Genomic DNA, 225,915 nt, shown 5'->3' with positions numbered 1-225,915 from the left:
GTCCGGCGACAAGGCCGATGCGGCGATGCCCTTCGGCCGCCAGCCAGTGCACGAGTTCGGCCATCGCCGCGCGGTCGTCACAGGCAAGGCCGGGTTCGCCGGGCCGGGAGCAGGGCACGCCCGCCGCTGCGCACATTTGGGCAAGGGCGGGATCGGACGAGAGCGGCGGCAGCAGGATCGCGCCGCTCGGGCGGTGAGCGGCCAGGAACCGCTGCAATCGCTGTGCGGGATCGGCGGCGAGCAGATGGACGGCCAGGGCCGGGCCACCGTCCTGAAGTTGTGTGAGAAGTTCGGTTTCCATCACGCTGGCAAGGGCGGGGTCCGAGCCGTCGTGCAGTAGGACGATGAGCGCGGGGCGAAGCCCTGCGCTGGCCGGTTGGCGATGCGCGAAGCCCAGTTCCGCCATCGCCGCCTCGATAAGGCCGCGCGTATGTTCGCTGATGGTTGCAGAGCTGTTCACCAGGCGGCTGACGGTCTTGCGCGAAACCCCTGCGAGCCGGGCGACATCGTCCATGGTGGGGCGCGAAGGAGGTGGCATCCGGCCATCATGGGAGGGCTGCGCAGACCCCCCAAGCACAATCCGCCCCGATCCGGATCGGTCGCCCGGCAATGCCCCTGCGACGACCTGATACAACCCCGTTATTGCGGAAAACGGGCGAAATCCCTAAGTGGGCCGTGCTTCCGCACTGGCGGATCCGCCCACCCCACCGGAGAATGATGAAGCCCGTCCCGTCGCAACGCCACTATGGAATGGATTGGCTGCGCGTCGGCGCGTTTGTTCTGCTGATCTTCTATCACGTCGGCTTTTCGTTCACGCCGTGGGGCTATCAGACCCCCACGCGCGGTGTCGTGGCGTGGGCCGAGATCCCGCTGCTCGGCCTGAGCGCATGGCGTCTGGCGCTGCTTTTCGCGATCTCCGGCTATGCCAGCGCGGCGCTACTCAAGAAGGACGGCAACAACCGCGTTTTCCTGAAAAGCAGGGTGCTGCGCCTTGGCATTCCGCTGCTGTTCGGGTTGACCGTGGTGGTGCCGCCGCAGCCCTACATGGGGCTGATCAACAGCGGCTACGCGCATGGCTACGGCTATTTCCTGCTGCACGACGCCTTCAGCTTCCGGAAGGTGGGCTATGAAAGCCTTCCTGCGACGATGCACATGTGGTTCGTGATCTACCTGCTGGTCTACACGCTCCTGCTCTGCTTCGCCCTGATGGCCTTGCCCGATGCATGGCGTGCCAAGCTGCAAAAGGCCGCGGAGCGCGTGCTGTCCGGTCCGGCCCTGCTTCCGGTGGGCATCGGCCTGATCTTCCTTGTCCGCCTGATCCCTTATGGCTGGACCGACATCCACAACCTGCTGCAGGATCGGGCCGCGCATCTGCATTACGGCGGGATGTTCCTGTTCGGCTTCCTGCTTCGCGGATCGGTGCCGATCCAGCAGGCGATAGCGCGGCAGTGGAAAGTGGCGCTGGTGCTGGGGATCGCGGGCTATGCGTGGGTGATCCGGGATTCGCTGCTCTATCCGGGAAATATTCCGACCCCGGCTGCCTGGGAGCAGCCGCTTTCCTTCGCCAAGTCGATGCAATGCTGGGGCACCGTGATCGCGCTGTTCGGCATTGCCGACCGGTTCTGGAACTTCGACAGCCGCTGGCGCGTGACGCTGGTGGAAGCGGTCTTCCCGATCTACATCGCGCACCAGACGGTGATGGTCTTCGTGAGCTACGGCCTGCGCGACATGGGACTGACCGCGCTTCCGGAATTCCTGACTCTCTGCCTCACCGTGGCGGGCGGTTCCTGGCTGTTCTATCTCCTCGGGCGCGAAATCGGCCCGCTGCGCCCCCTGATCGGGCTCAAGCGGCACCGCACCCGCAAGCCTGTAGGTGAAAAGGAACCGGCGCTGGCCTCGATCGGCTGAGTTTCGGTTCTAGCGTGCTTCGGCAAGTTGCCGGTCTCGCCCCCGCAGGACATCCCCGACCTCGCAGGAGGAGAGCCCGCGAGGTCGGAGTCTACAAGTCAATCGCGCGCCAGCAGCAGCGCTGCCGCCATCGGGCCGCCGCCCGAGGTGGCGACCGCGAGCTTGGGGTCGCCGCCGATCTGCCGTTCGCCGGCTGCGCCGCGAAGCTGGGTCACGGCCTCGTGCGCGAAACCGAAACCGTGCAGCCGGCCCGCGCCGAGCTGCCCGCCGAACGTGTTGAGCGGCAATTCGCCATCGCGCGCGATGCGCTTTCCACCTTCGATGAAGCGGCCGCCTTCGCCCTTGGGGCAGAACCCGAGCCCTTCCAGCCAGGTGATCGGCAGGAACGCGAACCCGTCGTAGAACTGCACGGTATCGACATCGGCCGCCGTGTAGTCGGTGCGGGTCCAGAGATCGGCGCCGGTTTCGTAGGCGGCGAATTCCTCGACCTGATCCCACGAGTAGCGATCCACCGAACCGGACATGGCGGCGATGCGGATCGGCGTTGCCGTGACTTCGTCCAGCGCGTCACCCGCCGAGACGATGACGACGGTGGAAGCGTCCGAGAAGCGGTCGCAATCGTAGAGGCACAGCGGCGTGGTGATCATCCGCGCCGACATGTACTTGTCGAGCGTCAGTTCTTCCTTGGTGATCGCCCGGGCGCGCGGGTTGGCCATGGCGTTCTTCGAACCGTTGATGGCGATCTGGGCGAGCTGTTCGCGCGTCATGCCGTAGCGGTGCATGTGCCGGGCCGCGTACTGCGCCGTCCAGCAGGCTGCCGATGTGGCCCAGAACGGGCTGGTCCACTGCGAGGACCCGGTGACGGTATCCTGCTTCGCGCCGGACATGTACTGAGCCGGATCGGCCATGCCGCCCGCTTCGTAGACCGTGCGGAAGCAGATGACGTGGCGGCAGACCCCCTGCTTCACAGCCATGGCCGCCATGCCGATGGCGGAGAGCTGCGCGGGCTGTTCCATCGCGCCCATGTGCCACTTCGACTTGATGCCGAGCACTTCGATGAGGTCTTCGCTGCCGACCGGGGAGAAGGCGGTATAGCCGTTCATCTTGCCGGGGTAAGTGAAGACGCCGTCGATCTGGTCGAGCCGGAGCCCGGCATTGTCGAGCGCTTCGCGCACCGCATCGACCGTGAGAAGCAGCGGATGGCGCGGCAGGCGCACGCCGACTTCGGACTGGCCGACGCCGGTGATATAGGCTTCCTTGCCGGCCATCAGGCGACTTTCTCGAAGAGGGGATAGAATATGCCGTCCTGTTCCTCGAATGTGACGCGAACCTTGTCCTCGAAGTCCACGGTTTCCACGGGGCTACGGACGATGTTGGTGGTGAGAAACACGCCGGGCGCGCCGTCCAGCTTCACGCGGGCGATCACGTAAGGCACTTCCAGCCCCTTGGCCCAGGGCTGGTGGTTCACCGTGAAGCTGTCGATCGTGCCGGTTCCGGGAACGGCGTGGGGGGCAACGTTCTCCGATTGGCAATGGCGGCACAGAATGCGCGGCGGATGCGTGAATTCTCCGCAATCGCCGCAACGGGTGATGTTGAGCTGTCCTTGGCCACCGCCGGTCCAGAAGGCGGTGTTTTCCTGGTCCAGCTTGGGCTTGGGCCTGGGTGGATTCATGTCGGGTCTCTCCCCTGTTTTGCCGGGACAGTTCGGTGTGGCGGGGCTTTGCGTCAAGGCGAGCGGGGGATTGATCGCGGGGGCGCGCGCGATCCTTTCCCCGCATTCACCGCTCAGCGCAGGCCGGGCATGATCTCCTCGGCGATCCACTGGGTGTAATCGCGATAGGCCTCGATTCCGGGCAGATTCGGGATCGGGATCGAGCTCCAGGTAACGCCCCATTCGGCCAGTTGGCCAAGCCGGTCCAGAAGCTGCTGCCCGGTCTGGCCGGGCCGGGCGGAAGGGTCGTGCTGTACTTTGTGCCCCTCACCGACGCGCGCTGTGGAAATGCCGTAGAACACGTCGGCAAGCTGGCCGTTGTAGTCCGGCTGCGAGCGGATGAAGTCGATCCTGTCGGGGATCGTCTCGGGCTTCGTCAGGAACGGCCACCAGCCTTGCGCATAGCGCGCGGTGCGCTTCAGCACGGCATCGGCATCGCCGCCGAACCACACCGGGATATGCGGTTTCTGCACCGGCTTCGGTTCGAAAGCGACATCGCGGAAGGAGACGTACTTGCCCTCGAATTCCGGGTTTTCCTGGGTCCAGAGCGCGAGGATCGCCTGGATGTATTCCTCCGCCATGGCGCCGCGTTCGTGGAAGGGGATGCCGAGCAGGGCGAACTCCTCCTCCAGCCAGCCGACTGCGAACGTGATCGTCACGCGGCCGGAAGAAAGCCAGTCCATCGTCGCCAGCGCCTTGGCGGTGACGATCGGGTGCTGCGCGGGCAGGATGGCGATGCAGGAATTGACCCGCACCCGCTCCGTGGCCCCGGCAAAGTGGCTCATCGCGGTATAGGCGTTGAAGTAGAATGGGCCGGAAAGATCGACGTGGGCTTTCGGGATCACGTGATGCTCGGGCACCGCGATCATCTCGAACCCCAGCTTTTCCGCCCATTTGGCGAGCGCGGTCTGGTCCGCGCCGGTGACGGCCAGTTCCCATGGCTGCATCGTTGCCTTGAGTTCGAGCATGTGCGGCATCGCGAATGCGAGTTTCAAGAATTCACCCTTCAGTCGATCACTTTGCGGGCTATCAGATCGTCCATTTCGCTTTCCGACAAGCCCAGAAGCTCGCGGTAGACATAGCCATTGTGCTCCCCGAGCAGGGGAGCGCCGCGTTCGACCTGCGGGCCTTCGGGGCTGATCCGCCATGACGGGCCGATGATCGGACGGGTGCCGTTGCGGTGATCGCTGACCATGCGGAAGGCGTCGCGGCCCCAGAGGAAACCGTCCGAGCAGAGGTCCATCGAACTCATCGCCTTGAACGCCGGAACGCCTGCGTTTCTGAGCTTTTCGGCAAGGTCTGCGGCGTGGTGCGGGCGGGTGAGCGCGGAGAGTTCGGCATCGAGTTCGGCGCGGTTGGTCAGCCGGTTCGCCAGCGTCGTAAAGCGCGGATCGGTGGCGAGGGCAGGGGCGCCCAGAGTGTTGCAGAGTGTGCGCCATTCGGCCTCGTTCGCCACTGCGATACTTGTCCAGTCGCTCTCGCCGCAGGAGTAGAAACCGTGCGGGGCCATCTCCGGGTGGTGGTTGCCGTCGGCCTTGGGCACGTCTCCGGTGACGCTGGCGGCGAAGAGGCTGTCTCCGACGAGGCTGGTCATCGCCTCCACCGCCGACAGGTCGATGAACTGGCCTTCGCCGGTGCTCTCGCGGTGGTGGAGCGCGGCCACGCAGGCGAGTGCGGCCAGCGCGCCGGCGGTGGAATCGCCGTAGCGGATGTTCATGCCCTTGGGCGTCTCGCCCTCATGCCCCACCAGCGCGGTGAGGCCGGAGAGCGCGGCGAAGCAGGGGGCGTAGCCGGTCTGATAGCCCAGCGGGCCGTCGCTGCCCCACATCTTGATCGCGCACTGGATGAGGTCCGGCTTGATCGCCTTGAGGCTTTCGTAATCGAGCCCGGACCGTTCCATCGCGCCGGGGCGGATGTTGTCGATCAGAATGTCGGTCTCGGCGATCATGCGCTTCACGAGGTCCAGCCCCTCGGTGGTCTTCATGTTGACCTGAACCGAGAGGATCTCCTGATTGATCGACAGGAAATAGGGCGCGGCGTCGATGTCCACGCCGCCATAGGCGCGCATCTCGTCGAGGTTGGAGCGGGATTCGATCTTGATCACTTCCGCGCCGAGGTGGGCGAGCAGCTTGCCCGCGTAGGGGCCGGCCCAGACTTTGGTGAGTTCGACAACGCGGATGCCGGCAAGGGGGCCTTTCCGGTCAGGAAGCGGCATCGAGGATCTCCTCCTGATCGGCGCCGAGACAGGGTGCTGCCGCCTTCACCGAAACCGGCGTGGCGCTCATGCGGTAGGCGGCGGTGGGGTAGGAGACGTCTCCGAACGCCGGATGCACCGCCTGCTGGAAGAAGCCGCGATGGACGAACTGTTCGTGGCGGGGCAGGTCATTCGCGGTCTGGACCGGCACCATGGCGACGCCCGCCTTCTGTGCGGCCTCGGTAATCGGATGCTTGTCCTGCCGGGCGATCCAGCCTGTGAAGTGTTCGCGGAATTTCGCGACATTGGGCGCGGTGCAGTCGAACTCCAGCCAGTCCTCCCGCAGTTCCTGCGTCCAGTCCGGATCGCCCATCAGCGCGCAGAGGCCCTTCCAGTGCGCGCGGCTGGTCATCAGCAGGAAAACATGCCCGTCGCGGCAGGCAAAGGACGTGCCGGGGCCGCCCATGTCGTAGGCGGTGCGCGCGTCGCTGGGCTCCGCCTCGCCCGCCAGCATGCGGTCCAGCACGCAGTCGATGCGGTTCAACTGCACTTCCACTTCGGAAATATCGACGAACTGGCCCTGACCTTTGCGGCGCAGGCGCAGCAGCGAGGCCATGGTGGCCAGCGCGGCGTCGATCCCGGCTTCGTAGTCGGAGAGGAACCGGCCTGCGCCTTTCAGCGGCGGCTTGTCGGCAGGCGTTTCGCTGGGGCTGTGGTAGGCCCAGCCGCCCGCCGCGATGACGTTGATCGGGCGGGCGGATTGCCAGCCTTCCGGCGCATCCTGCCCGAACGGCGTGACCAGCGTGTGGACCAGCGCGGGATGCGCGGGGGCGACCGCTTCGGGCGTCAGGCCCATCGCCCGGCACCAGCCCGCGTCGTGATCGTCGATCAGCGCATGGGCGCGGGTCAGCAGGCGGTCCAGCACCTTGTGATCCGCGGCATCGGCAAGGTTCAGCACGACCGATTTCTTGTTGGTGTTGAGGTAGGCGAACAGCGTCGATTCCCCCGCCGCGAACGGCCCCATCGCGCGCGTCGGAGCGCCGCCGGGGCGTTCCACCTTGATCACTTCGGCGCCGAGATCGGCCAGCAGCTTGCCGGTATATTCCCCGCTCACCCGCTCGGCGACCTCGATCACGGTAAGCCCTTCAAGGGCGCCTCTACTCGTCATAACGATTGCCCGTCGTCGATCGTGAATGTGGCGCCCGTCACTTGCGCGGAGGCGTCGGAAAGCAGGTAGAGCAGGGTGGGCGTCAGCGCCTCGGCATCGAGCAGGCGGCGGCGGTGGAGGGCGGCGATATCGGCTTGTCCGCGCTCGCTGGCGAACCAGTCGGTGTTGATCTCGGTGGCGATCCAGCCGGGTTGCAGGGTGTTGACGTTGATCCCCTGCCGTACCCATTCGCGCGCCAGTTGCCGGCCCAGGTGGGCAAGACCCGCCTTGGTGGCCGCATATAGGGCATCGCCGGTGCCGTTCTGCAGCGCGGTGATCGACCCGATCAGCACCACGCGCCCGCGTTGATGCTCGCGACTGCCGCCCGCGATCAACCGCCGTCCGGCCTCGCGCGCGACCAGCATCGCGCCGAGCAGATTGGTATCGAGCACGCGGCGCAGCCCGTCTTCCGGCACATCGGTGGAACGGCCGCCGGTGCCGACACCGGCATTGCAGATCACGCCATCGATCGTGCCGAACCGGGCCTCTGCCGCATCGAAGGCGGAGCGCACCGAAGCCTCGTCCGTCACGTCCAGTTCGACGGCCAGTGCCTCGCCCAGTTCCGCCGCCAGCTTGGCGCAGCGGTCCACCCGCCGCGCGCCCAGCACGACGCGTCCGCCCGCAGAGGAAATGGCGCGCGCGAAACCGGCGCCGATCCCGGAGGAGGCGCCGGCGACGAAAACAGTGCGACCCGATAGTGAAAACGTCATCAGCGTTGAAGGGCCCTAAAGTCAGGTTGATAGGGCGGCAGCGCCATGTACTTGTCGATGGTCTGTTCGAAGTGGCGCACGCGCACTTCCTGATAGTCGCCCAGGGTGATGCCGGGCTTGGCGCTGGCTTCCAGACCTTCCTGCTGGGCGTAGAGGTTGTCGGTATCCTGATCGAGGATATGGCCGAAACCGGGGTCCATGCCCTGCGCTTCTGCAAAGGACTGGTGATCCTGAAGGATCTCCACCTCGGCAGTCTCTACCTCGCCGCCGTCCTTGGGCTTGGGCCGCATGAACATCACTTCGTAGATCGTGCGGCGATGGTCGCGCGCGTCGGGGCGGAAACGGTAGATCATCGGCAGCGAGATGCCGGGGAACAGGAACAGGTTCGGGAAGAACGTGTAGCTGTAGGTATCGAGCAGCTCGGTATCCGAAACGTGGCTGAGATCGGTGTTCGTTGCCGTTTCGAACATGTCGCGGAACATGTCCGCCATCACTTGCCGCGCGCGCTCGCCCGCCTTCAGTTCGGGCTTGCTGCCGCCCAGCGAGGAACTGTCGCCCAGCGTGAAGTTGGCGATGATGTCCGCCTCGCTGTACTTGTCGCGCAGTTTGGGGCTGACCACGCCGAGCGTGGAGATGAAGCGGTCCACGTGATCGCCGTAGACATCGTACTGAGAGTTTACGTCGCCATTGGCGGGCGCGACTTGCGGGTGCGTGTCGCCGACGTGATAGGCCTCCATGAAGGCCTCCATCGTCAGCTTCCAGTTGGCCGGATAGCTCTTCTGGACGTGGAGGTAGATGTAGCGATCCTCCAGCTTCCACGCCTTGAGATGAGCGAGGGCCTCGGCGCCGAGGTACTCCTCAAGGCTGGGCGCGGCGGGGTCCATGTTGATCCAGACGAAGCCGCCCAGCCGCTCCACCCGTGCTTCGGGCAGGCACATCTTCCGCGTGGCGACATGGGCGAAGTCCCACTTTTCAGGGATTTCCTTCAGCGATCCGTCGAGGTTCCAGGTCCAGCCATGGAACGGGCACTTCAGCTTCGCCGCGAAGCCCGCCGTGCCGGAGGGCTTGAGCTTGGTGCCGCGATGGAGGCAGGCGTTGAAGTAGGCGCGGATCTCGTCATCGTCACACCGGGTGACGATGAAGGAGTACGATCCGATATCGTAGACGTAATAGTCGCCCACTTCGGGAATGTGATCCTCACGGCAGGCCATCTGCCATGTGCGCGTCCACATCCGCTCGAACTCGCCCTTTGCGAAGGCGGGGTCGGTGTAGCGTTCCTTGGAAACGTCCTCGCTGCCGAGGTAGTGGTAGCTTTCGCTGGCCGCCCAGGCAGGCGCAGCGTTGCGGTCGGCGGCGATGATGTCCTGCGTGGATTCGGCGGGGCAGCGGGCCTCGCCGGGCTGCAGCGTTCCGGTGGCGACGTTCATTCCGAGGCTCCTTATTCCGCCGCTTCGAGCGTCGGCGTGCTCGCATGTGTTGCGAGGGCAGGGCTGATTTTCTGGACCGCGCCGTCCTTCATCACGAAGGCGACCTTTTCCGGCCCGGCTAGGATGGAAATGTCCGCAAGCGGATCACCGTCGACCAGGATCAGGTCGGCCAGATTGCCCGGCGCCAGAGTGCCGAGTTCGCCGCCGTATCCCATGGCGAGGCCGCCGTTGCGGGTGGCGCAGACCAGCGCCTCGGCCGGGGTGTAGCCGTAGAAATCGACGAAGGATTTGAGGTCGCGCCCCTGCGTACCTTGCGGGCTCCAGCCGAAGCCATAGTCGCCGCCGATCAGGTGGCGGATGCCACGCTTGCGCAGTTCGGTGTGCGTCTTCACCGAGTTTTCCAGCAGATCCGGAATGTTCATGTAGCCGCCCAGTTCGGGGGAGAGGCCATGCGCCGAAGCCTCGCCCGCCATGATCTGCGCGAAAAGGCCGACGGTGGGCACCACGAAGATGCGGTCCCGCGCCTCCTCCATCATGTCCAGCAGCTCCTCGTCCACGTATTCGCAGTGGAACAGGCCGTCCACGCCCGCCCGGACGCAGTGCTTGGAGCCTTCGATGGAGCGGGTGTGGGCGTTTATCTTGCGGCCATAGGCATGGGCCGTCTCGGCGGCGACGCGCACTTCCTCGAACGTCATCGGCGTCGTGTTGCCGGGGGTGCCGGGGTAGAACGGATCGCCCGAGACATCGAGCTTCACATTGTCGATCCCCTCGCGGCAGTGGAGGCGCACGGTCTTGCGCATCTCTTCCACGCCGTCGACGATGGCGGAGGGGCCGATCCGCGGATTGTGGAGCTTGCTCTCATCCCCCATCGCGCCGGTGACGGAGATTTCGAGGCCGCCCGCACGGATGCGCGGGCCGGGCAGACGGCCGGCGTTGACCTCGTCCCGCACGGCGACGGCCAGTTTCAGCTTCGCTTCGGACGCACCGTAGGCAGAGGTAAAGCCCGCCTCGATCAGCGCCTTGGCCCCGCGCGCGGCGGTGAAGACCTGCGTTTCGGGACAGGGGGTGATCAGATCCTCGGTCGCGCAGACATTCTCGAACGAGAGGTGCGCGTGGCCTTCGACCATGCCGGGCATCAGGAACATGCCGCTGGCGTCGATCGTGATGTCGTCCGGCTGCGCGACGGTTGCGGTGCCGACTGAGGTGATACGGTTGCCCTCGACCACAAGGTCGCCCTTGATCGTGCTTTTGCCCGTCCCGTCGAATATCGTGGCGTTCTGGATCAGTGTCCGTCCCACGGTTTTTCTCCTTCTGGCCACGGGTGTTCTCGTGGCTCTTGGGGAGGCAGGTTAGGAGGGAGGTGCGGCGCGGCAAATGACGGGCCGGGCAGAGGGCTTGTCCTGTACCGGAAGGCCCGGCGGCTACGTGGTGGCGGTTTTCCTGCTGGGGCAAGTCGCAAGGCACGGGGAGCGCTTTGCGCGGCCTCCCGGCTGCGGCATCACCTATGAAAACCAAACGAAGAGGACCGGGCCGGACTTATGGGCAACCTTCATGTCACCATGACCGACATCGACGGCGTGAAGCACGAATTTTCCGATGTGGATGAGGGCGTGAGCCTGATGGAACTCGGCCGTGGGCGCGGGGTTGCCGGGATCATGGGCGATTGCGGGGGAGGCTGCGCCTGCGCGACCTGCCACGTCTACATTTCGCAGGACTGGTGGGACGAAGTGGGTGAGCCGGACGAGGTGGAGTTCGCCATGCTCGACATGGTGGCGGACGTCATGAAGGACACCAGCCGCCTGGGCTGCCAGATCAGGATGAGCGATGATCTGGACGGCTTGGAAGTCACCGTGGCGCATGCGTCGGGGTACTGATCCTTCCCCTCGGGGCAAGCCTTGGTTCGAGGGCGGGCATGGTTGGCCGTCGCCGCGCGGTCCATAGAACATGACAAGAGGCGGCACGAACCGCTGCATCAATTCACGGGACAGGGTACATGGCAACGTCAACGCAAATTGGGGCAAGCGAAGACCGGATCAGCGCGCGGCGGGAACTCACCGCCGAAGAGCAGGCGCTGCTGGGCAGCGGTTCGCTGGCCGATACCGCGATCCAGGCGCAGCCGAACCCGTTCTACCGCGTCATGCGCCACGGCGATCCGATCCACTATGACGAGCGGCTCGGTTCCTGGCTGGTGACGCGGCACGAGGATATTGCGCAGATCCAGTCCGACCCGGTGACCTTCTCGGTGAAGCACGGCTATTCCGAACAGCAGGCGCGCGGGATGCGGGAGGAGTTTCAGGCTTACCTCGAAGAGCATGGCGGGGGCTATTTCCCGGACGCGATCATGTCCGATCCGCCCTATCACACACGCATCCGCAAGCTGATGGAGCAGGCCTTCACCGCGCACCGCGTGAAGGAACTGGAGCCGCGCATCACCGAAGTGGTGCGCGGGGTGATCGCCGATGTGGTGGCGCGCGGCGATGGCCGGTGCGACGGTGTGAAGGACATCGCGATCCCGCTGACCATCCGGGTGATCGTGGAGCAGCTCGGGCTCGATCAGGGCATGGAGGAGCAGATTTCGCGCTGGTCGGTCGCGGTCACCGCGCAGATCGGCGCGATGCAGAGCCGCGAGACGATGCTGGCCAATGCCGCGCAGATCGCGGAGCTTCAGCAATACCTGATCGCCAAGATGAGGCAGCGCGAGGGGAACCCGTCGGAAGACATGCTTTCCGATCTGGTTCATGCGCAAGTTACCAATGAGGATGGCGGCAAGGAGAAGCTGACTTTCGCAGAGGCTGTCTCGCTGGTGCGCGCCACGCTGATCGCGGGCAACGACACCACTGCGACCGCCATCGGCAACCTGTTCTACGTCCTCACCACGCGCCCCGGCATGGCCGAACTGCTGGAGAGCGTGGCGGACGACGATCGCCAGCTGGGTCGCTTCGTGGAGGAGCATTTGCGCGCCGAACCGCCGGTGCGCGCGCTCAGCCGCATGACCACGCGAGAAGTCACCGTGAACGGCACGACGATCCCCGCCCATGCGCATATGCTGCTGGTCTACGGATCGGGCAACGATGACGAAACGGTGTTCCCGGAGCCGCGCAAGTTCGACCTGACCCGCCCCAATCTCGGCCGCCACGTGGCCTTCGGCGGCGGCCCGCACCGCTGCATCGGGCTGGCGCTGGCGCGCATGGAAGTGAAGGTGGCCGCGCGGGAGATCGTCCGGCAGATGAAGAACCTGAAGCTGGCCATTCCCGAAAGCGCGATCCGCTACACGCCCACCGTCGCCACGCGCACCATCGAGTCGCTGCCGATAACTTTCGAGGCGCGCTGATGGAACTTGCGGGCAAAGTGGCCGTCGTCACCGGCGGCGCCAGCGGCATCGGCCGCGCCACCGTGGAACTGTTCGCGGCGGAGGGGGCAAAGGTCGTCATCGCCGATATCGCCGACGAGGCAGGCGCGGCGCTGGCGGAAAGGCTGGGCGTTTCGGCGGTCTACCAGCGCACCGACGTATCCGATCCGGCGGCGGTGGAGGCGATGATCGAGGCCGCCGTCTCCCGCTTCGGCGGGATCGACGTGCTGTTCAACAATGCGGGCATGTCCTGCGGCGCGTTTCCCAGCTTTCTGGACGATACGCTGGAGGATTTCGACCGGGTGATGCGCGTCAACGTGCTTGGGCCCATGCTGGGCACGCGCAATGCGGCGCGGATCATGGCGAAGGCAGGCCCAAATGGTCAAAAACGGGGCGGCGTGATCCTCAACAATGCCTCCATCGCCGGCACGCTCGCAGGCCATGCGATGATGACCTATCGCGCGTCGAAGGCGGCGCTGATCCAGTTTTCCAAGTCCTCCGCCATCGATCTGGCGCGGCACGGCATCCGGGTGAACTGCATCGTGCCGGGCCATGTGCGCACCGAATTGTCCTCGTTCGGAGAGAAGGGGGCCGAGAACGGCCTTGCCGCGCGGATCGAGGAGGGGGTGAATGCGGTCTACCTCTCCAACCAGCTCATCAAGCGGCGCGGAGAGCCGGAGGACGTGGCGCAAGTGGCGCTGTTCCTCGCCAGCGACCGTTCGCGCCACATGACCGGCGCGGTGATCCCGGTGGAAGGCGGCGTGACCGTGGGCGATCCGGTCAACCATCTGGAGCAGATATTCGACGCTCGCGCCGCGGCATTCGCGGCGATGGAGCGGCTCGACGGCTGAAGACCCCGAAGACGGGGCGAAGCATTGGAAGCGGTGGTGTGCCGCTTCCCGGGGAGGAGAGGGACCATGAGGAACTGGCTGAAGGCCGCGCTGGCGGCTGGAACGGTGCTGTCTGGAATGGAGGGCGCCTATGCACAATCGCAGCAGGCATCGCCGGGCGGCGTTACGATCCACGAAGGCGATATCGTCGTCACCGCGCGGCGGCGTGACGAGAGCCTGTCCACCGTGCCGGCGGCGATCACCGCCCTCAATGCCACCGATCTGGTCGAGCGCGGGGTGAAGACCGATTCCGACCTGCAACGCATCGCGCCGGGCCTGACGATCCGCCAGACGCAGGGCAACAACTCGCTGACCTATTCGATCCGTGGGCAATCGGCGGATACGTTCTCGGGTTCGCCCTCGGCGGTGATCGCCTACCTCAACGAAGTGCCGCTGACGATCAACAGCGCCTCCTCGTTCTACGATCTCGAGAACGTGCAGGTCCTGAAAGGCCCGCAGGGCACGCTGTTCGGGCGCAATGCCACCGGCGGCGCGGTGCTCTACAATTCGGCCAGGCCCAGCGACAAGCTGGAGGCGGCGCTGACCGGCCGGGTCGGCAATTACGGCATGTGGGAAGGCGAGGGGATGCTGAACGTGCCCCTGCTGGCGGACAAGATCCTGCTGCGCGGCGCCTTCGACGTGATCCGCAAGGACGGCTACATCCGCAACCTGCTCAACGACGAGCGTCTGGGCGACATCCGCCGCGACAGTGGCCGTGTGACGCTGACGGTGGAGCCCACCGACACGATCAGCAACACCACCATGCTGCAATATACCAACACGCGCGGCACCAATACCGGTGCGTCCTACACTTACAGCGTCTATTCCTGCGGCCAGACCAACAACGGCTTCGCGCTGACCTGCGGGGCAGGGCTGCTGTTCGGGCCGACGCTCGATTCCGTCGCCGGACCGGGCGCGTGGGAGGCTTATCTCGCCGCGCATCCGGATGCCTATGCGCCGGGCCTGATCGACTACGTGAACGAACAGCGCCGCATCGGGCCCTACAAGACGCGCCATCCCGGCGGGGCCAGCCACCATGGCAAGGACTGGTTCCTCACCAACACCACCGAAGTCGACCTGAGCGACAGCGCCAAGCTGCGCAACATCTTCGGCTGGTCGGATTCGAAAACCCGCTCCGAACAGCCGCAGCTCGGCGCGCCTTTCGTGACGATCCTGACCGCCAATGCCGCTGCGGGCGAATTCGGAAACCAGCTGAAGGTCCGCTCCGTCTCCGAGGAATTGCAACTGGTCGGCGATGCGATGGATGGCAAGCTGGACTACATCTTCGGCTATTACTTCCAGAAACAGCGCAGCGACACGCTCTGGCCGCAGACCTATTTCGATGTCTCGCCGATCATTCCGCCCAGCTACGTCACCAACAACTTCCGCATCCGCAACCGGACCAATGCGGTCTACGGCCAGGTGTCCTATGCCGTGTTGCCGGACCTGAAGCTGACCGGCGGCCTGCGCTACACCTGGGAGCGGGTCTCGATCGCCCAGTTGCCCGGCGCGACCTATACTTACGGCGCGCCGGACCAGAAGAAGACCTTCTCCGATCCGTCATGGGAAGTGGGGCTGGAGTACAAGGTTTCGCCGGAGTGGTTCGCCTATCTCAAGACGCGCGGCAGCTTCCGTTCGGGCGGCTTCAACGGTGCGGCCCCGCCGGTCAACGCGACGGCTACCGATGGCGGCAACCTGTTCAATTCCGAACATACGCAGGATATCGAAGGCGGCCTGAAGTTCGCCGGTGACGTGATGGGCCGCCCCGCGAACTTCGCCAGCGCCGTGTTCATCCAGTGGGTGCAGGATGTGCAGCGCGTGGAGTTCCCCGATCCGGACGGCCCCGGCGGGCTCGCCTCGATTGCGGTGACCGCCAATGTGCCTTCGGAACGCATCTGGGGCTTCGAGGTGCAGGGCAATCTCCGCCCGGCCCCATGGCTCGAACTGGGCGGTTCGGCGGCCTATACCAAGGCGACGTTCACGAACGGAAACATCGAACTGTTCGGCACGCCCTATTCCTATGGTCCGGTAGGCGATACGCCCGAATTCTCCGGAACGGCCTATGCGCAAGTCTTCCTGCCGGTGGGTGAGGAGGCGGGCGAAGTCTCGCTGCGCGGCGACCTTTACGGGCAGACGGCGCAATACTTCTCCAATGCGGCCAATTCGATCGCGCCGGGTACGAAGCTGCGGGGCTATGTGCTGGTGAACGGGCGGCTCGACTGGAACGGGATCATGGGATCGGACTTCTCGGCCGCGCTCTTCGTCAAGAACGTGACCGACCAGGCCTATTTCGTCGGCGGCATGACGCTGGCCGCAGCGCTGGGCCACAATGCCGCCGCCGTGGGCGAGCCGCGCACTTACGGGCTGGAGATCCGCTACCGGTTCTGAACGAAGGCGATGATTTCTCCTGCCAGCCTGGCGGGAATTTCGAGGTTGAGCAGGTGGCCGGCACCTTCATGGTCGATCCGGGACACCTGTTCGCTCGCGGCATCGATCAGGGCGGCCATGAGCCGGAAGTCCTCGGTGTCGTGGCTGCCGGTCAGCAGCAGGGTCGGCGTGGCGAGATCGGTCAGCCGCTCGGCCTCGGGCAGTTCCGGGCGCTGGTCGTCCTGTATCCATTGGCGGCCGTGAAAGGCTTCTATCCCGGCGCGGAGCCGCTGCGATCCGGCGCTTTCGCGCGTGGTTTCGAACAGGGGGTGATTCCACCAGAGCTCCCGGGCGGACGCGATATCGCCGCCCCGTGCGGCGCGGCCGATCGCTTTCCAGCGCTCGACCCAGTCTGCGCTCCAGGACCAGCCCAGCATGAGCGGGCTGACCAAGACCAGCCGCCGCACGCACTCCGGGTGGTTCAGGGCGAAGTTCAGCACGGTGCCCCCGCCAAGCGAGAGGCCGCACAAGTCCGCCCGCGCAATGCCGAGGGTGTCGAGCAGGGCGAGCAGGTCGTCCGAATGGGAGAACGGCACGCCGGGAGCGCCGGTGGAATCGCCGAAGCCGCGCTGGTCGTAGGCGATCAACGGAAGGTCGGCGGGCAGGGCGGCCACGATCGGCTCCCAGTCGTGCCGGGAGCCGCCGAAACCGTGGACCAGTACGAGCGGCGTCCCGGTTCCCTCGCGGCGGTATCCCGAAAGCGTGGCTCCGCCGGTTTCGATGCTGAAGTCTTGCGTCATGCGCAGGAGGCTAGCGCCCCCGCACGCATGACGCACTGATCAAATCAGGCAGAGCCCATGTAGCGGCCGCCATTGGTGCTGATCGTCTGCCCGGTCATGTAGCTGGCTTCCTCGGAGGCGAGGAAAGCTGCTGCCGCCGCGATGTCCTCGACCTTGCCGAGGCGCTTGACCGGGAGGGACTTGCCATAGGCCTCCGCGTCGATCGGGGCTTGGCGCAGCATCGGCGTGTCGATCGAGCCGGGCGGGATCATGTTGGCGGTGATGCCGGTGCCGCCCAGTTCCATCGCCAGCGCCTTGGTCATGCCGAGCAGGCCGCCCTTCGACGAGACGTAGTGGCTTTGCGCAAAGGAGCCGGACTGGGTGGAAGAGGAAGTGATGTTGATGATCCGCCCCCACTGCGCCGCCAGCATGTCCGGCACGATTTCCTTGGTAACCAGCCACGGTCCCTTGAGGTTGATGCGGATCACCTTGTCGAACTCGTCCTCGCCGATATCCAGGAAAGGCGTGAAGGGTGCGATGCCGGCATTGTTGACGAGGATGGTGATCGGGCCGAACGTGCCGCGTGTTTCGTCGGCGGCGGCCTTGATCGCGGCCTTGTCCGAACAGTCGGCGGTGATCGCCAGGGCCTTGCCGCCGGCTTCCTCGATCAGCCGCACCGTTTCGGCCGCGCCTTCGGGATTGAGGTCCCATACGGCGATGGCGGCCTTGTCCTCGGCAAGGCGCAGCGCGATGCCGCGCCCGATGCCCGAGCCGCCGCCCGTGACGACGGCGACCTTGCCTTCAAGCGAACGTGTCATGAAATTCTCTCCCGCGGATGCACTCGATTTGCGCTGAACGGGTGAACAGCGAGCGCCCCGGGAGTCAAGAACCCTTGTTACATGCGTTCGGCGAAACCGCCGTAGCGGCCTTTGTGGAACAGCATGGGATCGTTCTCGCGCACTGCTTCCATGCGCAGCACTTCGCCCAGCACGAACCAGTGATCGCCCGCTTCGGTTACCGAATAGAGCCGGCATTCGATTGCGGCGATCGAGTCCGCGATGATCGGCAGGTTATGGTCCGATACCGTATATTCCACGCCGACGAACTTCTGGTCGCCCTTGGCCGTGACGGCCCGGCAGACGTCTGTCTGGTCGCTGGCCATGACGTTGACGCAGAAATGCCCGGCTTTCTCGATCAGCGGCCAGGACGAGGACTTCCTGTCGGGGAAGAAGCCGACCAGCGGCGGATCGAGCGAAACGGAGGTGAACGAGCCGACGACCATGCCCGCGGGCTTGCCATCGTCGAGCGCGGTGATCACGCAGACGCCGGTCGGGTAGCTGCCCAGGACCTTGCGGAACTCGGCCGGGTCGATGGTGGTCGTGGTCACTGGGTCTGTCATCCTGTTACTGCGATGTTGCGACGCATCATGGCTTGAGAACTCCCTCCATCCGTCGGGCGGTTTCGTCAAGCCATTGGCGGAAGAGCGTCACCCGCGGAAGCTTGCGGATATCCTGGTGAGTCACGAACCAGAATGCGCGGGTTATCCGGCATTCGGGCAGGACCTGAACCAGTCTCGGATCGGAATCGGCCATGAAGCAGGGCAGGACGCCCAGCCCGCCGCCGCTGGCGACGAGACTGTGCTGCGCGGTGATGCTGGGCGAGCGGATCGCCGCCTTCAGGCCCGGCTGGATCTCGTCGAGATAGCGCAGTTCGGGCGAATAGAGCAGGTCGGGAATGTAGCCGACCATGGCATGGCCCTCCAGCAGGTCGGCCGGGCGCGCGGGGCTGCCGTGGGCATCGAGATAGTCCCGCGTCCCGTAGAGGGCGAGCGTGTAGTCCGACAGCTTGTGCGCCACCAGCGGCCCGGTGCGGGGGCGGGAGAGCATGACAGCGACATCCGCCTCGCGGCGGGTCGGGCTGAGGAACCCGCTGCTGGCGACGAGATCGATGGCGAGGCGCGGGTGTTCAGCCTGGAATCCGGGCAGGTGCCGGGCAAGGAACCAGCAGCCGAATCCCTCGGACGTGCTGATGCGCAGGGTGCCGTAAAGGCCGTCGCTGCCCTGGGCGGGTTCGGTGATCCGGCCGGCCGCGCTGGCCATGGCCTCGACCGAGGAGAGCAGGGTTTCGCCTGCCTCGGTCAGTTCCTGGCCGCTGCGGGTCTGTTCGAACAGCGTGGTGCCGAGCGCGGCTTCAAGGCGGCGCAGGCGGCGCCCTACGGTGGTGGGGTCCACCCCGAGCAGCCGTGCCGCTCCCGCCAGTTGCCCCGCCCGGGCGATGGCGAGGAAGGCCTGGTAGTCGCTCCAGTCAATGGAATGCATCGTCAAGGTATCGTCACTGCGGAGAATTGTCCGTCCGGCTGCAAATGTGCAGTTATCGATGGCGTATTTTCAGCTTGCCTGCAAATCGGACCGGGACCACCTACCCCTCAAAGAGCGCTTGCGGGCGTTCGGGGAAAGAAATTGCGAAAGGATGAGGAATGCGGCTGATTGACCACTTCGTTGTCGGCGGAAGCGGCGGTTCGGCCGCCCGTCTGGGTGACGTCTTCAATCCCAGCACCGGGCAGGTCCAGGCCCAGGTCCCGCTTGGCGACAAGGCGCTGCTCGACCGTGCCGTGGCCACCGCCCATGCCGTGCAGCCCAAGTGGGCCGCCACCAATCCCCAGCGCCGCGCGCGCGTGCTGTTCAAGTTCAAGGAACTGATCGAACAGAACATGCAGTCGCTTGCCGAAATGCTCGCTTCCGAGCATGGCAAGGTGGTGGACGATGCCAAGGGTGACATCCAGCGCGGCCTTGAAGTGGTGGAGTTCTGCTGCGGAATCCCGCACATGCTCAAGGGCGAATACACGCAGGGCGCCGGTCCGGGCATCGATGTCTATTCGATGCGCCAGCCGCTCGGCGTTGGCGCGGGCATCACGCCGTTCAACTTCCCGGCGATGATCCCGCTGTGGATGTTCGCCCCGGCCGTGGCGGTGGGCAACACCTTCATCCTCAAGCCGTCCGAGCGCGATCCTTCGGTGCCGAACCGCCTCGCCGAACTCTTCATCGAAGCCGGTGCGCCGGAAGGCGTGCTGCAGGTCGTCCATGGCGACAAGGAAATGGTCGACGCGATCCTCGATCACCCCGGTATCGCCGCGGTCAGCTTCGTCGGGTCGTCGGATATCGCGCAGTACGTCTATTCGCGCGGCGTTGCCGCCGGCAAGCGCGTGCAGGCGATGGGCGGCGCGAAGAACCACGCCATCGTCATGCCGGATGCGGACATGGATCAGGCCGTCAACGACATCATGGGCGCGGCCTATGGCTCGGCGGGCGAGCGCTGCATGGCGCTGCCGGTCGCTGTCCCGGTGGGTGATGAAACCGCCGAAATCCTGCGCGAAAAGCTGGTCGCCGCGATCGACAAGCTCAAGGTCGGCGTGTCCAACGATCCCGAGGCCCAGTACGGCCCGGTCGTGACTGCGGTTCACAAGCAGAAGATCGAGAACTGGATCCAGACCGGCGTCGACGAAGGCGCGGAACTGGTCGTCGATGGACGCGGTTTCTCGCTTCAGGGTTATGAGGAAGGCTTCTTCGTAGGCCCGTCGCTGTTCGATCATGTGACGACCGAGATGAGCGCCTACAAGGAGGAGATCTTCGGGCCGGTGCTTCAGATCGTCCGTGCCAAGAACTTCGAGGAAGCCCTGGAGCTTCCCACGAAGCACCAGTACGGAAACGGCGTCGCCATCTTCACCCGCAACGGTCATGCCGCGCGCGAGTTCGTGCAGCGCGTGCAGGTCGGCATGGTCGGCGTGAACGTTCCGATCCCGGTGCCGGTCAGCTATCACAGCTTCGGCGGCTGGAAGCGTTCCGCCTTCGGCGACCACAACCAGTACGGCATGGAAGGCGTGCGCTTCTGGACCAAGGTGAAGACCGTGACCCAGCGCTGGCCCGATGGCGGCGCGGGTGACAGCGCCTTCATCATCCCGACCATGGCCTGAGGCCGACTGGCGGAACATGGGGGCTTGCGCGGGCGTTGCCCAGGCAATGCCCGCGGAACGAAAAGGACGTTTGATGATGCAGATCAGGAACGCACTCGCCCCCATGGCCGCAGCGGCGCTGCTCTTCGGACTTGCGGCCTGTTCGAAGGAGCCGGCCGAGCCCGCCGCGCAGGAAACCGGAACCGCCGTGCCGCAGCCCACGCCGAGCAGCGCTGCCGCCACCGGGCCAGCGGTGATGCCCACCGCCATTCCCGGTGCCCTGCAGGGTCGCTGGGGGCTCGTCGACGCCGATTGCACCAGCACCCGGGGCGACGCCAAGGGCTTGCTGACGATCAGCGGCGATACGCTGACCTTCTACGAATCGGTGGCGAAGCTGGCGACGATCAGGTCCGGTTCGCCTTCCTCGTTCAATGGTGAATTCGCCTTCACCGGGGAAGGGCAGAGCTGGAACCTTGACGTTGCGCTGACATCGCCCGACGGCGGCAAGACATTGATCCGCAAGGATACCGGACCGGACGCGATGCCCGGTCCGCTCACTTACACAAAGTGCCCCTGAGGGCACCTAACCGCACCTGACAGGGACAGAGATGACCGAACAGTTTGGGCTGACCGAGGACCAGCTTGCGATCCAGGAGACTGCGCGCAAGTTCACCGCCGACCGCATCACGCCTTACGCGGCCGAGTGGGACGAGAAGCACCATTACCCGGTCGATGTCTGGAAGGCCGCCGGCGAACTCGGCTTCGGGGCGATCTACGTTTCGGAGGAAAGCGGCGGCATCGGCCTCGGCCGTCTCGACGCGGCGCTCATCATGGAGGCCATGTCCTACGGCTGCCCGGCGACCAGCGCCTATATCTCGATCCACAACATGGTCGCCTGGATGATCGATACTTTCGGTGACCAGCAGCTCAAGGACCGCTATCTTCCCGATCTGGTGACGATGGAGAAGATCGGCTCCTATTGCCTCACCGAACCCGGCTCCGGCTCGGATGCGGCGGCGCTCAAGACTTCGGCGCGGCTGGACGGCGACCATTATGTGCTCAACGGCACCAAGCAGTTCATCTCGGGCGGCGGCTACAATGATGTTTATGTCGTCATGGCCCGCACCGGCGATCACAAGTCGCGCGGGATTTCCTGTTTCGTGGTGGACAAGGACACGCCGGGTGTCTCCTTCGGCGCGCCTGAGAAGAAGCTCGGCTGGAACGCATCGCCCACCGCGCAGGTGATCTTCGAGGATGCCCGCATTCCGGTCGCCAACCGCGTCGGCGCCGAGGGCGACGGCTTCAAGTTCGCCATGGCCGGGCTCGACGGCGGCCGCCTCAACATCGGCGCCTGTTCGCTGGGCGGCGCGCAGCGCTGCCTCGACGAGGCGGTCCAGTACGTGAAGGACCGCAAGCAGTTCGACGTGGCCCTGGCCGAGTTCCAGAACACCCAGTTCCGCCTCGCCGAAATGGCGGCCGAACTGGAGGCAGCCCGTGCGCTGCTGTACCTCGCCGCAGGCAAGGTCACCGCCGGATCGCCCGACAAGACCCGCTTCGCCGCCATGGCCAAGATGATGGCCAGCGACACCGGCTCCTCGGTGGTCGATCGTGCGCTGCAACTGTTCGGCGGATACGGCTATCTTCGCGACTATCCCATCGAGCGGTTCTGGCGCGACCTGCGTGTCCATCGTATCCTCGAAGGAACCAATGAGGTCATGCGGATGATCATCGGCCGCGACCTCCTCAAGTAAGGGGCCCGAGGACATGACGACCGACCTGTTGAGCACCGAAGCCCTTGCCCGGGAACTGCTGACCCGCCGCGAGGGCGTGGCGGGCGTGATCTCGCTCAACCGACCCAAGGCGATCCATGCGCTGACTCTGGGCATGTGCGAATCGATGCGCGAATCGCTTGGTGAATGGGCCGGCGATCCGGGCGTGAAGGCCGTGATGATCGAGCATAGCGAGGGGCGCGGTTTCTGCTCGGGCGGGGACATCAACCTGCTGCGCCGTTCCGCGCTGGAGGATCACGGCGCGGCGGGGCGCAGGTTCTTCCACGAGGAGTACCGGCTCAACCACCAGCTCTTCACTTACGAAAAGCCGGTGGTTGCCTTCATGGACGGCGTGACCATGGGCGGCGGCGTCGGCATCTCGCAGCCGGCGCAGTTCCGCGTGGCGACCGAACATACCCGCTTCGCGATGCCCGAAACCGGCATCGGCCTGTTTCCCGACGTCGGCGGCGGCTGGTACCTTTCGCGTCTCGACGGCCGCCTCGGGCAGTTCCTGGCGCTGACCGGCGCCCGGCTGGACGGTGCGGAGTGTCTCTGGGCGGGCCTTGCCACGCATTATCTTTCCAGCGAAGCCCTGCCGGAAGCCAAGCGCCGCATCGCGGCCGGGCATGAAATCGGCGGCGTGCTCGGCGCCCTGTCGGTCAAGGCGCCGGAACCCAAGATCGCCGCGCACGAGGGCCAGATCCGCAGGCACTTCGCCTTCGACACGCTGGAGCAGGTGCTGGCCTCCCTGGAATCCGACCAGAGCGAGTGGGCCGCGCGCGAGCTTGCCACCTTGCGGACCAAGAGCCCGCAGGCCTGCAAGGTCTCGCTGCGCCAGCTCGCCACTTCGCTGACGCTGGATACCTTCGCCCGGAACATGGCGATGGAATACCGCATCGGCAGCCGGGTGATCGTGCTGCCCGATTTCGCGGAAGGCGTGCGCGCGGTGATCGTGGACAAGGATCATGCGCCGAAGTGGAATCCTGCGGCGCCCGAAGATGTAACCGAACCGATGCTGGACGCGATCTTCGCGCCGCTGCCCCAAGAGGAGGAATGGAAGCCCCTATGAGCTATGAAACGATCCTGGTTGAAACGCGCGGCGCCGTCACTCTCATCACGCTCAACCGCCCGCAGGCGCTCAATGCGCTCAACTCGGTGGTGCTGGAAGAGCTGATCCGGGCCTTCGCGGCGTTCGAGGCGGACAAGACCCAGGGCTGCGCGGTGATTACCGGCGCGGGCGAGAAGGCCTTCGCCGCAGGTGCCGATATCAAGGAAATGGCCGACAAGCCGGGCGCCGAGTTCTATTCGGAGGACTTCTTTGCCGGTTGGACCAGCCATCTGGTCAAGGCCACGCGCAAGCCCTGGATCGCGGCAGTAAACGGCTTCGCGCTTGGCGGCGGGTGCGAGGTGGCGATGATGGCGGACTTCATCATCGCTTCGGAAAACGCGAAGTTCGGCCAGCCCGAGGTGAAGCTGGGCGTGGCGCCGGGCATGGGCGGTTCGCAGCGCCTGACCCGCGCAGTCGGCAAGTCCAAGGCCATGGACATGTGCCTCACCGGCCGCCTGATGGACGCCGCTGAAGCCGAGCGTTCAGGCCTCGTCAGCCGCGTGGTGCCGCTGGAGCAGCTTCTCGACGAAGCGCTCAAGGCCGCCGCCGCGATCGCGGCCATGCCGCCGCTTGCTGCGATGATGAACAAGGAACTGGTCAACATGGCCTTCGAGACGACGCTGGACACCGGCCTCGTCATGGAGCGCCGCATGTTCCAGGTTCTCACCGCCACCGAGGACAAGGCCGAAGGCATGGCCGCCTTCGTCGAGAAGCGTCCCGGAGTCTGGAAGGGCCGCTGACGCCGTTCCTGCTCGTCCAAGGTTTGCACAAGGGCGCAACCCGATCCCGTTCCGGCCCATATCGTTCCGGCCGGCGGCGGGATTACAGGTTGCGACCCAGGGAGAGAATGTCATGAAAATCGCCTTCATCGGACTCGGCAATATGGGCGGCGGCATGGCTGCCAATCTCGTGAAGGCGGGCCATGAGGTGCGGGCCTTCGACTTGTCCGCCGAAGCCGTAGCCAAGGCGGCGGAACAGGGTTGCGAGACGTTCGCCGCGGTCTCCCAGGCCGTCGAAGGTGTGGATGCGGTGGTGACGATGCTGCCCAACGGGGCGATCGTGCGCTCGGTCTATACGGCCGAAGTCTTTGGCCATGCTCCGCGCGGGGCGCTGTTCCTCGATTGCTCGACCATCGACCTCGAAACCGCGCGCGAGGTGGTGGGGCTGGCGCAGGCCGCCGGCTACGCGATGGCCGATGCCCCCGTATCGGGCGGCATCGCGGCGGCCAATGGCGGCACGCTGACCTTCATGGTCGGCGGCAGCTCAGACGTGTTCGAGCGCGCGAAGACGGTGCTCCAGCCCATGGCCAAGGCGGTGATCCATGCCGGGGATACCGGTGCGGGGCAGGTCGCCAAGATGTGCAACAACATGCTGCTGGCGATCCACATGATCGGTACCTGCGAGGCGCTGGCGCTGGCGGAAAAGGCCGGGCTCGATCCGCAGACGTTCTACGAGATCAGTTCCAAGGCCACGGGCTACTGCTGGTCGCTGAACGACTATACGCCGATGCCCGGCGTCGGCGCGGCGAGCCCGGCGGACAACGGCTATGCCGGGGGCTTTGCCTCCGCGCTGATGCTGAAGGACCTGCGGCTGGCGATGGCGGGCGCGGAAACTTCCGGCGCCGCGGTGCCGATGGGCGAACACGCGACGAAGATCTACGAGGCCTTCGTGGAGGCGGGGAACGGCGGTAAGGACTTCGGAGCGATCTTCACGACGCTGTGAAATCCTCCCTGCTGTCCTCGTCCTTCTTCCTCTCCAGCACGAAACGGGGCACGCGCAGGCCCTTGGTCCGCCCGGTCAGATGATACTGCCGGCAAAGCGCGCAGCGATAGGGCCGCAAGGTAACGGCCGCTTTCGCTGCCGCTTGCAGCGCTTCCGCCTCGGCGGCGTAGCGCCGCTTGCGCTGGCAGACGCCGAAGCGCGTTCGCATGGGTTCAGCCCAGCAGCCGCGCGCCCAGCAGCATGAGCAGCTTCACGTCGATGGCATAGCCCTGCGTGCGCCACGCCGCGATCGCCTGTTCGATCCCGGCAAGGGGCACGCGGTGAACGACGATATCCTCGCTGTCCACGCCGCCGCCTTCGCCCACTTTCACAAGGTCATGCGCGCGGAACAGGGTGAAGCTTTCGCTGACCATCCCCGGCGAGGAATAGAATTCTCCCAGGTTTTCCATGCGGCCTGCGTGAAAGCCGGTTTCCTCTTCGAGTTCGCGGGCGGCGGCGACGCTGGCGTCCTCGTCGGCGCTGTCGTCATGGTCGCCGACGAGGCCGGCGGGCAGTTCGATGCAGCGCTTGCCGAGCGGCACGCGGTACTGGTCGACGAGGATGACATGATCCTCGGCGTCCACCGCAAGGATCACGGCAGCGCGGATGCCGCGCGCGCGGCTGACATATTCCCAGCGGCCGCGCTTGCGGGTGGTGATGAACCGGCCCTGCCAGATCACTTCGTCCGGCGCGTCGGCATCGGGCGGCAGGGGAAGGGCGGAGATATCGGTCATATTTCGATCAGCCTGTCGGGAAGTTCGTTCACGTCGTCATCGGCGCGAGGGAAGTGCTGGGAAAGGATCGCGCCGACTTTGCCGACCGCCACGATCATGCCGTCGCAAATGCGGCCTTCGCCGACATGGGCGAGCATGGCCGACATCGCCTTGCCCCAGACTTCGGGGTCGACCTTTTCGGCGATGGCGCGATCTGCGACGATCTCGGCGCGGTGCTCGCGCATGGAGAGGTAGATGAGCACGCCGGTACGGCCGGTGGTGCGCTGCTCGGCGCCGATGCGGAAGGCGCGAACGGCATGGGCATGGACGCGCATGGTCTTGATCTGCGGCGGAACCAGCCAGAACTTGAGCGGCTGCCAGAACTGGAGCAGCAGCATCGCCCCGAACTTGATCGCGGCCACGCCAGCCGCAAGGCCCAGCAGCATGCGCGGGGTCCACTCGTGGCCCCAATCGGCCAGCAGGCGCTCGTAAAGGCCCATGTAGAAGCCCGGCGCGATCACCAGCGCGCCCAGCGCGAGGAAGGCGACGATCGCCGACCATGCGAGCGCGACGTCGGTATAGCCGTCCGAACGGTCCGCCAGAACGGTGACGATCTCGCCGGCGCTGTGCATTTCGGCCTCGCCCACGGCCGCGCTGATGCGGTCATGGTCCTCGGCGGAAAGATAGACGGGTGTCGGCATAGTCTCAGTCCCCCTTACCAGCTTCCGCTCGCGCCGCCGCCGCCGAAGCTGCCGCCGCCGCCCGAGAATCCGCCTCCGCCTCCGAAGCCGCCACCGCCGCCCCAGCCGCCACCGCCGCCCCAGCGGTCGTCGTCATCGTCGTTGCCGAAGCCGCCGGGCATCCAGATGATCGGGCCGCCGAAGCCGCCCCGCCGCCTGCCGCCGCCGCGCGCTTCATTGACCATGGGCATGACCACGAAGAAGACGATGATGAGGATGAACACGATAACGCCGAACGGGAAGCCGCCGCCGCTGTCCTTGCGCGCGGCATCGGCATCCGCCGCTACCTTGCGCGCCTGGTCGGGCGGCAGGGTGAGCTGCTTGACGAGAGCGTCGGTCCCTGCCTCGATACCGCCGGGATAGTCGTCGGCCTTGAAGCGGGGGAGGATGTCGTTGTTGACGATGAGGAACGAGAGGCCGTCGGTGATGATCGGCTCAAGGCCGTAGCCGACCTCGATCCGCACCTTGCGCTCATTGGGCGCCACGATCAGCAGGGCGCCGGTGTTCTTGTCCTTCTCGCCGATGCCCCAGGCACGGCCGAGTTGATAGCCGTAGTCGGAAATCTCGTAGCCCTGAAGGCTGGGCAGGGTGACGACCACGAGCTGGCGGCCGGAGTTCTTCTCCAGCGCGTCGAGCTTCTGCGTGAGCCGGGCTGCGACTTCGGGCTGCAGGAGATGGGCATCGTCGACGACGCGGCCGGTCAGTTTCGGAAACGTGGGCTCGGCGGCTGCATGCTGGGCAAGCAGCGCGCCGAACGCCAGGAGGATGGCCGCAAAAACGGCCCTGAAACGTGTCACGTTATCAGATCTTGCCTTCGAGGCTCGGCGCGACGTCCGCCCCCGGGGTGGCCGCCTGATAGGGAACCAGCGGGTCCGCGCCGCGCAGCTTGGCGCCGATCATGGTCGGGAACGTGCGGACTTCGGTGTTATAGTCCTGAACCGAGGCGTTATAGTCGCGCACGGCGATGCGGATGCGGTTTTCCTGGCCCTCGATCTGGGTCTGGAGCATCTGGTAGTTCACGATCGACTTGAGGTCGGGATACTGTTCGACGCTGACCAGCAGGCGCGACAGGCTCTGGCCGAACTGCGATTGGGCGGCCTGGAACTGCTGCATCTTGGCAGGATCGTTCAGGTCTTCCGCATTGACCTGTACGCTGGTCGCCTTGGCGCGCGCCTCGACCACGCCGGTCAGGATTTCCTTCTCCTGCGTTGCGGCGCCCTTGGCCACGGCGGCGAGGTTGGGAACGAGGTTGGCGCGTTCCTGGAAAGCGGCCTGGACGTCGGCCCACTTGGCCTTGGCGGCTTCCTGCTTGGTCGGGACCGAGTTGAAGCCGCAAGCCGCCAGCGAAAGCGCTGCCGCAAGGGCCAGCACGGCGCGGCTCTTGCGGGCCAGGTTGGAAAGGGTCATGCGTGATCCTCCTGATCGGCGCGGCCAAGGAGCCACGCCTGTTGTCCGCATAGATAGCAGGCGGAGGTCCCGGTTCAAGGACAGTCGCATTGCGCGGCCGCGATGAACATCGCGGCGCAACCTATTGTTACAGGACCGATTGTTACAAAAGGTCCGATGTGGCAGGTTCCCGCAGCCGCCCGTGGACGGAACAGGATCGAGGGGAAAACGACCCATGCTTCAGGAATTCAAGACTTTCATCGCGCGTGGCAACGTGCTCGACCTCGCCGTCGGTGTGATCATCGGCGCGGCTTTCGGCAAGATCGTCGCCTCGCTGACCGACGACGTCATCATGCCGTTTATCGGCCTCATCACCGGAGGCATCGATTTCAGCAACAAATTCGTCGTGCTGGGCACCGTTCCGGCCGGCTATACCGGCCCCATGACTTACGCAGGGCTCAAGGCGGCAGGTGTCGCCATGTTCGGCTATGGTGCGTTCCTCACGGCGATCATCAACTTCCTGATTCTCGCTTTCGTCATCTTCCTGATCGTGCGCCAGGCCAACCGCCTGCTGCCCAAGAAGGAAGAGCCCGCGGCGCCCACCGGCCCCACCGAAGTCGAACTCCTGGCGGAAATCCGGGACGCGCTGAAGAAGGACTGAGGCTGAAAAATCCTCTGTGAATTGCAGAAGGGCGGGGTCATTCCCGCCCTTTTCTTTTCCGGCCGGCGCCCTATATGAGGTTCCGCCGGTTTCGACCGGATATGATGATAAACTGCGCCGTATAATAGGCACAGCGGACCCGGGGGCGGTACCCGGCGGCTCCACCATCACCCGTTCCTTCGGAGTTTTCCGGCGGGACAGCCCTGTTGTCGCAGGGGTGATGACGGGGCCGAACTAGGATCGACGTGTGTTGAAAAGCGGTGTTTTCATTCGGGCTGAGTAACCCGTTCAAGGCTCAAAACTCACAAGTGCCAACGACAACGAAGCACTCGCTCTCGCCGCGTAATTCTAGGGGCTAACGCCCTGACGTTACAAAGCTAAAGCGCGGTTGGACCCACCGGGCAACAGAAGGGATTCCAGGGGTTCGGGGTGTACCTTGCAACAGAAACACCCCACCTTCCCGGCCTGAAACATGCAGGCGGGCAACCTTGGAGAAGGGGAAGCGGAATGGCTTATTCCGGCAGTTGCCATTGCGGCGCCGTGTCCTTCACCGTCGATGCCGATCTTCCTTCCGAAGCGATGAGCTGCAATTGCTCGCATTGCCGCCGCAAGGGTTTTCTCCTGACATTCGTGCCCGAGGATGCGCTTGGAATTTCCAGCGGCGAGGACGCGTTGCGGGAATATCGCTTCTACAAGCACAAGATCGTGCACCGTTTTTGCACCACCTGCGGGTGCCAGCCTTTCGCCGGTGCGCAAGGGCCGGATGGCACGCCGATGGCTGCCATCAACTTGCGCTGCGTGCCCGAGGCGGACCTTGGCAAGCTGGCGATCAGGCCGGTGGACGGCGCGAGTTTCTGAGATTTCCCGTCAGGCTGCGTCCGGCCTTGCCTGTCCAGCGATCTGGCCCGGAGCCTGAGCGGTTATCAGGGCAGGGGCACCGCTGTCCTCCGGTTCGGATGTGGTTTCGAGCTTGGCCAGTTCGACCTTTGCGGCGTTTTCGGCTTTCTCGTACTTGATGCAGTCGAGAATTTTGGCGCCTGCCATGAAGACGGCGCCCGTGCACGCCAGGAACAGCAGCTTCCCGCCCCAGCCGGGAAAGCGCGTGATGTACACGCTGCCGCGTTCCACGGCGCCAAGCGCAAGGGCGTAGATGATCATGAACGCTTCCCAGCGTGTCTTGATCACGAACAGTCGGCTGAGTTTCTGAAATATTCCCGGTTTTCGAAACATTCCCATCCTCACGTCCTGCCCGGCTTGCGAAAAGGCCCGCCTGAACCAGGGGCAACCCACTGGCGCCGCCGGGCGCCATTACGTTATCCGGTTCAGCAACACCCGTGCCAACCGCGTGTTCCCGCGCGGCTTTCGAGCAGGGTGAATGTCCTATGTAAGTTATTCCGACGCAAGCTGTAAGCTGATCCGACGTGGTGCCACTTTGGACCGTAAATGGCGCATGTTGCCATTCCCGCCGGGATGCGGCATAGGATAGGCATCCTCCCCAGGACAGTCTTGAAAAGAATTGTCACGGTCGCCGCTCGCCCGATGGGCCTGCGCGCGCAAGGAATGCGAGGAATGATGACTGACAGCGTTGAACGTTCGGGCCTCCGGGTCGACGCCGCACTGGCGCGCTTCGTCGAGGATGAGGTTCTGGCCCCCATCGGGCAGGATGCAGGTTCGTTCTGGCTCGGATTTGCCGATCTGCTGGCCAATTTCGCGCCGCGTAACCGGGCCCTGCTCGAAACGCGCGATGCCTTGCAGGCCCGCATCGATGAATGGCATGGCGCGCGCGCCGGCCAGCCGATCGAACAGGAAGCCTATCAGCAGTTCCTGCGCGAGATCGGCTATCTCGTGCCCGAACCGGGCGATTTCACCATCGGTACGCGCGGCGTCGATGCGGAAATCGCGACGATGGCGGGGCCGCAACTGGTCGTTCCCGTGCTCAATGCCCGCTTCCTGCTCAATGCCGCCAATGCGCGCTGGGGCAGCCTTTACGATGCCTTCTATGGTACGGACGCGCTCGATGCCGCTCCGGCGCAGGGCAGGGGCTATGATCCGGCTCGCGGTGCCGCAGTGATCGCGGCAGGGCGTGCATTCCTCGATCAGGCTCTGCCGCTGGCATCGGGAAGCTGGGTGGATGCCACCGGTTTCGAAGCAATTCTGGCCGATCCGGCGCAGTATGTTGGCCAAACGGCGCAGGGGCGGCTCTATCGTTCGAACGGCCTTGCCATCGAGATCGTCGTCGATCCTGAAACCGAAGTCGGCCGGTCCGACAGGCTGGGCATTTCCGACATCGTTCTCGAAGCGGCGCTCACGACTATCGTCGATCTGGAGGATTCGGTCGCGGCGGTCGATGCCGAGGACAAGCTCGCGGCCTATGCCAACTGGCTGGGCGTCATTCGCGGCGATCTTGTCGAGACTTTCGAGAAAGCCGGGAAGGTCCAGACCCGCGAGCTCGCCGGCAACAGGCAAGTAACCACGCCTTCCGGCGAAGCGTTCGAGCTGTCGGGGCGGAGCCTGCTGTTCGTCCGCAACGTCGGCCACCTCATGACCAATCCGGCTATCCTCCTGCCTGACGGCTCCGAAATTCCCGAGGGGATCATGGACGCGGTGCTGACCAGCGCCATCTCCGCGCAGGACGTGAAGGGGCTGACCCGCTTCGGGAACAGCCGCGAAGGCTCGATCTATATCGTCAAGCCGAAGATGCACGGGCCGCAGGAATGCGCCTTCACCAATGACCTGTTCGACGCGGTCGAAGACCTGCTGGGCCTGCCGCGCCACACGATCAAGGTCGGCGTCATGGACGAGGAACGGCGCACTTCGGCGAACCTGGCGGCCTGCATCCATGCCGTGAAGGACCGTATCGTCTTCATCAATACCGGATTCCTCGATCGCACCGGGGACGAGATCCACACATCGATGCGGGCCGGGCCGATGATCCGCAAGAGCGCGATCAAGGGATCGGCCTGGATACAGGCCTATGAGAAGCGCAATGTCGCCATCGGGCTGCGCCACGGGCTTTCCGGCATTGCGCAGATAGGCAAGGGCATGTGGGCCGCGCCAGACATGATGCGGGACATGCTGGAGCAGAAAGTGGGCCACCCCAGGACCGGCGCCAATACGGCCTGGGTCCCGTCACCCACCGCGGCCACGCTCCACGCAATGCATTATCACGCGGTGGACGTGTTCGGCCTGCGCAAGGAAATGGAAGGCGCAGAAATTCCCTCCCTTGATCTGCTGTTGCAGGTGCCGCTGGCAGATGGCGCGAATTGGTCGGAGGAAGAAGTTCGCGAGGAACTGGACAACAATGCGCAGGGGCTGCTGGGCTATGTCGTACGCTGGATCGATCAGGGTGTCGGCTGTTCCAAGGTTCCCGACATCGATGACGTGGGGCTGATGGAAGACCGCGCCACGCTGCGGATATCCAGCCAGCACATCGCGAACTGGCTGCTGCACGGCGTCTGTTCCGAAGCGCAGGTGCTCGATTCGCTGCACCGGATGGCGGAAAAGGTCGATGCGCAGAATGCCGCCGATCCGCTGTATGAACCGATGGCGGGCAATTGGGATGCTTCGCTGGCATTCCGCGCCGCCTGCGACCTCGTGTTCAAGGGCGTGGCCCAGCCCAACGGCTATACCGAGCCACTGCTCCACGCATGGCGCCGGAAGAAGAAAGTACTGGTTTCGGATAAGTTTTTCGCTGCAGCCTGAACCGATCTTAACTTTAAATTGAGCTATTCCCTCCTAGCGTCTAACGGGAAAACCGGGTCGCTAGGGGGGCTGGCGTGAAGGAAGAAAAGATCAGGCGCGCGCGTACGCGCGCCATGGTTCAAGTGCGTGTTTGCAGTGAACGTGGGGAAGGCGAGGCATTCGTGCTTGATGCCAGTTCGCACGGTATGCGTCTGACCATGTCGAAACCGCCTGAGCGGGGGGAGCGTGTGCGGATGGTCGTCGGAGGGCAATCCATCTCCGGCGAAGTGCGCTGGCGGCTGGGCAACCGGTGCGGCGTGGCCCTGCGTGAACCGATCAGCGTGATAGCGTTGATCGAGGGCGGAGATATTCCCATCACGCTTTCCGCGGCTGCCGCCGCGCGTGACAAGCGGCAGGGCCTGGCCGGCATCCTGGCTTCAGACGGGCCGCTGCTGGGCCGGGTTCTTCAGTTCGCCCTGATCGCGGCGGTGCTGGGCTGCGGAGCCCTGATGGTTTCCCATTTCGTCACGGCGAGCATCGGCTCGCTGGAAGCGGCGCGGGAAACCGTGGCGGGCGCGGGCGATCTTTGACGCTGGGCGTCAGGCGCGGGTCAGTTCCCGCGCCACGCTCACGAATTCATCCACCGAAAGCGTTTCGGCGCGGCGCTGCGGGTCTATCCCGAGGCGGTCCAGCGCGTCGAGCGCCCCCGGCACGCCCTTGAGGCTCTGGCGCAGCATCTTGCGGCGTTGCCCGAAGGCGGCTTCCGTCACGCGCTCAAGAATCCGCATGGAAACGCCTTCCGGCGCATCGCCGGGTTCGACATGCACGATCGCGGACATGACCTTGGGCGGGGGCGTGAAGGCACTGCGATGGACCTTCATCGCCAGCTTCGCCTTGGCGCGCCACTGGGCCAGCACCGCGAGGCGTCCGTAAGCCGAGGTGTCCGGCTCGGCCACGATGCGGCGGGCGACTTCCTCCTGGAACATCAGCGTCAGCGAAGACCATTGCGGAGGCCAGCTTTCGCCGGAAAGCCAGCCGATGAACAGCGCCGTTCCGACGTTGTAAGGCAGGTTGGCGACCACGGCATAAGGCCCGTCGAAAAGGTCGGCCGGGGCGATCTTCATCGCATCGCCTTCGATCACCTTGAGTTTGCCGGGAAACGCGGTTTCCAGTTCTGCGAGCGCGGGCAGGCAGCGGCGGTCCATTTCGATGGCGGTCACGGTTGCGCCGGCACGCAGCAGCGCCCGCGTCAGCCCGCCGGGGCCGGGGCCGACTTCCAGCACCTGCTTGCCTTCCAGCCCGCCGGGGATCGCGGCAATGCGATCCAGCAACTGTTCGTCGAACAGGAAATTCTGCCCCAGCGCCTTCGACGCCGAAAGCCCGTGCTTCGCGATGACTTCGCGCAAGGGAGGTAGGGTGGTCATTTGCTTGCTCTCCGGCCGGCGCATTCGCCGGCCATGCGCAGCGCCGCGATGGTGGCGCCGGGGCTGGCCACGCCCTTGCCGGCGATGCCGAAGGCGGTTCCGTGATCGGGCGAGGTCCGCACGATCGGCAGGCCCAGGGTGACATTGACGCCCGCATCGAAATCGAGCGTCTTGATCGGGATAAGTGCCTGATCGTGATACATGCAGAGCGCCACGTCGAACTTCTCGCGCTCATGCGCGGCGAACAGGGCGTCGGCGGGGTGAGGGCCGGTTACGGCAAGCCCCGATTCGCGCAGCGCAGCGATAGCGGGGGCGATCGTCTCTATCTCCTCGCGGCCCATGCGGCCGTCTTCCCCGGCGTGGGGGTTGAGCCCGGTAATGGCGATGCGTGCGGGAGAAAGCCCGAAATCGCGGCCAAGGGCATGGGCGACGATCCGCGCCTTGCTCTCGATCAGATCGCGGGTCAGCAGGGTGGGCACCTCGCAAAGTGCGACGTGGACCGTCAGCGGGACGGTGCGCAAGTTGGGCCCTGCGAGCATCATCACCGCGCTTTCATGCGGAATTCCGCAGGCGTCGGCGAGGAATTCGGTCTGGCCCGGCTGGGTAAAGCCGATCTCGGCGAGCCGCGACTTCGCGATGGGGCCGGTGACGACGGCGCCTGCCTCGCCCGAGATGGCAAGCTGCGTGGCACGGGTGAGGGAGTGCAGCGCCAGCGCGGCGCCTTCACGATCGGGCGCGCCGAACGATGCGCCGGCATCCTCGCTTCCCAGCACCGGGAGTGCTTCGCCGAAGAGGTCTGCGGCCTCGGCCGGCGCGGCGATGCGCGCTACGGGAAGGTCGATCCCCCGGCTGCGCGCGGCGGCGACAAGCACGCCCGCGCCGCCGGTCACGAAGAAGGGCGAAAGTCCGGCCTCATGCCGCCGGGACCAGGCCTCGGCGAACAGTTCCGGGCCAACGCCCGCCGGGTCTCCGAGCGAAACCGCGAGGGGCGGCGCGCCGTTGGAACTGGCCGCCATGCTTGCCGCCCCTGCTATCGTCAGTTGTATTCGATCACCGCATCGCGGCGAAGATCGCGCAGGTACATCTGCGCGCGCTTGTTGATGCGGTCGTCTTCGAGCTGCGACATGACCTGGTCGAAGTTCGGACCCGAATCGACCTGCTGCGGATCGTCGCGGCCGCAGAGCATCAGGATGCGCACACCCTCGGTCAGCGAGCCGAACGGGGGCAGGGTCTCGCCGGGCGAGAGGTTGAGGATCGAGGCCTGGATCGGGCCCGGCAGGTCGCGCGCCTTGACCTGATCGTTGGCGACGACCTGTGCGCCGATCGTGGCGGCAACCTTGTCGACGTCACCGCAGCCCTTGGCGGTCTGGATGGTCTTGGCGAAGCTTTCGGCCCTGGCATTCGCCTGTGCTTCGCTAATGCCCTTCGGGAATTCCATCGAGATCTGCTTGAGCGCGAGCAGCGCGTCGCGCGGATCGGCGGTGAGCACCTGACGCTTGTCGATCAGGTAGAGGATCGAATAGCCGCCGGGAATCTCGATCGGACCGGCGAGCTGGCCGGCCTGCATGTCCCGCGCCGCGGTGCCCAGTTCGTTGGGCAGCTGTGCAAGGCGAATCCAGCCCAGATCGCCGCCGACCGCAGCCGTCGAAGCCTGCGAGTACTGACGCGCATAGGCCACGAAGCTGCCACCCTGACGGAGCTGCTGCATGATCTGGTTGGCGTTGTCGAAGACCTGCTGCTGCGAATCCGGCGTGGCTGCGAGATAGATTTCGCCAAGCCGGTATTCCTCGGTGCCCTTGGCGGCCTTGAGGCGATCGATCACTTCGTTCACTTCGTCGTCGGAGACGTTGACGAAGGGCTGGACGTTGCGCTGGAGCAGGCGCTGCCACGACATTTCGCCGCGGATCTGGCGCTTGAGCGAGTCCGGCGAAGAACCGACACGCTTGAGATAGGCGTCCATCGCCTGTGTGTTCTGGTTGAAGTTCTGCGAGGCGACGCGGGCGTAGGACTGTTCGACTTCGGCGTCATCGACGGCGACGTCGGCGGCCTTGGCCTCCTGGATCTGGAGCGTTTCGTCGATCAGGTTGCGCAGCACCTGGAGGCGCAGGCGCTTCTGTTCTTCTTCGCTGATCTTGCCCTGGTTGGCGGCGAGGATCAGGGCGAGGCGCTGGTCGACGTCGGTGCCGGTGATGACGGCGCCGTTGACCACGGCAGTGGCGCGGCGGACGTTGGGATTGTCGTTGCCGAAGATCTTCACGTCGTCAGGGATGACGATTTCGCCCTGGGGGGCGGACTGGGCGAAAGCAGCGCTGGACGAAAGTGTCGCTACCCCGGTGCCGCAGGCGACCAGGGCGCCGCAGGCAAGAGCCGCGCGCTTGATGAACTTGTTGCCTTGGATTGCTTTCACCTTGACCTGTATCCCGTATTCGACCCGTACGGCCGACGCCGCTCGATGGAAAAATTCGCCGAGGGGCATCTCTTCGGCCCTATGTCGGCACGCGGCTTAACCGAAACTGAGCACGTCCGATAGTCGCTTTGCAGCACGGTGCCAACGCCCGCGACGTTCCGCGTCCACCATGGCCGGATTTACCACGCGCCGATGTTCTTGAGCGCGAAGCCGAGCTGGAACGAGTTGCCCTTGCGGGCGTCTCCGAAGGTCACGTAGTCGCGCCGCCAGGTGAACGAGACCTGGAGGCAATCGTCCTCGTAAGCCATGCCCACGCGGGTGCGCAGGGGCTGGAAACCGTCGGAGCCGTAAGTCGGGTCTTCGTTGCGGTCGGTCAGGTTGACCACCGCGGAGCCGAACATCGACCAGTAGTTGGCGAAGGCGACGCGGCCGGCGGCGCGCACTTCCTCGCGGTCCTTCAAGTCCTCGATGTCCATCGAGATGTCGCGGTTGAGCTTGGTATAGCCGAGTTCGAGGTAGGTCTGGTTGTTGCCCAGCGCGATGTCGAACTCGTTGCGACGGACCGCCAGCGTGTCCTTGTCGACGCGGAAGCGGTGGATGATGTTGAAGAAGTTGCGATAGCGCAGTTCGGTGCGGCCGACGATATCCGAGGTCTTGCTGGTGAGGCCGGTGCCGTCAGGCAGGATCGAGGGCTTGTTGCTCAGGCGGACCGACTGTCCGATGGTGGACTTGATCCGCCAGCGTGGACGTTCGAACATCCAGTCGAACCCGTAAGTGACGCGCGCGCCGTCCTCGAACCGGTCATAGCCGGGGAAGCGGTTGAGCGCGAAGAGGTTGGAATCCTCAAGCTCGATCGCGCGCGAATCCTCGTTCGGGATCGCCAGGTTCTTGACCGGCGGCGTGGCGACGAACTGGATGCGCGGGGTCAGCACCTGGCTGCCGCCGAACACCTGCCCGACCAGCGGCCACTTCACGTCCACCGCGGCGAGTGCGATCGCGCGGCCCTGCCACCCCGCATTGCCCCGATAGAGCGCGGTGGTGGTCAGGTCGTTTTCGTCCGAGTGATAGACATCGCCGCGCACGAGGCCGGTGAAGGTCACTTCTTGGCCCAGTCCGGTGATCTTGCGCAGCGACCACTGGGTGCTGGCGAAGGCGCGCTGGGTATCCTGACCGTCGACGCGGGTGACGGCCATGGTGTTGACCTGCGTCTCGATCTTGCCGCCGAGCAGGGGGTCGTCGAAGCGGTGGCGATAGTCCAGCACCGGTAGGGCGACCGGGATCATGCCCTGGTCGCGGCTCGATTGCAGGGTCTGCGTCGCGTAGCCGGCGAAGGAGAAGTAGCTGTCCTGGTCGATCCGCTCCAGTTCGACCGACGAACGCAGGCGATCGTCGCGCGAGATGTCGTAGCGGCGCACGAAAGTACGGTCGGTCGCGCGGCGGATCGAGGCGGTGATGCTCCAGTTCTCGTCGAGCTGGAACTTGCCGTTGGCGAAGATGTATCCGCGGAAGGCGCGTTCGCGGTTCGGGTCGGGATTGCTGCTGTTGATCGGTATGCGGTTGCTAGAGGTCGCATAGCCGGTGATCTGGTAGGCGCCGAGGTCCGTCAGGGCGCGGTACTGGAACGAGGCCATCGGCGCGGCCTTGGTATAGGCGTGAAGCGAGCCGGTGAGGTCGCGGTTTTCCGCGATCTTCCAGTAATAGGACTGTGCAACCTCGATGCCGTTCGACGGGCTCGACCGCAGGTCAGGCACGAGGAAGCCGGAAACCGCGCCGCCATTGGTGCTGACCGAGAGACCGAACAGCGGAAGCTGCACGGCGCCGAACAGTTCGAGGCGGGCATCGCTGAACCGCACGCGATTCTGCGTCTCGCTGTAGACCACCGTCTTGGCGACGACGCGCCAGGTCGGGGTCTTGGGGCAGCCTTCGTCGTTTTCCACCGCGCAGCCGGTATAGGCGGCGTGCTGGAGCACGACGTCGCCATTGGCGATGCGCTCGCCCTTGTTGGCGGCGAGGCGGCCGCCCTGACGCATGACGAGAAGCAGGTTCTCCATCATGCCGGTCTTCAGTTCGTCCGTCAGCTCGACACTCTCGGTGTAGAGCTGGTTGCCGTCCTGATCGACCATGCGGACATTGCCGCTGCCCAGGATCTGGCCGGTCTTGCGGTTCCATGTCACCTTGTCGGCCCGGACGGACTGCTTGTCCTTGCGCAGCACGACATTGCCGGTGGCGGTGACGAATTCGTCGTTCTGGGCATATTCGACGGTGTCGGCCTCGAAGGCGATCGGCACGGTATCGTCGGTAGAGGCGGGCGGGGCGGCGGGCGCACCCTCGATCGGCCCGGTATCGACAGGACGCGAAAGGTCCTGTGCCCAGGCACCGGCAGGCAGGCCGATGCAGGCGATTCCAAGGGCGAGCGCGCGCAGCGAAATAGGTCGCAAGCGGCGATCGGGGGCTTGCAGCGGAGACGGCGCGGCAGGGAGCATCACTTGCCTATCGCACCGCCTGTGCCTAACTGCAATCCGCTGTTGCGGTGAAGCGCACAAGTTCGGCGCTCGCCCACGTGATTCAGGAGATCCCATGAATATCCAGTTCCTTGACGCCGCTGCCCCCGCCCCGGCGCGTCTCGTCGCCCGCTTCGTGAATCAGGATTCGATTCCGGCTGATATCGAGCAGGTTCTTGTCGAAGGCGCGAAGGCTTCGCGGTTCGCGGGCAAGGCTGGCCAGGTATTCGAGGGCTTCGTGGAGCGGGACGGCAAGGTGGTGCGCGTGGCGCTCGCCGGGATCGGCGCGGCGGACGGCAAGGACCGCAAGGGCGCGATCGAGCGCGCGGGCGCAGGCATCGTTGCCCGTTACCTGACCTCGGGCGAGACGGCGGTAACGCTGGACCTTACCGGCGCCGGCCTTTCGGCGGACGAAGCGGCGGGCGTGCTGCTGGGCGCGGTCTTGCGCAGCTGGCGCCTCGACACCTATCGCACCAAGCTGGCCGACGACGCCAAGCCGAGCCTTGTGGACATTGCCGTGGTCGGCGCGCCGGAAGGCACCGAGGCGGTCTGGGCGGTGGAGCAGGCCATCGTCGAGGGCGTGTCCTTCACCCGCGAACTCGTGACCGAGCCGGCGAACGCGATCTATCCCGAAACCTTCGTCGCGCGCTGTGAGGCGAAGATGGCGGGCAGCGGCCTCAAGGTTCGCGTGCTGGACGAGAAGGAAATGGCCGATCTCGGCATGGGCTCGCTGCTCGGCGTGGCGCAGGGCTCGGTGCGCCCGGCGCGCCTGCTCGTGCTGGAATGGCTCGGCGGCGCTGACGGCGAAGCGCCCGTGGCCTTCGTCGGCAAGGGCGTGACCTTCGACACCGGCGGCATCTCGATCAAGCCTGCCGCCGGCATGGAAGACATGAAGTGGGACATGGGCGGCGCCGGCGCCGTTGCAGGCACCATGCTCGCCCTCGCGCTGCGCAAGGCGAAGGCCAACGTGATCGGCGTGTGCGGACTTGTGGAGAATATGCCCGACGGCAATGCCCAGCGTCCCGGTGACGTCGTCACCTCGATGTCGGGGCAGACCATCGAAGTCATCAACACCGACGCGGAAGGTCGCCTGGTGCTCTGCGACGCGCTGACCTGGGTGCAGCGTGAATACAAGCCCGCCAAGATCGTCGATCTCGCCACGCTGACCGGCGCGATCATTCTCAGCCTCGCCCATGAATATGCCGGGCTGTTCTCGAACAACGACGACCTTGCCGGCCAGCTCGCCGCCGCCGGCGACGCTTCGGGCGACCGCCTGTGGCGGATGCCGATGGGCCCGGCCTACGACAAGATGATCGACAGCCCGATCGCCGACATCAAGAACGTCGGCCCGCGCTTCGGCGGTTCGATCACGGCGGCGCAGTTCCTGCTGCGCTTCATCGAGAACGACACCCCCTGGGCGCACCTCGACATTGCCGGCACCGTGTGGACCGACAAGCCCGGCGCAACCTGGGACAAGGGCGCCTCGGGCTTCGGCGTGCGCCTGCTCGACCGCTTCGTGCGCGACAACCTGGAAGCGTAATCGGGAGGCGGGGAGCGCGACATGCGCGTGGATTTCTACCAGCTCAGTCGCGACCCTGCCGAAAGCGCGCTGGCGCTGATCGCCGGAAAGGTCGCGGGGAATGGCGAGCGCCTGCTCGTCGTCTCCGCCGACCTCGGCCAGCGGCAGCGCATCTGTCAGGCTCTCTGGTCCGTGGGGCCGGAGAGCTTCCTTGCCAACGGCTTCGCGGGCGAAGGCAGCGAGGATCGCCAGCCGATCCTCCTGTCCGACGTGGCGGAGCCTGCCAATGGCGCGAAGTACATGGCGATCGCGGACGGCCAGTGGCGCGAGGGCGAGGTTCCGTTCGAGCGCACGTTCTTCCTGTTCGACCAGTCCACGCTCCAGCATGCGCGGGAAACCTGGCGGGCCTTGCGGGAACGCGAAGGCGTGGAACACTACTACTGGAAGCAGGACGGCGGGAGATGGGTTCAGGCCGGATGATTCTCCGCCGCTATCCCTGACCTTCACGACGCCTAATTCTTGCGGAGCGGCGCGTTCCCGGCTAGGGGCGCGCGCAACAATTCAAAACCCTTACTTCGCAAGGAACGTATCATGGCGGTTACCCGCACCTTCTCGATCATCAAGCCCGACGCGACCCGCCGCAACCTGACCGGCGGCGTGACCAAGCTGCTTGAGGAAGCCGGCCTGCGCGTCGTCGCCTCGAAGCGCATCCAGCTCTCGCAGGAGCAGGCTGAAGGCTTCTACGCGGTCCACAAGGAGCGTCCCTTCTTCAACGACCTCGTTTCCTTCATGATCTCCGGTCCGGTGGTCGTGCAGGTTCTCGAAGGCGAAGACGCCGTGAAGACCAACCGCGACGTGATGGGCGCCACCAACCCGGCCGAGGCCGCCGAAGGTACCATCCGCAAGACCTTCGCCGAATCGATCGAAGCCAATTCGGTCCACGGTTCGGACTCGGACGAGAACGCGGCGATCGAGATCGCCTACTTCTTCAAGCCGGAAGAAATCGTCGGCTGAAGCACCCGCTTCGCGACATGATGAAAAGGCCGTCCGAAAGGGCGGCCTTTTTGTTTTTGTGCTGGCACAATTGCTTGGTATCCAGGCGGGCGTGAAGATCGGCGGGGCGAAGCGGCTCTAGGCGGCTTTTCGATTTGGCCACTGCCGGTTCTGCGTTAGGCTGTCTCTCGGAGAGGAGAGCGAGAATGCAAGGCATGGGTACGGCGGACGAGGTCTGCCCGTTCGAGTTCAATTTCGACGAGAAAACCTTCAAGGTCGGCGATACGGTCAGCTACCGCGTCGGCGGGAGCCTGGAAGGGTTTCCGTTCGTTGGCACGCTGGTCGAAGTGCATGATGACCATGTCGTGATCGCCGGGGATCCCCGCGAGCCTGACAAGCGTTATCGCGGCACGCGCGAAAGCCGCCCGCAAGTGGACTATTCCGAAATCTGACGATCAGTGCCGGTCCTTGATCCCGCTCAAGGTGGAGTTGGGCGGAACAGGGCAGGTTCGGTCAGGTTGGGGAAGCGGTACCATGCTGCCGAGGCGTATCGCCCCAGCTTTCCGTGTGTTTTCGAGCGAAGAGGATAGCCGATGTCCCACAAAGCCCACGAACTCGCCGCCGAATTTCCGGACGATCTGGAAGTTCTTCACCACCTGAAGGCAACGCGCGGACATTTTGCGGTTCTTGCCGACCGCTACGACGAAGTGAACGGCGCGATCCACCGGATCGAGGCCGAACTGGATGCCGCGTCCGACACCCGGCTTGAGGAACTGAAGAAGGAGCGGCTCTGCCTGCTGGACCAGCTTGGCCGCATGATCCGCGATGCAGGCTCCGTCGGCGTCTGACGCGGCCGTGCCGGGGCCGGAGCCCGGCGCACCGTTCAATCCTTGCGCCGCAGGGCGCCAAGGTCGATCCCGTGCTTGTTGACCTTGTAATAGAAGGTCTTGCGCGGCAGATCGAGCGAGCGGATGGCCGCGCCGATCTCGCCTCCGGCGGCCTGCACGGCGGCAACGATCTCATCCCGTTCGAAGGCATCGACACGCTCGGTCAGCCCCTTGTGCCGGGCGGCTGATGGCGTGGGCGATGGCTCGCCGAGGCCCAGCACGAACTGTTCCGCGAAATTGGCGAGTTCCCGCAGGTTGCCCGGCCAGTCGTGCCGTTCGAGCATCGTGCGCACCGGCGCGGTGACGGGAGGAAGCTCCCGGCCCATGCGGCTTGCGGCATCTCCGGCGAAACGGGCGAAAAGGGAGCCGATATCCTCGCGCCGTTCGCGCAGCGGGGGGATGCGCAGGCGCATGGCCGCAAGGCGGTAGAACAGCGGGGGCAGCAGCGACGGCGGCGGGCCTTCGGCGGCATCCTGGCTGGTGGAGATCACGCGCACGTCGATCGGCGTCGCCTCGCCGCGATGGCGCAGCACGCGCTGTTCGATGAAGGGCAGCAGGCGCTCCTGCAAATGCGCAGGGGCGCGGTCCACGTCGTCGAGATAGAGCGTGCCGCGATGGGCCGCGGCGAGCCCCGGTTCGGCCAGCCCGTTTGCCGCGAACAGCGGTTCGGCCAGCGCCTCGGGCATGGCGGCGCAGGCGATGGGCAGGAAGCGCTGGCGCGCCCGCTTCCCCGCGCGGTGAACGAGGCGGGCGAACAGGTCCTTTCCGGTGCCGGTCTCGCCTTCGATGAACAGGTCTATGTCGGCGTTGGCGAGGACGGGGATCATTTCGCGCAGGCGGCGGATGGCGGGGCTTTCGCCCAGGAACACCGGGGCGTCGGTATCCTGCGCCATGGCGCGCAGGCGCCGATTTTCGAGCGTAAGCCCGCGCGCGGTGGCAGCGCGCGTGACGGCGGCGATCAGGGTATCGGGTGCGAATGGCTTGGTGAGGAAGTCCCATGCCCCCGCTTTCAGCATCTGCACGGCCATTTCGATGTCGCCGTGGCCGGTGACGAGCACGACCGGCAATTCCGGGTCGCGCTCGTGAAGCTGGCGGAACAGGTCTATCCCCGAGACATGCGGCATCCGGACATCGCTGACGACCACGCCGGGCCAGTCGGCGGTGAGGGCGGCGAGGGCGGGGGGCGCAGCGGCGAAGAGTTCGACCTCGAACCCGGCAAGCCTGAGCAGTTGCGCGGTCGAGCGCGCAAGGTCTTCGTCATCCTCCACAAGGGCGACACGCCGAGGGGCGAGGGGGGCAATGGTCATCAGGCCAGTCTCAATCGAAGCTCGAAGGCGGCCCCGGTTTCGCCGGGTACGAGGCGCAGCGTGCCGCCGAATTCTTGTGCGATATCCTGCGCGATCACGAGGCCAAGGCCGAGCCCTTCGGCGCGGCTGGTGGCGAACGGGGTGAACAGGCGGTCGGCGATCTCGGGCGCGATGCCGGGGCCGTTGTCGGCCACGGTGAGGCGCAGGATCCCGCCATCCACGGCGAGCGTGAGCGTGATGCGCGGGTCCGGGCGGCCAGCCAGCGCCTCGGTGGCATTCTGGAGCAGGTTCACGAGGATCTGCTCCAGCCGCACCTTGTCGCCCCGCACCTTGAGGTCCGCGGGAATCTCAGGGGTTTCGAAGGACAGCGCGGCGAGGCGTTCCTTGAGCAGCAGATGCGCGCCGTCCAGCACTTCGGCCAGGGGCACGGCGCCTTCGCCGCCGCTGCTCTTACGCGCGAACCCGCGCAACTGCGCGGTGATGACGCCGATGCGCTCGGCCAGACGGTCTATCGCGGTGAGGTTCTCGCGAACGTCGGCGGCGGCGCCGAGGTCCAGCAACTGTCCCGCCGAACTGGCGTAATTGCGGATGGCGGCAACGGGCTGGGCGGTTTCGTGCGCGACGCTGGCGGTAACCTGACCCAGCGTGGCGAGGCGATTGGCGAGGCGCAGTTCCTCGCGCAGGAGGGCGGCGCGCTGTTCGAGCGCGGCACGTTCTTCCATTTCCCGGCGCAGTTCCGCTGTACGTTCGGTGACGGCGGCTTCGAGCAGCGCGGTGCGTTCGCGGCGGCGGCGGCTTTGCTGGGCCAGCCACCAGAGCGCACAGACCGCGACCAGCGCGAGCGTTGCCGCGACGGCCTGAGCGCTGCGCATGGGCGTGGTAACGGCGACGCGGATCGGCAGGGCGAGGTTGACCCGCCACTGGTCGCGGTTGGGCGGGCTGGTGGCGAGAAGGAGCCGCGCCCTCCGTCCCGGAATGCGCAGGAATCCGTCACCATCCGTGCCGTAAGGGGCCGTGGTCAGACCCGGAATGCCGATATCGCCCGCGATCGCCTTCTGCCGGGCGGGATCGATCGGACGGGTCATGGCGAACCGCCAGTCGGCCCGGCTGGCGACCAGGATCACGCCATCGCGGTTGGTCACGAAAGTCTCGCCGCCCGCGGTGCGCCATTGGGCCTCGATCCGGTCGAAATCGAGCTTGATGACGATCACGCAGTCCCCGGCCGCCTTGCGCGCGAGGTAGAGCCCGGCGCGATGGCTGACAGTGCCGAGCGCGAACTGGGCGCCGTCGCCGTGCCTGCGGGCATCGCGGTAATAGCGGCGGAAGCGATAGTCGCGGCCGACGAAACTGTCCGAGCGGCGCCAGTTGCTGGCGGAAATCGCGAAGCCGTCGTCACCGACGAGGTATATGGCCGAGGCCCCGATCTGGGTTGCGAAGGCTTCGAGCTTGGCATTCAGCCGGCGGTCCGCGCCGGCCTCGCCACTGGCGGCGGCGATCACGTCGCGGTCGTCTGCGAGGGTCTGGGGAAGCAGGCGGAAGCGGGCGATCTCGCTTTCCAGCAACGACTGGCGCAGGCGCGCGTCGGCTTCTACCGATGCTGAGAAAGCGGTGGTGGCCCGCTGTCTCACGATCTCACCCGCGATGCCGCCGGCGATCAAAGCGGCAGCGATTGCGGCGAGCGTCCAGTAGAGGGTGTGGCGGCGATTCACTCCGGCAATCTAGGCCCGGCCGCAGCGATGTGCAACTTTCGGCACATCGCTGCACTGCAATGTGCCGATTTCTGCTCGAAAGGCAGGGCGCTTCCGTTCGCACATCCCCGCAAATCAGGCATTTAGGGCGAGTGCAAAAATGTCTTTGGCCGCAGCGTGGAATCGAACAGTCTCTGCCCAGCCCGCGATAAGCATAAGTCTTGCGCGGGCAGAGAGAGGAAGAAAGGCCTGACCATGCACACCACCTTGCCCGATACGCACGAATCGTCCGCGCCAAAGCGCTGGTACGGTCATCTCTACGTGCAGGTGCTTATCGCCATCGCGGCGGGTGTGACGCTCGGCCACTTCTTTCCGGCCACCGGCGAAGCGCTGAAGCCCCTGGGCGATGCCTTCATCAAGCTGGTCAAGATGGTGATCGCCCCGGTCATCTTCCTGACCATCGTCACCGGCATCGCCTCGATGCGCGATCTCCGCTCGGTCGGGCGCGTCGCGGGCAAGGCGTTCGGCTATTTCTTCTTCTTCTCGACCCTGGCGCTGATCGTCGGGCTGGTCGTCGCGAACGTCGTTCGCCCCGGCCACGGCCTGAACATCGATCCCGCCTCGCTCGATGCCTCGAAGGTCGCACTTTACTCCGAGAAGGCACACGAAACGTCGATCACCGGGTTCCTGATGGAAATGATCCCGGACACTTTCCTCTCCTCCATGACCGAGGGTAATATCCTTCAGGTCCTGGTGATCGCCATTCTCTTCGGCATCGCGCTCGCCATGCTGGGCGACCGGGGCGCGCGTCCGCTCTCGCTGCTCGAAGACGTGTCGCTGGTGTTCTTCAAGCTGGTCTCGATCGTCATGAAGGCTGCGCCCGTCGGTGCCTTCGGCGCGATGGCCTTCACCATCGGCAAGTACGGCGTCGGCAGCCTCGCCAACCTCGTGGGGCTGGTGGCGACGTTCTATCTCACCTCGGCGCTCTTCGTGGTCGTGGTGCTGGGCCTTGTCGCGCGGTTTGCCGGCTTCTCGATCTTCTCGCTGATCGCCTACCTCAAGGCCGAACTGCTGCTGGTGCTGGGCACCTCCTCCTCGGAAAGCGCGCTGCCTTCGCTGATGGAGAAGATGGAGCGCGCCGGTTGCCCCAAGAGCATCGTCGGCCTCGTCGTGCCGACCGGCTACAGCTTCAACCTCGACGGCACCAATATCTACATGACGCTGGCGGCGCTGTTCATCGCGCAGGCTTGCAACGTGGAACTGACGCTGGGCCAGCAGGTGCTGCTGCTGGGCGTTGCCATGCTCTCGTCCAAGGGTGCGGCGGGCGTCACCGGCGCGGGCTTCATCACGCTGGCCGCCACGCTCTCGATCGTGCCTTCGGTGCCGGTCGCGGGGATGGCGCTGATCCTCGGCGTGGACCGCTTCATGTCGGAATGCCGCAGCCTGACCAACTTCATCGGCAATGCCGTGGCAACGGTTGTGGTCTCGCGCTGGGAAGGCAAGCTGGACACCGAGCGCTTCAAGGCGGTGCTCGCCAATCGTGAGCCCGCCGCCGCGGTGAGCCCCGTGCTCGTCTGACCTGACTGCACCCGGGGCGAAAGCCCCGCACAGGAATCACGGACATGAAGACGAAGTTATCGCGGCTGCTGGCCGCCACCCTTTGCTGCGCCCCTTTCACGGCTCATGCCGAAGAGGCCCGGACCGCGAATTCGGCCACTTCCCCTGTCTATCCGGTATCCTCCAACGGCGACGGCGCCGTCACCAACGGCTACAGCATCTCGCGCTGGGCCGAGGACTGGCGGGGCATGGCCGACAAGTCGAAGCGGGACGATCCGCTCGACCGGCTGAAGTTCCTGCCGCTCGGTGCAGACGGCGATATCTACCTCACGCTCTCGGGTGAACTGCGGTTGCGGGTGAACCAGACCACCAATCCCAACTTGCGCGAGGCCGAGGCGCAGCGGCAGGATATCAGCCGCGTTGTGGCGGGCGCCGACCTTCATGTCGGCCCGCACTTGCGCTTCTACGGAGAGCTGGCGCATGCCGGGATCGGCGGCCGGAATATCGGAACGCCGGCCACCAGCATGCGCAACGGACTTGTCGCCCAGCAATATTTCGCCGAGGCGAGCGGCCAGATCGCAGGGCTCGACGTGGGCGTGCGCTATGGGCGGCAGGAATTCGTCGATGGGCCCAACCTGCTGACGTCGCAGCGCGACAACAACACGGTCCACTACACCCTGAACGGCGTGCGCGCCTGGGTGAGGGGCAAGACGCTGCGCGCCGACGTCTTCGACCTGCGGCCCACCGCCTATGGCGAGGACGGCATCGGCGACGATCGCAGCGATCCCGAACGCCGCTTCTCCGGGGTGACGCTGGGCTATGCCGTGCCCAAGGCTTTTCTGGGTGATTCGAAGATCTTCGTCGATCCCTTCCTCTGGCGGCGTCAGAACGGCGTCGGCACATGGGGAGGGCGGATCGGCCCGGCAACGCGCTGGTATGGCGGGGTCCACGTCTACGGCGATGCCGGGCCGGTTCAGGTCGACTGGACCGTCAACCATCAGTGGGGCGAGTTCATCGACCAGAAGATCGATGCCTGGCAGGTGTTGCTGGCCCAGTCCTACCGGCTGGGATCGGCCAAGGCAGCGCCCCGCATCGGGTTCAGCGCGGACTATGCGAGCGGCGGCGGCGGCTATGGCGACGGGAAGCTGCGGGACGCCTATTCGCCCTTCGGCAACAACATCTACTTCAGCTATCAGCTCTACCTGACGCCCAGCAACATTCGCGCGATTGCCCCCACTTTCAGCTTCTCGCCGCTGAAGAATGTGAAAGTGAATGCCGAATACCGTTTTGCATGGCGTGACAGTGTCACGGATGCCGTCTATCGGGCGAACGGCCAACCCTTTGCCGGCACCCAGAACGGGCGGGCGCGCAAGATCGCCGAACTGGCCCGCCTTCAGGCGGTCTGGACGATCTCGCCCCGCGTTTCGTTCACCGGGCGCTACGAGCATCTCGAAGCCGGGCCCGCGCTGACCGATGCGGGTTACCGCAGCTCCGATTTTCTCGCGGGCTGGCTGAGTTTACGATTCTAGGAAAGGTCGCAGATGTCCCCCACCCGTCACGCCGCAGCCCGCGCGCTGCTCTCCGATCCTCTCACCAACAAGGGGACCGCATTCACCGCCGAGGAGCGTGACGAGTTCGGCCTGCACGGTCTGCTGCCGCCGCATGTCGGCACGCTCGACAGCCAGATCGAACGTCGCCGCAAGGCACTGGAAGAAAAGGAAAGTGACTTCCAGCGCTACGCCTTCCTGCGCGAGCTTCAGGATTCGAACGAAGTGCTGTTCCACGCGCTGGTCCAGAGCGACCTGCCGCGCATGCTGCCGCTGGTCTACACGCCCACCGTGGGTGAGGGTTGCGAGCGCTTCAGCGAGATCTGGCGCCGTCCGCGCGGCCTCTTCCTGAGCTATCCCAACCGCGACCGCATCTCCGATATTCTCGCCGATCCTGCCTATGACCGGGTGAAGGTGATCGTCGTCAGTGACGGCGAACGCATCCTCGGCCTGGGCGACCAGGGCGCGGGCGGCATGGGCATCCCGATCGGCAAGCTGGCGCTCTACACCGCCTGCGCGGGCATCCATCCTTCCGAAGTCCTGCCGATCCTGCTCGACCTGGGCACCGACAACCACGCCCGCCGCGAAGATCCGCTCTATGTCGGCTGGCGCGCGCCGCGCGTGCGGGGCCAGGACTACGACGATTTCGTGGAGGCCTTCGTGAGCGCCGTGGACGATCGCTTCCCCGGCGTCCTCCTCCAGTGGGAGGATTTCGCGGGCAAGAACGCCTACGATCTGCTGGGCCGCTACCGCGACCGTCTGCTGAGCTTCAACGACGATATCCAGGGCACCGCCGCCACGGCTGTCGGCACCCTGCTGGCGGCGATCCGCAAGACCGGCGTGCCGCTTACCGAGCAGCGCGTGGTCCTGTTCGGCGCGGGCGCGGCAGGCAGCGGCGTGGCCGAGATGCTGGTGCAGGCAATGATCGCCGACGGGCTGGACGAGAAGGAAGCGCGTTCGAAGATCTGGGCGGTCGATCGCGACGGCCTCATCCTTTCCGACATTCCGCGTCTGCCGCCGCAGCAGGTCAAGCTGGCGCGCGATCCGGCCGAGATCGCCAGCTGGAACGCGGGCGGGCAGAACATGATCTCGCTTCAGGAAGTCGTGGCGAACGTCCACCCCACGGTGCTGATCGGCACGTCGGGCCAGAAGGCTTCGTTCAGCGAACGCACCATCCGGACCATGGCCGAGCATGTCGAGCGTCCGGTGGTCTTCCCGCTGTCTAACCCGCTGTCGCGCGCCGAGGCGCATCCGGCGGATATCCTCGAATGGACCGGCGGCAAGGCGATCGTCGGCACCGGCAGCCCGTTCGGCACGCCTGGCGTCACGCAGGTCAACAACGTCTATGTCTTCCCGGGCGTGGGCCTCGGCGCGCTGGCCAGCGGGGCCACGGCAATCAGTGACGGCATGTTCATGGTCGCGGCGCGCCGTCTGGGCGAGCTGAGCCAGGGCGAGAACGGCCTGCTTCCCGCCGTTACCGAGCTGCGGGACGTGGCGCTGGAGATCGCCGTGGTCGTGGCCGCGCAGGCACAGGCCGAGGGTCTCGCCACGGCGGCACCCGAGGAACTGACCCGCGAAAGCATCGCGCAAAGCATGTGGCAGGCTGTCTACAACTGAACCTGACACCATACTGAAAGGCACTGAACATGGCCCTGGCGACCGATACCCTGAAGGCAGGCCTTCTCGGCTACGGCTATGCCGGGGCCACGTTTCATGCACCGCTGATCCGGGCGGTGCCGGGCCTCGATCCGACCCATTTCGCGAGCCGCCAGCCCGATGCGATCCGCGCGCATTTTCCCGATGCGGCGATCCATGACGATCCGGCGGCGGTGCTCGGCGATCCTTCGGTCGATCTCGTTGTTGTCGCCACGCCGAACGCCACGCATTTCCCGCTGGCGCAGGCGGCGCTTCGGGCCGGCAAGAGCGTGGTCGTCGACAAGCCCTTCACGCTGGACCTTGCCGAAGCCCGGGCGCTGATCGCGCTGGCGGAGGAAACCGGCGGGCAGCTCACGGTCTTTCACAATCGCCGCTGGGACAGCGATTTTCGCACTGTACGCAAGGCCGTAGATGCAGGGCTGGTCGGCATGCCGGCGCATCTTGAAATCCACTTCGACCGCTTCCGCCCGCAAGTCCGGGACCGCTGGCGGGAATCCGGCGGTCCGGGAGGCGGCGTGTGGTTCGACCTCGGGCCTCACCTTGCCGATCAGGCCCTGCTGCTGATGGGGTTGCCGCTGCAGGTGACCGCCTCTCTCGCCCTCCAGCGCGAGGGTGCGCGCAGTGACGACTGGGCCCATGTCGTGCTTGGCTTCGAGGGAGACCGGCGCGCCATTCTCCATGCCTCGATGCTGGTGGCGGGCGGGGTTCCGCGCTTCATCGTCCACGGCACTGCGGGCAGCGCGGTGAAGCAGGGGATGGACGTGCAGGAAGGCCAGCTCCTTGCCGGCATGGCGCCCGGAGCGCCCGGCTGGGGCATCGATCCCGATCCGCTGGTGATCTACAATGCCGAAGGACAGGCCAGCCGGGTTCCGGCCGAGCCGGGCGACCAGCGCGAATTCTACCGCCTCGTCGCCGAGGCCATGCGGGGCAGGGCGCCCAACCCGGTCCCGCCGATCCAGTCCCTGGCGGTCATGGCGGTGATCGAGGCGGCGCAGCAATCCGCTGCCGAAGGGCGCACCGTTGATCTGCCGCTGACCGAGGCGGAACGACAGGCCTGGGCCGCCAGCTTCCGGGACTGACGCGCGCCGGGGCTCCAGCCGAATTATCGACAGGCGACCAGACGGACGGACCGGCGTTTGGCGGACCGTTCGCTTCGCGGATGCTGGCGGCAGGGTCGCCGCGTCAGGGGGAGTGTCGATGATCGGGAACGTTCGAAGGCGGGTTGCATTGGGAATGATCGGCAGCGGCTCCATTGTCGGCACGCTGGGGCCGTTTTCGCACTCGGCCGGGGCTGCATCGCCCGCCGCCGTCACGCCGGGGGCCCCGCCACGGGAAAAGGCCGGCCCCGCCGCGATGAAGCAGTCCGCGGCGATGCGGCGCGCCTATGCCGACGGTCCATATGGCCAGATCCATTATCTCGATGCCGGAACCGGGCGGCCGCTGGTCATGCTCCATCAGGCGGTGATGACGGCCAACCAGTTCGATTATGTCTTCGCGCCGCTGATTGCGCGCGGGCTGCGGCCGATCGCCATCGACATGCCGGGGTTCGGTCTTTCGGATCGCACGCCGTTCGAACCGGCAGTGAGCGATTATGCGCCAGTCGTTCCGGCGGTGCTCGATGCCCTGGGCATAAGCCGCGCTGCCGTGGTGGGCCATCATACCGGGGCGCTTGTGACCAACGAGGTGGCGATTCGCTATCCCGAGCGGGTGAGCGCGAACATCCTTTGCGGCCCGCTTTTCATCAGCGACGAACAACGCGCCGCGCTGATCGCCGATATTGGCGGGCGGGAGCGGGCCTTTCGTGCCCTGCCTCACGCCGCGCACATGAACCTCCTTGCCGAAGCGCGGGAGCGCTATGCCAATGGTTCGATCAGCGCGGAGCGGATCAGCGACTATGTCGTCCAGGCCATGCTGGCGGTGCAGCGCGGCGCTTACTGGTACGGCCACAATGCGGGGCTGAACTACCGGCAGGAAGAGGCGCTGATGAAGATCACCCAGCCGACCCTGCTGCTCACCAATACCGGGGACATGCTCTATGCGTCCGCGCTGCAGGCGAGGAAGATGCGGCCGGATTTCGCATTCACCGAACTGGAGGGCGGCGGGATCGACATCGTGGACCAGCAGCCCGGGCCATGGTCCGCGGCGATCGCCGATTTCCTCGCCGCCGCCGCTATCGACTGACCGGCGCGGGCGGGCCTAACCCTCTACCTGCTCGGCCAGTTCCAGCCAGCGCTCTTCAGCCGCTTCCTTTTCCCTGTTCGCCTTTTCGATGGCGGCGGTGAGGGCCGCGAACTTCGCCGGGTCGCGGGTGTAGAGCGCGGGGTCGGCCATGGCGTTCTCGTCGCGGGCGATGGCCGCTTCCAGTTCCTCGATCCGCTTGGGCAGCAGTTCGTAGTCGCGCTGGTCCTTGTAGGAGAGCTTACCTTTCTTCGGCGGCATCGGCGGCGGCGGGGCGGCATTCTCGCCCTTCGCCTTGGCTTTCCCCGCGCTCGTGCGTTCGCGGCGCTTGGCCTCCCAGTCGGCATAGCCGCCCGCGATCACGTCGATATGCCCCGAACCGTCGAGGCCGAGAGTGACGTTGACGGTGCGGTCGAGGAAGTCACGGTCATGGCTGACGATCAGCACGGTGCCGTCGTAATCGGCGATCACTTCCTGGAGAAGGTCCAGCGTTTCGAGGTCGAGGTCGTTGGTCGGTTCGTCGAGCACCAGCAGGTTGGAGGTGCGGGCGAATTCGCGGGCGAACAGCAGGCGCGAGCGTTCGCCGCCCGACAGCGTGCCGACTTTCGCCTCGACCAGACCCGGATCGAACAGGAAGTCCTTGAGGTAGCCCTGGATGTGCTTGCGCACGCCGACCACGTCGATCCAGTCACCCCCTTCGGCCAGCACGTCGCGGATGCGCATTTCGGGGCTCATCCGGCTGCGCTGCTGGTCGATCACGGTGGCATCGAGCGTGGCTGCGCGCGTCACCTTGCCTTCGTCGGGCTGAAGTTCGCCCATCAGGATCTTGAGCAGCGTGGTCTTGCCCGAACCGTTCGCGCCGACCACGCCGATGCGGTCGCCGCGCTGGATGCGCAAGTTGAAGTCCTTGATGACCGTGCGCTGGCTATCGCCTTCGCCGAACCGCTTGGTGACGTGTTCGGCGACGATGACCGACTTGGTCTTGCTGTCGTCCGCCACCACGGCGAGCTTGGCCGCGCCTTGCGGGCCCATCATCGAGGCCCGCTGGGCGCGCATTTCCCAAAGCTTGGCAAGGCGGCCCTGGTTGCGCTTGCGCCGCGCGGTGACGCCGCGCTCCAGCCAGTGGGCCTCGATCTTGAGCTTGGCGTCGAGCTTCTGGGCGGCGCGCGCTTCCTCGGCGTAGACTTCGTCTTCCCAGGCCTCGTAGCCGCCGAAGCCGATCTCGCGGCGGCGCAGGCCGCCCCGGTCCAGCCAGAGCGTGGCGTTGGTCAGGCGGGTCAGGAAAGTACGGTCGTGGCTGATGACCACGAACGCGCCGTTGTAGCGCTGGAGCCAGGATTCCAGCCAGTCGATCGCGGCAAGGTCGAGGTGGTTGGTCGGCTCGTCCAGCAGCAGCAGGTCGGGTTCGGAGGCGAGGGCGCGGCACAGCGCGGCGCGGCGGCGCTCACCGCCCGATGCGCTCTTCGCTTCGCGTGAAAGGTCGATGCCGAGCTGGTCGGCAATGGCTTCCACTTCGTGCTGCTGGGGCGCATCGTCGCCGTGGATGGCGAAATCGAGCAGGGTGTCGAAGCCGGTGAAGAACGGGTCCTGCTCCAGCGTCACCACGCGCGTGCCCGGCTGGACGGAGCGCGTGCCCTTGTCCGCATCCACCGTGCCGGCGATCAGCTTGAGCAGCGTGGTCTTGCCCGCGCCGTTGCGGCCGATCAGGGCCAGCCGGTCGCGCGGGGCGATGTTGATGTCGAGATCCTGGAAGAGCCAGCCGGAGCCCTGGATGAGGCCGAGGTTTTCCCAGCTGAGAATTGGTGCAAGTGCCATGGCTGCGCGCCCTACAGGGCAGAGCGGGGGGCTGGCAAGCTGGCGCGCAGGAAAGCGTGGATGTGGGATTTGGGCAACAGGCGCTTGCTCCTGCCGCCTTCCGGCCACATTCAGGACTTGTTCAAGGCGATGGGGTTAGGCAGCAAGTCGATATGAACAAGTCCCTTTCCCTTCTCTTGGTCCCGGTCACGCTGGCACTCGGCGCGTTCGGCATGGTTGCGCCTTCGCTGACCGCGCATGCCGCCGATCCCGGCGGCGAGCAGGGCGAGGTGCGCCGCGAACGCAAGGCCGGCAACGTCCGCCCCTTGCGCGAAATCGAACGTGAAGTGCTGCCGCGCATGTCCGGAATGCAGTACCTCGGCCCGGAATACGATCCCGCCGCCATGGCTTACCGCCTGAAGTTCATCCAGAACGGCAAGGTCTATTTCGTCGATGTCGATGCTCGCACCGGGCGGGTGATCGGGCAATCGCGATAGAGGTGCAGCGCTGAAATGTGGATGAACCGATCTTGTTCATCTTTACGTTCAGGTTGAAGCGCCTACAGATGAATTTGCAAGCGACGCCGGGGAACCTTGGAGTTTTCCGTCGCTTGACGCTTCCGGGCATCCGCCCCATTTCAAGCTCGCTCATCTTAGGGAGAGACCGAATTGCGCATCCTGATCGTCGAGGATGAACCCACGCTCGGCAACCAGCTCAAGACCACGCTCGAACAGACCGGCTATGCCGTGGATCTGTCCGTCGATGGCGAGGATGGCCATTTCCTGGGGTCGACCGAAGACTATGACGCCGTGATCCTCGATCTCGGCCTGCCCGAGATCGACGGACTGACAGTGCTCGGCATGTGGCGCCGGGAAGGGCGGAACTTCCCCGTCCTCGTGCTGACCGCGCGCGATTCCTGGTCGGACAAGGTGGCGGGCCTCGATGCGGGGGCCGACGATTACCTCGCCAAGCCCTTCCAGACCGAGGAACTGATCGCCCGCCTGCGCGCGCTGATCCGCCGTGCTTCCGGCAATACCTCCAGCGAACTGACGGCCGGCGACGTGCGGCTGGATACGCGCTCGGGCCGCGTCACGCTGGCCGGTGAACCGGTGAAGCTCACCGCGCAGGAATACAAGCTGCTGTCCTACCTCATGCACCACAAGGGCAAGGTGGTCAGCCGTACCGAACTGATCGAACATATCTACGATCAGGATTTCGACCGCGATTCGAACACCATCGAAGTCTTCGTGACCCGCATCCGCAAGAAGCTGGGCGCCGATGTCATCACCACGATCCGCGGCCTCGGCTACAGCCTCGACGATCCTGCGGAACCCGGCCGCGGCTGAATCGTCCGCCACGGCGACCGAGCATATGCAAGACGGGCAGAATCAGACAGGAGAAGCCCAGGCCGGGCCGCACGTGAAGGCGGCCAACACGGGCTCTCTCGCGCGGCGCATGATGCTGATCGCGGCTGGATGGATCTTCATCCTGCTGCTGGTCGGCGGGCTCGCGCTCGACCGCACGCTGACCGGTCTCATCACCCGCAACTTCGACGAACAGCTCGGCTACATGCTCACCGGCATGATCGGCTCGGCGGAAATCGGGCCGGACGGGGAGGTCTTCTTCATCCGCCCGCTCGGGGACCAGCGTTTCCTGGAGCCGGGGTCGGGTCTTTACTGGCAGATTCGCGCCAAGGGGCATGAGGATTTCCCCTCGCGCTCGCTGTGGGACCGCAGCCTCAACGTGCCCGAGGACCATTTCGACGCCCAGCCGCACGTCTATGACAGCACCCAGTTCGCAGGCGAACCGCTGCGCGTGATGGAACGCTCGATCATCCTGCCCGGCAGCGATACGAAGTGGATGTTCACGGTGGCGGCGAGCCGCGTGGACCTTAATGACCAGATCAAGATGGTGCGCGGCATTCTCGTCTACAGCTTCGTGGCACTCGGCTTCGGGTTGCTGCTGATGGCGGGGATGCAGACATGGTACGGCCTGTTCCCGCTGCGCCACGTCCGCCGCGCCATCCAGAAACTGCGCACCACCGGCGCCAGCCGCGTCACCCAGCCGCTGCCACAGGAAGTGGAGCCGCTGGTGGAGGAACTCAACGCGCTGCTCGCCCATACCGAGCGGCAGGCAGAGGAAGCGCGCATGCATGCGGGCAATCTCGCCCATGCGCTCAAGACCCCGCTGACGGTGGTGATGAACGCGGCGACGGCCAAGGCGCCGGACCTGTCGGACACGGTGATTCGCGAGGCCGCGGTGATGCGCCGGCAGGTCGATCATCACCTCGCGCGGGCAAGGGCCGTGGGCCGCCGCGCCGTGGGGCAGTCCCGCGCCGAAGTCTGGCCCAGCCTTGAGGCGGTGCTGCGCGCGGTGGAGCGGCTCTACGACCAGGCCCGCCTCGATCTCGACGGCAATCACGAGGCCGTGGTGGCCCTGGAGAAGCAGGATCTCGAGGAAATTCTGGGCAATCTCATAGAGAACGCCGCGAAATACGGCGGCGGCAGCGTCTTCGTGACCGTCGATCCCGATCGCGCCGCCCCGCTTTGCGAGGTCTGGATCGAGGATGACGGAATGGGCATTCCCGAAGCGGAACGCATCCGCATCTTCGATCGCGGCGCCCGCCTCGACACCGGAAAGCCCGGCACCGGCCTTGGCCTTGCCATCGTGCGCGATGTCGTGGAAATCTATGGCGGCACGGTCGAACTGGACGAGAGCGAGGATCTGGGCGGCTTGCTGGTCAAGCTCAAGCTGCCTCGCGTTCTCGCCTAGTTTTCAAGACCGATCGGCTTCCGGCGGGATTTTTGGGGGAACCGGCGCAGAGGCGGTTGCGGCTCCCGTCATTCGTCCCCATTGGCGCGGTTTACCAGATCAAGGACACCCTCATGACCGATTCCATCAATCTTTCGCTGTCGTCGGACGAGATCGAAATCATCGTCGATGCCCTGGAAGTCGATCTCGAAGGCTATGTGGAAGCCGCCAAGGAAGCGCGCGGCAACAACAACCGGGAAGACGTGACGACCTTCACCGAAGCCGCCACGCGCATCCAGACGCTGATGTCGAAGCTTCAGGATCTGGTCGAGGAATAAGCTTCAGGCAGCCTCGTCCCGGGATCGGCCCGGGGCGGCTGCTTCAGGCGCTGCGGGACGCGGCGCGGCCCTTTCCCGGCCGGAGCCGGGAAAGCGGCAACTTTGCGGCTTCGATTTTACGAAATGCCGGTTCCGGCCTCGAATCAGGCTTCGTTCTTGGCGCGTTCGTGGTGGCGGATCACTTCGTCGATGATGAAGCGGATGAATTTCTCGCCGAAATCGGGGTCGAGATTGGCCTCTTCCGCCAGGTTGCGCAGGCGCGCGATCTGGCGCTCCTCGCGGCCGGGGTCGGAGGCGGGCAGGTCGTTCTGCGCCTTGTAGGCGCCAACGGCCTGCGTGATCCGAAATCGTTCGGCCAGCATGTGGATCAGGGCGGCATCGATATTGTCGATACTCGACCGGAAGCTGGCGAGAACGGGGTCGGCTGCGGGAGTGTCCTGAGTCATCGGCAGGTCCGCTAGCACGGCTTGGCGGCCTCTTCCAGTCGGCCCGTTCCACCATTCCATGGCATTCGCTCTTGCGTTACGGACGCCGAACGCGCAATGCGCGGGTCGATGAGTGCCGATGTCATTCCCCTGCGCGCACGCGGGTCGCAGCCCACCCTCGCTCCCATGCTGGCGCTTACCGCCCCCGGCATGAACAGCGTCAACGCCGTCATTCTTGACCGGATGCAGAGCGAAATTCCGCTCATCCCGGCGCTAGCCGGGCATCTGATCTCGGGTGGTGGCAAGCGAATGCGCCCGATGCTGATGGTCGCCGCCGCGGAACTGTGCGGCTACCAGGGCGCGCGCCATCACAAGCTGGCCGCCGCCGTGGAATTCCTCCACACCGCCACGCTGCTGCATGACGACGTCGTTGACGGTTCCGACATGCGCCGGGGCAAGGCCGCCGCCAATATCGTGTTCGGCAACCCGGCGACGGTGCTGGTGGGTGACTTCCTGTTCACCCGCGCTTTCGAGCTGATGGTCGAGGACGGCAGCCTCAAGGTCCTCAAGATCTTCTCCAAGGCCAGCTCGATCATCGCCGAGGGTGAGGTCGACCAGTTGACCGCCCAGCGCCGGATCGAGACGAGCGAGGAACACTACCTCCAGATCATCGGCTCCAAGACCGCAGCCCTGTTCGCGGCCGCCACGCGCATTCCGGCTATCGTGGCCGAAAAGAGCGAGGCGGAGGAGCAGGCACTCGATTCCTACGGCCGCAATCTCGGGATCGCCTTCCAGCTGGTCGACGATGCGATCGACTACGATTCGGAAAGCACCGAATCCGGCAAGGACAAGGGTGACGATTTCCGCGAAGGCAAGATGACGCTTCCGGTCATCCTGGCCTATGCGCGCGGCAGTGCCGAGGAGCGCAAGTTCTGGGAGGATGCCATCGCCGGCTTCCGCACCGAGGACGAAGACCTGGCTTACGCCGTCGAACTCATCAACCGCCATGCCTGCGTCGAAGCCACGCGCGAGCGGGCACGCCTCTATGCGCAGCGCGCGATCGATGCACTGTCGATCTTCCCTGCCGGCGCGGCTCGCGATGCGATGTGCGAAGCGGTCGAGTTCGCAGTGGCGCGTCGCTACTAGGTCGCTATCGCCAGAGCTATCGGGAAAGCGCCGGGCAGGTTCTGTCCGGCGTTTTCGTTTGCGCCGACAAGGTTTCCGATCCGATAACGATAGTGCAGCATCGATATCCGGCCGCCTTATGGTCATGTACGTCATGAAAATCCCCGGGCTGCGAGGATTTTCGCTCCGCTCTATTTGGTTGATACTACGAAAATCTACCTATAGCCTGATGCATTACGAATTCCTGCTCCAGGGGGTCGTGAATGGTTCGGCTGTGTCGATCATTATCGCGCGTGATGGAGGTGCAGGTCATTGTGATCGGCAGCCTGTTGATCGTGCCTGCGGCCGGAGGGCAGGTAAGGGAATTCGCCTTCGATGTCGGGAGCTTGCCGAAGGGCGCACCGGATCAGGAGCGACTTCCGAACGATCAGGAACCGGGAGAGCCGATTTCTGCGCATCCGCTGCCGGCCGATCCGGGGCGGGTCGATCCGGGCGTTCCGCCCGCCGGTAGTCCGGGGGCGGGCTGGACCCTGATCGTCAGTCCTTACGCATGGGGCGCCTCGCTGGGCGGCGATCTTGGCCTCGCCGGGCTCCAGCATAATCTGCATCTTCCGTTCAGGGATATCTTCAAGCACGTCGATCTGGCGGCCATGGGCACGATCGAGGCGGTGAACGACCGGTGGGGAGGCTATCTCGACGCGCAGCGCGTGAAGACCTCGCAAGCCGAGGCGGTGCGATCGCTGCCGGTCGATCTCGACATTCGCACCAGACGACTGGCGGGCGGCTTCTACTACAAGGCGTGGCAGATACCGCTTCCCGGCAAGAGCGCCTTCGGTGCCGGGCGCGATATCTCGATAGAGCCGACTGCGGGCCTGCGCTGGACCCACTTGCGGGCGAGGGCGGGCATCGCGCCGCTGGCCGTGCAGACAACCGGAAGCGCGGGATGGGTCGATCCTTTCGCGGGACTGCGTGTGAACGCGGACCTGTCCCGTCACTGGAACCTGTTCACGCAGGCCGATCTGGGCGGCTTCGGCGCCGGTTCCGATCTCAGCGTCAATGCGGTTGCCATGCTGGGCTATCGCACCCGGCTCATGGGCCGGCGAACGATCCTGCGCGGCGGCTATCGCTTCCTCTACGAGAAATACGACCAGTCCGACTTCACCAATCGCGGCCGGTTCATTTGGGACATGCAGCAGCGCGGGCCCCTGCTGGGCATGTCCGTGCTGTTCTGATCCGGGCCGTTTCCAGCAAGTGGAGAAGACCATGCGGGTAATGACCAGAATCGGCGGTGCGCTGGCTACGCTGGCGCTGACGGCCGCGCTCGGCGCAGGTGTTCCGGCAGAAGCCTGCACGCGGGCCGTCTATCTGGGGCCCGCAGGGAATATCATCACCGCGCGCTCGATGGACTGGAAGAGCGATATCGTCAGCAATCTCTGGATATTGCCGCGCGGAATCGCGCGCAGCGGCGAAGCGGGGCCGAATTCCATCAAGTGGACCTCGAAGTACGGCAGCGTGATCGTCAGCGGCTATGACGTGTCCAGCACCGACGGGGTGAACGAGAAGGGGCTCAACGCCAACATGCTCTGGCTGGTCGAATCGGAATATCCGCACTTCGACGGCAAAGGAAAGCCGGGGCTGACGATCGCGGCATGGGCGCAATATGCCCTCGACAATTTCGCGACGGTTGCGGAGGCGGTGGCCGCGCTGGAAAAGGAGCCGTTCATCGTCGTGACGGACAATGTGCCGGGAGAGAACCGGCTTACCACCGTTCACCTTTCCCTGTCCGATGCCGGCGGGGACAGCGCCATCTTTGAATATATCGGCGGCAAGCTGGTGATCCACCACGGCCGCGAATACCAGGTGATGACCAACTCGCCGACGTTCGACGAGCAACTGGCGCTCAACAGCTACTGGAAGGGGATCGGCGGCACGACCATGCTGCCGGGCACCAACCGGGCTGCCGACCGCTTCGCGCGGGCTTCCTTCTACATCAACGCGATCCCGAAGGAGCCTGACCCGAACAAGGCACTGGCCGCCGTATTCAGCGTGATCCGCAATGCCTCGGTTCCCTATGGGATCAACACGCCGGATCAGCCGAACATCTCTTCCACCCGCTGGCGCACGGTGTTCGATCACAAGCGCGGGCTCTATTTCTTCGAATCCGCGCTGACGCCGAACACCTTCTGGATCGACGTGCGCAAGATCGATTTTTCCAGGGAGACCGGCAAAGTGAAGATGTTGGATTTGGGACCGAACCAGGATCACACGTTTTCCGGCGAGGCGAACGGCCAATTCGTGGACCATGCGCCGTTTCGGTTCCTGGGGCTGGATGGCTGAGGGAGCGGGCACTGGGCTTTTCCGGCAACACTTTCACCTGCAATGAAATCGCAACAAGGCTGCAATTGCGGTGACGTGGGAAGCGCCCTATTCAAGCCGCGCCATGTCCTCCGAATCCGAGCTGGCGCCCGCAGGCTATCAGCCCGGGTCGCCGCGCCAACGCTTCGTCTCCTCGGTCCTCTCAGCGGGGCTGATTCTGGCTGCGTTGCTGCTGGCGATCTACCAGACCGGGCTGGTCCCCGCGCTGGAGAAGAAGAGCGCGGCGCTCACCACGTTCGATGTCATCGATCACGATCGCGACAAGGGCGGCGACCAGCCGGAAAAGCCCAAGCAGCGTGAGGAAAAGAAGGTCGAGCAGAAGCAGCACGCCGCCGTGGTGCAGGAAACCGTGCCGACGCCGCCGGTCGAAAAGCCGGTCGAGAAAAAGCCCGCCTTCACGTTTCTCAAGCTTTCCACCCAGGATTTCGCCGCTGCCGATATCGGGAAGATGAAGGGGCCTTCGTCGGCCTCCGGCGCGCCGGCGGCGGGCGGGGCCGGCGGGACGTATGGCCCCGGCGAAGGGCCGGGCGGCGCGGTGCTCTACAATGCGGACTGGTTCCGTCCACCCACCGATGCGCAGCTTGGCGGTTATCTTCCGGCAACCCGGCCGGACAGCGGCTGGGGCATGATCGCCTGCCAGACCATGGAGCACTACAAGGTCGACAATTGCCAGATCCTGGGCGAATCGCCGCGCGGTTCGGGCTTTGGGCGGGCGGTGCTCAATGCGGCCTGGCAGTTCCAGGTCCTGCCGCCGCGGATCAATGGCAAGTCGCAGCTCGGCACCTGGGTGCGTATCCGGATCGACTACGGAACGAAGCGCGAAAGCTGAGGCAGGATCAGCCTGCTGCCGATGCTTCGGCTGCCGGGCACGAGATCAGGTCCAGCACGTCCGGCAGCGACATGGGCCTGGCGATGTGGAAGCCCTGCGCCAGCGCGAAGCCGGCGACGCGCGCGCTGAGCAGCTGGTCTTCAGTCTCGATACCCTCGATCACGCATTCCAGCGAGAGCGAACGCGCGAGATTGCGGATCGCCGCGATCAGGCGGCGACCGACCGCTTCGTCCAGACGGGGCGCGAAGCTGCGGTCGATCTTGACCATGTCGAGCGGCAACTGGTGCAGCGACGAGAGGCTGGAGTAGCCCGTGCCGAAATCGTCGAGCGCGATCCGCGCACCGGTGGAGCGCAGACGTTGCAGTGCGCCGCGCGCGGTCTCGATCTCGGCGATGAGCGTGGTTTCGGTGATTTCGAAGAGCAGGCGCCGCGGATCGCAGCCGCTGTCGTCGATGCGTTCGAGCAGGGCTGCAATGGTGTCCGCATCGGCAAGATCGTGCCCGGAAAGATTGAAGGACACCGTAAGTGGATGCGGCAGTTGCGTGAGCGCGCTCAGCACATGGCCGAACAGCGTGGCGGTCACGTCGCGGGCGCGCCCGATCCGTTCGGCCGAGGCGATCATCATTTCTGGGGCGACGGCGCCAAGGCTTGGCGAAGTCCAGCGCGCGAGACATTCGAAGCCGACCGCCACTTCGCTTTCCGTGGCGACGATGGGCTGGAAGGCGACTGACAGTTCGGCGGAAAGATCGGCCGTCTGGAGTGCGGCGTCGAGCGCCTGCTCGGAACGGATCAGCACTTCGAGTTCGCTGGAGAAGCGCACGCAGGAACCGCGCTTGTGGTTTTTCGCGTGGTAGAGGGCAAAATCCGCGCGGTCGTAAAGCGAATGGGCGTCGCGGGCGCTTTCAGGATAGACGGCGATCCCGGCCGAGCCGCCTACCGCCACGGTGACTTCGCCGATGCGTGCCGGCATGCGGATCGCGGAGCAGAATCTCTGGGCGATCTCTTCCGCTTCCTCGGCGCCGCCCAGCACGATGAACCCGAACTCGTCCCCGCCGAGCCGGGCGACCACGACGTTGGAGGGGCTCTGCGCGATCATGCGGCTGCCGATCACTTGCAGGAGGCGGTCCCCCTGCGCGTGGCCATAAGTGTCGTTCACCGGCTTGAAACGGTCGAGATCGATCAGGCCGACGCAGAACACCTGATCGTCCTGCTCCTTTTTGAGCATCGCTTCGAGCGTGGCGAAGAAATAGCGGCGGTTGGGCAGGCCGGTCAGCGCGTCGGTCTGCGCGAGGCGGGCGTTCTCGTCGCCCAGGACCTGCGCCTGCCGTCGTTCGATGCGCAGTTCGCGCTGGGCGACTTCCAGTTCCACGAAGGAATCGTAGGTATCGCGAAGGATCTTAAGGATCACCGCTGCGACGAGGGCGATGTTGATCGCCACCGCCGTCAGCACGTCGGAGCCGACGGCGACGCAATAGGCCAGGAAAGTACCCAGCGCCGTCACGCAGATCAGCATGGCTGCGGTGGGCAGGAAGGTCAGGCAGAACACGCAGCCAAGCACCGTGATCGCCACGAAAATGGCGACATGGCCATGCTCGTAGGCGTCGCCATAGCGATCGAGGCATAGCGCCCAGATCGAAAAGGCGATCGTGAAGATCACCGAGAGCCACGTCGTGCGGTCCATCCGCTCCTGCGCGAGAGTGGTGTCGAGGTCGGCGCTGCCGATCGGGCGCAGCCAGACGAACATCCGCACGAGGCAGGCGGCAATGAGTATCGCAGGCACTGTCAGCGTGAGCACGCCGGGCGCCACGAAGCGGTGTGTATAGGCCAGGATGCCCGCATTGACCGACAACAGCCCGTATAGCGGCGGGATGCGTTCGCGCAGGCGCAAGTATTGCGCCACCGGCAATGGATATTGCCCGGCACGATGCATTTTGCTCTGTATCGTATTGGCGTCAGGCAAAAGGTCGTCTCCTGGCGAGTTGCTTACGTATAAATCCTTGATGAAGCGTAGACGAAACCCCGATCTCATCCGATTTGGGCTTCACCCATTTCCGAGGCGGGCGGGTGGAATCCGCTCTAACCCCGGTCGGCCCCTTTTCCCGCCATGGCGGGGGCTCTAAGGAAGCGGCGTGAGCGAACTTCCCATAAACTACGTATTACCCGAAATTCTGTCCGCGTTGCGTGACGGCCCTCACGCCGTGCTGATCGCGCCGCCGGGGGCAGGCAAGACCACCGCGCTGGCGCCCGCGCTGCTGTCGGAGCCCTGGTGCACGGGCACGGTGATCCTGCTGTCACCCCGGCGTGTCGCGGCGCGGGCCGCGGCCGAGCGCATGGCCGAGCAGCTTGGCGAAAAGGCCGGTGAGACGATCGGCTACGTCACTCGGTTAGACGTCAAGCGGTCCGCGCGGACCCGGGTTCTGGTGATGACCGAGGCGATCTTCGTGGCGACAATCGTATCCGATCCCGAACTGTCCGGCGTTTCCGCCGTTCTGTTCGACGAGGCCCATGAACGGCATCTCGATAGCGACCTTGGCCTGGCGCTCGCCCTCGAATCCAGCGCGGTGCTGCGGGAGGATCTGCGCATTGTCGTCATGTCGGCAACGATCGACGGCGCGCGTTTCTCGCGCTTGCTGGGGGCCGAGGTTCCCGTAATCGCAAGCGAGGGCAAGGCCTGGCCGCTTGCGCTGCGCTGGCTCGGCGCGTCTCCTGCCTTGCGGATCGAGGATGCCATGGCCTCCGCCGTGCTGACAGCCTGGCGCGAGCAGGAGGGGGACATCCTCGCCTTCCTGCCCGGTGTGCGCGAGATCGAGCGGGTGTCGGAGCGTTTGGCGGAGAAGCTTCCGCAGGCGCTGGTGCTGCCGCTGCACGGGCAGTGCGAACCGGCAGCGCAGCGCGCGGCCATTCGCCGCGATTCGCAGGGGCGCCGCCGCATCGTGCTCTCCACCGCGATCGCCGAGACTTCGCTGACGCTCGACGGGGTTTCGGTGGTGGTCGATAGCGGCCTGTCGCGCAGGGCCGAGTTCGACAAGGCGGCGGGCGTCACCCGGCTGGTGACGCACCGCGCAAGCCGTGCCTCGGCGGCGCAGCGCGCGGGGCGCGCCGCACGGCAGGGCCCGGGCACCGCCTATCGCCTCTGGGAGGAAGCCGCGCATCCCGGGCGTCCTGAATTCGATCCGCCGGAGATGCTGACCAGCGATCTTGCGCCGTTGACGCTCTCGCTGGCGCAGTGGGGAGCGGGCGATCCCATGGCGATGGCCTGGCTCGATCCCCCACCCGCCCCGGCGCTGGAGGCGGCGCATCGGCAGCTTGAGGCACTGGGCGCGCTGGATGCGGGAGGGCGGATCACCGATTTCGGTCGCAAGGTCGCCAGCCTGCCGATGGACCCGGCGCAGGCCGCCATGATCCTCCATGCGAGCGAACGGGGCGAAGCGGAAACGGCGGCCAGGCTGGCCCTGCTTCTCCAGGAGCGAGGGCTGGGCGGGCGTAGCGAGGATCTTTCGCAGCGGCTTTCCCGCTGGAATGCGGACCGTGCGCCGCGTGCGGAGGCTTCGCGCAAGCTGGCGGCCGGCTGGGCCCGGAGGGCACGCTCCCTCGTACCCGCGGCCGGGCCGGGCGGCGATAGCCCGGTCGGCGTGCTGCTGGCGCTGGGGCGGCCGGACATGGTGGCGCGCAGGCGCGATGCCGGCGGCGAGAACTGGCTTTCCGCCGGCGGCCGGGGCTATGTGCTCGATCCCGCCTCACCGCTGGCGAGCAGGGAATGGCTCGTGATCGGCGATGCGCAGGGGCAGGCGCGGGGCGCCCGCATTCTCTCGGGCGCTTCGCTGGAAACCCCGGAAGTGGAGCAGGGGCTGTCCTCCCGCATCGAGCGGCGGTCGGTCCTGCGCTGGAACGAGGCCGAAGGCCGGGTCGAGGCCCGGCTGGAGCGCCGTTTGGGGGCGATCACACTGGCGACCGGGCCGGACCCGTCGCCCGATCCGAAGGCGATCTCGGCATTCCTGCTGGAGCGTGTTCGCGAACGGGGGCTGGAACTCGTGCCCTTCGGCAAGGGCAGCCTCTCGATGCTGAAGCGCGCGCGCCATGCCGGGATCGCGGCATTGTCCGACGAAGCTTTGCTGGCCGATCTCGATGACTGGCTCGGCCCGCTGCTGGGGCGCCGAATCGATGCGGTAGACAAGGGCGCTCTGGCCGAGGCCTTGCGAAATCGCCTGACGTGGGACGATCAGCAGGCGCTCGAAAAACTTGCTCCGCCCGAGTTTCGCAGCCCGGCCGGAAGCACGCATGCGATCGATTACGAGGATGAGGGCGGCCCCAGCGTGGAGGTACGTGTGCAGGCCCTGTTCGGGCTCGATCGCCATCCGACCTTCGGCCAGCCGCCGCAGCCATTGCTGCTCAAGCTGACGTCGCCCGCTGGCTGGCCGATCCAGACGACGCGCGATTTGCCGGGCTTCTGGCGCGGCTCTTGGCGCGATGTCCAGCGCGACATGAAGGGGCGCTATCCGCGCCATCGCTGGCCGGACCAGCCCTGGACGGAAGACCCCAGCCTGAAGACGCGCAACGCTTTCGAGGCATCGCGCAAGTGAGCCCTTCGCGGCTCATGCGGGCGATACACAGCTATCGACGCGATTCGCGCTTGATTTCCGCCGCGATTCGGAGGCAAAGCGCTTGCCCATGAGTGCACGCATCTATCAGCGCCCGAAGAACGCCATGCAGTCCGGCAAGGCACTGCTGGACCAGTGGGTCCTCGAATTCGCCCCCTCCGAGGCGAAGAAGCCCGATCCGCTGATGGGGTGGGCCGGTTCTGGCGACACGCAGCAGCAGGTCACGCTGAAGTTTCCCGACGTGGAAGAAGCGAAGGCCTATGCCGCTCGCTACGGCATCGAAGCCGAAGTGCATTCCACGCCGCCGCGCCGCCTCAAGATTCAGGCATACGCCGACAATTTCCGTTGACCCGCTGCGCTGAGGCGCAGGTATCAAGCAATCGGCCCGCGTTTTTCCGAAAGGGGAACGCGGGCCGATTGCGTTATGGCGCTCAGGCTTCGCGGCGGCTGTTCGAAAGGTTCCGCAATCCGGGCTGGACAAACCCGGCGCGCCTCGCCATATGCCCGCCCGGGAGTCGGGTGGACGTTTGCGTTCGCCAACCTGGTCAGGTCCGGAAGGAAGCAGCCACAACGGATAGCGGCGGGTCGCCCGGCTCCTTCAGCCCACATGATGACAATGTCCCGAAAGGGTCAATTGATCGCCGGACCCGCCGGAAAGTCGCGGTTTCGGCTCTGGGCTGTGGAGCAATTTGCTTTTCCCCTGACATTCCGGCCTCGGCCCCCTAGTTTGGCAGGCGATGGACGATTCACGCGACATGTTCGGCGATACCCCCCCCTGGGACGACAAGGAGGAGGAAGAGGCCGCACCGACCAAGGCCCAGCTTGAAGAAGCCGGGCAGGCGTCGATGTTCGGCGATTCCGACCCGGCCCTGACTGAACCTGTAGCGCCCGAATCTGTCGTTGCTGCCGAACCCGTTGTTGCTGAACCTGCAGCCGCGCCCACGCTCGAGGCGAAGCCTACGCCCGCCAAGGCCGCGCCTGCGGCGGTCGGCGTGCCGGCCCAGCCCTATCGCGTGCTTGCCCGCAAGTATCGCCCGCAGACTTTCGCCGAGCTGATCGGGCAGGAGGCGATGGTGCAGACGCTGGCCAATGCCATCAGGCGCGACCGACTGGCCCACGCCTTCCTGATGACCGGCGTGCGCGGGGTCGGCAAGACCTCGACCGCGCGTCTGATCGCCAAGGCCCTGAACTGTATCGGGCCTGACGGGCAGGGCGGCCCGACGATCGATCCCTGCGGACAGTGCGAGCCCTGCCAGGCCATCGCCGAAGGCCGCCATATCGACGTGATCGAGATGGACGCCGCCTCGCACACTGGTGTCGACGATGTGCGCGAGATCATCGAGGCCGTGCGCTATGCTGCCGTCTCGGCCCGCTACAAGATCTACATCATCGACGAAGTTCACATGCTGTCTCGCAATGCTTTCAATGCCTTGCTGAAGACGCTTGAGGAACCGCCCGCGCATGTGAAGTTCCTTTTCGCGACCACCGAGGTCGACAAGCTGCCGGTCACGGTGCTGTCCCGCTGCCAGCGATTCGACTTGCGGCGCATTCCGGCACCGATGCTGGCCGCTCATTTCGCGAAAGTCTGCGGCCTTGAGGGCGTCGATGCCGAGAGCGAGGCGCTGGCCATGGTCGCCGCCGCCGCAGAAGGCTCGGTGCGCGACGGTCTGTCGATCCTCGACCAGGCCATCGCCCATGCCGACCTCGACGGGGAGGGGCAGGTTCGCGCCGAGAAGGTGCGCGACATGCTGGGGCTTTCCGACAAGAGCGTGCAACGGGCACTCATCACCGCCATTCTCGATGGCCAGGGCGGCGAACTGCTGAATCTGATCGCGCACCAGTTCGCGCTCGGCGTAGAGCCGATCGCGATGATGCGCGGGTTGATGACGTTGGTTCACCGCATCGCCGTGGCCCAGGTCGGCGGCGGCGCCCATGATGCGCATTCCGCCGAGGAGCGCGAGGCGATCGAGGGTTGGGCCAAGGCCCTGAAGGCCGGGCAGGTCCATCGCATCTGGCAGCTTCTCATCAAGGGGCATGAGGAAGTGAAGTCTGCGCCCGATCCGCTGGTGGCGGCGCAGATGGCGCTGCTTCGGATCATGCATGCCTCGGACATGCCCGACCCCGGCACGCTCGTGAAGAAGCTTGAAGACCTGGCTGCCCGCGTGCCTGCAGGCGTGCCCGGCGGTGTTGACGGGGCACCGGCCGGTCCTGCGGCGGTCGCCGCCGTGACGCCCGAGATGGTGGCCCGGCGCTGGGAAGAGCTGGTCGACGATGTCGAGCACATGGGCGAACTGTCCACCGCCAATACCATGCGCATGCAGGTGCGGGTGGTCGAGCTGGCATCCGGCATGCTGCGCTATTCGCAGCCGCCCGGTTTCAGCGAGGATATCACCGGGCTCCTGCGTGCCTGCCTTGCCAAGGCGACCGGGGATCGCTGGGAAGTCCACCGCGTTTCGGAGCAGGGCACGCCGACCCTGGTCGAGCAGGCCGAAGCAAGGAAGAATGCGGAAAGCGATGCCGTGAACCAGCACCCGCTCGTGCTGGCGACCAAGGCGGCGTTTCCGCAGGCCGCAATTATCGAGGATGATCGCCCGCTCGCCGTTGGCGGCGGAGCGCGTAACTGGAGACGTTGAGATGAAGTCGATGGAAGAGATGCTCAAGGCGGCGCAGCAGGCTGCCGAGACCATCCAAAAGCAGATGAACGAGGCCCAGGGCAAGCTGGACGCGATGGAAGTCGAAGGACTTTCCGGCGGCGGTCTCGTCAAGATCCGCTGCTCGGCCAAGGGCCGCGTGATCGGCGTGTCGATCGACGACAGCCTGATCCAGCCCAGCGAAAAGCAGATTCTCGAAGACCTGATCGCGGCGGCCTACAACGATGCCCGCGTGAAGGCGGATTCGGTGGCCGGCGAGGAACTGGCCAAGGCGCAGCAGGGCATGGGCCTGCCGCCGGGCTTCAAGATGCCGTTCTGAAGTTTCGCAGGATTTCCGCGCTCCGGTTCGATAACGCCGGGGCGTGGGAAATGCGATTTCAGTCAGGGATGACGAAATTCCCGGCGGAATGCGCTATATGGGATCAACGCTTCGGTATTTTCCGGTGCGTCCGACCTAGGGGAACGGAGAAGGGGTGCGGTTAGCGCTTCCACAGTCTTTCAGAGCCAATCCATTGCGTGCGGCCCGAGAGACCCCATATCGTCCCGCGAAGGCCGGGAGGCTCTTGCAGCGCTCCCGCGTGTGTTGAAATGGATATGACCTTGAACCTGCTTCCGCTGCTTCCCTTGCGCGACATCGTCGTGTTTCCCGGCATGGTCGTGCCGCTTTTCGTCGGACGCGAGAAATCCGTGGCCGCGCTCGAAGCGGCGATGGCGGGTGAAAAGGACATCTTCCTCCTCGCCCAGCTCGATCCCGGCTGCGACGATCCCGATCGTGACGACCTTTACGATACCGGCGTTATCGCCAGTGTCCTCCAGCTCCTGAAGCTGCCGGACGGCACCGTGCGCGTGCTGGTCGAGGGGCAGGAACGTGCCAGGCTCGAGACCCTGCGTGCCGAACAGTCCGCCGAAGGCGAGATGCTGGTCGCCCAGGTCGAGCGTGTCGAGCCCGTGGAGGCCGACGGCACGGAAGTTGCCGCGATGATGCGCACGGTGGTCGAACAGTTCGGCGAATATGCGAAGCTCAACAAGAAGCTCTCGCAGGACGCCGGAGACCAGCTCGGCGATATCGAGGATGCGGCGAAGCTGGCCGATACCGTGGCCGCGCAGCTTTCCGCCAAGGTGGGCGACAAGCAGGCCGTGCTCTCGGAGCCGGACCCGCTCAAGCGTCTCGAAATGGTCTATTCCTTCATGGAAGGCGAACTCGGCGTTCTTCAGGTTGAGCGCAAGATCCGTGGCCGCGTGAAGCGCCAGATGGAGAAGACCCAGCGCGAGTATTACCTGAACGAGCAGCTCAAGGCGATCCAGTCGGAACTCGGCGGCGGCGACGGCGAGGAAGCGAACGAGCTTCAGGAGCTTCAGGAGCGTATCGAAAGCACGCGCCTGTCGAAGGAAGCCCGCGAAAAGGCCACGGCCGAGCTGAAGAAGCTCAAGTCGATGCAGCCGATGAGCGCCGAGGCGACCGTCATCCGCAATTACCTCGATGTCCTGCTCGGTCTGCCCTGGGGCAAGAAGAGCAAGCTCAAGCGTGATATTTCGGCCGCGCAGGAAATCCTGGACGCGGATCACTACGCCCTCGACAAGGTCAAGGACCGGATCATCGAGTATCTGGCGGTTCAGGCCCGTACCAACAAGCTGAAGGGGCCGATCCTGTGCCTCGTCGGCCCGCCGGGCGTTGGCAAGACCTCGCTTGGCAAGTCGATCGCCAAGGCGACCGGGCGCGAGTTCATCCGCCAGTCGCTTGGCGGCGTGCGCGACGAGGCCGAGATTCGCGGTCACCGCCGCACTTATATCGGTTCGCTGCCGGGCAAGATCGTCACCAACCTCAAGAAGGCGGGCAAGTCCAACCCGCTGTTCCTGCTCGACGAGATCGACAAGCTGGGTCAGGACTTCCGCGGCGATCCGGCCTCGGCGCTGCTCGAAGTGCTCGATCCGGAACAGAACGCGAAGTTCCAGGATCACTACCTCGAACTCGACATCGACCTGTCGGACGTGATGTTCGTCTGCACGGCGAACAGCCTGAACCTGCCGCAGCCGCTGCTTGACCGCATGGAAATCATCCGCCTCGAAGGCTACACCGAGGACGAGAAGGTCGAGATCGCGGAGCGGCACCTCGTGCGCAAGCAGGTCGAGGCACATGGCCTCAAGAAGGGTGAGTTCACGCTCACGCAAGAGGGCCTGCGCGACCTGATCCGCTACTACACCCGTGAGGCCGGCGTGCGTACGCTGGAGCGCGAGATCGCCAAGCTGGCGCGCAAGTCGCTGCGCCAGATCCTCGAAGGCAAGGCTACCGAGGTCACGATCACGCCGGAGAACCTCTCCGACTTCGCGGGCGTTCGCAAGTTCCGCCACGGCGTGGGCGAGGAAGAGCATCAGGTCGGTGCCGTCACCGGCCTTGCCTGGACCGAAGTGGGCGGCGAACTGCTGACCATCGAAAGCGTGACCGTGCCCGGCAAGGGCCAGATCAAGGCGACCGGCAAGCTCGGCGACGTGATGAGCGAGTCGATCCAGGCGGCTTTCAGTTTCGTGAAGGCGCGCTCGCCCGCTTATGGCATCAAGCCTTCGACGATCCAGAAGAAGGACATCCACATCCACCTGCCCGAAGGCGCGGTGCCCAAGGATGGTCCTTCGGCGGGCATCGGCATGGTCACCTCGATCGTCTCGACGCTGAGCGGCGTGCCGGTGCGCAAGGATGTCGCCATGACCGGCGAGGTCACTCTGCGCGGCCGCGTGCTGCCGATCGGCGGTCTCAAGGAGAAGCTGCTTGCCGCACTGCGCGGCGGCATCACCACGGTGCTGATCCCGGAAGAGAACCGCAAGGACCTCGCGGAAATTCCCGAGAATGTGAAGCAGGGCATTGATATCATTCCCGTTTCGCATGTCGACGAAGTGCTGGCCAAGGCCCTGACCGAGCCGCTCGAAGCCATCGAGTGGACGGAGGCAGACGAACTGGCTGCAGCACCGCCGCAGGCTCCGGTCCCTTCGGCGACCGCTCACTGAATCTGTCGCGAGACGCCCTTTCCATTTCGGGAGAGGGTGTCTCGCGGCAATTTTCGGTCGAGCTGGACCTTCTGAAAGAAAGTCTTTTGCGCAGGGCGCTTGTCATGAGCGCACACACCCTGTAACGGCCCGCGTTCCTGCGGCGCACCTTGCCTGCAGGATTTTGCTAGAAGGATCTTGAAATGGGTTACCGGGTTGCCGTCGTCGGCGCGACCGGAAATGTCGGCCGCGAAATGCTCAACATCCTCGCCGAGCGCGAATTCCCCTGCGACGAGATCGCAGCGGTGGCTTCGTCGCGTTCGACCGGGACCGAGATTGAATTCGGCGAAACCGGCAAAATGCTCAAAGTAAAGAACATCGAGCATTTCGATTTCACCGGCTGGGACATCGCGCTCTTCGCTGCAGGCTCCGGCCCGACCGCGATCCACGCGCCGCGTGCCGCCGCGCAAGGCTGTGTCGTGATCGACAACTCGTCGCTCTACCGGATGGACCCGGACATTCCGCTGGTCGTGCCGGAAGTGAACCCCGAGGCGATCGACGGCTACAAGGCCCGCAACATCATCGCCAATCCCAACTGCTCCACCGCGCAGATGGTCGTGGCGCTGAAGCCCCTGCATGACAAGGCGAAGATCAAGCGCGTCGTCGTCTCGACCTACCAGTCGGTTTCCGGCGCGGGCAAGGCGGGCATGGACGAACTGTTCGAACAGAGCCGCGCGATCTTCGTGGGCGACCAGGTCGAGCCGCGCAAGTTCACCAAGCAGATCGCCTTCAACGTGATCCCGCATATCGACGTCTTCCTCGACGATGGTTCCACCAAGGAAGAGTGGAAGATGGTCGTGGAAACCAAGAAGATCCTCGATCCCAAGATCAAGGTGCAGGCCACCTGCGTGCGCGTGCCGGTCTTCGTGGGCCACTCGGAATCGCTCAACATCGAGTTCGAGGAAGAGATTTCGGCCACCGAAGCGCAGGACATCCTGCGTGAAGCGCCGGGCGTGATGCTGGTCGACAAGCGCGAGGACGGCGGATACGTCACCCCGGTTGAAGCCGTGGGCGACGGCGCGACCTACATCAGCCGCGTGCGCGAAGACTCGACCGTCGAAAACGGCCTGGCGCTGTGGTGCGTCTCTGACAACCTGCGCAAGGGCGCCGCGCTCAACGCGGTGCAGATTGCCGAGCTGCTCGGCCGCCGTCACCTCAAGAAGGGCTGACGCGGCGGGCTTCACGGCCCTCGCCGACATGAAAAAGGGCCTGCGGAGCATTCGCTGCGCAGGCCCTTTTCGTGCGGATCGGGGCCTATCGTCCCTCGGCCGCGGCAAACGCCTTCATCTGCGCATATGCCGCCTCGCGCGCGTCATCAGTCAGGGACAGGAGATAGGCCGAAGCCTCCTTGTACGTCAGGAACGGCTGGTCATCGGCCACGATGGGAACGGTTCGGCTGTTGTAGATTCGTTTCAGCAGGCGTCGTTGCGGCCGGCTCAGCGCCGGGTTTTCGGCGCTCGTGTTTTCTTCTGTCGTTTCCATGGGGCGCTTTATCACGGCTTCGTTCGCGGCAGCAATGGCGCGCGCGGGGCGTTCCGGGTTACTCATTGCGCATGACCCAAACCATGACCGGCGGCTGCCAGTGCGGCCGCATTCGCTATGAGGCCAAGGTCGAGAACGACGAGGCCTATTTGTGCCATTGCCGCTATTGCCAGAAGGCGACGGGCGGCTTCGCGGCGGCTTTCGTCCAGGTGCCGAAAGCCGGGGTGACCTGGGAGCATGAGCCGGACTGGTACCAAAGTTCCGCCATCGCGCAACGGCCGTTCTGCTCGCGCTGCGGCACCCCGCTCGGGTTCGACTTCATCGAGAGCAGCGGCAACATGGACCTGACGCTCGGCAGCTTCGACGAACCGGGTTTCTTCCGTCCCGCTGCACATTCCGGCTGCGAAAGCTTGCATCCGGCGTGGCTCGATACCAAGGACCTGCCGAGGCATTACAGCGCGGAGACGGAAAGCGTCGCGTCGCGCTGGAAGGCGGCAGGACTGGAGGTTCCCTAAGTGAGCGATCTGCGCAAGGAAGTCATCGAAGGTTACGCGGGCACCGATCTGGCCGTGCACGTCATGGGCGATACCGGCGCGCGCCCGCTGCTGCTGCTTCACGGCCTGTTCTCCAGCGCCGACGTGAACTGGATCAAGTACGGCAACGCGAAGATCCTTGCCGACGCCGGGTTCGAAGTCTTCATGCCGGACCTGCGCGCTCACGGCGAGAGCGGTGCGCCGCACGATACCGCTGCCTATCCCGCCGACGTGCTGGTCGAGGATCTCAAACTGGTGATCGCCGCGCTTGGCCTGGCCGACTACGATCTTGGCGGTTTCTCACTGGGCGCGCGGACTTCGGTGCGCGGCGTGCTGGCAGGCCTTGCGCCGCGCAAGCTGATCCTTGGCGGCATGGGTCTTACCGGGCTCTCCGGCTGGGCGCGGCGCAGCGCCCACTTCGTGGATGCCATCGATCGTTTCGGCACTATCGAACGCGGCGACAAGGCCTTCATCGCGCAGGCCTTCATGAAGTCGATGAAGATCGACCGGGTGGCGGCGCGGCTGCTGCTGGGATCGGTGGACGATACCGGTGCGGATGCCATCGCCCGGATCGTGATGCCCACGCTCTGCGTTTGCGGGGCGGAAGATCACGACAACGGCTCCGCGCCGGAACTGGCGGAAGCTTTGCCGCAGGGACATTACGTCGAGACGCCGGGCAATCACATGTCTTCGGTGACGTTCAAGGATATGGGCAGGGCCATGGCCGAGTTTCTGCTCGATTAAGTAGAAGAAGATTCCGGGGCAGGCGGCACCCGGCTTCGACATTCCTGGGGGTGCAGGGGGCTATGCTCCCCTGCTTTTGCCCTTCTCTTCCGTCCTCAACAGTTGATCTCACACAGCGGGCGACTAGTCTCCCGCGCCATCAGAGAGACAAATGAGGACAACCCCATGAAATTCGCATCCACCGCGCTTGCCGCGCTCGCGGCCGGACTTTCGTTCGGCGTGGCCGCGCCGGCCTTTGCCGAGGACGCGCCCTCCTATCCGGAGACCGCACAGGGCGCCGCGCAGTTCGTGGCCGCCGCCGAGAAGGACCTGTTCGATTTCTCGGTCGACAATGCGCGCATCAACTGGGTGAACTACACCTATCTCACCGACGATACCGACGCTCTGGCAGCGCAGTCCAACGGGCTGTTGACCGAGAAGCAGGTGGCCTATGCGGTGGAAGCGGCGAAGTTCTCGAAGCTGCCGGGTCTCGATGCCGATGTCTCGCGCAAGCTTGGTATTCTTCGGCAGGGTATCGTCCTGCCGGCGCCGACCACGCCGGGTGCCGCCGCCGAACTGAGCGCGATATCCACGCGTCTCGCCTCCACTTACGGCAAGGGCCGCGGCACGCTGGACGGCAAGGAGATCAACGGCTCGGACATCGAGGCGGAGATGGGCAATCTGACCCACACGCCTGCCGAGTTCGCCGAGATGTGGACGACCTGGCACGACAATGTCGGCAAGCCGATGAAGGGTGACTACGTGAAGATGGTCGGCATCGCCAACCAGGGCGCCAAGGAGCTCGGCTATGCCGACGTCGGCGCCATGTGGCGTTCGGGCTACGACATGACGCCGGAGCAGTTCTCGGCAGAAACGCAGCGCCTGTGGGAGGAAGTGAAGCCGCTCTACCTCGCGCTGCACACGTATGTCCGCCACAAGCTGAACGAGAAGTACGGCGATGCCGTGCAGCCCAAGACCGGGCCGATCCGCGCCGACCTGCTCGGCAACATGTGGGCGCAGGAGTGGGGCACGATCTACCCGCTGGTCGCGCCCAAGGGTGCCGGCGATCTCGGCTACGACATCGGCGATCTGCTGAAGGCGCAGGGCCGCACCCCGATCGACATGGTCAAGGCGGGCGAGGGCTTCTACTCGTCGCTCGGCTTCGCACCGCTGCCCGAGACGTTCTGGAAGCGCTCGATGATCGTGAAGCCCGCCGACCGCGAGGTGATCTGCCACGCCTCGGCCTGGGACGTCGACAACAAGGACGACGTGCGCATCAAGATGTGCACCAAGGTGGATTCCGGTGACTTCGTGACGATCCACCACGAACTGGGCCACAACTACTACCAGCGCGCCTATAACAAGCAGCCGTTCCTCTATCTCAACGGCGCCAACGACGGCTTCCACGAGGCGATCGGCGACTTCATCGCGCTCTCGATCACGCCGCAGTACCTCGTGCAGATCGACCTGCTGGACAAGACCAAGGTGCCCAGCGCCGACAAGGACATCGGCCTCCTGCTGCGCCAGGCGATGGACAAGGTGGCGTTTCTGCCCTTTGGCCTGCTGATCGACCGCTATCGCTGGGGTATCTTCGACGGTTCGATCCAGCCTGCCGACTACAACAAGGCCTGGACGAAGATGCGTCTCGACTATCAGGGCATCACCCCGCCTGCCGCGCGCGGTGACGACGGCTTCGACGCGGGTGCCAAGTTCCACGTTCCGGGCAACACGCCCTACACGCGCTACTTCCTCGCCCGCATCCTCCAGTTCCAGTTCTATCAGGCGGCGTGCAAGCAGGCCGGCTGGAAGGGCCCGCTGCACCGTTGCAGCTTCTATGGTGACAAGAAGGTCGGCGAAAACCTGAACAAGATGCTGGAGATGGGCATGTCCAAGCCCTGGCCGGAGGCGCTCAAGGCCTTCACCGGCACTCCGCAGATGAGCGCCAAGCCGATGCTCGACTATTTCGCGCCGCTCAAGAAGTGGCTCGACGAGCAGAACAAGGGCGAGAAGCAGGGCTGGTAACGAGAACGGCCCCGGCGACGCATGGTCGCCGGGGCCGTTTCGAAGCAGATAGGGGGAGCCGGTTCGCCCGGCTCCCCTTTTTCATGAGCGTCAGAAGTTGACGGTCACACCGGTGAAGAAAGTCCGGCCGTAAACGTCGTAAGTCGTCGGATAGGTGTTCGATTGTTCCTGGTTGTCACCCAGGATCGGCGGCTTCTTGTTGAACATGTTGTTCATGCCGATGTTCCAGGTGAAGCGGTCCGCCACATCGATCTGCGCGGTGAGATCGAAGTAGTCATACGCCTTGATCTTCTCGACGGTGTATTTCGTCGAGTTGTCGTCATCCTTGACCGGCGAAAGGTGGCGCCACGCAAGCGACACGGTCGCGCCGTCGGTCGACCATGTTGCGCGGCTGTTGAGGCGCCACTTGGCATAGACGTTGTTGCAGAGCAGGCCGAACTTGCCGGCGCATTCGACCGACGCGCTGGACAGGTTGGCGGTGGGATTGAACGTCCAGTGCAGCAACCGGGTGCCGCTCACGCGCAGAGTCAGCTTGCTGCTGTCCTGGGCCCCGAAGGCAAGCGGGATGGCGTACTGGGCATCGAAGTCGATGCCGTCGGTCTTCACGCCGCCCGAATTGGTCAGATTGTCGATCGCGCCGGTGATCATGTAGGTATTGGAGTCACGCGGCAGCAGGGCGCAGGCACTGGTATCGATCGGCGTCCAGCCGTTCTCCTTGGTACCGTAGCACGACTTGATGATGTTCGACGTGCCAACGGCAGTGATGAAGTTGTCGATCTTGATGTGGTAATAATCGACGGTGAAGGAGAGGCCCGGAGCGAACCGGGGCTGGATCATCGTACCGACCGTCCAGGTATTCGCCGTTTCTTCGCGCAGCGCGGTATTGCCGCCGTTGTAGCTCTCGATCTGCGAATCCGCAGTGTAGTTGCCGATCTTCGATGCAGGGATGCCCGAGGCAAGGCAGCTTGCGTTGAGATTGGCGTTGGTGATCGCCTCGCTCGTGCCGGTCGCCGAATCCTTGGCGCAGGGGTCGGTTGCCGATTCGTAGTTCTGGGCATTGCCGCTGAACAGGTCGTTGACCGTCGGCGCGCGGACTGCGCGGGAGAACTGGCCGCGGAAGCTGATGTCCTTGACCGGCGACCAGACGAGGCCCGCCGAGAAAGTGCTGACCTGGGACACCGCATTCGAATAGTCCGAGAAGCGGTAGGCGCCGTTGAAGTCCAGGCGGTGGATGAACGGCTTGTCGGCAATCAGCGGGACGTCGATTTCGGCGAACAGCTCCTTGACGTTATAGCCGCCGGCGATCGGCTCGGACGAGTTGAAGCCGATCACATCGCCCGAGGCGAGTGCTTCGTCGGGTTCGAAGCTGCCGTGCTCGCTGCGATACTCGGCACCGAACGCAAGACCGGCCGGGCCTGCACCAAGATCGAACAGGTTGCTGTTGGTGATCGCGCCGCTGGCGACCTTCTCGGTGATGGTGGAGCGGTTGACCGTATCGATCGAGATGAAGTCCGCCGCTTCCTGGCTGATGTTGCCGGCACCGAAGATGTTCAGCGGAACGCAGCCGTTGCTGGTATCCGAGCAAACGAGGTTGCCGCTGGAATCGTAGGTGGTCTGCAGGGCCTGCTGGACCCGGCTTGCCGAGACGTTGCCGGACTGGCGCTCGACCTGCCTGGTGCGCGAGTAGCTGAAGTAGGCGTCGTAGTTCCAGTTGCCCGAAATCTGGCCGCGTGCGCCGATGAGGCCGCGATAGGCCTTGCTGTCCATGTTGGAGATGCGGTCGCCGACTTCGGTCAGGCGGCGGTTGATGGCGGTGGAGGTATAGCCGTCGCCGTCGGTGTCGTAGCTGGCGAGCAGGGCCTGCGAGCTGGATGACAGGAAGGACGAATCGGTGTCGATCGAGAAGGTGCCGGTCAGCGGCGTCGGCGCGAGCTGGTTCTTCACGCGGTTGTGGATGTACTGGCCCTCACCGTAGAGAGTCAGGTGATCGCTGACGTCGAAGTGCCACTGCGCCGAGAGCAATTCGCGCTTCTGGGGAACCTGAAGGTAGTTCTCCGATGCGTAGTTGTAGGCGTCGGCCGGGCTTTCGTAGAGCGAATAGCTGCCGTCCTGCGCGAACTTGTAGCCGGTTCCGTCCAGCGTGACCTTGCCGTCCGGTGTCGTTCCCGAACCGCCGGCGACCAGCCCGCTGGTGCCGTCGGTCTGCGCGACCGAGGTGTAGCTGCGGCCCGACTGGAGGATCGACTTGCGACGCATGTAGTCGCCGTAGATCGTGATGTTGCCGCGCCCGTCGGCGAAATTCTTGCCGACCAGAAGGCCGCCATTGTACTGCGCACCGTCGCCTTCGCCGGTCAGGCGGTAGTTGGCATTGGCCTGGACCCCGTCGAAGTCCTGCTTGGTCACGAAGTTGACGACACCGGTCACTGCGTCCGACCCGTAGACTGCCGACTTGCCGCCCGTCACCACGTCCACACGCTCGATCAGCGCGGTCGGGATCGTGTTGAGGTCGACGATCTGGTTGGTGTCATACGAGACATAGCGGTGGCCGTTCACCAGGACCAGGGTGCGCGCGGCGCCCAGGCCGCGCAGGTCGGCCGTGGCGACGCCCCCGCCGGGATTGTTGGAGGCAGCGGTCGAGCCCGGCAGGATCTGCGGCAGGTCCTTGAGGATATTCTCGACGTTGACCTGCCCGGTCAGCGCGATTTCCTTTGCCGACACGGCCATGATCGGCGCGGCCTGCTCAAGGTTCGGATTGGACAGGCGCGAGCCGGTCACGACGATGGCGCCGCCTTCCGGTTCGGCATCGGCCGCGTTGGCGGAGGCATTTGCCGGGGTGCTGTCCTGGGCATGTGCCATGGCAGGCAGGCCCATCAGCAGGGTGGACGCCAGCAGAAGGCGCTTCATCTCGGATGTCATTCGGTACTCCCTTTGCGGGTTTCGGCGCGTCATTCGGCGCAGGCCGAAACCAGATGAGGGGGTTTGCTCCCGAGATTAACGATCTGTCATCAGTAAATAGTATTCGATCTTTATTGAAGTTCCCACAGTTGTAGATGGGCAACTATTATTTCATCGGATGATTTATAAAAGTAATTTAAAGGTAATTTTTTGAAATATTCATGTAACATGAAATTACTTCATCTTGTCTTGCGGATATGCCGATTTGTTGTGCAAAAATCCATCACAAACTTATAAGATTGCTATCTGGCTGCCGGCGCTGACATTTCCGTGCCGGGTTGCGGGGAATGGAAGGGTTCTGGGCGCCATCGCGCATCGGGCGCGCGCCGTGTGTTTTTGCCGGAATCGAAAAAGGGCGTCGCTCTGGTGGAGCGACGCCCTTTCCCGTCATGCCGTTAGCGCCGCCGCGCGGCGGGTTCTTACCGGAAAGGCGGTTCGTTGAACGCGCGCAGCTTGCGGGAATGCAGCTTCTCGCCCTCGGCGCGGAGCAGGTCGCAGGCGTGGAGGCCGATCTTGAGGTGGCTGGCGATGGCTTCTTCGTAGAAGCGGTTGGCCTGGCCCGGCAGCTTGAGTTCGCCGTGGATCGGCTTGTCCGAGACGCACAGCAGGGTGCCGTAGGGCACGCGGAACCGGTAGCCCTGGGCGCTGATCGTGGCGCTTTCCATGTCGATGCCGATGGCGCGGCTGAGGCTGAAACGATGCGCGGATTCGGTATAGCGCAGTTCCCAGTTCCGGTCGTCGGTGGTGACGACGGTGCCGGTGCGCATCCGCTTCTTCAGGTTGGCGCCGCCTTCGCCGCTGACCGCTTCGGCCGCCGAGGCAAGCGCCTGCTGCACTTCGGCGATGGCAGGCAGCGGGATCTCGGGCGGCAGGACCGGATCGAGCACATGATCATCGCGCAGATAGGCATGGGCGAGCACATAGTCGCCGATGCGCTGGCCTTCGCGAAGCCCGCCGCAGTGGCCGATCATCAGCCACACTTCGGGGCGGATGACCGCGAGGTGATCGGTGATCGTCTTGGCGTTCGAGGGGCCGACGCCGATGTTGACGAGCGTGATGCCCGACTTGTCGGGCCGGATCAGGTGGTAGGCGGGCATCTGGTGACGCCGCCATGCCGTGTCGGACAGGCGTTCGCGGGCATTCTCTACCGGGCTGTCGAGATAGAGGCCGCCGGCGCCCGAAAGCGCCGTGTAGTCGTCCGTGCCGATCTGCTTGCCGGCCCAGTCCACGAACTCGTCCACGTAGCGGTGGTAGTTGGTGAAGAGGATGTAGCGCTGGCAGTGCTCAGGGCTGGTCCCGGTGTAGTGTGCCAGGCGAGCGAGGCTGAAGTCGGTGCGCAAACCGTCGAACAGGGCCAGAGGCAGCGGTTCGCCGGATTCCTGGCGGAACACGCCATCGGCGATCTCGTCCCCGATCATCGCGAGTTCGGTCGTCGGGAAGTGCGCGGCCAGTTCCTGCGGCGTGACGCTGCCCATGCCAACGCCGTCAAGGACGTAGGGGAAGGGGATTTCCTGCGTCGACGGGCCGACAACGATCTCCACCTCGTAATCTTCGTGAAGCAGCGCGAGCTGTTCCTCGAGATAGTCCGCGAAGAGGCGCGGCTTGGTGATCGTGGTCGTGTAGACGCCGGCTTCGTTCAGGCGGCCGAACGAACGGCTGTAGAACGTGCCGCGCTCCGTGCCTGCGTAAGTGATGCGCAGTTCGGGGTAGGACCATGCGCGCATTTCGCGGCGTTCGGGCGGCGGAGGCGTGCCGTTCTCTACAAAGGCGGAAATGTCGGCCCGGAGAGTGCTGACGGCGGTTTCATAAACGCGGACGAGTTCCGCGAGAGTGCTCTTGATCGTTTCCATCGCCCGTAATTACTGAATTTATGTTGCAGGGCAATAGCAGCTTAAATTTCGAACGGGGCGCGGGGAAAAAGAGAAAGGCCCCCGCTCCGCATGGAGCGAGGGCCTTGATTCCCTTAGGCAGTTGCCGGGAAAGAAGAAGCTCAGGCTTCTTCTTCGCCTTCGACAGCTTCCTCGACCGCGATTTCGCCGGGTTCGGCGTTCGGGTCGTAGGCTTCGGTGAAGCCGGAGACGTCCTGTTCGAACATCGCGGCCATCACGTCCACGCCCTGCGACTGCAGGTCGGCTTCGTCGGGCGAACGAGCGACGTTCACCTTGACGTTGACCGAGACTTCGGGGTGCAGGCTGACGCGAACGTCGAACACGCCGATGGTCTTGATCGGGCGCTCGAGCACGATCATCTGCTTGGCAACGCCAGCGCCCTGCTCGTTGAGGGCATCGACGATGTCACGGACGGAAACCGAACCGTAGAGCTGGCCGGAGTTCGACGAAGCGCGGATCAGGACGACCTGCTTGCCTTCGACTTCGCTCGACTGGGCTTCTGCACCGGCGCGACGCTCGGCGTTTTCAGCCTCGATCTTCGCGCGGTTGGCCTCGAAGACCTTCTTGTTGCGTTCGTTGGCGCGCAGGGCCTTCTTGTTGGGAAGAAGGTAGTTGCGGGCGTAACCGTCCTTGACGGAAACGACATCGCCGATGGCGCCGAGCTTTTCGACGCGTTCGAGGAGGATGATGTCCATGGGCCTAGCCTCCCTTACTTGACGATGTAGGGCAGGAGGCCGATGTGCCGGGCGCGCTTGATCGCCTGGCTCAGCTCACGCTGCTTCTTTGCGGAAACCGCGGTGATGCGGCTCGGAACGATCTTGCCACGCTCGGACATGAAGCCCTGAAGCAGACGTACGTCCTTGTAGTCGATGGCCGGAGCGTTCTTGCCCGAGAACGGGCAGGACTTGCGGCGGCGGAAGAATGCACGTGCCATGGAAATCAGTTCCCTTCACGTTCACGACGGCGAGTACGCTCGCGGTCGCTCTTGCGCATCATGACCGACGGACCAGCTTCGTGTTCGTCGACGCGGATGGTCAGGTAACGGATCACGTCTTCGTTGATCTGCGTCTGACGCTCGAGCTCGGCGATGGTGTCGCCGGGAGCTTCGATGTTGAGCATCACGAAGTGCGCCTTGCGGTTGCGCTTGATCTTGTACGCGAGATTCTTGAGGCCCCAGGTTTCGGTCTTGGTGACCTTGCCCTGGTTTGCTTCGACGATCTCGGTGGCGGTGGCGGCAAGTGCATCGACTTGCGCCTGGCTGAGGTCCTGGCGTGCCAGGAACACGTGCTCATACTGAGCCACGGCAGCTTCCTTTTCTCTGTCTAACCGATCGCTGGCTTGTCCGCGGGATTGCGGGGCCCCTCCGGCTTTCTTTCCTTCCGTCCTGCATCACGGCATGAAACGGAAGGCGCGCCCTTAGCCTATCCGGGACGGAACGCAAGCAAAACCGTGTCCGCCGCGCGGATCAGCTCACGGCGAGGACCAGGTTGCGGACTTGCGGGTAGACCTGCGTTTCCCAGCGCGAGCCCGCGAACAGGCCGTAGTGACCCACTCCTGTCTGCAAGTGGTGGCGTTTAAGGTGAGGGCGAAGGCTGGAGCAGAGGAAATGGGCGGCGGCCGTCTGGCCCACGGCGCAAATGTCGTCGCGCTCGCCTTCGACGGTGAGGAGCGCGGTTTTGCGGATGGCGCCGCAATCGACCTTGCGGCCGCGATGTTCCAGTTCTCCCCGGGCGAGCAGGGCGCGCTGGAAGACCTTGTCGATGGTTTCCAGATAGAAGTCGGCGGTAAGATCGAGCACGGCGAGGTACTCGTCGTAGAAAGTCTCGATCTTTTCGGCGTCCGTCGGGCGTTCGTCGGCAAGCGCCTGGTAGAGCTTGCGGAACTGGCTGAAATGGCGGCCCATGTTCATCGACATGAAGGCGGAGAGCTGGACGAAACCGGGGTAGACCTTCCGTCCGGCGCCGGGATGGCGCAGCGGCACGGTGTGGATCATGTTGTCCTCGAACCACATGAACGGGTGCTCCGTCGCCAGTTCATTGACCGATGTCGGGCTTTCGCGGGTGTCGATCGGGCCGCCCATCAGGGTCATCGAACGGGGCTGCGCGGGGTCGTCGTCCTGCGCCATCAGCGCTACCGCCGCCAGAACCGGGACGCAGGGCTGGCATACTGCGAGCACGTGCGCACCGCGGCGGCCTTGCGAACCTTGGTCGGCGGGATCGGCCAGTTCCTGAAGGAAGTGGATCACATAGTCCACGAAATCGTCGAAGCCGAAATCGCCCTCGCTCAGCGGGACGTCGCGCGCGTTCTTCCAGTCGGTGATGTAGACGTCGTGATCGCTCAGTAAGGTATGCACGGTGTCGCGCAGGAGCGTGGCGTAGTGGCCTGAAAGCGGGGCCACCACCAGCATCCTGGGTTGCGGCGTTGCAACATCGTCCTTCGCGAAGTGCAGCAGGTTGCAGAACGGCAGGTCCAGCGCCACTTCCTCGCGTACCGTGACGTCGCGGTTGCCGGAGAGAACGCTGTCGATACCGTAGGCGGGGCGCTGGTGCGTTATGGTTGCCTTGTCGAACACTTCGGCCAGCGCAAAGAACCGCCTGAACCAAGGCATATCCTGCGCTCCGCCAAGATAGCGGTCGCGGAATCCGGTGGCGGCCTGCGCGGCCATTCGGGCCGGTGCCAGCATGTCGGAGCAGGTCTGGTACGCCTGGTAAAGCATTCGTACTGGTCCCCTGTGACAAATGCGTTTCGAGGGATCGAGAGGCTGATAAGCAGGTGGGCGATTCGGCGGCGGAGATGCAATCCGCACTGGATTCATGCTGCGCTGCATCATAAGCTGATGCAAGCAAAAGCACGCTGCAAGGACATGACTCATGAGCGACTCGGCACCGGCGCAGCTGACGATTTCCAGCAAGACATATTCCGCATGGTCGCTGAGGGGCTGGCTGCTGTGCCGGCTTGCAGGTCTGGATATCGAAGAGAAGCAGGTGCTCAACGATGCGGCGAACCGTGCCGAACTGTTACTGCTGTCGCCCTCGGTGCTGGTGCCCCGGCTAAGCCATGATGGCGCGAGCGTGTGGGATACCCTGGCAATCGCCGAATATCTCAACGAGAAGTTCCCCGACGCGGGCCTCCTTCCCGAAGACGCCATTGCGCGGGCACATTGTCGGTCGATTTCCGGCGAGATCCATTCCGGCTTCACCAACCTGCGGTCGGCATTGCCCATGAATCTCAAGGTCCGGCACGAGAGTTTCCCGATCTTCTCCGGTGCCCGGCCCGATATCGAACGGATCGAGACGATCTGGCAAGATTGCCTCGATACCTATCGGGGGCCTTTCCTGTTCGGAAAGAAGCCGACGATCGCCGATGCCATGTATGCGCCGGTGACACGGCGCTTCATCACTTATGCAGTGCCGATGTCGGGCCAGCTCCGCGCCTATTGCGAGACGATCGAGAAGTGGTCGCCGATGGCGGAGTGGATCGCTGCGGCACATGCCGAACCCGAGGATATCGAGGAACTCGACGTCGAGTTCTGACGAAAGACGGCGGACCTTCCGGCCCGCCGTCTGTTTGCGACCCTGTCGGGCTATCGGATCGTCAGCGCAGCAGGCTCATGACGTTCTGCTGGGCCTGGTTGGCCTGGGCGATCATCGCGGTGGATGCCTGGCTGAGGATCTGCGCCTTGGCCATTTGCGTGGTTTCCAGCGAGTAGTCTGCATCCTCGATCCGCGAGCGGGCGTCCGACAGGTTGGTGACATTGTTGGTCAGGTTGTTGATCGCGGATTCGAGGCGGTTCTGCCCGGCGCCGAGCGAGGCGCGGGTCTGGTTCACGTCTTCCAGGGCGTCGTCGATGAAGTCGAGCGTGTCCGAGGCTGCGGTGCTGGTCGATACGTCGAGCGCCGAGGCGTCGAGATTGCTGCCGTCGATCATGGTGGAGGTCAGCGTAACCGTCTCGCCCGAATTGGCGCCGGTCTGGATGTCGAAGGTGACGTCGCTGCCGGTAGTGGCGAAGAGGGTGTTGCCGTTGAAGGTGGTCTGCGTGAGGATATCGTCGATCTGATCGGTCAGCGCGGTGACTTCCTGCTGCATCGCGTTGCGGTCGCTGTCCTGATAGGTGCCCGAGGCGGACTGGATGGCCAGTTCGCGAACCCGCTGGAGCATGTTCGACACTTCCGAAAGCGCGCCGTCGGCGGTCTGGGCAAGCGAGATGCCGTCATTGGCGTTGCGGATGCCCTGGCTCATACCGCGGACTTGCGCCGTCATCGAGGTCGAGATGGCGAGACCGGCGGCGTCGTCCTTGGCGGAGTTGATGCGCTTGCCGGTGGAGAGGCGCTCCATGGCGGTGCCAAGGGTCTTGTTGGCGGCGATGGAGGCGTTCGAAGCGCGCAGGGCGCTGATGTTGGTATTGATGACGGACATGGTGTTTCCCCAGATTTTCAAGAGATTGTCAGGAGTTTGGAAGTGATCTTCCGGACAAGGCTGAGAACGGTTGGGGGGAGGGGAGCATTAAGGGGCCGGATGTGAAAAGGCCGGGGCATGTGTGGCCATGCTCATGATAAGCCCTTTCATGGGCACGACTTTGTCCGCTTTCGCTTGATCGCGGATAGTTTCGCCCGCATGGCTGCGGGCATCATTCAAACAGGGGATTTCCTTCCAGATGGCTTCCGGCCTCGTAGCTCTTCTAGATGACGTCGCGGTAATCGCCCGCGCCGCCGCAGCTTCGCTCGACGATGTGGGGCTGGGCGTCGCCAAGGCCGGCAGCAAGGCGGCAGGCGTTGTGATTGACGACGCAGCGGTTACGCCGGGCTATGTCACGGACTTCACGCCCGAGCGCGAACTGCCGATCATCTGGAAGATCACCAAGGGCAGCTTGCGGAACAAGCTGTTCATCCTGCTGCCGATCGCGCTGCTGCTGAGCGCATTCCTGCCCTGGCTCATCACCCCGATCCTGATGCTGGGCGGTGCGTATCTCGCGTTCGAAGGCGCCGAGAAAGTTATCGAGAAGTTCGGCGGCGCGCATCACGGTGAGACGTTGGAAGAGCCGGTTGCCGACGCGGCGAGCTTCGAGCAGGCGCGCGTGTCCGGTGCGATCCGCACGGACCTGATCCTCTCGGCGGAGATCATGGCCATCGCCCTTGCGGAAGTGGCGGACAGTTCGCTGCTGGCGCGGGCCGTGGCGCTGGCGCTGGTCGGCATTCTCATCACGGCGGGTGTCTACGGCGCTGTCGCGCTGATCGTGAAAATGGACGACATCGGCCTGCACCTCGCCAGGAAGCAGGGCAAAGGCACGCAGGCTTTCGGACGCATGCTCGTTACCGGCATGCCCAAGGTGCTGACGGTCCTTGCGTCTGTGGGTACGCTGGCGATGCTGTGGGTCGGCGGCGGGATCATCCTGCACGGGCTGGAAGAACTGGGCGTTCCCGGTCCCGCCCATCTTGCCCATGGTGTCGAGCATTGGCTGGCCGTGCTGGGCGGGCCGCTCGGCGGCGTGCTGGGCTGGCTCGGTTATGCCCTGGCTTCGGCCGTGGTCGGGCTGGTGCTGGGCGCGGTGATCGCGATCGTGGTGCATCTGATCGCAAAGGCGCGCGGCACGGCGCACTGATTGGGTCATACATCGCCCCGGACAGAGCCGGGGCGGTGTTTCACAGTCTTGCGAGCAGGTCTTTCGCGAAGACTGTCAGAGTATCGTCGCGCGCGCCCATCACGACCACACGGTCGCCCGGCTTGGCGATCTCGACGATGCGGCTGGCGCAGTTCTCGCGAGAGGGCACGTATTCGGCCCCTGGTCCATTTGCTCCGCCATCGGCCTCGATCAGGCGCACGATGCGCTCGCTGCCCTCGGAGCGGTCCACGGTGCCGCCGAAATAGACCGGATCGCACAGGATCGTCATATCGTTTGGCCCCAGCCTGGTGGCCAGCACATGCGCCAGTTCATGGCCCATCTGCTTGAGCGGGCCGTAGCCGTGCGGCTGGAAGAAGGCGATAACGCGGCCCGGATGCGCCTTGAGCGTTGCCAGCGTGGCCGAGACCTTGTCCGGGTTATGGCCGAAATCGTCGATCACCGTCACGCCCGATGGCGAAGTGCCGACGATATCGAACCGGCGGGCAAGCCCTGCGAAACTGCCCAGCGCCTCTACCCCCTCGGCCACCGAAACACCGGCGGCATTGGCCGCGGCGATGGCGGCGAGCGCGTTGTAGAGGTTGTGGCGACCCGGCACCTTCAATGCCAGCGCGTGCGAAGTCCCGTCGCGGCGATCCAGCACCACGGCAGTCAGTGACGTCGGCCCTTCGACTACATCGACGGCGCCGATCTGCGCGTCCGGCGATGAAATGCCGAACGTCACCAGCGCCTTGGCGTGGGGGGCGAGGGCAGCGGTTTCCGCATCGTCGAGATTGATCGCGGATACATCCGCACGGCCAAGGAAGTCGCCGAAAAGCTGGCGCAGTTCCTCAAGGCTCTTGTGGTCGAGGCTGACGTTGCCCAGCACCGCCACTTTCGGGCGATAGAGCGCGATGGAGCCGTCGCTCTCGTCCACTTCCGAAACGAAGACTTCGCCCTGACCAACCCGGGCACTGGCGAAAGGTGCATCGGGCGAGGCGAAGTTCTTCATCACCGCGCCGTTCATGATCGTGGGATCGCAGCCCGCATGGGTCATGATCCAGCCTGTCATGCCGGTGACGGTCGACTTGCCCGAGGTGCCGCCGATGGCGATCCCGAAGGGTGCGGCATTGAACAGGGTGGCGAGAAGCTGCGCGCGGCTCATGCGCGGGCAGCCGAACTCTTGCGCGCGCACCACTTCCGGCACCGTGTCTTCCACTGCCGCCGAGGCGACCAGCGTTTGTTCCGCGCCGGTAATGCCGCTGCCGTCCTGCGGGTGCAGTTCGAAGCCAAGGCTTTCCAGCCATGCGAACTTTTCAGGCGTGCGGCCCTGATCTCGGCTGCGGTCCGATCCCGCGACCTGCGCGCCGTGTCCCCGAAGGATCAGCGCGAGCGGCAACATGCCAGATCCGCCGATGCCGCAGAAGAACCAGGGATGAGAGGTGAGATCGTGATCGGAAGTCATGACGCTTCGGTATGCGGCCTTGTTCGTCCTGACAACCTCGATAGGAAGGAGCCATGACCCGTATCGCAGTTTGTGCACCGTCCACCCCGATCACCCGCGAGGATGCGGAAGCCGTCGTCGCTCTCGCGGCTGAGGAGTTCCCCGATGCGGAGCTTGTGATCCACGATCAGTGCTTCGAAGTGGATGGCCATTTCGCCGGCAGCGACGCGCGGCGGATCGAGGCTCTGGTGGAATGCGCCAACGATCCCTCGGTGGACGCGGTGTGGTTCGCGCGCGGCGGCTATGGCGCCTGCCGCGTGGCCGAAGCCGCTCTCGCCCGGTTCTCGCACGAGGCGCAGGACAAGACGTTCCTCGGTTATTCCGATGCAGGCTATCTGCTGGGCGGGCTCTATCGCGCGCGGATCGGTAAGCCGGTCCATGGGCCGATGCTGGCCGATATCCGGCGCGCGGGCGGTGCGGATGCGGTTCGGCGCGCGCTGGCCTTTCTTTCGGGCGATGCCTCGGGCTTGGAGCCGAGCGGGGATGGCCACCCGCGAGTCGCCTTCAACCTCATGACTCTCGCGATGCTGTGCGGCACGCGGCTGATGCCGGGGCTGGCCAAGCATGTCGTGCTGGTGGAGGAGGTCTCGGAGTATCTCTATGCGGTGGACCGGCTGTTCTTCCACCTGACCGCGCATCTCGGCGGTATCGCCGGCCTGCGGCTCGGCCGGGTCAGCGACGTGCCCGAAAATGATCGGCCTTTCGGCATCGAGGCTGAGGAAATCGCCCGCCATTGGTGCGAGCATCATTCGATCCCCTTCCTCGGCAGCGCGGACATCGGGCATGACGCGGCCAACAGGATCGTGCCGTTCGGACTTGCGGGGAACGCGGAAGGGCAATAACCCGCCGCGCCACATTCGATTCGTAAAAACGGCACACGGCCTCAGCGCCTGCCAGACAAAGGAAGCCGCCAGATGCGTGCATTCGTTTTCCCCGGACAGGGCAGCCAGAAGGTCGGCATGGGCGCCGAACTCGCCGAAGCCAGCGCCGTCGCGCGCGAAGTTTTCCAGGAAGTGGACGAGGCGCTCGGCCAGAACCTCTTCCGCGTGATGACGCAGGGCCCCGAAGAGGAACTGACCCTTACCGAGAACGCCCAGCCGGCGATCATGGCCAATGCCATCGCCGTCCTGCGCGTGCTGGAAAAGGAGGGCGGCATCACGCTCGCCGACAAGGCGGACTTCGTCGCCGGGCACTCGCTGGGCGAATATACCGCGCTCTGCGCCGCCGGTGCTTTCAGCCTTGCCGACACCGCGCGTCTGCTGAAGCTGCGCGGTCAGTCGATGCAGGCTGCCGTTCCGGTGGGCCTTGGCGCCATGGCCGCGCTGCTCGGCGCCGATATCGAGAAGGCCACGGAACTCGCCGCTGCCGCTGCCGAGGGCCAGGTCTGCACGGTGGCCAATGACAACGATCCCACGCAAGTCGTGATTTCGGGGCACCGCGAAGCCATCGAGCGCGCCGTTGCGCTGGTGAAGGACTTCGGGATCAAGCGCGGCGTGCTGCTGCCGGTCTCGGCGCCGTTCCACTGCCCGCTGATGCAGCCCGCTGCCGACGCCATGGCGGAGGCACTGGCCAAGACCCCTCCGGTCAGCCTGCACGTGCCGTTGTTCGCCAATGTCACCGCCTCGGTCGTCACCGATCCCGCAGAAATCCAGCGCCTGCTGGTCGAGCAGGTCACCGGCCGTGTCCGCTGGCGCGAAAGCGCGATCGCCATGCGGGAGGCGGGCGTCGAGACGTTCGTCGAACTCGGCGGCAAGGTGCTCGGCCCGATGATCAAGCGTTCGGCCGGCGAGGTGGAGGTGATCTCCGCCGTGACCATGGCCGAGATCGAGGAACTGGCGAAAGGCCTCTGATTGGCGCGCCGGGCTTGACCCCGGCGCCTTGAAGGTTTGAAGAATGGCCCCGTTCAGCGGGCCGTCGCCTGCCGATCAGGCAGGCGATTCACGGAGATTTGAAAGATGTTCAACCTCAACGGAATGACCGCCCTCGTCACCGGCGCCTCGGGCGGCATCGGTTCCGCCGTCGCCCGCGCGCTGGCCGCGCAGGGTGCGCGCCTTGCCATCTCGGGCTCGAACGCCGACAAGCTGCGCGCCTTCCGCGACGAGCTGGACGAGCACACCCCGCAGCACCTGCAGGATGTCGATCACGTCGCCATCGCCTGCAACCTCGGCGATGCCGAGCAGGTCGAGAAGCTGGTTCCCGCCGCGCTCGAATCGCTGGGCAAGATCGATATCCTGATCAACAACGCCGGCATCACCCGTGACAACCTCGCCATGCGCATGAAGGACGAGGAGTGGGATCAGGTCATCCGCATCAACCTCGAATCGACCTTCCGCCTGATGCGCGCCGTGACCAAGCCGATGATGAAGGCGCGCTTCGGCCGTATCATCAACGTTACCTCGGTCGTCGGCACCACCGGCAATCCCGGCCAGATGAACTACTGCGCGGCCAAGGGCGGAATCACCGCCATGTCGAAGAGCCTCGCGCAGGAACTCGCCAGCCGTAACGTCACCGTGAACTGCATCGCGCCGGGCTTCATCCGCACCGCGATGACCGAAGTGCTGCCCGATGCCCAGAAGGACGCGCTCAACGGCCGGATCCCGATGGGCCGCATGGGCGAGGGCGAGGATATCGCCTCGGCCGCCGTATTCCTGGCCTCGAAGGAAGCAGGCTACGTCACCGGCCAGACGATCCACGTCAACGGCGGCATGGTAATGGTCTGACATGACCCCCGGGATTGCGCGGACCGTGCGGGTGGAACCCTGCGATCCGCGCAATCCCGAAGCCGTCGCGGCGATGGAGCGCCTTTCGGAGGCGCTCGCAGCGATCACGGGGGACGGCGGCACGTCGTCGTTCGATCCGGCGGACGTCCTCGTTTCCCGCGCGCTGTTTGTGGTCGCGCGGAACGGGGAGGGCGCCGTGATCGGATGCGGCGCCTATCGGCCACTTGAAGAGGAAGTGGCGGAGATCAAGCGCATGTATGCCGATCAAGGCTGCGGTGCGGCGGTTCTGGCCGCCCTGGAGGCGGGCGCATCGGCTGACGGCTACCGCGAGGTTCGCCTCTCCACACGCAAGGTCAATACCCGCGCGACAGCGTTCTATCGTCGGCATGGCTACGCGCCGGTTGCGGCTTATGGGCGTTATGTGGGCCGGGAAGAATCGGTTTGCATGGGGAGGGTGCTGGATGAAGCAATTCGAGCGCCCAATGCGGGGAAAGCGTTCGAATCGATCCGCGAACGCCTGAAATCCCCTAATTTATCCCCAGAAACACCGGAGAGCGGGCAATAGTCGCTTGCCGCAAGCCTTCCGTTCGCTAGAGATATTCGTCCTGAAATTCGGGATGTTTTGCATCCCTTGCCCGATCAAGGGGGACTAAAGGCTGTCATGAAGGCCACCATCGAACGTTCCACGCTCCTGCGCTGTCTTTCGCACGTGCAGTCCGTCGTCGAGCGGCGCAATACCATTCCCATTCTCTCGAACGTGCTGATCGAGGCCTCGGGCACCGGGTCCTTGCGCATCATGGCGACCGACCTCGACTTGCAGGTCGTCGAGACGCTCGGCGTCGTCTCGGTCGAGCAGGCTGGCGCAATCACGGTTTCCGCCCACCTCCTGTTCGACATCGCCCGCAAGCTGCCTGACGGCAGCCAGGTGAGCCTCGATGCCGCGGACAACCGCATGGTGGTGAAGGCCGGACGCAGCCGCTTCCAGCTGCCGACGCTCCCGCGTGACGATTTCCCCATGATTGCCGAGGGCGAACTGCCGACCAGCTTCGAGATTCCGGCGGCAACGCTGGGCCAGCTGATCGACCGCACGCGCTTCGCCATCTCGACCGAGGAAACCCGGTACTATCTCAACGGCATCTTCCTCCACGTCTCCGACGAGGAACTGAAGGCAGCCGCCACCGATGGCCACCGACTGGCACGCTTCACTCTTGCTCGTCCCGACGGCGCGGAGGGCATGCCCGACGTGATCGTGCCCCGCAAATGCGTCGGCGAGCTGCGCAAGCTGCTCGAAGAAGCGCTCGACACCAATGTGCTGGTCGATCTCTCGGCGAGCAAGATCCGCTTCACGCTGGGCGGTGAGCATGGCGTGGTGCTGACCAGCAAGCTGATCGACGGAACCTTCCCGGACTACACGCGCGTCATCCCCACCGGGAACGACAAGCTGCTGAAGATCGATCCCAAGAGCTTCTTCGAAGGCGTGGACCGCGTTGCGACGATCGCCACGGAAAAGACCCGCGCGGTGAAGATGGCGCTGGAACAGGACCGTGTGACGCTTTCGGTCACGTCGCCCGATAACGGCACGGCTGCCGAAGAGGTTCCGGCGGACTATTCGGCCGAAGGCTTCGAGATCGGCTTCAATGCCAATTATCTCAAGGACATCCTCGGCCAGATCGACGGCGATACGGTGGAACTGCATCTGGCAGACGCTGGTGCGCCGACGCTGATCCGCCAGGATGAGAAAAGCCCGGCGCTATACGTGCTGATGCCGATGCGCGTCTGACCTGCGCGTTCAGGGACCAGAAAAATGAAAAGGCCGGGGCATTCCCCGGCCTTTTTGTTACCTTGGATCGATCAGGTTCCGGCGGAGGGATGCGCTTCCGCGATCATCTGGTCCACGGCCACGAACTTCTCGCGCGGGGCGCCTTGCCGGGCGTTGGCGGCTTCGGCTTCCTCGATCTTCTGCCACTCGGTGAACTTGACGTAGTCGATGCCGCGCTGTGCGGCGAGGGCGTCGAACCCCGGCCTCCCAGCCTTTCCGCTGCCTTCGCCGATATCGGCGTCGATCTTCTCGACAATCGCAAAGCCGTCCGGCCGGTTGGTGCCGATGGTTCCGGTCGGTCCGCGCCTTGCCCAGCCCACGCAATAGAGGCCGGGCGCGATTCTTCCCTCGGCATTGGCGAAGCGCCCCCCCTGTTCGTCATAGGGAACATCCGGAATCCGGGAGGTCTGGTAGCCAATGCAGGCGACCACGATGCCAGCGGGAATGCGATAGGTCTCCCCGGTGCCGACGGCCTTGCCATCGACGAGCCGGGTGCGTTCCACCTCGATGCCCTCGACCTGGTCGGTGCCGAGGATGGCGCGCGGGGCAGCGAAAAAGTCGAACTCGATCCGCACGTCGCGGCCGGGACATGCCGGGCCTTCGTTGTCGTTGGCAGTGCCGCCGCCGATCGCGAAGCCGCGCAAGTGCCCCATGGTCTTTCGCATGCCCGGATCGAGTGCTGCATCCTCCGTCAGAGGCGGAAGGTCGGCAGGATCGACGCTCGGGCAGGCGCGAGAGAGCTTGGCCAGTTCCCCCAACTCCTTCGGCGTCATCGTCACCTGGTGCGGCCCGCGTCGCCCGAGAATGACGATCCGCCTTACGCGGGATGCCTCCAGCGCTTCTAGCGCATGGCTCACGATGTCGCTGCCTTCGAATTCGGCGCCGGACTTGGCGAGAATGCGGGCGACATCGAGTGCGACGTTGCCGTTTCCGACGATCACGGCGGTTTCATGGGCGAAATCGGGGCCGATGCCGGCGAAATCGGGATGGCCGTTGTACCAGCCGACAAAGGCGGCGCTGCCGAAGACATTGGCCAGGTTCTCGCCGGGAAGGCCCAGCTTTCGGTCGTTGGGCGCGCCGGTGGCAAGAACGACGGCGTCGTAAAGATCCTGAAGTTCCGCGATGGTGATATCCCGGCCGACCATCACATTGCCGACGAAGCGCACGTTCGGATTGAGCGCGGTCGTCTCGTATCGGTGCGAGACGCTCTTGATCGACTGGTGATCGGGCGCGACTCCGGTGCGGATCAGTCCGAAGGGCACTGGTAACAAATCGAATATATCGACTTTGACACCGTCTCCCCACTGCTTGAGCGCCGCTTCGGCCGTGTAGTAGCCGGCCGGTCCGGAACCAACGATTGCCAGGTGCCGCATCGTGTTGTCTCCCAAGGGCTTATCTCTCAGGCGGGCGGTGTCTCACTTAAGCGCCCGCCATTCATGGAAGCAAACATGACTGGGCGGCGGCGGCAAGTGAAATCCGGTGGATCGGGCGACTTGTGCCATACCCGACCGCAAACGGATTTGGTTGCCGGGACTTAACACTTTGGAAATGGGCTCGGGGCAATAGCCGATCTGATGGCGCGCAAGGGACTTCAGGAGCAGCAGCAGGCATCGCGTGGCGGCGCGGCGCACAGGGCTGCGCTTTCCGCCCAGTCGGAAGCCGCGCGCACCGGCATACCCAACTTCGCGTTTCTGCGCCCTCGTGGCCCGAGCAGCGATCCGCTTCACTTCTTCATCGCCCGGCGCTGGGAACTCATGGCACCGGCCATGGTCTGCGTGCTGGTGGCGATGGGCGTGGCCTCGCGCAGCGCGCCCGGTTCGTTTCCGCTTTGCCTGTCCTTCGGCGCGATGCTGCTGTGCCTCGCCGCGCCGCTACTGGCCACGCTTGAGGGCCAGTTCCATCACCGCAGCTGGAAGCGTTATCCGCTCATGCTGCTGGCCGTGGCCTTGCCGATGTGCCTGTTCGGTGTGGCTGCGGCGCAGTGGACTTACGAGACGCCGGCGCTCGACTGGCGGCTCACGATCAAGGGCTACGGCATCCTGGTGTTGCTGGCGACGGTCCTGCTGGACCGCCGCCTGACCTCGATCGTGGCGGCGACGGTGGGGGTATGGGCAGGGGCGTCGATTCATTCCGCATCGCCGCAGACCATGGGCCTCCTGGCGGCGGGGATCGGCATCGGGCTGAGCGCGGCCATGCGCCAGTCGCGCATCGCCGCGCGGGAATCGGCGCGTCGTGCGGAGCAGGAGCGCGAGCAGCACCGCGCCGAGGAGCTTCTGCGCGAATACGAGGAGACCGGGCAGGGCTGGTTCTGGGAGACCGACCGGCGAGCCTTCATCACTTATGTCTCGCCTCGCATCGCCGAATTGGTCGGCGTGCCGCAGGAGGAGCTTTACGGACGGCCCTTCCTCGGGCTGTTCCGGCTGCGCGCGCAGGATCACGAGAGCGAGCGCACGCTGGCGTTCCACCTTTCGACCCGCTCCTCCTTCCAGGACATCGGCGTGCGCGCCGCGACCGATGAGAAGGATGAGCGCTGGTGGTCCATCAGCGGCCGTCCGGTGCTGGATCAGTTTCACAATTTCCTGGGATTCCGGGGCTCGGGGATCGATCTGACCGAGACCCGCAAGTCGCAGCAGCACGCCACCCAGCTTGCGCGCTTCGATTCGCTGACAAAGCTCGCCAACCGCTTCCAGATGTCGGAATGGCTGGAGAAGGTCATCAATTCGCCGCGGATCGAAAATCGTGCCTGCGCGGTGTTCCTGCTCGATCTCGATCGCTTCAAGCAGGTCAACGATACCATGGGCCATCCGGCCGGCGATGCGCTGCTCAAGCAAGTGGCCGAACGCCTGCGCGCAACTGTCGCGAACATGGGGCGGGTCGGCCGCCTTGGCGGCGACGAGTTCCAGGTGATCCTGCCGGGCTATCACCAGCACGAAGGTCTCGGCCATCTCGCCCGCCGGATCATCGAGAACCTGTCGCAGCCTTACTCGATCGACGGCGCGCGCGTGGTGATCGGCGCATCGCTGGGCATCGCGATGTGTCCTGACGACGGCACGACGACGGAAGCACTGATCCGCAATGCCGACCTTGCTCTCTATGCGGCGAAAGGCGGCGGACGTGGCCGTCATCATTTTTACGACGACGATCTCCATTCCGATGCACGCGAGCGGCAGCAGTTGGAGCAGGACCTGCGCGATGCCATCGCCGGAGACGCGCTTGAACTGCACTATCAGCCGCAAATTCATACCACGACCGAGAAAATCACCGGTTTCGAGGCGCTTCTTCGCTGGAAGCACCCCCGGCATGGCTATCTTTCGCCCGCGAAGTTCGTGCCGGTGGCGGAAGAGACCGGTCTTGTCTCCCAGATCGGCGAATGGGCACTGCGCACCGCCTGCCGCGACCTGGCAGCTTGGCCGCATGACGTGCGCGTTGCGGTGAACGTCTCGCCACTGCAATTCGCCAATCCCGACCTTCCCGGGATCGTTGCCGGTGCCGTGGCGGAAGCCGGAATCAATCCCGCCCGGCTCGAACTCGAAATCACCGAGAGCGTTTTCCTTGGGGAGGGCAAGGCAACGGAGGATATGTTCGGCGCGCTCAAGGGGATCGGCGTGCGGCTGGCGCTCGACGATTTCGGCACCGGCTATTCCTCGCTCGGCTACCTGAAGAAGGCGCCGTTCGACAAGATCAAGATCGACCAGAGCTTCGTGCGCGGCGCCACCATCGACGGCAGCCGTAACGGCGCGATCATCTCCTCGATCGTCAGCCTCGCCGAAGCGCTGGGCATGGAGACGACGGCCGAAGGGGTCGAGACGTTCGACGAGCTCGATCTCGTGCGGCTGCTGGGCTGCAGTCATGTGCAGGGCTATATCTACGAGAAGTCACTGACCTCCGCCGAAGCGGCAGCCCGGCTCGAACAGGGGCTTTCGGCAGTGGCTACGGGGCCGCGTTCGGCTCGCGCGCCGCGCCAGACCATGCTGCGCAAGGTCGTGCTGGAGCACGGCGGACATATCTATCATGCCACGATCCGCAACATCTCCAGCACCGGTGCTATGGTAGAGGGCCTGTGGAACGTGCCGGCCGATACGCAATTCGGGATTCAGCTTGCGGACGACAACGTTGTTCTCGCCACCGCGCGCTGGTGCCGGGAGGATCGCATGGGCGTGGAATTCGTCCGTCCGCTGCAGCTCGACGGCTCGGGAACGGTGCTGTTCAGCCCCTCGCGGGTCGATCCGGAAGCCGGTCCGAAGGCAAGTGATTCAGGATTGATGCGCAAGGCAGGCTGACAGGTGCGAAAACCGCTGCTAACGGCGCATTCATGACAGACCTCGCCCAGATCCGAAATTTCTCGATCATTGCCCATATCGACCATGGCAAGTCGACGCTTGCCGACCGCCTGATCCAGTCGACCGGCGGCCTCTCCGAGCGTGAGATGAGCGCCCAGGTGCTCGATAACATGGATATCGAGAAGGAGCGGGGCATCACCATCAAGGCGCAGACCGTGCGCCTGAGCTACACCGCCAAGGACGGGCTCACTTACGAGCTGAACCTGATGGACACGCCGGGCCACGTCGACTTCGCCTACGAAGTATCGCGCAGTCTGGCGGCGTGCGAGGGCGCGCTGCTGGTCGTGGACGCAGCGCAGGGCGTGGAAGCGCAGACGCTGGCCAACGTCTATCAGTCGATCGAGCACGACCACGAGATCGTGCCCGTCATCAACAAGATCGACCTGCCGGCCGCCGAACCCGAAAAGGTCCGCACCGAGATCGAAGACATCATCGGCATCGATGCGTCGGAAGCGGTGCTCGCTTCCGCCAAATCGGGTATCGGCATTGCCGAGATCCTCGAAGCCGTGGTTGCCAAGATTCCGCCGCCGAAGGGCGAGCGCGACAAGCCGCTGAAGGCGATGCTGGTCGATTCGTGGTACGATCCGTATCTCGGCGTCGTCATTCTGGTGCGCGTCATCGACGGTGTCATCAAGAAGGGCCTCAACGTCAAGTTCATGCAGGGCGGCACCGATCACCTGGTGGACCGCGTAGGCTGCTTCACGCCCAAGCGTATCGATCTGCCCGAATTGGGCCCCGGCGAGATCGGCTTCATCACGGCGCAGATCAAGGAAGTCGAGCAGGCCAAGGTCGGTGACACCATCACCACCGTCAAGGCTGGCGCAACGCAGGCGCTGCCGGGCTACAAGGAAGTGCAGCCGGTGGTGTTCTGCGGGCTCTTCCCGGTCGACGCCAACGACTTCGAGAAACTGCGCGAATCGATCGGCAAGCTTCGTCTCAACGACGCGAGCTTCAGTTTCGAGATGGAATCGAGCGCGGCACTGGGCTTCGGCTTCCGCTGCGGCTTCCTTGGCCTGCTGCACCTGGAGATCATTCAGGAGCGGCTTAGCCGCGAATACGACCTCGACCTGATCACCACCGCGCCTTCCGTGGTCTACCGTCTGACGATGACGGACGGCACCGTGAAGGAACTGCACAACCCGTCCGACATGCCCGATCCCGTCAAGATCGACTTCATGGAAGAACCGTGGATCAAGGCCGTGATCTATACGCCGGATGAATATCTCGGCTCGATCCTGAAGCTCTGTCAGGACCGTCGCGGTATCCAGAAGGACCTCACTTACGTCGGCGGCCGTGCGCAGGTGACTTACGAACTGCCGCTCAACGAAGTGGTGTTCGACTTCTACGACCGCCTGAAGTCGATCAGCCGAGGCTACGCCAGCTTCGACTATGAGCAGATCGGCCTTCAGGAGGGTGATCTCGTGATGATGAACATCCTCGTGAACAACGAGCCGGTCGATGCTCTGTCGATGGTGGTTCACCGCAGCCAGGCCGAACCGCGCGGCCGCGCGCTGGTGGAACGCCTGAAGGAACTGATCCCCCGGCACATGTTCAAGATTCCGATCCAGGCGGCGATCGGTGCCAAGGTCATCGCACGCGAAACGATCAGCGCCATGCGCAAGGACGTTACCGCCAAGTGCTACGGCGGCGACATCACCCGCAAGAAGAAGCTTCTGGAAAAGCAGAAGGAAGGCAAGAAGCGCATGCGCGAATACGGCAACGTGCAGATTCCGCAGGAAGCCTTCATCGCCGCGCTGCGCATGGGCGAGGAATAAAGCCCCTTCCACGAACCGTCACATTGACGCCCTCGTGCGGACGCGACCCGTCCGCGCGAGGGCGTTGTCGTATGTGAGTATCAGTTCCCGCTTTACCTCGCTTGCTTTGGGCGGGGCGGGAAATGCCGGTCGCAGTGACCAATTAATCCATTTTGGGTCATTCGTTGGTTGAATTCTGTTCGAACATAGAGCTGGCCGAACCGGCGTGACGCAAGTGACGCGAATCTCGCGGATAGTGAGCAGAACTGGTTAAGGGGTGGCCGGTATTGTCCGGGCGCGAACACGGCGATTCGGCTTTGAATTCATTCGGATGCTGGAAGCTGGATGTTTGGCGGGCCGCCGGCATGGCGTCGTGGATGAGCGATAAGTCGGATTTGGTTAAGTCGTAGCCTGTAACGGGTTGATAGTGCGTTTGCAGACGACCTATAATTGCTTTGTACGAACTGCGTGGGCGGGGGCTCGGCGGAACGAGGGTGGTTCGATAGTGTTATGGAAGTTGGGCAGATGGAGCGGAGCGGCGACTTGACGCACGTCCAGAAGATCATGGCGATCTTTCCCGTGCTGACTTCGAAGCAGCACGAGGTGCTGGCGTTCGTCGCGGAAAACCGCACCAGCAAGGAGATTGCCTGGGAACTCGGCATTTCCGAAAGCGCCGTAAACCAGCGTATCGAGGGTGTGCGTAACCGAACGGGGGCGCCGCCGCGCGCGGAACTGGCGCGTGCCTACAGGCAGTATCAGTTGGACCTGGCAGCGGCCTGTAATCCGATACCAGCCAAGAATCCTCAGGTTCCGGCTGTTGCGATGTTCGACAAGGATCGGGCTCAGGACGAACTGACCGACAGGCTGACGCTTGCCGATGGTGCCACCTTCAAGGTTACGGCGCCCTGGCAGGAAGAACCTTACGCCAGGATCGTTCCGGAGGTGCTCGATGGTTCCAACGCGGGCCTCAGCCGCACGGCAGCCATGATTGCCATCGCCGGGGGACTTCTCCTCGTCGCGGTGTTCGGTCTGGATTTCGCCACTCGGTTGAGCAGTCTGCTTTGATCCAGCCTCCCGGCACAAGAACAGGCGCATCGAACGGGCCGATGACGCTGGATGAGGGTCTCCATGTCCATCACCATTTCCTCTGCCACTGCCCGGATCGCCCGTCAGCTTCCCGAGGCCGAAGTTTCTCTCGACTCTGCGCTGCTCGCCTCGGCGCGGCTTATGGAATCCATGCTGCTTGCGCGTCAGGCGGATGGCATCGCCACGTTCACGGGGCAGACGGCACTTATGCGCCTTGCCAAGACCCAGCGCTCCCTGCTGGAAACCCAGAACGACATGATCCGTGTTCACCACGAGCTTCTCGGCATCGGCCGCGATATCAAGGCCATTGCCGACGAGCCGGAAGCCTGCCCCAAGACCGCAGAACTGGTGGAAGAAGCGCCGATGTTGCGATCGGCTTAAGCGACCCAGGCCCGATCGCGGGCTCCGCGCGTTTCAGGCGGCATGGCCATGGGGGGCTTGCATGCTGATCTGGAGCGCGCGGGCCTACGTGCAGTACGGCGCGTATCTCGCCCTTTTCCTCGTGGCCATGCGCCGCGGTGCGGCGCCCGAACGTATCCTGGCCAGCATCATCCTTGGCATGATCGTGGTAGACCGGATCTATCATCTTGTGCGGGGGCCTGACCTCCTGCTCTATCAGGGGGTCGATCTCGTCCATCTGGCGATCGACACGTTCAGCCTTCTGGCTATCGGCGCTGTCGCGCTCAAGGCAAACAGGTTCTACCCGTTATGGATAGGTGGGGCACAGATTATCGCTTTTTCGAGCCATTTCTATCGGCTGGGGATCGTCGAAATCCACACGACGGCCTATCAGGTCATGGCGATCATGCCGTCCTACGTCCAGCTTCTGGCGATGGCGCTGGGGCTGGGTTTTCATATGCGGCGGCAGAAGAAACTGGGCAACTATCCGTCCTGGCGCAAATCCTACGTCCCTTCATCGGCCAGCGGAGCGAAGAAGTTGCGCGCCGCCTGATCCAGCGCTTCGGCTCGCTTTACACGGTCTATACCGCGTCGGCACAGGCGCTCGCCGAGGAACTCGATGCGGGTGAGATCGCCCGGGAGGCGATCGCTGCCGCCATTGTCGCCGCCCGCAACCTGGCGGACGTCGCCGCACGCGAAACCTTGCTGGGCGAGGTAACCGATATCGGCAGCAGCCCTTTCAGGCAGTACCTTGCGCGGCGGCTGCTCGGCCGCCGGGAGGAATGCGTGATGATGCTGTTTTTCACCGCGCAGGGCCTGTTCATCGCCGAGGAGTTCCAGATCGGCACCCGTCAGTCGAGCTGCGAACTGCCGCTGCGGCGCACGGTGCGTCGCGCCTTCGACCTTGATGCACGGCGGCTGGTGCTGGCGCATAACCACCCCTCCGGCGATCCGACGCCCAGTGTCGATGATATCCAGTCCACCCGAACGTTCCGGCAGGTCATGGCCGCGCTGGAGTTCAGTCTCGATGACCATTTCGTCGTCGCGCGGGGCGGTATTTTCAGCATGAGCGACAATGGTTTGATCTAGATACGATCGGCATTTGACTTTGCCGGCCATGCAACCAGAGTGTCGTCCAAGCTATCTATACCGACGACCGCGCCTGCGCCTGCAGGTCCTGCATGGAGATTGGGGTTTTGACCGATATCGTCACCGTACCGACCACGCCTTTCGAAGGACAGGCGCCGGGAACGTCCGGCCTGCGCAAGAAGGTTCGCGTGTTCCAGCAGCCGAACTATGCCGAGAACTTCATCCAGTCCGTGTTCGATGTGGTGAAGCCGCAGCCCGGCGCCGCGCTGGTGATCGGCGGTGACGGGCGTTTTCATAACCGCACGGTGATCCAGCAGGCGATCCGGATGGCCGCGGCAAACGGCTATGGCCGGGTCCTGGTGGGCCAGGGGGGCATACTCTCGACGCCTGCGGCAAGTCACGTCATCCGCAAATACGGTGCGAGTGGAGGCCTGATCCTTTCCGCCAGCCACAATCCCGGCGGCCCTGAGGAAGACCTCGGCATCAAGTACAACATTGCCAACGGCGGCCCGGCGCCTGAGGGCGTCACAAACGCGATCCTGGCGCGCACGCGTGAAATCGCGCTCTGGCTCACGGTGGAGGCTGCCGATGTCGATCTCGACACGCTCGGCGAAACCACGATCGGCGGCATGACGGTCGAGGTCATCGATCCGGTTTCCGACTATGCCGATCTCATGGAGGAGCTGTTCGACTTCGATGCGATCCGCAAGGCGGTCGGCAGCGGCTTTACCATGCGCTTCGACGCGATGAGCGCCGTGACCGGGCCCTATGCGATGGAGATACTGGAAAATCGCCTGGGCTTCGCGCCCGGCACCGTGATCAACGGCACGCCGCTGGAGGATTTCGGCGGGCACCACCCCGATCCGAACCTGATCCATGCCAAGGACCTCTACGATGTGATGATGGGGCCGGACGCGCCGGATCTCGGAGCCGCGTCGGACGGTGATGGCGACCGCAATCTCATCATCGGCAGGGGGCGGTTCATCACGCCGTCGGATTCGCTGGCGATGCTGGCGGCCAATATCGAGATCTCTCCGGCCTATCGCGGGCGGTTGACCGGAATTGCCCGTTCCATGCCGACCAGCGCCGCGGCCGACCGGGTGGCGGAAGCGCTGGGGGTCCCCTGTTTCGAAACGCCGACCGGGTGGAAGTTCTTCGGCAACCTCCTCGATGCGGGAATGGCGACGATCTGCGGCGAGGAAAGCGCCGGTACGGGGTCCGATCATGTGCGCGAGAAGGACGGCCTGTGGGCGGTGCTGCTCTGGCTCAACATCCTTGCCGTGCGTGATATCGGCGTGGATCAGCTTGCGCGCACGCATTGGGCGCGCTTTGGCCGTAACTACTACGCACGTCATGACTATGAGGCGATCGAAAGCGACCGCGCAGCCGGATTGATGACGGAGCTGAAGCAGCGACTGACCAGCCTGGCAGGCCAGCAGTTCGGGCCGCTCATCGTCGCCGGGGCCGACAATTTTTCCTACTCCGATCCGGTCGATCAATCGGTGAGCGAAAACCAGGGCATCCGCGTCCTGTTCGAGGATGGCAGCCGCGTGGTGTTCCGTCTTTCCGGCACCGGCACGCAGGGCGCCACCTTGCGGGTCTATCTCGAACGCTATGAACCGGCGACCGGTCATATCGATCAGGAAACCGGTGCTATGCTGGAACACCAGATTGCTGCCGCGCAGGAGATCGCCGGGATCACGCGGCACACGGGACGGATCGCGCCCGACGTCATAACCTAAAACGCCGCGCCGCCGCGGTTGCAAGGCCTTGCGAGCGCCGTCTCCCAGGGCTTTTGCGTTTTTGCGGAGGGCGCCGACTTATCCCGATCGTTCCCTTGTTTCTGCCCGGCTTGTCAGCATGTTTATCCACAGCCTTGCCCACTGCGGGAAGGCAAGGCAGAGCAGGCGATATGGACCTCGAAAACTACTTCGCCCGCATCGGCCTTCCGGCTGCCCCAACGCTCGATCCGGACGGGCTCGCGCAGCTTCAGCTGGCGCATCGGCGTGCAATCGGTTTCGAGAATCTCGCGATCCCGCTCGGCGAGGGTGTTCGGATCGACAGCGCCAGCGTGTTCGAGAAGCTTGTGGTGCAGGGGCGCGGGGGATATTGCTTCGAGCAGAACAGGCTGTTTTCGGACGTTCTTTCCGCACTGGGGCTGGCGAACCGGCCGCTTCTGGCGCGGGTGCTGCTGGGGCTGCCGGAAGGCGTCGTTCCGCCGCGAACCCATACGCTTTTGCTGGTCAACCTCGGCGGCGATGCGTGGATTGCCGATGCCGGGTTCGGCGGCAGCTATGTTCCGCCCCTTCCGCTGGAAGACGGGGCGCAGGTCCAGACCCCGGACGGGGCCTGGCACCGCCTGCTGCGCAGCGGGGAGCGCGGATCACTCGGCGGTGAGTGGCGGCTCGAAAGAGCCGGTCCGGCCGGTGCGACCGATGGGCGCAGCGCACCGCACGGCGATTGGCAGCCGCAATATGTCTTCGATCTTGCGCAAGTGGCCGGAGACGATCTCGAAATGGCCAATCACTGGACTTCGACGCGGCCCGGCACGCGGTTCACCACGCTTTGCGTCGCAAGCGTGGTGCTGGATGGCGGTTTCGCGGCTCTCAGCGACCGGCAACTCACGATCCATTCCCAGGGGGTGAGCGAAACCCGCGCCATCGAGGACGCGCGCGATTATGCGCAGAACCTGCGTGACCTGTTTCGTATTGCGCTGTCCGATGAGGATGCGGAGAGACTGCCGCCGTTTTCCTAAGGGAGCCCAGCTCCCTCGGGGCCGTAGCCAAAATCCGTGGCTACGCCGAATTCGTCCGCACCGCCTGACTTCTCAGACTTCCCTGAGCCTTGGCATCAGTTCCACGAAGTTGCAGGGGCGGTTCCGGCTGTCCAGCTGTTCGGCGAGGATGCCGTCCCAGCCGTCTTTCACCGCGCCGTTGGAGCCGGGCAGGGCGAAGATGTAAGTCCCTCGCGAAACGGCGGCGGCGGCGCGGGACTGGACGGTGGAGGTGCCGATCGTCTGGTAGGAGAGCCAGCGGAAGAGTTCGCCGAAGCCGGGAATGTCGCGTTCCTTCACGCGGTCGATGGCCTCCGGGGTAACGTCGCGGCCGGTGAGGCCGGTGCCGCCGGTGGAAACGATGGCGTCAACGTTCGGATCGTCGATCCAGGCATTGAACCGTGCGGCGATCAGGTCCGCGTCGTCCTTCTCGATGGCGCGCGCTGCCAGGGTGTGGCCCGCATCACGGATGCGCTGGGCGAGAATGTCGCCCGAGGTGTCGTTCTCGGGGACACGCGTATCGGAGACTGTCAGAAGGGCGATGTTGATCGGCTTGAAGGTACGCTCAGGATCAATTGCCACGCAGGATAGCTCCATTCGGTGCCATGCGGACGGCCTGCGAGCCGGAAAGCCCCGGGAAGGTCGGCCACATGTCCTGTGCGAGCGCCATGCGGCTTTCGGACTGGCCGCCGGCCTGCCGCTCGTACATCCAGTAGTTGCGCAGCACTATGTTCACATAGCCGCGCGTTTCCCAGTAGGGCAGCGATTCAATCCACAGCAGCGGGTCGCCCTGGTCCTTCACTTCGGTGTTCCAGCGGCTGATCGGGAGAATGCCGGCGTTATAGGCGGCCATGACCTTGGGCAGCAGGCCCTGGGTTCCGGGTGCGTCGCGCAGCATCTGGAGGTGGCGCTGGCCGAAAGCGAGGTTCACTTCGGGCTTGTTGAGGTCGCTGGCATTGCCGGTTACGCCGAGTGAGGCCGCATGGTCGCGGGCGGCGGCGGGCATGATCTGCATGAGGCCGCGCGCACCGGCCGGGCTGACGACGCTGGCCTGGAAGATCGATTCCTGAAGCGCATGGGCGTAGACCAGCGCCGGGTCGACCTTCCAGCCGCCCACCGGGGTCCACTTGGGCGTGGGGAAGCGGCTGGCCGGTTCCGGTTTGCCGCCGTAAGGCGCATTGTAGGCCATCCAGAGCTGGGTGGAGGGCAGGCCGAGATCGCGGGCGAGGCGGCTGATCGAGGCGTACTGGTCTGCCGAGCCGATGCGGGCCTGATGGCGCAGCACTTCGTCGGCCAGGCTGTCCTTGCCGATTTCCGCCAGCTCCACCGCGGTGCGGATGTTGGAATTGGTGCGCAGCGCCTGCCAGTCGGTCGGCGTGAAATCGGCGGCGGCATGCTGTTCCGGCATCTTCAGGCCGAGCTGTTCGGCGGCGAGCATGCCATAAAGCGTTTCGTCGCGCGCGGCGGCAAGGCGCAGCGACGCGGCGGCCTGCTCCGGCTTGCGGCACCGCACGAGCGATCGGCTGTTCCAGTAATGTGCGGCGCTGGTCAGTTCCGCGTTCTCGGATGAGCGGGCCGCGCGGGAGAAGGCGTCGGCAGCGCCGTCGCAATCACCCAGGCGCCAGGCCGCGAGCCCGGCCGTCCACCATGCCTCGCCCACCCAGGGGCCAGTGCCCATCGCGGCAAGCTGGGCAAGCTGGTAGGCCTGCGCATCCTGGTTTTCGATATAGAAGCTCCAGGCCACCTTTTCGCGCCATTCGGCCTGAGCCGAGGGGCTGAGGCCGGCGTCGATGCCGTCAAGCAGGACGCGCGCGCCGGTGGGATCGTCGGCCTTGATACGGTCGTTAATGCCCGAGGCGATCATCGCCGGCATCGTGCCGTCGTCTATGGAGGCGGGGCGCACGCGCTTGGCCATGGTGGGCAGGCGGGCGAACTGCTGCTCTGCAGGAAGCGAGGGAACGCTGAGGGCGCCGCGCTTCAGCGCAAGGCGGCTGATCTGGTCGGCGCCGGGAAGCTCGGTGCCCTGCGCCAGCCAGGATTGCAGTGCCGGAAGCTCGATCTTCGGGGAGCCGGAGGCGAGGTAGTATTCGGCGCGGGCCTGCTGGTGCAGCGGGCCGTCGGGACGGTCCGTCAGCATTCGCTGCACGGTGGTCCAGTCCTTCGCGTCGATCGCGTCGAAGACCTGCTTGTAATAGGTCCGATCGTCCTGGCTGAGCAGCGAGGGAACGGCGGTATTGTCCGCCCGCGTGCGGAAATACTCGACAGCGGCGCTATTGGCGAAGGCTGGCGCCGCGGCTGCGGTCATCCCGGCCACGGCAATCAGGGCCGCGCCTGCGCGCCAAGCCCCGCTGCCCAAACCTCCAGCGCCAAATCGTTTCAAATCAATTCCCCGCATCGTGCGACCCATCCGGCGTTCTTTGGCCTGTTCATCCGCAGGGAACCGTCCTTTCAGGACTGTGAACCCTCCGGCCCGGCATCTTTCATCTGTGCAATTTCAGACTTCGTCCACTCAAGCCAGGCGTTCCAGAAGCTCGCTTTTGCGCGCGGCTGTTGCAGCAGCGCGGCGAGGCCCCACCCGCCCAGGAGAGGTGTCGTAAGTCCTTCATGATGAAATTGTCTTAAAACGGCAGCGCGTTGCGGTGATTCGTGGCCAAGAAGCGACAGGACGTTTCCGCCAAGCACAATGAGTCGCTGCGGTGCGACAAGGTTAACGTGCCGGGCGAGTGCTTCGCCCACGCCGCGCGATTCCGCCGCGCGCCAGTCCGGCAGCGCATCGTGGCGGGGCAGCGCGCTGGCGAGATAGATATCCGCGCGCCGGGTGCCGAAGGCCGCGAGCATCGCGTCGAGCAACTTGCCCTGCTGGCCGGTGAGCAGTTCGTCTCGGTCCTGCTGTTCGGGCGTTTCCACCACGACCATCAGTTTCGCGCCTGCCACGCCGCCCGGCATCACGCGGCCGGCCGGGCCGCCATCGTCCAGTAGCGATTCGCTCATCCACCAATCGCGGAAGGCGGGAAGGTCGGCCGGGAGCAATGCCGGGTCGATCCGGGCGGGCCGGGGCGGCGGCGCGTCGACGTCCACCGGGAGGCGGCGACGCGGGGGCAGCCGGTCTCCGTTTTCGTCCTGTTCGTCCTCGGGCACGATCCACTGGCGGGGCTCGTCCAGAAAGTCGAATTCGACCCCGGCTTCGCGCCACCAGTTCAGCGCACCTGTGATATCGTCCAGAAATTGCCGATTTGGGGCCTGATCCATCGCGTGGGTCTTGACCTCTTGCCATCCACCAATCAAGGCAATTCGCGAAAATTAATCGAGCGACTAAACTAGGGGCTTGCTGCGTGGACGCAATGATTGAACGCGAAGAGATGCCGTATGACGTCGTCATCGTGGGCGGTGGGCCCGCAGGACTGGCGACGGCGATCCGGCTGAAGCAGGTCGATCCTGAGCTTTCGGTCTGCGTGCTCGAAAAGGGCTCGGAGATCGGCGCGCACATCCTTTCGGGCGCGACGATCGATCCCAAGGCGCTTGACGAACTGCTGCCGACCTGGCGCGAAGACGGCTGCCCGCTGGCGGAAACGCCCGTGACCGACAACTGGCACTGGCACCTCACGAAAAAGAAGAAGTTCTCTCTTCCGCATCTGGTGATGCCGCCGTTCATGTCGAACGATGGCAACTACACCGGCTCGCTGGGCAACCTCTGCCGCTGGCTGGCCGAGCAGGCCGAGGCGCTGGAGATCGAGATCTTCCCCGGATTCCCCGCCGCCGAGATTCTCCATGACGACAATGGCGCCGTCATCGGCGTGCAGACCGGCGACATGGGCGTGGACCGCGAAGGCAAACCCAAGAGTGATTTCCAGCCGGGCATGAACCTGCTGGGCAAGTACACCGTGTTCTGCGAAGGCGCGCGCGGCCACCTGACCAAGCGGCTCAAGGCGAAGTACAATCTGGAGGCCGATTGCCAGCCGCAGATCTATGGCATCGGCATCAAGGAACTCTGGGATATCCCGGCGGACAAGCACGTCCCCGGCCGCGTGATCCACACCCAGGGCTGGCCGATGAGCGAGACCGATAGCTGGGGCGGCGGCTTCCTCTACCACCAGGCGAACAACCAGGTGGCATTGGGCTTCGTTACCGCGCTGGATTACAAGAATCCCTACGTCTACCCGTTCGAGGAATTCCAGCGCTGGAAGCAGCACCCGGAAATCCGTGCGATTCTCGAAGGCGGCAAGCGCGTCGCCTACGGTGCGCGTGCGATCAACGAGGGTGGCTGGCAGTCGGTGCCGATGCTGGCCTTCCCGGGCGGCGTGCTGGCAGGCTGTTCGGCCGGCTTCGTCAACGTGCCGCGCATCAAGGGCACGCATACCGCCATGAAAAGCGGCATGCTGGCTGCCGAGGCGATTGCTGCGGCCATCAAGGCAGGCCGCGAGCAGGACACGCTGGGCGAATACGACACCGCCGTGCGCGAGAGCTGGATCGCCAAGGAACTCAAGCTCGTCCAGAACGCGGAGCCGCTGGTCGCCAAGTGGGGCGGCGAGATCGGCACGGTGCTGGCGGGCGCGGACATGTGGCTGCGCACGCTGTTCGGCTTCGGGCTGGCCAGGCCGATGAAGCATCACACCGATGCCTCGACACTCCAGCGCGCCGACCTCTACAAGCCGGTCGCCTATCCCAAGCCGGACGGTGTCATCAGTTTCGACCGCCTGACCAGCGTGTCCTACTCGTTCACCAATCACGAGGAAGACCAGCCGGTCCACCTGAAGCTGACCGATCCGACGGTCCCCACGCGCATCAACCTGCCGCTCTATGCGGGGCCAGAGGCGCGCTATTGCCCGGCGGGCGTCTACGAATTCGTCGATCCGGACGGTTCGGGCATGAAGCTCCAGATCAACGCGCAGAACTGCGTCCACTGCAAGACCTGCGACATCAAGGATCCGACCCAGAACATCGAATGGGTCACCCCTGAAGGCGGCGGCGGCCCGAACTATCCGAATATGTAATCGGAATGAGGGAAGGGCAGCGCCCTTTCCCGGTTCGGAATCTGATTGCCGCCGATTTCTCCCGTCACCCTGAAACGGGTTCAGGGTGACGGTTCCCCGGTTTGCAACGAGGGGTGGGAAGGCCAACGCTCGCCTTGCCTCTGGGCTCGCCTCGCGCCATGGACGGAGCGATGCTGACCGAAACTGCCTATGCCAAGATCAACCTCGCCCTCCATGTCCGCAGGCGACGCGAGGATGGCTATCACGAGCTGGAAACCCTGTTCGCCTTCGTCGATGCGGGAGACGAACTGGCGGCGGCGCCCGCCGAGGTGGATCGCCTTGCCACGCACGGCGAGTTTGCAGGGAAGATCGACGACCCGCTCGGCAACATCGTCGCCAAGGCCCTGACAGCGCTGCCGCATGGCAAGGGATGGTCGGTCGACCTCGAAAAGCGCCTGCCCGTGGCGGCAGGGCTGGGCGGGGGCTCCGCCGATGCAGGCGCCATATTCCGCATGATCGAACGCGCTCATGGCCTCCCGGACGACTGGCATGAGCGCGCCGCAAGGCTGGGCGCCGACGTGCCCGCCTGCGTGCTTTCGCGGCCCTGCATCGGCACCGGCACCGGCACCGATCTTGCCGAAGTCTCCGAAAACGACCTTGCCGGATGCCCGGTGCTGCTGGTCAATCCCCGCGCGCCGGTGCCTACCGGGCCGGTGTTCAAGGCGTGGGACGGCGTAGACCGCGGCCCGATGCCGGGCGGAACCCTGCGCGAGATCGCCCAGGGCGGGCGCAACGACCTGGAAGGACCGGCCATCGCCATCTGCCCGGTTATCGCCGATGTCTTGGCGGCCTTGCGCGATACCGGGCCGTTCCTCGCGCGCATGTCAGGCTCCGGCGCAACGTGTTTTGCGCTCTATGAGAGTCAGGAAGCCTTAAGCGATGCTGCCGCAAGCATCGCGGCGGAACACCCCGACTGGTGGCAACTATCCGGGAAATTGCGTTGAAAGCCCCTGCGATGAAAACCGAACTCTACAAGTTGCTTGGCAAACCCGTGGAAGGCGGCATCGTCGTCATCGCCGACCATGCCTCGAACCATGTGCCAGACGGAATCGACCTCGGCATTCCCGCGGATCTGATGAACCAGCACATCGCCATCGACATCGGCGTCGCCGCCGTGGCGGAGAGGATGACGGAGGCGGGCACTTCGGCATGGCTTGCCGGGATCAGCCGCCTCGTCTGCGATCTGAACCGCGATATCGGGATGCCCGGCATGTTCCCGGTCGTTTCGGACGGCTACGCGATCCCCGGCAACATGATCGGTGACGATGGCCGCGCCGCACGCGTGGCGGAATACTTTGCCCCTTATCACACCGCTCTCGAAGAAATGCTGGAATCTGCCGAGCCTGCACTGATCGTTTCGCTTCACAGCTTCACGCCGGGCCTGGCAACGTGCGACAAGCCGCGGCCCTGGGAGATCGGCATCCTCTACAACCAGGATGACCGCGCGGCGCGCATCGCCATTGCGCTGCTGGAGGCGGACGGCCTGACGGTGGGCGATCAGGAGCCTTACTCGGGACGGATACTGAACGCCTCCATGAACCGCCATGCCGAGGCGCATGGGCGGCCCTACCTCAGCATCGAGATCCGGCAGGACCAGATTGCGGACGAGGCCGGGCAGGCGCTCTGGGCCGAGCGGATGACGCGGCTTTGCGCAGGCGTGGTCGAACGGCTGTGAGGGGGCGGCATCGGGCAGGGTGAAATTCGAAAACCTGCTTGGCCCTTGAACCAATAAAACAATCTTTATGGCATTTGCGAAAGAAAATGTCTCACTCCCCATTGCTGCGGCGCAGTTCGCAGTGTAGGGGCCGGCGCAAAGGGCGTATAGTCGCGCCCCTGTATCCCGGAGTTCGCACAATGCCCGCCTATCGTTCCCGCACTTCCACCCATGGCCGCAATATGGCGGGCGCGCGTGGCCTCTGGCGCGCGACGGGCATGAAGGATGCGGACTTCGGCAAGCCGATCATCGCGGTGGTGAACTCGTTCACGCAGTTCGTGCCCGGCCACGTCCACCTGAAGGACCTGGGCCAGATGGTTGCCCGCGAGATCGAGGCTGCGGGCGGCGTCGCCAAGGAATTCAACACCATCGCGGTCGATGACGGCATCGCGATGGGCCATGACGGCATGCTCTATTCGCTGCCCAGCCGCGACCTGATCGCCGACAGCGTGGAATACATGGTCAATGCCCACTGCGCCGACGCCATGGTCTGCATCTCCAACTGTGACAAGATCACGCCGGGGATGCTGATGGCCGCGCTGCGCATCAACATCCCGGTCGTGTTCGTTTCGGGCGGGCCGATGGAAGCGGGCAAGGTCGTGCTGCGCGGCAAGGAGCAGGCGCTCGATCTGGTCGATGCCATGGTCGCCGCCGCCGACGAGAGCTACACCGACGAGGAAGTGAAGGCGATCGAGCGTTCGGCCTGCCCCACGTGCGGTTCGTGCTCGGGCATGTTCACTGCAAACTCGATGAACTGCCTGACCGAAGCGCTGGGCCTGTCGCTGCCGGGTAACGGCTCGACGCTGGCGACCCACTCCGACCGTCAGCGACTGTTCCTCGAAGCAGGCCGTCTCGTCGTGGACCTGTGCCGCCGCTATTACGAGCAGGAAGACGAATCCGCGCTGCCGCGCAACATCGCCAGCTTCGGCGCTTTCGAAAACGCCATGAGCCTCGATATCGCCATGGGCGGATCGACCAATACCGTGCTTCACCTGCTGGCGGCTGCCGTGGAAGCGGGCGTGGACTTCACGATGGAGGACATCGACCGTCTCAGCCGCAAGGTGCCGTGCCTTTCCAAGGTCGCGCCGGCCAAGAACGACGTCCACATGGAAGACGTCCACCGCGCCGGCGGCATCATGGCGATCCTCGGCCAGCTCGACCGCGCCGGCCTGCTCAACTCTGACCTGCCGACGGTGCACAGCAAGTCGCTTGGCGACGCGCTCAACCACTGGGATATCTCGCGCACCAATTCGCCTTCGGTGCAGGAGTTCTTCAAGGCCGCGCCGGGCGGCGTGCCGACCCAGACCGCGTTCAGCCAGAGCCGCCGCTGGGACGACCTCGACCTCGACCGTGAGCACGGCGTCATCCGTTCGAAGGAACATGCCTTCAGCCAGGACGGCGGCCTTGCGGTGCTCTACGGCAATATCGCTGCTGACGGCTGCATCGTGAAGACGGCGGGCGTGGATGACAGCATCCTCAAGTTCACCGGCACTGCGCGCGTCTACGAATCGCAGGATGCCGCCGTTGCGGGGATTCTCGGCGGCCAGGTGGCTGCGGGCGATGTCGTGGTGATCCGCTACGAAGGACCGCGCGGGGGGCCGGGCATGCAGGAAATGCTCTACCCGACCAGCTACCTGAAGTCGAAGGGCCTCGGCAAAGCCTGCGCGCTGCTGACCGACGGTCGTTTCTCGGGCGGTACTTCCGGTCTCTCGATCGGACATGCCTCGCCGGAAGCGGCGGAAGGCGGCGCCATCGGTCTCGTCGAGAACGGCGACACCATCGAGATCGATATCCCCGGTCGCACCATTCACCTCGCGGTCTCGGACGAGGTTCTGGCCCATCGCCGGGCCCAGCAGGAAGCGCGCGGAGCCGACGCATGGTCGCCGGTCCATCCGCGTCCTCGCAAGGTCTCGGCCGCGCTCCAGGCCTATGCCGCGATGACGACCAGCGCTGCCCGTGGTGCCGTGCGCGACGTGACCCAGCTCAAGCGGAAGTAAGGTTCGAGGAAGCCGGCCGAGGGTGCGTGGCGCTTTCGGCCGCATCCTCGGACGGTCCGCTCCCTGTCGTCACTGCAAGCATGGCAACGCGATCCGGAGCCGGTCATGCGCCGCTCCGGATTGCTCGCGATGAAAGGCGGGGGAACTGAGGCTGGGGAACTGCGCCGGTTAACCGTCGCTGACAGGGTAGAGGCGGACAGCCTCGTCAACCATGTTCTGCCATGCATCGTGAACGTCGGCGACGTTGACGGTAAGGCCACGATCCTTCTTGAGCAGATGTTCGCCGGCAAGGCACATGCCCGGCGTGGGAACCCGCAGCGCCTTTACCACTTCCCGCGCGGTCGCCTTGAACTGCTCGCGATCTTTCGCGGTAAGGCCATTCCAGTCATCCGTTCCGTGTTCAGCCTTCGCCAGCGCCCTTGCTGCGCGTTCGATCAGCGGCATAGTGCTCTCCCTCGGTAGATTATGCTCCAGCGTAACATCACGCGCGGGCCGCGTTAAGTGTCCCATTCTCGGGCTGCGCCGTGCAGAGGCTTGATGTCGGCGGGAAAGTCCTTTTAGCCGGCGGCATGGCACGCTCGCTTCCCGGTTTCGTCTTCATCCTCGCTCTTGCCGCCTGCTCGTCGCGGCACGAGGCGCCGAATGTCGCCGAAGGCGGCGAGCCTGTCTCCTGCGCCGTGGGCGGTTCCGCCGAACTGAAACCGGTTTGCGCGGTCGAGCGGTCGGAAGAAGGGGGAACGCTCGTTCTCGTGGTCCACCACCCCGACGGCGCCTTCCGGCGTTTCACCGTCATGACAGACGGCAGCGGCCTTGCGGTTGCCGATGGGGCGCAAGTGGCGGTAACAAGGCTGGAAGGTGAACGGCTCGACGTCAGCGTCGGGGCGGACCGCTACCTGTTCCCGGTGACGAGGAAGCCCCATGCCGCAAATCCAGAGCCTTCACGCTGACCAGATTCTCACCGTTGCGCAGATGCGGCGGGCGGAAGAGGCACTGATCGCAGCAGGGTCGTCGGTCGATGCGCTGATGCAGATCGCGGGGCGGGGCGCGGCGGAATGGATCTGGCGGATCTGCGCGGGGCGCAAGGTCACTGTGCTCTGCGGTCCGGGCAACAATGGCGGTGACGGTTACGTTCTGGCCGAGGCCATCCGCGAGCGTGGCGGCCATGTCACTGTCGTTGCCGGCGCCGATCCGAAGAGCGCGGCGGCGGTCCATGCGCGAAAGCTTTATCAGGGCGCGGTGTCTGGGCCGGAGACACCTGCCGATGTCTTCGTCGATTGCCTCTATGGCAGCGGGCTGACCCGTCCGCTTTCGGCAGGCGACCTGGCGCTGCTCACGCGGCTGGCGAATGCACATCATCACCGGGTGGCCGTGGACCTGCCGAGCGGCGTGCAATCCGATACCGGCATGGCGCTGAATCCGTCGCTCCCGGACTATGACCTCACGATCGCGCTGGGCGCCTGGAAATACGCGCATTTCCTGATGCCTTCCGCTGCCGCCATGGGCGCGCTGCGCCTGGTGCCGATCGGCGTCGCGCCGGTGGAAGGGGCTGCATCGGCCGTGGCCAAGCCTCGCCTCGCGGCTCCGGCGGCCGACGCGCACAAGTACCGGCGCGGGCTTCTTGCGGTTGTCGGCGGAGCGATGCCTGGCGCAGCGGTGCTGGCCAGCCTTGCCGCGCAGGGCGCCGGGGCGGGCTACGTCAAACTCTTCGCGGACAGCAAGCGTAACGTCCCTGCGGACCTCGTGGTCGATCAGGGCAAGCTGGTCGATGTGCTCGTGGATGACCGCAATACCGCCGTTCTGGTAGGGCCGGGGCTGGGGCGTGACAGTCTGGCGCGGGAGCGGCTCGCCATTGCCCTGGCCGATCCGGTTCCTGCGGTGATCGATGCCGATGCGCTGATCCTGCTGACGCCGCGCCTGCTTGCCGAGCGCAAGGCCGCCACAGTGGCGACGCCGCACGAAGGCGAACTGCTGGCTCTTGAACGGGCGTTCGGCTGCGAGGGAAGCGGAAGCAAGCCCGGCCGCGCGCTGGCGCTGGCGAGGGCAGGGGGCATGGTCGTGGTGGCCAAGGGCCCTGACACCGTGATCGCCGCGCCGGACGGCCGGATCGCCTGCGCCCCCCGTGCCAGTTCCTGGCTTTCGACTGCGGGAACGGGTGACGTGCTGGCCGGGTGCATCGCCAGCCGTCTGACTGCCGGAACCGAAGCTTTCGCGGCCGCCTGCGAGGGCGTGTGGCTTCATGGAGAGGCGGCGCGGCGCGCTTCGCCTGCCTTTACTGCCGGTCAGCTTGGACAAATGGTCCCGGCTGCGCTAGCGGCCTGCCTGTGACTACTGGAACAGAAGAAATCCTGCGCATCGCCTCCAAGGGCGATGGCGTTACCGAATCCGGCCGCTTCGCCTGGGGCGCTGCACCGGGCGACCTCCTGCACGAGGACGGCACGCTCGAATGGGGGCCGCATCATGTGCAGCCCGCCTGCCAGCATTTCGGCCGTTGCGGCGGCTGCCAGCTTCAACAGCTCGACGAGGAAAGCCTCGAACACTTCGTGGGATCGCGCGTGGCCAATGCCTCTGCCTCGCAGGAACTGGGAGCGGAAGCGATCTCGCCGCCCTACCTGTCCCCGCCGGGCGCGCGCCGCCGCGTGTCGTTGCGGGCGGAAAGCTCGGGCGGGCGCGTGGTCATCGGCTTCCGCGAGGCCAAGTCGCACCGACTGGTGGAGCTGGAAGAATGTCCGGTCATGGCGCCGGAACTGTTCGCGATCCTCGGCCCGCTTCGCAAACTGCTCATCATGATGGGCAAGGCGGCGCCCGCCAAGAAGGGCGGCAGGCCCGGCAAGCCCGCGAAGCACCAGCAGGCGCGCATGGCCGCCGATATCGAGATGACGCTGACTGACCAGGGCGTCGATCTCGGCGTCAAGGGGCTCACCGCCGAAGGGCTCTCGGCGACCGAATCGATGCTCGATTTCTCGCGCCAGTACGGTCTCGCCCGTCTCACCATGGACGGCGGCTACGGCTTCGAGACGGTGTGGGAGCCGGAACCGGTGACGGTGAGCCTCGGCCCCGTCAAGGTCCCGTTCCCGCCGGGATCGTTCCTTCAGGCCACGCTCGACGGCGAACAGGCCCTGGTCGAAGCCGCGCGCGGCTGGCTCGAGGGCGCAGCAACGGTCGCGGACCTGTTTTCGGGGCTGGGCACCTTTGCGCTGGCGCTGGCCGGGCCGCAGACCAAGGTGCTGGCCGCAGAGGCTGCACGCGATGCCCATCTCGCCTGCAAGACCGCGGCGGACCGGGCGCAATTGCCGGTGTTCTCCGCTCACCGCGACTTGTTCCGCAATCCGCTCCAGCCTGACGAACTGAGCAAGTTCGACGCCGTCCTGCTCGATCCGCCCCGCGCCGGTGCGCGCGAGCAGGTGGATTGCATCGCCGATTCCACGGTGAACCGGGTGGTCTATATCTCGTGCAACCCGTCGAGCTGGTCCCGCGATGCCGCGCGGCTGGTGGAGGCGGGGTTCCGGCTGGTCGAACTGCGTCCGGTCGGCCAGTTCCGCTGGTCCACCCACGTCGAACTGGCGAGCTATTTCGAAAGATAGCCCGTCCGCATGGTGACGGGGCAGGGGGCTCCCTGCCTCGCCCCCTTCCTTACTCTCCCTGGGCCTTGGCCATCATGTCCATGAAGTCCCGCGCGGCGTTGCGGTCTTCCTCGTTGTCGAAGGCGACGTCGAGGTCGGGCGAGGCATTGAACAGGTAGAGCAACGACCACAGCGCGAAACGGCGGCTGCGGTCCTTCTCCATGCCAAGATCGACGCGCATCCGGTCAATCCCGGTTTCCAGCGTGCTGGGAGCGATCGTCGAAAGGTCGTCGGTGCCGAAGTAGCGGCGAAGCTGGTCGTCGAAATCCATGGCCTCGCCCTAGCAGGACCGGGGGCCGACGCGAAGGGGCGTCAGGAATCCGTACTGCGCCCGCATACATGCGCGGACACCAGCTGGTAGATCACCAGCGCCCAGCAGCTTCCGATCATGCCCACGAAGAAGGTCGACCAGCTCAGGCCCCAGTCCGCATCGAGCAGGTTGTTGGTAAGCGCCGCGAGGGTGACCACGACCAGAACGGCTTCGAGCGCAAAGAAGGCCCAGCGCATCGAAATGGCGGAAAATGGTTCACTGCGGGTGCTCACGCGTTTTCTCCCGAATGTGTCTTGCCCTGTTCGCGCAAGATTAGTTCAGGTTGCGTCGTTCGTCCAGAATTTGCTTTCCGGTGCAAGTGTTTCAAAATGCACCGATCGGCCCTGCCGGTTTTCGGGTCAGTCGGCTCCGGAAAGCACTCTGGCGAAGGCCTGGGCGTCGGTATTGCCGCCCGAGAGCACGATGGCAGTACGCTCCGCCGAAGGAGTTCTGCCGGCCAGAACCGCCGCCAGCGCCGCGGCGCCGCCGGGTTCGATAACGAGGCGCAGCTTCGCGAAGGCGAGGCGCTGCGCCGCGCGGATTTCGGCGGGGGTGACGACGAGGCCGAACGGGCAGCGCGCCCGAAGGATCTCGAAGTTGATCGGCCAGGTTCCGGGCGTCTGCAGTGCATCGCAGGGCGTGGGCGGGGCATCGGCGCCGACGCGGCAGATCGTTCCGGTTTCGAGGCTGCGGCACACGTCGTCCCAACCTTCGGGCTCGACGGGGATCACTGCCGCATCCGGCAGGGCGAGTGCGAGCCCGGCGGTCAGGCCGCCGCCGCCGCAGGGTGCCACTACCTGATCCGGCGCCGCGAGGCCGCGTTCGGCCATTTGCGCGGCGATCTCGATCCCGGTGCTGCCCTGGCCTTCGATGATCCAGGGATCGCCATAGGCGTGGACGAGCGTAGCGCCCCGGGCGGCGCACAGGCGGGCCGCCACTTCGTCACGGTCCTCGCCGCCGGGGCGGTCGTAGAGCACGACCTCGGCGCCCAGAGCGCGGGTGTTGGCAAGTTTCACTTCCGGCGCGTCGACCGGCATGACGATGGTGGCTTCGATGCCCAGCCTGCGTGCGGCCCAGGCGACCCCCTGCGCATGATTGCCGCTGGAAACGCCGACGACTCCGCGCGCGCGTTCCTCTTCGGTCAGGGCGGTCAGACGGTGCCAGGCGCCGCGAATCTTGAATGCGCCGACGGGCTGCAGGCTTTCGGCCTTGCACCAGATCGTGCGGCCATCGACGTCGAGCGGCAGAAGCGGCGTTCTTGGCAGGATTTCCGAGATCTTGCGGGCAGCCATGGCAACGCCTTGGCCGGTCGGACGGTGAAGAAGGGCCTGAGTCATGCGCCCGGCCATAGCGTCAGCAGATGAGGCGCACCATCTGGTAATAGCCCAGGCCCCCGCGCTTCACCTCAACCCGCAGGCCCAGTTCTCCGGCGATCCGCGCGGCGACCATCGGCAGGTCCAGCCGGGGGCTGACGTGGAACTTCGTCAGCCACGCGCGCAGGGCTCCGCGCAGAGGGGCGGGCAGGCCGGAAAGGTCGCCGAAGTCGACGGCATGGAGCACGCCGCCGGGTGCCAGCGCATGTGCCGCCTGTCGCAGCGCGGCCTCCCATCCGGGGATCATCGAGAGCGTGTAGGACAGGATGATCCGGTCGAAGCCGGTGCGGCCGAACAGGTCACGCGGCTCGAATCGTGTGGCGTCGCCGAGCGCCAGTTGCACGTCGGGGCCCAGCCGCGCGCGGGCGGATTTCAGCATCTCGCCGGAAATGTCGAAGCCGTGGCAGGCAGCGCCGGGCCAGGCACGGGCGACCCGTTCCAGATTGCGGCCGGTGCCGCAGCCTGCTTCGAGCACGCTCATGCCGGGTTCCGCGCCCAGTTCGCGGATCAGCCGGTCCCGGCCGAACAGGTAGTATTTCCGGGTGAGGTCATAGATGTGGCGCTGGCCCCGATAGACCTTGTCCATCAGCGCGGCATGGTCCTGCGAGGTGGCGCTTCCCGTCATCGCGGATGCCTCAGCGCAGGACGTAGAGGTGGACGCCGCCATAGATGGAGGAGCGATCCCCCCGCGTGGCCGCTCGGGATTCCTCTTCGCGGTAGTCCCAGCGGGAAAGGATCGCTTCCGGCACGCGGCCCGGCAGCAGGGTGGGCTCGGCGGCAGTGCGGAACAGCACGCGCGAACCGGCGCGCGCGGTGCGGGTGATCTCGCTCCAGAGCTCGGTAAGCTGCGCGTCGCTCATCCAGTCCTGCGCATCGAGCAGGATGTAGCGGTCGAGCGAGGCTTCGGCGCTTTCTTTCAGAACCTGCGTGAAGTTCGCATGGCGCAAGGTGAGGCGGCCAAGCCGCTCGCGCACCAAGGGAACATTGGCTTCCTGAAGATAGGGCGGCAGCGGGGCCTTGGGCTCGCGTCCGTAGCCGCGCCCGAAAGCCTGCCAGGCGAAGTAGTTGTCGTTGAGGGGGAAGTGGCAGGCCAGCTTCTCCAGCCGTGCGCGCAGCACATCGGCCATGCGGTTGCCGCCTGCCAGCGCGTCGTACTGGGCAGGCGGAATGCCGAGGCCGAAAAGCGAGGCGGGCTGGTCGGTCAGCCAGCGAACCAGCTTGCGCTCGAAGATCGGCGCCAGCCGTTCGTCGAACACGCGGCGCTGTTCCTCCAGCGTCTCGGCGCCGAGGATTTCGCTGGGGTCGATCTTGTAGAGCTTGGCGAGGACATGTGCCGCACCGATGAAGTGGCCGAGCAGGCCCTGCTTGTAGATACCGCGCGCAAAGCCGCGGATGCGGCGGCGGCCCACCAGATCCCGGCCTTCCCAGTACCGGCGGGTGGCTTCGTCGAGGTGCGGGGCAAGGCGGTCCCGATATGTCGCGACATTGCCGGGATGATCGGCCTCGGCAATGAAGCGGCGCAAGTCCGCATAGTCGGTCAGCTTGCGGATCGCGGCGATCTTGAGGCGGCCAAGAGCGATATGCGCGGTGTTGAGATCGACGCTGGTGATCGCGGCGGGATCGGCGGTCAGGTAGGACAGGGCGTTGCAGCTGCCGCTGGAGATGGTGATGATCCGGCTCTCCGGCCCGATCTGCAGCGCTTCCATATCGGCAACCGGATCTTCCCAGATCTGCGCGTAGACGAGGCCCTTGAACGCGAGCGCGAAAGCCTTGTCGAGCAGGCGGGCGGCACGGTTCGATTCGGGACGGACGACGGCCTTGCCGATGAGGTCGGACGCAGGCCTCGCGTGAGGGTGCTGGGCAGGAGGCATCGGAAATTCCTTGGCCGCGAGGGAAAGGTGTTCGCTCGCCGCATTGCCCCCGCCGGGTGACCGCGCGATGACGGGACGATGGCGGATTGTGACAGTTTTCGTTGGGTGCGCTCGTCACATCCGGGACGGGCGTGGGCCGGTGCCGCACAAAACGGCCGGATGGCCGTCTTGCCCAACCGACAGGTCGGACAAACGAATCAACGAAACTCGAAGAGTTGAGTTGTCACACAGGGCCTCTATATGCGGCTGTTCGCGAGCATCGCGTTAAGGAGACAAATTGGTGAGCAAGGTTCTGGTGATCGGCGCAGGCGGCGTCGGTTCGGTCGCGGTCCACAAGATGGCGATGAATCCCGACATCTTCTCGGACATCCACCTCGCCAGCCGCACGGTTTCCAAGTGCGAGGCGATTGCCGAATCGGTGAAGGAGCGCACCGGCGTCTCGATCAGCACTTATGCGATCGACGCCGATGACGTGGCGGCAACCAGCGAGCTGATCCGCTCGATCGGGCCGAAGCTCGTCGTCAATCTCGCGCTGCCCTATCAGGATCTCGCGATCATGGACGCGTGCCTGGCAACCGGCGTGAACTACATGGACACAGCGAACTACGAGCCCAAGGACGTGGCCAAGTTCGAATACCACTGGCAGTGGGCCTATCAGGAGCGCTTCAAGGAAGCGGGCCTGACCGCGCTGCTCGGCTCGGGCTTCGATCCGGGCGTCACCTCGGTCTTCGCCATGTGGCTGAAGAAGCACAAGCTCAAGACCATCCGCACGCTCGACATTCTCGACTGCAACGGCGGCGATCATGGCCAGGCCTTCGCGACCAACTTCAACCCGGAAATCAACATCCGCGAAGTGACCGCGCCGGCCCGCCACTGGGAAAACGGCCAGTTCGTCGAAACCCCGGCGATGGGCGTGAAGCAGAGCTTCGACTTCGAGGCCGTCGGCCCGAAGAACATGTACATGATGTACCACGAGGAACTCGAAAGCCTTGCGAAGTTCATCCCCGAGATGGAGCGCGCGCGCTTCTGGATGACCTTCGGCGACGAGTACATCAAGCACCTCACCGTGCTGCAGAACGTCGGCATGACCCGCATCGACCCGGTGATCTACAACGGCGTGGAAATCATTCCGCTCCAGTTCCTCAAGGCCGTGCTGCCCGAGCCCAGCTCGCTCGGTTCGACCACCAAGGGCAAGACCAACATCGGCGATATCGCGACCGGCGAAGCGCTTGACGGTTCGGGCGAGAAGACGTTCTACATCAAGAACATCTGCGACCACGAAGATGCCTATGCCGAAACCGGCAACCAGGCCGTCAGCTACACCACCGGCGTTCCGGCGATGATCGGCGCCGCCATGCTGGTGACCGGCAAGTGGAGCGGTGCGGGCGTGTTCAACATGGAGCAGTTCGATCCCGACCCCTACATGGACATGCTCAACCAGCATGGCCTGCCCTGGACGGTCGAGGAACTCGACGGACCTCTGGCCTTCTGATGACGATGCTGCGGACCGTTCTCGTCGCTGCGGCCGGCGCTCTCGCGCTGGCCGGTTGCGTGCCGCAGGGCGGTCCGCAGCAGCCCGCTCAACCTGCCGGAAACGGCGAGGCCGGGCCGGGCTATTCCCGTGACATGAGCGCTGCCGACCGCACGGCCTGCGAAGGTTCGGGCGGCAGCGTGCAGCGCCGGGGACGGCTGGGCATGGAACAGTGTGTCCACGCCTTTGCCGATGCCGGGAAGCAGTGCACCGATTCCTCGCAGTGCCAGGGCAAGTGCATCGGCAGTGCCGGCGCCGCTTCTGCCGATGCCTCGGCCAGCGGCACCTGCCAGGCGGACGATCGGCTGTTCGGCTGCCATGCGGAGATCAAGGGCGGCAAGGCCGTCAATGCGATCTGCATCGACTGAGCGGGTTCGTGAACTGGACCTTCGTTGCCCCCGTGGCCATGCTCGCGGGATCCAATCTGTTCATGAACACGGCGTGGTACCTGCATCTCAAGATGCCCGGCAAGGCGCTGTGGCTGGCGATTGCCATGAGCTGGGGCATCGCATTCTTCGAATATTGCCTTGCCGTGCCGGCCAACCGGATTGGCAGCCAGGTCTACTCTCTGGGGCAGCTCAAGGTGCTTCAGGAGGCGATGTCGCTCACGGCCTTCGTGCTGGTGGCATGGCTGCTGTTCGGGCAGAAGCCGGGACTCAACGAGATCGTCGGTTTCGCTCTGGTCGGCGCAGGGGCATGGTTCATCTTCAAGGGTCCGTTTGCCTGAGGCATCCTTGAAGCTGGCGGCCGCGAAGGCCATCTGGTTGGAAATTTGGCTCAGCCGATGATGTGCGAGCCCACCGAAAAGGATTGAACCGAACATGGAAACCCGCGCCGGCGATCCGGGAGCCTTCGCTCACTTCGATCTGTCGCGAGTCGACAGTCCCAGTTTCGTGGTGGATGCCGCCAAGCTGCGCGAGAACCTGCGCGTGCTGGCCGACATCGGCGAGCGTTCGGGCGCCAAGGTGCTCTCCGCGCTCAAGGCCTTCTCGATGTGGTCCACCGCGCCGATCGTCGGCGAATACCTCGACGGCGTATGCACTTCGGGCCTGTGGGAAGCGCGGCTTGCCTCGGAATTCTACGACGGCGAGATCGCGACCTATTGCGCGGCCTACAAGGAGGAGGATCTCGACGAGATCCTGCGCCTGTCGGATCATGTGATCTTCAATTCGCCGATGCAGATCGAGCGTTTCTGGGCGCAGATCGAGAACGCCCGCGCGCGGGGCGAGGACTTCGACATCGGCCTGCGCGTCAATCCGATGCATGCCGAAGGCGAGGTTCCGCGCTACGACCCTTGCGCGCCGCACTCGCGCCTTGGCTTCCCGATCAACCAGCTCACCGAAGAGCATGTCGAGATGATCGACGGCATCCATATGCACACCTTGTGCGAGCAGGACTTCGAGCCGCTGCGCCGTACCTGGGACAAGGCGTTCGATTACCTCGAACCGTTCTTCGGCCAGTTCAAGTGGATCAACCTCGGGGGTGGCCACCACATCACCCGGTCCGACTATCAGCGCGACGAACTGGTGGAATTCCTGATCGATCTTCAGGAAGATACCGGCGCCGAGGTCTATATCGAGCCCGGCGAAGCCGTCGCGCTCGATGCCGGCATTCTCGTGGGAACCGTGCTTGACATCGGCCATAACGGCATGCCGGTGGCGGTGGTGGACGTTTCCGCCACCTGCCACATGCCCGACGTGATCGAGGCGCCCTATCGCCCGGCCATGCTGGGTGAGCGGGCGGAGAGCGAAGGCGAGCCGGTGCGTCTTGGCGGGCCGTCGTGCCTCGCGGGGGATGTGATCGGAGACTATGTCCTGCCGGTCGAGGCGGAACCGGGCGTGCGCTTCGCTTTCCTCGACCAGGCGCATTACTCGATGGTCAAGACCACCACTTTCAACGGGGTGCCGCTGCCCTCGATCTGGCTGTGGGATTCCGAAACCGACCTGCTCGAATGCACCCGCCGCTTCGATTACGAGGATTTCCGCGGCCGTCTGAGCTGAGCGCAGGCAGGCCAACTCTTCATTGCGAAAGGAGCGGTCCCGCCTTGGGTGGCCGCTCCTTTCCTTTGTTCCCGCTCTGCCGAATCCATGAAAAACGGCTCGATCCGTCCCGCGATTGCCCCGTTCGGGCTCCGATAGATCGACTCGAGAGAACCGAACCCGTGCCGTTTGCATTGTAACCGTGAAACGCGCCTTTCGGGCATTCCGTTCGCGACGGAAGTCCGGGGTGATGATTTTCAGGTAAATGTCTGTAACAAGACAATAAAATGAAACTGAGAGGCGGCATGGATCTTCGCGCTATCCCCTTATGTGACGTTTCCGTGAAAGGGGACTTTTTTCACTTGCGATTCAGCTTGGGAGCCCTATATCCCGCCCCTCGCTGCCCCATGGGGACTTCCAAACCGCAAGGCAGCTCTTGTTGTTAACAATTCCGTTTGGGGGTCCCTTGAGTTGCTCGAATTTCTTGACGCACCGGCTGTAGCGCGCGCTCTCGCGCCCGACGAACCCGTTATCCTGAACCGCCCGCACGCTGCTGCGCGCGCGGCCCGTTTCTTCGCCACGAAGTTTCCGGGCAAGTCGCTCTATGCGGTGAAGGCCAACCCGTCCCCCGATCTCATCAAGATTCTCTGGGCGAACGGCATCACGCATTACGACGTCGCATCGATCGGCGAAGTTCGCATGACCCGCGCGGCCCTGCCGGACGCGACCCTGTGCTTCATGCACCCGGTCAAGACCGCCAGCGCCATCCGCGAAGCCTATTTCGAACATGGCGTGCGGACCTTCAGCCTCGACACGATCGAGGAAGTCGAGAAGATCCTCGAAGCGACCACTGACGCCGACGGCAATCGCGCCGCCGACCTGCGTCTTTGCGTGCGCCTGCGCGTCTCTTCCGAATATTCGGAACTGAGCCTGGCCTCGAAGTTCGGCATCGATCTGGCTGATGCCGGCGAACTGCTTCAGGCCACCCGTCAGGTTGCCGACTGGCTGGGCGTATGCTTCCACGTCGGTTCGCAAGCGATGACGCCCTTCGCCTATGTCCAGGCGCTGGAGCGTGCGCGTGCGGCAATCGCCGACGCCGGTGTCGTTATCGACATGATCGACGTCGGTGGCGGGTTCCCCTCGGTCTATCCGGGCATGGAGCCGCCGCCGCTGGAAGACTATTTCCAGGTGATCCACCGTCACTTCGAAGCCCTGCCGATCGCCTACAACGCGGAACTGTGGTGCGAACCCGGCCGTGCGCTTTCGGCCGAGTACAGCTCGATGATCGTCAAGGTCGAGAAGCGTCGCGGTGACGAACTCTACATCAACGAGGGTGCCTATGGCGCGCTCTACGATGCGGCGCACGTTGCCTGGCGCTTCCCCGTGAAGTGCATCTCGCGCGAGACCGCCGTTGGCGGCGAGCGTTCGGAGGACCTCCAGGAATTCGCGTTCTACGGTCCGACCTGCGACGATGCCGACTTCATGGAAGGCCCGTTCATGCTCCCGGCCGATATCAAGGCGGGTGACTGGATCGAAGTGGGCATGCTCGGCGCCTACGGCGCGGCCATGCGCACGGCGTTCAACGGCTTCGGCACCGGCGAGGTGCTCGTTGCCACGGACGAGCCGATGGCGAGCCTCTACACCGGCGAGCGCAAGGACCCGCGCGTGTCGGACAACGTGGTTTCGCTGCGCTGAACCGAGCGGAAAGTTGGCAAAAAGGCCCGCCGGAACCATGTTCCGGCGGGCCTTTTTTCTTGTCCGCCCGCAGGCTCAGGCCTGGACGAACAGGTCCTTGTAGACGCGCGGCTGGCTGCGCAGGAACTGCGGCGCCGCCTTGACCTTCGCGCCGAGCGCGGCGGCTGCGTGCCAGGGCCAGCGGGGATCGTAGAGCACGGTGCGGGCAAGGCCGATCATGTCCGCCTCCCCGGTGGCGACGATGGCCTCGGCCTGCTCGGGCTCGGTGATGAGCCCCACGGCGATCACCGGCATCGAGACCGCTTCCCTGACCTTGCGCGCGAGCGGAACCTGGTAGTTCGGGCCAACGGGGATCTTCTGTCCGGCGTCGAGGCCGCCGCTGGAGACGTGATAGGCCGCGCAGCCGCGTGCCTCCAGCGCCTTGGCGAAAGCGATGCTCTGTTCGACGTCCCAGCCGCCTTCCACCCAGTCGGTACCGGAGACGCGCATCGTCACCGGCTTGTCGGCAGGGAATGCGGCGCGCACGGCGTCGTAGACCTCCAGCGGGAAGCGCATGCGGTTCTCCAGGCTGCCGCCATATTCGTCCTCGCGCCTGTTCGAGAGCGGCGAGAGGAACTGGTGGAGCAGGTAGCCGTGGGCGCCGTGGATCTGGATCGCATCGATGCCGAGCCGGTCGGCACGGCGGGCGGCATCGGCGAAGGCTTCGCGGATGCGGTCGAGACCGGCCTTGTCGAGCGCCTCGGGCGGGTTCTCATGGCCGAGGAAGGGAAGGTCGGAGGCCGATACCGTCTGCCAGCCGTTTTCGGCGTCAGGAGCGATCTGGGCGCCGCCGTCCCAGGGCTTGGCGGTGCTGGCCTTGCGACCGGCATGGGCAAGCTGGATAGCGATCGGCATGTCGGACCAGCGACGCACGCTTGCGAGGACCGTGCCCATCGCCTCCTCGGTGGCATCGTCCCACAGGCCGACATCGGCATAGGAGATGCGGCCCTCGGGGCTGACGGCGGTGGCCTCGATCGTGAGGATGCCGGCGCCGGACTGGGCGAGGTTGCCGAGATGGATCGTGTGCCAGTCGGTCATCCGGCCGTCCTCGGCGGAATACTGGCACATCGGTGCGATGACGATGCGGTTGTCGAGAGTGAGGTTGCCGATGGTGATCGGCTCGAACAGCTTGGCCATGAAAGTCCTTCTGGTCACGTCGTCGCGGGGGGAGGGCGCCGGGAGAAGGGCGCGCGGGAGCGACCGGGCGAACGTGGGGTCGCGCGGGAAAATGAAAAGGGCCCCGCCGCTTTAACGGGGAGCCCATTTCGAAAGAAAATATTGCAACCGCGAAAGCGCGCGGCGCCGTTCAGGCGGCGAGGCGCATTTCCATGCGTTCCCAGATCTCCACGAGAGCCTCGGTGAGGTTCCGCATCATCTCTTCGGTATGGGCCGGGCCGGGCGTGAAGCGCAGGCGTTCGGTGCCGCGCGGCACGGTCGGGAAATTGATCGGCTGCACATAGGCGCCGTATTCGGCGAGCAGGATGTCGCTGATCTTCTTGGCCTTCACCGGATCGCCGACCATCAGGGGCACGATGTGGGTCGTGGAGTCCATGACCGGCAGGCCCGCGTCGCGGAACATCTGCTTCATCATGGAGGCCGAGCGCTGCTGACCCTCACGCTCGGCGCTGGAGCTCTTGAGGTGCTTCACCGAGGCGAGCACGCCCGCCACCAGCACCGGCGAAAGCGAGGTGGTGAAGATGAAGCCCGGCGCATAGGAGCGGATGCAGTCGATGATCTTCTGGTCGGCGGCGATATAGCCGCCCATCACGCCGAAAGCCTTGCCCAGCGTGCCTTCGATGATGTCGATGCGGTGGGCCGCCTCGTCACGATCGGTGATGCCGCCGCCGCGCGGGCCGTACATGCCCACGGCGTGGACTTCGTCGATGTAGGTGAGGGCGTTGTACTTTTCGGCGAGGTCGCAGATCGCGTGGATCGGCGCGACGTCTCCGTCCATCGAATAGACCGACTCGAAGGCGACCAGCTTGGGCAGCGCGGGATCGGTGGCGGCCAGCAGTTCCTCGAGGTGTTCGAGGTCGTTGTGGCGCCAGACCCGCTTTTCGCAGCCCGAATTGCGGATGCCGGCGATCATCGAGGCGTGGTTGAGCTCGTCCGAGAAGATCACGCAGCCCGGCAGGAGCTTGGCGAGCGTGGAGAGCGTCGCATCGTTCGAGACATAGCCCGACGTGAACAGCAGCGCGCCTTCCTTGCCGTGCAGGTCGGCAAGTTCGCTTTCGAGTTCAATGTGATAGTGGGTATTGCCGCCGATGTTGCGCGTGCCGCCGGAGCCGGCGCCGACATCGTGCAGCGCTTCTTCCATGGCCTCGATCACCTTGGGGTGCTGGCCCATCGCAAGATAGTCGTTCGAGCACCAGACGGTGATGGGCTTCGGGCCGTTGTGGCCGGCGAAGCATCGTGCGTTCGGGTAAGCGCCCTTGTTGCGCAGGATGTCGATGAAGACACGGTAGCGACCTTCCGAATGGAGCCGCTCGATTGCCTGATCGAAGATGTGTTCGTAGTTCACCTAGGCTCTATCCTGCGTTCGCCTTGAAAGGGCTTTTACCCGTTGATGCGGGCAAATACATGATCGTTCCGGACATGACCAGTCGCTTGTCCTGCTCACCGTGATCGATCTTTCGTGAAACCTCTGAGCGCGCCGGGGACCGGGCCGGGATCGTGGCCGGGAACGATGAACATCGCGGGAGCGGCATGCTTGAGCGCGTTTATGGTCTTGAGCCAGGACACGATCCGCACCCGTTCGTCCACGTCGCCGACGGTGGAGAAGGTGCGCGCAGGCGGCCGGGCGTCCACCCAGTTCTCGTTGATCGTGGCGACGTCTCCGGTGAACAGGTACTCGCGCCCGTTTTCGAGGCGGGCGTAGACCATCATCGCGCGGTTCGGCAGCCCCTTGAGCGGGATGGCCACCACGCCGTGCGCCACGGCGTGCGGCTCGCCGTCGGAAAAGTCGGGCAAGGGGCGGGCGCCGGGCGATACCAGCGCGCGGTTGCCGCGGTGGAGCAGGTGGTCGAGCAGGACGAGCCGGAGGCCGGCCGCTTCCACATGCCGGTCGATCCGGGCCTGGGCGGCGGTGTCATAGTCCTGGAGGTGGCGTTCCTCGGCCCCTGCGGGCGTGGTGCCCGCGTCGATCATGATAGGCCCGGAATCCGGCACCGTCAGTTCGAAGGCGCGAACCGAAAGGCGGATCGGCCGCAGGCCGCCACCGGCGGCGATCTGGTTGTGAAGTACCGAGCGATAGCCGATCAGTTCCTCGTGCAGATGGGTCGGGCTGTCTCCGGGGATCTCATCGGCCAACTGGCGCAGTTTCCCGATGGTCAGCGGCAGCGGCTTGGCGCCGGGTGCGCTGGCATCGAACTGGAACCAGTAAAGCGGCACCCCGACGAGCAGAAGCACGACGAGCAGAAACAGATTCAATCGCGGCGTCAAAACCTTCCGCCCCCCAGCAGACCGTAGCGTGCCAGCGCTTCGCCGTACGCTCCGGGAAATTCCCCTGGCCCGGTGAATAGCGCGCGGTCGGGTTCCTGGCGAGCGTATTCCTGGCCTTGCGTGAGACGCTCGATCTGCCGGGCGATTCCTTCCGCGCCATGAACGAAGCGCACCTGCGGCCCGAAGGCTTCGGCGAGTTCCTCTTCCAGCAGGGGAAAATGCGTGCAGGCCAGGACGAGCGTGTCGATGTCGGCGCCGCCGGGCATGGCGCGAAGGGCTTCCGCGGCCCGCAGGATGGCGGTGCGGTCAACCGGCTCGCCGCGCAGCTTCGCTTCGGCCGCTTCGACCAGGCCGGGGCCGCCGTAGCGCAGCAATTGCTTGTCGGCGGCGAACTCTTCCTCGAGCCGGTCCACATAGGCCTGGCGCACGGTGGCCTTCGTTCCCAGCAGGCCGATCACGCCGGTCCGCGTCATGGCGGCGGCGGGCTTGATCGCCGGAACCGTGCCGACGATGGGCACTTCGAGAACCTCGCGCACCATGCCGAGAGCGATCGTCGAGGCGGTGTTGCAGGCGATGCAGACGAGGCGCGGGGCGAACCGCTCGGTCATGCGGCCCAGCAGCCCGGCAACCCGCGCGGTGATCTGCGCCTCGGTCTTGGTGCCGTAGGGAAGGCCTGCCATGTCGGCGGCGTAGATCACGGGCGCCTGAGGCAGGATCTTGCGCAGCTCTCCGAGCACGGTGAGCCCGCCCACGCCCGAATCGAACAGCAGGATCGGCGCGCCGGGTGGGGGGCCGGCGTCAGCCATTGCGGGAAGGCGGCGCGGAGCGCGACGCACTGGTATGTTCGGAAGACATCGTTTTTTCCTGGACCTTGCACCCTGTTAATCGCGGAACGGCCCAAAGAGCAATGTTCATTGCTGCAAGTCCCTTCGCCATTTCCGCGCAAGTCGCTAAGAGACGCGCATGGAATGGATTCTCGCCCTCGTCTTGGGTTACGCTCTCGGTTCGGTGCCCTTCGGCCTGCTCATCACTCGCATCGCCGGCGCCGGCGATCTACGCTCGATCGGCTCCGGGAATATCGGCGCCACCAACGTGCTGCGCACGGGGCGCAAGGGGCTTGCCGCCGCCACTCTCCTGCTCGACCTGCTGAAAGGCCTCGCCGCCGTGCTGATCGCGGCGCATTTCCTGCCGGAATGGACCTGGCTTGCGGCGCTCGGCGCCTTTATCGGGCACTGCTTCCCCGTCTGGCTGCGTTTCCGGGGCGGCAAGGGCGTGGCGACCACCGCAGGCATCGCCTTTGGGCTCGCCTGGCCGGTGGGGCTGGCCTATGCCCTGACATGGATCGGCCTGCTGCTGACCGTGCGCATCTCCTCGGTGGCGGGCATGACGGCAGCGGTGGTCGCGCCCATCGCCGCGCTCGCGCTGGGGCATGGAGAGGCTTCGGCCGTGCTTGCCGTGATCGCGGCGGTGGTGCTGTTCCAGCACCGTGAGAATATCGCCCGGCTTCGCGCCGGCACCGAGCCGAAGATCGGGAGCGGCAAGAAGCCGTGAGCGAGGCCGGGGGGCAGGCTCGGGGGGAGCAAGGGCAAACGCTTTCGCAGGAGGAAGCCTTCGCGCGCATCCGGCTGCTGCGTTCCCCCAATGTCGGCCCGGTCACTTACATGCAGTTGATGGGCCGCTTCGGCGGCGCCCGTGCGGCGATAGAGGCGTTGCCGGGGCTCGCGGGCAGGGCGGGCAAGCCTTACCAGGCCGCTCCGGAGCGCGCCGTCCACGCCGAGATCGCGCAAGTTCGCAAGGCCGGCGCGCGGTACCTGTTTCACGATTCGACCGACTATCCGGCGCTGCTCACCCATTCCGAAGGCGCGCCGCCTATCCTCACCCTTCGCGGCGACAGTGCCATGCTGTCACGCCCGTGCATCGCGGTGGTGGGCGCGCGCAACGCTTCGGCAGGTGCCGTGCGCATCGCGCGGGATTTCGCGCATGGACTGGCGGAGGCCGGTTTCACGGTCGTCTCCGGTCTGGCGCGCGGGATAGACGGCGCGGCGCACGAGGGTTCTCTCGCGTCGGGGGCGCCGGGCGGAACGGTAGGCGTGATCGCCAGCGGCATCGACATCGCCTATCCCCCGCAACATGCCGCCTTGCAGGAACGGGTCGCCCGCGAAGGCGTGCTGCTGGCTGAGCAGCCGCCCGGAACCGAACCGCTGGCCCGCCATTTCCCGACCCGCAACCGCATCATCGCCGGGCTTGCTGCCGGAACGCTGGTGGTGGAGGCCGCGCCGAAATCCGGTTCGCTCATCACCGCAAGGCTGGCGGGCGAGATGGGCCGGGAAGTCATGGCCGTTCCCGGATCGCCGCTCGATCCGCGTTCCCATGGCTGCAACCAGCTCATCCGTGACGGCGCGATGCTCGTGCAGTCGGTGGAGGATGTGATCGAGCTGTTGTCGGGCTTCGACGGCTTGCCGCGCAGCAGCTTCCGCGAAGTCTCGGCAGCATGGCATGCCGTTTCCGACGTGGATCTCGGCGCCCCGCCGGCCGATCTGGACGGCGATATCGAGAACCTTCTGACAACCGCGCCGGTGACGGTGGACGAACTGATCCGGCAATCGGGCGCCGGCGCGGCTTCGGTCCAGCTGGCCTTGCTGGAACTCGAGATCGGCGGGCGCCTGCTGCGCCATGCTGGCGGAAGGGTCAGCCTCGGGTAACGGGCGCGGTCGCTCAGGGTGCCCAGCGGTTTTCGCGAATCCAGCGGTTGTAGAGCAGCTTCGTGCCCCGGGTGACGGGGAGGCCGGCATGTTCGGTGAGGGTATCGAGGCTGCGGTCCGGCAGCGCATTGCGGAATAGCACGGCGTCGCCGACACGGCCCTTCAATTGCAGGCCGGTCTTGAGGAAGGCGGTCTCTCCGCCTTCATAGCCGTCGTTCAGCCAGACCAGCACGGTGGCGATGCGCTGGTTGGGGGAGGCTTGCACGAAATCGTAATGCGGTCGGTATTGCTGGCCATCGCGGTAGCGCAGCACTTGCGCCGCTTCGCCGTTCTCTGGAGGGAGCCCGGCAAGCGCGGCGATGCGGCGGTTCAGGGCATGGATCGCAGGGTCTTCGAGCAGCCAGTGCAGGACCGAGCCATCGGAAGAGCGGATCGGGTCCCGCACCAGCTCGCGTTGCCGATTGTAGACCATGGAGGGCTGGAAGCTGCTGGACGCCACGGCGGTGACGTAATCACATTCTTCCCGTGTGAAGAGCTTCCGGAACACCTGCACGAACGGAGCGGAGCTCGCCTGTTCCGCTATGGCTTGCCCAACCGGGTTACCCTCCGCGTCGAGCTTCATGGAGCCGATCAGGTCCAGTGCCTTGCGGCGGGGCGCGATCTTCGTTGCCTCGAGCCGGAGCCGGGCAAGGGCGGCCTGCCAGTCCCTGCGCCCGGCCACGCCGTTCGCCAGGAGATTGGTCGCGAAAACATGGGCATCCGCATCGCCGCGCAGGGAGGCAAGTTCGAAGAGGCGCCGGGCATCGACGGGATCCTGTTCGATATCGCCGCCCCAGCGCATGATCCCCAGCGTGTATATCGCGCGTGCCAGCCCTCCGACGGCAAGGCGCTGGATGATCGTCAGGCCTTCGGTCTTGCGGCCTTGCGTGAACAGGGCGATGCCGTGATCCAGTTCCGTCTGTGCCATGGTGTCGGTATTCTGCATGGCGCCGGTATGGCAAACTTGCGAAAAGCCTGCCAGTGGCCCTGGTTATGCAAAAGCGCTGTCGCGGCGGCGGCAGTATCGCTTCACGGCTATTGCGCCGCGGAGAAGGATCGGTAACGCGTTGATGCTATTGGGCTGCGGACAGGGATCGGGGGAGCACGCGAATGAAGATCAGCTTTGGAGATATCACGGGAGAGGCCTTCGCCATCCTGCGGGAGCATAAGGCACTGATCATCCCGCTGGTGGCGGCAATGACGGCGGGGTTTGCCGTGATGGACCTCGTTTCCGACAAGCTCGGCAACTTCAGCGGCATCATTTCGAGCGTTTTCGTCCAGTATATCTTCCTTGAGCAAGTGCTCTCCGTGCGTTCGGAGCGGCGGCGGTTCGGATCGATGCTCGGCGCCAGTATGCTGGCGGGGCTGGGTATCATCGTCGGTCTGGTTTTCCTCGTGCTGCCGGGATTGTTCGTTGCCGTGCGGTGGGCGCTGGCGCCGGCCTATGTGGTGACCGAAGGGCAGCGGGCTTCGGAATCGCTGTCGTCGAGCTGGGATGCGACACGGGAAAACTGGCTTCCGCTGATGCTCGTCTATCTGGTCCTGGCGGTGCCTTCGCTGGTCATTCTGGTGGGCATCGGCTTCTCGCTCGGATTTTCTGGAGCGACGCCGGGCTGGGTCGAGACAGTGCTGCTCAACCTGATGGTTACCGTGTTCACGGTGGGCAACTGGGCCATCGTGGCGGCAGCCTTCCGCCTGCTGGGCGAGCGCCGCGACGATCTGGAATCGCTTTTCGCCTGAACCGGGCGGAATGTCGGGCGCCGAATCTCCGCGCTTGACGAAGCCCTCAATCGCTTCCCACCCTATGCGTACACGTATATGCGCACGCGTAAGGGCGCATTGGCGCTTAGGGGCACACAGAGTCTAAAAGTATGCAGCTAGTCATCGTAGAATCGCCGGCCAAGGCGAAGACCATCGAGAAGTACCTCGGCAAGGACTACAAGGTTCTCGCCAGCTACGGCCATGTCCGCGACCTTCCGCCCAAGGACGGCTCCGTCCGTCCGGACGAGGGTTTCGAGATGGACTGGGAGCTCTACGGCGACAAGCAGAAGCAGGTGAAGGCGATCGCCGATGCCGCCAAGGGGGCCGATCGCCTGATCCTGGCGACTGACCCTGATCGCGAGGGCGAGGCGATTTCGTGGCACGTGCGCGAGCTGCTGGCCAAGCGCCGGGTGCTGCCCAAGGACGTGCAGCGCGTCACTTTCAACGCCATCACCAAGGAAACCGTCACCAAGGCGATGACCCAGCCGCGCGAGCTGGACCAGGACCTGATCGATGCCTACCTCGCCCGCCGCGCGCTGGACTATCTGTTCGGCTTCACGCTGTCGCCGGTGCTCTGGCGCAAGCTGCCGGGTGCCAAGTCGGCCGGCCGCGTGCAGTCGGTGGCGCTGCGCCTGATCGTCGATCGCGAACGCGAGATCGAGGCGTTCAAGCCGCAGGAGTACTGGTCGGTCGCGGCGCAGATGGCGCATGACGGCACGGACTTCACCGCCAAGCTCGTGGCGTTCGAGGGCAAGAAGCTCGACCGCCTGAGCATCGGCGAGGAAGGCACCGCGATGCGGGCCCAGGCCGCCGTCGAAAGGGGCGCCTTCAAGGTCGAGTCGGTCGAGACCAAGCCGCACAAGCGCAATCCGCAGCCGCCGTTCACCACTTCGACGCTGCAGCAGGAGGCGGCACGCAAGCTCGGTTTCTCGGCCAGCCAGACGATGCGCGTGGCGCAGACGCTCTACGAGGCGGGCGCCATAACCTACATGCGTACCGACGGCGTGCAGATGGACCCGAGCGCGATCTCCGCCGCGCGCGCCGCGATCACGGACCGTTTCTCGGGGCACTACCTGCCCGAGCAGCCGCGCATCTACCAGACCAAGGCCAAGAACGCGCAGGAAGCGCACGAGGCCATCCGTCCTACCGAGTTCACCCGCGACCGCTTCGGCTCGGGCGATGAGGCGCGCCTCTACGACCTGATCTTCAAGCGCGCCATGGCCAGCCAGATGGCTTCGGCCGCGCTGGAGAGGACCACCGTTACCTTGCGCGACGGCACCGGCCAGCACGAGCTGCGCGCCTCGGGCCAGGTCGTGAAGTTCCCGGGCTTCCTTGCCGTCTACGAGGAAGGGCAGGACAACAAGTCCGACGATGAGGACGGCGGCCTGCTGCCGTTCATGAAGTCGGGCGACATGCCCGCCAAGAAGGACGTCACCGCCGAACAGCACTTCACCCAGCCGCCGCCGCGCTTCTCGGAAGCGAGCCTGGTCAAGCGTCTGGAAGAACTGGGCATCGGCCGTCCTTCGACTTATGCGGCGACGATCCAGGTCATCAAGGATCGCAACTACGTCCGCACCGAGAAAAACCGTTTCTTTGCAGAGGAATCGGGCCGACTTCTCACATCGTTCCTCGAACGCTTCTTCCAGCGCTATGTCGCCTATGACTTCACGGCGGGCATGGAGGACGAACTCGACAACGTCTCCGGCGGCCGTCAGGAATGGAAGGCGCTGCTCGAAGCCTTCTGGCGTGACTTCAAGCCGAAGTCGGATGAGGTCATGGAGAAGAAGCCCTCGGAAGTGACTGAGGCGCTTGACGAATTCCTGTCCGATTACCTCTTCCCGCCGAAGGCCGACGGCACCGATCCGCGCCTTTGCCCCAAGTGCGGCGAAGGCCGCCTGTCGCTGCGCGGCGGGCGTTATGGTGCCTTCGTCGCCTGCTCGAACTATCCGGAGTGCAAGTTCACGCGCAAGTTCGCGCAGCCCGGCGGCAGTGCCGAGGGCGGCGACGACGAGGTGCTGGGCCAGGACCCCGAGACCGGGCTCGAGATCGTCCGCCGCACCGGCCGGTTCGGACCTTACATCCAGCTCGGCGAGGGCAAGGAAGCCAAGCGCGCGTCGATCCCCAAGGACATCGACGAATTGACGCTGGAGTGGGGGATCAAGCTGCTCAGCTTGCCGCGTACCATCGGCCCGCACCCGGAAACCGGCAACGACATCACCGCCAGCATCGGCCGCTACGGTCCCTATCTGGCGCATAACGGCAAGTATGCCCGCCTGCGTTCGACCGCCGAAGTGTTCGAGACGGGTATGAACATGGCCGTCACCAAGCTTGCCGAAGCGGCGGCGGGCGCCGGTGCGCGCGGTTCGCGTGCCGCGGCAGAGCCGATCAAGGTGCTGGGCGCTCACCCGACTTCGGGCGGCGAGATCAAGGTGCTGGCGGGCCGTTACGGTCCCTACGTCACCGACGGCACCACCAACGCGACCCTCCCGCGTGACCAGAAGCCGGAAGATCTGACCGCCGAGCAGGCGATCGTGTTGATCGATGAAAAGGCCGCCAAGGGGCCGGCCAAGGGCAAGAAGAAGGCAGCGCCGAAGAAGGCCGCCGCCAAGAAGGCTCCGGCCAAGAAGGCTCCGGCTAAGAAGGCTGCCGCGAAGGACGACGGAGAAAAGCCCGCCGCCGCGAAGAAGCCTGCTGCAAAGAAGCCTGCCGCCAAAAAGACAGCTGCCAAGGCTCCGGCCAAGGCCAAGAAGGAAGCCGCGGAATGAGCGACAAGATCGCCAAGCACAAGCAGCCCTGGAAGCCGGAGGAACTGCAGAAGCTCCAGGTTCTCGCCGGAAAGGGCAAGGGCCTGAAGGAAATCGCCAAGGCCCTCAACCGCACCGAGGAATCGACCAAGGATGCCGCGCGCCAGCACGGCATCGCCGTCGCCAAGGCGCGCTGAGGTTCACCGCCTGAGGCGGTAGAGACCGAATTTCCGCGTACCGATTACCACGCCCTCGTAGCGCTCGTAGGAGCGCGCGAGGGCGTTTCGTATCAGCGCCCGCGTTCTGAAATTGGGCTGGTTGGGGCGGCTCGATTCCGCGACCACGATCACGCCGGGACGCAAGGCGAGCACGCGGGAGACTTCCGCCACCGGATCGACGCCGAGCGCTCCGGCTTCGTTCATCGCGTTGAGATGGCTGGGATAGGCGAAGCGTGTCGGGATGCAGGCGCGGGTGGTGCGATAGAGCGCGCTGTCGCCTTCGTAGACGTAGAGGCAGCGGCCGTGCAATTCGCGGGATACGGCCGCGCTGGCGGCGGCGAACTCGGTCGAGGTTCCGCGCTCGCGGACTTGCAGCGCAGGGACGATGACGGCGCCGAGCAGGCCGAACCCGAGCAGCAACCGTCCGTACCATCGCTCGCCCGGGGCGCTGCGTGCCAAGGCAGGGGCGGCCAGGACGCAGAGCGGTACGAGCACCGGGCCGAGGTAATGATCGTACCACGTCCCGAACGCGAGAAACCCTAGCACGGCGCTGAGCGCCCAGATGCGGATGCCGGTCAGGATAGCCGGATGAAAGGCGGGCAGGGGCGACAAGCGGCGCGGCGCCAGAATGATGGCCAGCGCGAAGGGGATCAGCGCCAGCGCCTCCTTGGCAAGCTGGGCGAAGGCGTCCTTCTGGTCGGTCATGCGGCCGAAGATCGAGAGGAAATTGGCCTGCACGAAAGCCTCGCCATGCCCGGTGTGGGCATAGCCTGCCCAGACCGCAAGCGTCGGGGCGAGGGCGGCTCCGGCCCAGAGCAGCGCCGTCGCGCCGAGGCGCGGCAGGCTCCAGCCATCGCGGATCCCCCGTGACAGCAGCATGAGCCCGAGCCCGACCCCCTCGAAGACGACGCTGTACTTGATCTGCATGGCAAGGCCGAGCAGCAGCATGACGCCGAGGCCGCGCCTGCCGAGTGCGGCGTCCTGCCTGCGCGCGAATGCACCGATCGCCAGCATTGCGGCGAGGGCGACAGGCAGGTTGTAGAACACCGGCGATTGCCCCAGCGCCACGTTGAACACCGGCTGGTAGATCAGGTAGGCCAGCCCCGCCGCCTGCGCGCCGCGCGGGGTTGCGATCCGGCGGGCCATGCGCTCGATCGCCAGCGCCGTCAGGACCGAAAACAGCAGCCCGGCAAGCTGATACGCCAACACCGGATCGCCAGGCAGCGCGATCAGGCTGCGATACAGGAGGAACAGGCCGTAAGGCTTGCGGTCCCAGATATCGACGTAAGGCAGGGCGCCTTCGGCCATGCGCTGGCCGACAAGCAGGTAGAACTGTTCGTCCGACTGGAATGCCGGCTTGCCGAACATCGCAAGCCTCAGCACGAAACCGGCCGCGAGATAGAGCAGGGGCGAGGCGATACCGAGCCGCCGCCCGGCCGTGAAGCCGGGGTGTGCGGCAAGGCGCCTTGCCGCCGCTCGTCCGATTGCGATCATTGCGCGACCCTTTCAGCCCCCATCGCCGTTGGAGGAAGCCGGGCGGGTGACAAGGGCGGGGGCTTCATGGCGCGCCAAGATTGCAGTCCGGCGACTACCGCGTGACGGGGACGGACTTTCGTATGGCTTGCGACAAATTCTTACACCGGGCAACTTGCGACCGATCCCGAACTCGGGCGTTGGAGTGCCATGCTGCGTATGCGAGACGAAGAGGCGGCGCTCGAACCCGCTGCCGTTGATGACCACGATTCCGGCCTGCCTATGCCGCGCAGGTTGTGGGCGATCGTGGCGATCTCCTTCGGCACGGCCCTGTTCGTGCTCGACGGGACCATTGCCAATGTGGCGCTGCCGACGATCGCCCGCGAACTGTCGGTGGAGCAGGGCGTCGTCGTCAACGTGGTGACGGTCTACCAGCTCGTCATGGTCATGGCCCTGCTGCCTTTCGCCAATCTTGGCGAGCGGCTGGGGCTGCGGCGGGTCTACCAGACGGGGCAGGTGATCTTCATGGCAGCCTCGGCGCTGGCATTCCTCGCCAACTCGCTGCCGATGCTGCTGGCGATCCGCGCCGGGCAGGCGCTTGGTGCGGGCATGGCGATGAGCGTCGGTACCGCGCTGATCCGGCAGATCTACCCCAAGGCGCGGCTCGGCAGCGGGCTGGGCATCAATTCGGTGATCGTCGCTTCGTCTAACGCGCTGGCGCCGGTGCTGGGCGGCTTCATCGTCGCCCATGCCGACTGGCGCTGGGTCTTCGTGGCGGCGGTGCCGTTCGCCCTGATCTCGCTGGTGATCGGGCGCTTCCTGCCCGATCCCGAACGCGGAGACACGCCGTTCGACTGGGTATCGGGCCTGTGGAGTGCGGGTAGCTTCGTATTGCTGATCGGCGGGGTGGAACTGGCGGCGCATGGCGGCATGGTGGAACCGGGCATTGCGGCGGCGCTGGCAGGCATCGGCTCGGCCCTGCTGCTGGCCCGCCGGGAGCGCGGAAAAACGAGCCCGGTGTTTCCGGTGGACCTCATGGCCCGTCCCGCCATCGGGCTGTCCACCATCGCCGCCGTCGCCGCCTTCATCGGTTCGGCGGCGCTGATCGTGGCGCTGCCGTTCCGGCTGGAGCAGGGCATGGGTTACAGCGCCGAGCAGGTCGGGCTGCTGGTCCTGCCGTTTCCCCTGACGATGCTGGTCGTCGCGCCCCTTGCGGGGTGGCTGTCGGACCACGTCTCGCCGTCGATCATGGGACTGGTGGGAATGACCATCGCGGTGACCGGGCTGGTGCTGCTCGGCTTCCTGCCCGACCATGCCGGCGCTTTCGCAATTGCCTGGCGGCTGGTCGTGGCCGCGTTCGGTTTCAGTCTGTTCTTCTCGCCCAACGCGCGCATGATCGTGGGCAATGCCCCGCGCGAGCGCTCGGCGGCGGCGGGCGGGTTGCTCGCTACCGGGCGCCTGTTCGGGCAGACGCTCGGCGCGGCGATGATCGGGGCGATGCTCTCGCTCGGCGCGGGACAGGGGCCGGCGCCGGCGCCGATGCTGGCGGCCGCCGGACTGGCGGCCATCGCGGCCATCGCCAGCCTCGCGCGGTGGAGGCTGGCGGAAAGGGCCTAGCGCCGACTGGGCTTGCCAGTGGCGGTCGAGGCTGTCGGCGTCGCGGTGGGCGTGGGGGACGGTTTCGGCGTGGGCGCGGTGCCGGGAACGGCGGGCGGCACGACGATCGTGGGTACACCTTGCGGTACGGACTGCGGCTGGACGGTTACCGTCGGCTTCGTCTGCTTCACGCCGCTGCGGGTCAGCCACCAGCCGATGTCGTTGGCGGTCGCCTGCATTCCGGCGAAATTGAGGTGCCATTGCAGGCCCTGCCTGCCATCATAACCCTCGGGCGAGCCGATCATCCACGGCACCGCATCGCAGGGCGTATGCGCGGCCGAAGACTGGTTCATCTCGACGACGATGGCGCCGTAGGCCTGTGCCACGCGGCCGGTGATCTCGGACAGGCGCAGGCCGATGCGGCGGACGATCGCGGCGTGTTCCTCGCTGATCGGCGTGGCGGCGCAGAGCGAGCCGGGCTGCGGCAGCGGATTGAGGTACTGCACGAAGACCAGCCGCGCGCGCGGGGCCACCGTGCGGATGCGGCGCGCGATCTCCATCATCTGCATCTCGTCGCGCGCATATTCGACTTCGGTGGGCACTTTCACCGTGCCGCAGGCGGCGCGCTTGCTGCCGGGCGGCAACTGGCTGGCGCGGTAGAGGCAGGTCGCGGTGAAAAGGTTGCCGATGTAGTTGAGATCGTTGCCGCCGATGGTCACCGTCACCAGCCGCGTCTGCGGGGTGACGGAGTTGATCTGCGGCGGAATGTCGCCCCATGGACCCAGCACGTTGTTGGTCGTCGCGCCCGAGCAGGAACGGTCGGTCAGGACCATGCCGAAGCGTTCGGCCAGCAGGGTCGGGTAATTGTTCATGCTCTGCCCGCAGCGCACCGGCGCGCCGGGCTTGGCGGGGGGCAGCATCGGGCCGGCGGCAAACGACGAGCCGATCGCGACATAGCGCTGACCGGCAAGGCTTTCCTCGACGGCGGCGACCTGGTCGTTCTCGGCCGCGCGGGCCTTCATGTAGGGGGTGGCGCAGCCGCCCAGCAGCAGGACGGCGGCCGTGATCGCCGTCGACGTGATTCGCGTCATTACTTGACCCAGTCCAGCCCGATCTCTTCGTAGATGTCGCGGGCGTCGGCCCAGTTTTCCTCGACCTTGACGTGGAGGAAGAGGTGGACCTTCTGGCCCAGCACTTCGGCCAGTTCCTTGCGGGCGGCCTCGCCGATGGACTTGATCTTGGAACCGCCTTTGCCCAGCACGATGGCGCGCTGGTTGTCGCGGGTGACGACGATCTGCTGGCGGATCTCCACCGAGCCGTCCTTGCGCTGCTCGTAGCCTTCGGGGCGCACGGCGGCGTCGTAGGGCAGCTCCTCGTGAAGCTGGCGATAGAGCTGCTCGCGCGTGATCTCGCAGGCGAGCAGGCGTTCGCTGGCGTCGGACACCTGGTCCTCGGGATAGTGCCAGGGGCCTTCGGGCATCAGCCCGGCAAGATGGGTCTTGAGTTCGGGCACGCCGTCGCCCGAGAGCGCCGAGACGAAGAACACTTCGTCGAACTCGACCTTGCCGGTCAGTTCCTGGGCCAGGACGAGAAGCGGTTCCTTGGCGCCGGCATCGACCTTGTTGATGACCAGGATCTTGCGTTCCGGGCGCGCGGCCAGGGCTTCGAGCAGGGGCTCAAGTTCATGGCGGCGCTTCTTGATGGGATCGACCACCAGCAGCACGGCGTCCGCTTCCTGCGCGCCTTCCCAGGCGGCGGCGACCATCGCGCGGTCGAGCCTGCGGCGCGGCTCGAAGATGCCGGGCGTGTCGGCCAGGATGATCTGCGTTTCATCGAGCAGGGCAATGCCCATCAGGCGGGCGCGGGTGGTCTGGGCCTTGGCGGAGACGATCGCCACTTTCTGCCCGACGAGCGCATTGACGAGCGTGGACTTGCCCGCGTTGGGGGCGCCGATGACGGCAACGAGACCGCAATGCTGGGTCATGCGAATTTCCTCATGAATTCCTCGGCGGCGCGGGTTTCGGCATCCTGCTTGGAATTGGCCGTGGCACGCGCTGCGCCGACATTATGTACTGCCACCTCGACGGTGAACTGCGAGGCATGGTCGGGGCCTGAACGCTCGACCAGCTTGTATTCGGGGGTGCGGCGGCGATTGCCCGCCGCCCATTCCTGCAGGGCGGACTTGGGATGCTTGCGCTTGCCCGTCTTGCCCTGCATCGGTTCGGCCCAGAGAGCCCTTACCATATCGCGCGCGGCTTCGAAGCCCCGCTCGGTGAAACAGGCGCCGATCAGCGCCTCCATCACGTCGCCCAGGATATTGTCGCTGTCGAGGCCGCCATCGTCGCGGGCCTGCTTGCCCAGCCGCATGTGCGGGCCGAGGCCGATCTGACGGGCGACCTGCGCGCAGGTCTGGCGGCTGACGAGCGCGTTGAGGCGCTGCGAGAGGCGGCCTTCCGCTTCCTCGCTGTTTTCGAAAAGCCATTCGGCGACCGAGAGTCCGAGAACCCGGTCGCCGAGGAATTCCAGTCGTTCGTAATTGCGCTTCTCGCCGGTGCTGCCGTGAGTGAGGGCGGCTAGCCAGAGTGCCTCGTCGGCGGGCTTGCCGCCCGAGACGCCGGCGAGGAACTCGCGGTCCTTTTGGTCAAGCACTCAGATCACGCTCCCGATCCGGCTCCAGCGCGCGGCGGTGAACCAGGTCCAGGGCTTGAGCCATTCGGCGCCGCCGTTGGTGGAGAACATCATGACGGCGGCCTTGCCCACCAGGTTGTCCTGCGGGACGATGCCGATGCCCTGGCCCTCGATCGCCGGGAAGCGGCTGTCGAGCGAGTTGTCGCGGTTGTCGCCCATCAGGAACATGTGGCCTTCGGGCACGATATAGACGCCGGTGTCGTCCTGCGGGGTCTGGCCGAGGTCGAGCACGTTGTAGCTCTTGCCGCCGGGCAGCGTCTCGCGGAACTGCGGATAGTTGCAGACCGGGTCGCCCGCGGCGTCCTTGCCCTCGAACTCCGGCGCGTAGCAATGGGTGTTGGCGGTGACCGGCAGCACGAAATCGGGCTGCTTGACGCGCGGCACGGCCTTGCCGTTGAGCCAGACCTGTCCGCCCTTCACCTGCACTTCGTCGCCGGGCAGGCCGATCACGCGCTTGATGTAGTCGACGTCGTTGCCGGGAGGCGCCTTGAAGATCACCACGTCGCCGCGATCGGGCTGGCTGGCGAGGATGCGGCCCGGGATCAGCGGCAGGCTGAAGGGCAGCGAATACTTCGAATAGCCGTAGGACCACTTGGACGCGAACAGGTAGTCCCCGTTCAGCAGGCGCGGCAGCATCGACTCGCTGGGGATGTTGAAGGGCGAGATGATGAAGCTGCGCAGCACCACCACGCCGAGAACCAGCCAGAGGAGGAAGGAGAAGAAGCCCTCGTCCTTCTTGGCATCCTTCTTGGCGTCCTTTTTGACAGGCTTTCCGCTGGCGCCCGGCGCGGGCGCGGCAGATGTTTCGGTGGTGAGGCCGGAAGTCGCGGTTTCGATGTCGCTCATGGCTCGAACCCTTGTTGCGCGCAGGGGCATCCGTCAAGTGAGATACCGAGGGAAAGCGTACCGGTATCGATCAAAAACGTCATGTTCCCGACGTGCATCTGTGCACAAGAATGACCTTGGCCTTCTCCCGCCTGCTATGCATAAGGCTGGCCCCCAACCCTGAGACAAGGAACCATGGCATGAGCGAAGCGGTGTGGAACAAGCTGGAAGCATTGCCCAAACCGACGCTTTCCGAGCTTTTCGATGCCGATTCCGGCCGTCTGGACCTGCTCGCGACCCGTCTCGAACTCGGTGACGAGACCAGCCCCGGCGCAATCCGGTTCGACTGGTCGAAGACTCACCTCGATGCCGCCCATGTCGCCGCCTTCGAGGAACTGGCCGCCGCGATGGACTTCGACGGTCGCCGCGCGGCGCTGTTCGCGGGCGAGATCGTCAACCAGACGGAAGGCCGCGCGGCCGAGCATACCGCCCAGCGCGGTGTCGGCAGCGAGGAAGGCGTCGCGACCGCGTTCGAGAACCATGCCCGCATGGCCGCCATCGTCGAGGCCATCCACCGCGGCGCCATGGGCGAGGTGAAGCACCTGATCCACGTCGGCATCGGCGGATCGGCGCTCGGCCCGGCGCTGGCGATCGACGCGCTGGCCCGCGACGGTGCCATGGTGGACGTTCATGTCGTCTCCAATATCGACGGATGCGCGCTCGAAGCCGCGTTTGCAAAGTGCGATCCGGCCACGACGATGCTGGCGGTCGCTTCCAAGACCTTCACCACCATCGAGACGATGACCAATGCGGACAGCGTGCTGGGCTGGATGCGCGAGCACGGCGTCGAAGACCCGTACGGCCGCGTCGTCGCGCTGACCGCCGCGCCGGACAAGGCGATGGAGTGGGGGGTGGACGAAACCCGCATCCTGCCGTTCTCGGAAAGCGTGGGCGGCCGCTACTCGCTGTGGTCGTCGATCGGTTTCCCGGTCGCCATGGCGCTGGGCTGGCCGGATTTCGCCGAAATGCTGGACGGCGCGGCCGCGATGGACATCCATTTCCGCGACGCCGACGGCCTCGACAACCTGCCGCTGCGCGCCGCCTTCGCCGACCAGTATTATACGCGCCTGCGCGGCTGCCAGACCCGCGCGGTCTTCGCCTATGACGAGCGTCTCGCCCTGCTGCCCGACTATCTCCAGCAGCTGGAGATGGAATCGAACGGCAAGAGCGTGAAGGTGGACGGTTCGCCGGTGGTCGCGCCGACCGCGCCGATCACCTGGGGCGGAGTCGGCACCGATGCCCAGCATGCGGTGTTTCAGCTCCTCCACCAGGGCACCAACCTCGTCCCGGTGGACTTCATCGCCGCCATCGCGCCGGGCGACGATCTCAACCCCGCGCATCACCGCATCCTCCTGTCGAACTGTTTCGCTCAGGGCGCGGCGCTGATGGCGGGCAAGGGCAGCGAAGATCCCGCGCGCGCCTATCCGGGGGACCGTCCCTCGGCGACGATCCTGCTCGACGAAGTCTCGCCCGCCACGTTCGGCGCGCTCGTGGCGTTCCATGAACACCGCACGTTCGCCAATGCCGTGCTGATGGGGATCAACCCGTTCGACCAGTTCGGCGTGGAACTGGGCAAGGAGATCGCCAAGCAGATCGAGAAGGGCGGCACCACGTTCGATCCTTCGACCGAGGCGCTGCTTCAGCTTTCCGGGATCGCCTGAACGAGAGCCTGAGCCGAAGGGGGCGTGATCATGCCCCCTTCGGCTTGTTGCTGAATTCGGCCCTGGCGCTCAGTGGCCCAGTTCAAGGCCGTCCGACCCGTCGGCATGGGCCGATGGGTAGTGCCGGGCAGAGGCAGCGGCGCTGCCGGTCAACTGGCGAAGCAGCTGCTTGCCGTCTTCCCAGCTTCCGATCTTCGAATCCGCATTGATGTGGCCGGTCTCGCCCGCGTCCACGAACTGGCTGCCCCATTGGCGGGCCAGCAGCCGTGCCGTCGGGAAGCCGATCCACGGATCGTTGCGGCTGGCCACGAGGATCGAGGGGAAGGGCAGTTCGTCGCTCGGCGTTGGCGCGAAGCCGTTCAGGCGGTCGTCGCGCGGGAAGAAGTCCACTTCCGGCGGGGCCACCAGCAGCGCGCCCACGACGGGCGAAGACCAGCCGGGCTGTTCGAATTTCGCCCACCACGCCGTCAACAGGCAGCCGAGGCTGTGCGCCACCAGCACCACCGGCCGGCCGGCGCGCTGGACCGATAGGTTCAGGCGGTTGATCCAGGTGTTGCGATGCGGCTTTTCCCAAAGGCCGAGGTCGACCATCTGGGCATTGTCCATCTCTTCGGCCCAGCGGCGCTGCCAGTGACCGGGGCCGCTGCCGTCAAGACCGGGGATGAGCAGCACCAGGGGCTCTTGCGCGGGTGCTGCGTGCTGGTTCGTCTTTGCCATTCTCTCTTCTCCCGATGCAGGAGGGGATGTCCGCCGGCGCAGGCTGTCCTGTAGGGAGCGGCTCTCGATGCGACTCCTATAAACTCAACTGTTTTAGTTGACAATGTATTTGCGGCCAGCGGAGCGCGCGTTTCGACGATCCGTTCCCGCGCTTCTGCGGGGGCATGCGGCGCGGGCGGCCTTGCGGGATGCGGGTGGAGGCGATGGGGGTGGGCAAAACACCCGTTGGCAATCGGCGATGTCCTGCCCCATATGCGCCGGTGCCCCGGAACCAGGCCGGCGCAGCAGGAGCCAAGTGCATGCCAGAATTCGACTATGACCTCTTTACCATCGGCGCAGGATCGGGCGGCGTGCGCGCCAGCCGGATCGCGGCGGCGCACGGCGCGCGCGTGGCGGTGGCCGAAGAGTACAGGGTCGGCGGCACTTGCGTGATCCGCGGCTGCGTTCCCAAGAAGATGCTGGTCTACGGCGCGCACTTCGCCGAGGACCTCGAGGACGCCAGGCAGTTCGGCTGGGACATTCCGCAAGCGACGTTCGACTGGGTGAAGCTGCGCGACAACGTGCTGGGCGACGTCGACCGGCTGAACGGAATCTACACGCAGACGCTCGAGAACAACAAGGTCGAGATATTCCACGAGCGCGCCGCGATCACCGGCCCGCACGAAATCACGCTGGCCAGCGGCGAGAAGAAGACCGCCAGGGTCATCCTCATCGCCACGGGCGCCCGCCCGATGGTGCCGTCCTGCCCCGGCCACGAACACGGCATCACCTCCAACGAGGCGTTCCACCTCGATGCCTTGCCCAAGCGCATCCTGATCGCCGGCGCAGGCTACATCGCCAACGAGTTCGCGGGCATCTTCCACCAGTTCGGATCGAAGGTGACGCTCATCAACCGCTCGGACCAGCTTCTGCGCGGCTATGACGAATCCATGCGCGATCGTCTCCTCCAGATCTCGATCACCAAGGGCATCGACTTCCGCTTCAATGCCGACTTCCGCGGCATCGAGAAGAACGCCGATGGTTCGCTCACCGTCTCGATGACCAATCACGAACCGATCGAGGTGGACTGCGTCCTCTTCGCCACCGGCCGCGTACCCAATATCGAGGGGCTCGGGCTGGAGAACGTCGGCGTGGAGCTTGACGACAAGAACGCGATCCGGGTGAATGACTATTCGCAGACCAATGTCGACTACATCTATGCCGTGGGCGACGTGACCAACCGGGTGCAGCTCACCCCCGTCGCCATCCGCGAAGGGCAGGCCTTTGCCGATACCGTGTTCGGCGACAAGCCGACGACGGTGGACTATGGCTGCATCCCCTCCGCCGTGTTCAGCCACCCGCCGATCGGCGCGGTGGGCCTGACGGAAGCGCAGGCCCGCCAGCAGCTGGGTTCGGTGGAAATCTACACCAGCGACTTCCGCCCGATGAAGAACGTCGTGGCGCATCGCAATGAACGCTCGCTCTACAAGATGGTCTGCGAAGGCACGACGGGCAAGGTCGTCGGCCTGCACATGATCGGGCCGGATGCGCCCGAGATCATCCAGGCCGCTGCCATCGCGGTGAAGGCCGGGCTCACCAAGGCGGACTTCGACGCCACCGTCGCGGTTCACCCGACGATGTCGGAAGAACTCGTGCTCATGAAGTAAGGCTGGTCGCTGGTTGGACCCCGCGTAATTGATGTAGCCACCCTGCCTGCATGTTACGAAGTCGCAAATGAACGCTTCAATGCAGGAGGGTGACCGATGTCGATCTATGCCGGATTGGATGTGAGCGACAAGACCACGCACGTTTGTATCGTCGATAACGATGGCGCGGTGTTGAAGCGCGATGTGGTGGCCAGCGATCCCGATGCGTTGGCCAAATGGCTCAATAAGCACTGCCCTGATCTAGCGCGGGTGGTGCTGGAGACGGGCCCCTTGTCGACCTTTTTGTACCACGGTCTGGCAGAACGCGAAGTGGCCGTCGCATGTATTTGTGCCCGCCATGCCAAGGGCGTGCTGTCCGCTCGGGTCAACAAAAGTGATGTCCATGATGCAGAGGGATTGGCGCAACTCGCCCGCACTGGCTGGTTCAAGCGCGTTCATATGAAAGCATCAGCCACCCACATCGACCGGGCTGCGCTGCGGATCCGTGCGCAGCTGATTACCACGCGCGTGGCCATGGCCAACCAGTTGCGCGGGTTACTGAAGTTGTTTGGCTTGCGAATGGGCAAGGTCACCACCTCCGGCAAACGCAGCGAACGTCTGGCAGCTCTTTTCCGGCAGCGCCCTGATCTCGCAGACCTTTTCGCGCCGCTTATCGCCGGTATCGAGGTCATGGAGGAACAGTTGCGCGCTTCTAATCGTCTGCTGGAAGGGCGGGCCGCGGCGGATCCGGTGTGCGTTCGGCTGATGAGCGTCCCTGGCGTTGGTCCAATCACGGCCCTGACATACACAGCCAGCGTCGAAGATCCGCATCGCTTTGCCCGAAGCGAAGATGTCGGCGCTTATGCAGGCCTTGCTCCACGTCGAAGCCAATCGGGTGACCGCGATGTGCTAGGGCATATCTCCAAAGCTGGCGATCCGATGCTGAGGCGATCTCTCTATGAGGCGGCCAATATAATGCTGTCTAGGGTGAAAAGGCCTTTTGCGCTCCAGCAATGGGGGCAAAATCTTGCGGAAATCAAAGGTAATAAGCGCGCCAAGATTGCGGTTGCCCGCAAGCTGGCTGTGCTGCTTCACTCGCTTTGGCTGAACGAGACGGAGTTTCGCTGGGCATGAAACCAGCGTTCTTCTTCCCGGTTAGCCATGCCTGGACGATCTCGCCCGGACTGTAGAGGCACAACCTCGAGTTGGACCCAGAGACGTCCCCCCTTCCGCCTGGCCGCGACCATGATGGCTTGGACACATCGCGATCAAACGCTGTCCGATGACCTCGAAGACAACCGTCGGCACCGGGAAAAAGGAATGGCCATGAGAATATCAATTAGACAACAGTCCTGTCCGACCAGCGGTCATCGCCGCGATCGGCCGGTGCTTTGCCCCCGGCGGAATAGAGAGGCGCCGTGACTGTCCATACAGTCGCGGCGCCTTTTCCGTTGGAGGCAAGGAGCGGCGGAAAACCGCAAGGTCGGCGGGATCAATCCGTGCAGGCGATCTTGGCCCGTGCAAACACATCGGTGGGGCGAAATCGACGCGAAGCTGCCGCTTTTGTGGTTTAACCGTTCGATTAAAACTATTGACCTTGGCGCTTCAACCTGCCTTAGCAGGGCAACGAATTCGTGCCGTCAAGGTCACTGCCAAGGGAACCCGGATGTCAGCCAATATCGCCGAGATGGAAAAGCGCCGCGCCGCCGCAAAGCTGGGCGGGGGCGAAAAGCGCATTGCCGCGCAGCATGCCAAGGGCAAGCTCACCGCGCGCGAACGCCTTGATATCCTGCTGGATGAGGACAGCTTCGAGGAGTTCGACCTCTACGTCGAACATGACTGCACCGATTTCGGCATGGAGAGCCAGAAGATCCCCGGAGACGGCGTGGTCACAGGCTCGGGCACCATCAACGGCCGCCTCGTCTTCGTGTTCAGCCAGGACTTCACCGTGTTCGGCGGTTCGCTCTCGCACCGTCACGCGCAGAAGATCTGCAAGCTGATGGACAACGCGATGAAGGTCGGCGCGCCGGTGATCGGCCTCAACGATTCCGGCGGCGCGCGCATCCAGGAAGGCGTGGCCTCGCTCGGCGGCTATGCCGAAGTGTTCCAGCGCAACGTGCTCGCCTCGGGCGTGGTGCCGCAGCTTTCGCTGATCATGGGCCCCTGCGCCGGCGGCGCGGTCTATTCGCCCGCCATGACCGACTTCATCTTCATGGTGAAGGACTCGTCCTACATGTTCGTCACCGGGCCGGACGTGGTGAAGACCGTGACCAACGAAGTCGTCACGCAAGAGGAACTGGGCGGCGCGATCACGCACTCCAGCAAGACCTCGGTGTCCGACCTGGCGCTGGAGAACGACATCGAGGCGCTGCTGGCGGCGCGCGATTTCTTCGACTTCCTGCCGCTGAGCAACCGCGAGGAAGTGCCCGAGCGTCCCTGCGCCGATCCGTGGGACCGTGCCGAGGAAAGCCTCGACACCGTGATCCCGCCTTCGGCCAACCAGCCTTACGACATGCATGAGGTGATCCGGAAGACGCTCGACGAGGGCGACTTCTTCGAGGTCCAGCCGCTGCATGCCGGCAACATCATCGTCGGTTTCGGCCGTATCGAGGGCAAGACCGTGGGCGTCGTCGCCAACCAGCCGATGGTGCTGGCGGGCGTGCTGGACATCAACTCGTCCAAGAAGGCTGCGCGTTTCGTGCGCTTCTGCGATGCCTTCAACATCCCGATCATCACTTTCGTGGACGTTCCGGGCTTCCTGCCGGGCACCGATCAGGAGCACAACGGCATCATCAAGCACGGCGCCAAGCTGCTGTTCGCCTATGCCGAAGCGACCGTGCCGAAGATCACCGTGATCACTCGCAAGGCCTATGGCGGCGCTTACGACGTCATGGCGTCCAAGCACCTGCGCGGCGATCTCAACTATGCCTGGCCGACCGCCGAAATCGCGGTGATGGGCGCCAAGGGCGCGGTGGAGATCATCTTCCGCGGCCTTTCGCCCGAAGGCATTGCCGAGAAGACCAGGGAATACGAAGACCGCTTCGCCAACCCCTTCGTGGCGGCGAGCCGGGGTTACATCGATGAGGTGATCTACCCGCACTCGACCCGCAAGCGCATTGCGCTGGGTCTGCGCAAGCTGCGGACCAAGAGCCTCGAAAACCCCTGGAAGAAGCACGACAACATTCCGCTTTGATCGCGTCACGGATCGCGGCGCATCGCCTGGGGGCGAGCGCTGCGATCCACTCCAGCCGCGAAAGACGGCACGCATCGAAAAACCAGATTGGGAAGTCAGGTCATGGAAGACATCTACATCGTCAGCGGCGTACGCACGGCAGTCGGCGATTTCGGCGGCTCGCTGAAGTCGTTCATGCCGTCCGATCTCGGCGGCAAGGTCGTGACCGAGGCGCTGGCCCGTGCAGGCGTTTCGCCTGAGGACGTTGGCCATATCGTCATCGGCCAGGTCATGCCGACCAGCGCCAGGGACGAGATGCTCAGCCGCGTGATCGGCCTTAACGCGGGCGTGCCGTTCGAAGTGCCTTCGATGACGCTCAACCGCCTCTGCGGATCGGGCGTGCAGGCGATCGTTTCGGCCGCGCAGATGATGAAGCTGGGCGAGGCGGGGATCACCGTCGCGGGCGGCGCGGAATCGATGTCGAACGTGCCCTATCACGACCACGGCGTGCGCTGGGGCAAGAAGATGGGCGACAACGCGCAGGAAGACGCGCTGACCCTGGGCCTGTCGGACGCCATCGGCGGCTACCACATGGGCATCACCGCCGAGAACGTGGCCGAACGCCACTGCATCTCGCGTGAGGACATGGACACGGTTGCCGCGACCAGCCACCAGCGCGCCGCCAAGGCCATCGCGGAAGGCCGCTTCAAGGAGCAGATCCTCCCCGTCGAAGTGAAGACCCGCAAGGGCGTGACCGTATTCGATACCGACGAGCATGTCCGCGCGGACACCACCGTCGAAACGCTCGGCGCGATGCGTCCAGCGTTCAAGAAGGACGGCACGGTTACCGCAGGCAATGCCTCGGGCATCAACGACGGTGCTGCCGCCGTGGTGCTGGCGACGGCCTCGGAAGTGGAAAAGCGCGGCCTCAAGCCGTTTGCGAAGATCCTCGCCTGGGGCCATGCCGGGGTCGAGCCCGCCTACATGGGCGAAGGCCCGATCAAGGCGGTGCCGGTGGCACTGGAGCGGGCCGGGCTTTCGCTGGGTCAGATTGACGTGATCGAGAGCAACGAGGCTTTCGCCGCGCAGGCCGCCGCCGTGTCCAAGGTGCTCGGCTTCGATCCGGAGAAGGTGAACCCCAACGGCTCGGGCGTATCCATCGGCCACCCGGTTGGCGCGACCGGCACGATGCTCGCCATCAAGTGCATGTACGAATTGAAGCGCACGGGTGGGAAGTACGGCCTTGTCACCATGTGCATCGGCGGCGGGCAGGGCATCGCCCTCGTGCTGGAGAACGTGGCGTGAAGCTGGGCCGTCTCAATCACATCGGCGTCGCCACGCCCGATCTCGACGCCTCGATCGCGTTCTACCGGGACGTGATGGGTGCCACCGATATTACCGAGCCGTTCGTGCTGGAAAGCCAGCAAGTGCGCGTCTGCTTCGTCAATACGCCGGGTGAGGATGGCACGGCAGGCACGCAGATCGAACTGCTCCAGCCGACAGCGACGGACTCGGCCGTGGGCAAGTGGCTGGAGAAGAACCCGCTCGGGGGCCAGCACCACATCTGCTACGAAGTGCCGGACATTCACGCCGCCAAGGCCTGGTTCGAAAGCCTTGGCAAGCGCGTGCTGGGTGAGCCGCGCATGGGCGCGCATGGGACGCTGATCTTCTTCGTCCACCCCAGGGACATGGGCGGCCAGCTTACAGAGATCATGGAAACGCCCAAGGGCGCTCACTGAGAAAGATCACGGCCCGCCGCAACCAGCGCGGGCCGGAAGGGATGCGGACTATGGCAGACATCAACGACTGGAAGGCAGCCGCCGACAAGGAGGTCAAGGGTAGGGACCTGACCTGGAACACGCCCGAGGGTATCGCGGTGAAGCCGCTCTACACCGCCGAGGACGTGACCGTCGATCCCGGCCTTCCCGGCTTCGCGCCGTTCACGCGCGGCGTGCGCGCCTCGATGTATGCCGGCCGCCCCTGGACCATCCGCCAGTACGCGGGTTTCTCCACTGCCGAGGAATCGAACGCCTTCTATCGCCGCAACCTTGCGGCGGGCCAGAAGGGCCTTTCGGTCGCCTTCGACCTTGCCACCCATCGCGGTTACGACAGCGACCATCCGCGCGTCGTGGGTGACGTCGGCAAGGCGGGCGTCGCCATCGATTCCGTCGAGGACATGAAGATCCTGTTCGACGGCATTCCGCTCGACAAGATGTCGGTCTCGATGACGATGAACGGCGCGGTGATCCCGATCCTGGCTTTCTTCATCGTTGCGGGCGAGGAGCAGGGCGTAGACCGCAAGCTGCTCGACGGGACCATCCAGAACGACATCCTCAAGGAGTTCATGGTCCGCAACACCTACATCTACCCGCCCGAGCCTTCGATGCGGATCATCTCGGACATCTTTGGCTACACCAGCCGCGAGATGCCGAAATTCAACTCGATCTCGATTTCCGGCTACCACATGCAGGAAGCCGGTGCGACGCAGGTGCAGGAACTGGCCTTCACCATCGCCGACGGCGCGGAATACGTGAAGTACGGCGTGGCATCGGGCCTCGATATCGACAAGTTCGCGGGCCGCCTGTCGTTCTTCTTCGCCATCGGCATGAACTTCTTCATGGAAGTGGCCAAGCTGCGCGCCGCGCGCGTGCTGTGGCACCGGGTCATGACGGAGCTTGGCGCCAAGGACGAACGGTCGAAGATGCTGCGCACGCACTGCCAGACGTCGGGTGTTTCGCTGCAGGAGCAGGACCCCTACAACAACGTCATTCGCACCACGATCGAGGCGATGGCCTCGATGCTGGGCGGCACCCAGTCGCTGCACACCAACGCGCTGGACGAGGCGATCGCGCTGCCGACCGACTTCTCGGCCCGCATCGCCCGCAACACGCAGATCATCATCCAGGAAGAGACCGGCATGTGCAATGTCGTCGATCCGCTGGGTGGCTCCTACTATATCGAATCGCTCACGAAGCAGCTGGTCGATCAGGCCTGGGAGATCATCGAGCGCGTGCAGGCCGAGGGCGGCATGGCCAAGGCTGTCGCCGCCGGCTGGCCCAAGGCGATGATCGAGACCGCTGCCGCTGCCCGTCAGGCCCGCGTGGACCGGGGCGACGACGTGATCGTCGGCGTCAACAAGTACCGCCTTGCCAGCGAAGACCTGCTGGAAACGCTGGAAGTGGACAACGCCAAGGTCCGCGAAGGCCAGATCGCCCGCATCGAGAAGATGAAGGCGGATCGCGACGAGGCGGCGTGCCAGGCTGCTCTCAAGGCCCTTCGCGAAGGTGCGGCGGGCGAATCGAGCATCGAGAACAACCTGCTCGCGCTGGCGGTGGAATGCGCCCGTGCGCGCGCCACGCTGGGCGAGATCAGCTCGGCCATGGAAGACAGCTTCCAGCGTTATGGTACGCAGCCGACCCCGGTGAAGGGTGTTTACGGTGCGCCTTACGAGGGCGACAGCCGCTGGCAGCAGGTGCTGGACGGCGTGGCCGCGGTGGAACGCCGCCTCGGCCGCAAGCCGAAGCTGCTGGTCGCCAAGATGGGGCAGGACGGCCACGATCGCGGCGCGAACGTGATCGCCTCGGCCTTCGGGGACATGGGCTTTGACGTGGTGTCCGGTCCGCTGTTCCAGACTCCGCAGGAAACCGTGGTGCTGGCGCTGGAAAGCGACGTGGACGTGGTGGGTGCATCGTCGCTGGCGGCGGGCCACAAGACGCTGATTCCCGAACTGATCCAGAAGCTGCGCGAAGCCGGGCGAGGGGACGTCAAGGTGATCGCGGGCGGCGTCATCCCGCCGCAAGACTACGAATATCTGCGCGGTGCGGGCGTTCAGGGCATCTACGGCCCCGGCTCCAACGTCGTGGAATGCGCGGCCGATGTGCTGCGCCTGCTCGGCCACAACATGCCGCCGGTGGGCGACGCGCTGGCCACGGCCGAGTGATGATTGCCGTGCGGGGGAACACGGGAAACTGGCACGAGACGCCGCTCCGCTCTATGCGGGCGGCATCGACTGGACTCCGGCTCCGTGCCGCGCGTCCGAACGTAACAGGAAGATTTTGATGACCGACCCCCGTTTTGAACCGCGCAACGACTGGACCCGCGAAGAGATCGCCGAACTCTTCGACCTGCCGTTCACCGAACTGGTGTTCCGCGCGGCCGAGGTTCACCGGGCCAATCACCGGGCGAACGAAGTGCAGCTTTCCACGCTGCTTTCGATCAAGACCGGCGGCTGCGTGGAAGACTGCGGCTATTGCTCGCAGTCGGTTTCGGCGAACAGCGGCGTCAAGGCAACGAAGCTGATGGAAGTGCAGCAGGTGCTCCAGCGCGCGGCGCAGGCGGCGGACCAGGGCTCCACCCGCTTCTGCATGGGCGCCGCCTGGCGCAACCCCAAGGACCGCGACATGCCCGCCATCATCGAGATGGTGAAGGGCGTGCGCGCGCTCGGGCTCGAAACCTGCATGACGCTGGGCATGCTGACGCCCGATCAGGCGGACATGCTTTCGGACGCGGGTCTCGATTACTACAACCACAACATCGACACCTCGCCCGAGCGCTATGACCAGGTGATCACCACGCGCACGATGGACGACCGTCTCGACACGCTGTCGAACGTGCGCATGGCGGGCATCAACGTCTGCTCCGGCGGCATCGTCGGCATGGGCGAGACGCGCGCCGATCGCGTGGGCTTCGTCCACACGCTGGCGACGCTGCCCGATCACCCGCAGTCGGTTCCGGTCAACGCGCTGGTGCCGGTAAAGGGCACGGTGCTGGGCGACATGCTGGCCGATACCCCGCTCGCCAAGATCGACGACGTGGAATTCGTGCGCACCGTGGCGGTCGCGCGCATCACCATGCCGCTGTCGATGGTGCGCCTCTCGGCGGGCCGCGAATCGATGTCCGAAATGACGCAGGCGATGTGCTTCATGGCCGGCGCCAACTCGATCTTCACCGGCGACCAGTTGCTCACCGCACCGAATGCCGGTGACGACAGCGACATGGCCATGTTCGCCCGCCTCGGCATCAAGCCGATGGCCATCGAACTGACCGAGGCTCAGGTCGAAGCCCAGCGCATGCCCAAGGGCTGCGCCAAGCTGGAAGCGGCTGAGTGATCCGCGCGTGATCCTGCCGATCCTTCTCCTGGCCTCGGAGCCCGCGATCGATTGCGCCAATGCGATGACGCAGACGGACATGAACGTGTGTTCGTACCGCGACTTCCAGTCGGCCGACCGGGCGATGAACGAGGCCTGGGGGAAGGCGGCAGCGGCGGCGAAGGCCGCCGACAGGCAGGGCCCCGGCGGAAATTTCAATCGGTTGCTCGATGCGCAGCGCAAGTGGCTCGCCTATCGCGATGCCCAGTGCCTCGCAGAAAACGGCCCGCGTGAGGAAAGCGGCACGATCTGGCCGCTCCAGCAGAACGGTTGCCTCAAGGAATTGACCGAGGCGCGCACAAAACAACTGCGCGCCGTTGTGGAAACGGGCGAGCGGTGACGTTCGACCGGTGTGAGGGGCGGCGACCGGTGAGTTTTAGCGATTCCGGCACAAGCCTGAAACAGCATTTGGGCTGCATTGGCGGTGGCCTGCTTGGCAGCGCCTTTGTGGTGACGTTGCTGGGCGGGGCAGCAATGGGAGACTGCGGTCGCCCTGGCAGTGCGGAGTGCAAGAACGATGGGTTGATCAAGTTCCTCATGTTTCCGGGGAGCCTGATCGTTCTGATCTTGGTGGGACTTTTCGCCGCTTGGCGCATGACAAAAGACAGGGATTGAGATGTTCAAGAAAATCCTCATCGCAAACCGGGGCGAGATTGCCTGCCGCGTGATCAAGACCGCGCGCCGGATGGGCATCCAGACGGTGGCCGTCTATTCGGACGCCGATGCCCGTGCGCCTTTCGTGCAGATGGCCGATGAGGCCGTCCACATCGGCCCCGCGCCCGCCGCGCAGTCGTACCTGATTGCCGACAAGATCATCCAGGCCTGCAAGCAGACCGGCGCCGAAGCCGTCCATCCGGGCTATGGCTTCCTGTCCGAGCGTACCTCCTTCGCAGAGGCGCTGGCCGCAGAGGGTATCGAGTTCATCGGCCCTCCCGTCGGCGCGATCGCTGCGATGGGTGACAAGATCGAGTCCAAGAAGCTTGCCAAGCAGGCCGGCGTCAATGTGGTGCCCGGCTTCGTCGGTGAGATCGAGGATACCGAGCACGCCGTGCGCATCTCGAACGAGATCGGCTATCCGGTGATGATGAAGGCCAGCGCGGGCGGCGGCGGCAAGGGCATGCGCCTTGCCTATGACGAAAAGGACGTGCGCGAGGGCTTCGAGAGCGTGAAGCGCGAGGGCCTCAATTCCTTCGGCGACGACCGCGTCTTCATCGAGAAGTTCATCCTCAACCCGCGCCACATCGAGATCCAGATCCTCGGCGACAAGCACGGCAACATCCTCTACCTGAACGAGCGCGAATGCTCGATCCAGCGCCGCCACCAGAAGGTGGTGGAGGAAGCGCCGTCGCCCTTCGTCACCGAGAAGATGCGCAAGGCCATGGGCGAGCAGTGCGTCGCCCTGTCGCGTGCGGTGGGCTACTATTCGGCGGGCACCGTCGAACTGATCGTCTCGGGCGCGGACCCGACGGGCGAGAGCTTCTACTTCCTCGAAATGAACACCCGCCTTCAGGTGGAGCACCCGGTTACCGAGGCGATCACCGGCGTCGATCTGGTCGAGCAGATGATCCGCGTCGCCGCCGGCGAAAAGCTGGAGATGACGCAGGCGGACGTGAAGATCGACGGCTGGGCCATCGAAAACCGCGTCTACGCCGAAGATCCCTATCGCGGCTTCCTGCCGTCGACCGGCCGCCTCGTGCGCTATCAGCCGCCGGTTGACGGCTGGGACGACGATGGCTCCGCAAACGGCCGCCGCGGTATCGACGGCGTGCGTGTCGATGACGGCGTCTACGAAGGCGGCGAAGTCTCGATGTTCTACGACCCGATGATCGCCAAGCTGATCACCTGGGGCGAGACGCGTGACGAAGCGGCGGACAAGCAGGTTGCCGCGCTCGACCTGTTCGAGATCGAGGGCCTTGGCCACAACATCGATTTCGTTTCGGCCATCATGCAGCACCCGCGCTTCCGCTCGGGCGAACTGACCACCGGCTTCATCGCCGAGGAATATCCCGAAGGCTTCACCGGCGCGCCTGCGTCCGAGGAACTCCAGGGCAAGCTGGCCGCCGTTGCCGCGTTCGTCGCCACCGCCCGGGCCGACCGTGCGCGCCGCGTGGACGGGCAACTGGCTTCGCGCCGTCTGGCGCCGCCTTCGGAATGGACCGTCATCATCGACAAGGCGCCTTTCGAAGTCGTCATCGACGATGAGGACGTGACGGTGAACGGCATCTCGGTTGATCTCGCGATGGAATACACGCCGGGCGACCGCCTGATCGATGCCGAGATCGACGGCGAGGCCATCGGCATCCGCGTTGCGCCCACGCGCACGGGCCTGAAGATGACCACGCGCGGCTGCATCCACGATGTGCTGATCCTGCCGAGCCGGGTGGCTTCGCTGAACGAGCACATGATCGAAAAGATTCCGCCGGATCTTTCGAAGTACCTGATCTGCCCGATGCCGGGCCTGCTCGTCGCGCTCCATGTGGGCGAGGGCGACAAGGTGGAAGCCGGCCAGCCGCTGGCCGTGGTGGAAGCCATGAAGATGGAGAACATCCTGCGCGCCGAAAAGTCGGGCGTGGTGAAGGCGGTCAATGCCAAGGCGGGCGAAAGCCTTGCGGTGGACGCCGTGATCCTCGAAATGGAATAAATGCATCTGGACCACGACCCCGCCGCATTCGCGGCCGAGCAGATATCCTTCGACGACTTCCTGAAAGTGGACATCCGCGTCGGCACCATCGTCGCCGCGGAAGTCTACGAGGGCGCGCGCAAGCCAAGCTGCAAGCTGCGGATCGATTTCGGCCCCGGCATTGGCGAGCGCAGGAGCGTGGGGCAAGTCGCCGCGCTCTATGCGCCGGAGGACCTGGTCGGGCGGCAGGTGGCGGCGGTCGTGAACTTTCCCACGCGCCAGATCGGCAAGGCGCTGTCCGAGGCATTGACGCTCGGCTTCGCGGACGAGGAAGGGCGCGTGGTCCTATTCGCACCGGACCAGCCGGTGCCCAATGGTTCGAGGTTGTTCTGATGACGGGTTTCGCCGCGCTTCTGGCCGAGGCAGAGGAAATCGAGGGCGGTTTCGCGTTCGATATCACCGATGACTGGCTTCAGGGCCGCACCGCTTACGGCGGGCTGACTTCGGCGCTGGCGCTGGCAGCGGCGCAGCGGGTCGATCCCGAATTGCCGCCGCTGCGTTCGGGCCAGTTCGCGATGATCGCGCCGCTGGCAGGCCGCGTGGAGGTGCGGGCGCGGATCGTGCGCAAGGGGCGCAACGCCACCTGGGTTGCGGCGGAACTGTCGAACGAGAAGGGCGTGGGTTTCAGCGCCAGCTTCGTGTTCATGCGCCAGATCGAAAGCGCTGCCGATATCGCCGGTTATCCGCTGCCGGAAGGCGTGAGCCCGGTCGCGGATGCCAAACCGGTGCCGATGGACCATGCACCGCAGTTCCTGAAGCAGAACTTCGATGCGCGCTTTGCCCTGCCGAAGTCGGCGCTGGGCGAAGCGGATCTGTGCTGGTGGGTGCGGCTCAGGGCGCGCGAAAATCTCGACCCGGCGCTTGAAGCGGTGCTCGTGGGCGATGCCTTGCCAACGGCGGTGCTGCCGCTGCTGGGCTTCCGCGTGCCGATCAGCTCGATGCACTGGCACGTCAACATGCTGGAGCCTGTGCCGACGACGGAGGATGGCTGGTGGCTGCTGCGCTCCACCAGCGAATTCGCGCGCGGCGGCGGGGCGAGCGAGCAAATCCTTCAGTGGAATGCAGCGGGCAGGCCGGTGATCGCGGGGATGCAGTCGGTCGCCGTGTTCGGCTGACGGGCTTTCCGCTTGGTCCCAGAACGGCGCCCTTGCCTGAGCAGGGGCGCCGCTTTGCTATCAGGCGGGGCCGGGCTCACCGGCCAGCGTCTTGCCCAGTGCGATCTTGAACGCCGCGAAGGCGATCAGGCCCACGGCGGCCGAGGCGACGTGGATCAGCCAGAAAGACACGGTATCCATCGAGGAATACCAGCCGCCCACTTCGCCCACCACCTTGTTGGCGCCGAAGAACGCAAGGTAGTAGATGCCCACCACCGTCGCATTGAGCGCGCGCGGGGCGACCTTGGTGAACAGTGCCAGGCTGACCGGCATGATGTGCGCGAAACCGATCGAGTTGAACAGGTGGAACATCACCGGCCAGAACAGGCCGATCTTGGCATTGCCTGCGGTTGCGGCGGCGATGACGAGGCACATGCCGCCCATGATGCTGAACACCGAGCCGATGATCATCTTGCCCAGTTCGTCGGGCTCGCGGCCGGTGCGGGTCGAGTACCACTTCCAGAATGCCGCCACGGCAACCAGCATGGAGAAGCTGAGGGTGGCGTCCACGGTGATCATCCAGCTCGTCGGCAGGGTATCGCCGAAGAAGGTCAGCTGGAACTTGTCGTCCGCCCAGACGAGGTAGGCGTTGAAGATTTCCTGATTGCTCATCATCGCGATGGCCAGCACCGGCACCAGCACGGCCAGTGCGCCGAGGCGGGGCCAGTCGGAACGGGTCAGGCGGATTTTTTGCGCCTTTTCCCCCTTCGGAGCGCGGTTATCGGCGGGAAGCCAGTGTCCGGCCCTCAGGTAGATGATCAGGCCCAGCACCATGACCACGCCGGCAGTACCGAAGCCGTAGTGCCAGCCCACTTTCTCGCCCAGGGTGCCGGCGATCAGCGGCGCGGCGATGACCGAAACGTTGATGGCGATGTAGAAGATCTGGAACGCCATGGCGCGGCGCAGGTCGCCGGGCTTGTAGAGTTCGCCGACCTGGCTGGCGATATTGCCCTTGAACAGGCCGACGCCCACGACCAGCGAGATCAGCGCGAAGAGGAACATGCCCTCGAACGCCATGAGGAAGTGGCCGAGCGACATGACCACGGCGCCAGCGATCAGGGTGGCCTTGCGACCGAGCCAGCGGTCGGCGACGATGCCGCCGAGAATAGGGGTCAGATAGACGAGCGAGGTATAGTCGCCGAAGATCGCCGATGCGAGCGGCTGCCCCTCAAGCCCGGCATAGTGCCAGCCGCGCAGCCACGACAGCCCCATGACCTTGCCGACGTTCTCCGGCAGCAGCAGGTACTTGACCATGTAGAGCACGAGCAGCGTCTGCATGGAGTAGTAGGAGAATCGCTCGCAGCCCTCGACGAAGGAGAGGTAGCCGAGGCCCTTGGGGTGGCCCAGGAAGGCGCGGTCGTCTCGCTCGATCTCCTCGGGGAAGTCGAGCTCGGGAGTGGCTTCTGAAAGTGTCATGGCGGTCTGGTGCGGCCCGGTACTTTTGTTGTCCAAGCGCGCACCATAGTGGCGCGTTATTGTAATGTCACGCACGAGCCCCGTCTATGAGAGCTAAGTGCGATGCAGGGGTGCCGGTTACGGCTCTCGCCTTCTCTGTACCCTTTAGGTGTCGTTCAATACCGGGGCCGCCAAGTGCCTGAAAGCAGGCGGTTCAGGGCTGGCGGGTCAGTTCCTCGTCAAGGAATGCGGCGACGTCTTCGAGCGAAACCTGCTTGTCCAGATAGGTCTGTCCGATGCCCTTGAGCAGCAGGAACGGCAGGGTTCCGGCGTCCATCTTCTTGTCGTGGAGCATGTGACCGACCAGTTTCCCGCCATCGCAATCGAGGCTCAGTTCCGGAAGGCTGGAGGGCAGGCCGATCTCGCGGATATGGTTGGCGATATGCTCGGCGCTGGCCCGGGGCAGCAGTTCGCGGCGGGCCGAATAGCGGGCCGCCAGCACCATGCCGAGCGCGACCGCCTCGCCGTGAAGCAGTCGGGAGGAGAAGCCGGTTTCCGCTTCCAGCGCATGGCCGAAAGTGTGGCCAAGGTTGAGAAGCGCACGCTTTCCCGTGGTTTCGAACTCATCCTCGGCAACGATCCGCGCCTTGCTCGCCACGGAATGCGCCACGGCATATTCGCGAAGCTGGCTGTCTCCGGCGATCATCGCGCCGCCATTGGCATCGCACCAGGCGAAGAAGTCGGCATCGTCGATCAGGCCGTATTTCACCACTTCGGCATAACCGGCCCGAAGCTCGCGTTCCGGCAGCGTTTCGAGGGCGGAAAGGTCGGCCAGCACCAGCGAGGGCTGATGGAACGCGCCGACGAGGTTCTTGCCCGCCGGCGTATTGATCGCGGTCTTGCCGCCGACGCTCGAATCGACCTGGGCGAGCAGGGTGGTGGGAACCTGGATGAACTTGCAGCCGCGCTTGAGAACCGAGGCGCAGAAGCCCGTAAGGTCGCCGATCACCCCGCCGCCCAGCGCGATGATATGGTCGCCGCGCTCCACTTCGAGCGACAGGAGCCAGTTGACGGTCGCCGCCAGTTCTTCCCAGGATTTGGTCGCCTCACCGGCAGGCAGGATGCGCCAGTGCGGCTCGTGGCCGCTTTCGCGCAGGCTTGCCTCGACCACCTGACCCCAGGCCGCATGGACGTTGATGTCCGTGATGATCGGCACGCCGCGCTTTCGCAGGCGCCCGCGGCACTGCGGCACGAGTTCCGCGAGCAGACCGGCTCCGACCCGGACTTCATAGGGACGACCGGCGATATCGACGGGGATTACAGCCATTGCGAAATTCCCTGAAGGACCTTGTTGATGGTCTGAACGTGAGGCCCGCTGTTGCTGATCACATGGATCGGTGCCTGCGAATAGTGCGGCCTGCGGTCTTCGCGCAGCCGGGCGAGTATGTCGCGCGGATCTCCGCCGCGCAGGAGCGGACGGTGATCCTTGCGCGCGGTGCGTTCGACAAGGGTGTCCACCTCGCTGTCGAGCCAGACGGTGATCGCCTTGTCGAGGATCAGCGCCCGCGTCGTCTCGTTGCAGAACGCGCCGCCGCCGGTGGCGATCACGCAGCGTTCCACGCCGGATTCGATGAGGCGGGAGATTACCCGGCGTTCGCCGTCGCGGAAGTAATCCTCGCCGTAAGTCTCGAAAATCTCGGGGATCGTCATCTGCGCCGAGCGCTCAATCTCATCGTCGGCGTCGACGAAGGCGCAGTCGAGCAGCGTGGCAAGGCGCTTGCCGACGCTGGACTTGCCCACGCCCATCATTCCGACCAGCACGATGGGGCGATCGATGCGCCGCGCGAGTGCGGCAATTTCCTGTGCGGAAAACCGGGTTTGTTGAACGTCCATTGCTCCATCGCCTATAGTTGCGCTAGGTCGCAGCGCAAGCATCGGTGAAGGAAGGCGAGTGACGATACAAAAACGCAGGCGCAGGTTTTCAGGCGTGGCTGCCGTTTCCATCGTCGTACTGGCGGTCGTTCTGGGTGTCTGGGCGTGGATGGATGGCGGTCGTTCTCCGGTCCGCGATATCGTCCAGCCGGTGCCGGTTCCGGAGCTGCCGCGATGAAGCCTCGCAAGGGAACATATATGAGGACCTGGCACTTGCTCGCCGGCGCTTCGCTCGCCGTGACGTCCGCGTGGGCGATGGCGCAGGATGCCCCGGAATCGCTGCTGCCCAAGATGTTCTCAGAGCCCGCGCCCACGCAGGCGCCCGCTACGCCGCCACCTGCGAATCGCCCTGCCACGGGCACGCCGGCCACGGCGCCGCGTTCGGTGTCGACCCCCGTGGTCCAGCCGTTGCCTGCGCAGGTGCCGCCATTCGCCACGGATTCCTTCGTTACCACTGACGTGAACGGCAAGAGCACGCTGTCACGCCTGCCGAGCCTCGAAGAACTGGAGCGCATGTCGCCCGAGGATTTCGAAGCCCTGCTGGGGGACAAGCTCGACCTCGACATGCCTTCGGGCGCGCGCCGCTCGATGGAGCGGATCGGCCTTATCGACGAGAGCGAGGGCGGGATGCCGGAGGCGTCGCTCGCCGAGCAGAATCCCTATCTTGTCCAGTCCGCGATCGCGGCAAACCGGGGCGCGGTGTTTTCGCGATGGGGCCATATCCTGCTGCGCCGCGCGCTTGCCTCGCGTCTCGAGACTCCGGCGGGAATGAGCCCGCAGCAGTTCCTGGCCCTGCGGGTCGGCCTGCTGCTCCGCATGGGTGAAACCGATGCCGCCCGCGCCTTGCTGCAAGGTATCGACATATCGAACTTCACGCCCGAGATCGGAAACGAGGCGTTCGACGTCTATCAGCGTTCCGCCGATTTCACGGGCATGTGCCCGGTCATGTCGATCCAGGGTTCGCTGCGGGACGATCCTGAATGGAACGCAGCCCAGGCGATCTGCGAGGCCTTCCGGGGCGGCGGTGCCTCGGCGATCTCGAAGCTTGAACGCGCGCGTGTCAGCGGCAAGCTGGAGCGCATCGATTCGCTGCTGGCGCAGAAATACGCCGGCGCGGCAGGGCGTTCCCGCAAGGCCGTTACGATCGAGTGGAACAACGTCGATACGATGACGCCCTGGCGCTATGGCCTTGCCATTGGCGTGGGCCTGACCCCGCCGGAAAGCGCGATGTCCGGCGCCGGACCGATGTATGCCTATGCCACGGCGCTGGCCCCGATGGTCGGGCTGGAACGGCGCGCGGTCGCGGCAGACCGGGCGGGCGGGGCAGGCGTGCTCTCGAATGCGGCGATGGTCGATCTCTACGCCCAGATCTACGCGGATGGGGATGTTACCGGCGAATGGCAGAAGCGGGCGGAAAGCCTGCGCGATGCCTATACGCTGGACGCTCCCGCAGCGCGGTTCTCGGCAATGCAGAGCTTGTGGAACGGCGCCGGCGGGGGCGATGCGGCCTATTCGCGGCAGGTGCTGACGGCCGCCGCCGCCGCCCGCATCGCGCCGAGCAAGGACATGGAAGCGGATGCCTCGGCGCTGATCGCCTCGATGCTGGCAGCCGGTTACGATACCAATGCGCTGGCGTGGTCTTCGATCGTTGCGTCCGGTAGCGAGGGCTGGGGGCTGCTGACACTGGCGGCGCCGGGCCGGATACGCTCTGTGGATTCGGGGGCGATCAGCACGTATTTCGATGCCGACGAAAGCCGGAACAAGCGAAAGAGCGCCTTCCTCGTCGCGGGGCTTGCCGGTCTGGAACGCGTAGATCAGGGCGTGGCCTCACGCTACTCGGGCGAATGGGGCCTGCAACTCGACAGCACGACCCTGTTCACGGCCGCGATCGACAAGGCGGCTGCAGCCGGTGATCCGGCCAGTGTGGCGCTATTGGCCGGGCTCGGCATGCAAGGGGCCAACTGGCAGCGTATGACCCCGCGCTATCTCTATCACATCGTTTCGGCGCTGCGCACGGTCGGGCTTGACGCAGAGGCGCGGATGATCGCTGCGGAAGCCGTGGCACGGGCCTGACGCGGCATGGTCGGCGAAGGTCACGCCGAGCGTTTCCTGGCCATGCTGGCGGCCGAACGCGGAGCGGCGGCCAATACGCTGGCCGCCTATCGCCGCGACCTCGTGGCAGCGGCTGAGGCGCTCGGCGATATCGAGACGGCCGATGGCGATGCTCTGGCCAGGCTCGGAGATGCGTGGAGCGGCCTTGCTGCGTCGAGCCTTGCGCGGCGCTGCTCCGCGCTGCGGCAGTTCTACGGCTTCCTAGTCGACGAGGGGGTGCGGGGCGACGATCCCTCAGGTTCCCTGCCGCGTCCGCGCACCCGCCGTCCCTTGCCGCGCCTGCTTTCTCACGAGGAAGTCGAACGGTTTCTGGCCACGGCCGAAGCGGAGGCACGGGGCGGACGGTCGGATGCGGTCCGGCTGCTGGCCTTGCTGGAACTGCTCTACGGATCGGGGCTGCGCGCAACCGAACTGGTCTCCCTGCCGCTCGCGGCGGTGCCCCGCGATGCGCCGTTTCTCCATGTTACCGGCAAGGGCGGGCAACAGCGCATGGTGCCGGTGAGCGGGCGCGCAAGGTCGGTGCTGACCCAGTGGCTGGCGGTGCGGCGCGGAAATTCGAAGTTCCTGTTCCCTTCGAGCGGAGAGAGCGGGCATCTGACAAGGGTGCGCCTGTTCCAGCTGCTGCGCGCACTGGCCGCGAGGGCGGATATCGATCCCACGCGCGTCTCGCCGCATGTCCTGCGCCATGCCTTCGCGACGCATCTGCTGGAAGGCGGCGCGGACCTGCGCGTCCTCCAGATGTTGCTGGGACACGCCGACATCGCGACGACGCAGATCTACACGCATGTCGACAGTGCGCGGCTGGTCGCACTGGTGAATGCCCGCCACCCCCTCGCGCGGGGGTGAAAAGAGCGGGAACAACCACTTGCGCTTGCCGTTGCCTGACGGGAAGAAGACGCAGATCAAGATAGCCGGAGGGGAAGGGGCCATGTTCGCAGTTCATTCAGTCAGGAGCCGGTCGGTAATGGCGGTTACTGCCGCCGCCATGTCGTTCCTTCCGACCGCCACCGGCATGGCGTCGGCCGCCGCGGCCTATCCCGCGACAGTCAGTGCGATCAGCCGCGCCGACAAGGCGGAAGGCGCCAAGGCCCATCCCGACCTGCTCGCCGAATTCGGCGGCTCGGTGACGGGGCCGCAGGCCGCCTATGTCGAGCAGGTGGGCAAGACCATCGCCGTGCAGTCCGGTCTGTCCAACGCGCGCGGCGATTTCACCGTGACGCTGCTGAATTCGCCGGTGAACAACGCCTTCGCCATCCCCGGTGGCTACATCTACGTCACCCGGCAGCTTACCGCACTCATGAACAACGAGGCGGAACTGGCGGGCGTGCTGGGTCATGAGGTCGGCCACGTGGCGGCGCGACATTCGGCCAAGCGGCAGCAAGCGGCATCGCGCAACCAGTTGCTGGGCGTGCTCGGCTCGGTTCTCTCCGGGGTTCTGCTGGGCGACAATGCGTTCGGGCGGCTGGGCCAGCAGATCGCTTCGCAAGGTTCGCAGATGCTGACGCTTAAATACTCGCGCTCCCAGGAACTGGAAGCCGACCGTCTCGGCATTACCTATCTCAAGCGCGCCGGATACGATCCGCGTGCGATGAGTACCGTGCTCGACAGCCTGGCGCGCCAGAATGCGCTTGAGGCGCAATTGCGCGGCTCGGCGAATCAGGTACCGCAATGGGCTTCCACGCACCCGGACCCTGCCTCTCGCGTGCGGGACGCGCTTGCGCAGGCGGGGAGCGGCGCATCGGGAATGACGAATCGCGACGTATTCCTCACCCGAATCGACGGGCTGGTCTACGGAGACGATCCCAAGCAGGGCATGATCGACGGGAATCGCTTCACGCATCCGGAACTGCGGCTGGCCTTCGAGGCACCTAACGGCTTCTATCTCGTCAACGGAACCCAGGCCGTGTCGATCAATGGGGAATCGGGCAAGGCGCAGTTTTCCGGCGGGCAGATGGGGACCGGGCTCGACGCCTACATCCAGTCGGTGTTTTCCAGCCTGACCGAATCGGGGCAGGCGCGAATCGTGCCTTCCAGCATCGAGCGGGCGAATGTGAACGGTCTTTCGGCTGCTTACGGCGTGGCGAGGGTTCAGGCATCGAGCGGGCCGGTGGACGTGACGGTCTTCGCTTATGATTTTGGAGGCGGAAAAGCCTATCACTTCGTGACGATCACCCGTGTGGGCGGTGCCGGGGCGTTCAATGGGATGTTCAAGAGCATGCGCCGGATTTCAGTTGCCGAAGCCGGGCAGGTCCGTCCGCGCCGTCTCTCCGTGCTGACTGTAAAGGCGGGCGACACCGTGCAATCGCTGGCCGGCCGGATGGCTTACACGGATGCCGCGCTGGATCGGTTCCTGGTGCTCAACGGCATGCAGGCCGGAACGCGCCTGGTTCCGGGGCAAAAGGTCAAGATAGTGACTTACTGAGTTCGCCTTCGTACGAACCGCAAACGAAAGGGGCGGCGGGTTTCCCCGCCGCCCCGATCTGTTTTCGCTTGTCGCGGCCGGGCTTAGTCGGCGTTCGCGTTCTCAAGCGTGGTCGAGGTCTTTTCGAAGGTCGACTTGAGCTGCGAGCCCATGCCCTGCATCGCGGCGATCGCGGCAACGGCAATGAGGGCGGCGATCAGGCCGTATTCGATGGCGGTGGCGCCCTGTTCGTTGCGGCGCAGCTTGGCGAGGAACTTCATGTGGTGTCTCCTGAATGAAAGCAGTCTTGTGTACCCGGTCCGCCCCGCCAGGCACTCGCTTCGGCGCTTTGGACAGGCTTAGGAATGCCCCACAAGTGTTGAAAAAAACTTAAACCGGAAACGTTTTCACTGACCCGATGTGGCTGCGGCCGACTTTTCAGCGATATTGTCCCAAATGCCAACGGTCTCGGTGGCGACGCCATCCAGAGCAACGATCATGACGAGGACGATCATCGCAAGAATCAAGGCGTATTCAACGGCAGTGGCGCCGGACTTGTCTTTGATGAGTCTGATTATGACTGAATCAATAGTCATGAATACCTGCACCTGACCTGAGTATTTCATAAAATAGCATTTTAGCGTTAAAGAGTTCCTAAAGGAGGGCGTTAAACTGGAAAATTCCTTTACACCCCTGTTGGTTGTCGCCGTGGCGCTGGTGCGCGGGGATGGGCAGGTCCTGATGCAGCAAAGGCCCTACACGTCGATGCACGGCGGGCTTTGGGAGTTCCCCGGCGGCAAGGTCGATCCGGGCGAAACGCCGGAGCAGGCCGCTGCGCGGGAACTGGAAGAGGAACTGGGCCTATTGGTCGATCCGGCTTCCCTGATGCCTGTAGGCTTCGCCAGTGGGCCGGGTGCCGCCGGAAAGGATGGCCGGGCAGGACGGGCCATTGTCATTCTTTTATATGCATGCAGTGAATGGGGCCGCGAACCGCGACCGATCGAGGCGGAAGCGCTCGGATGGTATGGCCCGGATGCGATCGCCGATCTCTCGATGCCGCCGCTCGATTATCCCCTTGCGAAAAAGTTATCCATATTCCTGCGCCAGAAGGCAATATAGGCGTTGACGGCAGAGCGAACCGCTCCTATTGGCGCCTCTCCAACGCGCCCGTAGCTCAGCTGGATAGAGCATCAGACTACGAATCTGAGGGTCGGACGTTCGAATCGTTCCGGGCGCACCATTCTCCTTCGGGGGTGTGGGCATTGGTTGGAAAATGAAATTTTGCGCCCGTAGCTCAGCTGGATAGAGCATCAGACTACGAATCTGAGGGTCGGACGTTCGAATCGTTCCGGGCGCACCATTTCTCCTTCAAAGGCCTTTGGCCGATGGGGGTACAGACATAGATACTGCAATATGCGCCCGTAGCTCAGCTGGATAGAGCATCAGACTACGAATCTGAGGGTCGGACGTTCGAATCGTTCCGGGCGCACCATTGCAGCACACACGAAAAACCCCGCAGGGCTTTGGCTCGGGCGGGGTTTTTCGCGTCTGCCGCTCTGAGATTCGCGCTTCATGCGCACCGGTCCCGAAGAATGCGCTCCGGGCGCGTCAGGGCGAAAAAAAGCCGGGAACACTGGCGTGTCCCCGGCTCCTTGTTTTGATCCGCGTCGAGGCGGAAGCGTTACTGGCCGGTGGGCGTCGCAGCCGCGCCCGCCGCACCCGAGGGTGCTGCCTGGGCATCGGCTCCGGGCTGACCGCCCGAGCTGGACTGGAGCTGCGAGTTGAAGGAGGCGGCCGTCATGCCCAGCGCCAGCGACTTGTCCGCGCCCAGGCCGAAGTAGGACTTCTTGAGCTGGGCCACGGAGCCATTGCTGAGGTTGACGAACACGTCGTCGCCTTCAGCCTTGCTGATGGTGCCAAGGACGACACCGTCGCTGCTCTTTACCGGGGCATCGGCAACGAATGCGCTGGCAAGCTCGGCGCTGCTTTCGGCCTTGGCGCCGCTGACGGCGGCTTCGAGCTGCGCCTTGTTCATCCCGATCGTCAGGCCCTTTTCGCGCATGGCGAAGGAAGCGACCGGGAGGCCGGCGCGCGCAGTGCCGGTGTTGACGGTCACGACACCGCTCTGCACCGCTTCAACGGAGCCAACTTCGGTGCCGTCGGGGCCATAGACCTTGGCGCCCACCGTCGGTGCGACGGCGGTTGCGGCCGCGCCCTGCGCCATCACGGCGACCGGAGACAGGGTCGCTGCGGCGATCGCGGCGGCGATGAGAGTTTTCTTCATGGCGTACTCCTTCTCGATGCGGGAACCGACCCAACGGTCCCGGCTCGGCTTCTGCACAGTCGCAGCGCAGAAGCGTGAATGGTGGTCCGGAAAACACGACCCGGACGGTTGGTTTCGGCTTGAAGCCGAAAGTCCGTTCCGCGTGCATTTGTCACGTGGGAAGGAACGGACGAGAACGATGCATGTTGCATCCGCGAAACGGAATGGCGGCTGAACTGTGCCGGATCAACCGCTCAGTTGACGTATTTTCGCGGCGAAATGGCGGAAATCCGCCATACGGAGATTCCCGGGGCGACAGGCTGTGCCATCTGTCGGACAAATGGGGCAGGGAACATCCTGTGGGCTGGACGCTTGATCGCGGATGGTGGGTGGTTCAGCAAGGCAAGCGATGGATCGGGATTCTGAAAACGGAGGCGAGGGCGATGGCCCTGCGTCGCCGACGGTCTGGCGTTATGCCATGGCGAAGCGCGCTTACGTCGTTATCGACGCGGCGGACTATTTCGAATTGATGCGCGGGGTGATGGAGGAGGCACGCCAGCGCATCTTCATGATCGGCTGGGACTTCGATTCGCGCATATTGCTCTCTTCGGGAAGGCGATGGTGGCAGCGAGGGCGGCACGAGAAGTTTCCGGCGCGGCTCGGCTCGTTCATCATCTGGCTGGTGAAGAGCAATCCTCGTCTGGAAATCCTGCTCCTGAAGTGGAATTTCTCGCTGGTGAAGTCGCTGTTTCGGGGCACCATGATCGTTGACCTGATCCGCTGGGCCTTGCGCGATCGAATCGATTTCAAGTTCGACGGCGCCCATCCCATCGGATGCAGCCATCACCAGAAGATCGTGGTGGTGGACGATGTTTTCGCGGCCTGCGGCGGGATCGACATGACTTCCGACCGCTGGGACACGCCCGAGCACTTGCCCAGGGACAAGCGGCGGCGGAAGCCGACCGGAAAGCTCTATGGTCCGTGGCACGACGTTACCATGGTGATGGAAGGCGAGGTGGCAGGCGCGTTGGGCGATCTGGGGCGGGAACGCTGGAAGGTGGCGGGCGGCGCCGAACTGGTGCCTTGCGCGCCGCAGGATTTCAGCCCGTGGCCCGAGGAACTGCGCGCCGAATTCGAGAACGTGGAGATCGGTATCGCCCGCACCCGCGCCGAATATGGCGATTGCCCGCAAGTGAGCGAGATCGAGGCGCTGTTCGTGGAGCAGATCCGCCGGGCGAAGCGCTTCGTTTATGCCGAGACCCAGTACTTCGCATCGCGCGCCATTGCCGAGGCCATCTGCGAGCGGCTTCTGGAGGACGATCCGCCCGAGTTTCTCATCATCAATCCCTGCACCGCCGACGGCTGGCTGGAGCAGATCGCGATGGATACCGCGCGCGTCGAACTCGTCCGCACGCTGCGCAATGCCGATCATGCCGGGCGGTTCCGCATATTCTATCCGGTCGCCTCCGACGGCACGCCCATATACGTTCATGCCAAGCTGATGATCGTCGACGACGAGATACTGCGGGTGGGTTCCGCGAACATGAACAACCGCTCGATGGGCCTCGATTCGGAATGCGACGTGTTCATCGATGCCGCGCGGCCCGCCAATGCCCATGTGTCTTCCGCGATCACGGGCCTGCGCTATCGCCTGCTCTCCGAGCATTGCGGTGTGACCGAGGAGACCATCGCCGAGGCGCTCGATCGCCAGGGTTCGATGGCGGCCATGATCGAAAGCCTTGTGCCCTTGGGCAAACATCTGGAACCCTTGCCCTTGAAACATCTCACCGAAGCTGAAAGAGCGCTCGGTGAAAGTGCTCTGCTCGACCCGGAACGTCCCGGGGAGATGTTCGAGCCGATCGAGCGGCGCGGTCTCTTCCGCCGCAAGGGGCAGCTCATGCGGCTGCACCTTATGGATAGATTGCGAAGGAGTAAGAAGGGATGAGCAGCCTCGACGGTCCCGACGAGGACAACCCGCTGGGCAAGCCCGCCGTCCCCGAGCACGTGCAGCAGGCGATCCGCACCCTCATCGAATGGGCGGGCGACGATCCCTCGCGCGAAGGCCTGCTGGACACGCCGAAGCGCGTGGCACGCGCCTGGCGGGAATATTGCCAGGGCTATGGAGAAGACCCGGCAGTTCACCTCAGCCGTGTGTTCGAGGAAGTGGGCGGCTATGACGAAGTCGTGCTGCTGAAGGACATTCCGTTCCAGTCGCACTGCGAACATCACATGGCGCCCATCATCGGCAAGGCGGCGATCGCCTATCTGCCCAAGGATCATGTCGTGGGCATCTCGAAGCTCGCCCGCGTGCTTCACGGATTCGCGCGGCGCCTCCAGATCCAGGAGCGCCTCACTGCCGAAGTGGCCCAGTGCATCTGGGAACACCTCAAGCCCCAGGGCGTCGCCGTCGTGATCGAGGCCAGCCATGCCTGCATGACCGCGCGGGGCGTGCGCACGCCGGGCGTGAGCATGATCACCAGCCGCATGATGGGGACATTCCTCGACGATGAGCGCAGCCGCAAGGAAGTGCTCAGCCTGATGGGCTACTGATCGCGGAAACCATCCCCAATCCGGGAAACCGGCGCGCTTATCCCCGCTTCCGCAGGCGAGGGGCTTGAAACCGTCCCCGGCCTGCGGCGAAGGAAGCGGCTTGCCATGCGGCGGGGGATAAGGTGAGCGGTCGGATCGAAAGCATCGAAGGGCGGAGCAAGGTTCGCCTGCTGCATGGGATGATCGCGCTCGTCCCGGCTGCCATGCTGCTCGTCCTGCTGCTGCGCAGCGTCTGGGATGTGGACATCTTCTGGCAGCTCAAGCTGGGCGAGATCATCCTCGATCATGGCGGCCCGATCGCGCGGGAACCCTTCGCCGCGCTCCATCTGGGCGAGCCGCTTCCGGCGGTCGGCTGGCTGGCGCAGGCGAGCATGGCTCTCGTCAGGTCTCTGGGCGGCTGGGGCGCGCTTCGCGCCTTCGATGCGCTCTGTTGGCTTGGCGGGTTCTGGGCCGTTGCCGCCGCATGTCGCAGCCGAGGGGCAGCCGCTCATGCTGTTGCGCTGGCGCTTGTCCTTGCATTCCTGGCCGCATTGCCCACGGCCAGCATTCGCCCGCAAAGCTTCGCCGCGCTGGGCTTTGGGCTATTGCTCGCAATGCTGCGGCTTCGGCCGAAGCCGCTCGTGATGATCGGGCTGGGGCTGCCGTTGCTGGTGCTCTGGCAGAACTTTCACCCTTCGGTGAGCGTCGGCGTGCTGGCGCTTGGCGTTCACACCGCCGTTGACGCACTGGCCTGGCTGCGCGGCCGGACCCGGCGCATCCCGATTGCTTCGGCCATCCTCACCGTGGCGGCGATCGCCGCGATGTTCGCGACACCCGATGGTTTCTCGATTCTGGCGATATCGGCGACCAATGCCGAGATGAGCCTTGCCATCGGTGCGAGCGAATGGCGCCCGCTATGGATATCGGCGAACTGGGAGAACGCGATTCCGGTTCTCCTGACCTTGCTGGTGACCTGTTGGCTATTGCTGCGCCAGAAAGAACGCCGCTTCGACTGGAGCGAACTGCTGGTGGCGCTGGCGCTTCTCGTCATGACCGTGACGGCCTATCGTTTCGTGCTGTTCTGGGCGCTGGCGATGGTGCCGGTGATCGCCCGCGCGGCGACTGCGACAGGAACGGCATCGCCGGATGAGGTCCGGCCGGTTCCGCGCTGGCTGCCCGTTGCCGCCGTCCTGGCGGTGGTGCTGGTCGTCCCGTTTGCCGCTCCTACCCGGTTCGGTCCCAACCTGCCGCTGGAGGCGATCGCGCATCTCAAGAAGCAGGGCGTGCGCGGCACGGTCTATGCCGATTTTCCTTATGGTGGGCCTATCATCGATGCAGGCTGGCCGGCCTGGCGCGTTGCCTACGACGGCCGGTACTACCGCTACGGCCATGACGAGTGGCAATACAACGGCGGCATCGAGAACGGGTACGTTCCTCTGGTCGACGTCATTGCCAAATGGCATCCGGCCGCGTTTCTCATTCAGGAAGACCACAATGCGCCGCTCGCGCGTGAACTGGGCCGCTCGCCAAAATGGCGGCGGGTGTTCAGGGGGCAGGACGGAATGCAGGTCTATGTTCCGAAAAGGCGCTGACCGGGCCTGAAAGCGGCGCCGGGCAAGCCTGCGGGCTCACCCTCCCCGTGTGACGGGGATCAGGGCGCCGGTGATCGAGCGTCCTGCATCCGAGGCAAGGAATCCGATGACTTCGGCGATGGCCGAGGGCTGCACCCAGGTGGAGTAATCGGCGTCAGGCATGTCGGCACGATTGGCCGGGGTGTCGATGATGCTGGGCAGCACGGCATTCACGGTGACGCTGGTGCCCGCAAGTTCTTCCGCAAGAGCTTCGGTCAGGCGGTGGACGCCCGACTTGGAGGCGGCATAGGCGCCCATGCCCGCGCCGGCCTTGATGGCGGCCCCGGCGCCGATGTTGACGATGCGGCCGGCCTCTGACTTCCGCAGTTCGGGTAGTGCGAGCTGGGTGATGGTGGCGGCGGTTGTCAGGTTCATGGCCTGCATCTTCGCCCAGGCAGCGATCGATCCGCCTTCCAGCGTTTCCCAGGTGAAGCCGCCCGCGACGTTGACCAGCACGTCTATCCCGCCGTGCGCCGCAACGATCTGGGCCAGTGCTTCGCCGGTGGCGCCGGCGTCGGCCAGGTCCACGCCGCCGATATCCAGTGCGCCTGCGAGCGGCTCTCTGGCGGCAGGGGCGAAGTCGATGCGGGCGACCTTGTTGCCGGCCTGCGCGAATGCGGCGGCGACAGCGGCGCCAAGAATGCCGAAACCACCGGTGACGATAACCGAACGTGCCATGAAAACTCCTCGCTTTGTGGCGACGCTAAACGTCCCCCGGCAGCCGGGCAAGGCGATCAGGACAGGAGAGGGCAAGCCAACGCCCCGTCGATGGAATGGACGTGAAAAAAGGCGGCCCTCCCACAGGAAGGCCGCCTTTTTTCCGGTTTTCGCAGGGCGCTTAGAGCTGGCCGAGCATGTAGTCTGCCGAGCTGACCTCGAACGCACCCGGCGCCTCGACGTTGAGCTGTTCGACCACGCCGTCGTTGACGACCATCGAGAAGCGCTTGCCGCGATGGCCCATGCCGAAGCCGGTGCCATCCATGACGAGGTCGATCGCCTTCACGAAATCGCCGTTGCCGTCGGACAGCATGGTCACATCACTCGATCCCGAAGCCTTGCCCCACGCACCCATGACGAAAGCATCGTTGACGGCGGTGCAGGCGATTTCGTCGATGCCGCTGGCCTTCAGATCGGCCGCCTTGTCGACGAAGCCGGGCAGGTGCTTGGCGGAGCAGGTCGGGGTGAACGCGCCGGGGACCGAGAACAGCGCCACTTTCCGGCCTGCGAAGAAGTCGGCGCTCTGTACCGGTTCAGGGCCGCTCTCGGTGGCCTTGATGAGCTTTACGTCGGGCAGCTTGTCACCAACGGCGATGGTCATGGTGTGAATCCTTCTCATGCAAATGAACCGCAAGGACCGCAGATATAGACGCCGAATGCCTTCCGGCAATGAGGCTCGCAGGCCGGGGTGCCTGTTTAGGTGATGTTAACTACGTTATGGGAATTTTCCTAACGAGACGGGAGCCAATTCCCGCCAAGGAGGAGGAGCACCATCATGAGCACCTGCCTTGCGAAACGCCGGGTTCGAGCCGGATCGCTGATCGCTGCCGTCTGCGTTGCCACGTTGGGATTGGCACCGCCGGCCGCCGCCCTGCATGCTGACGCCAGCGCGGAACGCCTGCAACGCCTCGATGCGATGCTGAAAGTGACAGCCATGCGCTGTGAAAACACCGGCGACGATTTTCAGGCCGACTATCGGACATTCAGCCGCGTGCATCGTGGCGATCTCGATCTCGCCGCGCGCCGGGTCAGGGCTGATTACGTTCACCTTTATGGCGTGAAGAACGGTGTCCGGGCGCTGGACCGGCTGTATGGCGTCATGGTCAATCAGTATGGCGCGGGCCATCCATGGCTGAACTGTGCGCAGTTGCGCCAGGTGACTCAGGGCCTCGCCATCGCCGTCGGGAGAGACCCGCTGGTGGAAGCGGCAGGGCAACTTCTTCCCTACAGGCAGCCGGCATCCGCGTTCGCGGCGCACTAACGCTGTAAACAGCAATATCGAAAGCGGCGTGTTTCCAGGGCGATAGCTCTGGCAGCACGCCGCTTTTCTCATGTCCCGCAGTTTGGACCGCTCGCCGCTTGACGGGGCGCGATTCGCGTCATAATTAGAATAGGTATTCCGGTTTTATAAAAGGTGCGCCGAGTTGAGGGTAGCGCCGACATGGGAGAGTTTGATGAGACTGGCATTCGTGCTTCTTTCGACGTCCGCGCTGGCCGTTCCTGTCATGGCCCACGCGCAGACTGCCACTCAGGCAAGCGATGATACGGCCGCGCAGAGCCAGGGTCTGGGCGATATCATCGTTACGGCAAACCGCACCGCCTCCGACGCGCAGGACACCCCGATCGCGCTCAACGTCTACTCCGGCGATGCACTGCGCGATGCCGGCGTCGTGTCGGTCCGGGACCTCGCCCTGATCGACCCCAGCGTGAACATCTCGCCTTCGGCGGGCGCAGCATTCGTTGCAGTGCGCGGCGTTGCCTCCACCGACGTGACGGAGATCGGCGATCCTTCCGTGCCGATTGCACGCGACGGATTCTACACCAACCGACCGTTCTCGATAAACGCCTCGATGTACGATCTCGCGCGTATCGAGGTGCTCAAGGGGCCGCAGGGCACGCTCAACGGGCGCAACTCCACCGGCGGTCTCGTCAGCATCATTACCAACCGGCCGCAGTTCTCCAACGGGGGCTACAGTTCGGTCGAAGTGGGCAACTTCGGTACCTTCAACGGGGAGATGGGCGCCAATCTCGCGGTGAGCGACAACTTCGCGATCCGCGCTTCGGGCACTTTCATGACCCATGACGGCTACCGCAAGCTGGACGCGCCGACGAAGGATGCCGACGACGAGAATTTTGCATCGGGTCGGCTTCAGGCGCTTTATCAGTCGGGTGGCTTCTCGGCATGGGTTTCCTACCAGCACGACTCCCGCAAGGTCCATGGCGATGCCGTGCTGCGGGGGACGCTCGGCGGCCCTCAGCCTGACCTCGACGATATCGGAGACTTCGTGGGTACCACGCCGATTTCCACGCGGCTCGAAGGGGACCGCGTTCGCTGGGAACTGGCCTACAACACCAGCGGCAACCTGAACTTCATCTATTCGGGCGGCTACGACGAACAGCACTGGAAAAACGTGGTCGATGCCACCGGGCCATCCTATCCGGCGAACCGCCAGTTCCGCCAGAGCGAGACCCCCAAGACCTGGAACCACGAATTCCGCGTGAGCAATGACTCCGCTTCGCGTCTGTTCTTCCAGGCGGGCTATTTCCGGTTCCAGGAGAACAACACCGTCGATTCCGGGCTCTACAACCGCGACATGACCGGCGACTTTGCGATCGGCGGCCCGCTGGCGGCACTGGGGCAGCCCGATCAATACGGCATCAAGTTCGACTACAGGATCAAGACCCGCTCGCAGGCGGTCTTCGGGCAGGTCGATTTCGATCTTACCGATCAACTCGAACTGAGCGTGGGCGGCCGCTACACCTGGGACAAGAAGAGCCGCACAGGTCAGGCCGTGCTGGACCTTGCAGCTTTGGCCAGCCCGTTCATCTCTGCGGACCCGATCGTTACGCCGGGTGAAGGCAAGCTCAGCGAGAGCCAGCCGACCTGGCACGCCGGGCTGAACTACCATCCCACGCCCGATACGCTGATCTATGCGAAGTACGACCGCGGCTACAAATCGGGCGGCTTCAATTCCAACGGCAGCGCGGCCTCGATACCCTACGGTCCGGAAAAGCTGGACGCCTTCGAACTGGGTACGAAGAATTCGTTCCTGGGCAACTCGCTCCAGATCAACGCTGACGTCTTCTACTCGAATTATCGGGGCTATCAGGCCTCGCAGACATCCAGCGTGATCGACGGCGGCAGCGGCATCTTCAATGTCGGCAATGCCAAGATCTTCGGTGCCGAGGCGGAAGTGAAGGCGCTGGTGGCCGAGCATACGCGGATCGGCGTCAACGGCACTTACCTGCACACCAAGTTCGGCAACGGTATCGAGGTCAACGATGGCGACAACAGCCCCGTGGATATCAGCGGCAACCGTCTGCCAAATGCCCCGACGTTCACCGTGACCGGCTCACTGGATCAGGACTTCCTCTTCGCCGGTGGAAAGGTCACGGCTCATCTCGACGGGAAGTATTCCTCGAAATATTACTTCTCCGTTTTCAATCTGGATGATGTCTCTACGGAAGACTTCTTCATGGCGAATGCGTCTCTGGCCTACCAGCCTGACGTTGGAGGCTGGAAGATCCAGGCTTTCGTACGCAACATCTTCGACAAGAATGTGCTGGCCTATGCGCAGCAGAACTTCGTGTCGTTCACCAACAATTACCAGTTCCAGCCGCCGCGCACTTACGGCGTCCGGGCGAGCGTGAATTTCTGATGTCTCGGTGATCCTCCGCGGGCGGGCGCGCTTCTCCTCCTGCAAGCGTCCGCGAAGGCACCATATCGCCGGGCAACGATCGGGGGCGCAGCTACTGGCTGCGCCCCTCTTTTTCATTCCCGCGCTGGAGAAGGCAATGCGCCTAGAGGTCAGTCGTGAGGTAGGCCAGGCACATCCGGCCCAGTTCTATCTTCAGTTCCTTCCAGTCCTGAGGATGGACGGACTCCCCGGTCGAGCCGAGGCTCAACTGTCGGGCAAGGGTGGCGAAGATGATCTGATAGGCGGCATTCGCCTTGCGCTCCTGATCGGTGCCCCCGAACTGGTCGCGGTATTCCAGCATGGCGCCGATGCCGAGCGCCGCGGCGCGATTGGCGCTCTGCCGGCCGGGTTCGGCGACCAGTGGATCGAAGGCGGCGCGGGCCATGCTCTGGCGGAGGAGGGGGGCCTCTTCCCGCAGCAGCTCGGCGTAGTTTTCGACGAAGGCGGGAACGACGGTGTTCAGCGAGCTGGATACTCCACGCACCCGCTCCATCATCTCATTCTCGCGCTCTTCCATGCGTTTGAGGTGATCGCCGATAACCGCGCGGACGAGGTTCTCCTTGCTCTCGAACCGCAGGTAGATCGAGCCGATCGAGACATTGCCGGTCTGGCTCACTTCCTGAAGCGTGAACTCCTCGCTTCCGCGTTCCAGCATGAGCTTCTTGGCGGCACTGACCATCCTTTCGAGCGAAGCCTTGCTGCGCCCCTGCTGGGGCTTTCGGCTGACGGAATCGACGGCCAGTTTCTTTTCGGCCTTTTTTTCGCCGGGGCGGGGCTTTGCGCTTGTTGACATGACCGCAACAAACAGCCTATCGAAATAAGAACGTCAATTCTAATTCAGTTTTATTTCACACTGAACCGCACGCCATCGCGGCGGCGGCTATGGCCCCAAGGGAGGGGAAGATGCGCTTTTCCGTTTTTCTGAACGCCCGTTCGCTTGGTCCGGATCAGGACCGGAAGCTGATGAAGGACCTTGAGGGTCACGCAAAACTTGCCGCCGAGCTCGATTACGACGCGATCTTCCTGCCGGACCACCACTTCAACGGTTACATGCCGGTGGCGAGCGACAGCTTCATTTTCGCAGGCTACCTGGCCGCGCAGATGCCGAAGATGCATTTCGGCTTCTCCGTGGTTTCGGTGCCGTTGCACCACCCGGTGCGCCTTGCCGAGCGGATCAACATTCTCGACCAGTTGACTGACGGCAAGCTGCTGGTCGGCGTTGGTTCAGGCACGACGCCGGAAGAGATGATCGGCTTTGCGGTCGACTACAAGGACGCGGGCGCGATCGCGGAGAACAACCTTGCGCTGGCAGAACAGCTCTGGGCCAAGCAGATGGAAGATCCGGCGGTGGTGATCGACAACGGACCTTACAAGGGCCGCGTGCTACAGCGCATCACGCCTTCGCCCTATACGCCGGGCCATGCGCGGTTGATGCCTGTGGCGATGAAGGAGGCCAGTTCGCGCCGCGCGGCCGAGAACGGCTGGCCGGCCTTCATTCCCGCTTTCACCCCGCCCAAGATCGGCGGCACCGAGCCTTTCGCGCACGTCAAGAAGTGGTTCGATATCTACAAGGGTTTCCTGCTTGAAGCCGGGCATTCGGACGAAGTGGTGAAGGCCGCGCTCGACTGGACGACACATACCTATCAGGTGGTCCATGTTGCAGAGAGCGACGACCAGGCGCGCGAGGAACTGGAAGCGATCCTGCGCAGCTACCAGGACGCGATCGAGCGCGAGGCCGAGTTCAATGCGCGTGCCGAAAGCGACGATGCCAACAAGAAGACCGACCGCACGCCGGACGCTTTGTCCGACGACTGGATCGGCACCTGGTGCCTCTACGGCTCGCCGGAAACGGTGGCGGAGCATCTGGCGCCTTACGCCGAACTCGGCATCGGCAATGTGCTGTGCGGCACCACTACGGGACCGTTGACCGAGCAACGCCTTGCTTATGGCGACCAGACCCTGCGCCTGATGGCCGAAAAGGTGATGCCGGCGTTCAAGGCCGCCGTTCCGGCTTGATGGCAAATAGAATGGCGCGGCCCGCAAGAAGGCCGCGCCGCTTGAGGAGAATGCGATGACCGTGATTTCGTCCGCCGCGCCCCGGCGGGTCGTGGGGCTTGGCGGCACGTTCCGCCAGGCCTCGTCCAGTGAACGGATCGTGCGTGCCGTGCTTGTCGAATGCGCGGCACTGGGCGCGGAAACCGTGATGTTCGATGGGGCGGCGCTTGCCGCCTTGCCGCATTTCAACCCTGAAGGCCCGGACCGCACGCCCGAAGAGCAGGCGCTCGTCGAGGCCGTCCGCAGCGCGGATGGGATCGTTATCGGCAGCCCCGGCTATCACGGGGGCTATTCCGGCCTCGTGAAGAACGCCATCGACCTGCTTGAAGACTTGCGCGGCGATCCAAGGGTCTATTTCGATGGGCGTCCGGTCGGCCTCGTGGTGACAGCGGCGGGTTGGCAGGCTTGCGGTACCACGCTTTCGGCGATGCGCGACGTGGTTCACGCGATGCGCGGCTGGCCGACACCGGTAGGCGTTGCGGTCAACTCGGTGGAGCAGAAGCCTTTCGCGCCCGACGGTACGCTGGCGGACGAAGGCATCGCCCGCGCCGTGCGTGCGCAGGCGGAGCAGATCATGGGTTTTCGGACGGAGGCAGTGGCATGAGCGACGTGACCCTTTCACAAGCATGCGCGCTCACCGCGGGCGGCGCGATGTGGGCCACTTTCGCGGTGCCCGATGCGGGCATTCCTGCCTTCACCATGTCCGATGGACCGCTCGGTATCGCCAGCGGCAAAGTGGATGAGCGCGACATCGCCTTGTTAAGCCCATGCTCGACCCTGCTCGGCGCGACCTGGGATCGCGACCTGACCCGCCGCGTCGGCGCACTGGTCGGCAGCGAGGCCGTCTTGCGCGGGGTGGATGCGGTGCTGGCGCCCAACCTCAACCTCGCACGCAGTCCGCTGGCAGGCCGGGCTTTTGAGTATTTCTCGGAAGACCCGGTGCTGACCGGTGTGCTCGGGGCGGAATGGGTGAAGGGCCTGCAATCGACCGGCACCGGCTCGGTCGCCAAGCATCTGGTCTGCAACGATAGCGAGACCTCGCGTGACGAAGTCGACGTGCGCGTGGACGAGAGGACTTTGCGCGAAGTCTATCTGCTGCCATTCCAATATGCTGCAGACGCGGGCTGCGTCGGGTTGATGGCCGCCTATAACCGCGTCAACGGGTCGTGGTGCTCGGAGCAGGCCCATGTTCTTACGCAAGTCGTCAAGCAGGACTGGTGCTTCGAAGGCCTCATCATGAGCGATTGGTTCGGCACGCATTCCAGCGAAGGCACGATCAATGCCGGCCTCGATCTGGAAATGCCCGGACCTTCGCGGTTCATGGGGGGCAAGCTGGAAGCGGCTGTCGCGGCAGGGGCGGTCGATCCGGCGCGGGTGGAGGATGCTGCATCACGCATCGCTGCGGTCGCGCGCCGGATCACCGGCGACAAGGCGCCGCCGATACCTGCTGCCGAAGCCGAGGCCCTGCTGGTAGAGGCTGCCGCGGCCGGATTTACCCTGCTGCGCAACGAAGGCGATATGCTGCCGCTCGTGCCCGGAACGGTGAAGACGCTGGCGGTGATCGGCCCCAATGCCTGGGCGCCATGCTTCCAGGGCGGCACTTTCGCCAAGATTTCGATTTCGCCCGATGCGCCGACGCCGGTGGAGACCTTGCGCGCGGCCTACGGCGCTTCGTGCGAGATCCTGTTCGAACCCGGTGTCGATCCGCAGCCGCGTCTGCCGAACATGAGTGTGACACCCGCGCTCGATATCGGCGACGGCTGCACGAGCGGCATGACGCTTGAGTACTTCGGTGCGCCGGATTGCGTGGGCGACGTGCTCACACGCGAGACGCGCGATACCAACTCGCTTGTCTGGTTCGTCGGGGTCCACGATCAGGCGCGCTTTACCGAACCGGGCTCGGTGCGTGCCAGCGGGCGCTACACCGCGAAGCGCGCCGGCGCGCATATGCTGCACCTCGGCTCTACCGGCGCGGCGCGCATTCTCGTCGACGGTGAGGAAGTCATGCGTGCAGGCGGGGAGATCCCGGCGGGCGACGTGATGGGCGTGCTCAAGCGCGGCGATTCCGATCATGTGAGCTTCCATCTCGCGGAGGGACAGGAAGTGACGATCGCAGTCGAATTCTCGTGGACAGGGGGCCGTGTGCAGGGCTTGTGGTATGGCCTGCGCGGCCCCGGCAGTGCCGAGGAAATGCTGCAGGCCGCGGTCGATGCAGCGCGTGCGGCGGATGCGGTCTTCTTGATCGTGGGAGAGACTTCGGACTCCAGTGTCGAGAGCAAGGACCGCGCCGACACCCTGCTGCCTGCCGAGCAAATCCACCTGATCGAAGCGGTGACGGCTGCCAATCCGCGCACGGCGGTGGTCGTCAACGTCGGCCATGCTTTTGACAGCGCGTGGGAAGACAGGACGGCGGCGCTGCTGTCGGTCTGGTATCCGGGGGAGGGCTTCGCCCGCGCTCTGGCCGACGTGCTTTCCGGTACGCGCGAGCCGGGTGGCCGTCTTCCGGTGACCATGGCTGCGGATGAGGGCGACTACCCGGCGTTCGCGCTTCAGCCTGCAAGTGACGGCACGCTGACCTATTCGGAAGGCACACTGCTGGGCTATCGCGGTCTCGCAGCGAGCGGAAAGGCTGCGCGTCATCCGTTCGGCTCGGGCATGGGCTATGCGCGCTTCGCGTGGGCGAGCGCTGCGGTCGAAGGAGGCATGCTGCACCTCACCGTTACCAACACCTCGGACCGCACCGGCAGCGATGTCGTGCAGGTCTATCGCGATAACCCCGAGTGCGCGCTGGTGGGCTTCGCCCGCGTCGAACTGGCTGCGGGGGAGAGCCGCCGCATTGCCGTGCCGCTCGAACCGCGCGCGCTGCAGCGCTGGGGCGAGCAGGGCTGGGAACCCGTAGCCGACCATCTCGTGCTGCGTCTTGCGCGCCATTGCGAAGATGAGGGGCTGACCTTGGAAATGGAGATTGCTGCGCTCGCCTGAAGCGCAGCAATCCCAAAGAAAAGGCCCGCCGGGATCGCTCCCGGCGGGCCTTTCTTATGCGCGGCGTTGCCGGATCACGCCATCAGCGGCGTTCGCCTGCGTGTCATGCCCATGCCGAGCGCGGCGAGGGCGACTGTCAGCGAGAGTACGCCCGCGCTGAGGAACGCGCCCTGCATGGAGCCCGTCGCACCATTCGCCTGATGAACGAGCACAGGCGAGATGAACTGTCCGAAGAAGAACGATCCGGTCCAGATGCCCATGCCCCGGCCGCGATGCTCGAAGGGGAACTTGGTCTGGGCCCAGGCGATGAGAGAGGGCACTGCCATGCCCGCGCCGGTCTGCTGGATGGCAAGGCCGACGATCATCTCGCCCGGGTTGCGGGCAAGACCGATCACGGCAAGGCCGGTGCCGAGAATCGCAAGGAAGGCGCCGAGCTGTACGCCGTTGGATCGGCCCGAGAGGATACGGAACAGCAGCGCGCCGAGAATGACGAACAGGCTGGGAAGGAAGCTCATCTTGGCGACGGCGGCGGGATCGGTGACGCCCACTTCGCCGAAGGCAATGCTGCCGTTGACGATGAAGACGTAGTACTGTGCGGCCGAGAACAGCGTCAGCGCGGCGACGCCGAGCGCGGCGCCGACCGGGAAGCGAGCCTTCTCGCCGGTCGGCTCTGCCGGAGTTTCATCATGTGCCGCGCGGCCCTTGGGTTCGTAGAGGAACGCCAGCATCGCGAAATAGATCGGGAAGGCGACCAGATAGACGAGGAAGCCGCCGTTCCACCGCATCGAGGCGACAAGCCCAGACATCAGGATCACGCCCGAAGCCAGGAACGGCCCGATCACCCCTTGCAGGAACAGCCAGTTTCGGCGGCTTTCGTTATCCCAGTAATCGCCGAGCAGGGTGTTGACGATGGTGAGGATGCCCGCCTCGCAAACGCCCAGCGCCAGGCGGCTGGCGAAAATGTGGTTCAGGTCGTCGAGGAAGAACGGCAGGGTGCCGAACAGGCCGTAGAAGAACGTGCAGATCAGCAGCAGCCGGCGGCGGCCGAACTTGTCCACGAACCAGCCCGCGAACGGTGCGAGGATCGCGATGGTGAGGCCCGGCGCGGTGACCATGAGCGGCACTTTGGCCGCGGCGTCCGGGTCGGTCTGGAAGTGGGCGATCATCGATGCCACGATCGGGAACATCGAGACGATCGCGAAGATCGGAAGGAAGGCCGCGATGACGATCGTCATGCCCTGCGGCTTCATGGTGAGCTTGCTGAAGAATCGGGAAACCGGGTTCATGCCTCTCCGCCCGCGCCGCTGTCCGGCGCTATATTAGAATTTCTATTCCTGTTTGATATCGGCGTTTCTGACCGCGGTCAATGCAATCGAAGGCCTTGACCTGACCCCTCATATAAAATTAGAACCATCATTATAAATCATACGAGAGGAAGCATGACGAAAGCGCGCCTGCGGATGGGCATTGTCGGCAGAGGGCCGGGGTCGTTCATTGGCTCGGTCCACCGAATCGCTGCCGAAATGGACCGCGAGATCGAACTGGTGGCGGGCGCTTTCAGCAGCGATGCCGTGCGCTCGCAGCAGGCGGGAGAAAGCTATCGCATCGATCCGGCGCGTGCCTATGCCGATCTCGAGACGATGCTGCGCGAAGAAGCCGCGCGTGAGGACGGGATCGATTTCGTGGCGGTGACGACGCCGAACTTCCACCATCTCCCCGCCTGATCGAAATGAGACGGATCATGAAGACGATAAAGGGCCTCTCTCGGATCGCAGGCCAGGAAGCCGACCATGCGGGCAATGCGCCGACAAGGGATATCGACGCATGAGCGCTCATACTTCCGGCTGGAACCGCCGCGAATTCACCGCGGGTGCGGCGCTGCTGGCGCTGGCTCTGGGCATTCCTGCAGCGGGCGTGAAGCTTACCGCTCTCGACGAGCGCGAACTGCCGAGCGACCGCCAGCGCAATCTGATCGCGGAGGTTTCCGATCTCGTGATCCCGCGCACCGATACGCCTGGCGCGAAGGACGTGGGGGTCGGCGATTTCGTCGTGCTGGCGCTTGCCCATGGTCTTTCCGGCACGCGCGCGCCGATGGCCGCAGGCATGGTGACGGCGGCGCTTGAACCGTTCCGTCGCCGCGACGGTTCGCTGCGCCATCTCCCATGGCTGGAACACACGCTCGACCGCGCGGCGGGCGGCGATTTTCTGCGACATGACCCGGCGGAACGTGTGCGGCTACTGACGGCGCTCGATACCCAGGCTTTCGCCCAAGGCGCGCCACCATCGCCGTGGACGGCGATCAAGGGGCTGATCCTGACCGGCTACTACACCAGCGAAGCCGGCGGATCGCAGGAACTTCGCTATGAACTGGTGCCCGGAAAATGGGAGTGGGACATCCCTCTCAAGCCCGGCGACCGCGCATTCTCCAGCGACTGGACCGCAGTGGATTTCGGCTGACATGACCAACAACACGCAATTCGACGCTATTGTCGTTGGCTCCGGCATTACCGGCGGCTGGGCGGCCAAGGAACTGACCGAGGCGGGCCTTACCGTCCTGATGGTCGAGCGCGGCCGCAATATCGAGCATCAGACGGGCTATGAGACCGAACTCAAGGCCCCGTGGGAAATGCCGTTTCGAGGGCAGGGCGACGCCGAGCTTTATGCCCGCGAATATCCGGTGCAGATGCTCAACCGGCATTTCAACGAGTTCACCGAAGGCCACTTCGTCAACGATGCCGAGCAGCCCTACCAGAAGGCGAAGGGCAAGGACTTCGACTGGTTCCGCTCCTACCAGCTCGGCGGGCGTTCGCTGACATGGGGGCGGCAGTGCTACCGCTGGTCGGACTATGATTTCGGCGCCAACAAGCGGGATGGTTTCGGCACCGACTGGCCGATCCGCTATGCCGACCTTGCCCCGTGGTACGACAAGGTAGAGGAATTCGTCGGCGTATCGGGCGCGGCGGAAGGGCTGGCCCAGCTTCCGGACGGCCGTTTTCTGCCGCCGATGGAATTGAACTGTGTCGAGGCGGCCGTCCGTGAGCGGATCCGGGCGAAGTATCCGGACCGGGTGATGACAATCGGCCGCACCGCGAACCTTACCGAGGCACGTCCCGAACAGGGCCGGGCGCACTGCCAGTATCGCAGCATCTGCGCGCGCGGCTGTTCCTACGGCGCCTACTTCTCGACGCAATCGGCAACACTGCCGGCGGCGAAGAAGACCGGGCGGCTCAAGGTCGTTACCGACGCGCAGGTCCACAAGGTGGATTACGATGCGAAGACCGGCCGGGTTACCGGGGTGCGCTGGATCGACACGAAGACCGGCGAGCACAAGGTTGCCTATGCCCGCGTGGTGTTTCTGAACGCGGGGGCGTTCAACTCGGTCCACCTCATGCTCAACTCGGCTAGCGAAGCGATGCCTCGCGGCCTTGCCAATTCGAGTGGGGTGCTCGGCACGCACATCATGGACCATGCCAATACGATGGCGGCCATGGCGGTGATGCCTGGATTCGAAGGCCGGACCAGCTTCGGCAATCGGCCCACCGGCATCGTCATCCCGCGTTTCCGCAATCTCGACACGCTGGACGGGGACGGCTTCACGCGCGGCTATTCGTTCCAGGGCGGCGCGCTGCAAGGCACCTGGACGCGCGGCAAGCGGATGGGCGGCATCGGCAAGGATTACAAGGAAGAGCTGCACCAGATCGGTCCGTGGACGATGGTGCTGGTGGTCTTCGCGGATTCGATGCCGCGCGCCAGCAATCGACTGACGCTGAGCAACCGCACGGACCCGCGCGGCGTCCGCCAGCTCGAGATTGCCTTCGAGCATGGCAAGGAGGAAATGGCGGCGCTTGCCGATGCGCATCGCGAGGCGACCGCGATGCTGACCGACGCGGGCGGCCACGTCATCATGGGCTTCGACAAGCCGGGCCATGGCGGCACTTCCATTCACGAAATGGGCGGCGCGCGGATGGGTTGGGACCCAGGGACTTCGGTGCTCAATCGCCTTAGCCAGGCCCACGACATTCCAAACCTGTTCGTCACCGATGGCGCACAGATGAGCTCATCTGCCTGCCAGAACCCTTCGCTCACTTACATGGCGCTCACTGCGCGGGCCTGCGCGACGGCGGTTTCGATGCTGAAGGAAGGCGTAATTTGACCGCCATGGCATCGCCGTTTCCGGCGCAGGTCATGGACCTGACCGAGCGACAGAAATCGCTGGCCTACCTGACATTGATGGTGGCGCTGGTTCTTGAGATCGTGGACGTCACCATCGTCAACACCGCGCTGCCGGTGATCGAACAGGACTTCGGCGCGGCGGCGGCACAGGCGCAATGGGTCGCGGCGGGCTACTCGCTGGCATTTGCCCTGCTGTTGATGCTGGGCGGCCGGCTGGGGGATGCTTTCGGCTACAATCGCCTGTTCATTGGCGGCGTGGCGGGCTTCACGTTTGCCTCGATGCTTTGCGGGCTCTCTCGCAGCCCGGAACAACTCATCGCCGCGCGCGTGCTTCAAGGCGGAGCGGGGGCGATGATGGCGCCGCAGGTCATGGCATTGATCCAGGTCCTGTTCCAGCCACTGGAGCGCGTGGCGAAGCTGGCATGGGTCGGCGTCATCGGCGGCCTTTCAGCCATCTGCGGGCCGATCATCGGCGGCGTGCTGATCCATGCCAATCCCTTCGGCCTGGGGTGGCGCAGTGTGTTCCTCATCAACGTGCCGGTCGGCGTGTTGGCAGTGATCGTCGCGTGGAAGTTGCTGCCTTCTGCGCGTTCGTCCCTGACGCGCGGGATCGACGGTGGTGGAACCATGCTGTTCGCCGCGTCTATGGCTGCGATGCTCTATCCGCTTGTGCGGGGGCATGACCTTGGCTGGCAACCCTGGCATCTCGCCTTGCTCTTCGCGGCTCCGATCATGCTGGCGCTGGTCTGGCGGCGGACCGAGAGACGCGCAAAAGTCGGGGCCGCGACGCTTTATGCGCCTGAACTCTTCCATCAAAGGCAGTTCGCGCTTGGCCTTGCGATCGCGCTGGCATTCGGCGCGGCGACGGGCGGCTTCCTGTTCGTCTTCGCATTCGGGGCGCAGAAATTGCTCGGTTTCTCTCCACTGGAAACCGGCCTGCTGCACATCCCGTTCAGCGCCGGGGTCATGCTCGGTATTGCCTTTCTCGGCCGCAAGCTCGTGACGAGCCACGGCAAATGGGTGCTGGTAGGCGGGATCACGCTGATGGCATTGTTTGCCGGAGGCACTCTGGCGTGGATCGAGACCGACGTGTCGTTCTGGTGGGCACTGCCATGTCTTGCTCTTGCCGGGACCGGCATGGGCATGACCAGCGGCCCGCTGACGCCGGTGATCCTCGCGCGCGTCGACCGGAGCCATGCGGGCACGGCAAGCGGTTTCATCAAGACGGTGCAGGAACTCGGCATGGCGCTGGGCATCGCCATAGTCGGTACGGCCTTCTTCGCCGGTGCGCCGACAGGAGAGGTCGGCGCGGTCCTGCCTGCGATCGCCGCCATCGAAGGGCTGATGCTGATATGCCTGGTTCTGGCGTTCCGGCTTCCGGCGCCCTTGTTCCCCGAACATGACGCGTGACTGGAATTGTATTCCATAGCGAGGGGGAGGGCGGCCAGGCCGCCTCCCCCTCGTAGCCGATCAGGCAAGCGCCTTGTAACGATAGTCCCTGAAACGTGCCGAACCCTTGCCGCTGGCGAAGATCGCCGGGCGCAGGCTTGCCAGGTCGTCCATGGTATTGGCGTGGTAGCCGGAGACTTCGCTGCGAACAGCGTGGCGAACCCACTCACCACCTGGCGTGCGGTGATACATGGAGACGATTTGCCGATCGTTGACGATCCGCAAGTCGATCCTGCTGCCTTTCTCCACCGGCTCCTGCCAGTAACTCGCCTTGCCGCCACGATAGCTTACCATGCGCTCGCCATCGTAAGCCATGCCGAGGAACAGCCGGTCGTTGAAGAACAGGAGCAACCCTGCAGACGCACCGTCCGTCAGCTCTACAGAGACTGAGCACTCGTAGGCGTGATCGCCGACAAGGTGGGTCAGCGGAGAGCAGTCCTGCGGTCCGGTGCCTTTCGCTGCAAGTGTCAGCGCATTGCCGCCGACGGTTGCCCGTGCACCAGCGCCCGGGGCCTGGTTGTAGAAACGCCAGCGCGAGCCGAGAGACTGGCCTGAGAAATCGTCCGACCACGCCATGCCGTGCGGCCCCGCCTCGCCCCCGGAAGGCTTGGCGAGCGGGCGTGCAAGGTCGGCGCCCATCGCGTGAGGCCAGCCCTGCTTGTCCCACCGGATCGGTTCGAGCAGGGTCTGCCGACCGAGCGTGTAGAAGCCGTTCTCATATCCGTGATAGACGGCCCACCAATCTCCCGCAGGACCTTCCACGAAGGTGGCGTGACCGCGGGACAGCCATTTGTCCGCAGGGTTCCAGGTGCGGATCACGGGATTGTGAGGGCAGTCCTCCCAAGGCCCGTGAACCGAGCGCGAACGGGCCACCGTCACCATGTGGCCGGTAGGGGGGCCGGCGGTGCCGCCCACCGCTGTCACGAGATAAAACCAGTCGCCTCGCCGGAACAACTTGGGGCCTTCCAGCGAGTAGGCTTCGGTCACCCAGTCGTCAGGATATTTCCACCCGTCATAGACTTTCTCCACCGGACCGTCCGTGGCGAGGCCGTCGTCGGTCAGGCGCACGCGGTTGACACCGGACAGGAAGAGATAGCGTTTGCCGTTTTCACCCACGACATGGCCGGGGTCGATCAGGCCGCCGATGCCGAGGTCGACCGGCTCGCTCCACGGTCCGCGAATATCGTCCGCGTGGCTGACACAGATGTTGGCGAAGCTTTTGAGCCCTTCCGACCACGGCGCCGCCATGAACGGAATGTAAATGTAATATCGCCCTTCATGCTTCACGAGATCGACCGCGAAGACCGTGCCCAGCGGCTTTTCCAACGCGGAAGCTATCGGCGTCCAGTTCACGAGATCGCGCGAATGCCAGATCAGCAGTCCGGGCGCGGCTTCGAAAGAGGAATGCGTGAGATAGTAGTCTTCGCCGTCTTTGAGAATCGTCGGATCGGGATAGTCGCCGGCGAGTACTGGATTGAGGTAGGTGCCATCCCCTTGATCGGCCCGGCGCTGGCCCTCGATCCCGTTCCTCGCGGGAGGCTTCCCGGCGGCGGCGAGCGCCGGTGCGGGAAGGCCCGTCACCAGTCCTGCCACCGCGCCCAAATGCAGCGCGTCACGCCGGTTCATCATGCCTCGAGCGAGACGCGCTTGGCATCGGTGTTGATCGACGGGAAAGGCAGGTAGGAAACACGGAGTTGCTGGAGCAGAGCGAGTTCGTGCTCGCCATCGGGGAACCCGCCCGGATGATCGACAAGGATCGTCGCCGCTGTCCCGAAGGGCCACCGCCGGTCGTAAGCGGTTTCCATCTCGTCCAGCGTGATGGCGCCTCCGCCTTCATCGAAGCGAACCGCCGCGCGCGGAAGCGAGGCCCCGTCGATGGACACGTCCAGCTTCTCGATCATCGAGAGGCCAAGCCCGCGATAATAGCCGAGCTTGGCCTCGAAGGAGAACCCCGTGGGCGCATCGGCCGGGCCGGTGTTGCGCAGCGAAGCGGCGTCGATAAGATACTTGTCGAACATCAGGCGGTCTCCAGTTCCGCTTCGGCCTTGGCTATCAGGCGCTCGAACATCACATGCTGGCGGCGGACCTGCTCGCGGCTGTCGACCGGCGAGACGTCCTGGATCCAGCGATTGCCTTCGTATTCGCTCGAAAGCGTGCCTTCCCAGCCGCATTTCACCAGTTCGGGTATCACGTCGTCGTAGGCGATAGTGGGGTCCGTGCAGTCTTGTGCCATGCCGTAGAACTTGGCCTGTATATGGCGGAAGTACGGTGCATAATCGCCGATCCGTTTAGGGTTGGCGTAAGGCGCGTGGCGCAGTGTCTCGGCCATGGCGATCTCGGCCTTGTTGCCGCCCATCTTCACCGCGACTTCGTAGATCGTGTATTCGCACATGATCTTCTGTTCGTGCTGGTCGACGATGAACTGCGCCACTTCCGGCCGCGCACCCTGCCGTTCGAAGCGGGCGCGGAATTCCGGCGGGTAGTGTTTCATGAAGATGCCCATGTCGGGCAGGATGCCTAGATGCTTCGTGCCGATCCGGTCCGCCACGTCGATGGTGCGGAGGATCCATGCATGTTCGAGATGCCACGGTGCATGGACTTCCACGCCCATGTGGACATCCAGTTCCTCCGCATGGGGCACGCATTTTTCGAGGATGTCGGGGCGCACGAAGACAAGCACACGCATGTTGCGGATGCCGAGCCGGTTGCAGAGCACGAGGTCGCGCCGGATACTTTCCACCTGCTCCTCGTCCGAGAGGGTCTCGCCCTTGCGCAGCTTGGTGTCGAGGAACATGTCGTAACAAGTGAAATGCGCGCCGTGGCGGGCCAGCATGTCCTGCCAGCGCGCCACTTCCGCATCGTCGATGTGGGGGAAACGCGGCATGTTCTGTTCGGGCAGGATCTCGATCCCTTTCGCGCCGATTGAGGCGCCAAAGGCAATGCAGTCCTCAACCGACATCTGCCCCAGGAACATTTCTTCCTGGAAGCTGTAAAGGCTCACGCCCCGTTCTATCTTCGCCATCAACCCCTTCTCCCGGGCGTGCCCGTGCAGCGCCTCATAGTATTAGAATTACTATTCCTGTTTGTGCGAAACGCAGGGGGCTGTCAATCTGGCGGGGCCGCAATTTTTGAAAGTCCGTCAGCCGCGCCGTTCGATGGCGATGACGCGGTCGGCAAGCCGGTCCACTTCGGCACGGTCATGGCTGACATAAAGGATCGGCAGCGCCAGTTCGTCGCGTATGCGCTCGATCACGGTCAGGATTTCCTCACGCCTTTCGGCGTCAACCGAGGCGAGAGGCTCGTCCATCAGAAGGAACCGCGGACCGGAAAGCAGGGCGCGGCCGATTGCCACGCGCTGGGCTTCGCCGCCCGAAAGCGTCGCGGGCATGCGCTCCAGCAGATGGCCAATTCCGAGAAAGCCCAGCGCGGTTTCCAGATCCATCCAGCGTTGGCCAGCAGGTGCAAGGCGCCACCCGTAGAGCAGGTTGTCGCGTACGGACCGATGGGAAAAGAGCCGCAGGTCCTGGAACACGTAGCCACAGCGGCGCTGTTCGGGCCTGAGATCTATCCGCTTCGTGCTGTCGAACAGCACGGTGTCTTCGACATGGATGCGGCCCTGGACAGGCCGGGCAAGGCCGGAAATCGCATCGAGCAGGGATGTCTTGCCTGCGCCTGACGGACCGAACAGTGCCGTCAGCCCGCCTTTTTCCGTGCGGAAGGCATAATCGAAACGTTCCGTTCCGCGGCGGAGCGAGATGTCGAGATCAAAGGGCATGATGGGCACGCCCCTGACCGCTGCGCCGCGCCAGCCACTCGGACGCCACGAGGGCGATAACGGAGACGAGGATGGACAGCACGGCAAGCCGCGTGACCTGCCACTCCGCACCGGGCATCTGCAGCGCGCTATAGATCGCGAGCGGGAGGGTCTGCGTCTCGCCGGGAATGTTGGAGGCGAAAGTGATCGTTGCGCCGAATTCGCCGATAGAGCGGGCAAGGCCCAGCACCAGGCCAGCCAGAACGCCCGGCATTGCCAGCGGGAGGGTGATCGTTCGGAACGTATGCCAGTGCCCTGCACCGAGCGTCCGGGCTGCGTCTTCAAGGCGGCGATCCACGGCTTCGATAGAAAGCCGCATCGCACGAACCATCAGGGGGAGAGCCATGACCGCAGCTGCGAGCGCGGCGCCGGTCCAGCGGAAGATGAAGGTGAGGCCCAGCCATTCGGCGAAAAAGCGGCCCAGCGGTCCGTTGGTGCCGAACGCGATCAGCAGCAACCAGCCAGTGACGACAGGGGGCAAGACCAGGGGCAGGTGAACCAGTGCGTCGATCAGCACTTTGCCCGGAAAGCGCCAGCGTGCCAGTATCCATGCCAGGGCGAAGGCAACAGGTAGCGCGGCCACCATGGCAACTCCGCTCACCTTTAGCGACAGGATCAGGACCTGCCATTCGTCGGGAGTGAGCAGCGTCACGAGCGGAAAAGGTGCGTCAGCGCGTGCCGAAGCCGAAGCGGCGGAACACGGCCTTGCCTTCGGCGGAGATCAGGAACCGGCGAAATGCCTCGGCATCGCGGTGTCGGGATGAGGCGAGAACCGCGACCGGGTAGCTGATCGGATCGTGCGAGGATGGGGGGAACGTATCGGCGACCCGCACGCCGGGTTCGGCTTTCGCATCAGTGCTGTAGACTATGCCGAGCGGCGCGGCGCCCCGGCTGACCAGCGCGAGGGCGGCGCGAACGTTTTCGGCCGGTGCGAGCCTGTTCTGGACCGAGGGCCAGACCTTGAGCCGGGTCAGTGCCTGTCGGGCGTAAAGTCCTGCGGGGACCGCATTCGGGTCCGCCACGGCCAGCCGGCCGGAGCCGAGCGCGGCGGCCAGCGGAAAGCCGGGACGGATCTTGATGCGCACAGGCTTTCCGGCGGGGGCGATCAGCACCAGGTTGTTGGTGAGAAACGATACGCGGGTCTTCGGGCGCAGAAGACCCTTGGACTGCACTTCGTCCATCCAGGGCTCGTCCGCGGAGATGAACAGGTCGGCAGGGGCGCCGGCCTCGACCTGGCGGGCAAGGGCGGAAGATCCCGCGAAGGAGATTTTCGGTCGGGAATGGCCTTTGGCGACCCAGGCATCCGCGGCGGCGTTCATCGATTCCTGGAGACTGGCCGCAGCAAGCACGAGCGGACCTGACTGCTGCGCCATGGCCGAAGGCGAAAGTGCCGTGAAGGCCGCAAAAAGCGAGATCAGAATGGCGAGAAGCCGGCGCATCTTCGAATGATCTCCAGGTTTGGCTGTATTCGTTCGTATATGGCCTGAGGTCGTGTTTGCAAGGCAATGATGGCTCGGAAATTCATGCGGAGGGCTGGTCTGAATCGGAACATCTTTTCCAAGCGGTCTATGCGGGAGTACTCTGTGCAAGCTCAGGGGAAGGTGTTAGCATCGTCGATGCGCGAACAGTTCCAGGCCGTCACGCCAAAAGACGGACGGGCATGGAACCGGCGGGGAAACCGCCGCGTGCTGGTTGGGATGTCTTGTGGGGATGACTTGATGAAGGTCGCTGAAGAAGGAATTATCCGTTTCGAACGCCGTCCGGACCAGCTTGCTGGCCTGCAGATGGGGATCAGTTCGGGATTGGTCTATGCCGGGCAGGACGCAGGATCGCGGGATCAGGTCCATGACGCTCGCGGGTTGTTGATCGCGGTGGGCCTTTGCGCCTGTTGCTGGCTCGGGCTCGGTTACTTCCTGCTTACCTGAGCGCGAAAGCGGCCCGGCTCCGGGTGCCGCGTCAGTTCTCGCTGCTGTCCGTCACCCAGCCTCCCGCCGTGGCGACGTAGAGCCGCGCCACGTTCCGGTATTGGCGGCTGCGCGTGTCGAGCAGGGTAAGCTGTGCACGTTGATAGGCACGGTTGGCGTCGAGAACCTGCAGCACGCCGCTGTTGCCCACCTTGAAGCTGCGGCGTGACAGGTGGAGCGAACGATCGGCCAGATCGGCTGCGGACTGTCGTTCGGCGAATTCACGGTTGTCATTGCCGAGCGCCGAAAGCAGCCCGGAAACCTGCCCGAAAGCTTCCGTCACCACTTGCTGGTACTGCGCCGATGCGCCGCGTGCTTCGGCCTCGGCGCCGCGCTTTTCCGCTTTCAGCGTGCCGCCATGGAAGATCGGGGCCGAGAGGCCCGCGAAAATATCGAAGGCATTGAAGCGACTGCTGGTGATCTGTCCGGGTTGCGAGGTCTGCTGCGTCAGCGACGCGCCGATCGTCACGTCGGGATAGAGTTGGGCCGTCGCCACGCCGACTGCGGCAATGGCGGCATGAAGCCGTGCTTCGGCTTCAAGAATGTCAGGCCGCTTGTGAACCAGCGCCGAAGGCAGGGCGACGGGTACGCGTGCGGGCAGGGTGAACTGCTGCAGGGTGAAGGGAGTAGGGCCGAGTTCGGCGGGTGATATTCCGAGCAGCACGGCCAGCATGGCGCGCCCTTCGACAAGCTGCTGTTCGAACGAAGGCATGTTCGCGCGGTCTTCGGCGAGTTGGCCCTGCGCACTGAGCACTTCCACCAGAGTGCCGTCCCCTCCCTTGCGCCTGGCCTCGGTCAGCGTAACGTTTCGTTCGTCTTCCGAGAGAAGCTGGCGCACCGTGGCGATGCGGTCGTTGAGTGCGGCGATGGCGAGGACCTGTTCGACCACCCGCCCGGCGATGAGCAGGTGCGCGGCCTGCGTGGCGCGGCCCTCGGCTTCGGCTTGCGCCTTGGTCTGTTCCAGCGCACGAGAGTTGCGACCGAACAGGTCGAGGTCGTAACTGATCCCGGCCCCCAAAGTGTAGAGGTCGAATTCGGGATTGGGAATTTCGGCGCCACCAAAACTGTCGGACAGGCCGAAGGCGGCGAGGTTGACGCGTTGATACTCGGCGCGCCCATTGGCATCGACTTGCGGAAGGCGGCGACCGGCAGCGGCGGCGATGCGCTCCCGCGCCTTTTCCAGCGTCGCGCGGCTTGCGGCGAGCGAATGGTTTCCGGCCAGTGCGCGCTGCACCAGGCTATCCAGTTCGGGAGATGCAAAAGCGTTCCACCAGCCCGCTTGCGGGCCATCTCCCAGCACTGCGCCGGGGTACGCGCCTTGAGCATACCCCGGCGATGCAGAAGGCGGCGGCGGAGCCGCGAAATCCGGGCCAACCTTCATGCAGGCGGCGGTCAGCAGGAGCGGTAGCAGGACGGAGGCCTTGCGGAACACGTTATTCCCCGAGTGCAAGAGTGCTGGTGTCGACATCGTTCGCCTTCTTCACGCGCATCATCAGGACGAGCGGGATGAGGCAGAGCGTCAGCACGAACACCATGTGAAAGAGTGAAATGTCGCCGACCATCGTCGCCTGCCTGACGACCTCGCCGTAGATCCGGGTCAGGGACTGGGTCGAATCGAAGTCGAAACCTGGCCGTGCGTAGTCGAACACGGGATTGTCGGGCCTTATGCCCTGCACCAGTTCGCTGCGTGATGCGGCGATATAGTGGACGAACTGATACTGTATCACCGATATGCCCACGGCATTGCCGACATTGCGCGTGAGTGCGAACATCGAAGCGCCTTCGTTGCGCAGCGCCGGATCGAGCGTGGAGAACACGATCACCGAGAGCGGCACGAAGATCATCCCGCTGCCCAGTCCCTGCACCAGTCCTGCCAGAACGAGCGTGCTCTGGTCGACGTAGAGATCGACGTGAGAATACATCAACATCCCGCAGCCCATCAGTATGAGCCCGGTGACGATGATGATGCGGGTGTCGACGAACTTCACCAGCCGGGTGACCAGCAGCATCGAGATCAGCGTGCCGATCGCGCGGGGCAGACTGATGAACCCGGCTTGGAGCGCGGAATAGCCAAGCAATGACTGGGTCATGACCACGATCATCGGGATCGTGGCGAAGGCGACTATACCGATCATCATGCTGAAGACCGAACCGATCGCGAAATTCCGGTCGCGGAACAGCTGCGGCCGGATGAAGGTATCCCTTGAAGTCGCCATGTGAACGGCCATGAGGTAGGTCGCGAGAGCGAGAACCACGGCGTAGATGCGGATTTCGGAGGAGTCGAACCAGTCGAGATGCTCTCCCCGGTCGAGCAGGAGCTGGAGCGACGTCAACGCGACCGAGACCATGACGAAGCCCAACAGGTCGAAGCGCGTCTTCACCCGGCTCTTCCGGCGCACGAGGAAGATCGACATGCCGATGAAGGCAAGGATGCCGAAAGGCACGTTGATGAAGAACACCCAGCGCCAGGACATCGCATCGGTAAGATAGCCGCCGAGCGTGGGCCCGACGATCGGTCCCGCCATCGAGCCGAGCGCGAAGATCGCCATGGCTTTGGCATGATCCTCGGGCGGGTTGATATCGAGCAGGATAGCCTGACTGAGCGGGACCAGCCCGGCTCCGCAGGCTCCCTGCAAAAACCGGGCAAGAATGATGGTCTGCAGATCCGTGGCGAGCCCGCAGAGCGCTGACGCGGCAGTGAAGCCGGCTACCGAGAACAGCATGACGTTCTTGCGGCCTACCCGCCCGGCCAGCCAGCCGCTGAGCGGCGTGGCGATGGCCCCGGCAACGAGGTAGCTCGTCAACACCCAGAGCACCTGTTCCTGCGAGGCTGAAAGGCTCGCCTGCATGTGCGGCAGCGCGACATTGGCGATGGTGATGTCCACCGCAACCATGGTCGATGCGATCATCGAAGGGATGGTTATCAGCAGACGCCGCATCGGCGTGGGATAGGGGGATGCGGGCATGGCTGGCACCGCGGAACCGCCGTTCCGGCTCAAGGCCGGCGTGCCGGCGCGGCCGGTGTATCGGCGGCGAACAAGCGACGTTCATGGCGGGTATCGACTTCGACATGGACGCTCAGGCCCGCGCCGAGCGGAAGGTCGCCTGCGGATTCTTCTATCGCGATCTGGACCGGCAGTCGCTGGACGACCTTGACCCAGTTGCCGGTTGCATTGTCCGCCGGAAGCACCGCGAAGCTCGATCCGGTCCCGGGGCTGAAACTTTCGACATGGCCCTTGAAGGCGCGGTCGGGGAAGGCGTCGAGTCTGACCGTGGCGTGCTGGCCCGCGCGCATGTAGCGCAGTTGATCTTCCTTGAAGTTCGCCTGCACCCAGAAACGTTCGCCGGTTAGCATGAAAACGGCGCGGCCCGGGGTGACGTAGTTACCGGGCTGAAGCTGGTTCACGCGTGTCACCACGCCGTCCTGCGGGGCCCGGACGACGGTGTCGGAAAGGTCTATCCGCGCCTGGTCCAGTTTTGCCGCCGCCTTGCGCACTTCGGGCAGGGTTGAGGTGTCACCCTCGATCAGGCCGGCAAGGCTGGCGCGAAGGCTTTCGGCTCGGGCCTCGGCAGCGGCGACGCCTTCGCGGGCGGTGCGCGCTTCGGTTGCAGCCTGTTCGTACTGCGCGCGAGAGGAAATTCCCTCTGCCATGAGCGATTTCTGGCGAGCGGCTTCGCTTGCCGCATAATCCTGTTTCGCCCTTGCCGCGCCGACCTGCGACAGTGCTTCGCGATAGTCTGCCCGCTGCGAACTCGCGTCTGTCCGGGACTTGGCCAGTTCGGCTTCCGCCTCCGACACCGCTGCTGCAAAACTGCCGGACTTGATGCGGAACAGCACGTCACCCTTACGGACGTGCTGATTCTCCCGCACTTCGACGGAAACGACCGTGCCGGCGATGCTGGGGCTGATCGCGACCATGCCGGTCTGAAGCGCCGCATTGTCGGTTTCTTCGTAGCGACCTCCGGCGAGGTAGAACCAGATCACACCCGTCAAGGCGACCAGCGGCCCAGCCAGCATCAGAACCCTTCGCAGACGACGCCTGGCCGGGCGGACGGGCAGGGAAATCTGGTTCTCTGCCGCGATCGTTGTTTCGGCGTTCATGCTTTTTCCAGTGCCTTTCAGGCGAGACTCGTCGTGTCGCGCAGGTACTAAGCATGGTTATTATAAGCAAGAGGAAGGTTGCAAGGGTGTCTATCTGGAATCGCGCTTGCGATGGGTTGGAGGGGCCGTGCGAACAGGGTGGGGTTCAGGGCGCGAGAAATGCCTTCACGTCACCCATGAACCTGTTGAACTGGTCATGATGGAGCCAATGGCCGGCGTCTTCGTATTCGACTAGCCGAGCCGTGGGGAACCAGTCTATCCGCCCGTCGTCGGCCGGGCTCTGCGAGAAGCTGTTCTTGCCCCACAGCATGAGCACGGGGCAGGTGATGGCTTGCCACAAGGCAACCACATCCGAAGTCGGCAGATCCGATACGGACCAGACATTGACGTAGTTGTCGAATTTCCAGCTCCAGGTGCCGTCCTCGTTGCGGCTGGCGCCATGGATCGTCAGATGGCGTGCCTGCTCCTCGGTAAGGAAGGAGTTCTCCTCTTTCATCCGCTGGTAGGCGTCCTTGCGGGTCGCGTACTTGCGCGGCATCCGTCCGGAGGCCCGGCGCTTGTCCTCGATCCATTGTTTCAGCCGGTCGCCGATCCCGCGCTCTTCCATCTGGCGGCGGATGTGCGGTGGCGGGCCGAGCCCTTCGATATTGACGAATTTCTCGACTTTCTCGGGGAACAGGCCGGTGAAGCGCGTTGCGACGTTTCCGCCGAGCGAATGGGCGATGATGGTCACTTTCTCGTGCCCCAACGTATGCACGAGCTGGGCGAAATCGTAGACGAGGGCGTCCATTCCGTAGTGGCCCTCGGGAGACCATTCGGAATCGCCGTGGCCGCGCAGATCCGGACAGATCACGTGCCAGTCCTGTCGCAGTTCCTCGGCCACCCAATCCCAGCTGCGGCAATGGTCGCGCCCGCCGTGCTGGAGAATCAGCGGCGGCGCGTCCGGGTTGCCCCAGTCGACATAGTTGAGCCGCAGGCGCTGCGAGATGAAACGGTTGGAGGTCGGTCCGAGCTGGCTTTTCATGCCGAAATCGTGATCCCCGGCGCGGCGCAGGTCAATGGGGGCACCGGTATTCCGCGCCGCCGCGAGGCGGAAACCCGATCCGCCAAGTGCGGATTTGCGGGGATCAAGATATTCCTTATGCGGCCTGCCGCTTGGCAAACCGGGGTGCTTGGCCCTATCTCGCGCCCCAACGATATTCGACACATTCACGCCGGAGACTTTCACATGGCGACGACGCACAAGACCCGCATGCTCATCATCGGTTCCGGCCCGGCCGGTCTCTCGGCCGCGATCTATGGCGCGCGCGCCGGGATGGAGCCGATCGTTGTGCAGGGTCTGCAGCCCGGCGGCCAGCTTACCATCACCACCGACGTCGAGAATTATCCCGGTTTCCGCGAAGTCATTCAGGGCCCCTGGCTGATGCAGGAAATGGAGGCGCAGGCTGTCCATGTCGGCACCCGCATGATGTACGACATCATCACCTCGGTTGACCTCAACGGCCCGATCTTCAAGGCTGTCGGCGATTCGGGCGATATCTATGAGGGCGATACCCTCGTCATCGCCACCGGCGCACAGGCGCAGTGGCTCGGCGTCCCCGGCGAGCAGGAACTTTCGGGCAAGGGCGTCTCGGCCTGCGCCACGTGCGATGGTTTCTTCTATCGCGGCAAGAAGGTCGTGGTGATCGGCGGCGGCAATACCGCGGTCGAGGAAGCGCTCTACCTCACCAACCATTCCGACGAAGTGACCCTGATCCACCGCCGAGACAGCTTGCGCGCCGAGAAGATCCTGCAGGACCGCCTTTTCGCGAACCCGAAGATCAACGTCGTTTGGGACAAGCGCGTCGAACGCTTCATGGAAGGCGAAAATGGCGAACTGCGCGCCCTTGCGCTGATCGACACCAAGACCGGCGAGCAGAGCGAAATCCTTACGGACGGTGCTTTCGTCGCCATCGGACACGCACCGGCGACGGAACTGTTCAAGGGCAAGCTGGCCATGGACGAGACCGGCTATCTCCTCGTCCAGCCGGGCACGCCCAAGACCGATATCGCCGGCGTTTTCGCTTGCGGCGACGTGATGGATCACGTCTATCGCCAGGCCATTACCGCTGCCGGTACCGGCTGCATGGCGGCGCTCGATGCCGAGCGTTATCTTGCGGCGCGGGATTTCGCCGAAGCGGCGAAGGTCGAAGCCTGACTTTGTAGATAGGAGAGGTCCGGGGCTCAGCCCCCGGGCCTCTCTCGATAGGAACGCCTTGCGCAACTAGGCGTGACGCAAGGCGTCCAGCACTTGCCCGATCAACCAGTCCTGCGCCTCCGGCTCGACGTAGCTGTGCGTGGCGCCGGAACAGCGGCGCACGCGGGTGTCCGATTTGTCCCAATTGGCCAGAAATGCGAGACCCGTGCGGTCCCTTTCGGCGACGAGCAACCGCACCCTACCTGAAAATACGGCGAGGCCGCGCGCCATTTCCTGCGCCAGACCGGCAGGTTCCGCCACGCCCGGACGCGACGCGGCAACGAGGCTGCGGATCAGTTGGGCTATCGCAACTTTTCCCGTGAGGAGGCGCCTGATGGCGGCCGGATCGGTCATCCGGCGGCGATAGTGGCTGCGCACGACTTCGGCCGGAGCGTCCCCGGCCTCGTCCTCGATCGTCCATGGGTTGGACAGTACCAGCGCGCCGAGCCCGGCGCCTTCTGCCAGCATCAGTGCGCTGGCAGCGTCGCAGTTTCCCAGCCCGACGACACGGCGCATTTGCGGGCAAGCCGCGCGAAATGCGCCGAGCGCTGCGCGGATATCCGGCGTGCTCGATCGGAAGCCGCAGTTCTCGCCCTCACTGTCTCCCACGCCGCGCCGGTCGAAACGGAGCACGGGAAACCCTTCGGCAGCAATTCGCACGGCGAGCCGGGCCTGCCCGTTCCACGCGCCGGCGCGTACTTCATTGCCGCCGGACACGATTAGCAGACCGGTGTCTGCCGGCGCTTCATCAAGGCTCGCGGCGAGCTGCGAGCCTTCACAGGGGAAAGTGAAGTGCCGCCGCGTCATGCTCGCAGAGCCTCGCTCAGCAATGCGGCGAGCGCATCGGCCTGAGACGCATCCTCATCCGGTTCCGCTCTCAGCCACAAGCCGCTACCTCCGATCCGCTCCTGCTCGATGATGGGTACGGAGGGATTGGGCTCCAATGTTTCGATCTCCCGGAAAAGCCCGGCGTTCAATGGATATCCGGCGAGCATAATGCCTTCGGTACGGGCCATGTCCGTCAAGGCTTCCCGCGTCTGTTCGCGTCCCGCCTCGCGGTCTGCAAACATGCGGGCGCGCAACATGGAGCGCAGGATCTGGGCGCCCTTTACCGGTGCGTAGTGCCATTTCGGCAGGCTCGGTGTGAACAGGCAGCCTCCGCGAATGCCGAGGACGTGCGTTGCGCCGAAATGCGCGGCAGCCGCGGCCATCGCGGTTCGCCATTGGGCCGGGCCTATCGATTCGAGAGCGAGCACGCTCTCGTTCGTTCCCGGCAGGTCCGGGGCAAGGCTGTCGATCCCGGCGCGGTCAAGGCGTCGCATGACCTCCACCGTGAGGCGGCGCATGCGATTGCCCTCGTCGAACAGGGCAGGAACGATCAGGACCCGCTGCGCCCGCCCGCGATCGAACGCGAGCGCATATTCCTTTTCCATGCCGCCATCGGGCAGGGGGCAGGGCCATGTCGTGGGGGTCATCCTGCGATTCCCCCAGCGCGAATCACGCCGTGGCGCGCTTGGCTTTCGCGAATTCGAGCAGGGCGCCGAAGGTCTCCAGCATCTCGCCGTCGATCTCGTCGTCCTCGATGATGATGTCGAGCCGGTCTTCCAGCTCGGTCAGGAGGCCGGCAACCGCCATCGAGTCCAGTTCGGGCAAATGCCCGAACAGCCCGGTATCGGCATCGAACGTCTCGGCTTGTCCCTGCTTGAGGCCCAGCACATCCGTCAGGATGCGGCGCAGCAACAGGTCGGTTTCGTCTTGCATGGCCCCTCTCTTCGGGCATTTGTCGTTAACCCCGCGCCTCTAGCCGCGCTTCGCGGTTGCGGCAAGGCGCTCAAGCCCTGCCCGCAAGATATCACGCCCCAGACGAGGCCAATTCAGCGGAGACCCGGGGCGGAACATGTCGAGCCGGTATCGCGGACGCACAAATTCCATCCAGTCCCGCTTGTACGGATCGTCGCCTGTACCGAAATCCACGAGTTCGACACCGTCCGTGTCGATCACATGGCGGAAAAGCGCCGCGCTCAGGACCGAACCGGGGGAGAGGTGCTTCGCCGCTTGCCGGTGAGCGAGTTTGTGTATCCATGCCGTGCCATGTTCGACCGTCCACATCTGCGCGGCGATGGCCTGTCCGCCGCAGCGCGCAATGCCCAGCCGCAGTCGTCCCGCAGAACCTTCGGCTTGCGCGAAGGCGCGCAGGAATGCGGGGCTGCCTTCCTCGGGCTTCCAGCTTTCGGCATAGATCGCTTCGTAGGCTGCCCAGGCTGCGGCATCGAAACGGGTGAGAACTTCGATTTCGAGCTTGCCCGCCTTGCGTTTCAGCGTCGTGCGCAAGTTGCCGGGGCGCGAGGCGAGATAGTGCGCGTAGCTGCGACCGGCTACTGGCAGGACATGATTGCTGTCGCAAATCTCACGGCGGACGAGCCAGCCTGCCTTGCGGAAGGCGCGTTCGAGCAGGGCGGCGCTGCCGTCCTCGTCCGGTACGCCGCTCAGCGTGATGCGGCGGGCCTTTCCGGCAAGGTCGCCCGCCAGTACCGCCAATGGCCGTTCTGCGTCTGAACAGAGCGCGCGGAAGCGGAAGGTATACCAGTTCGACAGTGCGTGAAGGTGCCCGGATGCTCCCTGCAGGGGCAGTACCGCAAAATCCTCGCCGTCACACGCCGCGGCGATAAAGGCGTCTGGAGCGCAATGCTCCGCCAGCGCCCGAAACCATTCGATACGGTCGAAAGGGGCGTGCTGGTTGCCCTCGGAAAGCCACAGCGCTAGCTGGCCGTCCGATTGCACTTGCTTAAGATCGCGGTGATAATCGACCTTTGCCACGTCCCGTTCGAACCCTTTCGGAGCCTTTCCCCGTCATGCCCGGCAGTACCGAAAAGCCGATCCTGCCGCTCGACCATCTCGCCCTTCGGGGAGAGGATTCGGCCGAGGCCCTGGTGCTGCGCGGAGAAGTGCTGGACTACAAGGCCTTAAGATCGCGTGTCTCCAGACTTGCGGCGTGGCTCGCAGTGGAAGTTCCGGCAAAAGGCGCGCGTATCGCTTCATGGGCAGCTAAGGGGGAACTGACCTGCCTGCTCCCGTTGGCGGCCGCGCGCGCGGGACTGGTGCATGTGCCGGTCAATCCGTTGCTCAAGCATGGGCAGGTCGCGCATATCCTGGCAGATAGCGGCGCGGTCATGCTGATCGGCACGCCTTCTCGGCTGGCCTCGCTTGCCGAAGCGGATGTGCCTGCCGATTGCCGTCTGGTCGATGAAGCCGCGGCGCTGGCCGATGCTGCAATGCTGGATGGAGAACTGGCGCCTTCGCAGGCCGATCCCGATGATCTGGCGGCGATCCTCTACACCAGCGGCTCCACGGGGCGGCCCAAGGGCGTGATGCTCAGCCATGCCAATATGTGGCTGGGCGCGGAAAGCGTGGCCGACTACCTTGGTCTTGCTCCCGATGACCGGACCCTGGCGGTATTGCCGCTATCGTTCGATTACGGGCAGAACCAGCTTCTTTCGACATGGTACGCCGGTGGCTGCGTGGTTCCGCTGGACTATCTGGTGCCGCGCGATGTCATGAAGGCGGTGGGCCGGCACGGGATCACCACGCTCGCGGCCGTGCCGCCGCTATGGGTGCAGGTCTGCGAGCTGGATTGGCCGGGTGAAACGGCCGGAAAACTGCGCCGATTGACCAACAGCGGCGGTGCGCTCACTGTCGATCTCGTCCGCAGGATGCGCGCGCTGTTCCCCGGTGCCCGCCTTTTCGCGATGTACGGCCTTACGGAGGCGTTCCGTTCCACTTACCTCGACCCTTCGTTGATCGACAGCCATCCCACTTCGATGGGGAAGGCGATCCCGCACGCGGAAGTGCTGGTCGTCAACGATGCGGGCTTTATCGCTGCCGATGACGAGGAAGGTGAACTGGTCCACTGCGGGCCATTGGTGGCGCAAGGCTACTGGCACGATCAGGAGCGCACGGCTGAGCGCTACAAGCTGGCGCCCCTCGGCTCCCACTATGGCGGCATGGCGGTGTGGTCCGGTGACAGGGTGCGGCGCAGTGCGGATGGGCTGCTCTATTTCGTCGGTCGCCGTGACGCCATGATCAAGAGCGCCGGAAACCGCATCAGCCCGCAGGAGGTGGAGGAAGCCGCGCTTGCGACAGGTCTCGTGGTTGAAGCCGTTGCCCTGGGCGTGCCGGACGCGCGCCTTGGGCAGGCGGTGCATCTGGTTGTCCGCGCTGCACCGGGCTTCGAAACAACCTCGGAATTGCCGCGTAAACTCATGCAGGAACTACCGAATTTCATGCAACCCAAAGTGATCCACTGGCGCGATTCAATGCCTGTCGGGCCGAATGGCAAGATCGACAGGAACGGTCTTGCCGCCGAACTCGCGGCGGCAGGCGCATGAAGCCGCTCGGTCCGATTCCGGCGGGCTTCGAAGCTGCGCGCGGTGTTCTGGTGGTGGGCGGCAGGCCGGTTACGGATTGGGTGGAGCAGGCAGGGGATACGCCCCTGTTCCTCTACAGCGCAAATCTCGTGCGCAGGTGCGTTGCCGATATCCGGGTGGCCATGCCGGAGCGGCTGGCGCTGCATTATGCCGTGAAGGCCAATCCTTTCCCGCCCCTGTTGTCGCTGATGGACGGGCTGGTCGACGGTTTCGACATTGCCTCCGGCGGCGAGTTGGCGATCGTGCGGGCGGCAGGCATCGATCCTGCGCAAGTCAGCTTTGCTGGCCCGGGCAAGCGTGACCGTGAACTGGACGCCGCAATCCGCGCCGGCGTGACGCTCAACCTCGAATCGGAGGCCGAGGCCCGCCGCGCCATCGGAATCGCTGAAACGCTTGGCGTTACTCCGCGCCTCGCCATTCGCGTGAACCCCGATTTCGATCTCAAGGGATCGGGCATGAAGATGGGTGGCGGCGCAAAGCCGTTCGGAATCGATGCCGCGCGAGTGCCTGCGCTCGTGCGCGAAGTGGTGTCCAGCGGGGCGGAGTGGCGCGGATTTCACATATTCGCGGGCAGCCAGGCGCTGGACGCATCAGCCATTGCGGAAACGCAGGGGCAGGCGCTCGATCTGGCCGCAAGGCTCGCGGAAGAGAGCGGCACGGCCTTGCCGCACTGCAATCTCGGCGGGGGGCTCGGCATTCCCTACTTCCCGGGAGATACTCCGGTCGATCTGGCCCTTGTCGGCGAGCGTCTGGCCGAGCGTTTCGAGCGCTTGCCCGATGTTCTGCGCGAGACCGCGTTCTGCATCGAACTCGGCCGTTATCTCGTTGGCGAATCAGGTGTTTATATTGCTCGCGTGATTGACCGGAAGGAAAGCCACGGCGAAGTTTTCCTCGTTACCGATGGCGGCCTTCACCATCAGTTGGCCGCGTCCGGAAACTTCGGAACGGTGGTGCGGCGCAACTACCCTTCGGCCATCGCCACGCGCTTCGATGCGCCGGTCGAGGAGGAAGCGTCAATTGTCGGCTGCCTCTGCACTCCGCTGGACAAGCTGGCGGACAAGGGAGGCTTTCCGCGGGCCGAAGTCGGCGATCTGGTCGCGGTGTTCTGTGCCGGCGCTTACGGCGCCTCGGCGAGCCCGGCGCAGTTCCTCGGGCAGGGGGCGGCACTGGAAATGCTGGTCTGAAGCACGGTTAGCATTCGACAGGCATGTTGTCCCAATGCGGGACCGGGTGCCAATCGGTTGGTGAAGGCTAACGCAATGTTCACCCTTTTAGGCGATAGCGCAGGCTGGATTTTGCCACGTTTGCCGCATCGTAACAGCGATCGGCAGGCCGGCGCCTGAAGGGAAGAGCTTATGCCGCACCGCCGTCCGACCCGACTCCTGGCTGCCTCTGCGCTTGCCAGCGTCGTCCTGACCGGCTGTGCGGGGCCTGCGTCCGGCCCCCAGCTTCCGCCCGCGCAGTTCGTTGCGATGCAGGAGGGGCCGAGCGAGGAGTACATCATCGGTCCGCTGGACCAGCTCACCGTGTTCGTCTGGCGCAACCCCGAACTCGGCGCGAAGGTTCAGGTTCGGCCCGATGGCCGCATCACCACGCCGCTGATCGCGGACATGCCTGCGGTGGGCAAGACCCCGGCCATGCTGGCGGAGGATATCCGCCTGCAGCTCTCCCAATATATCGAGGACCCTCTGGTTTCGGTCATCGTGGACGGGTTTGCCGGCACGTACAGCCAGCAGGTCCGCGTCGTCGGCGCGACCGAGAAACCGGCTTCCATTCCCTATCGCGCCAACATGACCGTGCTGGATGCGATGATCGCGGTGGGCGGTCTGTCGGAATATGCTGCGGGCAATCGCGCACGTCTGATCCGCTTCGACAAGACGGCAGGCAAGCAGACGGAATATGCCCTGCGTCTGGGCGATCTGCTCAAGAAGGGCGACAGCAAGGCAAACGTCATGCTGAACCCCGGCGATGTCATTATCATCCCTGAAAGCATGTTCTGAGGATCGGGCGCGAGATGGGATTGGCGCGATGAACGGCCTTTACGAAGAACTGCTCGCCGCCCTCCACAGCGTCTGGCACCGGCGCTGGATCGCGCTTGCGGCGGCCTGGGCGATCTGCCTGCTGGGCTGGCTGGTGGTGGCCCTGATCCCCAATTCCTACGAATCCAAAGCCCGCATCTTCATCCAGCTCGATGACGCCTTGGCCGAGCAGGTGGGTATCGGCGTGGCCGACAAGAAGCGCGATATCGAGCGCATCCGGCAAACCCTGACCAGCGCCGTGAACCTCGAGAAGGTCGTGCGCGGGACGCGGCTGGGCGATACGATCCAGTCTCCCAAGCAGATGGAATCCACGGTTCTCGGCCTTGGCAAGAACGTGTCCGTGGTCAGCCAGCAGGACAACCTGTTCGAGATCACTGCGACCGCGAACTATTCCTCTTTCTCCGATGCCGAGAATGCCCAGCTTGCCCGTGAAGTGGCGCAGAAGCTGATCGACATTTTTCGCGAGGAGAACCTGTCGGGCGATCGCGGTGACATGGTCGAGACGCTGGAGTTCGTGAACCAGCAGCTGCGCCAGCGCGAAAAGGAACTTGAATCGGCGGAACAGCGCCGCACCACTTTCGAGGCCCAGCACCCCGAAATGGCGCTGGGCGGGGCAGCAGTGGCGCAGCGGCTGGAAAGCTCGCGCACGCAGCTTCGCGATCTCGACGCGGATCTCTCCGCTGCCCAGAGCGCGCTTGCCGCGATCGACGGTCAGCTTGCCGGTACGCCCCGCACGATCGCCGGAGGAACTGCCGGCGGGGCTTCGGGCGCATTGGCGCAGGCCCAGTCGGAACTGGCCGGAATGCGCGCGCGCGGCCTGACCGACAGCCATCCAGACGTGATCGCGGCGCGAAACCAGATTGCAGCGCTTCGCGGTCCTGCAGCGCAGGAAGCGGCCAGCGGCACGGGTACGCCGAACCCCGCCTATAGCTCGCTCCAGTCGATCCGTGCCGAGCGGCAGGCCAACGTCCAGGCGCTGACGTCGCGAAAGGCGGCGCTGCAATCGGACGTAGCCTCGCTCACGGCCTCCGCGATCCAGGACCCCGAACTTGCGACCGAGGCCCAGCGCATCAATCGGGACTACGACGTCCTGCGCCAGCAATACGACAAGCTTCTCCAGGACCGGGAGGAACTGCGCCTGCGCGGCGAAGTGAAGACCGGCCGCGAGGCGGTGAAGTTCCAGGTGGTCGATCCGCCGACGACGCCGCGCAAGCCGGTGGCCCCCAATCGGCCCTTGCTGCTGTTCGGCGTGCTGATCGCCGGCGTCGTGGGCGGCTGCGCAGGTGCTTTTGCGCTCAGCAAGGTCCGTTCGGTCTTCGCGACGACCGCGAGTCTCGAACGGGCGACGGGGCTGCCGGTGCTCGGCGCAATCTCGCAAAATCTCACGGATGGCGTGCGCCAGCTTCGCAAGCGCCGCCTCAAGTACTTCATCGGCGCCGGCGCGGCTTTGTGCGGCCTGTTCGTGGTGTTGCTTGCGGTTGAGTTTATCCAGCGCGGCATGGTGGCCTGAGGAACGGTAATGACCGAACACAGCAAAATTCCCGCGCCCGGACAGACCAGAAAGCGCGGCCCCGGCGAATCGCTGATCGAACGCGCTGCCGGACATTTCGATTTCAACAGCATGATCGCTCGGCCGGTTCCGCTTCCGGCCGAGCCTGTTGTCTCCGCAAGGCCCGCTGACGATGCAGCGTCCGCTGCCGAAACACCCGCTATGTCTTCGCCTGCTTCACCGCCGTTCGCCGCGCCAACGCCCCCTCCAGCGCCAGCGCGCGATGTAGCCGAGCCGGTTGCAGCCGCTTACCCGGCCCCCACGGCCTTCGCCGGTGAGCATCATCCGATCGATCGCGAACTGCTGCGCGAGCAAGGGCTGATCGTGCCGGAGGGCACCGTGACCGCGCTTCTGGAAGAATTCCGCATCGTCAAACGGCAGTTGCTGGTGCAGGCGGCCGATTTGCGGCGTCAGAAAGCAGGCGCCGCCGCACAGCGCGTGCTGATCAGTTCGCCGCATCCGGGCGAGGGCAAGACGTACTGCGCGCTCAATCTCGCGCTGTCGATCGCGGCTGAGAAGGAAAGCGAGGTTCTCCTCGTCGATGCCGATTTCGCCAAGCCTTCGATCCTTTCCGCGCTGGGGCTTCCCGGCGGTCCGGGGTTGATGGACGCATTGATGGACGAGACGATCGATCCCGCCGAATGTGTGCTCGGCACCGATATTCCCGGGCTTTGGGTCATGCCGGCGGGCGATGCGACCATCAATGACAGCGAATATATCGCCTCATCCCGAACCGCGCGGATACTCGACAGGCTGACCGAGAACGCGCCGCATCGCATCGTGATTTTCGATTCGCCGCCCGCCCTTGCGGCATCGCCCGCGGCCGAACTGGCGAAATACGTCGGCCAGACCGTGGTCATCGTGCGCGCGGACCGGACCGGGCAGGGCGCGCTGGAAGATGCGATCTCTTTGCTGGGGGCCTGTCCCAACGTCCAGCTGCTGCTCAATGGTACGCATTTCAGCCCGAGCGGCCGCCGCTTCGGCTCTTATTACGGATACAAGGGATGAAGTCGGTGTTTTCGCCCCCGCTGGGCCTGGGCGCTCTGGCTGCTGCGCTGGCAGCGGCAGCGCCGGTGGAGGCCCAGACGATCGGCTATGACCAGGTCGGCTCGGGTTCCGATGAAGTCGCCGCCTCCGCTCCGTCGTCGGGGCGGCAGGATCGTTCCGGAAAGCGCGGAGGCAAGGGCTCCCGCCGGATCGAGGTGACGCCCTATATCGAGATCGATCAGATCGTCGATGCCCAGCTTTCTCCGGGCAACGACGTGCTCACCTATACTCAGCTCGCGGCGGGCGTCGATGCGGGGATATCCGGGCGCAACAATGCGTTGTCGGCGTCCGTCCGCTATGAACGCTACATCGGCTGGAGCAAGCGCGCAGCCGATGGCGATGCCATCAGCGGCATCGTGCGCGGCTATACCACGATCACGCCGGGCCTGACGCTGGAAGCAGGCGCGCTTGCAACCCAGGCGCGGGTTCAGAACGGCGGCTCTGCGCTTTCGCCCGGTCTGGCGAACGACGGGGGGGCAACCAACGTCTACTCGGTATACGGTGGACCTTCGTTCAGGACGCGCGCGGGCGATGTCGATTTCGCGGCCAATTACCGGGCCGGTTTCACCAAGGTCGAACAGTCGGACGCCTTCGTCGCGACACCCGGCGGCGCGGCGGCCGACGTCTTCGACAAGAGCGTGACGCAGATCGCCGACATCGAGGCGGGCGTGGCGCCTTACGTTATCGCACCGGTGGGGCTGGGCGCTGCGGGCAGCTTCTATCAGGAAGATATCTCCAACCTCGACCAGCGCGTGCGGGACATGCAGGCGCGGGCCCTGGTGACGGTGCCGGTAAGCCGCACGGTGCAGGTGGTGGGCGCCATCGGTTACGAGGACGTGGAAGTGTCCAGCCGCGATGCCCTGCGCGATGCCGATGGCAACCCTGTGATCGGCAGCGACGGTCGCTACAAGACCGACAAGAGCGTCCCGCGCGAACTTGCCTACGACGTCAGCGGCCTGACCTGGGACGTGGCCGTGATGTGGCGGCCGAGCCGCCGCACCTCGCTTTCGGCGCACTTCGGCCGTCGTTATGGATCGACCAGCTTCGGCGGCAACCTCGCCTATGCGCCGGATGATCGCAGCCAGCTCAGCGTCACGGTCTATGACAATGTCAGTGGGTTCGGCGGCCAGCTCAACCGCGCGCTCGATCAGTTGCCGGATGACTTCGTGGCCGTGCGCGATCCCGTGACAGGCGAACTGCGCGGCTGCGTCAGTTCGCTTGACGGCAGCAACTGCTTTTCGGGCGCGCTGGGCTCTGTGCGATCGGCGGTGTTCCGCGGGCGCGGCGTGGCGGCGAGCTATTCGCGCAGGGTCGGCCGCCTCGATGCGGGGATCGGTGGCGGGTACGACCGCCGCGATTTCATCGCTCCGCAGAACACCGTGTTGGCTGCGGCTGACGGGGTGATCGACCAGAACTGGTGGCTCTCGGCCTATCTCAGCGGCCAACTCGGCAGAGAAGCCGGATGGTCGGCGAGCGTCTATGCGAACTGGCTTTCCAGCAACGATCCGCTGGTCGGCAATGTTAACGGTTATGGTGCCACACTCGGCTATTACCGTATGCTGGCCCGCCGCCTCAGGGCGACGGTGGCACTCGGGCTCGACGGCGTGAGCCGTGACGATGCCTTGTATGAAGACTACTGGACCGCGTCCGCCCTCGCCGGCGTGCGCTACAGCTTCTGATTTCGAAGGAGAGCAGGGATGTTCGACCAATTCTACGGGTTCGAGGGCCGGCCCTTCCAGCTTACGCCCGATCCGGCCTTCTATTTCGAGAGCGTGACGCACCGAAAGGCGCTGTCCTATCTCGGCTATGGGCTGGCCCAGGGTGAAGGGTTCGTGGTCATCACCGGTGAAGTCGGTGCAGGCAAATCGACGCTGGTCTCGCACCTCATGGCGACGATAGACCCGGCGCGCCTCACGGCTGCCTGCGTCGTCACCAGCGCGCTTGACGGTGAGGAGATCGTTCACGTCGTCGCTCAAGCGTTCGGCCTTCCGGTCGCCGGGCACGACAAGGCTTCGGCGCTGGGGGCGATCGAGGGCTTTCTCCATGCCGAGGCGCGCGCCGGTCGCCGCTGCCTGCTGATCGTGGATGAGGCCCAGAACCTCTCGGTCGACGCGATCGAGGAACTGCGCATGCTGTCGAACTTCCAGCTCGGCTCGCATCCGTTGCTGCAGACGCTCCTGCTGGGCCAGCCGGAGTTCCGCACGACCCTGCTTGAAAGCGATCAGCTCGAACAGCTTCGCCAGCGCGTGATCGCCACCCATCACCTCACCGCGATGCAGGTGCGCGAAGTGCAGCCCTATATCGAGCATCGCCTGAACTGCGTCGGCTGGAAGGGCAATCCGGGCTTCGATCATCGCGTCTTCGCGGAAATCCACGAGGCGACCGGCGGTATCCCGCGCCGGATCAACCAGATCGTCAACCGCCTGCTGCTGCTTGGTGCGGTTGAGAAGCGTTCGTTGATCGATCTCCAGATGCTGGCCGAAGTGCTGGCCGAATTCGATGAGGATGGCGCCCGCGCGCTCGTCAGCCCGCGAGAGACGGCGGCGGAAGCAGCGCCTGGCGTGCCCGCGGCGCAAGTGGCGGCAGCGCCGGTGCACCATTCCGAAGCCCTCGATGCCAAGGCGGCCATCGCCCTTATCGAGACAGCCTTGGCGGAACGCGATTCGCAGATCGACGAGCTTCAGCATGCCGTGCTGGAACTTGCCGCCCGCGCCGAGCGGGAGAAGGAGGTTGCGGCAGGTTCGGGCAATGATCCCCTCATCGCCGCGCTTCAGGAACAGCTTGAGCAGTCGGCCGCGCATGCGGCCCGTCTGGAAGCCCGTCTCGACGAGCAGGAGCGTACCTTGCGGCACACGCTTACCATGTTGATCGAATGGTTCGAGGGCGGCGAAGGCCAGCGCCAGGCAGCCTGACTGGTCCCCCGCCTTCACGAGGATGGATCCCATGAATGACACAAGACCGGTCAACGGGCTGTCCGTCGATGTGGAGGACTGGTTCCAGGTCGGCGCTTTCGAGACGGTGATCGACCGGGCGGACTGGCCTGCGATACGAACGCGTGTCGAGCGCAACTGCGACGAAATTCTCGCACTGTTCGACGCTGCGGGCGTGAAGGGTACTTTCTTCACGCTGGGCTGGGTCGCGGTGCGTCATCCCGCATTGCTGCGCCGTATCGCCGAGGCGGGGCACGAGCTGGCCAGCCACGGCTGGGACCACGAGCGGGTGTTTCGCATGAATGCCGAGACATTCGGCCGCGATCTCGACATGAGCCGCAACGCCATCGAGGACGCCGCCGGGGTCAAGGTGACCGGATACCGCGCGCCCAGCTTCTCGATAGATGCGCGCACGCCCTGGGCCTTCGAAGTGCTCGCCGGGCGGGGCTACGCCTATAGCTCCAGCGTCGCGCCCATCGCTCACGACCATTACGGCTGGCGCGAGGCCCCTCGCTTCGCCTTCCATCCCCTGGCGGGTAGCGATTTCGTCGAAATCCCGGTGACGACCGCAACGTTTGCCGGACGCAGGCTGGCGGCCGGTGGCGGCGGCTTCTTCCGCGTTTTGCCATACGGTTTTTCGCGTTGGGCGATCCGGCAGGTGAATGCACAGGGGCGCCCGGCAGTGTTCTATTTCCACCCGTGGGAAATAGATCCCGGCCAGCCGCGCGTCGGCAACGCGCCGCTGCGATCGCGGCTGCGGCATTACACCAACCTGGGTGCCATGGCGGGCAAGTTGCGGCACCTGATCGAGGACTTCCGCTGGGGGCGGATGGACGAACTTGCCGCGCGCGAGGCGCAGCACGCGGCGGCACTGGCGGCATGAACGCCCCGTTCGCCCCGGAACAGGGGACGATCAGGCTGGTCGATCTTGCCGATCCGGGCGAAGTGGCGCGGCTGGAGCTGTTCGCCGCCCGTCATCCGCAGGCGACCCCGTTCCACCGTCCGGCCTGGTTCCTCTCTGTCGCCCGCGCAACCGGGAATCGCGCGCTCGCGCTGGTCGAGGAGCGTTGCGGGGAGATCTCGGCCTTTCTGCCGCTTGACGCGATACACTCACCTGTTTTCGGCCGGCTGCTGGCCTCCACCGGTTTTGCGGTCGGCGGGGGGCTTCTCACGGGTGCGCGGACCGATACGGCGGCACTGTTCGCGGCGCTGGAGGAGCTTGCGCTGCGCCACTCCTGCCCGTCGATCGAACTGCGAGGGGGCGAGCTGCCCGATCCGCATGGCGGTTGGGCTATCAAGACCGAAAGCCACTGCAACTTTGCCCGCGCCCTGGCCACGGACGACGAGGCACAATTGCTCGACGTACCGCGCAAGCAGCGCGCCGAAGTCCGCAAGGCACTGGCGAACGACCTGCACGTGGAGATCGGCAGCAGCGAGCGCGATCGCGCCGCGCATTACAGCGTCTTTGCCGAGAGCTATCGCAATCTCGGTACACCGGTTTTTCCGCGCAAGTTGCTCGATGCCGTGCTTGATGCCTTCGGGGACGATGCGGACATCCTTACCGTGCGGCATCGGGGGCAGGCTGTGGCGAGCGTTATCACGCTTTACCATCGAGGCGCGGCAATGCCTTATTGGGGGGGCGGCACCCGGGAAGCACGCCAGCTGCGCGCCAATGACCGGATGTATTTCGAACTGATGCTCCATGCCCGGCGGCGGGGCTGCACGACGTTCGATTTCGGCCGCTCCAAGACGGACAGCGGCGCCTATCACTTCAAGCGTAACTGGGGTTTCGAACCGGAACCGCTGACATATGCCATCTGGACCGCGCCGGGTGCCGCGAAGCGGGAAGCCGATCCGACGAGCAGCAAGCTCTCGCTTCAGATCAAGCTCTGGCAACGCCTGCCGCTTGCCGTGGCCAATAGGCTGGGCCCGCTGATCGCGCGCGGTATCGGCTGATGGGCGAAATCCTGTTCCTGGCTCACCGCATCCCGTTTCCGCCGGATCGCGGAGACAAGATCCGTTCGCACAACGTGCTCAAGGCGCTGGCCCGGCTGGCTCCCGTTCACGTCGGCTGCTTTGCCGACGATGCGGCCGATCATGGCTGCGAGGCAGAGCTTGCAGCGTTATCCGCCAGTCACTTGCTGCTTGCCCGTACGAAATCGCTGCCGGTTGCAGGGCTGGAATCTCTGGCAACCGGACGTCCGCTCAGTCTGACCGCGTTTCACGACCGGCGCATGGCGAACTGGGTGGAGCAAGTGCTCCGCGTCCGGCCGATCGACACCATCTTCGTCTTTTCAGGCCAAGTGGCGCAGTATGTTCCGCAGAGCTTCCGTGGCCGCCTGATCGTCGATCTGGTTGATGTAGATTCCGCCAAGTTCGAGGCTTATGGCGCGGCGGGGCGCGGTTTTCGAAGCTGGATGGAACGGCGCGAAGGGCGGTTGCTGAGGGCCGAGGAAGCCCGGATCGCGCGCCGGGCCGACGTGACCCTGCTGGTGAGCAAGGCCGAAGCGGCGTTGTTCGCCGCACGGCTGGGCGATCCCGCCTGCGCGGTGGAGCCGATGGGCAACGGATTGGATAGCGCGCTTTTCGATCCGACGAAGGCGGTGCCAGAGCCACGCATGGTGGCTATCGACCGCCCGCGCCTGATCTTCACCGGTCAGATGGACTATGCGCCGAATGTGGCGGCAGTCGAACGCGCGATCGCGCGAATCCTGCCGCTGGTGCGCCGCCGCCTGCCGGCTGCCAGTCTGCATGTCGTCGGGCGCAATCCGCCAGCCTCGCTCATGGCGCACCACGGGCACGGCGGCGTGCACATATGGGGCCGGGTGGAGAATATCCGCCCCTGGATCGCGGCTGCCGACATGGCGTTGGTCCCGCTCGAAATCGCGCGCGGGGTGCAGAACAAGGTGCTTGAAGCCATGGCGATGGGCCTGCCCACGGTGCTGTCTCCGGGCGCCGCCACGGGGATCGAGGCTGAAGATGGCCGCGATTTTCTCGTAGCGGAAAGCGACGCGGCCCTGGCGGAGGCTGTCATCGCACTCGCCGGGGATAGCGCGCGGGCGCGGGCCATGGGCCAAGACGCGCGGGAATGGATCGGCGCTCACGCAAGTTGGGGGGCAGCGCTGGCAGACCTTCCACGCCTGATTGCCCTGAAGTCGGGGAGCATGAGCGATGCCGCCTGAAACCGCCACTCTGGAGACTGCCGGCGTGCCTGCGGGACGTTGGCGCTCGCTGCCAGCCCATTGGCGTGCGGCGCTGATCCGCGTCGGTGCGGTCATGCTGGCGTTGATTGCGGTGTTCCATGACGATTGGGCCGCGATGGGGCGCCAGTGGTGGGACATTTCCACGTACAATCACATCATCCTGATCCCGCCGATTCTGGGCTGGCTTGTCTGGCAGCGCCGCGCGGAACTGGTCCGGCTCATGCCGGAGGCCTGGTGGCCCGGGCTGATCCCGATGAGCGGTGCCGCGTTCCTCTGGGTGCTCGGCGCATTTTCAGGGCTCGACCTTGCCCGTCAGGCGGGGGCGGTGGCCATGCTCGGATCTGCCGTGCCGCTGTTGCTCGGCCCGCGCGTAACGGCAGGCCTGTTCTTTCCGCTCTGTTACATGGCCTTTCTCGTACCCTTCGGGGAAGAACTGGTCGAGGCGCTCCAGACGATCACGGCCGAGATCACCATCGCTCTCACGCACCTGAGCGGCATTCCCGCGACGGTGGACGGGGTCTTTATCGATACGCCTGCCGGTCTGTTCGAAGTGGCCGAGGCCTGTTCCGGGGTGAAGTTCCTGATCGCGATGATCGCGTTCGGTACGCTTGCGACCAACGTCTGCTTCGTCAGCTGGAAGCGGCGGTCAGCGATGATGGCGGCATGCCTCGTCGTGCCCATTCTCGCCAATGGCGTGCGTGCCTGGGGCACGATCTACGCCGCGCAGATCGTCGGCGTGGAGAAGGCTGCGGGCTTCGATCATATCGTCTACGGCTGGTTCTTCTTCGCCATCGTGCTCGCGCTCGTGATCGCGGGGGCATGGCGCTTCTTCGACCGCCCGCTCGACGGACCGATGATCGATACCGATGCGATCACCCGGTCGCGCGTGCTGGCATGGCTGGATAAGGGGCGCATCAGCGGCATCGCCGCGATCGTGGGCTTCGCTGTCGTGGTCGTCGCGGCGCAAAGCTGGGCCTTCGCGGCCGAGACTTTAAATGCGCCGCTGCCGCAGGCCATCGAAATGCCGCAGGTGGCAGGCTGGCACCGGGTCGATTACGCTCCGGCGATCTGGTGGGAGCCGCGCGCCGAAGGTGCCGATCACCGGCTGCTTGGCCGCTATGCCGACGGCGAAGGCCATAGCGTGGACGTGTTCATCGCGCTTTACGCGGGGCAGGGAGAGGGGCGGGAGGCCGGCGGTTTCGGGCAGGGGGCGCTGACCCCGTCGAGCCCGTGGTCCTGGCAGGCTCCCGGCCCCGCTTTCCGCGACGCCCGCAGTGAGCGCCTGCTTGGACAGGGGAAGGTAGAGCGTCTGGCGGTAACCTGGTTCCATACGGGGGACCTGCTCACCGGCAGCAATGCCCGGCTGAAGCTGGCGATCATCGGCGATCACCTCGTATTGCGCGCAAGGCCTACGACGATGCTGATCCTTTCATCCGAGGACTATCCCGGCCACCGCGCAGCGCAATCCATTGCGCGTTTCATCGCAGCGACCGGCCCGGTGGACTCGTGGATGGACCGCGTCACCGCGCTCCGCTAGGCCATCAGATATGTGTGGCATCGCCGGTATTTACCATCTCGAGACGCCGAAGCCCGTCGATCCCCAGCGGGTGGCGGCCATGTGCGATGCCATGATCCATCGCGGGCCGGACGGGCAGGGTGTCTGGACCGCGCCCGGCGTGGCGCTGGGGCACCGGCGGCTTTCGATCATCGACCTTGCCGGATCGCCGCAGCCGATGCCCTCGCCCGACGGCCGCGCGATGCTGGTGTTCAACGGCGAAATCTACAACTATCGCGAACTGCGCCGTGAACTGCGGGAGAGCGGGGCGGAATTCCGCACCGACGGCGACAGCGAGGTGATCCTTGCCGCATGGCAGCGCTGGGGCCCCGATTGCGTCTCGCGGCTACACGGCATGTTCGCTTTCGCGATCTACGATCTCGAAGCCCGCACCTTGTTCCTCGCACGGGACCGCCTGGGCGTGAAGCCGCTGTTCCTTGCGCCGCTGAGCGACGGGAGCCTCGCTTTCGGGTCCGAACTCAAGGCATTGCTCGCTCACCCGCTGCTGCGCCGCGATATCGATCCGCTCGCGATCGAGGACTATCTGGCGTGGGGTTATGTCCCCGACACCCGTTCCATTCTCAAGGGCGTGACGAAGCTTCCGGCGGGTCATTCGCTGCTGCTGCGGCATGGCGCGCCGATGCCCCGGCCCGCGCAGTGGTGGAACGTGTCTTTCGCCGAAAGGCGCAAGGGCAAGGTCGACGATCTCGAAGCGGAACTGCTCCACCTCATGCGCGAGGCCGTATCCTCTCGCATGGTGGCGGACGTGCCGCTCGGCGCGTTCCTGTCGGGTGGGGTGGATAGTTCCAGTGTCGTCGCGCTGATGGCGGAAAAGAGCACGCAGCCGGTGAAGACCTGCTCGATCGGCTTCGACGTCGCCGCACTCGACGAGACCGGTTACGCCACGCAGATCGCGCGGCAGTTCGCGACCGACCACCGGGCGCGGCAGGTGTCTCCCGACGATTTCGAGGCGATCGACCAGCTTGCGGCGATGTTCGACGAGCCCTTTGCCGATGCTTCCGCACTGCCGACCTTGCGAGTGTGCCAGCTCGCCCGCGAATCGGTGACGGTGGCCTTGTCGGGCGATGGTGCGGACGAGGCGTTCGCGGGCTATCGGCGTCACGTGTTCCAGCATGGCGAGGACCGCGTTCGCAGCCTCTTGCCGCAGGCGATCCGCAGGCCGGTGTTCGGTGCACTGGGGGCGATTTATCCCAAGGCGGATTGGGCGCCGCGTCCGTTGCGCGCCAGGTCCACGCTACTCTCCCTCGTGGGGGACAGCGCCGAGGGATACGCCCGTTCCATCGGCTTCACCCCGCCCGAACTGAGGGATGGGCTCTACTCCGGCGATTTTCGAAAACTGCGCGGCGATTACCGTGCGGAACACGGCCTGCTGGAACTGATGCGCGGTGCACCCGCCCGTTCGGGGCTGGACCGTGCGCAGTACGCCGATCTCAAGCACTGGCTACCGGGCGACATCCTCACCAAGGTGGACCGCACCAGCATGGCGGTGAGCCTTGAAGCGCGAGAGCCGCTGCTCGATCACCGGTTGATCGAATTCGCGGCAAGCCTGCCCGAATCGATGCGCGTGCGCGGGGGGCAGGGCAAGTGGCTGATGAAGCGCACGATGCGGCGGTTCCTGCCCGACCAGATTCTCTACCGCCCCAAGCAGGGTTTCGTCACGCCGATCGCCCAGTGGTTCCGGGGACCGCTTGCACAATCCGCGCGGGAGATCGCCTCGGGTGCGGCGCTGGCCCGCACCGGGTGGCTGGATGGAGCGCGGCTGACGGGCGTGGTGGAGGAACATATCGCCGGGAGGGCGGATCATTCCCGCCTCCTTTGGCAATTGCTCATGCTCGACAAGTCGCTCACCCGTCTGGGTATCGCCTGATTTCGCCGCTGCGCCCGGCTTGAATGCGGGCTAGCAGGGTTACGCGAATTCGATCGTGAAGCCTTGTTAACCTAACCTATTCTTAGGACCTTTGCTCTAACCCGGCATCGAAACGTCATTCGCAGGACGTGCATGAACATAGCAGGTCGCCAGTACATGATTGAAATGCGGACGCTTTCCGTGAAGGGAGGCCGTATCCTGCGAAGGGACGAAGAGGGGATGAGTTTGCGAGGCCATCATGTCTGACCTCGGCGCGCGGGCTGCCAAAGTCTGGAAGAGCGCCAGATTCAGGATCGTCTTCTGGGCGGTGCTGACCGGCGTGTTTCTGGGCGTTACCGGCGCAGGCCTCCCTCTGGAGGACATTCTGGTCAATGGCCGGACATGGCTTCGCATGCACCCGTCCAAGGGCGAGATCGTCATGGTCCTGCAGGACGGAAAGACGCTTGAGGAACTCGAGGTCCTCGACGTTTCGCGTGCGAACGATGCCCAGGTAATCCGCAATCTGATGGATGCCGGCGCGAAGCGGGTCTTCTTCGACCGCTTCCTGAACGATCACGAGAAAACCGTCGGCCGCGACGAACTTCTTGCGACTTTCGCCAAATATCGCGGACGAGTTTTCCTGGGCGCGATGCCCAGCAAGGACGGCGCGATGGGCAATTACGCCTCGGTCATTCCTTCGCGGGGATTGAGAAAGGATGCCGGCGCGGTTTCGCTGCTGGCCCTGGACCATCCGTTCAATCTCAGCACGAGCTTCCCGTTCGCGTCCGACAGTCCGATCGGTGTCATCCCGAGCCTTTCGGCGAAGATCGCCGACGTGCAGGAAGGCACGTCCTCGGTCTACAAGCCGGACTATTCGATCGATTACAAGACGATCCCGACAGCCAGCTATGTGGATGTGCTGATGGGCCGCTTCGATCCGAAATCGGTGCGCGGCAGGGACATCATCATCGCGCCGAGCGCCGAGGTGTTCCACGACGTCCATACGCTGCCGATGCAGGGTTATGTTCCCGGCGGCTACTTCCATGCCATCGCGGCAGAGACCCTGAAGGACGGGGTGCCGTTCGTCCTGGGATGGATTCCCCCGTTCCTGCTGGCGCTGGTCGTCATCGTGACGGGTGTTGGGCGCGGGCGCGTGCTGGACATCTATCGCTTCAGCGGCCTCGTTGTCGTGCTTATCCTGTTCCCGCTGATGCTGGATCATTTCCGCGTCCAGGTGGATGTATTCCCGGCCATCGCGATGGCCACCGTAGCCGTGTTCCGCATGCGCAACCTCGACCGTGTCGAAGTCGCCGGAGAGACAAACTCGGGCTCGGGCCTTCCCAGCGTGCAGGTGCTGCGCAAATACGACGCGGTTTCGAGCCGGATCCTCGTGGCGCTTCAGATCCGCAATTACGGCGCGATCATCGGCAGCTTCGCCGAACACGTGGAGGCGCAAGTCGCGAACGAGATCGTCCGTCGCATCCGCATCAGCGACAGCGAAGTCGTGGTTTACCACGAGGGCGGGATGTTCATGTGGCTCTCCACGATCCGCAGCACTTTCGATCTGTTCGAGAACCTCGAAGGCCTCCACCGGATCGTGCAGAACGGGATCCAGGTGGGCGGGCTCGACATCGATCTCTCGTTCAACTGCGGTATCGATTCGGAATTCGATCGCCCGGTATCCAGCCGCGTCGCCAGTGCGATGCAGTCAGCCGAGGAGGCCGTGCGAAACGACGAACTGGTCTACAAGTTCGACAGCCGCAAGCATGAGGCGCAGTGGGAAATCTCGCTGCTGACCCAGCTCGATCGCGCCATCGACAATGGCGAGGTCTGGGTGGCCTATCAGCCCAAGCTCGACGTGGCGAGCAACCGCGTGACCGGGGCCGAGGCGCTGGTGCGCTGGACTCACCCGGAGCGCGGTCCGATCAGTCCGGACAAGTTCATCCGCATCGCCGAGGAGTTCCACCGGATCGAGCGCATCACGCGCTTTGTCATCGACGATGCCGTGCGTTCCGCCGTCGAACTGCGGCGCAACGGTTTCGACATGACCATGTCGGTCAACATTTCGGCTCAGTTGCTTCGTAATCCCGGCCTGCCCGGCCTGATCGCCGAAATCCTGGAAACGTACGGCCTGCCTGCGGACAAGCTGATCCTGGAGATCACCGAGACGGATCGTCTCGACCGCAGCTCGCGCACGTTCCAGATGCTCCAGAAGCTCGTGCAGTCCGGCGTCCAGCTGTCGATTGACGATTTCGGCACCGGGAACGCGACGATCGACTACCTGCGTTATCTGCCTGCCACCGAGGTCAAGATCGACAAGGTGTTCATCCAGGCGATGGAAGGAAACAAGGAAGACCTCCTGCTCGTCCAGTCGATCATCGAGATGGCGCATTCACAGGACCGGGTCGTCGTGGCCGAGGGTGTGGAGACTCAGGCCGCACTCGACATCCTGCGGACCATGCGGTGCGACGCCATTCAGGGGTACTATGTCAGCCGGCCCGTACCATTCCGGGATTTGCTCACGCAAATCGTGGGGAGGGAGCCCAGACGAACTGGTTAAAAAAGTCTTGATGACTTCTTAACCTGTTGTTATCCATGTCGGCAGCCGCAAAATAGCGGCGGTTCACATGGGGTAATGATATGTACAGCTGGTACTGGGGCAGCTACGGCCGCTAATCACCAAATCGTATGCGGCGTTTCGTGGAACTCTTCTTCGAAACGCCGCATATACTCTTTCCGAATTCAAGAAAAATTGGCGGAAATCCGCTAAAAATTGATAGATAAGGCCACTGATGCGGCCGCCAGCCACGCCCTTTCCACTATTGGAAATCGGGCGTTTTTTATTGCCTTGCGAGGGCTGGGTCTGGGGCTGGGTGCTGAAGCGCAGGCGTGCAAATCCGTTAACGGAAGCGCGCCCTCAAGCGCATTTCCATTAACGACTGATTCGCAAATCGTTAACTTTTCAGTCTTCGCCGTGGCCCATGGCGAGGTAATCGGCGCTCTGCATCTCGTTGAGACGGCTTACCGTGCGCTCGAATTCGAAGTGGCCATCGCCCGCTTCGTAAAGTTCCTCAGGCGAGGCATCCGCCGCCGCGATCAGCTTCACCTTGTTCTCGTAAAGCGCATCGATCAGAGTCACGAAGCGCGCGGCCTCGTTCCGGCGATCCGGCCCCATCCGGGGTATGCCCACCAGAATGACGGTGTGATAGGCGCGTGCGATTGCAAGATAGTCCGCCGCGCCGCGCGCTTCGCCGCACAGGCGCTTGAAGCTGAACACGCCAACGCCCTTGAGGCTCTTGGGTACGTGCAGCATACGCCCGCCGCCGACGTCGAGCTCGGCCGACGGAACGTGGTCGCTGTCCTCTGGAGGATAGTCGGTCAGGCGGTAGAATGCCTCTCGAACCTGCTCGGTCGCCGGCTCTCCTAGCGGGTAGTGCCAGGTCGCCATGCCGCCGAGGCGGTGCAGGCGGTAGTCCGTCGGGCCATTGAGCGTCAGAACGTCCAGTTCCTTCTCGATCAGCGCAATGAAGGGCAGGAAGTGCTCGCGGTTGAGGCCGTTCTTGTAGAGGTCCTTGGGCGCGCGGTTCGACGTGGTGACGATCGTCACGCCCTCGTCGAGGATGAGATGGGTGAACAGCCGGCTCATGATCATGGCGTCGGCGGAATTGTTCACGACCATTTCGTCGAAGGCCAAGACCTTGACGTTGCGCGCGATGGTGGTCGCCACCGGCGGGATCGGATCGCCGCTTTCCTTGCGGCGTTCCTCGCGTAGCAGCGCATGGACTTCCAGCATGAAGGCATGGAAGTGGATTCTGCGCTTTTCCTCGATGTCGAGGGTTTGGTGGAACAGGTCCATCAGCATCGACTTGCCGCGCCCCACACCGCCCCACATGTAGAGACCGCGCGGGGGAGGGGCCTTCTTGCCGAGCAGCTTGCCGAGGAAGCCGGTGGATGTCTGCGCCTTGTAGACTTCGCGCTGAAGCTGGTTGAGCCGTTCCGCCGCGGCCGCCTGCTCGGGGTCGGAGCGCAGTTCGCCGGTGGCTACAAGAGCTTCGTAGCGTTCGAGCATCGCGGTCATCGCTGGCTCGGCTTGCGCAGGGTGCCGACGAAGCTCGACACGAGGTTGTCACCCTGTTCGGCGGTTCCGCGAAGGAACACGAGGCGGCCGGTTTCGCGCATGACCTCGCATACCACGTCCAGCGGCGCGCCGATGCGGCCGGCACCGATAAACTGGTTGTGGAGGTCCAGCGTAACGGAGCCCGTGACTTCGGCGCCCAGGACGCAGAACATCGTCGCGAACATGGCAACGTCGATGAAGGCAAGGGTGACGCCGCCATGCACGTTGCCGTGCATGTTGCTGTGGCGCGTTTCGAGATCGATCAGGCGGACGCGGGCACTACGCTCGCCTTCGCGCCTGATGATCATCGGGCCGAGGCCCACCGCATTGAAGCGGGTGTCGTCTTCAAGGTTCCAGGTAAGCCAGCCCGGGTTCCCCGGAGCCGGCTCATGGATGAATGCTGTATCGGACGACACGTGGGATTCGCTTGCCGGTGATCGAGCCGGGAGGCTCAGACCTGGCGCTCGGCCTGCATCTTCTTGATTTCGGCGATGGCGCGCGCCGGCGACAGGCCCTTGGGGCAGACGTTGGCGCAGTTCATGATGGTGTGGCAGCGATAGAGACGGAAGGGATCTTCCAGCTCGTCAAGGCGCTCGCCGGTCATCTCGTCGCGGCTGTCGGCCAGCCAGCGATAGGCCTGGAGCAGGATCGCCGGGCCGAGGAACTTGTCGGAGTTCCACCAGTAGCTCGGGCAGGAGGTCGAGCAGCAGGCGCACAGGATGCATTCGTAGAGGCCGTCCAGCTTTTCGCGCTGTTCGGGGCTCTGCAGGCGCTCCTTGCCGGGCGTGGTCGAAACCGTTTGCAGCCAGGGGCGGATCGAGGCGTACTGCGCGTAGAAATGCGTGAAGTCGGGGACGAGGTCCTTGATGACTTCCATGTGCGGCAGCGGGGTGATGCGGATATCGCCCTTGAGATCCTCGATCGCGGTGGTGCAGGCGAGGCCGTTCTTGCCGTTGAGGTTCATCGCGCAGGAACCGCAGATGCCTTCGCGGCACGAACGGCGGAACGTCAGGCTGGGGTCCTGTTCGCTCTTCATCTTGATGAGCGCGTCGAGAACCATCGGGCCGCAATTGTCGAGATCGATCTCGAACGTGTCGTAGCGCGGGTTCTGCCCCGAGTCCGGGTCGTAGCGGTAGACGGTGAACTTCTTCACGCGCGCGGCGCCCTCGGCCTTGTGGACGTTGCCCTGCTTCTTGATCTTGCTGTTGGCCGGGAGGGTGAAGGTCGCCATGAAGAAATCCCCGTGATCTTGCACTGCGGCATGAACCGCGACTGAAAGTCCCCTTAGCGATTCAGTCGCGCGGGGCAAGGGCCAGTGTCAGTGGAATTGCGGTTTCGGCCCTTCGATGGCTTGCATCGTCGGTCGGATGGCGTGCCGGAAATGCATCCTGGCCGACTTCCCGCTGCATCGAACACAGGAAAAAGGCCCCGCACGTTTCCGTGCGAGGCCTTTGATCCTGGGCCTGGGAAAGACCTTTTCAGGTTCTTTCCCGCGGCACGCCTTCGTCAGTTGCCGAAGGTGCGCTGCCACCAGCCGCGACGCGGACCGCCCTGTTCGGCCGAGTCGCCATCTTCGCCGTTCGAGGCTTCAGCGGCGAACTCATCGTTCGCCGGGGCGGTTACTGCCGGTTCCTCTGCCGCGGCCGCGACTTCGGTTGCCGGCTCGGCCTTCTTGCGACGGGTGCGCTTCGGCTTTTCAGCAGCTTCCTCGCCCTCGGCGGGCTTGGTAGCCGAACGGGACCTGGCCGGAGCCTTTGCCGCCTTGGTCGCCGTCTTGGCAGGTGCTGCTGCCGGAGCCTCTTCCGCTTCTGCGGTGTCGGCCTTCTTGCGACGGGTGCGCTTTGGCTTGGCGGGAGCTTCCTCCGCTTCGGCGGCAACCGGCTCGACTGCGGCTTCGGCCGGAGCCTCGGCAACTGCCTCTGCGGTGTCGGCCTTCTTGCGACGAGTGCGCTTCGGCTTGGCGGGAGCTTCCTCGGCTTCGGCGGCAACCGGCTCGACTGCGGCTTCGGCCGGAGCCTCGGCAACTGCCTCTGCAGTGTCGGCCTTCTTGCGGCGGCTGCGCTTCGGCTTGGCGGGAGCTTCCTCGGCGGTCACGACAGGCTCTGCCGCTACGACGACTTCGGCGACCACTTCGGCAGGAGCTTCCGCTTCGGTGCCTTCTTCGGTGCCTTCGTCACCGGCTTCGGATGCGAAACCGTTCTCGCCGTTTTCGTCACCACGACGTCCACGCCGGCGGCGGCCACCACGGCGGCGACGCTTGCGCGGCGCATCCGATTCGTCACCCTCGG

205 protein-coding genes, 3 tRNA genes, 2 other RNA genes and 1 pseudogene (2 of these 211 only partly in view) are annotated in these 225,915 nt (G+C 64.9%); 125 read left to right on the top strand and 86 right to left on the bottom strand.

Annotated elements, in window-relative coordinates; translation table 11 throughout:
* A protein-coding gene (locus U9J33_RS13530) for a substrate-binding domain-containing protein (RefSeq protein ID WP_324695982.1) crosses the window boundary here: on the bottom strand, positions 1–538 show its 5' portion. Its footprint begins 503 nt before the window's first position; 538 of the gene's 1,041 nt are visible here — the first part of the coding sequence; its start codon is at positions 536–538; the stop codon falls past the left edge of the window.
* 176 nt (positions 539–714) lie between these two features.
* Here U9J33_RS13530 and U9J33_RS13525 point away from each other — a divergent pair, with 176 nt between their 5' ends.
* Complete coding sequence (locus U9J33_RS13525) at positions 715–1,908, top strand: acyltransferase (protein WP_324695980.1); 1,194 nt, start codon at positions 715–717, stop codon at positions 1,906–1,908.
* A 98-nt stretch (positions 1,909–2,006) separates the two neighbouring features.
* Here the strand turns inward: U9J33_RS13525 and U9J33_RS13520 are convergent, their stop codons facing one another.
* The 8 genes from U9J33_RS13520 to U9J33_RS13485 form a co-directional block, all read right to left on the bottom strand.
* Positions 2,007–3,176, bottom strand: a complete 1,170-nt coding sequence (locus U9J33_RS13520; protein WP_207906105.1) for a thiolase family protein — start codon at positions 3,174–3,176, stop codon at positions 2,007–2,009.
* Entirely contained in the window at positions 3,176–3,580 is a 405-nt protein-coding gene (locus U9J33_RS13515) for a Zn-ribbon domain-containing OB-fold protein (protein WP_324695976.1), read from the bottom strand. Before U9J33_RS13515 ends, U9J33_RS13520 begins: the two co-directional genes overlap by 1 nt.
* Positions 3,581–3,693: 113 nt before the next feature.
* Positions 3,694–4,614 carry a TIGR03619 family F420-dependent LLM class oxidoreductase gene (locus U9J33_RS13510; RefSeq protein WP_324695974.1) on the bottom strand — a complete coding sequence of 307 codons (921 nt, stop codon included), beginning with the start codon at positions 4,612–4,614 and terminating at the stop codon, positions 3,694–3,696.
* A gap of 11 nt (positions 4,615–4,625) precedes the next feature.
* Positions 4,626–5,834, bottom strand: coding sequence for a CoA transferase (locus tag U9J33_RS13505; RefSeq protein ID WP_324695972.1), 1,209 nt, complete (start codon positions 5,832–5,834; stop codon positions 4,626–4,628).
* Positions 5,821–6,981, bottom strand: a complete 1,161-nt coding sequence (locus U9J33_RS13500) for a CaiB/BaiF CoA transferase family protein (protein ID WP_324695970.1) — start codon at positions 6,979–6,981, stop codon at positions 5,821–5,823. Before U9J33_RS13500 ends, U9J33_RS13505 begins: the two co-directional genes overlap by 14 nt.
* A complete protein-coding gene (locus U9J33_RS13495; protein WP_324695968.1) occupies positions 6,978–7,730 on the bottom strand; it encodes an SDR family NAD(P)-dependent oxidoreductase in 753 nt (250 codons plus the stop codon). Before U9J33_RS13495 ends, U9J33_RS13500 begins: the two co-directional genes overlap by 4 nt.
* Positions 7,730–9,157, bottom strand: coding sequence for an aromatic ring-hydroxylating dioxygenase subunit alpha (locus U9J33_RS13490; RefSeq protein ID WP_324695967.1), 1,428 nt, complete (start codon positions 9,155–9,157; stop codon positions 7,730–7,732). Before U9J33_RS13490 ends, U9J33_RS13495 begins: the two co-directional genes overlap by 1 nt.
* Before the next feature lie 11 nt (positions 9,158–9,168).
* Positions 9,169–10,455, bottom strand: a complete 1,287-nt coding sequence (locus tag U9J33_RS13485) for an amidohydrolase family protein (RefSeq protein WP_324695965.1) — start codon at positions 10,453–10,455, stop codon at positions 9,169–9,171.
* A 261-nt stretch (positions 10,456–10,716) separates the two neighbouring features.
* Between U9J33_RS13485 and U9J33_RS13480 the strand changes: the two genes are divergently transcribed.
* The 4 genes from U9J33_RS13480 (at position 10,717) to U9J33_RS13465 (ending at position 15,784) form a co-directional block, all read left to right on the top strand.
* On the top strand, positions 10,717–11,031 hold the full coding sequence (locus U9J33_RS13480; RefSeq protein WP_324695963.1) for a 2Fe-2S iron-sulfur cluster-binding protein: 315 nt from the start codon (positions 10,717–10,719) through the stop codon (positions 11,029–11,031).
* Between the two features lie 119 nt (positions 11,032–11,150).
* Positions 11,151–12,488, top strand: coding sequence for a cytochrome P450 (locus U9J33_RS13475; RefSeq protein WP_324695962.1), 1,338 nt, complete (start codon positions 11,151–11,153; stop codon positions 12,486–12,488).
* Positions 12,488–13,357, top strand: a complete 870-nt coding sequence (locus tag U9J33_RS13470) for an SDR family oxidoreductase (RefSeq protein WP_324695960.1) — start codon at positions 12,488–12,490, stop codon at positions 13,355–13,357. The genes U9J33_RS13475 and U9J33_RS13470 overlap by 1 nt, the downstream gene beginning before the upstream one ends.
* Before the next feature lie 66 nt (positions 13,358–13,423).
* Positions 13,424–15,784, top strand: coding sequence for a TonB-dependent receptor (locus U9J33_RS13465; protein ID WP_324695958.1), 2,361 nt, complete (start codon positions 13,424–13,426; stop codon positions 15,782–15,784).
* Here U9J33_RS13465 and U9J33_RS13460 read toward each other — a convergent pair.
* From U9J33_RS13460 to U9J33_RS13445, 4 genes are all read right to left on the bottom strand, one after another.
* Positions 15,772–16,563, bottom strand: coding sequence for an alpha/beta hydrolase (locus tag U9J33_RS13460; RefSeq protein ID WP_324695955.1), 792 nt, complete (start codon positions 16,561–16,563; stop codon positions 15,772–15,774). The genes U9J33_RS13465 and U9J33_RS13460 overlap by 13 nt on opposite strands.
* A 44-nt stretch (positions 16,564–16,607) precedes the next feature.
* Complete coding sequence (locus U9J33_RS13455; protein ID WP_185997055.1) at positions 16,608–17,360, bottom strand: SDR family NAD(P)-dependent oxidoreductase; 753 nt, start codon at positions 17,358–17,360, stop codon at positions 16,608–16,610.
* Between the two features lie 77 nt (positions 17,361–17,437).
* On the bottom strand, positions 17,438–17,929 hold the full coding sequence (locus U9J33_RS13450; protein ID WP_324695952.1) for a flavin reductase family protein: 492 nt from the start codon (positions 17,927–17,929) through the stop codon (positions 17,438–17,440).
* A gap of 37 nt (positions 17,930–17,966) precedes the next feature.
* Positions 17,967–18,860 (bottom strand): LysR family transcriptional regulator, encoded by an 894-nt coding sequence (locus tag U9J33_RS13445; protein WP_054440737.1) that lies wholly within the window; start codon positions 18,858–18,860, stop codon positions 17,967–17,969.
* Positions 18,861–19,018: 158 nt separating this feature from the next.
* On the opposite strand from U9J33_RS13445, the gene U9J33_RS13440 reads away from it, so the two are divergent.
* The 6 genes from U9J33_RS13440 to mmsB all read left to right on the top strand — a co-directional run bounded on the left by U9J33_RS13440 (position 19,019) and on the right by mmsB (position 25,090).
* Positions 19,019–20,512: a CoA-acylating methylmalonate-semialdehyde dehydrogenase gene (locus U9J33_RS13440; RefSeq protein WP_324695950.1), complete on the top strand. Its 1,494-nt coding sequence runs from the start codon at positions 19,019–19,021 to the stop codon at positions 20,510–20,512.
* Between the two features lie 73 nt (positions 20,513–20,585).
* Entirely contained in the window at positions 20,586–21,068 is a 483-nt protein-coding gene (locus tag U9J33_RS13435; RefSeq protein ID WP_324695948.1) for a hypothetical protein, read from the top strand.
* 31 nt (positions 21,069–21,099) lie between these two features.
* Positions 21,100–22,242, top strand: a complete 1,143-nt coding sequence (locus tag U9J33_RS13430; RefSeq protein WP_185997057.1) for an acyl-CoA dehydrogenase family protein — start codon at positions 21,100–21,102, stop codon at positions 22,240–22,242.
* 13 nt (positions 22,243–22,255) lie between these two features.
* Positions 22,256–23,329, top strand: a complete 1,074-nt coding sequence (locus U9J33_RS13425) for an enoyl-CoA hydratase/isomerase family protein (RefSeq protein WP_324695945.1) — start codon at positions 22,256–22,258, stop codon at positions 23,327–23,329.
* On the top strand, positions 23,326–24,108 hold the full coding sequence (locus tag U9J33_RS13420; protein WP_054440745.1) for an enoyl-CoA hydratase-related protein: 783 nt from the start codon (positions 23,326–23,328) through the stop codon (positions 24,106–24,108). The genes U9J33_RS13425 and U9J33_RS13420 overlap by 4 nt, the downstream gene beginning before the upstream one ends.
* A 112-nt stretch (positions 24,109–24,220) precedes the next feature.
* Positions 24,221–25,090 (top strand): 3-hydroxyisobutyrate dehydrogenase, encoded by an 870-nt coding sequence (gene mmsB, locus U9J33_RS13415; RefSeq protein WP_324695941.1) that lies wholly within the window; start codon positions 24,221–24,223, stop codon positions 25,088–25,090.
* On the opposite strand, the gene U9J33_RS13410 is transcribed toward mmsB, so the two are convergent.
* From U9J33_RS13410 to U9J33_RS13390, 5 genes are read right to left on the bottom strand one after another with little or no spacing between them, the layout of a single operon-like run.
* Positions 25,077–25,298, bottom strand: coding sequence for a hypothetical protein (locus tag U9J33_RS13410; protein ID WP_324695939.1), 222 nt, complete (start codon positions 25,296–25,298; stop codon positions 25,077–25,079). The genes mmsB and U9J33_RS13410 overlap by 14 nt on opposite strands.
* Before the next feature lie 4 nt (positions 25,299–25,302).
* Positions 25,303–25,863 (bottom strand): NUDIX hydrolase, encoded by a 561-nt coding sequence (locus U9J33_RS13405; RefSeq protein ID WP_132468942.1) that lies wholly within the window; start codon positions 25,861–25,863, stop codon positions 25,303–25,305.
* Entirely contained in the window at positions 25,860–26,543 is a 684-nt protein-coding gene (locus tag U9J33_RS13400; RefSeq protein WP_185997062.1) for a TPM domain-containing protein, read from the bottom strand. The genes U9J33_RS13405 and U9J33_RS13400 overlap by 4 nt, the downstream gene beginning before the upstream one ends.
* 14 nt (positions 26,544–26,557) lie before the next feature.
* Positions 26,558–27,379, bottom strand: a complete 822-nt coding sequence (locus U9J33_RS13395; protein ID WP_132468944.1) for a TPM domain-containing protein — start codon at positions 27,377–27,379, stop codon at positions 26,558–26,560.
* Positions 27,380–27,383: 4 nt separating this feature from the next.
* Positions 27,384–27,989, bottom strand: coding sequence for a LemA family protein (locus tag U9J33_RS13390; RefSeq protein WP_054440748.1), 606 nt, complete (start codon positions 27,987–27,989; stop codon positions 27,384–27,386).
* A 214-nt stretch (positions 27,990–28,203) separates the two neighbouring features.
* On the opposite strand from U9J33_RS13390, the gene mscL reads away from it, so the two are divergent.
* The 3 genes from mscL (at position 28,204) to U9J33_RS13375 (ending at position 29,487) form a co-directional block, all read left to right on the top strand.
* On the top strand, positions 28,204–28,629 hold the full coding sequence (gene mscL, locus U9J33_RS13385) for a large conductance mechanosensitive channel protein MscL (protein WP_054440750.1): 426 nt from the start codon (positions 28,204–28,206) through the stop codon (positions 28,627–28,629).
* 45 nt (positions 28,630–28,674) lie between these two features.
* Positions 28,675–29,086, top strand: a transfer-messenger RNA (tmRNA) gene (gene ssrA / locus U9J33_RS13380).
* Positions 29,087–29,136: 50 nt separating this feature from the next.
* Entirely contained in the window at positions 29,137–29,487 is a 351-nt protein-coding gene (locus tag U9J33_RS13375; RefSeq protein ID WP_054440752.1) for a GFA family protein, read from the top strand.
* Between the two features lie 114 nt (positions 29,488–29,601).
* On the opposite strand, the pseudogene U9J33_RS13370 reads toward U9J33_RS13375, so the two are convergent.
* Positions 29,602–29,841, bottom strand: a pseudogene (locus U9J33_RS13370) (hypothetical protein); the annotation flags it as partial.
* Positions 29,842–30,201: 360 nt separating this feature from the next.
* Here U9J33_RS13370 and U9J33_RS13365 point away from each other — a divergent pair.
* Positions 30,202–32,331, top strand: coding sequence for a malate synthase G (locus U9J33_RS13365; protein ID WP_324699059.1), 2,130 nt, complete (start codon positions 30,202–30,204; stop codon positions 32,329–32,331).
* A 113-nt stretch (positions 32,332–32,444) separates the two neighbouring features.
* Complete coding sequence (locus U9J33_RS13360; RefSeq protein WP_165913212.1) at positions 32,445–32,900, top strand: PilZ domain-containing protein; 456 nt, start codon at positions 32,445–32,447, stop codon at positions 32,898–32,900.
* A 9-nt stretch (positions 32,901–32,909) separates the two neighbouring features.
* Here the strand turns inward: U9J33_RS13360 and rsmA are convergent, their stop codons facing one another.
* The 4 genes from rsmA to U9J33_RS13340 all read right to left on the bottom strand — a co-directional run bounded on the left by rsmA (position 32,910) and on the right by U9J33_RS13340 (position 38,624).
* Positions 32,910–33,734 carry a 16S rRNA (adenine(1518)-N(6)/adenine(1519)-N(6))-dimethyltransferase RsmA gene (gene rsmA, locus U9J33_RS13355; RefSeq protein ID WP_324695931.1) on the bottom strand — a complete coding sequence of 275 codons (825 nt, stop codon included), beginning with the start codon at positions 33,732–33,734 and terminating at the stop codon, positions 32,910–32,912.
* Positions 33,731–34,750 carry a 4-hydroxythreonine-4-phosphate dehydrogenase PdxA gene (gene pdxA / locus U9J33_RS13350; protein WP_324695929.1) on the bottom strand — a complete coding sequence of 340 codons (1,020 nt, stop codon included), beginning with the start codon at positions 34,748–34,750 and terminating at the stop codon, positions 33,731–33,733. Before pdxA ends, rsmA begins: the two co-directional genes overlap by 4 nt.
* A 20-nt stretch (positions 34,751–34,770) precedes the next feature.
* Positions 34,771–36,141 (bottom strand): peptidylprolyl isomerase, encoded by a 1,371-nt coding sequence (locus tag U9J33_RS13345; protein ID WP_132468946.1) that lies wholly within the window; start codon positions 36,139–36,141, stop codon positions 34,771–34,773.
* A 179-nt stretch (positions 36,142–36,320) separates the two neighbouring features.
* Positions 36,321–38,624: an LPS-assembly protein LptD gene (locus U9J33_RS13340; protein WP_054440756.1), complete on the bottom strand. Its 2,304-nt coding sequence runs from the start codon at positions 38,622–38,624 to the stop codon at positions 36,321–36,323.
* A 94-nt stretch (positions 38,625–38,718) separates the two neighbouring features.
* Between U9J33_RS13340 and U9J33_RS13335 the strand changes: the two genes are divergently transcribed.
* The 5 genes from U9J33_RS13335 (at position 38,719) to U9J33_RS13315 (ending at position 42,002) form a co-directional block, all read left to right on the top strand.
* A complete protein-coding gene (locus U9J33_RS13335; RefSeq protein ID WP_054440758.1) occupies positions 38,719–40,182 on the top strand; it encodes a leucyl aminopeptidase in 1,464 nt (487 codons plus the stop codon).
* Positions 40,183–40,203: 21 nt separating this feature from the next.
* Complete coding sequence (locus tag U9J33_RS13330) at positions 40,204–40,641, top strand: DNA polymerase III subunit chi (protein ID WP_324695925.1); 438 nt, start codon at positions 40,204–40,206, stop codon at positions 40,639–40,641.
* 111 nt (positions 40,642–40,752) lie between these two features.
* Positions 40,753–41,175 carry a nucleoside-diphosphate kinase gene (gene ndk / locus U9J33_RS13325; RefSeq protein ID WP_324695923.1) on the top strand — a complete coding sequence of 141 codons (423 nt, stop codon included), beginning with the start codon at positions 40,753–40,755 and terminating at the stop codon, positions 41,173–41,175.
* A gap of 185 nt (positions 41,176–41,360) precedes the next feature.
* A complete protein-coding gene (locus U9J33_RS13320) occupies positions 41,361–41,606 on the top strand; it encodes a hypothetical protein (protein WP_054440764.1) in 246 nt (81 codons plus the stop codon).
* Between the two features lie 141 nt (positions 41,607–41,747).
* Positions 41,748–42,002 (top strand): YdcH family protein, encoded by a 255-nt coding sequence (locus U9J33_RS13315; protein WP_054440765.1) that lies wholly within the window; start codon positions 41,748–41,750, stop codon positions 42,000–42,002.
* A gap of 35 nt (positions 42,003–42,037) precedes the next feature.
* Here U9J33_RS13315 and U9J33_RS13310 read toward each other — a convergent pair whose 3' ends face one another.
* Together U9J33_RS13310 and U9J33_RS13305 are read right to left on the bottom strand one after the other, a co-directional pair.
* On the bottom strand, positions 42,038–43,348 hold the full coding sequence (locus tag U9J33_RS13310; RefSeq protein WP_324695920.1) for a sigma-54 dependent transcriptional regulator: 1,311 nt from the start codon (positions 43,346–43,348) through the stop codon (positions 42,038–42,040).
* The gene (locus tag U9J33_RS13305; protein WP_324695918.1) at positions 43,348–45,057 is read right to left on the bottom strand and encodes a sensor histidine kinase; all 1,710 of its coding nucleotides are present in this window, start codon (positions 45,055–45,057) and stop codon (positions 43,348–43,350) included. Before U9J33_RS13305 ends, U9J33_RS13310 begins: the two co-directional genes overlap by 1 nt.
* A gap of 234 nt (positions 45,058–45,291) precedes the next feature.
* On the opposite strand from U9J33_RS13305, the gene U9J33_RS13300 reads away from it, so the two are divergent.
* The 5 genes from U9J33_RS13300 (at position 45,292) to U9J33_RS13280 (ending at position 51,977) form a co-directional block, all read left to right on the top strand.
* Positions 45,292–46,614, top strand: coding sequence for a dicarboxylate/amino acid:cation symporter (locus U9J33_RS13300; RefSeq protein ID WP_132468947.1), 1,323 nt, complete (start codon positions 45,292–45,294; stop codon positions 46,612–46,614).
* A gap of 44 nt (positions 46,615–46,658) precedes the next feature.
* Positions 46,659–48,122: an alginate export family protein gene (locus U9J33_RS13295; protein WP_324695916.1), complete on the top strand. Its 1,464-nt coding sequence runs from the start codon at positions 46,659–46,661 to the stop codon at positions 48,120–48,122.
* A gap of 12 nt (positions 48,123–48,134) precedes the next feature.
* Positions 48,135–49,757, top strand: coding sequence for an NAD-dependent malic enzyme (locus U9J33_RS13290; protein WP_132468949.1), 1,623 nt, complete (start codon positions 48,135–48,137; stop codon positions 49,755–49,757).
* A 29-nt stretch (positions 49,758–49,786) separates the two neighbouring features.
* A complete protein-coding gene (locus U9J33_RS13285; protein ID WP_054440770.1) occupies positions 49,787–50,875 on the top strand; it encodes an oxidoreductase in 1,089 nt (362 codons plus the stop codon).
* A gap of 118 nt (positions 50,876–50,993) precedes the next feature.
* A complete protein-coding gene (locus U9J33_RS13280) occupies positions 50,994–51,977 on the top strand; it encodes an alpha/beta hydrolase (RefSeq protein WP_324695913.1) in 984 nt (327 codons plus the stop codon).
* Between the two features lie 15 nt (positions 51,978–51,992).
* On the opposite strand, the gene U9J33_RS13275 is transcribed toward U9J33_RS13280, so the two are convergent.
* Positions 51,993–53,789: an ABC-F family ATP-binding cassette domain-containing protein gene (locus U9J33_RS13275; protein ID WP_185997074.1), complete on the bottom strand. Its 1,797-nt coding sequence runs from the start codon at positions 53,787–53,789 to the stop codon at positions 51,993–51,995.
* Between the two features lie 212 nt (positions 53,790–54,001).
* Here U9J33_RS13275 and U9J33_RS13270 point away from each other — a divergent pair, with 212 nt between their 5' ends.
* The 4 genes from U9J33_RS13270 to U9J33_RS13255 all read left to right on the top strand — a co-directional run bounded on the left by U9J33_RS13270 (position 54,002) and on the right by U9J33_RS13255 (position 56,857).
* A complete protein-coding gene (locus U9J33_RS13270) occupies positions 54,002–54,265 on the top strand; it encodes a PepSY domain-containing protein (protein WP_185998745.1) in 264 nt (87 codons plus the stop codon).
* Between the two features lie 171 nt (positions 54,266–54,436).
* Positions 54,437–55,114 carry a response regulator transcription factor gene (locus tag U9J33_RS13265; RefSeq protein WP_132468951.1) on the top strand — a complete coding sequence of 226 codons (678 nt, stop codon included), beginning with the start codon at positions 54,437–54,439 and terminating at the stop codon, positions 55,112–55,114.
* A 109-nt stretch (positions 55,115–55,223) separates the two neighbouring features.
* The gene (locus U9J33_RS13260; protein ID WP_243692624.1) at positions 55,224–56,540 is read left to right on the top strand and encodes a sensor histidine kinase; all 1,317 of its coding nucleotides are present in this window, start codon (positions 55,224–55,226) and stop codon (positions 56,538–56,540) included.
* Between the two features lie 113 nt (positions 56,541–56,653).
* Positions 56,654–56,857, top strand: a complete 204-nt coding sequence (locus U9J33_RS13255; protein WP_054440894.1) for a hypothetical protein — start codon at positions 56,654–56,656, stop codon at positions 56,855–56,857.
* A gap of 143 nt (positions 56,858–57,000) precedes the next feature.
* On the opposite strand, the gene U9J33_RS13250 is transcribed toward U9J33_RS13255, so the two are convergent.
* Entirely contained in the window at positions 57,001–57,303 is a 303-nt protein-coding gene (locus U9J33_RS13250) for a chorismate mutase (RefSeq protein WP_185997076.1), read from the bottom strand.
* Positions 57,304–57,411: 108 nt separating this feature from the next.
* Here U9J33_RS13250 and U9J33_RS13245 point away from each other — a divergent pair, with 108 nt between their 5' ends.
* From U9J33_RS13245 to U9J33_RS13230, 4 genes are all read left to right on the top strand, one after another.
* Positions 57,412–58,428, top strand: a complete 1,017-nt coding sequence (locus tag U9J33_RS13245; protein WP_054440898.1) for a polyprenyl synthetase family protein — start codon at positions 57,412–57,414, stop codon at positions 58,426–58,428.
* Between the two features lie 272 nt (positions 58,429–58,700).
* Complete coding sequence (locus tag U9J33_RS13240; RefSeq protein WP_324695908.1) at positions 58,701–59,639, top strand: hypothetical protein; 939 nt, start codon at positions 58,701–58,703, stop codon at positions 59,637–59,639.
* A gap of 40 nt (positions 59,640–59,679) precedes the next feature.
* Positions 59,680–60,744 carry a linear amide C-N hydrolase gene (locus tag U9J33_RS13235; protein WP_324695905.1) on the top strand — a complete coding sequence of 355 codons (1,065 nt, stop codon included), beginning with the start codon at positions 59,680–59,682 and terminating at the stop codon, positions 60,742–60,744.
* Between the two features lie 103 nt (positions 60,745–60,847).
* A complete protein-coding gene (locus tag U9J33_RS13230; protein WP_185998746.1) occupies positions 60,848–61,612 on the top strand; it encodes a hypothetical protein in 765 nt (254 codons plus the stop codon).
* A gap of 7 nt (positions 61,613–61,619) precedes the next feature.
* Here U9J33_RS13230 and U9J33_RS13225 read toward each other — a convergent pair whose 3' ends face one another.
* The gene (locus tag U9J33_RS13225) at positions 61,620–63,572 is read right to left on the bottom strand and encodes a putative bifunctional diguanylate cyclase/phosphodiesterase (protein WP_324695903.1); all 1,953 of its coding nucleotides are present in this window, start codon (positions 63,570–63,572) and stop codon (positions 61,620–61,622) included.
* A gap of 169 nt (positions 63,573–63,741) precedes the next feature.
* Between U9J33_RS13225 and hrpB the strand changes: the two genes are divergently transcribed.
* The 7 genes from hrpB (at position 63,742) to U9J33_RS13190 (ending at position 73,066) form a co-directional block, all read left to right on the top strand.
* Positions 63,742–66,192 (top strand): ATP-dependent helicase HrpB, encoded by a 2,451-nt coding sequence (gene hrpB, locus U9J33_RS13220; RefSeq protein ID WP_324695901.1) that lies wholly within the window; start codon positions 63,742–63,744, stop codon positions 66,190–66,192.
* Between the two features lie 88 nt (positions 66,193–66,280).
* Positions 66,281–66,559: an ETC complex I subunit gene (locus tag U9J33_RS13215; RefSeq protein WP_054440780.1), complete on the top strand. Its 279-nt coding sequence runs from the start codon at positions 66,281–66,283 to the stop codon at positions 66,557–66,559.
* Between the two features lie 159 nt (positions 66,560–66,718).
* Positions 66,719–66,813, top strand: an RNA gene (gene ffs / locus U9J33_RS13210) — signal recognition particle sRNA small type.
* Positions 66,814–66,947: 134 nt separating this feature from the next.
* Positions 66,948–68,843: a DNA polymerase III subunit gamma/tau gene (locus U9J33_RS13205; RefSeq protein ID WP_324695898.1), complete on the top strand. Its 1,896-nt coding sequence runs from the start codon at positions 66,948–66,950 to the stop codon at positions 68,841–68,843.
* A 1-nt stretch (position 68,844) separates the two neighbouring features.
* Positions 68,845–69,180, top strand: a complete 336-nt coding sequence (locus U9J33_RS13200; protein WP_132468956.1) for a YbaB/EbfC family nucleoid-associated protein — start codon at positions 68,845–68,847, stop codon at positions 69,178–69,180.
* 269 nt (positions 69,181–69,449) lie between these two features.
* On the top strand, positions 69,450–71,858 hold the full coding sequence (lon, locus tag U9J33_RS13195) for an endopeptidase La (protein WP_420719844.1): 2,409 nt from the start codon (positions 69,450–69,452) through the stop codon (positions 71,856–71,858).
* A gap of 182 nt (positions 71,859–72,040) precedes the next feature.
* Entirely contained in the window at positions 72,041–73,066 is a 1,026-nt protein-coding gene (locus tag U9J33_RS13190) for an aspartate-semialdehyde dehydrogenase (RefSeq protein ID WP_054440783.1), read from the top strand.
* Between the two features lie 85 nt (positions 73,067–73,151).
* Here U9J33_RS13190 and U9J33_RS13185 read toward each other — a convergent pair whose 3' ends face one another.
* Positions 73,152–73,445, bottom strand: a complete 294-nt coding sequence (locus tag U9J33_RS13185; protein WP_324695895.1) for a hypothetical protein — start codon at positions 73,443–73,445, stop codon at positions 73,152–73,154.
* Positions 73,446–73,450: 5 nt separating this feature from the next.
* Between U9J33_RS13185 and U9J33_RS13180 the strand changes: the two genes are divergently transcribed.
* The 3 genes from U9J33_RS13180 to U9J33_RS13170 all read left to right on the top strand — a co-directional run bounded on the left by U9J33_RS13180 (position 73,451) and on the right by U9J33_RS13170 (position 76,657).
* Positions 73,451–73,894 (top strand): GFA family protein, encoded by a 444-nt coding sequence (locus U9J33_RS13180; RefSeq protein ID WP_324695893.1) that lies wholly within the window; start codon positions 73,451–73,453, stop codon positions 73,892–73,894.
* Entirely contained in the window at positions 73,895–74,656 is a 762-nt protein-coding gene (locus U9J33_RS13175) for an alpha/beta fold hydrolase (protein ID WP_054440790.1), read from the top strand.
* Between the two features lie 165 nt (positions 74,657–74,821).
* Positions 74,822–76,657, top strand: a complete 1,836-nt coding sequence (locus U9J33_RS13170) for a M2 family metallopeptidase (RefSeq protein ID WP_324695890.1) — start codon at positions 74,822–74,824, stop codon at positions 76,655–76,657.
* 90 nt (positions 76,658–76,747) lie between these two features.
* Here the strand turns inward: U9J33_RS13170 and U9J33_RS13165 are convergent, their stop codons facing one another.
* The 6 genes from U9J33_RS13165 to U9J33_RS13140 all read right to left on the bottom strand — a co-directional run bounded on the left by U9J33_RS13165 (position 76,748) and on the right by U9J33_RS13140 (position 84,217).
* Entirely contained in the window at positions 76,748–79,573 is a 2,826-nt protein-coding gene (locus tag U9J33_RS13165; RefSeq protein ID WP_324695888.1) for a TonB-dependent receptor domain-containing protein, read from the bottom strand.
* Positions 79,574–80,031: 458 nt separating this feature from the next.
* Positions 80,032–81,462 carry an AMP nucleosidase gene (locus U9J33_RS13160; RefSeq protein WP_324695886.1) on the bottom strand — a complete coding sequence of 477 codons (1,431 nt, stop codon included), beginning with the start codon at positions 81,460–81,462 and terminating at the stop codon, positions 80,032–80,034.
* A 140-nt stretch (positions 81,463–81,602) separates the two neighbouring features.
* Positions 81,603–82,196, bottom strand: coding sequence for a 50S ribosomal protein L9 (gene rplI, locus U9J33_RS13155; RefSeq protein ID WP_054440794.1), 594 nt, complete (start codon positions 82,194–82,196; stop codon positions 81,603–81,605).
* Between the two features lie 14 nt (positions 82,197–82,210).
* A complete protein-coding gene (gene rpsR, locus U9J33_RS13150; protein WP_021232952.1) occupies positions 82,211–82,435 on the bottom strand; it encodes a 30S ribosomal protein S18 in 225 nt (74 codons plus the stop codon).
* 5 nt (positions 82,436–82,440) lie between these two features.
* A complete protein-coding gene (gene rpsF / locus U9J33_RS13145; RefSeq protein WP_054440796.1) occupies positions 82,441–82,803 on the bottom strand; it encodes a 30S ribosomal protein S6 in 363 nt (120 codons plus the stop codon).
* A gap of 163 nt (positions 82,804–82,966) precedes the next feature.
* Entirely contained in the window at positions 82,967–84,217 is a 1,251-nt protein-coding gene (locus U9J33_RS13140) for a polyhydroxyalkanoate depolymerase (RefSeq protein WP_324695882.1), read from the bottom strand.
* Between the two features lie 154 nt (positions 84,218–84,371).
* On the opposite strand from U9J33_RS13140, the gene U9J33_RS13135 reads away from it, so the two are divergent.
* The gene (locus U9J33_RS13135) at positions 84,372–85,034 is read left to right on the top strand and encodes a glutathione S-transferase (RefSeq protein ID WP_324695880.1); all 663 of its coding nucleotides are present in this window, start codon (positions 84,372–84,374) and stop codon (positions 85,032–85,034) included.
* Between the two features lie 61 nt (positions 85,035–85,095).
* Here U9J33_RS13135 and U9J33_RS13130 read toward each other — a convergent pair whose 3' ends face one another.
* Positions 85,096–85,917: a flagellin gene (locus U9J33_RS13130; RefSeq protein ID WP_054440801.1), complete on the bottom strand. Its 822-nt coding sequence runs from the start codon at positions 85,915–85,917 to the stop codon at positions 85,096–85,098.
* A gap of 238 nt (positions 85,918–86,155) precedes the next feature.
* On the opposite strand from U9J33_RS13130, the gene U9J33_RS13125 reads away from it, so the two are divergent.
* Positions 86,156–87,100, top strand: a complete 945-nt coding sequence (locus tag U9J33_RS13125; RefSeq protein ID WP_324695878.1) for a DUF808 domain-containing protein — start codon at positions 86,156–86,158, stop codon at positions 87,098–87,100.
* Between the two features lie 40 nt (positions 87,101–87,140).
* On the opposite strand, the gene U9J33_RS13120 is transcribed toward U9J33_RS13125, so the two are convergent.
* Positions 87,141–88,562 (bottom strand): glutamate ligase domain-containing protein, encoded by a 1,422-nt coding sequence (locus U9J33_RS13120; protein WP_324695876.1) that lies wholly within the window; start codon positions 88,560–88,562, stop codon positions 87,141–87,143.
* Between the two features lie 53 nt (positions 88,563–88,615).
* Between U9J33_RS13120 and U9J33_RS13115 the strand changes: the two genes are divergently transcribed.
* The 5 genes from U9J33_RS13115 to dnaN all read left to right on the top strand — a co-directional run bounded on the left by U9J33_RS13115 (position 88,616) and on the right by dnaN (position 93,101).
* Positions 88,616–89,443: an LD-carboxypeptidase gene (locus U9J33_RS13115; RefSeq protein WP_324695874.1), complete on the top strand. Its 828-nt coding sequence runs from the start codon at positions 88,616–88,618 to the stop codon at positions 89,441–89,443.
* A 72-nt stretch (positions 89,444–89,515) separates the two neighbouring features.
* Positions 89,516–90,451: an ACP S-malonyltransferase gene (gene fabD, locus U9J33_RS13110; protein ID WP_324695871.1), complete on the top strand. Its 936-nt coding sequence runs from the start codon at positions 89,516–89,518 to the stop codon at positions 90,449–90,451.
* 105 nt (positions 90,452–90,556) lie between these two features.
* Positions 90,557–91,321, top strand: coding sequence for a 3-oxoacyl-[acyl-carrier-protein] reductase (gene fabG / locus U9J33_RS13105; protein ID WP_185997091.1), 765 nt, complete (start codon positions 90,557–90,559; stop codon positions 91,319–91,321).
* Between the two features lies 1 nt (position 91,322).
* The gene (locus tag U9J33_RS13100) at positions 91,323–91,886 is read left to right on the top strand and encodes a GNAT family N-acetyltransferase (RefSeq protein ID WP_324695869.1); all 564 of its coding nucleotides are present in this window, start codon (positions 91,323–91,325) and stop codon (positions 91,884–91,886) included.
* A 96-nt stretch (positions 91,887–91,982) separates the two neighbouring features.
* Positions 91,983–93,101: a DNA polymerase III subunit beta gene (gene dnaN, locus U9J33_RS13095; RefSeq protein WP_132468963.1), complete on the top strand. Its 1,119-nt coding sequence runs from the start codon at positions 91,983–91,985 to the stop codon at positions 93,099–93,101.
* Between the two features lie 71 nt (positions 93,102–93,172).
* Here dnaN and U9J33_RS13090 read toward each other — a convergent pair whose 3' ends face one another.
* Positions 93,173–94,513, bottom strand: coding sequence for an FAD-dependent oxidoreductase (locus U9J33_RS13090; protein WP_324695866.1), 1,341 nt, complete (start codon positions 94,511–94,513; stop codon positions 93,173–93,175).
* Between the two features lie 201 nt (positions 94,514–94,714).
* On the opposite strand from U9J33_RS13090, the gene U9J33_RS13085 reads away from it, so the two are divergent.
* The 8 genes from U9J33_RS13085 (at position 94,715) to U9J33_RS13050 (ending at position 104,563) form a co-directional block, all read left to right on the top strand.
* Positions 94,715–97,420: an EAL domain-containing protein gene (locus U9J33_RS13085; protein WP_324695864.1), complete on the top strand. Its 2,706-nt coding sequence runs from the start codon at positions 94,715–94,717 to the stop codon at positions 97,418–97,420.
* A gap of 32 nt (positions 97,421–97,452) precedes the next feature.
* A complete protein-coding gene (gene lepA / locus U9J33_RS13080; RefSeq protein WP_185997095.1) occupies positions 97,453–99,255 on the top strand; it encodes a translation elongation factor 4 in 1,803 nt (600 codons plus the stop codon).
* A 522-nt stretch (positions 99,256–99,777) separates the two neighbouring features.
* Positions 99,778–100,299 (top strand): helix-turn-helix domain-containing protein, encoded by a 522-nt coding sequence (locus U9J33_RS13075; RefSeq protein WP_231636147.1) that lies wholly within the window; start codon positions 99,778–99,780, stop codon positions 100,297–100,299.
* Between the two features lie 63 nt (positions 100,300–100,362).
* Entirely contained in the window at positions 100,363–100,701 is a 339-nt protein-coding gene (locus tag U9J33_RS13070; RefSeq protein WP_054440813.1) for a hypothetical protein, read from the top strand.
* Between the two features lie 61 nt (positions 100,702–100,762).
* Complete coding sequence (locus U9J33_RS13065) at positions 100,763–101,272, top strand: hypothetical protein (RefSeq protein ID WP_324695859.1); 510 nt, start codon at positions 100,763–100,765, stop codon at positions 101,270–101,272.
* Between the two features lie 236 nt (positions 101,273–101,508).
* Complete coding sequence (locus U9J33_RS13060) at positions 101,509–101,808, top strand: JAB domain-containing protein (protein ID WP_324699058.1); 300 nt, start codon at positions 101,509–101,511, stop codon at positions 101,806–101,808.
* A gap of 107 nt (positions 101,809–101,915) precedes the next feature.
* Positions 101,916–103,550: an alpha-D-glucose phosphate-specific phosphoglucomutase gene (locus U9J33_RS13055; protein WP_324695857.1), complete on the top strand. Its 1,635-nt coding sequence runs from the start codon at positions 101,916–101,918 to the stop codon at positions 103,548–103,550.
* A 170-nt stretch (positions 103,551–103,720) separates the two neighbouring features.
* Positions 103,721–104,563 (top strand): arylamine N-acetyltransferase family protein, encoded by an 843-nt coding sequence (locus U9J33_RS13050; RefSeq protein WP_324695855.1) that lies wholly within the window; start codon positions 103,721–103,723, stop codon positions 104,561–104,563.
* A gap of 72 nt (positions 104,564–104,635) precedes the next feature.
* On the opposite strand, the gene moaB is transcribed toward U9J33_RS13050, so the two are convergent.
* From moaB to U9J33_RS13035, 3 genes are all read right to left on the bottom strand, one after another.
* Positions 104,636–105,163, bottom strand: coding sequence for a molybdenum cofactor biosynthesis protein B (moaB, locus tag U9J33_RS13045; protein WP_324695853.1), 528 nt, complete (start codon positions 105,161–105,163; stop codon positions 104,636–104,638).
* The gene (locus tag U9J33_RS13040) at positions 105,153–106,886 is read right to left on the bottom strand and encodes a lytic transglycosylase domain-containing protein (RefSeq protein ID WP_132468965.1); all 1,734 of its coding nucleotides are present in this window, start codon (positions 106,884–106,886) and stop codon (positions 105,153–105,155) included. Before U9J33_RS13040 ends, moaB begins: the two co-directional genes overlap by 11 nt.
* A 143-nt stretch (positions 106,887–107,029) precedes the next feature.
* Positions 107,030–107,830: a uracil-DNA glycosylase family protein gene (locus U9J33_RS13035; RefSeq protein WP_324695850.1), complete on the bottom strand. Its 801-nt coding sequence runs from the start codon at positions 107,828–107,830 to the stop codon at positions 107,030–107,032.
* 92 nt (positions 107,831–107,922) lie between these two features.
* Here U9J33_RS13035 and U9J33_RS13030 point away from each other — a divergent pair, with 92 nt between their 5' ends.
* The 4 genes from U9J33_RS13030 to ilvD all read left to right on the top strand — a co-directional run bounded on the left by U9J33_RS13030 (position 107,923) and on the right by ilvD (position 113,322).
* Positions 107,923–109,572 (top strand): electron transfer flavoprotein-ubiquinone oxidoreductase, encoded by a 1,650-nt coding sequence (locus U9J33_RS13030; RefSeq protein WP_324695848.1) that lies wholly within the window; start codon positions 107,923–107,925, stop codon positions 109,570–109,572.
* A gap of 170 nt (positions 109,573–109,742) precedes the next feature.
* Entirely contained in the window at positions 109,743–110,555 is an 813-nt protein-coding gene (locus U9J33_RS13025; protein WP_324695846.1) for a 4-(cytidine 5'-diphospho)-2-C-methyl-D-erythritol kinase, read from the top strand.
* An 11-nt stretch (positions 110,556–110,566) separates the two neighbouring features.
* Positions 110,567–111,286 (top strand): N-formylglutamate amidohydrolase, encoded by a 720-nt coding sequence (locus tag U9J33_RS13020; RefSeq protein WP_324695844.1) that lies wholly within the window; start codon positions 110,567–110,569, stop codon positions 111,284–111,286.
* A gap of 179 nt (positions 111,287–111,465) precedes the next feature.
* Positions 111,466–113,322 carry a dihydroxy-acid dehydratase gene (ilvD, locus tag U9J33_RS13015; protein ID WP_132468967.1) on the top strand — a complete coding sequence of 619 codons (1,857 nt, stop codon included), beginning with the start codon at positions 111,466–111,468 and terminating at the stop codon, positions 113,320–113,322.
* A gap of 168 nt (positions 113,323–113,490) precedes the next feature.
* Here ilvD and U9J33_RS13010 read toward each other — a convergent pair whose 3' ends face one another.
* Positions 113,491–113,766, bottom strand: coding sequence for a hypothetical protein (locus U9J33_RS13010; RefSeq protein ID WP_324695841.1), 276 nt, complete (start codon positions 113,764–113,766; stop codon positions 113,491–113,493).
* 125 nt (positions 113,767–113,891) lie between these two features.
* Between U9J33_RS13010 and U9J33_RS13005 the strand changes: the two genes are divergently transcribed.
* Genes U9J33_RS13005 through U9J33_RS12995 form a run of 3 tightly spaced genes read left to right on the top strand, consistent with a single transcriptional unit; the run spans position 113,892 to position 116,903 of the window.
* Positions 113,892–114,269 carry a hypothetical protein gene (locus U9J33_RS13005; protein WP_324695839.1) on the top strand — a complete coding sequence of 126 codons (378 nt, stop codon included), beginning with the start codon at positions 113,892–113,894 and terminating at the stop codon, positions 114,267–114,269.
* Positions 114,241–115,647: an NAD(P)H-hydrate epimerase gene (locus U9J33_RS13000; protein ID WP_324695837.1), complete on the top strand. Its 1,407-nt coding sequence runs from the start codon at positions 114,241–114,243 to the stop codon at positions 115,645–115,647. The genes U9J33_RS13005 and U9J33_RS13000 overlap by 29 nt, the downstream gene beginning before the upstream one ends.
* Positions 115,644–116,903 carry a class I SAM-dependent RNA methyltransferase gene (locus U9J33_RS12995; RefSeq protein ID WP_054440828.1) on the top strand — a complete coding sequence of 420 codons (1,260 nt, stop codon included), beginning with the start codon at positions 115,644–115,646 and terminating at the stop codon, positions 116,901–116,903. Before U9J33_RS13000 ends, U9J33_RS12995 begins: the two co-directional genes overlap by 4 nt.
* Positions 116,904–116,952: 49 nt before the next feature.
* On the opposite strand, the gene U9J33_RS12990 is transcribed toward U9J33_RS12995, so the two are convergent.
* The 5 genes from U9J33_RS12990 to U9J33_RS12970 form a co-directional block, all read right to left on the bottom strand.
* Entirely contained in the window at positions 116,953–117,213 is a 261-nt protein-coding gene (locus tag U9J33_RS12990; protein WP_054440830.1) for a hypothetical protein, read from the bottom strand.
* Positions 117,214–117,254: 41 nt separating this feature from the next.
* The gene (locus U9J33_RS12985) at positions 117,255–117,485 is read right to left on the bottom strand and encodes a hypothetical protein (protein WP_185997107.1); all 231 of its coding nucleotides are present in this window, start codon (positions 117,483–117,485) and stop codon (positions 117,255–117,257) included.
* Positions 117,486–117,611: 126 nt separating this feature from the next.
* A complete protein-coding gene (locus U9J33_RS12980) occupies positions 117,612–118,589 on the bottom strand; it encodes a threonine ammonia-lyase (RefSeq protein ID WP_324695831.1) in 978 nt (325 codons plus the stop codon).
* A 16-nt stretch (positions 118,590–118,605) separates the two neighbouring features.
* Positions 118,606–119,250, bottom strand: a complete 645-nt coding sequence (locus tag U9J33_RS12975) for a class I SAM-dependent methyltransferase (protein ID WP_324695829.1) — start codon at positions 119,248–119,250, stop codon at positions 118,606–118,608.
* Between the two features lie 10 nt (positions 119,251–119,260).
* On the bottom strand, positions 119,261–120,496 hold the full coding sequence (locus U9J33_RS12970) for a BtaA family protein (protein ID WP_324695827.1): 1,236 nt from the start codon (positions 120,494–120,496) through the stop codon (positions 119,261–119,263).
* Positions 120,497–120,776: 280 nt separating this feature from the next.
* Between U9J33_RS12970 and U9J33_RS12965 the strand changes: the two genes are divergently transcribed.
* The 5 genes from U9J33_RS12965 to U9J33_RS12945 all read left to right on the top strand — a co-directional run bounded on the left by U9J33_RS12965 (position 120,777) and on the right by U9J33_RS12945 (position 125,701).
* Positions 120,777–121,988 (top strand): saccharopine dehydrogenase family protein, encoded by a 1,212-nt coding sequence (locus tag U9J33_RS12965; RefSeq protein WP_185997111.1) that lies wholly within the window; start codon positions 120,777–120,779, stop codon positions 121,986–121,988.
* The gene (locus U9J33_RS12960) at positions 121,988–122,395 is read left to right on the top strand and encodes a hypothetical protein (RefSeq protein ID WP_054440839.1); all 408 of its coding nucleotides are present in this window, start codon (positions 121,988–121,990) and stop codon (positions 122,393–122,395) included. Before U9J33_RS12965 ends, U9J33_RS12960 begins: the two co-directional genes overlap by 1 nt.
* 8 nt (positions 122,396–122,403) lie before the next feature.
* A complete protein-coding gene (locus U9J33_RS12955) occupies positions 122,404–122,754 on the top strand; it encodes a DMT family protein (RefSeq protein WP_054440842.1) in 351 nt (116 codons plus the stop codon).
* Positions 122,755–122,848: 94 nt separating this feature from the next.
* A complete protein-coding gene (locus U9J33_RS12950) occupies positions 122,849–124,027 on the top strand; it encodes a carboxynorspermidine decarboxylase (protein ID WP_185997112.1) in 1,179 nt (392 codons plus the stop codon).
* A 450-nt stretch (positions 124,028–124,477) separates the two neighbouring features.
* Entirely contained in the window at positions 124,478–125,701 is a 1,224-nt protein-coding gene (locus U9J33_RS12945; protein ID WP_185997113.1) for a type III PLP-dependent enzyme, read from the top strand.
* Positions 125,702–125,776: 75 nt separating this feature from the next.
* Here the strand turns inward: U9J33_RS12945 and U9J33_RS12940 are convergent, their stop codons facing one another.
* The 4 genes from U9J33_RS12940 to murI all read right to left on the bottom strand — a co-directional run bounded on the left by U9J33_RS12940 (position 125,777) and on the right by murI (position 129,987).
* Positions 125,777–126,877 (bottom strand): NADH:flavin oxidoreductase/NADH oxidase, encoded by a 1,101-nt coding sequence (locus U9J33_RS12940; RefSeq protein ID WP_324695822.1) that lies wholly within the window; start codon positions 126,875–126,877, stop codon positions 125,777–125,779.
* A 169-nt stretch (positions 126,878–127,046) separates the two neighbouring features.
* Positions 127,047–128,261: a 5-aminolevulinate synthase gene (gene hemA, locus U9J33_RS12935; protein ID WP_054440846.1), complete on the bottom strand. Its 1,215-nt coding sequence runs from the start codon at positions 128,259–128,261 to the stop codon at positions 127,047–127,049.
* A gap of 95 nt (positions 128,262–128,356) precedes the next feature.
* Positions 128,357–129,169, bottom strand: coding sequence for a hypothetical protein (locus U9J33_RS12930; protein WP_324695820.1), 813 nt, complete (start codon positions 129,167–129,169; stop codon positions 128,357–128,359).
* 8 nt (positions 129,170–129,177) lie between these two features.
* Positions 129,178–129,987, bottom strand: a complete 810-nt coding sequence (gene murI / locus U9J33_RS12925; RefSeq protein ID WP_054440849.1) for a glutamate racemase — start codon at positions 129,985–129,987, stop codon at positions 129,178–129,180.
* A gap of 157 nt (positions 129,988–130,144) precedes the next feature.
* Between murI and plsY the strand changes: the two genes are divergently transcribed.
* Entirely contained in the window at positions 130,145–130,732 is a 588-nt protein-coding gene (plsY, locus tag U9J33_RS12920; protein ID WP_132468970.1) for a glycerol-3-phosphate 1-O-acyltransferase PlsY, read from the top strand.
* Positions 130,729–131,883, top strand: coding sequence for a DNA-processing protein DprA (gene dprA, locus U9J33_RS12915; RefSeq protein WP_324695817.1), 1,155 nt, complete (start codon positions 130,729–130,731; stop codon positions 131,881–131,883). Before plsY ends, dprA begins: the two co-directional genes overlap by 4 nt.
* Positions 131,884–131,896: 13 nt before the next feature.
* Here the strand turns inward: dprA and U9J33_RS12910 are convergent, their stop codons facing one another.
* Positions 131,897–132,868 (bottom strand): 2OG-Fe(II) oxygenase, encoded by a 972-nt coding sequence (locus U9J33_RS12910; RefSeq protein WP_324695815.1) that lies wholly within the window; start codon positions 132,866–132,868, stop codon positions 131,897–131,899.
* Positions 132,869–133,032: 164 nt separating this feature from the next.
* On the opposite strand from U9J33_RS12910, the gene U9J33_RS12905 reads away from it, so the two are divergent.
* From U9J33_RS12905 to U9J33_RS12895, 3 genes are all read left to right on the top strand, one after another.
* Positions 133,033–133,662 (top strand): hypothetical protein, encoded by a 630-nt coding sequence (locus U9J33_RS12905; protein WP_324695813.1) that lies wholly within the window; start codon positions 133,033–133,035, stop codon positions 133,660–133,662.
* A 131-nt stretch (positions 133,663–133,793) separates the two neighbouring features.
* Positions 133,794–136,448, top strand: a complete 2,655-nt coding sequence (gene topA, locus U9J33_RS12900; RefSeq protein ID WP_324695811.1) for a type I DNA topoisomerase — start codon at positions 133,794–133,796, stop codon at positions 136,446–136,448.
* Positions 136,445–136,624: a hypothetical protein gene (locus U9J33_RS12895; protein ID WP_054440854.1), complete on the top strand. Its 180-nt coding sequence runs from the start codon at positions 136,445–136,447 to the stop codon at positions 136,622–136,624. Before topA ends, U9J33_RS12895 begins: the two co-directional genes overlap by 4 nt.
* 3 nt (positions 136,625–136,627) lie before the next feature.
* Here U9J33_RS12895 and U9J33_RS12890 read toward each other — a convergent pair whose 3' ends face one another.
* Positions 136,628–138,139, bottom strand: coding sequence for an ArnT family glycosyltransferase (locus U9J33_RS12890; RefSeq protein ID WP_324695808.1), 1,512 nt, complete (start codon positions 138,137–138,139; stop codon positions 136,628–136,630).
* 189 nt (positions 138,140–138,328) lie between these two features.
* Between U9J33_RS12890 and U9J33_RS12885 the strand changes: the two genes are divergently transcribed.
* Positions 138,329–139,735 carry an MFS transporter gene (locus U9J33_RS12885; protein ID WP_420719843.1) on the top strand — a complete coding sequence of 469 codons (1,407 nt, stop codon included), beginning with the start codon at positions 138,329–138,331 and terminating at the stop codon, positions 139,733–139,735.
* Here U9J33_RS12885 and U9J33_RS12880 read toward each other — a convergent pair.
* From U9J33_RS12880 to lepB, 4 genes are read right to left on the bottom strand one after another with little or no spacing between them, the layout of a single operon-like run.
* Positions 139,732–140,805, bottom strand: a complete 1,074-nt coding sequence (locus U9J33_RS12880; protein WP_054440859.1) for an SGNH/GDSL hydrolase family protein — start codon at positions 140,803–140,805, stop codon at positions 139,732–139,734. The genes U9J33_RS12885 and U9J33_RS12880 overlap by 4 nt on opposite strands.
* On the bottom strand, positions 140,805–141,698 hold the full coding sequence (gene era, locus U9J33_RS12875) for a GTPase Era (RefSeq protein ID WP_054440861.1): 894 nt from the start codon (positions 141,696–141,698) through the stop codon (positions 140,805–140,807). Before era ends, U9J33_RS12880 begins: the two co-directional genes overlap by 1 nt.
* Entirely contained in the window at positions 141,695–142,363 is a 669-nt protein-coding gene (gene rnc, locus U9J33_RS12870; protein ID WP_054440863.1) for a ribonuclease III, read from the bottom strand. The genes era and rnc overlap by 4 nt, the downstream gene beginning before the upstream one ends.
* On the bottom strand, positions 142,364–143,248 hold the full coding sequence (gene lepB / locus U9J33_RS12865; protein WP_082370523.1) for a signal peptidase I: 885 nt from the start codon (positions 143,246–143,248) through the stop codon (positions 142,364–142,366).
* A 179-nt stretch (positions 143,249–143,427) separates the two neighbouring features.
* On the opposite strand from lepB, the gene pgi reads away from it, so the two are divergent.
* Entirely contained in the window at positions 143,428–144,948 is a 1,521-nt protein-coding gene (pgi, locus tag U9J33_RS12860; RefSeq protein WP_324695803.1) for a glucose-6-phosphate isomerase, read from the top strand.
* A 69-nt stretch (positions 144,949–145,017) separates the two neighbouring features.
* Here pgi and U9J33_RS12855 read toward each other — a convergent pair whose 3' ends face one another.
* The gene (locus U9J33_RS12855; RefSeq protein WP_132468974.1) at positions 145,018–145,665 is read right to left on the bottom strand and encodes an RBBP9/YdeN family alpha/beta hydrolase; all 648 of its coding nucleotides are present in this window, start codon (positions 145,663–145,665) and stop codon (positions 145,018–145,020) included.
* A gap of 299 nt (positions 145,666–145,964) precedes the next feature.
* On the opposite strand from U9J33_RS12855, the gene gor reads away from it, so the two are divergent.
* The 12 genes from gor (at position 145,965) to U9J33_RS12795 (ending at position 159,404) form a co-directional block, all read left to right on the top strand.
* Positions 145,965–147,311: a glutathione-disulfide reductase gene (gene gor, locus U9J33_RS12850; RefSeq protein WP_324695800.1), complete on the top strand. Its 1,347-nt coding sequence runs from the start codon at positions 145,965–145,967 to the stop codon at positions 147,309–147,311.
* A gap of 96 nt (positions 147,312–147,407) precedes the next feature.
* Entirely contained in the window at positions 147,408–148,424 is a 1,017-nt protein-coding gene (locus U9J33_RS12845; protein WP_185997124.1) for an IS110 family transposase, read from the top strand.
* Positions 148,425–148,956: 532 nt separating this feature from the next.
* On the top strand, positions 148,957–150,483 hold the full coding sequence (locus U9J33_RS12840; protein ID WP_132468976.1) for an acyl-CoA carboxylase subunit beta: 1,527 nt from the start codon (positions 148,957–148,959) through the stop codon (positions 150,481–150,483).
* A 102-nt stretch (positions 150,484–150,585) separates the two neighbouring features.
* Positions 150,586–151,767 (top strand): beta-ketothiolase BktB, encoded by a 1,182-nt coding sequence (bktB, locus tag U9J33_RS12835; protein ID WP_324695796.1) that lies wholly within the window; start codon positions 150,586–150,588, stop codon positions 151,765–151,767.
* Positions 151,764–152,201 (top strand): methylmalonyl-CoA epimerase, encoded by a 438-nt coding sequence (mce, locus tag U9J33_RS12830; RefSeq protein WP_054440867.1) that lies wholly within the window; start codon positions 151,764–151,766, stop codon positions 152,199–152,201. The genes bktB and mce overlap by 4 nt, the downstream gene beginning before the upstream one ends.
* A 50-nt stretch (positions 152,202–152,251) precedes the next feature.
* On the top strand, positions 152,252–154,402 hold the full coding sequence (gene scpA / locus U9J33_RS12825; protein WP_324695794.1) for a methylmalonyl-CoA mutase: 2,151 nt from the start codon (positions 152,252–152,254) through the stop codon (positions 154,400–154,402).
* Between the two features lie 118 nt (positions 154,403–154,520).
* The gene (gene bioB, locus U9J33_RS12820) at positions 154,521–155,570 is read left to right on the top strand and encodes a biotin synthase BioB (RefSeq protein ID WP_185997129.1); all 1,050 of its coding nucleotides are present in this window, start codon (positions 154,521–154,523) and stop codon (positions 155,568–155,570) included.
* Between the two features lie 7 nt (positions 155,571–155,577).
* Positions 155,578–155,949 carry a lysozyme inhibitor LprI family protein gene (locus U9J33_RS12815; RefSeq protein ID WP_324695791.1) on the top strand — a complete coding sequence of 124 codons (372 nt, stop codon included), beginning with the start codon at positions 155,578–155,580 and terminating at the stop codon, positions 155,947–155,949.
* A gap of 29 nt (positions 155,950–155,978) precedes the next feature.
* A complete protein-coding gene (locus tag U9J33_RS12810) occupies positions 155,979–156,224 on the top strand; it encodes a hypothetical protein (protein WP_185997130.1) in 246 nt (81 codons plus the stop codon).
* A 1-nt stretch (position 156,225) separates the two neighbouring features.
* Complete coding sequence (locus tag U9J33_RS12805) at positions 156,226–158,250, top strand: acetyl/propionyl/methylcrotonyl-CoA carboxylase subunit alpha (RefSeq protein ID WP_324695789.1); 2,025 nt, start codon at positions 156,226–156,228, stop codon at positions 158,248–158,250.
* Entirely contained in the window at positions 158,251–158,622 is a 372-nt protein-coding gene (locus U9J33_RS12800; RefSeq protein WP_324695787.1) for a tRNA-binding protein, read from the top strand.
* Positions 158,622–159,404, top strand: coding sequence for a thioesterase family protein (locus U9J33_RS12795; protein ID WP_324695785.1), 783 nt, complete (start codon positions 158,622–158,624; stop codon positions 159,402–159,404). The genes U9J33_RS12800 and U9J33_RS12795 overlap by 1 nt, the downstream gene beginning before the upstream one ends.
* Positions 159,405–159,464: 60 nt before the next feature.
* Here the strand turns inward: U9J33_RS12795 and U9J33_RS12790 are convergent, their stop codons facing one another.
* From U9J33_RS12790 to U9J33_RS12780, 3 genes are all read right to left on the bottom strand, one after another.
* On the bottom strand, positions 159,465–160,859 hold the full coding sequence (locus U9J33_RS12790; protein ID WP_185997134.1) for a peptide MFS transporter: 1,395 nt from the start codon (positions 160,857–160,859) through the stop codon (positions 159,465–159,467).
* A gap of 193 nt (positions 160,860–161,052) precedes the next feature.
* Positions 161,053–162,165: a 3-dehydroquinate synthase gene (gene aroB / locus U9J33_RS12785; RefSeq protein ID WP_324695782.1), complete on the bottom strand. Its 1,113-nt coding sequence runs from the start codon at positions 162,163–162,165 to the stop codon at positions 161,053–161,055.
* Positions 162,156–162,731 carry a shikimate kinase gene (locus U9J33_RS12780; protein WP_054440877.1) on the bottom strand — a complete coding sequence of 192 codons (576 nt, stop codon included), beginning with the start codon at positions 162,729–162,731 and terminating at the stop codon, positions 162,156–162,158. The genes aroB and U9J33_RS12780 overlap by 10 nt, the downstream gene beginning before the upstream one ends.
* Before the next feature lie 94 nt (positions 162,732–162,825).
* On the opposite strand from U9J33_RS12780, the gene U9J33_RS12775 reads away from it, so the two are divergent.
* The 4 genes from U9J33_RS12775 to U9J33_RS12760 all read left to right on the top strand — a co-directional run bounded on the left by U9J33_RS12775 (position 162,826) and on the right by U9J33_RS12760 (position 167,304).
* Positions 162,826–162,948 carry a hypothetical protein gene (locus U9J33_RS12775; protein ID WP_255351691.1) on the top strand — a complete coding sequence of 41 codons (123 nt, stop codon included), beginning with the start codon at positions 162,826–162,828 and terminating at the stop codon, positions 162,946–162,948.
* 20 nt (positions 162,949–162,968) lie between these two features.
* On the top strand, positions 162,969–164,843 hold the full coding sequence (locus U9J33_RS12770; protein ID WP_324695778.1) for a hypothetical protein: 1,875 nt from the start codon (positions 162,969–162,971) through the stop codon (positions 164,841–164,843).
* A 6-nt stretch (positions 164,844–164,849) separates the two neighbouring features.
* Positions 164,850–165,728 (top strand): tyrosine recombinase, encoded by an 879-nt coding sequence (locus U9J33_RS12765; protein WP_324695776.1) that lies wholly within the window; start codon positions 164,850–164,852, stop codon positions 165,726–165,728.
* Positions 165,729–165,867: 139 nt separating this feature from the next.
* Entirely contained in the window at positions 165,868–167,304 is a 1,437-nt protein-coding gene (locus tag U9J33_RS12760; RefSeq protein WP_420719883.1) for a M48 family metalloprotease, read from the top strand.
* A gap of 83 nt (positions 167,305–167,387) precedes the next feature.
* Here U9J33_RS12760 and U9J33_RS12755 read toward each other — a convergent pair whose 3' ends face one another.
* Together U9J33_RS12755 and U9J33_RS12750 are read right to left on the bottom strand one after the other, a co-directional pair.
* Complete coding sequence (locus tag U9J33_RS12755; RefSeq protein WP_054434193.1) at positions 167,388–167,564, bottom strand: Flp family type IVb pilin; 177 nt, start codon at positions 167,562–167,564, stop codon at positions 167,388–167,390.
* A gap of 126 nt (positions 167,565–167,690) precedes the next feature.
* Positions 167,691–167,879 carry a Flp family type IVb pilin gene (locus U9J33_RS12750; RefSeq protein ID WP_185997140.1) on the bottom strand — a complete coding sequence of 63 codons (189 nt, stop codon included), beginning with the start codon at positions 167,877–167,879 and terminating at the stop codon, positions 167,691–167,693.
* Positions 167,880–167,979: 100 nt separating this feature from the next.
* Between U9J33_RS12750 and U9J33_RS12745 the strand changes: the two genes are divergently transcribed.
* The 4 genes from U9J33_RS12745 to U9J33_RS12730 all read left to right on the top strand — a co-directional run bounded on the left by U9J33_RS12745 (position 167,980) and on the right by U9J33_RS12730 (position 168,775).
* Positions 167,980–168,402 (top strand): NUDIX domain-containing protein, encoded by a 423-nt coding sequence (locus U9J33_RS12745; protein WP_324695771.1) that lies wholly within the window; start codon positions 167,980–167,982, stop codon positions 168,400–168,402.
* A gap of 44 nt (positions 168,403–168,446) precedes the next feature.
* Positions 168,447–168,523 (top strand) — tRNA-Arg (locus U9J33_RS12740).
* Between the two features lie 43 nt (positions 168,524–168,566).
* Positions 168,567–168,643 (top strand) — tRNA-Arg (locus tag U9J33_RS12735).
* A 55-nt stretch (positions 168,644–168,698) separates the two neighbouring features.
* Positions 168,699–168,775 (top strand) — tRNA-Arg (locus tag U9J33_RS12730).
* 189 nt (positions 168,776–168,964) lie between these two features.
* Here the strand turns inward: U9J33_RS12730 and U9J33_RS12725 are convergent.
* Complete coding sequence (locus tag U9J33_RS12725) at positions 168,965–169,567, bottom strand: hypothetical protein (RefSeq protein WP_185997141.1); 603 nt, start codon at positions 169,565–169,567, stop codon at positions 168,965–168,967.
* Positions 169,568–170,024: 457 nt separating this feature from the next.
* On the opposite strand from U9J33_RS12725, the gene U9J33_RS12720 reads away from it, so the two are divergent.
* The 3 genes from U9J33_RS12720 to U9J33_RS12710 all read left to right on the top strand — a co-directional run bounded on the left by U9J33_RS12720 (position 170,025) and on the right by U9J33_RS12710 (position 173,667).
* A complete protein-coding gene (locus tag U9J33_RS12720; RefSeq protein WP_324695768.1) occupies positions 170,025–171,491 on the top strand; it encodes a phospholipase D-like domain-containing protein in 1,467 nt (488 codons plus the stop codon).
* The gene (gene folE / locus U9J33_RS12715; protein ID WP_054438811.1) at positions 171,488–172,096 is read left to right on the top strand and encodes a GTP cyclohydrolase I FolE; all 609 of its coding nucleotides are present in this window, start codon (positions 171,488–171,490) and stop codon (positions 172,094–172,096) included. The genes U9J33_RS12720 and folE overlap by 4 nt, the downstream gene beginning before the upstream one ends.
* A gap of 122 nt (positions 172,097–172,218) precedes the next feature.
* Entirely contained in the window at positions 172,219–173,667 is a 1,449-nt protein-coding gene (locus U9J33_RS12710; protein WP_324695766.1) for a hypothetical protein, read from the top strand.
* A gap of 36 nt (positions 173,668–173,703) precedes the next feature.
* Here the strand turns inward: U9J33_RS12710 and U9J33_RS12705 are convergent, their stop codons facing one another.
* Both U9J33_RS12705 and U9J33_RS12700 read right to left on the bottom strand, forming a co-directional pair.
* Entirely contained in the window at positions 173,704–174,384 is a 681-nt protein-coding gene (locus U9J33_RS12705; RefSeq protein ID WP_324695765.1) for an SDR family NAD(P)-dependent oxidoreductase, read from the bottom strand.
* A gap of 160 nt (positions 174,385–174,544) precedes the next feature.
* On the bottom strand, positions 174,545–175,024 hold the full coding sequence (locus tag U9J33_RS12700) for a peroxiredoxin (RefSeq protein WP_185997144.1): 480 nt from the start codon (positions 175,022–175,024) through the stop codon (positions 174,545–174,547).
* Between the two features lie 174 nt (positions 175,025–175,198).
* Here U9J33_RS12700 and U9J33_RS12695 point away from each other — a divergent pair, with 174 nt between their 5' ends.
* Together U9J33_RS12695 and U9J33_RS12690 are read left to right on the top strand one after the other, a co-directional pair.
* Positions 175,199–175,684, top strand: a complete 486-nt coding sequence (locus tag U9J33_RS12695; protein ID WP_324695762.1) for an S-adenosyl-L-homocysteine hydrolase — start codon at positions 175,199–175,201, stop codon at positions 175,682–175,684.
* 193 nt (positions 175,685–175,877) lie between these two features.
* Positions 175,878–178,082, top strand: coding sequence for a TonB-dependent receptor (locus U9J33_RS12690; protein ID WP_324695760.1), 2,205 nt, complete (start codon positions 175,878–175,880; stop codon positions 178,080–178,082).
* A 142-nt stretch (positions 178,083–178,224) separates the two neighbouring features.
* Here the strand turns inward: U9J33_RS12690 and U9J33_RS12685 are convergent, their stop codons facing one another.
* Positions 178,225–178,914 carry a helix-turn-helix domain-containing protein gene (locus tag U9J33_RS12685; RefSeq protein WP_324695758.1) on the bottom strand — a complete coding sequence of 230 codons (690 nt, stop codon included), beginning with the start codon at positions 178,912–178,914 and terminating at the stop codon, positions 178,225–178,227.
* 110 nt (positions 178,915–179,024) lie between these two features.
* On the opposite strand from U9J33_RS12685, the gene U9J33_RS12680 reads away from it, so the two are divergent.
* Genes U9J33_RS12680 through U9J33_RS12670 form a run of 3 tightly spaced genes read left to right on the top strand, consistent with a single transcriptional unit; the run spans position 179,025 to position 183,158 of the window.
* Positions 179,025–180,137, top strand: a complete 1,113-nt coding sequence (locus tag U9J33_RS12680) for an LLM class flavin-dependent oxidoreductase (RefSeq protein ID WP_054438801.1) — start codon at positions 179,025–179,027, stop codon at positions 180,135–180,137.
* A 55-nt stretch (positions 180,138–180,192) separates the two neighbouring features.
* A complete protein-coding gene (locus U9J33_RS12675) occupies positions 180,193–180,780 on the top strand; it encodes an NADPH-dependent FMN reductase (RefSeq protein ID WP_324695755.1) in 588 nt (195 codons plus the stop codon).
* Complete coding sequence (locus U9J33_RS12670; RefSeq protein ID WP_324695753.1) at positions 180,777–183,158, top strand: beta-glucosidase; 2,382 nt, start codon at positions 180,777–180,779, stop codon at positions 183,156–183,158. The genes U9J33_RS12675 and U9J33_RS12670 overlap by 4 nt, the downstream gene beginning before the upstream one ends.
* Before the next feature lie 74 nt (positions 183,159–183,232).
* Here the strand turns inward: U9J33_RS12670 and U9J33_RS12665 are convergent, their stop codons facing one another.
* Positions 183,233–184,444: an MFS transporter gene (locus U9J33_RS12665; protein ID WP_324695751.1), complete on the bottom strand. Its 1,212-nt coding sequence runs from the start codon at positions 184,442–184,444 to the stop codon at positions 183,233–183,235.
* Between the two features lie 153 nt (positions 184,445–184,597).
* Between U9J33_RS12665 and U9J33_RS12660 the strand changes: the two genes are divergently transcribed.
* From U9J33_RS12660 to U9J33_RS12645, 4 genes are all read left to right on the top strand, one after another.
* A complete protein-coding gene (locus tag U9J33_RS12660; protein WP_324695749.1) occupies positions 184,598–184,882 on the top strand; it encodes a Gfo/Idh/MocA family oxidoreductase in 285 nt (94 codons plus the stop codon).
* Positions 184,883–184,982: 100 nt separating this feature from the next.
* Positions 184,983–185,615, top strand: coding sequence for a gluconate 2-dehydrogenase subunit 3 family protein (locus U9J33_RS12655; RefSeq protein ID WP_185997150.1), 633 nt, complete (start codon positions 184,983–184,985; stop codon positions 185,613–185,615).
* A 1-nt stretch (position 185,616) separates the two neighbouring features.
* Complete coding sequence (locus U9J33_RS12650; protein ID WP_324695746.1) at positions 185,617–187,311, top strand: GMC family oxidoreductase; 1,695 nt, start codon at positions 185,617–185,619, stop codon at positions 187,309–187,311.
* 5 nt (positions 187,312–187,316) lie between these two features.
* The gene (locus U9J33_RS12645; RefSeq protein WP_324699056.1) at positions 187,317–188,741 is read left to right on the top strand and encodes an MFS transporter; all 1,425 of its coding nucleotides are present in this window, start codon (positions 187,317–187,319) and stop codon (positions 188,739–188,741) included.
* Positions 188,742–188,801: 60 nt separating this feature from the next.
* Here the strand turns inward: U9J33_RS12645 and U9J33_RS12640 are convergent, their stop codons facing one another.
* From U9J33_RS12640 to modA, 6 genes are all read right to left on the bottom strand, one after another.
* Entirely contained in the window at positions 188,802–190,409 is a 1,608-nt protein-coding gene (locus U9J33_RS12640; RefSeq protein WP_324695744.1) for a family 43 glycosylhydrolase, read from the bottom strand.
* The gene (locus U9J33_RS12635) at positions 190,406–190,798 is read right to left on the bottom strand and encodes a C-glycoside deglycosidase beta subunit domain-containing protein (protein ID WP_324695742.1); all 393 of its coding nucleotides are present in this window, start codon (positions 190,796–190,798) and stop codon (positions 190,406–190,408) included. The genes U9J33_RS12640 and U9J33_RS12635 overlap by 4 nt, the downstream gene beginning before the upstream one ends.
* The gene (locus U9J33_RS12630) at positions 190,798–191,802 is read right to left on the bottom strand and encodes a sugar phosphate isomerase/epimerase family protein (RefSeq protein WP_324695740.1); all 1,005 of its coding nucleotides are present in this window, start codon (positions 191,800–191,802) and stop codon (positions 190,798–190,800) included. Before U9J33_RS12630 ends, U9J33_RS12635 begins: the two co-directional genes overlap by 1 nt.
* A 117-nt stretch (positions 191,803–191,919) precedes the next feature.
* Positions 191,920–192,555 (bottom strand): molybdenum ABC transporter ATP-binding protein, encoded by a 636-nt coding sequence (locus U9J33_RS12625; protein ID WP_324695738.1) that lies wholly within the window; start codon positions 192,553–192,555, stop codon positions 191,920–191,922.
* Entirely contained in the window at positions 192,545–193,246 is a 702-nt protein-coding gene (gene modB, locus U9J33_RS12620) for a molybdate ABC transporter permease subunit (protein WP_324695736.1), read from the bottom strand. Before modB ends, U9J33_RS12625 begins: the two co-directional genes overlap by 11 nt.
* Before the next feature lie 16 nt (positions 193,247–193,262).
* Entirely contained in the window at positions 193,263–194,033 is a 771-nt protein-coding gene (gene modA, locus U9J33_RS12615) for a molybdate ABC transporter substrate-binding protein (protein ID WP_324695733.1), read from the bottom strand.
* Positions 194,034–194,312: 279 nt separating this feature from the next.
* On the opposite strand from modA, the gene U9J33_RS12610 reads away from it, so the two are divergent.
* Positions 194,313–194,519 carry a hypothetical protein gene (locus tag U9J33_RS12610; protein WP_324695731.1) on the top strand — a complete coding sequence of 69 codons (207 nt, stop codon included), beginning with the start codon at positions 194,313–194,315 and terminating at the stop codon, positions 194,517–194,519.
* A gap of 31 nt (positions 194,520–194,550) precedes the next feature.
* Here U9J33_RS12610 and U9J33_RS12605 read toward each other — a convergent pair whose 3' ends face one another.
* The 4 genes from U9J33_RS12605 to U9J33_RS12590 all read right to left on the bottom strand — a co-directional run bounded on the left by U9J33_RS12605 (position 194,551) and on the right by U9J33_RS12590 (position 199,684).
* Positions 194,551–195,990: an efflux transporter outer membrane subunit gene (locus tag U9J33_RS12605; protein WP_324695729.1), complete on the bottom strand. Its 1,440-nt coding sequence runs from the start codon at positions 195,988–195,990 to the stop codon at positions 194,551–194,553.
* A 1-nt stretch (position 195,991) separates the two neighbouring features.
* Positions 195,992–197,524, bottom strand: a complete 1,533-nt coding sequence (locus tag U9J33_RS12600) for a DHA2 family efflux MFS transporter permease subunit (protein ID WP_324695727.1) — start codon at positions 197,522–197,524, stop codon at positions 195,992–195,994.
* 29 nt (positions 197,525–197,553) lie between these two features.
* Positions 197,554–198,660, bottom strand: coding sequence for an HlyD family secretion protein (locus U9J33_RS12595; RefSeq protein WP_324695725.1), 1,107 nt, complete (start codon positions 198,658–198,660; stop codon positions 197,554–197,556).
* A 145-nt stretch (positions 198,661–198,805) separates the two neighbouring features.
* A complete protein-coding gene (locus tag U9J33_RS12590) occupies positions 198,806–199,684 on the bottom strand; it encodes an alpha/beta hydrolase (RefSeq protein ID WP_324695723.1) in 879 nt (292 codons plus the stop codon).
* Between the two features lie 204 nt (positions 199,685–199,888).
* Between U9J33_RS12590 and trxB the strand changes: the two genes are divergently transcribed.
* Positions 199,889–200,857, top strand: coding sequence for a thioredoxin-disulfide reductase (gene trxB / locus U9J33_RS12585; protein WP_324695721.1), 969 nt, complete (start codon positions 199,889–199,891; stop codon positions 200,855–200,857).
* Between the two features lie 66 nt (positions 200,858–200,923).
* Here trxB and U9J33_RS12580 read toward each other — a convergent pair whose 3' ends face one another.
* From U9J33_RS12580 to U9J33_RS12565, 4 genes are read right to left on the bottom strand one after another with little or no spacing between them, the layout of a single operon-like run.
* On the bottom strand, positions 200,924–201,703 hold the full coding sequence (locus U9J33_RS12580) for a hydrolase 1, exosortase A system-associated (RefSeq protein WP_324695719.1): 780 nt from the start codon (positions 201,701–201,703) through the stop codon (positions 200,924–200,926).
* Positions 201,700–202,371, bottom strand: coding sequence for a hypothetical protein (locus U9J33_RS12575; protein WP_324695717.1), 672 nt, complete (start codon positions 202,369–202,371; stop codon positions 201,700–201,702). Before U9J33_RS12575 ends, U9J33_RS12580 begins: the two co-directional genes overlap by 4 nt.
* 22 nt (positions 202,372–202,393) lie before the next feature.
* Positions 202,394–202,657, bottom strand: coding sequence for a phosphopantetheine-binding protein (locus U9J33_RS12570; protein ID WP_054438776.1), 264 nt, complete (start codon positions 202,655–202,657; stop codon positions 202,394–202,396).
* 39 nt (positions 202,658–202,696) lie between these two features.
* The gene (locus U9J33_RS12565; protein WP_324695714.1) at positions 202,697–203,713 is read right to left on the bottom strand and encodes a GNAT family N-acetyltransferase; all 1,017 of its coding nucleotides are present in this window, start codon (positions 203,711–203,713) and stop codon (positions 202,697–202,699) included.
* A gap of 35 nt (positions 203,714–203,748) precedes the next feature.
* Between U9J33_RS12565 and U9J33_RS12560 the strand changes: the two genes are divergently transcribed.
* The 13 genes from U9J33_RS12560 to U9J33_RS12500 all read left to right on the top strand — a co-directional run bounded on the left by U9J33_RS12560 (position 203,749) and on the right by U9J33_RS12500 (position 222,070).
* Positions 203,749–205,281, top strand: coding sequence for an acyl-CoA ligase (AMP-forming), exosortase A system-associated (locus U9J33_RS12560; protein WP_324695712.1), 1,533 nt, complete (start codon positions 203,749–203,751; stop codon positions 205,279–205,281).
* Positions 205,278–206,504 (top strand): pyridoxal-dependent decarboxylase, exosortase A system-associated, encoded by a 1,227-nt coding sequence (locus U9J33_RS12555; protein ID WP_324695710.1) that lies wholly within the window; start codon positions 205,278–205,280, stop codon positions 206,502–206,504. Before U9J33_RS12560 ends, U9J33_RS12555 begins: the two co-directional genes overlap by 4 nt.
* 171 nt (positions 206,505–206,675) lie before the next feature.
* A complete protein-coding gene (locus U9J33_RS12550; protein WP_054438768.1) occupies positions 206,676–207,320 on the top strand; it encodes an XrtA/PEP-CTERM system exopolysaccharide export protein in 645 nt (214 codons plus the stop codon).
* Positions 207,321–207,348: 28 nt separating this feature from the next.
* Entirely contained in the window at positions 207,349–208,869 is a 1,521-nt protein-coding gene (locus U9J33_RS12545; RefSeq protein ID WP_324695707.1) for an XrtA system polysaccharide chain length determinant, read from the top strand.
* Positions 208,870–208,878: 9 nt separating this feature from the next.
* The gene (locus U9J33_RS12540; protein ID WP_324695705.1) at positions 208,879–209,916 is read left to right on the top strand and encodes a capsular biosynthesis protein; all 1,038 of its coding nucleotides are present in this window, start codon (positions 208,879–208,881) and stop codon (positions 209,914–209,916) included.
* Complete coding sequence (locus U9J33_RS12535; protein ID WP_324695703.1) at positions 209,913–211,634, top strand: preprotein translocase subunit YajC; 1,722 nt, start codon at positions 209,913–209,915, stop codon at positions 211,632–211,634. The genes U9J33_RS12540 and U9J33_RS12535 overlap by 4 nt, the downstream gene beginning before the upstream one ends.
* Positions 211,635–211,652: 18 nt before the next feature.
* Complete coding sequence (locus U9J33_RS12530) at positions 211,653–212,867, top strand: XrtA/PEP-CTERM system-associated ATPase (protein ID WP_324695701.1); 1,215 nt, start codon at positions 211,653–211,655, stop codon at positions 212,865–212,867.
* A gap of 31 nt (positions 212,868–212,898) precedes the next feature.
* Positions 212,899–213,768, top strand: a complete 870-nt coding sequence (locus U9J33_RS12525; protein WP_185997169.1) for an XrtA system polysaccharide deacetylase — start codon at positions 212,899–212,901, stop codon at positions 213,766–213,768.
* Complete coding sequence (locus U9J33_RS12520) at positions 213,765–214,841, top strand: FemAB family XrtA/PEP-CTERM system-associated protein (protein WP_324695698.1); 1,077 nt, start codon at positions 213,765–213,767, stop codon at positions 214,839–214,841. Before U9J33_RS12525 ends, U9J33_RS12520 begins: the two co-directional genes overlap by 4 nt.
* A complete protein-coding gene (locus U9J33_RS12515) occupies positions 214,841–216,067 on the top strand; it encodes a TIGR03087 family PEP-CTERM/XrtA system glycosyltransferase (protein ID WP_324695696.1) in 1,227 nt (408 codons plus the stop codon). The genes U9J33_RS12520 and U9J33_RS12515 overlap by 1 nt, the downstream gene beginning before the upstream one ends.
* Positions 216,057–217,625, top strand: coding sequence for an exosortase A (xrtA, locus tag U9J33_RS12510; protein WP_324695694.1), 1,569 nt, complete (start codon positions 216,057–216,059; stop codon positions 217,623–217,625). Before U9J33_RS12515 ends, xrtA begins: the two co-directional genes overlap by 11 nt.
* Positions 217,626–217,635: 10 nt before the next feature.
* Positions 217,636–219,531 (top strand): XrtA/PEP-CTERM system amidotransferase, encoded by a 1,896-nt coding sequence (locus U9J33_RS12505; RefSeq protein WP_324695692.1) that lies wholly within the window; start codon positions 217,636–217,638, stop codon positions 219,529–219,531.
* Positions 219,532–219,769: 238 nt separating this feature from the next.
* Entirely contained in the window at positions 219,770–222,070 is a 2,301-nt protein-coding gene (locus U9J33_RS12500) for an EAL domain-containing protein (RefSeq protein ID WP_132468993.1), read from the top strand.
* Positions 222,071–222,472: 402 nt separating this feature from the next.
* Here U9J33_RS12500 and zapE read toward each other — a convergent pair whose 3' ends face one another.
* From zapE to U9J33_RS12480, 4 genes are all read right to left on the bottom strand, one after another.
* A complete protein-coding gene (gene zapE, locus U9J33_RS12495; RefSeq protein ID WP_185997174.1) occupies positions 222,473–223,588 on the bottom strand; it encodes a cell division protein ZapE in 1,116 nt (371 codons plus the stop codon).
* The gene (locus U9J33_RS12490) at positions 223,585–224,043 is read right to left on the bottom strand and encodes a PaaI family thioesterase (protein WP_324695688.1); all 459 of its coding nucleotides are present in this window, start codon (positions 224,041–224,043) and stop codon (positions 223,585–223,587) included. The genes zapE and U9J33_RS12490 overlap by 4 nt, the downstream gene beginning before the upstream one ends.
* 35 nt (positions 224,044–224,078) lie before the next feature.
* Positions 224,079–224,858, bottom strand: a complete 780-nt coding sequence (locus U9J33_RS12485) for a succinate dehydrogenase iron-sulfur subunit (RefSeq protein WP_132468994.1) — start codon at positions 224,856–224,858, stop codon at positions 224,079–224,081.
* 275 nt (positions 224,859–225,133) lie between these two features.
* Positions 225,134–225,915: the 3' end of a ribonuclease E/G gene (locus tag U9J33_RS12480; protein ID WP_324695685.1), read on the bottom strand. It continues 2,116 nt past the right edge of the window; 782 of the gene's 2,898 nt are visible here — the last part of the coding sequence; the start codon falls outside the window, past its right edge; its stop codon occupies positions 225,134–225,136.

It is taken from the genome of Novosphingobium sp. RL4 (genome assembly GCF_035658495.1).
Classification (GTDB): Bacteria; Pseudomonadota; Alphaproteobacteria; order Sphingomonadales; family Sphingomonadaceae; genus Novosphingobium.
This window is presented reverse-complemented; position numbering and strand designations above follow the sequence as displayed.

Bases quoted from the DNA above. Each gene is read 5' to 3' on its own strand.
- U9J33_RS13525 (WP_324695980.1), top strand. From the start codon at position 715: ATGATGAAGCCCGTCCCGTCGCAACGCCACTATGGAATGGATTGGCTG.
- U9J33_RS13520 (WP_207906105.1), bottom strand. From the start codon at position 3,176: ATGGCCGGCAAGGAAGCCTATATCACCGGCGTCGGCCAGTCCGAAGTC.
- U9J33_RS13515 (WP_324695976.1), bottom strand. From the start codon at position 3,580: ATGAATCCACCCAGGCCCAAGCCCAAGCTGGACCAGGAAAACACCGCC.
- U9J33_RS13505 (WP_324695972.1), bottom strand. From the start codon at position 5,834: ATGCCGCTTCCTGACCGGAAAGGCCCCCTTGCCGGCATCCGCGTTGTC.
- U9J33_RS13500 (WP_324695970.1), bottom strand. From the start codon at position 6,981: ATGACGAGTAGAGGCGCCCTTGAAGGGCTTACCGTGATCGAGGTCGCC.
- U9J33_RS13495 (WP_324695968.1), bottom strand. From the start codon at position 7,730: ATGACGTTTTCACTATCGGGTCGCACTGTTTTCGTCGCCGGCGCCTCC.
- U9J33_RS13490 (WP_324695967.1), bottom strand. From the start codon at position 9,157: ATGAACGTCGCCACCGGAACGCTGCAGCCCGGCGAGGCCCGCTGCCCC.
- U9J33_RS13480 (WP_324695963.1), top strand. From the start codon at position 10,717: ATGACCGACATCGACGGCGTGAAGCACGAATTTTCCGATGTGGATGAG.
- U9J33_RS13475 (WP_324695962.1), top strand. From the start codon at position 11,151: ATGGCAACGTCAACGCAAATTGGGGCAAGCGAAGACCGGATCAGCGCG.
- U9J33_RS13470 (WP_324695960.1), top strand. From the start codon at position 12,488: ATGGAACTTGCGGGCAAAGTGGCCGTCGTCACCGGCGGCGCCAGCGGC.
- U9J33_RS13465 (WP_324695958.1), top strand. From the start codon at position 13,424: ATGAGGAACTGGCTGAAGGCCGCGCTGGCGGCTGGAACGGTGCTGTCT.
- U9J33_RS13460 (WP_324695955.1), bottom strand. From the start codon at position 16,563: ATGACGCAAGACTTCAGCATCGAAACCGGCGGAGCCACGCTTTCGGGA.
- U9J33_RS13455 (WP_185997055.1), bottom strand. From the start codon at position 17,360: ATGACACGTTCGCTTGAAGGCAAGGTCGCCGTCGTCACGGGCGGCGGC.
- U9J33_RS13445 (WP_054440737.1), bottom strand. From the start codon at position 18,860: ATGCATTCCATTGACTGGAGCGACTACCAGGCCTTCCTCGCCATCGCC.
- U9J33_RS13440 (WP_324695950.1), top strand. From the start codon at position 19,019: ATGCGGCTGATTGACCACTTCGTTGTCGGCGGAAGCGGCGGTTCGGCC.
- U9J33_RS13435 (WP_324695948.1), top strand. From the start codon at position 20,586: ATGATGCAGATCAGGAACGCACTCGCCCCCATGGCCGCAGCGGCGCTG.
- U9J33_RS13430 (WP_185997057.1), top strand. From the start codon at position 21,100: ATGACCGAACAGTTTGGGCTGACCGAGGACCAGCTTGCGATCCAGGAG.
- U9J33_RS13425 (WP_324695945.1), top strand. From the start codon at position 22,256: ATGACGACCGACCTGTTGAGCACCGAAGCCCTTGCCCGGGAACTGCTG.
- U9J33_RS13420 (WP_054440745.1), top strand. From the start codon at position 23,326: ATGAGCTATGAAACGATCCTGGTTGAAACGCGCGGCGCCGTCACTCTC.
- mmsB (WP_324695941.1), top strand. From the start codon at position 24,221: ATGAAAATCGCCTTCATCGGACTCGGCAATATGGGCGGCGGCATGGCT.
- U9J33_RS13410 (WP_324695939.1), bottom strand. From the start codon at position 25,298: ATGCGAACGCGCTTCGGCGTCTGCCAGCGCAAGCGGCGCTACGCCGCC.
- U9J33_RS13405 (WP_132468942.1), bottom strand. From the start codon at position 25,863: ATGACCGATATCTCCGCCCTTCCCCTGCCGCCCGATGCCGACGCGCCG.
- U9J33_RS13400 (WP_185997062.1), bottom strand. From the start codon at position 26,543: ATGCCGACACCCGTCTATCTTTCCGCCGAGGACCATGACCGCATCAGC.
- U9J33_RS13390 (WP_054440748.1), bottom strand. From the start codon at position 27,989: ATGACCCTTTCCAACCTGGCCCGCAAGAGCCGCGCCGTGCTGGCCCTT.
- mscL (WP_054440750.1), top strand. From the start codon at position 28,204: ATGCTTCAGGAATTCAAGACTTTCATCGCGCGTGGCAACGTGCTCGAC.
- U9J33_RS13375 (WP_054440752.1), top strand. From the start codon at position 29,137: ATGGCTTATTCCGGCAGTTGCCATTGCGGCGCCGTGTCCTTCACCGTC.
- U9J33_RS13365 (WP_324699059.1), top strand. From the start codon at position 30,202: ATGACTGACAGCGTTGAACGTTCGGGCCTCCGGGTCGACGCCGCACTG.
- U9J33_RS13360 (WP_165913212.1), top strand. From the start codon at position 32,445: ATGGTTCAAGTGCGTGTTTGCAGTGAACGTGGGGAAGGCGAGGCATTC.
- rsmA (WP_324695931.1), bottom strand. From the start codon at position 33,734: ATGACCACCCTACCTCCCTTGCGCGAAGTCATCGCGAAGCACGGGCTT.
- pdxA (WP_324695929.1), bottom strand. From the start codon at position 34,750: ATGGCGGCCAGTTCCAACGGCGCGCCGCCCCTCGCGGTTTCGCTCGGA.
- U9J33_RS13340 (WP_054440756.1), bottom strand. From the start codon at position 38,624: ATGCTCCCTGCCGCGCCGTCTCCGCTGCAAGCCCCCGATCGCCGCTTG.
- U9J33_RS13335 (WP_054440758.1), top strand. From the start codon at position 38,719: ATGAATATCCAGTTCCTTGACGCCGCTGCCCCCGCCCCGGCGCGTCTC.
- U9J33_RS13330 (WP_324695925.1), top strand. From the start codon at position 40,204: ATGCGCGTGGATTTCTACCAGCTCAGTCGCGACCCTGCCGAAAGCGCG.
- ndk (WP_324695923.1), top strand. From the start codon at position 40,753: ATGGCGGTTACCCGCACCTTCTCGATCATCAAGCCCGACGCGACCCGC.
- U9J33_RS13320 (WP_054440764.1), top strand. From the start codon at position 41,361: ATGCAAGGCATGGGTACGGCGGACGAGGTCTGCCCGTTCGAGTTCAAT.
- U9J33_RS13315 (WP_054440765.1), top strand. From the start codon at position 41,748: ATGTCCCACAAAGCCCACGAACTCGCCGCCGAATTTCCGGACGATCTG.
- U9J33_RS13310 (WP_324695920.1), bottom strand. From the start codon at position 43,348: ATGACCATTGCCCCCCTCGCCCCTCGGCGTGTCGCCCTTGTGGAGGAT.
- U9J33_RS13300 (WP_132468947.1), top strand. From the start codon at position 45,292: ATGCACACCACCTTGCCCGATACGCACGAATCGTCCGCGCCAAAGCGC.
- U9J33_RS13295 (WP_324695916.1), top strand. From the start codon at position 46,659: ATGAAGACGAAGTTATCGCGGCTGCTGGCCGCCACCCTTTGCTGCGCC.
- U9J33_RS13290 (WP_132468949.1), top strand. From the start codon at position 48,135: ATGTCCCCCACCCGTCACGCCGCAGCCCGCGCGCTGCTCTCCGATCCT.
- U9J33_RS13285 (WP_054440770.1), top strand. From the start codon at position 49,787: ATGGCCCTGGCGACCGATACCCTGAAGGCAGGCCTTCTCGGCTACGGC.
- U9J33_RS13280 (WP_324695913.1), top strand. From the start codon at position 50,994: ATGATCGGGAACGTTCGAAGGCGGGTTGCATTGGGAATGATCGGCAGC.
- U9J33_RS13275 (WP_185997074.1), bottom strand. From the start codon at position 53,789: ATGGCACTTGCACCAATTCTCAGCTGGGAAAACCTCGGCCTCATCCAG.
- U9J33_RS13270 (WP_185998745.1), top strand. From the start codon at position 54,002: ATGGTTGCGCCTTCGCTGACCGCGCATGCCGCCGATCCCGGCGGCGAG.
- U9J33_RS13260 (WP_243692624.1), top strand. From the start codon at position 55,224: ATGATGCTGATCGCGGCTGGATGGATCTTCATCCTGCTGCTGGTCGGC.
- U9J33_RS13255 (WP_054440894.1), top strand. From the start codon at position 56,654: ATGACCGATTCCATCAATCTTTCGCTGTCGTCGGACGAGATCGAAATC.
- U9J33_RS13250 (WP_185997076.1), bottom strand. From the start codon at position 57,303: ATGACTCAGGACACTCCCGCAGCCGACCCCGTTCTCGCCAGCTTCCGG.
- U9J33_RS13245 (WP_054440898.1), top strand. From the start codon at position 57,412: ATGAGTGCCGATGTCATTCCCCTGCGCGCACGCGGGTCGCAGCCCACC.
- U9J33_RS13235 (WP_324695905.1), top strand. From the start codon at position 59,680: ATGACCAGAATCGGCGGTGCGCTGGCTACGCTGGCGCTGACGGCCGCG.
- U9J33_RS13230 (WP_185998746.1), top strand. From the start codon at position 60,848: ATGTCCTCCGAATCCGAGCTGGCGCCCGCAGGCTATCAGCCCGGGTCG.
- U9J33_RS13215 (WP_054440780.1), top strand. From the start codon at position 66,281: ATGAGTGCACGCATCTATCAGCGCCCGAAGAACGCCATGCAGTCCGGC.
- U9J33_RS13205 (WP_324695898.1), top strand. From the start codon at position 66,948: ATGGACGATTCACGCGACATGTTCGGCGATACCCCCCCCTGGGACGAC.
- U9J33_RS13200 (WP_132468956.1), top strand. From the start codon at position 68,845: ATGAAGTCGATGGAAGAGATGCTCAAGGCGGCGCAGCAGGCTGCCGAG.
- lon (WP_420719844.1), top strand. From the start codon at position 69,450: ATGGATATGACCTTGAACCTGCTTCCGCTGCTTCCCTTGCGCGACATC.
- U9J33_RS13190 (WP_054440783.1), top strand. From the start codon at position 72,041: ATGGGTTACCGGGTTGCCGTCGTCGGCGCGACCGGAAATGTCGGCCGC.
- U9J33_RS13185 (WP_324695895.1), bottom strand. From the start codon at position 73,445: ATGAGTAACCCGGAACGCCCCGCGCGCGCCATTGCTGCCGCGAACGAA.
- U9J33_RS13180 (WP_324695893.1), top strand. From the start codon at position 73,451: ATGACCCAAACCATGACCGGCGGCTGCCAGTGCGGCCGCATTCGCTAT.
- U9J33_RS13170 (WP_324695890.1), top strand. From the start codon at position 74,822: ATGAAATTCGCATCCACCGCGCTTGCCGCGCTCGCGGCCGGACTTTCG.
- U9J33_RS13165 (WP_324695888.1), bottom strand. From the start codon at position 79,573: ATGACATCCGAGATGAAGCGCCTTCTGCTGGCGTCCACCCTGCTGATG.
- U9J33_RS13160 (WP_324695886.1), bottom strand. From the start codon at position 81,462: ATGGAAACGATCAAGAGCACTCTCGCGGAACTCGTCCGCGTTTATGAA.
- rplI (WP_054440794.1), bottom strand. From the start codon at position 82,196: ATGGACATCATCCTCCTCGAACGCGTCGAAAAGCTCGGCGCCATCGGC.
- rpsR (WP_021232952.1), bottom strand. From the start codon at position 82,435: ATGGCACGTGCATTCTTCCGCCGCCGCAAGTCCTGCCCGTTCTCGGGC.
- U9J33_RS13140 (WP_324695882.1), bottom strand. From the start codon at position 84,217: ATGCTTTACCAGGCGTACCAGACCTGCTCCGACATGCTGGCACCGGCC.
- U9J33_RS13135 (WP_324695880.1), top strand. From the start codon at position 84,372: ATGAGCGACTCGGCACCGGCGCAGCTGACGATTTCCAGCAAGACATAT.
- U9J33_RS13130 (WP_054440801.1), bottom strand. From the start codon at position 85,917: ATGTCCGTCATCAATACCAACATCAGCGCCCTGCGCGCTTCGAACGCC.
- U9J33_RS13125 (WP_324695878.1), top strand. From the start codon at position 86,156: ATGGCTTCCGGCCTCGTAGCTCTTCTAGATGACGTCGCGGTAATCGCC.
- U9J33_RS13120 (WP_324695876.1), bottom strand. From the start codon at position 88,562: ATGACTTCCGATCACGATCTCACCTCTCATCCCTGGTTCTTCTGCGGC.
- U9J33_RS13115 (WP_324695874.1), top strand. From the start codon at position 88,616: ATGACCCGTATCGCAGTTTGTGCACCGTCCACCCCGATCACCCGCGAG.
- fabD (WP_324695871.1), top strand. From the start codon at position 89,516: ATGCGTGCATTCGTTTTCCCCGGACAGGGCAGCCAGAAGGTCGGCATG.
- fabG (WP_185997091.1), top strand. From the start codon at position 90,557: ATGTTCAACCTCAACGGAATGACCGCCCTCGTCACCGGCGCCTCGGGC.
- U9J33_RS13100 (WP_324695869.1), top strand. From the start codon at position 91,323: ATGACCCCCGGGATTGCGCGGACCGTGCGGGTGGAACCCTGCGATCCG.
- dnaN (WP_132468963.1), top strand. From the start codon at position 91,983: ATGAAGGCCACCATCGAACGTTCCACGCTCCTGCGCTGTCTTTCGCAC.
- U9J33_RS13090 (WP_324695866.1), bottom strand. From the start codon at position 94,513: ATGCGGCACCTGGCAATCGTTGGTTCCGGACCGGCCGGCTACTACACG.
- U9J33_RS13085 (WP_324695864.1), top strand. From the start codon at position 94,715: ATGGCGCGCAAGGGACTTCAGGAGCAGCAGCAGGCATCGCGTGGCGGC.
- lepA (WP_185997095.1), top strand. From the start codon at position 97,453: ATGACAGACCTCGCCCAGATCCGAAATTTCTCGATCATTGCCCATATC.
- U9J33_RS13070 (WP_054440813.1), top strand. From the start codon at position 100,363: ATGTCCATCACCATTTCCTCTGCCACTGCCCGGATCGCCCGTCAGCTT.
- U9J33_RS13065 (WP_324695859.1), top strand. From the start codon at position 100,763: ATGCTGATCTGGAGCGCGCGGGCCTACGTGCAGTACGGCGCGTATCTC.
- U9J33_RS13060 (WP_324699058.1), top strand. From the start codon at position 101,509: ATGATGCTGTTTTTCACCGCGCAGGGCCTGTTCATCGCCGAGGAGTTC.
- U9J33_RS13050 (WP_324695855.1), top strand. From the start codon at position 103,721: ATGGACCTCGAAAACTACTTCGCCCGCATCGGCCTTCCGGCTGCCCCA.
- U9J33_RS13040 (WP_132468965.1), bottom strand. From the start codon at position 106,886: ATGACCGCAGCCGCGGCGCCAGCCTTCGCCAATAGCGCCGCTGTCGAG.
- U9J33_RS13035 (WP_324695850.1), bottom strand. From the start codon at position 107,830: ATGGATCAGGCCCCAAATCGGCAATTTCTGGACGATATCACAGGTGCG.
- U9J33_RS13030 (WP_324695848.1), top strand. From the start codon at position 107,923: ATGATTGAACGCGAAGAGATGCCGTATGACGTCGTCATCGTGGGCGGT.
- U9J33_RS13025 (WP_324695846.1), top strand. From the start codon at position 109,743: ATGCTGACCGAAACTGCCTATGCCAAGATCAACCTCGCCCTCCATGTC.
- U9J33_RS13020 (WP_324695844.1), top strand. From the start codon at position 110,567: ATGAAAACCGAACTCTACAAGTTGCTTGGCAAACCCGTGGAAGGCGGC.
- ilvD (WP_132468967.1), top strand. From the start codon at position 111,466: ATGCCCGCCTATCGTTCCCGCACTTCCACCCATGGCCGCAATATGGCG.
- U9J33_RS13010 (WP_324695841.1), bottom strand. From the start codon at position 113,766: ATGCCGCTGATCGAACGCGCAGCAAGGGCGCTGGCGAAGGCTGAACAC.
- U9J33_RS13005 (WP_324695839.1), top strand. From the start codon at position 113,892: ATGGCACGCTCGCTTCCCGGTTTCGTCTTCATCCTCGCTCTTGCCGCC.
- U9J33_RS13000 (WP_324695837.1), top strand. From the start codon at position 114,241: ATGCCGCAAATCCAGAGCCTTCACGCTGACCAGATTCTCACCGTTGCG.
- U9J33_RS12990 (WP_054440830.1), bottom strand. From the start codon at position 117,213: ATGGATTTCGACGACCAGCTTCGCCGCTACTTCGGCACCGACGACCTT.
- U9J33_RS12980 (WP_324695831.1), bottom strand. From the start codon at position 118,589: ATGACTCAGGCCCTTCTTCACCGTCCGACCGGCCAAGGCGTTGCCATG.
- U9J33_RS12975 (WP_324695829.1), bottom strand. From the start codon at position 119,250: ATGACGGGAAGCGCCACCTCGCAGGACCATGCCGCGCTGATGGACAAG.
- U9J33_RS12970 (WP_324695827.1), bottom strand. From the start codon at position 120,496: ATGCCTCCTGCCCAGCACCCTCACGCGAGGCCTGCGTCCGACCTCATC.
- U9J33_RS12960 (WP_054440839.1), top strand. From the start codon at position 121,988: ATGACGATGCTGCGGACCGTTCTCGTCGCTGCGGCCGGCGCTCTCGCG.
- U9J33_RS12950 (WP_185997112.1), top strand. From the start codon at position 122,849: ATGGAAACCCGCGCCGGCGATCCGGGAGCCTTCGCTCACTTCGATCTG.
- U9J33_RS12940 (WP_324695822.1), bottom strand. From the start codon at position 126,877: ATGGCCAAGCTGTTCGAGCCGATCACCATCGGCAACCTCACTCTCGAC.
- murI (WP_054440849.1), bottom strand. From the start codon at position 129,987: ATGGCTGACGCCGGCCCCCCACCCGGCGCGCCGATCCTGCTGTTCGAT.
- plsY (WP_132468970.1), top strand. From the start codon at position 130,145: ATGGAATGGATTCTCGCCCTCGTCTTGGGTTACGCTCTCGGTTCGGTG.
- U9J33_RS12910 (WP_324695815.1), bottom strand. From the start codon at position 132,868: ATGCAGAATACCGACACCATGGCACAGACGGAACTGGATCACGGCATC.
- U9J33_RS12905 (WP_324695813.1), top strand. From the start codon at position 133,033: ATGAAGATCAGCTTTGGAGATATCACGGGAGAGGCCTTCGCCATCCTG.
- topA (WP_324695811.1), top strand. From the start codon at position 133,794: ATGCAGCTAGTCATCGTAGAATCGCCGGCCAAGGCGAAGACCATCGAG.
- U9J33_RS12895 (WP_054440854.1), top strand. From the start codon at position 136,445: ATGAGCGACAAGATCGCCAAGCACAAGCAGCCCTGGAAGCCGGAGGAA.
- U9J33_RS12890 (WP_324695808.1), bottom strand. From the start codon at position 138,139: ATGATCGCAATCGGACGAGCGGCGGCAAGGCGCCTTGCCGCACACCCC.
- U9J33_RS12885 (WP_420719843.1), top strand. From the start codon at position 138,329: ATGCTGCGTATGCGAGACGAAGAGGCGGCGCTCGAACCCGCTGCCGTT.
- U9J33_RS12880 (WP_054440859.1), bottom strand. From the start codon at position 140,805: ATGACGCGAATCACGTCGACGGCGATCACGGCCGCCGTCCTGCTGCTG.
- era (WP_054440861.1), bottom strand. From the start codon at position 141,698: ATGACCCAGCATTGCGGTCTCGTTGCCGTCATCGGCGCCCCCAACGCG.
- lepB (WP_082370523.1), bottom strand. From the start codon at position 143,248: ATGAGCGACATCGAAACCGCGACTTCCGGCCTCACCACCGAAACATCT.
- pgi (WP_324695803.1), top strand. From the start codon at position 143,428: ATGAGCGAAGCGGTGTGGAACAAGCTGGAAGCATTGCCCAAACCGACG.
- U9J33_RS12855 (WP_132468974.1), bottom strand. From the start codon at position 145,665: ATGGCAAAGACGAACCAGCACGCAGCACCCGCGCAAGAGCCCCTGGTG.
- gor (WP_324695800.1), top strand. From the start codon at position 145,965: ATGCCAGAATTCGACTATGACCTCTTTACCATCGGCGCAGGATCGGGC.
- U9J33_RS12845 (WP_185997124.1), top strand. From the start codon at position 147,408: ATGTCGATCTATGCCGGATTGGATGTGAGCGACAAGACCACGCACGTT.
- U9J33_RS12840 (WP_132468976.1), top strand. From the start codon at position 148,957: ATGTCAGCCAATATCGCCGAGATGGAAAAGCGCCGCGCCGCCGCAAAG.
- bktB (WP_324695796.1), top strand. From the start codon at position 150,586: ATGGAAGACATCTACATCGTCAGCGGCGTACGCACGGCAGTCGGCGAT.
- scpA (WP_324695794.1), top strand. From the start codon at position 152,252: ATGGCAGACATCAACGACTGGAAGGCAGCCGCCGACAAGGAGGTCAAG.
- bioB (WP_185997129.1), top strand. From the start codon at position 154,521: ATGACCGACCCCCGTTTTGAACCGCGCAACGACTGGACCCGCGAAGAG.
- U9J33_RS12805 (WP_324695789.1), top strand. From the start codon at position 156,226: ATGTTCAAGAAAATCCTCATCGCAAACCGGGGCGAGATTGCCTGCCGC.
- U9J33_RS12800 (WP_324695787.1), top strand. From the start codon at position 158,251: ATGCATCTGGACCACGACCCCGCCGCATTCGCGGCCGAGCAGATATCC.
- U9J33_RS12795 (WP_324695785.1), top strand. From the start codon at position 158,622: ATGACGGGTTTCGCCGCGCTTCTGGCCGAGGCAGAGGAAATCGAGGGC.
- U9J33_RS12790 (WP_185997134.1), bottom strand. From the start codon at position 160,859: ATGACACTTTCAGAAGCCACTCCCGAGCTCGACTTCCCCGAGGAGATC.
- aroB (WP_324695782.1), bottom strand. From the start codon at position 162,165: ATGGCTGTAATCCCCGTCGATATCGCCGGTCGTCCCTATGAAGTCCGG.
- U9J33_RS12780 (WP_054440877.1), bottom strand. From the start codon at position 162,731: ATGGACGTTCAACAAACCCGGTTTTCCGCACAGGAAATTGCCGCACTC.
- U9J33_RS12770 (WP_324695778.1), top strand. From the start codon at position 162,969: ATGAGGACCTGGCACTTGCTCGCCGGCGCTTCGCTCGCCGTGACGTCC.
- U9J33_RS12765 (WP_324695776.1), top strand. From the start codon at position 164,850: ATGGTCGGCGAAGGTCACGCCGAGCGTTTCCTGGCCATGCTGGCGGCC.
- U9J33_RS12760 (WP_420719883.1), top strand. From the start codon at position 165,868: ATGTCGTTCCTTCCGACCGCCACCGGCATGGCGTCGGCCGCCGCGGCC.
- U9J33_RS12755 (WP_054434193.1), bottom strand. From the start codon at position 167,564: ATGAAGTTCCTCGCCAAGCTGCGCCGCAACGAACAGGGCGCCACCGCC.
- U9J33_RS12750 (WP_185997140.1), bottom strand. From the start codon at position 167,879: ATGACTATTGATTCAGTCATAATCAGACTCATCAAAGACAAGTCCGGC.
- U9J33_RS12725 (WP_185997141.1), bottom strand. From the start codon at position 169,567: ATGAAGAAAACTCTCATCGCCGCCGCGATCGCCGCAGCGACCCTGTCT.
- U9J33_RS12720 (WP_324695768.1), top strand. From the start codon at position 170,025: ATGGCGAAGCGCGCTTACGTCGTTATCGACGCGGCGGACTATTTCGAA.
- folE (WP_054438811.1), top strand. From the start codon at position 171,488: ATGAGCAGCCTCGACGGTCCCGACGAGGACAACCCGCTGGGCAAGCCC.
- U9J33_RS12705 (WP_324695765.1), bottom strand. From the start codon at position 174,384: ATGGCACGTTCGGTTATCGTCACCGGTGGTTTCGGCATTCTTGGCGCC.
- U9J33_RS12700 (WP_185997144.1), bottom strand. From the start codon at position 175,024: ATGACCATCGCCGTTGGTGACAAGCTGCCCGACGTAAAGCTCATCAAG.
- U9J33_RS12695 (WP_324695762.1), top strand. From the start codon at position 175,199: ATGAGCACCTGCCTTGCGAAACGCCGGGTTCGAGCCGGATCGCTGATC.
- U9J33_RS12690 (WP_324695760.1), top strand. From the start codon at position 175,878: ATGAGACTGGCATTCGTGCTTCTTTCGACGTCCGCGCTGGCCGTTCCT.
- U9J33_RS12685 (WP_324695758.1), bottom strand. From the start codon at position 178,914: ATGTCAACAAGCGCAAAGCCCCGCCCCGGCGAAAAAAAGGCCGAAAAG.
- U9J33_RS12680 (WP_054438801.1), top strand. From the start codon at position 179,025: ATGCGCTTTTCCGTTTTTCTGAACGCCCGTTCGCTTGGTCCGGATCAG.
- U9J33_RS12675 (WP_324695755.1), top strand. From the start codon at position 180,193: ATGACCGTGATTTCGTCCGCCGCGCCCCGGCGGGTCGTGGGGCTTGGC.
- U9J33_RS12670 (WP_324695753.1), top strand. From the start codon at position 180,777: ATGAGCGACGTGACCCTTTCACAAGCATGCGCGCTCACCGCGGGCGGC.
- U9J33_RS12665 (WP_324695751.1), bottom strand. From the start codon at position 184,444: ATGAACCCGGTTTCCCGATTCTTCAGCAAGCTCACCATGAAGCCGCAG.
- U9J33_RS12660 (WP_324695749.1), top strand. From the start codon at position 184,598: ATGACGAAAGCGCGCCTGCGGATGGGCATTGTCGGCAGAGGGCCGGGG.
- U9J33_RS12655 (WP_185997150.1), top strand. From the start codon at position 184,983: ATGAGCGCTCATACTTCCGGCTGGAACCGCCGCGAATTCACCGCGGGT.
- U9J33_RS12650 (WP_324695746.1), top strand. From the start codon at position 185,617: ATGACCAACAACACGCAATTCGACGCTATTGTCGTTGGCTCCGGCATT.
- U9J33_RS12645 (WP_324699056.1), top strand. From the start codon at position 187,317: ATGGCATCGCCGTTTCCGGCGCAGGTCATGGACCTGACCGAGCGACAG.
- U9J33_RS12640 (WP_324695744.1), bottom strand. From the start codon at position 190,409: ATGATGAACCGGCGTGACGCGCTGCATTTGGGCGCGGTGGCAGGACTG.
- U9J33_RS12635 (WP_324695742.1), bottom strand. From the start codon at position 190,798: ATGTTCGACAAGTATCTTATCGACGCCGCTTCGCTGCGCAACACCGGC.
- U9J33_RS12630 (WP_324695740.1), bottom strand. From the start codon at position 191,802: ATGGCGAAGATAGAACGGGGCGTGAGCCTTTACAGCTTCCAGGAAGAA.
- U9J33_RS12625 (WP_324695738.1), bottom strand. From the start codon at position 192,555: ATGCCCTTTGATCTCGACATCTCGCTCCGCCGCGGAACGGAACGTTTC.
- modA (WP_324695733.1), bottom strand. From the start codon at position 194,033: ATGCGCCGGCTTCTCGCCATTCTGATCTCGCTTTTTGCGGCCTTCACG.
- U9J33_RS12610 (WP_324695731.1), top strand. From the start codon at position 194,313: ATGAAGGTCGCTGAAGAAGGAATTATCCGTTTCGAACGCCGTCCGGAC.
- U9J33_RS12600 (WP_324695727.1), bottom strand. From the start codon at position 197,524: ATGCCCGCATCCCCCTATCCCACGCCGATGCGGCGTCTGCTGATAACC.
- U9J33_RS12595 (WP_324695725.1), bottom strand. From the start codon at position 198,660: ATGAACGCCGAAACAACGATCGCGGCAGAGAACCAGATTTCCCTGCCC.
- U9J33_RS12590 (WP_324695723.1), bottom strand. From the start codon at position 199,684: ATGAAAAGCCAGCTCGGACCGACCTCCAACCGTTTCATCTCGCAGCGC.
- trxB (WP_324695721.1), top strand. From the start codon at position 199,889: ATGGCGACGACGCACAAGACCCGCATGCTCATCATCGGTTCCGGCCCG.
- U9J33_RS12580 (WP_324695719.1), bottom strand. From the start codon at position 201,703: ATGACGCGGCGGCACTTCACTTTCCCCTGTGAAGGCTCGCAGCTCGCC.
- U9J33_RS12575 (WP_324695717.1), bottom strand. From the start codon at position 202,371: ATGACCCCCACGACATGGCCCTGCCCCCTGCCCGATGGCGGCATGGAA.
- U9J33_RS12570 (WP_054438776.1), bottom strand. From the start codon at position 202,657: ATGCAAGACGAAACCGACCTGTTGCTGCGCCGCATCCTGACGGATGTG.
- U9J33_RS12560 (WP_324695712.1), top strand. From the start codon at position 203,749: ATGCCCGGCAGTACCGAAAAGCCGATCCTGCCGCTCGACCATCTCGCC.
- U9J33_RS12555 (WP_324695710.1), top strand. From the start codon at position 205,278: ATGAAGCCGCTCGGTCCGATTCCGGCGGGCTTCGAAGCTGCGCGCGGT.
- U9J33_RS12550 (WP_054438768.1), top strand. From the start codon at position 206,676: ATGCCGCACCGCCGTCCGACCCGACTCCTGGCTGCCTCTGCGCTTGCC.
- U9J33_RS12545 (WP_324695707.1), top strand. From the start codon at position 207,349: ATGAACGGCCTTTACGAAGAACTGCTCGCCGCCCTCCACAGCGTCTGG.
- U9J33_RS12540 (WP_324695705.1), top strand. From the start codon at position 208,879: ATGACCGAACACAGCAAAATTCCCGCGCCCGGACAGACCAGAAAGCGC.
- U9J33_RS12535 (WP_324695703.1), top strand. From the start codon at position 209,913: ATGAAGTCGGTGTTTTCGCCCCCGCTGGGCCTGGGCGCTCTGGCTGCT.
- U9J33_RS12530 (WP_324695701.1), top strand. From the start codon at position 211,653: ATGTTCGACCAATTCTACGGGTTCGAGGGCCGGCCCTTCCAGCTTACG.
- U9J33_RS12525 (WP_185997169.1), top strand. From the start codon at position 212,899: ATGAATGACACAAGACCGGTCAACGGGCTGTCCGTCGATGTGGAGGAC.
- U9J33_RS12520 (WP_324695698.1), top strand. From the start codon at position 213,765: ATGAACGCCCCGTTCGCCCCGGAACAGGGGACGATCAGGCTGGTCGAT.
- U9J33_RS12515 (WP_324695696.1), top strand. From the start codon at position 214,841: ATGGGCGAAATCCTGTTCCTGGCTCACCGCATCCCGTTTCCGCCGGAT.
- xrtA (WP_324695694.1), top strand. From the start codon at position 216,057: ATGCCGCCTGAAACCGCCACTCTGGAGACTGCCGGCGTGCCTGCGGGA.
- U9J33_RS12505 (WP_324695692.1), top strand. From the start codon at position 217,636: ATGTGTGGCATCGCCGGTATTTACCATCTCGAGACGCCGAAGCCCGTC.
- U9J33_RS12500 (WP_132468993.1), top strand. From the start codon at position 219,770: ATGTCTGACCTCGGCGCGCGGGCTGCCAAAGTCTGGAAGAGCGCCAGA.
- zapE (WP_185997174.1), bottom strand. From the start codon at position 223,588: ATGACCGCGATGCTCGAACGCTACGAAGCTCTTGTAGCCACCGGCGAA.
- U9J33_RS12485 (WP_132468994.1), bottom strand. From the start codon at position 224,858: ATGGCGACCTTCACCCTCCCGGCCAACAGCAAGATCAAGAAGCAGGGC.